Raw genomic sequence first — 163,174 nt, 5'->3', positions numbered from 1 at the left:
GAATCTAGTGAGTGCTAATGGGCGCTAATGACTCACGCGAAAATTCGTGCGGCGAGGCGTTTGAAAATTCGAATCTAGTGAGTGCTAATGGGCGCTAATGACTCACGCGAAAATTCGTGCGGCGAGGCGTTTGAAAATTCGAATCTAGTGAGTGCTAATGGGCGCTAATGACTCACGCGAAAATTCGTGCGGCAAGGCGTTTGAAAATTCGAATCTAGTGAGTGCTAATGGGCGCTAATGACTCACGCGAAAATTCGTGCGGCGAGGCGTTTGAAAATTCGAAACTAGCGAGTGCCGAGGATGCACGTGAATTTTCACATGCCACTCGTGCCATGGAGCCAAAAAATCACCTGCCGTCATTCTCGGAAAATAGCGTAATCCGAGGGAGCCTTGCGGGGTCAGCTTCTGTCCCAACAGACTTTATAGCATTGATCCATGCAGCAAACGAACGGGTAGGAAGCCTATAAAATCCCTGCCGGCTTTCATCAACAATGATAATGGCCTTTTGCTTCAGAGCAGAAAGAGCATTGTTGATAGTCGTCTCCTTAAGCCTTGACTCATGAAGAAGTTGCTTGCGTGAAACCCATTTGTCGCCGTGATTGGCCATTACGTTGAGCAATTTTCTATAGTCGTCCGAATTGATCTTACTGAAATATGCCTCGGAGAAATATTTTTTCCCAAGTTGGTCAATCGCTCCATTTTCGTCATATGCTCCAGTGCGCACATCATCGACATCGATGTTGTGATCGCTATCAGCCTCAAATGCGCAATATGAAAATTGCTGGATGAAGTGGGGATATCCCTCCGAAAGGTCGGCTAGCATTTCTAATCCGTCGTCGCTGATGGAAGTCGATCGGTCGTTTTTTTCGTTCGCAATTCGGAGTCCGATCCTGATCGCCTGCTTGCGCTCTTTACTCTCCAGTGGTTCCAGATGGAGGATTGTAAAAATGCGCGGAGAAGACTCATGGGTTGCGCGCATTTTTGCAATGGTGGTCGGGAGGCCAGCTAAGCCAAAAATCACATTCTCGCAGTCCCGTCGCGTCAGTCGCTCCGTCATAGATTTCAAAAACTCGCCTAGACCAGCCTCGATGGGCGGCGCGTCTGCTTCATCTATAAGTATTAGAACTCCATCATATCCAAGAGATTGGTTGCCTGAAATCTCCACAAGCTGATCGACGAGACTGTCCTTGGCATCGTCAGGGTCGACTGTTTCTGATGACTTATGGTAGCGAACGCCCAGAATTTCCCAATTTGCGAGGAAGTCAAAAACTTTCTTAGCATTCTCCCGAATTTCTTGAGTTCTCGACAAACAAGATTTCAACTCTCTGGCGATCGATCTGACGATATCTAGCTGTTTTGTAACACCACCCATATCGATCGAAAGCAGTAAAAAGTTGAACTTTTGTCCGCCTGGACCGGGGATTCTGTTTGTTGCAATAGTAGAAACATAGTGAAGCAAAGAGGACTTTCCGATTCCTCGTTCTCCTTCTATCAGAAAATTCTGCGAGTTTCCGGACTTCGCTTGAAAAAGATAATGTTCAATCTTCTGGATTTCATCCAATCGACCAACAAACATCGCAGAATTTACGACTTTGTTTGGCTGGAACGGGTTATAGCGCATTATTGATCTCGGCACTTCTCAGCTGCATTTCAATCTCTATCCGGATCATTTGATGGCCGAAGCATAGAGATTTGCTCCGCAATCTCAATCATGCTCCCGCCCACCCGCGCCCATATACAGCTCGCGCCCGGTTTCCTCATAAACCTCGCTCATCTGCGCCATGCCCTTCTCGGCCTCCTCCGCCGCGATAAAGCCCGCGCTGTCCTGATTTTGCAGCTTGGCAAATTCGCGGACTTCCTGGCTGATCTTCATCGAACAGAATTTCGGGCCGCACATGCTGCAGAAATGGGCGGTCTTGGCGCCTTCGGCCGGGAGCGTCTGGTCGTGGTACTGCTCCGCCGTGTCGGGGTCTAGGCTCAGGTTGAACTGGTCGCGCCAGCGGAATTCGAAGCGGGCTTTCGATAGCGCGTCGTCGCGGACCTGCGCGGCGGGGTGGCCCTTGGCGAGGTCGGCGGCGTGGGCGGCGAGCTTGTAGGTGACGACGCCGACCTTCACATCGTCGCGGTCGGGCAGGCCCAGATGCTCCTTGGGCGTGACGTAGCAAAGCATCGCGGTGCCGTACCAGCCGATCATCGCGGCGCCGATGCCGCTGGTGATATGGTCGTAACCCGGCGCGATGTCGGTGGTGAGGGGGCCAAGCGTGTAGAAGGGCGCCTCGCCGCACGCTTCCAATTGCTTGTCCATATTCTCCTTGATCTTGTGCATCGGGACGTGGCCCGGCCCCTCGATCATCACCTGCACATCCTGTTCCCACGCGCGCTTGGTGAGCTCGCCCAGCGTGTAGAGCTCGGCAAACTGCGCCTCGTCGTTCGCGTCGGCGATGCTGCCGGGGCGCAGGCCGTCGCCGAGGCTGTAGGCGATGTCATAGGCCTTCATGATCTCGGTAATCTCGTCGAAGCGTTCGTAGAGGAACGATTCCTTGTGATGCGCGAGGCACCATTTCGCCATGATGCTGCCGCCGCGGCTGACGATGCCGGTGACGCGCTTGGCGGCGAGCGGGACGTAAGGCAGGCGGACGCCCGCGTGGATGGTGAAATAGTCGACGCCCTGCTCGGCCTGTTCGATGAGCGTGTCGCGGAAGATTTCCCACGTCAGCTCCTCGGCGACGCCGCCGACCTTCTCCAGCGCCTGATAGATGGGGACGGTGCCGATCGGGACGGGGCTGTTGCGGATGATCCATTCGCGCGTGTCGTGGATGTTGCGCCCGGTCGACAGGTCCATGACGGTGTCGGCGCCCCAGCGGATCGACCAGACCATCTTGTCGACTTCGGAGGCGACGTCGGATGCGACCGCGCTGTTGCCGATATTGGCGTTGATCTTGACGAGGAAGTTGCGGCCGATCGCCATCGGCTCGCTTTCGGGGTGGTTGATGTTGCTGGGGATGATCGCGCGGCCGCGCGCGACCTCTTCGCGGACGAATTCGGGGGTGACATAGTCGGGGATGCTCGCGCCCCAGTCCTGCCCGTCGCGGACATATTCGGCGAGGCGTTCGCGGCCGAGATTCTCGCGGGTGGCGACATATTCCATCTCGGGCGTGATGATGCCGCGGCGGGCATAGTGCATCTGGCTGACGTTCGCGCCCGGCTTCGCGCGCAGCACGGTCTTGCGGACGTTGGGGAAGGCGGGGACGCCGCCCGAGCGGTCGGGGCCGAGCTGGCCGTTGTCCTCGGGGCGGACCTCGCGCTGCGCAACCTCCTCGACGTCGCCGCGCGCGCGGATCCAGGGAGCGCGCAGTTCGGGGAGGCCGGCGTGGATGTCGATGCGCGCATCGGGGTCGGTGTAGGGCCCCGACGTGTCATAGACGCGCACCGGCGGCTCGCCGCTCGACGGCTCGAGCATGATCTCGCGCATCGCGACGCGGATGCCGCTGCCGGTGGGACTGGCGACGTGGACCTTGCGGCTGCCGCGGATCGGGCCGGTGGTGATTCCGATCGGTTCGGCTTGCGTCTTGTCGAGGCGGCTGTCGATGTCGGCCATGTCTGTTCGCTCCAAAGATGTCGGAGCGAGAATGGATTTCACGCGGTGAAAGCCAACCCTCCCTCCGCCCGTATTACCGGGATCAGGTTCGACGGGTCGCGGGCTGTTCCGCTCTCAACCTGTTGCTGCACACAGGCTCCCCGGGGATGGCCGCGACCATAGGCGAGGCGCGCGCAAAGGGGAAGGGGTCATCCGACGCGGCGGGCGAGCCAGACGCCGGCGACCATAAGCGCGATGCCCGCAATGCGGCGCGCGTCGATCGGGTAGCGGAGCGATCCGAACAGGCCGAAATGGTCGATCACCGCCGCGCTTGCGAGCTGGCCGACGAGGACGAAGAAGATCGCATTGCCGACGCCGAAGCGGGGCGCGATGAAGGTGACCGCGATGACATAGAAGGCGACGAACAGCCCGCCGAAATGGAAGGCGAAGGGAATGTCGCCGCCGACGCGGATCGCGCCGAGCGAGCCGGTGAGCGCTGCGCCCGCGAGCGCGATGGCGAGCGCGAGGCCGAAGAGGATGACCGATGCTGCAAGCGGGCTCCCCAGCCGCGCGCCGAGCCCGCCGTTGAGCGCGGCGAGGATCGGGATGCCGACGCCGGTCAGGAACATGATCGCGGCAAAGGCGGGGGCAGGGTTGGTGGTCATGTCGGTCGCAGTCCTTGCTTGCGTGGGGTCCTGAGCCTAGAGCCCCAACTCCTCGAGGCCGGGATGATCGTCGGGGCGGCGGCCCGTTTCGCCACGGTCCCAATGGAACAGCCGGTCGGCTTCAGCAATGGCGCGATCGTTGATGCTCGCAATACGCCGTGCCATCAGGCCGCTTTCGACAAATTCCCAATTCTCGTTGCCGTAGGATCGCCACCATTGGCCGTCGGCGTCGCGCCATTCATAGGCGAAGCGTACCGCGATGCGATTGCCGGTGAAGGTCCACAGGCCCTTGATGAGGCGGTAGTCCTGTTCGCGGCGCCATTTGGCCGCGAGAAATTCGGTGATGGCGTCGCGGCCGGCAAGGAAGGTGTCGCGGTTCCGCCACACGCTATCCGGCGTATAGGCGAGCGCGACGCGCGCGGGATCGCGGCTGTTCCATCCATCCTCGGCAAGCCGGACCTTCTGCGCCGCGCTGGCGGCGTCAAAGGGTGGCAAGGGCGGGCGGGTGTCGAGCATTGCACAGCCTCCTTCAGTCGGCCGCAGCGGGCCAACCCGGCATTGAGGGGAAGCCCGGCAGCGCGGCGATGCGGCGCGTCCAGTCGCGGATATGCGGCCATTCTTCGAGGTCGATGCCGCCGTCGGGGGCGAGCGCGAGATAGGGACTCGCGGCGATGTCGGCGATCGTCAGACGCTCGCCGACGAGCCATTGACGCGATGCAAGATGCGCGTCGACGACGGGCAGGATGCGCGCGGCGACGGCGCGGGCGCGCTCGCGGTCGATCGACCAGTCGAACAGCTTTTCGGCGCGCAGCAGCGCGGGTCCGTTGAAAATCTCGTTCGCCGCATGCGACAACCAGACGGCGATCGCGCCACGCTCTTCGGGGGTGCGTCCGTCCCATTCGCCGGGGCGGTGGCGCGCGGCGAGATAGGCGGCGATCGCCTGGCTGTCGCGCAGCACGAAATCGCCTTCGACATATACGGGAATCTGCGCCATCGGGTTGAGTGCGCGAAAGGCCTCGTCCTGCCGCGCCGCGGCGTCGACCGTCACCTCCTCCCATGCGATCCCGAGGAAAGCGAGCGCCATGCGGACCTTGTGGACATTGCCCGACATTGGTGAACCATAGAGGCGGATCATCGTCATTCTCCCTTTTGAGCGGCGCGCAGGGCTTCGACCTCGGCGCGTAGCTGGTTGAGCTCGGCCGCCATCGGCTTGATCGCGGCGGATATTTCGCCCTCGGTAAAGCGCGGCGTGATGTGCTGCGGGCAATTCCATTCCCAGCCGATCACGTCGATCAGGAAGGCGCGTTCGGGCGCCGCGCGATATTCCTGCGGCATCAACGCCGCGACAGTGGCGGGATCGTCGGCCTGCTCGACGATCGCGGCATGGCCGAGCAGCTTGAGCCGTCGCCGGTTCGCATAATCCATCAGGAACAGCGACACGCGCGGATTTTCGGCGAGGTTCGTCGTGCTGATATATTGGCGGTTTCCAGAGAAATCGGCGAAGCCGATGCGGTTCGCCTCGAGATGGCGAAGAAAGCCGGGAGGACCGCCGCGATGCTGCATATAGGGCCAGCCGTGCGGCGTGACGCTGGCGATGTAGAAGCTGTCGCGCGCCTCGATGAAGGAAATTTCCTTGTCGGTCAGCGCGTCGGGCGTGCCGTCCGCGCCGGCCTCCATCCGCGCATAGGAGGCGCGCGAACCGTGCGCCTCCTGCCGCGCGCGGGCGGCGTCGGTGAAGATGGTGTGGAGATAGTTTCGCGCCATCGTCGGTAATCCTCGAAGGTGGAGCGAGCGGAGGTTCGGGAGTGTGGAGGGAGGCCCTCCGCTCGCAGAATCGAGATAGTGAATTGCGCTGATCGAGATAATCTGCAAAAAATTGACAAGTCTATTCCGATAAATGGAATAATATGGATCGCCTGCTCACGCTCGAAATGTTCGTCGCGGTCGCCGCCGAGGGCGGGTTCGCGGCCACGGCACGCAAGCTCGGAATTTCGCCGCCTGCGGTGACGCGCGGGATCGCCGCGCTCGAGGCGCGGCTCGGGACCGTGCTGTTCCACCGATCGACGCGCGCGGTCGCGCTCACCGATGCGGGCGAGATTTTCCTTGAGAAGGCGCAGCGCATCCTTGCTGACCTTGCCGGCGCCGAGCGCGAACTGCGCGGCGCGGAGGCCGAACCGGGCGGCCAGCTTTACCTGACCGCGCCGGTGATGTTCGGCCGCCTGCACGTGCTGCCCGTCGTCGGCGAACTGCTCGCACAGCATGCCGCGCTATCGGTGAGGATGATGCTGATCGACCGCAATGTACGCATCGTCGAGGAGGGCATCGATGTCGCGGTGCGTATCGGCGCGCTCGTCGATTCGGCGCTGAAGGCGGTCAGGATCGGCACGGTGCGTCAGATGCTGGTTGCGAGCCCCGGCTATCTCGCGCGGCATGGCGCGCCCGAGGGCGTCGCCGACCTGAACGGTCATAATCTGATCGGATCAATGGGGCCGCGCGCCAGCGGTGATTGGCATTTTGTCGCGGGACGCCTGCGTATCGATGCGCAGCGGCGGTTGACGGTCAATACGGTCGATGGCGCGCTTGCGGCGGCAGAGGCGGGAATGGGGATCGCGAACCTGCTGAGTTACCAGGTGGCCGAAGCGGTGGCGGCAGGCCGCCTGATTTCGCTGTTGCCCGACGACCAGCCGCCGCCGCTGCCGGTGAACCTGTTGTTCGAGCCATCGCGCGCGTCGCTGCCGTCGGTGCGCGCGTTTGTCACGGCGATGAAGGAGCGCGGACGGCGAAAGGGGCTGGGCTGAGGCCGGATATGCAGGCGGGCATACAGGTTCAGTTTGTGTATCGGCGAGGTTCAGTTTCTGCACTGGAGCGATTTCGATCCGATCTGCTGTGAGCGTGTCGGCGCGCACATCGCGCGCCACGACAACAGCAAGAAGGATCGACATATGTATCTGGAATCTCCCTCTGGGCTTTTGCAGCGCTCCCGCGCCGGGGACCGGCGGCACAGATCGCGGCGCATCGTGCGGTTTGTGACCGCGATCGGGGCGGTCATGGCTTTGTTCGCGGCGACGGTCCTGGTCGCGGTGCCCGCATCGGCGATGCGTCAAGTCGCGTCAGTGGCGGCGCAGCCCACCAGGTTCGTGGGTTACGACGACCTGGACCTCACCCGGCCGGCCGGCGTCGCGGCACTCGTCCAGCGGACGAAAAAGGCGGCGCGCGCGGTATGCAGGATGCAGGCCAAGGCAGCGAAACGACCCTATGCCCGCCCGTCGACATGTATTCGCAAGACATTTGCCGAAAGCGTCCGTCAGATCGACCGCGCGGTCGCGCGCGCGCAGGACAGGGCGCGCTATGCCGAGCAGTCGGGGTTCGACGTGTCGACCGACGCTCTCTGAGTGGCGGCTGCCGGTCCGCCCGTCGACGAAGCCGACGGGCCGGTCCGGCGATGGCCGGTCAGAAATTCGGGATGCTCGGCGAAATATGTGTCGATGCGCTCGAACAGGTCGCGAACGAAAGGGCGCCGCAACGATGCCCTCCGGCCGATCAGGTAGATCGGAACGTCGAATTCGGGCGGCGGCGCGAAGCAGCGCACCAGCAGGGGGTCATGGTCGCCGACGGTCAGCGGCAGCGCCGTGATCGCGCGCGCGGTTATCACGGTCGAACGCAGCGAATTATAATTGTTGCATCGCATCGTGCGGCCGCTCCGTGCCGTCGCCTCGGCGAGCCGCAAGAAGATTGGCAGTCGGGATAATATCTCGTCGGGCAGGGCAACGATGTGGCTATCGAGATCGTGCCAGCCCGCAGGCCGCCGATCGTCCGGCATGTCGGCGGGCGCATAGAGCGTCCATGCGCAGTCGGGCAGCCGCCGCGACACCAGCGCATCGTCCTCGGCATTGAGGCGACCGCGAACGGCAATATCGGCTTCGCCCCGCGCGAGGTCGTAGATACGGTCACTCGCGAACATGTCGACGCGGACGTCGGGCCAGTGATCACGATAGGCGCACAGGATAGGGACGAACAGCCGTTCGAAATGATCGAGCAAGGTCAGCCGCACCACCTGTGCCGTATCGCCGCGAAGGTCGCTGATTTCCCCGTCAAGGTCCTGCGCCGCGCGCTCCATGCGTTCAGCGACCGCGGCCAGTTGCATTGCGGCCTCGGTCGGGATGAATCCCGCGGCACTGCGGTCGAAGAGCGTCAGGCCGCTCGCCGCTTCCAGGGCGGCGATGCGGCGGACGACAGTGGGCTGGCTGCAGCCCAGACATGCTGCCGCGCGGCCCGTCGTCCTTTCGCGGAGAAGCGCCAGGAAAACGGCAACATCATCCCAACGATAGTTCACCTGTCGCCTATTCACTTTTGCATCGCCCGATGCAAGCATTTCGATTGGCCGCGCGCAGCCGTCCCGTTAGGGGCGCAATAGGTGCAAGCTTTCGCATATTGATGCGGAGGCCGGGGCAGGGTGCATCACCAGCAACAACGTCAATCCGCTATCGGCCGGGGCTCGAAGCGAATGTCTGGCGGACGTCACGGCACCGTATCGCGCATGCGGGGCCGCGACCCTGCCTTTTGGAGGGAAAATGTTCGATACGCCGCAATATCCGCGCAAGACGCGCGAGTTTCACAATCACCACATGGATTCGACAATCTGGAATCGTTTTGCGTTCCGTCCCGACGACGTCATCGTCAGCACCTATGCCAAGTCGGGGACGACCTGGACGCAGCAGATCGTCGGGCAGATTTTGTTCCAGGGCGATCCCGACGTCCGCGTCGCCGACATTTCGCCGTGGCTCGATCTGCGGCTGCCGACCGAGGAGGAAAAATTCGCGCTGCTCGATGCCCAGACGCATCGCCGCTTCATCAAGACGCACCTCCCGCTCGACGCCTTTGTCTATCGGCCCGAGATCAAGCATATCTATATCGCGCGCGACGGCCGCGACATTGCGTGGAGCATGTTCAACCATGCGAGCAACTTCGTTCCCGAATTCTATGACATATTGAACTCGGTGCCCGGGCGTGTGGGCCCGCCGCTCGAACACCCCGAGGCCGATGTCGTCGCCTTTTTCCGGCGCTGGCTCGATCAGGACGGTGCGCCCTTCTGGTCGCTGTGGGAAAATGTCCGGACCTGGTGGGAAGGCCGCCATCTGCCGAACATGCTGATGCTCCACTTCGCCGACATGAAGCGCGACCTGCCCGGCACGATCCGCAAGGTCGCGGCGTTCCTGGAGGTCGAGCTCAGCGACGAGGCCTTTGAACGGGCGGTGCTTCATTCGAGCTTCGACTGGATGAAGGCCAATGCCGAAAAGGCGGCGCCGCTTGGCGGCACCATTTTCCAGGGCGGCGCAGCGACCTTCATCAACAAGGGCAGCAACGGTCGCTGGCAGGAATTGCTCACCGACGCCGATGTGGCCGCCTATGAAGCGCGAGCGCTTGCCGAACTGGGTGCTGAATGTGCCGGATGGCTGGCCGGGGGCGGAGAGATTGCACCGCCGCAGGCGGTTGCGGCCTGATTGCCAAAAGCCACCGGGCCCGCGCAGCGTGCCCGGTGAGCCCCGTCAGGCGCCGCCGAGCCAGTCCGCGACTTCGCCCGCGATGCGGTTGGCGGCGCGCGTCAGCGCCTCGCCAGCCGGCTTGGCCTCGACTGCGCTGCCGATCGGTTCGCGCGCCTCGAAACGGCGCTGCGTTACCGTCTTGCCGCCGCTGTTTACGAGCATCGCCTGATAGACGACGACGGCCTCGTTGGTGCGCGCATCGACGCCAAATTCCATCAACTGTCCCGCAAGCTGTTCGCCGGGGGCGGTCAGATATTGCCCCTCGTCGAGCACGACGCGGTTCGTGCGCGCGGCGACCGTTTCGGACAAAAGGCGCTGGAACAGGCGCGATGGCGCCTCGACCCATTGCGCGTCCTTGACATAGGCGACGCTCGCTCCGTCCTGCTGCACCGGGATGCGCGTCGTGCGCAGCTTTTGCGGGGCGGTGGGGATCAGGATGGTCAGCGTTGCGGCGTCGGCGGCGGTGCGTGCAGTGCCCGCTGCAGGTGCCGCGTCGGGGTCGAGCGTCAGCAGGAAGGGCGGCGGTTTGGCGCCGAGGCTGAAACAGCCCGACAGCGCAAGCGCGCCGATGGCAGCCAGCGCCGACGTGCGGAGCGAACGGAAACGATGGGGCATCGAGTTTTTCCTCATGGCTTGTAATCGGGCAGTTTGCTGCCGCTGATGACTGCGCCCGCGCCTTGCTGGTCGAGCTTGTCGGTCAGGCTCGATAGCGAGGCGGAGGTGCGGCGCAGGTCGCGGATCAGCGCATTGGCTTCGGGGATCGTCGTTTCGCTGAAGGTTTGCAGGCCGGGGCGCGCATCGGCGATCGCGCTCTCCAGCGTCTTCATCGACGCGTTGGCCGATTTCAGCGTATCGCGCAGGTTCGCCATGGCGGGGTCGACGTTGCGGTCGATCGTGCCCTGCGCCGAGGCGGCCAGATTGCCGATCTGTTCGGCGGCGGTACCCGTCTGCTGGATCGCGATGCGCGTATCGGCGAGTGCGGCCTCGATCGCGGGGCCGTTGCGCGCGAGGATCGCGGTCGATTGTTCGACATTTTTGAGGATCGCGCTGAAACTAGCCTGATTTTCGTCGTCTGCGAGTTCGGCGAGGCGTTCGGTGAGCGTCGAGAGGCGTTGGAGGAGCTGCGGCGCGGTGTTCAATATCTCGCCGAGCCCGCCAATGCGGTTGGGGATGACGGGCCGGCCTGCAGGCCCCTTGTCGGTGATCGGCGGCGCGCCCTTGACCGCACCGTCGAGTGCGATCTGCGAGACGCCGGTAAAGCCGACGCCTTCGAGCGCGGCGGTTGTGCCTTGCAGGATGGGCACCGTCTCGTCGACCTCGATGCGCACGCGGACGAATTGCGGGTCGTCGCGCCACAGCTCGATCTGCCGCACCTGTCCGACCGGGACGCCCGAGAATTGCACCTGTGCGCCCTTGTTCAGACCGTCGACCGATTGTTTGAAAAAGATGTCATATTCGCGCCGGTCGCCGCCGCTGTCGTTCGCCATCCATACGACGAAAAAGGCGAGCGCGAGGGTGAAGAGGAGCACGAACGCCCCCACCAGCACATTGTTCGAACGCGTTTCCATCACCCTTTTCCTATCGTTCCGGCGCGGCGCCGTGCGCTTCGTGGCAATCCGCGGCGGAGCGGCCGCGCGGCCCGTTGAAATAATCCTGTATCCACGGATGCTCGGTGGCAAGCAGTTCGGGGATCGTCCCCACCGCGATCACCCGCTTTTCGGCAAGCACCGCGACGCGGTCGCAGGTCGCATAGAGCGTGTCGAGATCGTGCGTGATCAGGAAGACGGTCAGCCCCATCGTGTCGGCAAGCTCGCGGATCAATTCGTCGAACTTGGCCGCGCCGATCGGGTCGAGCCCCGCGGTCGGTTCGTCGAGGAACAGCAGCGCGGGATCGAGCGCGAGCGCGCGCGCAAGGCCGGCGCGCTTGACCATGCCGCCCGACAGCTCGGCGGGATATTTGGGTCCGGCATCGGGGGGGAGGCCGACCATCGCGACCTTGTACGCGGCGATTTCGTCGAGCAGCTTCTGGTCGAGGCGCGGGTAATATTCGCGAAGCGGGACCTGGATATTCTCGGCCACCGTCAGCGTCGAGAAAAGCGCGCCGCCCTGGAACATCACGCCCCAGCGGCGGCGCAGGTCGCGCGATTCCTCTTCGTCGGCGATGGTGTCGAGCGTCTTGCCATAGACCTCGACCTCGCCTGCCGTGGGCGTCTGCAGCCCGATGATCGAACGCATCAGGACCGACTTGCCGGTTCCGGAGCCGCCGACGACGCCCAATATCTCGCCCGAATGCACTTCAAGGTCGAGATTGTCGTGGACGACAGCATCGCCGAACCGGTTGACGAGCCCGTTGACGCGGATCGCGACGTCGAAATTTTCGGGCTGGATGAACTCCGCCATCAATTCCACCCGATCGACGAGAAGAAGACAGCGAAAAAGGCGTCGAGGACGATGACGAGGAAGATGGCAGCGACGACCGCGGCGGTCGTGCGCCGACCGACCTCTTCGGCATTCTGGCGAACCTGCATCCCCGAATAGCAGCCGGTGACGCCGATCAGGACGCCAAAGACCGGCGCCTTGATCAGCATCGCCCAGAAATCGGTCATCGGGATGATCTCGCGCAGCCGCTGGATATAGGTGAGCGGGGGGATTTCGAGCCCGACCCACGCAAACACACCGCCGCCGATAATCGCGCAGATGCTGGCGTAAAAGCCGAGCAGCGGCATCAGCAGCGTCGAGGCGGCGACGCGCGGCAGCACGATCGCCTCCATCGGCGACACGCCGATCGTGCGCATCGCGTCGACCTCTTCGGTCAGTTTCATCGTGCCGATCTGCGCGGCAAAAGCCGACCCCGAGCGGCCCGCGACCATGATCGCGGTCATCAGAAGTCCCAGCTCGCGGATCGAGGCGCGGCCGACGAGGTTGATCGTGAACACTTCCAGCCCGAATTGCTCGAGCTGAACCGCGCCCTGCTGCGCGATGACAATGCCGATGAGGAAACTCATCAATCCGATGATCGGCAGCGCGTCGACGCCGACGGTCTGGAACCGCGTGACGATCGCGTTCCAGCGCAGGCGGCGGCGCGCGCGAATCTGGGTGAAGACGGCGACGAGCATCGCGCCGAAAAAGCCGATGATGCCGATCAGCTCGTCCCAGATCGCGACGCTCGACGTGCCCAGCTGTTCGAGCATGCGGACCCAGACGGGGCGGCGGTCGGCGTGGACGCGATATTCGCTCTTGTCGCTCGCGAGCGCATCGAGCAGCCGCTGCGCCTCGTCGCTTGCGCCGACGATCCTGGCGCCGGGATGCTGTGCGGCGGCTCGCGTGACAATCCACGCGCCGACCGTGTCGATGCGCTGGATCTGCGACAGGTCGAGCGTCGAAATCGGCCCTACCTCTTCGATCCGCGCGGGCAGGTCGCCGAGCCGCGCGAGCGTCAGGCGGCCGGAGAAGCGCACCTCTGCTCCGTCAGCCCCATCGCTGTGTTCGAAGTCCGCCCATGCCGCCATCGCCGACGACATTGTATTATTTGCCGAATGACGGCAAGCAAATCCCTCTGTCCCGTGCGGGTCTTGGCGCGGCGGCGTGCGAGCGGTAAGTGGCCGTAATGGACCTGCCGACGACCGACCCTTCGCATCGCATCGCGATGTACGACATGGACCGCACGATCACGCGCGCGGGAACCTACAGCGGTTTCCTGATCCATGTAGCGCAGCGGCGCCAGCAGTGGAGGTTGCTGCTGCTCCCGCTCGTGGCGCTTGCGGGGCTAGCCTATCTGGTGCGGCTGATCGACCGGTCGACGCTGAAAGCGATCAACCTGCGCCTGCTCGTCGGCAAGCGCTTCAACCGCCACGAAATCGCGCCGCTCGCCGAGAGCTATGCCGACCGGGTCATTGCGCGCGGGCTGCACGCCGCCGCGCTCGAACAGATCGCCGCCGACCGCGCGGCAGGATACCGCGTGCTGCTCGCGACCGCCTCGTTCCACCTCTATGTCGATGCGATTGCCAAGCGGCTCGGCATCGAGGACGTGCTTGCGACAAGGCTCGACGAACCCGACGGCGCCGACCATATCCACGCGCGGCTGTCGGGGCCCAATTGCTATGGACTCGACAAGTTCGCGCGTATCCAGGACTGGATGGCCGACAATGCGATCACGCGCGATGCCGCGTACATCCGCGCCTATTCGGACCATGTGTCCGACCATCCGATGCTGCATTTCGCCGACGAATCCGTCGCGACGACGCCGTCGCGCGCGCTGCGGCTCCTTGCGCCCAAGATGGGGTGGCAGGTGGTCGACTGGCGGGCGCGGAAATAGGACGACGATCGCGCGCGCCATTTTTGGGTGCGACCGAATGGCGGTTTCGGAGTGGGAAGGGATACCAGCTTTTCCGTCATCCCGGCCTTCGCCGGGATGACGATGAAATAGAGATCCGCAATCGGTCATCCCCGGCCATTGCTCGCGGCCGAAGCGACTTACACTGCGGCCAGCGCCTGTTCGAAATCGGCGATCAGGTCGTTCGCATCCTCGATGCCGATCGAGATGCGCACCAGATTGTCGGTGATGCCGAGCGCTTTCTTGCGTTCGTCGGGGACCGAAAGGTGCGTCATCGCGGCGGGGTGGCTGGCGAGCGTTTCGGTGCCGCCGAGGCTGACCGCGAGCTTCGCGATCTTGAGCGCGTCGAGGAAGCGGAAGCTCTCCGCTTCGCCGCCCTTGATGAACAGCGAAAAGGTCGATCCCGCGCCGGTGCAGTGGCGGTCGAACACGTCCTTCTGCGGTCCGTCCTTGAGGAAGCCGAGGTAGCCGAGTCCCTCGACCTTCGGATGATCTTTCAGGAAGGCGCACACCTTTTCGGCATTCTCGCCCGCGCGGCTCATGCGCAGTTCGATCGTTTCGAGGCTGCGGAGCAGCATCCAGGCGGTGTTGGGGTCGCAGATGGTTCCGATGGTGTTGCGCATCATGCGGATCGGGCCGAGCCACTGCTTCGAGCCGAGCACGCCGCCCGCGACGAGGTCGCTGTGGCCGCCCGCATATTTGGTGAGGCTGTAGAGCACGATGTCGGCGCCGTGCTGGAGCGGCGCCGACCAGAGCGGGCCGAGGAAAGTGTTGTCGATCGCGATCGGCGGCCGCGCGTCCTCGCCGAACGCCGCTTCGACTGCAGCGCGCATCGCCTGCACGTCGACGAGCGCGTTGGTCGGGTTCGCGGGGCTTTCGAGATAGACCATCGCGACCTTGCCGCCCTGCTTTTCCGCCATTTCCTTTGCGCGGGCGAGGATGGCGTCCATTTCGCCCCGCGAGGCTTCGGCCGGGAAATCGACATAGGTGGCGCCGAAGCGCGAGAGGATGCGCGCGATCAGCGTCTCGGTCGCGGCATAGAGCGGGCCGGAATGGACGATGACGTCGTTCATGTTGACGTGCGCGAGGAGCAATGTCGCGATCGCCGACATACCCGACGAAAAGACGAGCGCGTCTTCGGCCTTTTCCCACACGCCGAGCCGCGCTTCGAGGATTTCCTGGTTGGGGCCGTTGAAGCGCGAATAGACTAGGCCGTCGGCGCCGCCGGGGCGCTTGCCGGTGATCCCCTCGAAGTGGCGCTTGCCCGCGGCGGCGCTTTCGAAGGCGAAGGTCGAGGTGAGGAAGACCGGCGGCTTCAGCGAGCCTTCCGACAGCATCGGGTCATAGCCATAGCCCATCATCAGCGTCGAGGGCGACAGCGCATGACCGCCAATCTCGGTCACGTCCTGCTTCGGCGCGCGGCGCTGCGAGGTCGTGCCGGTCAGGTCGTTGTTGTCGATGGGGGGCATGCGAAGGACTCCTGTGGAAAAGATAGTTTCATTCGCAACTAGCGCGAAATGCGCCGCGCGTCACCCCAGCATCGCAATCGCCCAGATGACGCCGATCAGCAGCGGCACGCCGATGATATCGAGCGCAAACCCCGCCGTCAGCATGCGCGGCAGCGCGATATGCTCGGTCGCCCAGGCGATCGCATTGGGACCGGTGCCCGAGGGCAGCATGAAGCCCCAGCTCGCGGCCATTGCGACGGGCAGCGCGAGCAGGATCGGATCGGCGCCGGTCGCGGCGATGAGCGCGGCGAGCACGGGCATGATCCCGCTTGCAGTCGCGACATTGCTTGCAAATTCGGTGACGAGGATGGTGAGCGCGACGATGATCGCCGCGAGCGCGATGGTCGGGATCGAACCCAGCGGCGCGAGCACGCTGCCGAGCCAGGCCGCGAGTCCGCTCGCGGTGATCGACGCCGCGAGCGCGAGCCCGCCGCCGAACAGCATGATGACGCCCCAGGGCGCGCGGTCGGCCTCTTTCCATATCAGGAGCGGGCGACCGGTGCCGTCGGGAAGGAGGAAAAGCAGCAGGCTGCCAGCGACCGCAATCGTGCCGTCGGTGAGCGAGCCTGCAGGAACGAAGGGCTCGAGCAGCGGCTGGAGCATCCACAGCCCGACGACGAGCGCCACGACGGGGACGACGCGGCGCTCGGCGGTCGACCAGATCGCCTGATGCCCGAGCGCGCCCGACGCGGCAGCGCCGTCGAAGGGATGGTCCTTCAGTCGCTGGACGCGCTGGAGGATGAGCATCGCGGCGGGGACAGCGAGCGCGACCACGGGAATCCCGTACATCGCCCAGGTGGCGAAGCCGATATGGAGGCCGAGCGCGCGCTCGATCAGCCCCGCGGCGATGGCGTTGGTCGGGCTGCCGACGAGCGTTCCCAGCCCGCCGATCGACGCCGAAAAGGCGATGCCCATCATTACCGCTCCGGCAAAGCCGCGCGTCTCGGCGGCTTCGATCCCGCCCGCGCGCAAGACCGCGAGCGCGATCGGCACCATGATGAGCGTCGTCGAGGTGTTCGAAATCAGCATCGACAGCATCGCGGTCGCCGCCATGAACGCGAAAAGCAGACCGGTCGAAGTCGGCGGCGCGAGCTTGAGCAGCGCGAGCGCGAGGCGGCGGTGGAGCCCGACGCGCTCGATCGCAAGCGCGAGAAAGGCGCCGCCAAGGATCAGGAAGAGGATGGGATCATAATATTCGTTGGCGATCTCGCGCGCCGACATGACGCCCGCGAAGGGAACGATAAGGAAGGGGAGGAGCGCGGTGACGGTGAGCGGCAGCGCCTGCGTCATCCACCAGACCGCCATCAGCAGGGTGAGCGCCGCAACGCGCTGCGCGGTCGGTTCCATCCCTTCGGGCGCGGGCATCAGCAGCATCGCGGCGAACAGGCCGAGGCCGCCGATCAGCCCCAAAAATTGCGTCCGCGTCATTGCCTCTCCCTTTTCTTTTCCGTCATCCCGGCGGAGGCCGGGATCTCTTCGAAGCGTTGGGCCGCAACGGCGAGATTCCGGCTTTCGCCGGAATGACGATCAATGGTCTTGGGCCGCCTGGTTTGCGATCCCGATTATCGATATCTGCCGGCCATAGCCGCCTTCGCCGCGCAGGCACGCGCGGCGATAGCTGAAATAGTCGGCCTCTTCGGCGCAAGTATCCTGCCCGCCGATGTCGATCCTGCCCACTCCCGCTGCGGCGAGGCGCGCGGCGACATAGGCGGCGATGTCGAACATCGCGTGACCGGGGCGACCGGCGGCGAAGAAATGTTCGTTGGCAGCATCATCGGCGCAGAAGCGATCGACGAAGACCATGTCGACCTCATAGGAGCCGCGGCCAATGCACGGGCCAATGGCGGCGGCGATATGGTCGCGCCGCGCGCCGAGGCTTTCCATTGTGGCGAGCGTCCTGTCGGTGACACCCGCGAGCGCGCCCTTCCACCCCGCATGCGCCGCGCCGACGACGCCCGCTTCGGCATCGGCGAACAGCACGGGCACGCAGTCGGCGGTGAGGATGGCGAGCAGGATGCCCGGTGTGCGCGTCGCGAGCGCATCGGCCTCGGGCCGTGCGGCAAGGTCGCTGGCCGCATCGACGATGACGCAGCGTGCGCCATGGACCTGATAAAGCCCGGTAAGCGCCGCGCCCGGCAGCACCGCGTCGGCGGCGCGGCGGCGGTTTTCGGCGATCAGCGCGGGATCGTCGCCCGACCCGAGCCCGCAGTTGAGCGAGGCGAGCTCGCCCGTCGACACGCCGCCCTGACGCCCGAAAAATCCGTGCGGGACTCCGGCCAGCGGAGCGGCGGTGGCGAAGGGCGGGGTCAAAGGTCGAGCCTCCAGATGCGGTCCTCGTCGACATGATTGCCGACGCGAAAGGCGTTGCGACCGACATCGACGAAACCATAGCGGCGATAAAAAGCCTGCGCGCGCGGATTTTCGGTGAAGACCGACAGATAGAGGATCGCAGCGCGTGCCCGCGCCCAGACGATGCCCCAGTCCATCAGCGCGGCGGCGATGCCGCGGCCTTTGGCTTCCTCTGCGACATAAAGCTGGTGCAGCTCGACTGCATTGTCGGCAGGCTGTCCGGCGGGGAGGTCGAAATCGACCGGGCCGAGCTTGGCGAAGCCGGCGATGGTGCCGTCCCCATTTCGCACGAGCGCGATCGTCCAGTCGGGATCGGCGATCTGCGCGCGCAGCCGTTCGGGCGGGTTCCAGCCGGAAAGGAAGGCGGCAAGGTCGGCGGGATCGTAAATATGGCCGAAAGTGGCGGCGAAAGACGCCTCGGCAAAAGCCGACAGCGCTTCGGCGTCGCGCGCGGTCGCGAGTTCGATCTGGGTCATGCCGCCATCCCGAAGCCTTCGGGGCGCGGCCAGCCGGACGCGGTCACCGCCATCGCCTTGAACAAGTCGCCCATCGCATCGGGATCGACGAGCCGGTCGCGCTGGCCGGTCAGCTCCTCTGCGCGGTCGGGCGCGGCGGCGGACAGGCCTGCGAGCCGCGCGTCGATGCCCATCGCGCGCAGCAAGGCGCCCTGCGTCACGGGGCCGTGGACGATTGCCCCCGCGCGCCGCGCGACCTCTGCCAGCGGGGCAAAATCGACGTGCGCGGTCAGGTCGACCTCGCCGGGGTCGGCGAAGGGGTCGGCATATTTGTGCGCCTTAACCGCCTGAAGCGTGTCGCCCGCTGCCGGGCCGACATGGCCATAGTCGATCGCGAGCATCGCGCCGCCCTGCCGTGCGAGGCGAAAGGCGCAGGCCTGCATGACGGCGGCGGAGGCGGGGGCGGTCTCGACGATCGCGCCCTCGTCGGCATCGCGCAGCGCGGCGGGGACGGCATCGTCGGCGGGCACATCGCCGGGAACCGCGTGCAGCCGTCCGTCGCGGCGCACGACCATGCGTTCGCGCCATCCGTCGCCGGTGCGGACATATTGGTGGACGGGCAGCGCGTCGAAAAATTCGTTCGCGACGATGACGAGCGGCGTGTCGGAGGGTAGCGCCGCGACCTCGTCATGATGCTCGGCCTGCGCGATGCGTGACAGTTGGGCCGAGCGCAGCGCCGCGCTCGTCTCGACAAGCTCGACGCCGGCGGGCGTGCAGCCGAAACGCGTCATCACCCGCAGCGCATCGGCGGCGAGCGTGCCGCGGCCGGGGCCGAGCTCGACATAGCGAAAGGCGGGGCGCCCCGCGCGCGTCCACAGGTCGGCGATCCAGATGCCGACCATTTCGCCGAACATCTGGCTGATCTCGGGCGCGGTGGTGAAATCGCCCGCGGCGCCGAGCGGGTCGCGCGTCGCATAATAGTGCGCATTGGCGGCCGCCATATAGTCGGCGACGCTCACCCCCCGCGCCGCCGCGATTTCGGTCAAAAGCTGCGCCGGTGAGGGCGGGCGGTCAGGCAATGCTGTCGGTTCCCGCGACCGGTTCGACGCGCTGGCGGCGGCCTTTGGCAGTCGCGACGAGCCATAGCCCGATCGCAATCATCGGGACCGTCAGCCACTGGCCCATCGACAGGCCCGTCGCCTCGACCACCCATAGCCGCTGGACATCGGGCTCGCGTACGAACTCGACCGCAAAGCGGCTGATGCCATAGATGATCGACGCCATGCCGACGAGAAAGCCGGGCTTGTAACGCGCGTCGGTGCGCCAGAAGAGCCAGGCGAGCACCGCCATCATCACCAGCCCCTCGAGCCCTGCTTCGTAAAGCTGGCTCGGGTGGCGCGGCAGATCGCCTGCCCCGCCCGGGAAGACGATCGCCCATGGTACCGTCGTTACGCGGCCCCACAGTTCGCCGTTGACGAAATTGGCGACGCGCCCGAGGAACAGGCCGAAGGGGACGACGCAGGCAATATAGTCGCAAAAGCGCAGGAAACTCAGCTTTTCCTTGCGCGTCACATACCAGATGGCGGCCAGCACGCCGAGGACGCCGCCGTGGAGCGACATGCCGCCGTCCCACAGCCGGAGGATCGCCACCGGGTCGGCGATATAGGCTTCGAGATTATAGAAAAGGACATAACCGAGCCGCCCGCCGAGGATGATCCCGAGCATGGCATAGAAGATCATGTCGTCGGCGTGGCGCCGCGCCATCGGGGCGCCGGGCTGTGCAATCAGCTTGAGCAGATACCAATAGCCGAGGAAGATTCCGGCAAGATATGCAAGCGCATACCAGCGGATCGGCAGGCCGAAGACGCTGAACGCAATCTCGCTGTTCGCCCCCATCATCTCTTGGAAGTTCACATATTGCGTTGCGTCCGCTAGGGTTGCAAAAAGAAACATAAATATCTCGGACCTTCCCCAGAAGAGGCTTCCCCATAAGGGGTAAGTGCGACGAGACCAAGAGGAGAGTACCCGATGCCATCCGCGCTCGATTTGCGCCTGGAAGCCGCCTATAATCTGATCACAGGCCCCGGCGGTCCGATCCAGGTCGGGACCGTCGAACGCCACGGGCGCGAGATGTCCTTCATCACCAATGCGCCGACGAATCTGGCCGATTATGTTGCGTTTTTTTGTGCGCAGCATGGCGATGCGACCTTTCTGGTCGAAGGCGAGGCGCGGCTGAGCTTCCGCGAATTTTATGGCGCGGCGCGCAGGGTCGCGGCCGCGCTCGTCGAGGCGCATGGGGTGAAGCGCGGCGACCGCGTGGGACTTGCGATGCGCAACGCCAACGCCTGGTGCGTGACCTATGTCGGCATCCTGCTCGCCGGTGGCTGCGCGACCTTGCTCAACGGTTGGTGGCAGGGCGGCGAACTCGCGGCCGGGATCGACGATGCCGAGGCCAAGCTGGTGATCGCCGACGTCCAGCGCGCGGCGCGGCTTGCCGAACCCGGCGTGTCGCACGGCGCAAAGGTCATCACGCTCGACATCGCGCAGCCCCTCGACAAGGCGCTCGCGCCGATCACCGGGGCGGGCGGCGGTGCTGAAACCGAACTGCCCAAGCTGGGAGGCGACGATCTTGCCACGATCCTTTTCACATCGGGATCGACCGGCCAGTCGAAGGGGGCCTATTCGCGGCACGAGGCGATCTGTCAGGCGGTCTTCAACTATGTCACGCAGACGGCGAGCATCGTCCATCTGCTGACCGAGGACGGGCAGATGTCGGAGCTTCAGCCCGCGACGCTGGTATGCACGCCGCTGTTCCACGTCACGGCCGAAATTCCCGTTTTCCTCCAGAGCTTTGCGCTCGGGCGCAAGCTCGTGCTGATGCCCAAATGGAATGCCGAGGAGGCGATGCGGCTGATCCAGGACGAACAGTGCAACTATTTCGTCGGGGTTCCGCTGATGAGCTATGAAATACTCGTTCACCCCAACCGCAAGAATTACGACTTGTCGACGTGCAAGAGCTATGCGGGCGGCGGCGCGCCGCGTCCGCCCGAGCATGTCAAACGGCTCGCGACCGAGATGGGCGAGGGCAAGCCTTTGCTCGGCTATGGCCTCACCGAAACCAACGCGGTCGGATGCGGCATCATCAACGAGAATTACCTCGCCAAGCCGCTGTCGACCGGGCCGGCGTCGAAGCCGCTCGTCGACCTTGCGATCCTCGACGACGATGGCGAACGCCTCCCGCAGGGCGGGGTCGGCGAAGTGTGCATCCGTTCGGTGTGCAATTTCGACGGCTATTGGAACAATGAGGCGGCGACCAAGGCGGCCTTTTTCCCCAATGGATATTTCCGCACCGGCGACCTCGGCTATCTCGACGAGGATGGCTATTTGTTCATCGTCGACCGCAAGAAGGACATCATCATCCGCGGCGGCGAGAACATCAGCTGCCAGGAGGTCGAGGCGGCGATTTACGCGCACCCCGAGGCGAACGAGTGCGCGGTGTTCGGACTGCCCGACGAACGGCTCGGCGAAGTCGTGGGCGCGGTGATCTGGATGAAGCCGGGAAGCAGCGTCGATGCCGACGCCATGTGCTCCTTCCTCGGCCAGCGGCTCGCGTCCTACAAGGTTCCGTGCAAGATCTGGATGTCGGACGACGCGCTGCCCAAGCTGGGCAGCGAAAAGATCGACAAGGTCAGTTTGCGCAACCGGTTCCGCGAGGAATATAAGGCCGAAGTCGCCGCGTAACCGGCGAAGCGGAGGGAGCGAACAGGAGACATGGCCGACGCTACGCCTCCTGCCGCTCCTGCCGCTCCCGCCGCACCGCCGCCGAAGCGCGTTTATCGTCACCGGCTTCCAGCGCGCATCTGGCACTGGACCAATGCCGTGACCCTGCTCGTCCTGCTGATGAGCGGGCTGATGATCTTCAACGCGCACCCGCGTCTCTATTGGGGGCAATATGGCGCGAACCACGATCCGGCGTGGCTGGTGATCGGCGCGACCGAGGACAGCGGTTTTCTGCGCGTCGGATCGCTGCGCGTCGAGACGACGGGCGTGCTCGGGCGCTGGACCGACAGCGCGGGCGTCGAAAAGACCTGGGCGTTTCCGGGCTGGGCGACGATCCCGACGCGCTACAGCCTTGCCGACGGGCGGCGCTGGCACCTCTTCTTCGCCTGGGTGCTCGCGATCAGCCTGACGCTTTACATGCTGTGGACGGTGTTCGGAGGTCATTTGCGCAAGGATTTGCACGTCCGCCGCGCCGAATGGTCGCCGCGCCATATCTGGCACGACATCAAGGAGCATGCGCGGCTGCGCTTCCCGACCGGCGAGGCGGCGGCGCGTTACAATATCCTCCAGAAGCTGAGCTATATCGGGGTAATTTTCGTGCTGTTGCCGCTGATGATCGCGACGGGGCTGACGATGTCGCCCGGAATGAATGCAGCGGCGCCGTGGATGCTCGACCTGTTCGGAGGGCGGCAGAGCGCGCGGTCGATCCACTTCATCGCGGCATGGGCGCTCGTTGCTTTCTTTCTCGTCCACATCGCGATGGTGCTGCTCGCCGGTCCGGTGAACGAGATCCGGTCGATGGTGACGGGCTGGTTCCGGCTGCCCGAGCCGAAGGATGTGAAGGACATGGGCGCATGAGCGGCGTCGTCATCCCGCGCCGCCGCCTGCTCACGCGCGCGGGCGGCCTTGTTGCGACCGCCGGGGCGCTACCGCTGCTCGCCGGGTGCGACGCGATCAACGATGCGCCCGCGGTCCGCAAGATATTGTCGATGGGCGAGGAGATGAACCGCGCGAGCCAGCGCGCGCTGATGGACCGCAATGCGCTGGCGCGCGAATTTTCCCGCGCCGACCTGTCGCCCGTCTTTCGCGCGAACGGAACCCGCCTGCCGCCGGGTGCAGACTATGCCGCGCACGCGGCGCGGGGCTTCGCCGACTGGCGCGTCGCGGTGACGGGACTTGTCGCGCGGCCGCTGTCGCTGTCGATGGCCGACATTCGCGCGATGCCCCAGCGCTCGCAGATCACGCGCCACGATTGCGTCGAGGGGTGGAGCGCGATCGGCGAATGGACGGGGCCGCAGCTTGCGACGATCCTGAAGGCGGCGGGGGTGCGCGATGCCGCGCGCTATATCGTCTTCCGCTGCGCCGACCGGCTCGGCGACGCGCTCTATTATGAAAGCTGCGACATGATCGACGCACGCCACCCGCAGACGATCCTTGCCTGGGCGCTCAACGGCGCGGTGCTGCCGATCGCCAATGGCGCGCCGCTGCGCCTGCGGCTCGAGCGGCAATTGGGGTACAAGCACGCCAAATATCTGACCGGCATCGAGGCGGTCGCCAGCCTCGACGGCATCGGCCGGGGCAAGGGCGGCTATTGGGAAGACCGCGTCGATTATGAATGGTATGCCGGTATCTGATTGAAGGAAAAGCGATTCGAAGTCGCAGACGAGTGACCGCCATGTCGATACTCTCCCCCTTTCTCTCGCGCGTCATCCACAAGGGGCGCCTGACCGTCACCGGTCCCGACGGGACGGTCGAAACCTATGGCACGCCGGCGCCGGGCTTTCCCGAGGTCGCGATCCGTTTCACCAGCCGCAAGGGGATGCGCCGCATCATCCTCGACCCGCGGCTCGGCGCCGCCGAAGCCTTCATGGACGGCGAGATGCTGATCGAGCAGGGCGACATCATGGAGCTGGTCGCGCTGCTGCGCATGAACACGCCGTGGGATCGCGGCGCCAAACTCAAGGACAAGGGGCCGGTCGGCGAAGCGGTCGATTGGGTCAAGACGCGCATCGATTCGATCAATCGCCGCAGCCGTTCACGGTCGAACGTCGCGCATCATTACGACATCGGCAACAATCTCTACCGCCTCTTCCTCGATGCCGACATGCAATATAGCTGCGCCTACTGGCCGCGCGAGGACATGACGCTCGACGAAGCGCAGGAAGCGAAGAAGGTGCATATCGCGGCAAAGCTTGCGCTTGCGCCGGGGCAGCGGGTGCTCGACATCGGTTGCGGCTGGGGCGGGATGGCGATCACGCTCGCGAAGCTCGCCGACGTCGAGGTGCTTGGCATCACCCTCTCGCACGAACAGCTCGCGCTTGCGCAGGAGCGCGCGGCAGCGGCGGGCGTGGCCGACCGCGTGCGGTTCGAGCTGATCGACTATCGCGACCTTGCCGCGCGCGAGGCGGGGCGCTTCGACCGCATCGTCTCGGTGGGCATGTTCGAACATGTCGGCGCGCGCAATTTCGATATTTTCTTCCGCGCCTGCGCCAACCTGATGACCGCCGACGGGGTGATGCTGCTCCACACGATCGGGCGGTTCGGAAAGCCCGGCTCGACCGACGCCTTCACGCGCAAATATATCTTCCCCGGCGGCTATATCCCCGCGCTCAGCGAGACGCTTGCGGCCAGTGAAAAGAGCCGGTTGATCGTCACCGACGTCGAAACGCTGCGGCTCCATTATGCCAAGACGCTACGCCATTGGTATGCCAACACGCTCGCGCACAGGGACGAGATCACCGGACTCAAGGACGAGCGCTTCTATCGAATGTGGACCTTTTACCTCGCGGGTGCGACCGCGGCGTTCGAAAGCGGCGGAATGGGCAATTACCAGATCCAGTTCGCGCGCAGCCGCCACGCGCTGCCGCTGACGCGCGACTATATGGCGGCGGCGGAGGCGGGCCACACGCGCGTTGCAACGTAATCGTCATCCCGGCGAAAGCCGGGATGACGAGGTCAGGCGGGATAAAGCCGGTTCATCACGTCCCAGCTCAGCGCCACCAGCCCTTCGAACGCGTCGAGGTCGACGTCGGCGAGCTTGTTGATGTAAAGACAGGATTTCCCGGTCTTGTGCTTGCCGAGCCGCGCGAACAGCGCGTCGGCCTCGGCCTGCCGGTCGCAGTAATTGCCCATCAGATAGACGGTCATCGCCGCCTTGCGCGGGCTGAATCCCGCGCGGCACATCGTTCCCGAATGGCCGCTGTCATAGACATAGTCATAGCTGCCATAGCCGATAATCGACGGCCCCCACATTTTGGGCTCGAAGCCGGTGACGCGGCGGTGGATGGCGTCGACGATGCGCGCTTCCTCGCGCCGCCTGTCGTGCGGAACCGCTGCGATAAAGTCATCGACCGCGACGTCGGTGGCCTTGGTCTTGATTTCCGCCTTGCCCATAAGGCCTCCCCGCCGCTTGCGCCGCAACCGGCAGCCTGCTAGCCGCGCCCGCGTCTTTCCAGCCAAAGGTACAGCCATGACCGATTCCATCAAGCGCGTTGTCCTTGCCTATTCGGGCGGCCTCGACACGAGCGTCATCCTGAAATGGCTTCAGGTTACCTATGGCTGCGAGGTCGTGACCTTCACCGCCGATCTGGGGCAGGGCGAAGAGCTGGAGCCCGCGCGCGCCAAGGCCGAGCTGATGGGGATCAAGCCCGAGCATATCTATATCGACGACCTGAAAGAGGAATTCGTCCGCGACTTCGTCTTCCCGATGATGCGCGCCAATGCGCGCTACGAGGGCGATTATCTGCTCGGCACCTCGATCGCGCGCCCGCTGATCTCGAAACGGCTGGTCGAGATTGCGAAGGAAACCGGCGCCGACGCGGTGGCGCACGGTGCGACGGGCAAGGGCAATGACCAGGTGCGTTTCGAACTGAGCGCCTATGCGCTCAACCCCGACATCAAGGTGATCGCGCCGTGGCGCGACTGGGACCTCACCAGTCGCACCGCATTGATCGCCTGGGCCGAAAAGCATCAGATTCCGGTTCCCAAGGACAAGCGCGGCGAAAGTCCCTTCTCGACCGACGCGAACCTCCTCCACACTTCGTCCGAAGGCAAGGTGCTCGAGGACCCGTGGGAAGAGACTCCCGACTATGTCTATTCGCGCACGGTCAATCCCGAGGACGCGCCCGACGCGCCCGAATATATCACGATCGATTTCGAGCGCGGCGATGGCGTCGCGCTCAACGGGCAGGCGATGTCGCCCGCGACGCTGCTCGCGGCATTGAACGACCTTGGCCGCAAGCATGGCATCGGCCGCCTCGACCTTGTCGAGAACCGCTTCGTCGGGATGAAGTCGCGCGGCATGTACGAAACGCCCGGCGGCGAGATTTATGCCCGCGCGCATCGCGGCATCGAAAGCATCACGCTCGACCGCGGCGCGGCGCATCTGAAAGACGAGCTGATGCCGAAATATGCCGAGCTCATCTATAACGGCTTCTGGTTCGCGCCCGAGCGCGAGATGCTGCAGGCGGCGATCGACCACAGCCAGCAGAAGGTGACCGGCACGGTGCGGCTCAAGCTCTACAAGGGCAATGCGAGCGTCGTCGGCCGCAAATCGCCGCACAGCCTGTACAGCGAGCGCCATGTGACCTTCGAGGACGATGCCGGCGCCTATGACCAGAAGGATGCGGCGGGTTTCATCAAGCTCAACGCGCTGCGTTTGAAGCTGCTCGCGCGCCAGTCGAAATGAGGGCTTAGCAGCCGCGCTGCGCTGCGCTAAGGGCGGCGGCATGACAGCCATGCGCTTCTTCTCCGACAACGCCGCGACGGTGCATCCCGCGGTGATGGAGGCCCTGGCGGCCGCCAACCCTGTCGACACCGCCTATGACGGCGACGCGCTCAGCCAGTCGCTCGACCGCGCCTTTTCGGACCTTTTCGAGACGTCGTGCGAAGTCGTCTGGGTGTCGACGGGGACCGCGGCGAACAGCATCATCCTCGCGCATTTCGTGCGGCCGTGGCAGGGCATTCTCTGTCACGAAGAAGCGCATATCGAGGTCGACGAATGCGGCGCGCCGACCTTTTACTCGGGCGGCGCCAAGCTGATGCCGCTGCCGGGGCGCGGCGCGAAGATCGACCTCGAGGCGCTCAAGACGCGGCTTGCCGGCATCCGCAAGGATGTGCACCAGGTCCAGCCCGCAGCGATCAGCATCACCAACGCGACCGAATATGGCCTGTCGTGGGAGCCGGGCGAGGTCGGGGCGATCGGCGAGGTAGCGAAGGCCGAGGGGCTGAAGCTGCACATGGACGGCGCGCGCTTTGCCAATGCCGTCGCCTATCGCGGCGGTTCGCCCGCCGATGTCACGTGGCGCGCGGGGGTCGATGCACTGTCGTTCGGCTTCACCAAAAATGGCGCGATGATGGCCGAGGCGATCGTCTTTTTCGGCGGCAGCGGCGGCGCGGGTGTGCGCGAATTGAAGAAGCGCGGCGGGCACCTGCTGAGCAAGGGCCGCTTTGTCGCGGCGCAGATTTGCGCGATGCTGAAGGACGACCTCTGGCTGGCCAATGCGCGCGCGGCCAATGCCGGCGCCGCGGCGCTTGCCGAAGCGTGCGGCGACCGGCTGATGCACCCGGTCGAGGCGAATGAGCTGTTCGTCCGGCTGACCGCTGCTGAGGCGGCGCAATTGCGCGCCGCCGGTTTCGACTTTTACGATTGGGGCGAGGGCGCAGCGCGGCTCGTTGTGAGCTGGGACCAGGATGCGGCGACCGTGGCGCCGCTCGCAGCGGCGATCGCCGCGCTATGAGCGAGGCGCAGCCGACGCTGCTGACCCCGCGCGTCCTTGTCCCTTTCCTGCTCGTCACGCTGATCTGGGGATCGACGTGGATCGTCATCAAGGGACAGCTTGGCGTCGTTCCGCCGAGCTGGTCCGTCAGCTATCGTTTTTTCGTCGCAGGCGGCGCAATGTTCGCCTTTGCGGCGCTGCGCCGCGAGCGGCTGTTCCTTGACGGTCGCGGCCTCGGGTTCGCCGCCTTGCTCGGCGCTTCGCAGTTCGTCTTCAATTTCAACTTCGTCTATCGCGCCGAGGAATATATCGCCTCGGGCCTTGTCGCGGTGCTGTTCGCGCTGCTGATCGTGCCCAACACGCTGCTTGGCCGCCTGTTCCTGCGCACCCCGCTCGAGCGGCGCTTTCTGGTCGGCGCGGGGATTGCCATCGTCGGGGTCGCGATGATGATCCTGCAGGAATATCGCGCCGCCGCGATCGGACCCGAAGCGGTCGTTATCGGCACGCTCTTCACGCTTGCCGGCGTGCTCAGCGCGTCGAGCGCCAACATCATGCAGGGCACCGGCTTTGCCCGTTCGCAATCGATGATCGTGATGCTCGCGTGGGCGATGCTGATCGGCGCGTGCGCCAACGGCCTGTTCGCCTTTGCGACGACCGGCGCGCCGCGTATCGAACAGAGCTTCGTCTATCTGGGCGGCATCGTCTATCTGGGCGTGATCGCCAGTGCGGTGACCTTTCCGCTCTATTTCAACATCATCCGCGCCGTCGGGCCGGGGCAGGCGGCCTGGTCGAGCGTGCTGATCCCGATCGTCGCGATGGGCATGTCGACACTGTTCGAGGGCTATCGCTGGGCGCCGCTGTCGATCGCGGGCGGCGCGGTCGCGCTCGTCGGGTTGGTAATCGCCGTCGCCAAGCGCCCCGAGCGTCCGACGGTCAGCGGCAACATGGTCGCGGTGCCGGTGGAAAACGACCCAAATACCTAAGGGGCCTGACCCTAGTTCCGTTTCGCTCGATGCGAACGGGAAAAGGCGGAAAAATCAGCCCGCGCTGATCCGTTCGATGTCGGCGCCGACGGCCTGGAGTTTCTCCTCGAGCCGCTCGTATCCGCGATCGAGGTGATAGACGCGGTTGACCTCGGTCTGCCCCTGCGCCGCCAGGCCCGCGATGATCAGGCTCATCGACGCGCGAAGGTCGGTCGCCATCACCGGTGCGCCGACAAGGTGATCGACGCCGCGCACCACCGCGGTGCGGCCCTTGACCTGAATGTCGCAGCCCATGCGCGCCAGTTCAGGAACGTGCATGTAGCGGTTCTCGAAGATCGTCTCGGTAAACAGTGACGCGCCGGTGCCGAGCGTGGCCATCGCCATGAACTGCGCCTGCATGTCGGTCGCGAAGCCGGGGTAGGGCGCGGTCGACAGCGTGACCGGCTGTGCGCGGCCCGACATGGCGACGCGGATGCCCGATTTCGTGCCTTCCACGGTCGCCCCTGCTTCGCGCAGCGCGGCGAGCGTCGCTTCCATCTCGCCGGCTTTCGCGCCGACGAGTTCGACATCGCCTTCGGTAATCACCGCGGCGCAGGCATAGCTGCCCGCCTCGATGCGGTCGGCCATGACGCGATAGGTCGCGCCGTGGAGCCGGTCGACGCCTTCGATCGTCAGCGTCTCGGTCCCGATCCCATCGATATGTGCGCCCATCGCGACGAGGCAGTTGCAGAGGTCGACAATTTCGGGCTCGCGCGCCGCATTTTCGAGCACGCAGGTGCCTTTGGCCAGCACCGCCGCCATGACGGCGTTTTCGGTCGCGCCGACCGACACGACGGGAAAGGTGAATTTGCCGCCTGCGAGGCGTCCGCCGGGCGCGACGGCCTTCACATAGCCCGAGGCGAGTTCGATTTCGGCGCCAAAGGCTTCCAGCGCTTTGAGGTGCAGGTCGATCGGGCGGTTGCCGATCGCGCAGCCGCCGGGCAACGACACCGTCGCCTCGCCCGCGCGCGCGAGCAGCGGCCCGAGCACGAGGATCGACGCGCGCATCTTGCGGACGATGTCATAGGGCGCGACGGTCGAGGTCAGCGTCGTGGTGCGCGCGGTCATCACGCGGCCGAAATCTTCGGGCCGCGAACCTTCGATCGTCGTCGAACATCCGAGCTGGTTGAGCAGGTGGCCGAAGCCGTCGACGTCGGCGAGCCGCGGCAGGTTGCGCAAGGTCAGCGGCTCGTCGGTGAGCAGCGCGCAGGGAAGCAGCGTGAGCGCGGCATTCTTGGCACCGGAAATGGGAATACGGCCCTTGAGTCGCTGGCCGCCGCGAATGACGATCTGATCCATCCGCCGTCCTTAGCGGATGCACGTCGGGGCGCAAGCTGCGGGCCGTCTTCGCGCGCCGGGGTCTCGTCTTCCGTCGAGCGGCGCGCGGGGCTGTCGGCGCGGATTCATCCTGTCGTCACAATATGATGGCAATCTGGCGGAAGATGTGGAAGCATGATGCGCGTTCACGGGCAGTAACAGGAAATATCGAACGACGACATCATGCATCGAGGGGAGGGGTTATGAGAAATCATATTGTATCCGCGATTGTGTCAACTTCACTGGTGATAGGTCCCGCAGGCGTTCCCGCCTTTGCACAGACGACTTTACCTGTTCCCGCCAATCCCGGTAGACCGCAGATCCAGCCGCCCCGTCCGTCGGATGGCTACAAGGGCTCGATCCGCTGCGAATCGCGCAACAACCAGATGCAGCGGTGCAATGTGCGCACCGACAATCGCGTTGCGATCAAGCGGGTGCTCGGCGGACGCTGCACGGCGAATCGGACATGGGGTTATTCGGCACGCCAGATCTGGGTGTCGGGCAATTGCCGTGCCGAATTTCATTATGGCTATGCGGGGGCGGTTCCCGTCCAGCCCGGCAATGATTTCGCCGGTACGGTTCGATGCGAGTCGCGCAGTGGACGCTATCAGCAGTGTAGCGTTACGACGCACGGTCGCGTCGAATTGGCCCGGCGCCTCGGCGGAACATGCAATGCCGGTCGCCAGTGGGGATATACTGCCAATTATATCTGGGTAAACAACGGCTGCCGTGCCGATTTCCGCTATGGCTACAATAATCTTGTGCCGCTGCCCGGACCCGAGCCCGAAAAGAAGAAAGGGCCAAGCACCGGATTGATCATCGGCGGAATTGTCGTTGCAGGCGGGCTGCTCGCGCTGCTGGCCAGTGGCAAGAAGAAAGCGGGATCGAACGAGGATGTGGCGCCCGAAGAGGTCGTGTCCCAGCCGGGCAGCGGTCCCGCGGCGCTCAGCGCCGATCTCGGCCAGTTGCCTGCCGCGGCGCGGCCATCGGTCCAGAACTGCATGAACGACGCCGCGCGCCAGATTGGCGTCACGGGCGGGACGCGCCTGTCCTACGACCGGCTGATCCACCTCGAGCAGGGCAATGGCGGCTGGCGCATTCGCGCCGCGATGACCGCAACCTATCCCGAGGGTGCGCGGACGATGGAGATCTATTGCCGGGCGACGCCGACGCAGATCGTCCAGCTCGATTTCAGCTGACGGGGTCTCGATTTCGGCGGGACGTCGGCTTTGGGTCGATCCCAGACCTTCGTCATCCCGGCGAAGGCCGGGATCTCACCCCAGCGGTTTCACGCACCGGCGAGATCCCGGCCTGCGCCGGGATGACGATATATGAACGTCGGCAATTGGCCGTAACCGGTTGCTTTCTGCACCAAAAGAGAATGCCGCCGCTCCGGCGCGGGCAGGGATTGCGCAGGCCGGGTCCTGATACCCTCCCGCGTGCACGGGTACCTGCTATTACGCCTTTTCCAGCGTGCATTGCAGCGGGTGCTGGTTCTGCCGCGCGGCGTCCATCACCTGGTTCACCTTGGTTTCGGCGACCTCGTAGCTGAACACGCCGCACACGCCGACACCCTGTTGATGGACGTGGAGCATGACCTGCGTCGCCTGTTCGATATCCATGTTGAAGAAGCGCTGAAGGACCATCACGACGAATTCCATCGGGGTATAGTCGTCGTTGAGCAGCAGCACCTTGTACATCGATGGCTTTTTGGGCTTTGCGCGCGTGCGCGTCGCAATGCCGACACCGGGCGCGCCGCCAGCGTCGTCGTCCTTGTCCGCCATCGCGCGGACCGGCAGAAATTCGGGATCGGGAAACATCATCGACGGAATATCGCACGCGCGGACGGATTCGCAAGGGGGCGGGGGCGATGTTAACCGCCTTTTGTTCTTGCACGGGACCCGATGCGCAAAAAAGAACCGCCCGCTTCACGGGGAAGCGGGCGGCCTTTCTATGGTCAGCGCAGGCGGGGGGAGGGGGAAGTGCCCGCGCCGACGCGAAGGTGAAGTCGCTTAGGCGGCCTTCATCTTCGAAGTGATGACCGACACGCGGTTCGAGATCGGCGCGAAGCTGTCGTTCGTCAGCTTGACGACGAGTTCGCTGGTCTTCGAGGTCTGCGCGACAGCGGCGTCGAACGCCTTCTTGCTGTTTTCGGCATAGAGTTTGAAGAATTCGGTCGGCGACTTGACGGCGGTGTAGCCCTTCAGCGCGGCGGTCGTGTCTTCAAAGCTCTTGCGAGCGAAGGCGACGCCTTCCTGGCCGAGCGTTTCCATGCCCTTGGCAGCGATCTTGCCCGATTCGACGAGCGCTTCGACATTGGCCTTGTTGAATTCGACGGCTTCTTCGGCGAGCTTGCTCGACTTCGACATCGCTTCCTTGGCGCGATCGTTGAAATCGGCGGTCAGGGCTTCGACGCGGGTCTTGGCTTCGTCGGCGAACTTCTTGACGGTATCGTTCATGGTCTTGAATCCTTTGCTGGTGGCAGCGACGGGCTTCGGCGCGGCCTTGGGGGCAATTTTCTTCACGGTCGCCTTCTTGGGGGCGACCTTCTTGGCTGCGGCTTTGGGGGCAGCAGCCTTTTTCGCAGTCGGCTTGGCTTTTGCCTTCACCGTCTTGGTTTTCACGGGAGCCGCAACGGGCTTTGCAGCCGCCGGGGTGGCGGCAACTGCCGGAGCGGCCACCGGCTTGGCGGCAGTTTCCAGCGTCGCGGCTTCGAAAGCCTTTTCGGCACTATCCATCTTGGTAGCCATCGGGACAACTCCTTTTTGTTGCACTGCACAATATAGGAGTGGAACGGCGATTTCAAGGATTTTTTGTGCAGCGCACAATGAATCTTCGAATGCCGGTCCGGGGCCGAGTATATTTACGCGATATTACCGCTGCTTGACATAGCGGCCGGGGGCGTCTTCGATGGCCTTTTTCTTGCCCTTTCCGGGGATGCGCGTGCCTTTGGCGGGAATTTTCCCGGCGTCCTGTTCGGCGATCCAGCCGATCCAGTGCGGCCACCAGCTGCCCTTTGTCTCGGTCGCGCTGGCTTCGAACTCGGCGAGCGTCGGGGCGCTATTGTCGCCCGTCCAATATTGATATTTTCCCGCAGCCGGCGGGTTGACGACCCCGGCGATATGCCCCGAGCCCGCGAGCAGAAATGTCTTTGGCCCCGCCAGATGATCCATCAGCCGCCAAACGCTCGCGAGCGGCGCTATATGATCTTCGCGCCCCGCCTGGATATAGGTCGGGGTCTTGATCTTGCGCAGGTCGATCGGCGTGCCGCAGACCGACAGGCTGTTCGGGATGACCAGCCGGTTGTCGCGATACAGGTCGACCAGATATTGGCGGTGCCACTTCGCCGGCAGGTTCGTCGTGTCGCCGTTCCAATAGAGCAGGTCGAACGGCGGATAGTCGTTGCCGAGCAGATAATTGCTGACAACATAATTCCAGATGAGGTCGCGTCCGCGCAGGCTGTTGAACGTCGCCGCCATATAGCGCCCGTCGAGATAGCCCGGCGCCGATAGCTGCTGGAGCAGCGCGAGATAATTGTCGTCGACGAACAGCTTGAGCTCGCCCGCGAACTCGAAATCGACCTGCGCGGTGAAAAAGGTCGCTGACTTGACCTTGTCGGCTTCGCCCTTCGCCGCGAGCATCGCCAGCGTCGCGGCGAGCGTCGTCCCCGCCACGCAATAGCCGATCGCATGGACATGCGGTACGTCGAGCAGGTCGCGGATCGTGTCGATCGCATCGACCTGCGCCGCGACATAATCGTCCCACACGACGTCCTTCATCGTTTCGTCGGCCGATTTCCACGACACCATGAACACCGAAAGGCCCTGCTCGGTCGCCCATTTGACAAAGCTTTTGGCGGGGTTGAGGTCGAGGATATAGAAACGGTTGATCCACGGCGGGAAGATGACGAGCGGGACCGTGAAGATCTCCTTCGTCGTCGGCGCATAGTGGATGAGCTGATAAAGGTCGGTTTCGTGGATAACCTTGCCCGGCGTGGTCGCGATATTGACCCCGACCTCGAACGCGTCGGGATCGACGTGGCTGAGCTGCCCGCGCGACAGGTCGGACAGCATATGCCTCAGCCCCTTGAGCAGGCTTTCGCCGCGCGTTTCCACCGCCCGTTTGATGACCTCGGGATTGGTGAGCGCAAGATTGGTGGGCGACAGCGCCTCGGCCATATTCTTTGCGGCGAATTCGAGCTTGGCGCGCGCGGCATCGTCGAGCCCGGCAACCTGCCGCGTCGTCGCCAGCAATTGCTCGGACAAGAGGCCATAGGTCTGTCGGATCAGCGCGAACACCGGGTTGGCCGTCCATTCGGGATCGCTGAAGCGCCGGTCCCTTGGCGCATCCTCGGCAGGCGACGGTGCGAAGGGGGGCTGGAGCGTGGCGAGCGACGACCAGAAGGCGACGCCTTGCTCCCACATCTTCGAGGTCTGGGCGGCCCAGACTTCGGTCGCCGGCGTGTCCAGCCATTTTGCCGGATCGAAGAGCGGCCGGGCATCGGCATCGTCCTGGGCCTGACCGAGCGCATATTCGAGCATCATCTGCTGCGCGCGCGTCATGACGCTCGTCCAATGCTGGAGATCGTCGGGGGAGGGCAGGAAGGGATTGGGTGCCGTGCCGCTATCGTCGTTGCCGGTTTCGCTCATTATGGTTCCCGCTGGTCAGCCTCTGCTGCCATGCCTATAACAAGCCGCGGCACGGCTGGCGAGGCGCCGTTCGGGCCGATGGAGAATGTCCGAAACGAAAAGGAGTTGTTCTAGTTTCCCATGTCCGACGATGAATTCTACCGCATCAAGCGCCTGCCGCCCTATGTCATCGCCGAAGTCAATGCGATGCGAGCGGCCGCGCGAGCCGCGGGGGAGGACATCATCGACCTGGGGATGGGCAACCCCGACCTGCCGCCGCCGCAGCATGTGATCGACAAGCTGTGCGAGGTAGCGCAAAAGCCCGACGCCCACGGCTATTCGCAGTCGAAAGGGATTCCGGGGCTTCGCCGCGCGCAGGCCAATTATTACGCGCGCCGCTTCAACGTGGAACTCGACCCCGAAAGCGAGATCGTCGTGACGATGGGGTCGAAGGAAGGGCTCGCAAGCCTTGCGACCGCGATCACCGGCCCCGGCGACGTCGTGCTCGCGCCGAACCCCAGCTATCCGATCCACACCTTCGGCTTCATCATTGCCGGCGCGGCGATCCGCAGCGTGCCGACGACTCCCGACGAGAATTATTGGCGCGCGCTCGACCGCGCGATGGCGTTCACCGTTCCGCGTCCGTCGATCCTCGTCGTCAACTTCCCGTCGAACCCGACGGCGGACACGGTCGACCTTGCCTTTTACGAGCGGCTCGTCGCCTGGGCGAAGGAAAACAAGGTATGGGTGCTTTCGGACCTTGCCTATTCGGAGCTGTATTACGACGGCAATCCGACGCCCTCGATCCTGCAGGTGCCGGGCGCGAAGGATGTCGCGATCGAGTTTACCTCGATGTCGAAAACCTATTCGATGGCGGGTTGGCGCATGGGCTTTGCGGTCGGCAACAAAAGGCTGATCGCGGCGATGACGCGCGTCAAATCCTATCTCGACTACGGCGCCTTCACGCCGATCCAGGCGGCCGCATGCGCGGCGCTCAACGGCCCGCAGGACATCGTCGAGAAGAATCGCGAGCTCTATCAGAAGCGCCGCGACGTGATGGTCGAAAGCTTTGCACGCGCCGGCTGGGACGTCCCGAGCCCCAAGGCGTCGATGTTCGCCTGGGCGCCGCTGCCGCCCGCGCTCAAGGAAATGGGCAGCCTCGAATTCTCGAAGCAACTGCTCACCCATGCCAAGGTCGCGGTCGCGCCGGGCGTCGGCTATGGCGAGGACGGTGAGGGCTATGTCCGCATCGCGATGGTCGAGAATGAACAGCGCATCCGGCAAGCCGCGCGCAACGTTCGAAAATTCCTTCAGATGCACGGCGTGAACACCCCGACCGTGGCGGCAGGCGGCGGGTGAGCGCGGGCAGCTCGGCGCTGGTCGCCGAGACGATCCAGCTGTCGGTGACGCCGGTATTCCTGCTCGTCGCGACGGGCGCGTTGCTCAACGTCCTTACCGGGCGGCTCGCGCGCGTCGTTGACCGCTCGCGGACCCTGATGGAGCGGTGGGCGGAGACCGAGGGGGCCGAGCATGACCGCGTCGTCGACGAACTGCGTGCCGCCGACCGGCGGATGGATATCATCAACAATTCGATCCTGGCCGCGGTTCTGTGCGGTATCGTCGTCTGCCTGCTCGTCGCGCTCTTGTTCGCGCAGGCGATTGCCGGGTTCAACCTGGGGCTCGCGGCCTCGTGGGCCTTTGCGGCCGCCATGCTGCTGCTGCTCGTCTCGCTGACCCTGTTCCTTGTCGAGGTCCGCATGGCGATCCGCACCATCCATGTACCGATGGAGTTGCTCGAACTCGAGGAAATGGGCTGGCGGCGGCGACGCGACCGGCGCTGAGCGCAGCGTCGATCAGGGCGTAATCGCCGCGCGATAGGTCGGCGCGACACGCTTGCGGCTCACCTGCTCATAGGCAAAGCCCGCCGCCAGAACCTCGGCATCTTTCCACTTGCCGCCGATGAAGGAAACGCCGACGGGAAGCCCCTCGATCGCACCCATCGGCACCGTCAGATGCGGATAGCCCGCGACGGCGGGCAACTGGCTCGCGCTCGGCCCCGTATAATGGTCGCCGTTGACGAGGTCGGTGGTCCATGCTGGACCATTGGTCACGCCGACGAGCAGGTCGACGCGGTGCGCCGCGAGCAAGCGGTCGATGCCGTCCGGCCCGGCCAGCCGCGCCGCCTTCGCCTTCGCCTCCCTATAGGCCGCGCTGTCGAGGCTGCCCTTGCTCTCGGCAAGTTCGAACAGTGACTGGTCGAACCAGCGCAATTCCTCCGGATGCGCCTTGTTGAAGGCGATCAAGTCGGCGAGCGTCTTCGGTCCCTCGGGGTTGGGGAGCGAGGCGAGATAGGCGGCCATGTCGGCCTTGAGCTCGGTCATCAATATCTCGAACTCGGCATCGCCCAGTTCCTCAAGCCCCGACTTGCTGTCGGCGATTTCAACGATCGTCGCCCCCGCCGCCTCCATGTCGCGCAGCGCTGCGTCGAACAGCGTGGCAATGTCGGCGCGGCCGCCGATCCGGTCGCGCAGCACGCCGATGCGCTTGCCCGACAGCGCGCGGTCGGCGAGCGCGGCGACATAGTCGGTCTTGCGCGCATCGCCCTCGGCGGTCGCGGGGTCGGCGGGGTCGCTGCCCGCGATGGCCGTCAAAACCGCGGCGGCGTCGCGCACCGTGAGCGCCATCGGGCCGGCAGTGTCCTGGCTGTGGCTGATCGGCACGATATGGGTGCGGCTGACGAGGCCGACCGTCGGCTTGAAGCCGACGATGCCGTTGACGCCGGCGGGGCAGGTGATCGATCCGTCGGTTTCGGTGCCGATCGCGACGGGCGCGAGGCCCGCGGCCACCGCGGCGCCGCTTCCCGAGGACGAACCGCAAGCGTTGCGGTCGAGTGCATGCGGGTTCCGCGTGAGCCCGCCGACCGCGCTCCACCCGCTCGTCGAATCGTTCGAGCGGATATTCGCCCATTCGCTGAGGTTGGTCTTGCCGAGGATGACTGCCCCCGCCTCGCGCATCCGCGCGACGAGCGGGGCGTCGCGGCCCGTGACATTGTCCTTGAGCGCGAGCGAGCCCGCGGTCGTCGGGACCGGACCCTTTGCTTCGATATTGTCCTTGAGCAGGATGGGAATGCCGTGAAGCGGGCCGCGGATCGCGCCCGCGGCGCGCTCGCGGTCGAGCCGGTGTGCCTCGACCGTCGCGTCGGGAAATGTCGCGATGACCGCGTTGAGCGTCGGACCCGCATCGTCGACCCTGCGGATACGCTCGAGATAGGCGGCGGTCGCAACGTCGCTATTGATCCGCCCCTCGCTCATCTCCGCCTGCAAGGTTGCGGCGTCCTTGCCTGCGACTTCGGGCAGCGGCGGCGGTAACGCCATCGCCGGAGCGATGAGGAAGAGCGCGGAGGCGGCGAGCAGCGAAAATTTTTGCATGGCCCACAAGCTGCCAGCCGTAGCGGCAATTGCAAGTCGCCATTTTCGGACCGTCGATGCGGCGTTGACTCGCGCCCTTGCCGTCTGCACCCATCGTCGCGGGAGAATGCGATGACCGAAAAAGCCGCCCTTGCGCCGGGCGCTGCGGCGCCGAGCGGCGATGCCGCGTCCGCCAATGTCCGCACGACGCTGTGGATCCTGCTGATCGTCTATATATTCAATTTCCTCGACCGGCAGATCGTCAACATCCTTGCCGAGCCGATAAAGGGCGAGCTCGGGCTCAGCGATACGCAACTGGGATTGCTCGCGGGCCCGGCCTTTGCAGTTTTCTATGCGCTGCTTGGCATTCCCATCGCGCGCTATGCCGACAAGGAGGGCACCAACCGCGTTCGGCTCATCGCCTTGGCCGTCGCCGTCTGGTCGGCGATGACGGCGGTGTGCGGGCTTGCGCAGAATTTCGTCCAGCTCCTGCTGGCACGCATCGGCGTGGGGGTGGGGGAAGCGGGCTGCACGCCCGCCGCCCATTCGCTGATCACCGACTGCGTACCGGCGGAGAAGCGTTCGTCGGCGATCGCCTTTTACGGGTTGGGCGTACCGGTGGGATCGCTGCTCGGGCTTATCATCGGGGGCGTCGTAAACGATCTGTATGGCTGGCGGATCGCGCTGATGCTCGTTGGCGCGCCGGGGCTGCTGCTCGCGCTCGCGGTGCTCTTTTTCATGCGCGAGCCGCGCCACCACCGCCCGCTCGATGCCGCGGAAGCGACCAAGCCCGCCCCCTTGTCGACGAAAAAGGCGCTTGCGGAAATTTTCGGCTCGCGCGCCTTCGTCTATATTCTCATCGCAGCGTCGGTCACGGCCTTTCTGGGCTATGGCAAGGCGCTGTGGACAATCAGCTTCTTTATCCGCAGCCACGGCCTGTCGACGACCGAGGCTGGGCTGTCGATGGCAGTCGTGCTGGGGCTTGCGGGCGCGGTGGGGACCTGGCTCGGCGGGAAGGCGGCCGATGTCCTCGGCAAGCGCGACAAGCGCCATATCCTGACGTTCCCCGCTTACGGGATGGCGGTGGCGGCGCCATTGCTGTTTCTGGGTTATTATATGGAGGATTGGCGGATCGCAGTGGCTTTGCTCGTCGTGCCGACAATCTTCAACGCCGCCTATTATGGTCCTGCCTATGGCTGCGTGCAGGGGTTGGTTCAGCCGCGCGCGCGCGCCGTCGCGGCGTCGATCATGCTGTTCGGCCAGAATTTGATTGGCCTCGGCCTCGGACCCTTCCTTTTCGGCGCCCTCTCCGACCTCTTCGCACCCGTCGCGGGCGAAGAGAGCGTACGCTGGGTGCTATATGGCGCAGCGTGGCTGGGGCTGATTCCCGCCTTCTTCTTCTGGCGCGCAAGCCTGCGGCTCAAGGCCGAGCTCAAATCGGGTTAAGCGTTTGTCGTCATCGCGAGCGAAGCGAAGCAATCTCCAGCCACCGGACTTGCGCAAAGCTGATAGCTGGAGATCGCCGCGTCGCCTCCGGCTCCTCGCGATGACGCAGGCTAGTAGGGCGGCGCTTGCCTGGCCCGCTGCGCCTTCGCCGCGTCGATCCACCAGTTGAGGTCGTCGGCAAAACGGGGAAAGGACTTCTGCAACCGCGCGCCGTCGTCGCCCGTTGGCTGTCCGTCGGCATCGAAGGCATGGCCGATACGCGCGACGGGGAGGATCGAGGAGATCACCGCCATCCCCATCTCGCCCAATATGTCGCGCCAGCCCATCATTGCGCGTACGCCGGCTTGCGGACCCGCCGAGTAACAGGCGATCGCCGCGGGACGCCAGAACCACTCCTCGAGGAAATGGTCGGTCAGGTTCTTGAGCCCCGGCTGCGGCCCCCAATTATATTCGCCGGTGACGAACAGGAAACCGTCGGCGGCGCGGATCTTGCCCGCCAGCTCTTCCATTGCGGCGGGCGCCTCGCCCTTCGGATATTCCTTGTACATGCGGTCGAGCATCGGAAGATCGACGGTCTTGGCATCGATCAACTCGGCGCTGTCGCCGCGCGCGGCGATGGCGTCGACGAGCCAACGGGCAAGCGCGATGCCCTGTCGGTCGCGGCGGTAGCTTCCGTAGAAGACGAGGATGTGGCGGGTCATGCCGTCTTGGTGCCACGGGGGACGCCAAAACGGAAGGGCCGCCCGCGCCCTAGTCGCTGAACGGATCGCGGATCAGGATCGTGTCGTCACGCTCGGGGCTGGTCGACACGAGCGCGATCGGCGTTTCGATCAGTTCCTGGACGCGCTGGATATATTTGATCGCCTGCGCGGGCAGATCGGCATAGCTGCGCGCGCCTGCGGTCGATTCGCTCCACCCGTCCATTTCCTCGTAAATCGGTTCGACCGCCGCCTGATCGGCGGCGTGGGCGGGGAAATAGTCGAGGATCTTGCCGCGCAGGCGATAGCCCGTGCAGATGCGGACCTTCTCGAAACCGTCGAGGACGTCGAGCTTGGTGAGCGCGATACCGGTGACGCCCGAAACGGCGCAGCTCTGGCGCACGAGAACCGCGTCGAACCAGCCACAGCGGCGCTTGCGGCCCGTGACCGTGCCGAATTCATGCCCGCGCTCGCCGAGGCGCTGGCCGGTCTCGTCCTCAAGCTCGGTGGGGAAGGGGCCGCTGCCAACGCGCGTCGTATAGGCTTTGGCGATACCCAGCACGAACCCGACGGCGCCGGGTCCAAGGCCCGAGCCCGACGCGGCGGTCCCGCTGACGGTGTTCGAGCTGGTGACGAAGGGATAGGTGCCGTGGTCGATGTCGAGAAGCACGCCCTGCGCGCCTTCGAACAGGATGCGCGCGCCCGCCTTGCGGACCTTCTTGAGCCGCTTCCACACCGGCTGCGCATATTCGAGCACGAAGTCGGCGATCTCGCGCAGCTCGGCGACGAGCGCGTCGCGGTCAATCGGCGGCTCGCCGAAACCCGCGCGCAGCGCGTCGTGATGCGCGGTCAGACGGTCGAGCTGCGGTTCGAGATGGTCGAGGTGCGCAAGGTCACAGACGCGGATCGCGCGGCGGCCGACCTTGTCCTCATAGGCGGGACCGATGCCGCGGCCCGTGGTGCCGATCTTGCCCGCGCCGGCTGCCGTCTCGCGCAGCGCGTCGAGGTCGCGGTGAAAGGGCAGGATCAGCGCGCAATTGTCGGCGATCGCGAAATTCTCGGCGTTGATCGTCACACCCTGGCCGCGCAGTTTGGCAATCTCGTCGCGCAGCGCCCACGGGTCGAGCACGACGCCGTTGCCGATGATCGACAAGGTGCCGGTGACGATACCCGAGGGGAGCAGCGACAGCTTGTAGGTCTGGTTGCCGACGACGAGCGTGTGGCCGGCGTTGTGCCCGCCCTGGAAACGGACGACCGCGTCGGCGCGGCTTGCGAGCCAGTCGACGATCTTTCCCTTGCCCTCGTCGCCCCATTGCGACCCGATGACGGTGACATTTGCCATGTTGCTGTCCTGCTGTGTGCGGCCCGCAAGAGCCCGCGCGGCCTTAGCGGATTTGGCCGCAGAGGCAAGCGCGGCTGGCATGAAAATGCGACATTTGCCGCGCAGATATTCTCTTCGGGAGGATTGTTTTTCTCGCGTCCCCGTCGGGGCGACGCTTTCGTCCTGGAAAGGAATGCCCATGCGCTGCCCGCGCCCGTTCGTCGGATTTGTCGCCGTCACGGCCTTTGCCGTGGCGAGCATCGCCGTGCCGGCTCCCTTTGCCGACGGCCGCGAGCGGCTGCGCGACCGGATCATGGAGCGGATGGGGGCCGACAACGCGCCCAAGGTTCCGGGAAGCGAGACGATATCCTATGGCGCCGACCCGCTGCAGGCGCTCGATATCTGGCGCGCCAAGGGCGCAAAGGGACCGGCGCCGCTGATCGTCTTTGTTCACGGCGGCGGCTGGAAGCGCGGCGACAAGGACAATGCGACGGGCCGGTTCAAGGCGGTGCATTATCCCGGGCAGGGCTATGCCTTTGCGTCGATCAACTATCGCCTCGTCCCTGCGGCGAAAGTCGAGCAGCAGGCCGCCGACGTCGCGGGCGCGGTGCGCGCGCTCGTCGACCGGGCGGCGGCGCTCGGCATCGACCGGCGGCGCATCGTGCTGATGGGGCACAGCGCGGGCGCGCATCTCGTCGCGCTGGTCGGCACCGACGAACGCTATCTGAAAGGCGCGGGACTGTCCTTCGCCGACATCGCGGGGGTGATCCCGATCGACGGCGCCGCCTATGACGTGCCCGCGCAGATGAGCGATGGGCCGCCGATCATGCAGAAGACATATGCGCAGGCGTTCGGGACCGATCCGGTGCGGCAAAAGGCGCTGTCGCCGACCACGCAGGCAGTCGCGCCAAATGCGCCCGCGTTCCTGCTCCTGTATGTCCAGCGGCCCGACGGCGTGCGGCAGGCGAAGGCATTGGGGGCTGCGCTCGAAAAGGGCGGTTCGCGCGTCGAGCATGGCAGCTTCCCCGGCGAGGGGTTGAAAGGCCATGCCGAGATCAACCGCAGCCTCGGCGACCCCGGCTATGCGCCGACGGGAGCCGTCGATGCTTGGCTGAAAAGGCTGTTCGCGCGTTAGATCCTGCGCGAAGAAGTGCGTCAGAGCAGCCCTTCGATCGCCTCCGCCAGCCGGGCGTCGCGTTCGGACAGGCCGTTCGCGTCGTGCGTCGTCAGAAGGACGTCGACGCGGTTATAGACGTTTGACCATTCGGGATGATGGTCCATCTTTTCGGCAATGATCGCGACGCTCGCCATGAAGCCGAACGCTTGCGCGAAATCGGCGAACTGGAAGCGGCGCACGATCGCGTCGCGCTCCGGCTCGTGCGTCCAGTCGGGAAAGCGATTGAGCAGCGCGGCGCGCGCCGCATCGTCGAGTTTCTGGACCATCTTCGTTTCTCCCGCTGGTCAAGCCGTTACGCCCGCCATAAGGAAGGGCGCGATGAGCGACAAGTCTGCCCTTCCTGCCGGCTGGACCGGCGCAGCGCCCGACGCCGACGCGCTGTTCGCGATGGCCGAGGCGGCGCTCGCGACGCTCCCCGACGTCTTTGCGCCGCACATTCGCGGGCTCGTGATTTCGGTCGAGGAATTCGCCGACGACGAGATACTTGCCTCGCTTGGGATCGAACATCCCTATGACCTCACCGGTCTTTATGAAGGTCGCCCGCTCACCGAACGCAGCATCGACGCGAGCGGCGGCATGCCCGACCGCGTGACGCTCTATCGCATCCCGATACTCGTCGAATGGATCGAGGGCGGAGAGCGGCTCGACTGGCTGGTGCGCCACGTACTGATCCACGAGATCGGCCACCATTTCGGCTTTTCCGACGACGATATGCACGCGCTAGAGGATATGGCGTGAGCGAAGCCGACCTGTTGCTGCGGCTCGATTGTGTGGCGTGCGTGCGCGGCGACCGGCTGGTGTTCGAGGGGGTCTCGCTCGCGCTGGCGCGCGGCGGCGCGCTGTGGCTGCGCGGCCCCAATGGCGCGGGCAAGTCGAGCCTGATCCGGCTCGCGGCGGGATTGCTGCGCGCGGCGGCAGGGACGGTCGAACGCCGCGAGCGCATCGCCTTGATCGACGAGGGCGCGGCGCTCGACCCCGAACTGCCGCTGCGCCGTGCGCTCGATTTCTGGGCGCGCATCGACACGATCGATGGCCCCCGCGTCACAGAAGCGATGGGCGCGATGGGACTGGCACCGCTCGCCGAGGTTCCGGTGGCGATGCTCTCGACGGGCCAGCGAAAGCGCGCCGCGATGGCGCGCGTCATCGCGAGCGGCGCGCCGATCTGGCTGCTCGACGAGCCTGCAAATGGTATGGACGAAGCGGCGAAGGCGCGGCTGGTCGCGGCGATTGCCAAGCATCGCGGCAACGGCGGTGCGGTGCTGCTGGCCTCCCATTTTGCGCTGGACATAGCGGAATTGGCCGAGCTCGATATCGGGGCGTTGGCGTGACGGCGCTTATCGCGCTTTTCTGGCGCGACCTGCGCCGCGCGTGGGGCAGCGGGGCGCTATGGCTGCCCATTGTCTTCTTCCTGCTCGTCGCCACCGCCTTTCCCTTTGCGGTCGGCCCCGACGCGCCGCTGCTGTCGCGGACGGGCGGCGGGATGGTCTGGGTCGCGGCGCTGCTTGCGGCGCTGCTGCCGATCGACCGGCTGGTGCGACCCGACAAGGAAACGGGCGTGCTCGACCAGCTTGCCGTGCGCGGCTTTGCCGACGAGGTGGTCGCGGCGGTCAAGATCGCCGCACACGCGTTCGGGTTTGGCTTGCCGCTGCTCGTCGCGCTGCTTCCGGCGGCGGCATTGCTCGCGCAAGACGCCGCGCGTGTCGAAATGCTGGCGACCGGTCTTGCAATCGCCATCCCCGCGCTCGCATCGCTTGCCGTTTTGAGCGCGGCGCTCACGGCAAACCTCAAGGGCGGGAGCGCGATCGGCGGATTGCTCGTGTTGCCGCTCGCGGTGCCGCTGCTGATCTTTGGTGCAGGAATGCTCGACCCGTCGGGGCGCGGCGCGGTGAAGCTGCTCGGCGCGGCGAGTCTGCTGTTGACGGTTATCGGCCCCTTTGCGGCGGGCGCGGCGCTGCGGGGGCTGCGCGAATGACGCGTCGGTCGCTTGCGCATGTCGCGCTCGTCGTGCGCGATTATGACGAGGCCATCGCCTTCTGCGTTGGAAAGCTCGGCTTCACGCTTGCCACCGACGACAAGTGGGATTTGATCGCACCCCGTCGGTGCTAAACCCGCCCCGGCGCCTTTGCCCGCACGAAATTGCCGAGCGCGACGAACAGCATTTCGCGCGCATCGCATCCCAGCATTTCGTTTGTCAGCCAGTCGAAATGCGCGCGATCCTGGTGCGCCGCCGCGACCGTTACCGAAGCGAGCAGCGCTTCGTCGAAGCTCAGGTGCGGACAGCAGGGCGGCGCGACGGCAAAGGGGTCCGGCCAGACATGGCCGATCGCCTCGACGACGAGGCGGAAGCGCCGCGCGGCGAGGATTTTGCCCCAGCGGCGCTCAAGCTCGGGCATCGGATCTCGCCCACCGCGACGACAGAGGATGCAATAGCGCAGCGCAAGCACCACCTGCGCGGCATCGACGGGAAGCGCGCGTAGCAGCGGCTGTTCGGTCAGGCGGCGCAAGGTATCGCGGATTGGCATGCGGCTGGTGTCTCCCGTCGCAGCCCGTCACTCGGCTTCCAGGCCGAGAAAGATGCCGGCCGCATGGGTGCAGCTGAAAGTTGCAGCGGCCGGCAGGAGGGGACTGCTCGATTGTGCTAATGAGAATTAATCGCAAATACAAGGGAAAAGAATGGCGCCCGAAGGCGCCCTGGGAAAGCCTGGGTTTTGCACGCTTTCGTCGCCCCGCGAAAGTGGGGGCCGCTCTCGGTTTGCGTCACGATGCAGGGTAGCGATCCCGGAAAAGGCTGATGACGGCCCCCGCTTTCGCGGGGGCGACGTTCTAATTCTCAGTCGTCGCTCACCGGTTTCGACTGGAGCTGGATATAATTTTCGATGCCCATGCGTTCGATAAGGTCGAACTGCTTTTCGAGCTCGTCGACATGATGCTCCTCGCTCTCGAGGATGTCCGTGAACAGGTCGCGGCTCACATAGTCGCGCACCCCCTCGCAATGCGCGATCGCATCCTTGAGCAGCGGGATGGCCTCTTCCTCGAGCGCGAGGTCGGCCTTCAGAATCTCCTCAACCGTCTCTCCGACGCGCAGCCGCCCGAGCAACTGGAAATTGGGGAGGCCGCCGAGGAAGAGGATGCGATCCGCCAGCTTGTCGGCATGCTTCATCTCGTCGATCGATTCCTCGCGCTCGAAATGCGCGAGCCGCGCGATGCCCCAATTGTCGAGCATGCGGTAATGCAGCCAATATTGGTTGATCGCGGTCAATTCGTTCTTGAGCGCCTCGTTGAGGAAATCGATGACCTTTTCGTCGCCCTTCATTGTCTTGTCCTGTTCTGTGTCCGGGGATGGGATAATAGGCGCATTATACGCCTCCCGGACCCGTCAGGCCAAGGGTGAAAGTGACGGTTTTCCTAGAAAAATCAGGCGGTCGCGGCGACGTCGCTGATGATATTGCGAGCGAAATTCAGGCACTGTCCGCATTTGGGTTTGCGACCCATTTGCGCGTAGGCCGCCTTCGCGCAGCGCAACTGGCCGCTCCGCGCGACATCGCGCAGCTGGCTTTCCTTTATTGCGTTGCAGACACAGACGACCATGTGCGAATCCTTCTCAGCAACTCCTCTTTACGGCTAGTGCGACCGATTCGCAACAAGAAAGTTGCGACTGGTTCGCAATCCGAAGAGGCGCTTTTTACCCTCGCACGCCCCTTGCCGTTCGGGTGATTCGCGGGCATAGGCGCGGCCAGATTCCCGCCCGCTCGAACAAAGGTCTGCCCCGATGAAAGTGAATGTCTATGTGACGCTCAAGACCGGGGTCCTCGACCCGCAGGGCAAGGCGATCCATCATGCGCTCGAAGGACTGGGATTTGCCGGCGTCAGCGATGTGCGCGCGGGGCGCTTCATCGAACTGGAGGTTGCCGACGACGTAACCGACGCCGATCTCGACGCGATGTGCGCGAAGCTGCTCGCGAACACAGTGATCGAAAACTACCGCATCGAACGTCCCTGACCGGTACGAAGGAACCCGCGCCATGAAGACCGCCGTCATCGTCTTTCCCGGCTCCAATTGCGACCGCGACATGGCGGTCGCGCTCGAAACCGTCACCGGCCGCGCGCCCGCGATGGTGTGGCACCGCGAGACGGCGCTTCCCGATGGCACCGACTTCATCGCGTTGCCCGGCGGCTTCTCCTATGGCGATTATCTCCGCTCGGGCGCGATGGCGGCGCGTTCGCCGATCCTGCGCGCGGTTGCTGACGCGGCGGCGCGCGGCGTGCCCGTCCTCGGCGTGTGCAACGGTTTTCAGGTTCTGACCGAGGCGGGGCTGCTTCCCGGCGCGCTGATGCGCAACGCGGGGCTGAACTTCGTATGCCGCACCGTGTCGCTGAAGGTCGAGAACAGCCAGTCGCTGTTCACCGCCGCCTATCAGGCGGGCGAGACGATCGACATTCCGGTTGCGCATCATGACGGCAATTATTTCGCCGATGCGGCGACGCTCGACCGGATCGAGGGCGAGGGGCGCGTGGCGTTCCGTTATCTCGACGGGGTCAACGGATCGGCGCGCGACATCGCGGGCGTTCTGGGCGACGCGGGCAACGTGCTCGGCATGATGCCGCACCCCGAGCGCGCGATCGACCGCGCGCACGGCGGCACCGACGGGCTACGCCTGTTTGAGGCGGCGCTCGGCGTCCTCGCCTGACGGCGTCGCAGTCGCGCGGGACAGCTGCGGTTGCAGCCATCGGCCGACGAGCATAAGCACCGTCGGCCAGAACATCGTATTCCAGATGTCGTGCAAGTGTGCCGTGTCGGGCTGTAGCGTCGATCGCGTGATTTCCGCGACGATGTCGAGCCATTCGCCGGCGCAGGCCATCGCAAAGGTCGCGATCCATGCTGCAATCCAGCCACCGCGCCAGCGCCACAGCAGGCGGACCGCCAGAAACAGACCCAGCCCGAAATAGATGTGGAGCGCATCCTTGCTGAGGTCGCTCGCGGATACGATCCACAGCTTCTGCTCCTGAAACAGGGCGGCCAGTTGCACCAGCGTCATCGTGTCAAACCTTGGCTCCAAAAGGCGTGAAATCGGTGCCCTCGTCAAAGACGTCGACACCCTCGCGCCGCTTCAACGCACCGACCGCCCAATAGGTTACCGGCGTCAGCGCGGCTTCCCACGCTGTCTTGATCAGCCATTGCGACAGCACGACCTGATAAAGCTGCTCGACCGGCCATCCGGCAAGCCCGTAAAAGGCGAGCGGGTAGAATATCAGGCTGTCGAGACCCTGGCCGACGACAGTCGAGCCGATCGTTCGCGCCCAGAGGAAGCGTCCGCCGGTCCATATCTTCATGCGCGCGAGAACATAGGAGTTGGCGAATTCGCCGACCCAAAAGGCGGCCATCGACGCGAGCACGATGCGCCAGCTGTTGCCGAACACGAACTCATAGGCGTCCTGCCCCGGCCAGCCGTCGGCGGGCGGCAACGCGACGACGACCCACGCCATCAGCGCCATGAAGGCAAGTGCGGCGAAACCCGTCCAGATCACCCGCCGCGCGCGCGCATAGCCGTAGACCTCGGTCAATATGTCGCCGATGATGTAGCTGATCGGGAAGAAGAGCACCCCGGCGCCGAATGCCCATTGGCTGCCGTCGGGCAGTGCGACGAAGCTCGGCTTCGACGCGCCGATGATGTTCGAGAGCAGCAGGATCGCGACGAACGCCGCCATCACCAGGTCGTAATAGCGGAAATGCCGCACGCTCGCGGCGGCGACGCGCGCGGGCGCAGCTTCGGCCGCAGGGGAGGGGGGCGTTTCCATGCCGCGCTGCTTAACGCGCTTTGCGCCGGACGCAAACCACGCTATTCGCCACCCCGGGGCGCCCGTAGCTCAGCTGGATAGAGCACCCGCCTTCTAAGCGGGTGGTCGCAGGTTCGAATCCTGCCGGGCGCACCATGCACATGCAAACAATTCAGATATTTCAGTAAACTATCGCCGGATAGCGCATTGTGGCGTAGTTCCGCGGGTCCCCTGCAAGCGGATCTGGCGCTCTTGCCGGCGCAGTTGAGCACGCGTCATCATGCGCGTCTCGTCGGTTGGTATACGAAGCGAAGATTACGCCCATTCGTTACGCCGAACGAAGGCATCGCGCATCTGCAAGGCGACCGGGAATTTGCGTGCCGCGCCGATTCTGATTGGTCACACCAAGATTGAAAATGCTGTGCGGCACTTTGGCGTCGATGTTGAAGATGCGTTGATCCTAAAGGCGGATAGTCCCCATCAGCCAAATTGCGTTGCACCTGGGCTATGATGTTCCCCTCAAGCTGGCTCTGATCGCTATCAAGGCATCCGGATTTTCGATCGTGGGCGGCGCGTCCACATCCTCGCCGTTGACCAGACGGCGTATCACCGCACGCAAGATCTTGCCCGATCGGGTTTTCGGAAGCACGTCGACGATGCACACGCGCTTCAACGCCGCAACGGGCCCGAGTTTGCCGCGGACGCGCGCAATAATCTCGCTCGCGAGTTCATCGTTTCGGGGAGCGCCCGACTTTACCACGGCAAATGCGCAAGGCACCATGCCCTTGATTCTGTCGTCGGCGCCGACGACGGCGCATTCGGCGATGGCGGGATGGCCGGCGATGATCTCCTCGATCTGTCCTGTGGACAGCCGGTGCCCCGCGACGTTGATGATGTCGTCGGTGCGCCCCATGATGTGCAGGAAGCCGTCGCCGTCGATATGGCCCGCATCACCCGTTTCATAAAAGCCAGGGAAGCTTTCAAAGGATCGCGCGTATCCGGCTTCGTTGTTCCACAGGGTTGAAAAGCATCCCGGAGGTAGCGGCGCCTTGATGGCGAGACGCCCGTCGCTGGCGCTGCCTGCGCCGCATCCCGCTTCGTCGAACAGAGCAAAGCGAAAGCCGGGTACGGGAAAGCCCGCACTTCCGGCGCGGCGGCGCGTGTCGCCAAGTCCGAAACAGGTGGCAATCGCGGGCCATCCGAGTTCGGTTTGCCACCAATGGTCGATCACCGGCAGTTTCAAATGCCGTTCCGCCCATTCGATCGTGCTCGGGTCGGCGCGCTCGCCCGCAAGGAACATCGCCTTAAGACGTCCGGTTCCGGTCGCATCGATGAAGCCGCCGTCGGGGTCTTCCTTGCGGATCGCGCGGATCGCGGTGGGGGCGGTGAAAAACACGTCGACGTCATGGTCGACAATGGTGCGCCAGAAGGTTCCGGCGTCGGGCGTCCCGACCGGCTTTCCCTCGAAAAGCAGCGTCGTGCACCCGGCGAGCAGCGGACCATAGACGATATAGCTGTGGCCGACGACCCAGCCGACATCCGACGCCGCCCAGAAGGTGTCGCCGGGGTGCACGCCATAAATATTGGCCATGCTCCACGCGAGTGCGACGGCATGGCCGCCATTCTGGCGGACCACGCCCTTGGGCGTCCCCGTGGTGCCCGAGGTGTAGAGGATGTAGAGCGGATCGGTCGCCGCAACCGGCACGCACGGCGCGGGCGCGGCGCCCGCAAAGGCTTCGGCCCAATCGAGGTCGCGTGCTGCGGTCATCGACGCCTCGCAGGCGTCGCGCTGGAGCAGGACGACATGGTCGATCGGGTGCCGCGCGAGTTCGAGCGCTTCGTCGACGAGCGGTTTGTAGGGGACAATGCGGCTGCCTTCGATCCCGCACGACGCCGTGAGGAGGATTTTCGGCGTCGCATCGTCGACGCGCTTGGCAAGTTCGGGCGGCGCGAAGCCACCGAACACCACCGAATGAACCGCCCCGAGCCGCGCGCACGCGAGCATGGCGAACAGTGTTTCGGGGATCATCGGCATATAGATGACGACGCGGTCGCCCTTGGTGACGCCGAGCGCGGCCAGCATTCCTGCCGTGCGCGCGACCTCATCGCGCAGTTCGGAAAAGCTGATCAGGCGGCGCGTCCCGGTTACGGGGCTTTCGTAAATGACGGCGGTGTCGCCGCCGCGCCCCGCCTCGACATGGCGATCGACGGCGTTGCGGCATGTGTTGAGCCGCGCACCGGCGAACCATCCTTCGCCTTCGACCCATCCCCTATCGGGCGGGGTGTCCCAGTCGATCGCCGCCGCCGCGCCCAGCCAGAAGGCGTCGGGGTCGGCAAGGCTGGCGGCACGGACTTCGTCATAGCTTGCACTCATCGGATCACGCCGCCGCCATCAGCTCCTCGAGCAATTTATGGTCCAGGATCGATGAAATCTCGCCCTTTTCGTCGAGAAAGGCAACCGGTCCGTAATTGGTGAAAAGCAATTCCGTATATTCGGGAAAGGCCGTGTGCTCGTGGATGACGTCGAGCGGTTCATAACCATAGGCCCCCGCCGGCGCCTCGCCCATGCGATAGGTCATCCGCCCCTTCAGCACATAATATTCGCCCGCGCCGAGGTGGAGATGCGGGCCGAAGAAGCTGCCCGGCTGCGCACGGAACAACACGGTCCAGCGGCCGGTCTCGGCGCTCGAATAGAGCAGGGTGAATTCGATCCCCTCGGCAAGCGGCGCCCATTTCATCATTTCGGCGGTCGTCAGGCGTTCATCCAGCATCGTTCGTGCGTCCTTGGTCAGAAACGGAAGGAAAGTTCGGCGCCATAGGTCGCGCGTTCGCCATAATAGCGGGGCACGAACCCGAAGCCGCTCGTGTCGGTGGCGTCGACGATATAGGCCTTGCCGGTGACATTCTTTGCCCAGGCGGCAAGTTCCCACCCCTGGTCGGGGTTGGCGAAGGCAAAGCGCAGGTTGAGCAGCCCATAGCCTTCGCCCGAGCTGATCAGCTCGTCCTCGGCGTTGTTGTAATATTTCTTGCCCGTATAGTTATATTCGACGCGCCAGCGCGTTTCGAAATCGCCGACGGGGATCGTCACCTGTGCAAAGGTCGAGGCGGTGAATTTCGGCGCGCCCGGCATGCGGTTGCCCGAAAAGTCGCGCGGATCGCCGGTCACCGGGTCGATCGCGCCCGAGAGGTAGTTTTTATATGTGGCGTCGAGGATGCCCATATTGAGCCCGAGGTCGAGCCAGTCGGTCGGCACCGCGGTCGCTTCGACCTCGATCCCCTTGATCGTCGCGTCGGCCGCATTGTCGAGCCCGAGCGTCGGCACCGCGCTTCCCGCCTGGCGGTTGACCGACAGCACCTGCAGATCGGTATAGTCATAATAGAAGGCCGACAGGTTCAGCCGCAGGCGGCGGTCGAAGAGGGTGGTCTTCAGCCCAATCTCATAGGAAGTCAGATATTCGGGATCGACCTGCGTGCGTTCGGCGACGCTGGTGATGATCCCGATGTTGAACCCGCCCGCCTTGAAGCCGCGGTCGATGCTCGCATAGGCGAGGATATCGTCGGTGACGTCGAGATCGGCCGACACGCGCCACGAGAAGGATTTGAACGTGTCCTTCAGCGATGCGAACGGGACGAGCGGCACCGGCGTGCCGTTGGGGATGTCGGCGTCGAAATAGCCTTCGATCAGGTCGGCGCGGTGCGTCGCGCGTACCTTGTCGATCGTGTAGCGTCCGCCGAGCGTCAGCCGCAGCGTGGGGATGACCGCATAGCTTGCCTGGCCATAGATGGCATAGGCCTTGTTCTTGCGCGTCGCGCGCGTGATCAGCGGCAGCGCGCCCTGGGCGAAGGTGAGCTCGCCGAGCAGGTCGGCGTCGCTGTCGGCGTCGAGATCCTCCTGAAAATAATAGAGGCCGACGATCGCATTGAGCGGGCCGCGGTCATAGGAGAGCTGGAACTCCTGCGTGACCTGTTCGGCGTCGGTCAGGAACACGATCTCGTCGATGCGGAACGGTCCGCCGTCGACGTCGACGCGGTTGTCGACCTCGCTCTTGTCGTACCCGGTCAGCGACCGGAAGGAAAAGTCGCCGAAATCCTGCGCGACGCTGAGATTGACGAAGACATTGTCGCTGTAGTTGCGCGACGGCCCGTTGAAGTTGAGCAGGTTCGCCTTGTCGGGGAAGGGATCGGTATAGCCGAACAGGTCGGCGCCGTTGATCGTCCCGACGGGCTTGTTTTCCAGATAGTCGCTGCGGTCGCGTCCGCCGCCGACCGACAAGCGAATGTCGGTGTCGCTCGACGGCTGCCAGCGAATGATGGCCCGCGCCGCGGCCTCATCGACGTTGATGACGTCTTCTCCGTTAAAAAGATTGGTCTTTTCGCCGTCGCGCCGACGGACGATCCCGGCGACGCGCATCGACAGGCCCTCGGCGAGCGGCAGGCTGGCCGCCGCCTCGGCCTCGAACAGGTCGAACCGGCCATAGCCGACGCGGGCGTTGCCCTCGAAGATATCGTCGGGGAGCTTGGAGAAGAACTGGATCGCGCCGCCGGTGGTGTTCTTGCCGAACAAGGTGCCTTGCGGACCGCGCACGACCTCAATCCGCTCGAGGTCGAACAGCGAGAAGATCTGGCTGCCGGTCGATGCGACGACCACATCGTCGCGATAGATGCTGATCGGGCCGATCGACGAGGCGTTGAAGTCGTTGTTGCCGACGCCGCGGATGAAGATGTTGGGGACGCCGCCGAACGTCTTGATCTCCAGATTGGGGACCTGATCGCCGATCGACAGGCTGTTGGTGAAGCCCGCTTCCTTGATCGCCGTGTCGTCGAAGGCTGTGACCGAAATCGGCACGTCCTGCAGATTCTGGGCGCGTTTCTGTGCCGTCACGACGATATCGCCTACGCCGCCCTGCTCGGGCGCGGTTGTCTCTTGGGCAAAGGCGGGCGCGCTGACGGCAAGGGCCGTGGTAGCCGCCGCCATATACAGCCCGATCCGGAACTGGTTCGACATATATTCCCCTCCATGGTCTCGGCCCACCTGCGTTGGATCGGCCTCTTCTCCCTCCTTCTAGGCGCGGCGGCGGCAACTGCATGTGTCGGAGCGGCGCAAAATTTGACTGAGGGCGAACCGGGCGTCGGGCGCCTTGTCACGCCAAACCGACTGGTTTTCCGGCGAAAATTGTATGGGGGCGCACAGGTTTTTGTATGGGCGCGAACCCTTGCGGCGCGCCGATTGCATCGGCGGCCCGAACGCCCTAGCCTGCGGAGTCGGAGAGAGGGGCAGTGCCATGCTGCTAAGCGAAGAGCGCTGGACGTCCGCTTCCCTGCCGCCGCCGCGCCAATTGCCGGGGTTTCAGGAAGTGTTCGACCGGACCCATTTTCACTGGGGCCTGAGCCGCGCCGGCTCGGACGCCTATCATGCCGAGCTGCGCCGCCGCGCGATCGACGATTTCGTCTTTACCGACATCGTCTGCGATCCGGTGACGGGATACCGCACCCACGACGATGTCCGGCGCGGCGCCGACGATTATTTCTGCCTGCTCTATTTCGACGAGGGCAATTGCCTGCTCCGTCAGGGACGCAATGAATCGGTCGTCCGCCGCGATACGATAGCCGTGTGGGACAGCACGCGTCCGGCGATGTTCCAGAACAGCGACCAGTTGCACCAACTGTCGATCATGATCCCGCACCGCATGGCCAAAACCATCGTTCCGGGCATCGAGGACATGTGCGGCCTGACCGTCGATGGCAGCGCGGGCCTCGGCGCGATCCTCCTGTCGCACCTGCGCCAGATCCACCGGACGGTCGACACGGTCGCGCCGCAGGACCGCGCGGCGGTGCTGCGCGCGACGGTCGAACTGGTCGCGGCCGCTTTTCGGCCCGCGCCCGAACGGCTTGCCGGAACCAGCTTTCGCCGCGCGCTGCTTAACCGGGTGCAGGATCATATCGTTGCGCATCTGGGCGATCCGTCGCTTTCGGCCGCGACCATCGCGCAGGCCTTTCGCTTCAGTCCGCGTTATCTCCATCGACTGTTCGAGGAGTTCGGGGTGACCGTGGGCACCTGGATCCGCGAGCGCCGTCTGCAATCGGCGCGCGCCGACCTTGCCGATCATGCGTCGGCGCATTTGAACATCACCGAAATCGCGATGCGGCATGGCTTTGCCGATGCTTCACATTTCAGCCACGCCTTTCGCGGCGCGTTCGGCATGTCGCCGCGCGCCTGGCGCACCGAGGCGGCGCGTTCGGCGGCGAGTTCCCTCCAACCCAAATAAGCCGCCATTCTGACGCAAGTCACCGCGGCTCCGCTCCCCTAGGTCCGATCGAAAGACCGTGGGAGATGGACGATGGCCGACAGGCTGAAAGGCAAGATTGCGCTGGTGACCGGCGCGGCGCAGGGAATTGGGGCAGGCATTGCCCGCGCCATGGCGGCCGAGGGCGCAACGATATTCGCCGCCGATATCAACGTCGCCGGCGTCGAAGCGCTGGCCGCCGAAATCGGCGCCGAGCCGCTTGCGCTCGACGTGACGCGCGAAGAAGCCTGGAAAGCTGCCGCCGACCGCATCGGGTCTGCGCTGTCGATCCTCGTCAACAATGCCGGCGTCGAGCTCGTCAAGCCGATGACCGACCACAGCCTGTCCGACTGGCGGTCGGTGATGGCGGTCAATGTCGACGGCCTGTTTCTCGGTTGCCGCACGCTGCAACCCTTGCTGGCGAGCGGCGGCACGGCGGGGGCGCCGGCAAGCGTCGTCAACATCTCGTCGATCGCGGGGCTCGTCGGATATCCCGACCAGCTTGCATACAACACGTCGAAAGGCGCGGTCCGGCACATGACCAAGAGCCTTGCGATTGAATGGGCGGCGCACGCGCTGCCGATCCGGTGCAACTCGATCCATCCCGGCTGCATCCGCACCCCGATGCTCGAACTCGCCGTCGAAGGCTGGGTGCGCGAAGGCTCGATCCCCGAGGATGATCCCTGGGGCGCGGTCGCAGCGCTCTGTCCGCTCAATGCGGTCGGTGCGCCGGAGGATATCGCCATGGGGGCGGTCTATCTGGCCAGCGACGAGGCGCGGTTCGTTACCGGAATCGAGCTGGTGATCGACGGCGGGTGGGTCGCTCGATGAGCGGTACACCGAGCAATCGCAGCGACCGGCTGTGGATGTACGCCACGATGGTCAAGAGCCGGCATTTCGAGGCGCTGATCAAGCCCGCCTATTTCGAAGGGAAAACGCCGGTGTTCAACATGGCGAAGGGGCCGCTGCCGGGCGAGATGCACCTGTCTGACGGGCAGGAGCCCTGCGCGGTCGGCGTGTGCGCGCATTTGCGTCCCGGCGACACGGTCACCGCGACGCACCGCCCGCACCATGTCGCAATCGCCAAGGGTGTCGACCTCGACGCCATGGCGGCAGAGATATTCGGCAAGGCCTCGGGCCTGTCGGGCGGGCGCGGCGGACATATGCACCTGTTCGACGCGCGGGTGAATTTCGCCTGTTCGGGCATTATCGCGCAAGGCCTTGGCCCCGCCGTCGGCGCGGCATTGGCGAGCAAGCTGCGCGGCGAGGACCATGTCGCCGTCGCCTTTCTGGGCGAGGGCGCCGCCAATCAGGGGGCGTTCCACGAGGCGCTCAACCTTGCATCGGTGTGGAAAGTCCCGGCGATCTTCGTCATCGAGGACAATAGCTATGGCATTTCGGTCGCGAAGCGCGATTGCACCGCGGTCGAACGCAATTCGGACCGCGCCGCCGCCTATGCGATGCCCGGCCATTTCGTGCCGGGCAATGATGCCGATGCGGTGCACCGCGTGGCGGGCGAAGCCATCGCGCGCGCGCGGCGCGGCGAGGGGCCGTCGCTGATCGAGATCGAAACCTGCCGACTCGAAGGGCATTTCATGGGTGATGCCGAGGGCTATCGCCCCGAAGGCGAGGTCGATCGGTTGAAGGCGGAAGACCCGATCCCCGCCTATCGCGCCCGCCTCTTGTCCGAGGGCTTCGAGGGCGCCGAGCTCGACAAGGCCGAATGCGAAGCGCGCGCCGCGGTCGACGCGGCATTCGCCGCCGCGCGCGCCGCCGCCTATCCGCAGCCCGAGGAGGCTTTTGCCCATGTCTTCGCCTGACGCCCCGACCACCACCGCTCCCGCGCGCCGCTTGACCATCGCGCGTGCGATTTCCGAAGCGATCGGCCAGGAGATGGAGCGCGATGCAAATGTCCTCGTGATGGGCGAAGACATTGCCAAGCTGGGCGGCGTGTTCGGCACGACCACCGGGTTGCTCGACAAGTTCGGACCCGAGCGCGTGCGCGACACGCCGATTTCGGAGACCGCCTTCATCGGTGCCGCGACCGGGCTTGCCGCGGCCGGGATGCGCCCGATCGTCGAGCTGATGTTCGTCGACTTCTTCGGCGTCTGCATGGACGCCATCTACAATCTCGCGGCGAAGCAATGCTATTTCTCGGGCGGGCAGGTGACCTGCCCAATGGTGCTGATGACGAGCGTCGGCGGCGGATATGGCGATGCCGGGCAGCACAGCCAGACGCTCTATGCGACCTTCGGCCACCTGCCGGGGCTCAGGGTCGTCATCCCGTCGAACGCGCATGATGCCAAGGGCCTGATGCTCGCGGCGATCCGCGACCCCAATCCGGTCGTTTTCATGTATCACAAGGCGCTGCAGGGGATGGGCTGGCTCGGCACGGTGCAGCGGTCGATCACCGAAGTGCCCGGCACCGACTATGTCGTCCCGCTCGACAAGGCAAAGATCGTGCGCGAAGGGAGCGACCTCACCTTGGTCGGGCTGGGCCTGTCGGTCCACCAGGCGCTCGATGCCGCGGAAAAGCTCGCCGGCGACGATGTCTCCGCCGAAGTCATCGATCTCGTCAGCATCGCGCCGCTCGACCGCGAAACGGTGCGCGCGTCGGTGTGCAAGACCGGGCGCCTGCTCGCCGTCGACGACGATTATCTGAGCTATGGCGTCGGCGCCGAAATCATCGCGAGCGTCTGCGAGGCTGGCATCACGCTGCGCTCGGCGCCGCAGCGGATCGCCTTTCCCGACATCCCCGTGCCCTTCACCCCCGTGATGGAGCATTTCGTGCTGCCCAACGCCGACAAGATCGTCGCGGCCGCACAGCATATGATGGAGCCTTCCGCCAATGACTGACGTGACCATTCCGACCGGCCTCTGGAACGATGGCGACGAAGCCGCAATCTCGGCCTGGCTCTATTCGGACGGCGATATCGTTGCCCAGGGCGCCATTGTTGCCGAGATCATGGTGGAAAAATCGAGCTTTGAGCTTGTCGCTCCGGCTGCAGGTAGCTTGACGATTTTGGTTCCGGCCGAAGAAGCGGTGCGCCCTGGGCAAGTGGCCGCACGCATCGGCTGACGCGTGCGCCCGATACCTACCGTCGAAACGCTTGCTGCAGGTTTTTCGTCCGGAGCGGCAATCGAAGCCGGGCGGGGCCGCGAAGCCATAGATGCGGATGCCGAGCGGTTGGCGGCTTTGCTGAATGGCGATGCGGCCGCACGCGGGCTGCGGCTGTGGACCAACACCAAATGCCTCGTCACAACCCGTCGCTTTGCGGCGTTACCCACCTTTGCGCGCGCCGCCGCGGAGAGCGCGGCGCGCGGCTGGCCGGTCCATGTGCGAACGAGCGGCGGAACGACGGTCGTCCATCGCCCGGGCATGCTCAACGTCAGCGCGTTCGACGCGTGGATCGACGACAGCCGCGATGTGACCACGGCGTTCGAGCGATTTTGCGGTCGGCTTGTCGCTGTGCTGCGATCGGCGGGTGTCGATGCGGACGTGGGATGGGTGCCCTTCAGCCATTGCGACGGGCGCTTCAACCTGACTGTCGCCGGTCGCAAGATCGGCGGAACTGCGTCGCTCGTCCGTCGCCGCCGATCCATGGTCGCAATGCTTGCGCATGCATCGATCTGGATCGAAGGCGATGTGACGGTCGATTTGGAGGCAGTCGAGAGGTTCGAACGAGATATCGGGTGTGGTGTGGCATACAATCGATCCGCACACGCAAGCATCTGCGATGCGATGGCAGAGGCCCGGTCGGTCGGGCACGCAAATGGTCAAGATGCGCGGCGGTCCGGTGATTGGGCGCGTGTTAGCGCGGCAGACCAGGCAGTGCGCGGCGCCGGCGCTTGTCATATCGCTGTCAACATCGACGGGCACTGCCCGGACTAGCCGCTTGCCCTGACGATCGGCCTGGGGCGAACGTCGCCTTCGAGCGGGCATGGGCCAGCCATTTGTGCCGCGCCGCATTCGTCGGCCGTAACTCCGATTTCGCCGCTTTAAAGCAAAGATCGGACAGTTGGCGACTTCTCTGTCTTCGATCGACCCGATTTTCCCCAGAAGGCCGTCGGCAAACCGCGTCTGAAGGCCGACCGCGATGCTGCGCGGGCCGTGCGGGCCTTTGCTGCGGGAGAGTCGTGCCCGTGACGGCGCGTTGCCAACCAGAAATATGAAAAAAGGGATAGTCAATGACGAATAGAACGAAGCTTTTTGCCAAGCTTTTGTGCGGATCGGCTGCGCTCGGTCTGATGGCGCAAATGCCGGCCAGCGCCCAGAATGCGCCGACCGCCTCGGCCGATGACGACGCCGCAACTACGGAAGGCGTTCAGGCAGAGATCGTCGTGACTGGCTCGCTTTTCCGGCGCACCAATGTGGAAACGCCTTCGCCAGTCACCGTTCTGTCGGCGGCCACCCTCGAAGAGCGCGGCCTTAATACTGCGGCCGAAGCGCTGCAGCGCGTCTCCGCCGGCAATGCCGGAACCATTTCGCAGGGTTGGAACGCAGGCCACAATTTTGCGTCCGGAGCGAACGCCGTGTCGTTGCGCGGTTTGACGGTGCAGTCGACGCTGAGCATTTTTGACGGCCTGCGCATGGCGCCCTATCCGCTCGCGGACGACGGCCAGCGCAATTTCGTCGATCTCAACACGATCCCCAGCGCAATCATCGAACGCATCGAAATTCTTCGCGATGGCGCCTCGTCGACCTATGGGGCCGACGCCGTCGCCGGCGTGATCAACGTCATCACGAAGAAGCAGGTCGAAGGTCTGTTTGCCAACGCTTCGGTCGGCATTTCACAGCGTGGCGACACCGGTGAACGCCGGGCCGATCTGACCTACGGGTATGGCGACCTCGCCGATCAGGGCTTCAACTTCTATGTGAGCGGCGAATATCAGAAGCAGGACGCCCTATGGGCACGCGATCGCGGCTATCCGTTCAACACGGCGGACTGGAGCCGTATTTGCAATGCCGCCAACTCCTGCATGCACAATCTCAACCCCAATGGCGTGAGCCCCGACGGGTATTTTAACGGGTTCGCGCCCGTTCCCGGTGTTACGATGGTTCGCCCCGTGACCGATGCCGGCGGTGCAATTGGCAGCGGTCGCTATGCTTTCCTGAACCCGGCCTTAGGGTGCGGACGCTGGGACACCATACAGCTCACCGCCGCGCAAATCGATCCCGCGCAAGGCGGATCGGCCACGGCGCCTGCCGACGGCCGCGTCTGTACCTATAATGCGGTCGGCGAATATTCGATGCTGCAGCCCGAGATCGAACGATTTGGCGTCTCGGCGCGGTTCACAGCCAATCTTGGCGACAATCACCAACTCTATGCGCAGGGCAACTTCTACAAGACCCAGACATTCTCCTCGTCTGCACCTCGTCGCTGGCACGACCGTCCGACCGCACCGCGCAGCGGTGCCGTGGTCTACAATGTGATCGCGCCGGTTTACGTATGTGCTGCCGGCAAAGGAACGCTCAACGGCGTCGGTACCGGTTGCGACGCCACGAATGGCGTCCTCAACCCGTACAATCCCTACGCGAGTTCGGATCAGACGGCTCAGCTATTCTTCATGCCCGACCGTCCGACCACCGATGAAACCTCATCGCGGTCGCTTCGCGGCGCAATCGGCCTGACGGGTTCCTTCGGCGACAGCTGGCGTTATTCGGCGGATTTCACGGCGTCGAATGTGCAGCTCACCAGGGTGCAGCGCGGCTATGCCATCCCGCAGCGTATCATGGACGTGGTCGCTCGCGGCACGTTCAACTTTGCCAACCCCGATGCGACGCCCCAGTCGGTCTGGGACTATGTCATGCCGACCAATGTCACGCGGTCGAACTCCAACCTGTGGCAGGCAACCGCAAACGTCACCCGTTCGCTGGCCGAACTTCCCGGCGGAACGCTGGAAGCGGCCCTCGGCGTGGCCTACCGCCAGGAATCGATCGACGCGCCGAGCGCCAACCCGCAGAATGATGCCCATCCCTATGATCGCTATTATGTGATCAACGCGGTCGGCACCTCGGGCAGCCGCAACGTCTTCTCGTCGTTCGGAGAACTGAGCGCGCCCATTTTGGACGAGCTCGAAGTCAACCTGTCCGGCCGGTACGACAGCTATTCCACCGGGCAAAAGAACTTCTCGCCAAAGGTCGGCGTGAAAGTGACGCCGGTGCGGCAACTCGCGCTTCGCGGCACATGGTCGAAGGGCTTCCGCATTCCGAGCTTCAACGAAGCATTCGGATTGCCCACGACCGGGTTCGTGACGCAGGGCGGCGGAACCTTTTGCACCACCTATGCAGCCTTCTGCGCCGCGCATGGCAACAACGCGTATGCATCCAGCCCCTTCTCGGTCGGGCTGACCAACGTCGGCAACCCCGAACTCTCGCCGGAGCGGTCCCAGAATTATACGCTGGGGGCGATTTTCGAACCGATTCCGAACGTCAGCTTCACGATCGACCTGTGGCGGATCAAAATTCGCGACCAGATTGTCGGCGTCAGCAATATCGGTCCCGTGCTCGCGGCTTATTACAAGAACAACGGGGTCGTGAACATTCCCGGCTTCGTCGTGACGCCCGGTATCCCCGATCAGGCCAATCCCAATGCCCTGCCACATATCGGATCGATCCAGGCTTCCTTTGCCAACGCCAACAGGCAGCTTGTCCAGGGCGTCGATTTTGGCGTCAATGGCCGGTTCGACGTCAGCGACGATGTCCGGTTCACGACGTCGTTCGAAGCATCGTATCTCGACAAGAACCATCTGACACTTGTCGACCCGGTCACCGGCGAAGCTCAGCCGCCCGAGCGCTATGAGGGAACGCTGAGCCCGTGCAACACCACATCCTGTTCGGGTTCGCCCAAGTGGCGCGCAAGCTGGCAGAACACGATCGCCTTTGGTGACACCACGATTTCGGCGACGACCTATTTCACCAGCGGCTACCATGTCGCGCAGGTGGACTTCGGAGCCACGCCGGGTGATTGCGAAAGCGCGGTTGCAGCCGGTGCCGCGACCTATCCGGACGGTACGCCGGTGATGTGCCGGTCGAAGGCGATCTGGAACGTCGATCTGACGGCGTCGCAGAAGGTGTCGAAGAACTTCACCCTGTATGCCAATGTCCTGAACCTGTTCGATACCAAGGCACCGTTCGATCCGAACGCGGCTTACGGCATCTATGGCTACAACCCGGCGTGGGCAGGTCCGAATATCGTCGGCCGATACTTCCGGTTGGGTGCGAAAGTGAACTTCTGATCGCCTGAATCCGAAGGGAAGGGGGGTAGCGTTCGCGCTGCTCCCCTTTTGCTTTTTTACGCCCTCAGATAATTTCGAACCGCCTTTTCATATCGTGCACCGACAGCGACCCATTGGCCGCAGCTCGAACGGACGGCAGCGATACGATTTCCGTCGCGCTTGACTTCCTTCACGCTGTCGAGCCGCACAAAGGCGGACCTGTGAACCCGTATCAGCTGACGCGATTGCAATAGTTCTTCCAGATCGTTCATTCTTAATCGCGCCAAATGCGCCCGGCCGTCCGCATGAAGCCGGACATATTCTCCATGCGCTTCGACCCAGCTTATCGAGCTGATCGGGACAAAAAAGGTGCGCCCTAGATATTTGACCCAGAATCCTTCGCCGTGCATCGTCGACGGGATAGCGGGATGCCTCCGCGCGGCTTCCAGGGCTCGCTTGGCCAGCATTCGTTCGCGCGCGCGCAGGATGACGGGGAGCAGCGATTCCGACCGTACCGGTTTCACAAGATAGTCGACCGCATTGAATTTGAATGCGTCAGCCGCAAATTCGCCTGACGATGCCAGGAATACGACTTCGGCGGTTCCCGCGGCTGCCGCAACATCAAAGCCGCTGTCGTCACCCAGCTCCACATTGACGATGATCAGATCGGGGTTTGCGAGCGCGATCGCGGCGCGGGCATCGGCTTTCGACGATGCCGCTGCCACGATTTGCGCGTAGGGGAGGGGCGACGCGATCGCGCAAAGTTGGTCGAGGCCGGCGGGGTCGTCGACCAAAAGGACTTTTAGTTGTTGTTCGGCCGTTCCTACGGTGCTGTCGCTCGCCGTTGAGCGAAATGCGGTCGTTGTCATAGATTGCGTACTGCGCTCCGCGCGCCTGTATCAGTCCCGATAATCGACGAAGACGAGATCCGATGCGACCAACTGGATCGGCGCTCCGCGCGATTTCTGTTACTTGCAGATCATGAATATCCCGGCGCAACCATTGTTCTATAACAGTTTTTCGCAGCACGGCGTTCAGCCGGCGATGCGGGTCATGCTTGTCGATGACGAACCGCTCGCACTCGCGCGACTGGAGGCTGCACTCGCCGAAACACCGGACATCGAACTTGTGGGTAGTGCTGTCGAAGGGCTTGAGGCCGCCAGATTGATTGCCTCCCTCCGCCCGGATGTCGTCGTCCTCGACATCCAGATGCCGGGCCTGTCAGGAATAGAGCTTGCCGAGTCACTCGGTGCGAACGATTGGCGGCCCGAAATCATTTTTGTGACTGCGTTCAACCGTTTCGCAATCGAGGCCTTTCACGTCGAAGCGATAGATTACCTGCTCAAACCCGTCAGTTTCGATCGATTTCGAGTTGCCATCGAACGAGCGCGGCGACGCATCGCGTTGCTCCGGGCGGAAAGCCATGCGGTCGAACTGTCGACCGTGATCGCGGCCTTGCGCGAGGACGCCGTCAAATCGGAGCCGCCACCTGACAATGCCTATGATAGCGGCGTTTGGGTTCCTTATCGGCAGGGCGCCATTCGGATCGATGTCGACACCATCGACTGGATCGAAGCCGCCCGCGACTATGTGCTTCTGAACACGTCAACGAAGACCCACATCTATCGGGCGAAGATCAGCGATCTCGAACGCAGAATCGACCCGCGTGTGATCATGCGGGTACATCGATCGCATATGGTGCGCCTCAAATCGGTCGTCGCGGTCGAAAAGCCAGGTAAGGGCGCGCTTCGACTCTTGCTGTCGGACGGTGCCAAGGTTCCCGTCGGTCCCGCATTCCACGATCAGGTCCTCGCCGCGCTCCGACTTTAGACGGGGTTTTGGACGTACAGCGCCGCTTTGACGGCACGTTCCGCGTTCAAGGCACATCTCGGCCAGCAGTTCGAACTCGGCGACCGCTTTTCGTCACGCCAGAATCGCCTTTGGTCGATGTCGTCCTGCGGCGGCCATCTTTATCGCATTTGCGCTGCAAGCGCGCTCCGGATGGGCGAAACCCTGTCTCAAGAAGGACAGAGCGGTCGCGTTGGATCATCTGATCAGCCGACGGTTTCGGGTGCTTCCGGCAAGCATCGCGAACAAGATCCAAAGCTCGATCGTCCCTGATCCAGCTTGGACGGGCGGCCCACCACGGTGGGTCGCCCGACTTTCCGGATACAATCAACGCTGCGCGCTCTGGGGTCCCACGGCGCGATTTAGCGACCGAGATGCATATGGGAAGTGGCGCTTCGCACATGAGAGCGGGCGGCTTCCCGCGATGGAACGGAAGCAGCTACGTTTGCTGAGGCGACGAGTTACGACAGGCCGAGCCGATCCATAACCTGTTTGACATAGCTCGGACCGACCTGGATCACCGCGCCGTCGCGAAGCAAGAGGCTCAGACTCCCGCGCCCCGGTCGCTCGACTCCATCCACGAGCGAAAGCCGTACGAAGCTCGATCGGTGCACGCGCATCAGTTCGGACGGATCGAGTTGCAATTCCAATGCACTCATCTGCGCCCGATGAAGATAACTTCGGGTGCCGGTGTGGAGCATGACATAATCTTTTGCCGCCTCGATCCAATCGATTTCACTGACGCTCAGGCGTATCTGTCCGCCGCGCACGGCCACCCAAATTGCATCGGCATATTGGGGCTGGCCGTCCTCAGGAGGCCGCGAGAGTGCGATCCGCCGTTTGGCGCGCGCTATTGACGATCGCAAACGATCGAAGCGTACCGGCTTCAAGAGATAGTCCGTCGCATCGACTTCGAAGGCGTCTGGCGCAAAATGTTCGAAGGCGGTCACAAAGATAATTTCCGGACGCCGATCGCGCGGCAAATCTGCAGCGAGCGCCATCCCGTTGCCGCCGGGCATCTGAATGTCGAGAAAGACAAGGTCCGGTGCCAATTCTGCAATTCGCTCATGTGCGTCCGCCGCAGACGAGGCACTCCCCACTACCGAGACATCTTCAAGGTTGCGTAGCAAGTCATTGAGCCTGTCAATGGCCAGCTGTTCGTCGTCAACGAGCAGGACGCGAATTGTCATTACGAGACCATATGGTGTTTGTAGGGGAGTCGTACGATCGACAGAAAGCCGGCATCGCGCCGGACGGCCTCAAGCTGGCCGCGTTCGCCATAGAGCGCGTTGAGCCGTTCGCGAACGTTGCGCAGGCCGATTCCGGTCCCGCCGCGTGAGACCGCGCCAGGACTGCCGTCGTCTTCGATTACAATGACAATATCCTCGCCATTGCGGGCAGCTTCGATCCGGATCGTCACCACCCGACTCTGATCGGCTACTCCATGTTTGATCGCATTTTCAACAAGCGGCTGCAGGATGAAATTCGGCATCTCGCAATCGCGCAGGTCGGGCGGGCATGTGATGTCGATCGCCAACCTGTCTCCGATGCGGGTTTGCTCGATCGCCAGATAGGCGGCGACTGTCTCAAGTTCATGTTCCAGCGTCTGGCCGCAGGATTCCGATTCCAGCGTCACCCGCAAGAAATCGGCGAGACGGGATAGCATTTCTTCTGCCTGATCGTTCCGCCCCGTGATGACCAGCGACGAAATCGAATTGAGCGTATTGAAGAGAAAGTGGGGATTGAGCTGATAGCGCAGTGCGGCAAGGCGCGCGACGGTGGCCGCGTGATTGGCCTCGGTCGCCGCGATTTTGGCTCGCTGCAGTTCAAGGTCCCGTGCGCGATGCATCTCCGCTCGCTCAAGCGTCCAGAACGTCACGGCAAGCAGGGAAAATTGAAACGCGAATGCCGCAAAATTGTCGGCCCAGCGCGAAGCATAGGGAAATGACGTCCATATCGTCAGATTGCCCAAGGCACTCACGAAATCGAATATGGCAATGTCGAGAAAGCTTTGAATCACGCCGAGGGTCAAGGTTCCGGCGGAAACGATCAGAATTGCATGCCGGCCCTGCGTGGCCAATGTCCGGATGACGCCGCCAAGAATCAGGAGCGAAAGAATGAATCCGCTGATCCCGGAGAGAACAAAGCCGAGCAGTCCATAAAGGGAGATGCGGGATACAATCAGTACATAAGGGGCGGCGTACAGGCAAATCCAGCAGAGCCAAATCGCACCGGTGAGTATGAGAAACTTGCGCCTTTCGCCGAAAAGCGATTGGACGAACGGCCTTCCTTCGGCAGTTGCCCTATGCTCCCCGTCACTCGCTGCAAACGCCCTGGTCATCTGTTTCACTGATCAGCCTAACCATCAAAAAGGGCAAGAGACAACCGATCGGCGCGGTTGACTGCATCAACCTGCTGGCGAACCGCCTTGGGGAAGGCCCGGCATTGTATTTGGAAAGCGGCCTGACTCATTTGACGGCCGTGATGCGACGACGGATTGCCGCCCAGCGGGCGATGCACATCGTCGCTACACGGCGGGTCATTGGGCGCCTGGGCCCACGCTGGGCATGGAGACTGTACCTGCTCTCGTGCGGCCGTGTGCTGGCGTGGCGGGGGGCATCTGCGGCGCGTCCAGTAAGCTCGCCGATGAAAACGCCAATCTCAACCAAGCGAAAAAAGGCGTACTTCAACGTCTGGCCCTTCCAAATCAGGCATGTTGTGCATCCGTCCTGCCGCATCACCCCGGCTTCGGGATTTCCGGATCGGTCGGAAGGGCGTTGGGATGTTATTGTGCAGCATCCGTGCAGGCGACATTGCGCTGCGCTTAAAACCGCAAAAAAATCGCCCAATGCGGTTCGACGGCGATGAGCGTCGCCTATGAAGCGACGGAAATGCCGCTCGAGGTCGCCCCTGACTGCACGGGCTTGCGAGGGATGGGGCGCATCAGGCAGGCGAGCAATCAGCGTCTCGTCTCTGCCGCAAACCATCTGCCGCAGCGTCGGCCGGCAACTTGGTCGCTTTCATATCCAACTTCGTCGCCGCGCCCTGTCCTGATCATTCCGGGGTCGGCAAACCAGGCCTTCGATGCATCGAGACGATACCGGTCAGGACATCTCGACATCTAGTTCGCGCTGGTTTTCGCGAAACGAAGCCGGTCCCGGTCGATCAGATAGCGCCGCGCCGTCTGCGGCCAAGGTTCGCCGAACGGCGCGCATCAAGGAACAGGAGTAATCAATGACAATCGTACGCGCCCTGCCCGCTGTGGGGATCGGAATGCTATTGTCCGGTGCTGCCTTTCCGGTCGCGGCTGCGGCCGCCCAATGCACGCGCGCCTGGACCGGTTCGGTACAATATTCACGCTCGCACGCGAACAGCAGTTCCAAGACGGAAGACCGCATTTCCGGAAAGGGTACCGAAACGACCAATTGGTCGACGACCTTCAAATATACGGCGCAAGTCTCGGTTCGCGAGGGGCCGGATCGAATGAGCAGTATTGCGAAGGCCAACATTGGGGTCAGCTCGGTCTCGACCGAAACCAAAACCGCCAACGATCGCCATATTTGCCCGCACGAGCGCACTCCGCGCGCCATGTCGGGAAGTTTCGCGTCGCGCAGCCAGAGCAAGGGGGGCGGCAGCGGATTGGATGCGGACGTCACCGTGTCAATGGATTCGGATGGCGCTTATCGCGTGGGAGTGCGGTTGCCCGACGTTGCGGGAACGGCTTCGGGGTCGACATCGTCGAGCTTTAGCGGACAATGCACGCCCCGAAAGGGTGTGAACCACAGTCTGGCCGAGATGCCCACGCGGTTCGACGGCGTCAAATTTTCGACCGGCGGCGCGGATCGCGTTTCGCCGGACAAGCCCGATCAACTGTCGGGCAGCTACTCCGAAAGCTATGGTGGTGTGACCGAAACGCTGAGCTGGAGCCTGCGACGCTGCGGCGGCGCGCTGCGGCTGGTCAAGTTCAAGCTTGAGGACATGCGCTTTCCGAACTGGGAAGACTGGCAGGAAATCAAGGAACAGACCGGCACGACCGATGGGAACATCGTGCGGTTCACCGCGGTCGTCGCCAATGACAGCGGCGAGGAGAAGCCCGCGACAGTCAAGTTCAAGGATCTGGATGCCGATCAAAAGGCGGGAGGCACCTCGGAAGCCGTGCTCGACGAGATCACCGTCGATGTCCCGCCGGGCGAAGAGCGCGAGGTGACGTTCAAATGGGATAGTTCGGGCTATGCCTGGTACGACGATGGCCGTCCCCGGATCACCCAGCGCATCCGCGCCGAACTTACCGACGGTGGAAAGAAGGCCGGCGAGGAGACCCGCAACCTCAAGGTCGCGCCCAAGCCGCTCGTGCTCGTGCACGGCCTCTGGTCGAACTGGAAGGCCTGGGAAAGCTGGCAGGGAATTCTCTCGGGCGCGCATTCGAGCAACTGGAAGGCGTTTCCCGTAGGCCAGCATGCGCAATTCGGACGTATGAGGACCGGCGACGAAGTAGGAAATCTGGGGCCGACCAATACGATCGCCCAAAATGCCGGGGAGCTCGAACGCTATATCAAATATGCGCAGCGCGAACGCAACGCCTGGCATATCGACCTTGTCGCCCATTCGATGGGCGGCCTGATCAGCCGCCGCTACATCCATGCGGCGATGCCGACCTATCCCGACGGCAAGCCGCAGGTGCAGCATCTGGTCATGCTCGGCACCCCCAATATGGGCAGCCGCTGCGCCGACCTCATCAGCTTGCCGCTGGAAGCGGCGGGCCGCTCGATGGAGGCGCTGCGCGAACTGCGCCCAAGCGTGGTCGCGCAATTCAACGCGGCTCATACGAACCGCAAGGGCGTCGAGTTCTCGATCCTTGCGGGCAATCCGCTGCCGGCAATCTGCTATATGTACAGCCCCAATGACGGCGTGGTCACTGTTCCCTCTGCTTTCTGGGCGATCGCGGACCGCGCGCAACAATCGCTCCTCCACACGGACATGGCGAATGAGGCGGGGTTCAAGTCCTTTGTGAAGTCGCGCGTCGCGCTCGGCCCGGGAAAGCAGTCGCCCGAGGGGCAACTCGCCGCACTGGAGGCATTGGCGAGCAAAGGGGGATCGCCCTCCACCCGGACGCCTGCCAAGGATTCGACGTCGTCAGAGCCGCCGAAGCTCGATTTCACGAAGATCGTAAAGCTGTCACCGGGTCAGACCATCGAGATTCCGTTCGATGTTCCCGACGCGGACAATTTCGGTCTGACCTATGTTGCGCCACCCAAAGTCGGAGCGACCGTGGTGGACGAGGGAGGGGCTGTCCAGGGGACCAACCCGCCCGGCACCCCCAGCGCACAACAGATCTTCCGCTCGATCTTCGTCGGCAACCCGATCAGCAAGGCCAAGTGGACGCTCATGCTCGAAAATGAGGATGAAGAAGAGCGCGAAGTGGTCGTATCCGGGTGGTCGAACGCCAAATAGATTGGCGTTCGCTGGCTGCTGCGCGAACGCCGGCTTCGGTCCGCATAAATATGGCCCAAACGCAAACAGCCTCCCCTAGGAGTAGGGGAGGCTGCGGTGCTCGAATTTTGATTCCTGAGGGGTAGCGAAGTTCAATAGACTTCGACCCAGCTGTCGCTTGCGGAGAAGCTACTTGCTTTGCCCCAACAGATAAGGCCTTCGCGGCGGGCGCTCGCTTTGCCCTTTTCCAGCAGCCAATCGTAGATTTTGCAGTCGAACCCGCCGACCTTCGCTTGCTCGCGCATGGTGATCGTGCCGTAGTTTTCTGTCCCTTGCCAGTTCAACTTCTCGCCCGGCTCCATCTTCGCGAGCTTGGCCGTCCACGCCTTCGCATCGCCGAGCAGCTCGGAATAAAAATAGCGACTGGCCCACGCCTCATAATCATGGCCGCCTTCGCAATCGGAGCAGCGAACCTTGCTGAATTCGACGAACGCCGATTTCTGCGCCTTGATCTCTGCCGAAATCGGCATCTCGCTGGGGCGGCTATAGCTTGCTGCCGATGCGCTCTTGCGCGCGCGCGCATTGTTTTGGGCCGGTGTCGACGCGTCACTATCGACAGGGGGCGGGGTTTCATCGTCCCGGCAACCGCTTGCGGCTGCCGCCGCGACCGCATTTTCGCGCGCGCTGTCGGCCGTATCGCGCGCTGCCGCGTCGGCCGCGGCCCTGGCGGCGGCTTTGCGCCCCGTGATGGCCGCCACGCCGGCCGCTCCCATGAGCTTTCCGAAGCGCTTTCCGAACACCTTCCCGTTAGGCGCGGAAGCCCCCGGGCAATTTTCTTGCGCGTTGGCGGCAGCAGGGATGGAACCGACGGCCGCGATAAATGTGCTCACACACAAAAGCGTGAACCGACTCTGTCGACTTGGCGCGCGCAGGTTGATCATGCGAATTCTCCGTCGTTATGGCTGAATATCGACGGGCCTTGTGTCGCGGACCGGCTGTGAGTTCACCTCCTGCTCTGCCAACCGGGTCGATGAGCCGCTCAATTGGCGCCGCAGCGACGAAGAGGGCCAAACGCGCGACGAAAACGGCATTCGCCCGGCGCTCTCGCTGCAAGCGTTCGAGAATCGACGCTTCGGGTCGCACCGATATGCAGAGCGAACGGCAATTTTTTGCGTTCCGCTTTCTTCAGAACCGTCAGTCCGCAATCGGCCAGAGTTGCTTGAAACAGGAAGCGGGCAACCCATGTATTTGATCCGGCCCAACGAGGATCGTGAAAGCAATGATCAGGCCGTGGATCGTCTGCTCACCGTGAAGTGATGCGGCCGAACCCAATCGCAATGCGTATAAGGACGGTCGTGCCGGGCGACATACATGCTTGCGCAGTTTCTCTATTTACAAAGCTGTAGGTTTCTTGATAATATCGTTTTGCAAGCGACATTAAAGATATTCTTTAATTTCAAAAAGAATCTCTTTTCTTAAGAGATATTGCTCCAGATACATTTCAGATTAGTGACACGCGGCAAGAGATTGGCGCCGCGCGCGATCCTGTGTGGGCGCGCCAAATTTGGAACGAAAGCTTGGAAACACCGTTTCAAAAGGCGTGCGGAGCGTGAGATTCCGCGCCTGGGATAGGAGCAGGGAATGGCAGATGATCGACATGATCTCGCCCGCTCGAACCGTTTCGCGGGCGCCGAGGATCGACGCGACACCAACCGATATCCTGCCGCCTACCGCATCGCGCGCTTGAAACGCGGAAGCGACGTCGGGCTGGCGCATGTCCGCAATGTCTCCGACGGCGGCATGATGGTGCATACCGACATGGCGCTGGCACCGGATGAAAAAGTCGAAATCATGCTGTCGGCCAACATGCTGATGGCAGGGAGAATCGTCTGGTCCGAGCGCGGGCGTTACGGCGTCGCATTCCTTGAGACCCAGGATGCCGAGGAAATTGTTGCGGCCCTGATGCACGAGCAAAAGGCGGAGAGCTATCGCGCGCAGCGCCTGCCGGTCGATGCCGAGGCGATCCTTGCTACTTCAAGCCAGGCCTATCCGATCGATCTCGTCGACATCTCGGCGAACGGAGCAGGCTTTCGGACAACCCATAGTCTCGAAGCCGGGCAAATTGTCGAACTCTTGCTTCCCGGTGACGATGTGAGGCGAACGGCCGTCATCCGATGGTCGAAGGGCGATCGCGGAGGCCTGTGGTTTTCGATCCCGCTCGACCGCAATGCTTTGGCGTTGGTGCGCGGCAAAGGGCGTACGCATTAGAGCCAATATCATCCGATAGCCGATGCCCCATTCCTTGTTCGCGCGCTCGATTAAGGGGGCGGCAGGTACAATTCCCGCGCGATATGTCCCCCAACTGCGAGCGCACCGGCTGCCGCTGCAAGCCAAGGAGGAGTTTCATGTTAGCGCAATTAAGATAAAACTTGCGCACCCCAATTTTGATGTTAATTGGCATCACATGAATAGCGATTCTCCCACGCGTCCCTACCGCCAATCGGCGCGCGCAGAGGCTGCGCAGGCGCGCGGTGAACGCATCCTCGATGCCTTTGCCACGCGCATCCGCGACAGCTGGTTCGACGAGATTCGCCTTGAAGATGTGGCGCAGGATTCCGGGGTCACGGTCCAGACGGTGATCCGCCGCTTTGGCGGCAAGGAGGGATTGATCGCCGCGATGCAGGAACGGCTCGCGATAGAGGTTACACTTCGCCGCGAAGTGCGGCCGGGCGATGTGACGCGTGCGGTCAATTCGATCGTCGAGGATTATGAAGAGGTCGGCGACCTGATCCTCCGCTTGCTCGCACAGGAGGACCGCTATCCGGCGGTGCGCGCGATGACCGATCGCGGCCGCGCCCAGCATCGCGCCTGGATCACGCAGGCGTTCGTTCCATGGCTCGACGGCCTCGATGCCGAGGCGCGGCAGCGCCGGATCGACGCGCTCGTCGTCGCCGGCGACCTCTATGTCTGGAAGCTCGTCCGCCGCGACATGCAGCGCAGCGTCGCCGACTATCGGCAGCTGATGATGCGGATGTTCGCCGATGCGATCGGGGCCGATCCCGCAGAAATTTTCAACCACGAACCAATCGGAGTAAACCGGTGACCCAAGTCTCTTCCCCCTTGAATTTTCTTTTCGCTACCTGGGAGGGTGGCGGATCGGTGATGCCGATCATCACCGTGGCGCGAAAGCTTGCCGAGCGCGGGCACCGCGTGCGTGTGATGAGCGATGCCTGCAACCGCAGCGAGGCCGAGGCGGTCGGCGCCCGCTTCATTCCATGGACGCGCGCACCGAGCCGCACCGACCGTACCCGCGACAGCGACATTTTTCGCGATTGGGAAGTCGACACGCCCGAGGAACAGATCGGTCGCGTCCTCGACCGCATCATGGTCGGCCCCGCGCACGCCTATGCCGAGGACCTGATCGAACAATTGAAGGCCGAGCCTGCCGACCTCGTCGTTTCGAACGAAATGCTGCTCGGCGTCGCGATGGGGTGCGAGGCGATCGGCCAGCGTTTCGTCCTGCTCACCTGCAACGTCAGCCTCTTTCCGATGGAGGGCGTACCGCCGCTCGGCCCGGGTTTGCTGCCCGCGACGAACGATGCCGAGCGCGCACTGCATGCGGAGATTATGCAGGCGAACGGCCAGATGTTCGACAGCCGGCTCCCCGCGCTCAATACGGCGCGTGCAAGCTATGGGCTTCCCCCGCTCGCTGCGCTCGCCGACCAGCATGACGCCGCGCATGCGGTTCTGCTCGGCACCAGCCGCGCGTTCGATTTCGCCCCCGAACAGCTTCCAGACCGGATTCGCTATGTCGGACCCCAGCTCGACGATCCCTCATGGGCAAAGCCCTGGACGTCGCCGTGGGCCGCCAACGATGCGCGCCCGCTCGTGCTCGTCGGGTTCAGCACGACATTCCAGGGGCATATCGGTGTGCTTCAGGACATCATCGACGGTGCGGCCTCGCTTGATGTCCGGCTGCTTGTCACGCTCGGCAGCACGATCGCGCCCGAAGAACTGACGCCGGCGGCCAATTGCCAGCTCGTGCGCAGCGCACCGCACAACAGCGTCATGAAGCAGGCGGCGCTGGTCGTCACCCACGGCGGGCACGGCACCGTGGCGCGTGCGCTGTCGCACCTGCGTCCAATGGTCGTCGTTCCGCACGGCCGCGACCAGAACGACAATGCGGTGCGCGTCACCGCGCGCGGCGCGGGCATCCAGCTCGCTGCCGACGCAGGGCCCGATGCCTTCCGCGCCGCGATCGAATCGATCCTGTCGGAACCCGCATATACGGCCGCGGCAGCGCGGCTTGGCCGGGTGATGGCCGACGATGCGCGCAACTCGCCGGTCGTCGCCGAACTCGAAACAATTGCGGCGGAAATGCCCGGAAACGGCCTCCGCGCCGCCTGAACGCAGGTCGCGGCGACATTCGCTCCCGGGGCGGGGGCAGCTTCGGCTGCTCCCGCCTTCGGCGTTTTTGCGGCTGGCGGATATTGCGCCCCGGTTCGGCGCGCCTTTCACAATTTTCATAATCGCCGGTCAGCAGATTCATCTTTTTCAGCGCGGTCCCGTGTCACTCCCATCCAATCGCGCCGTGATGGCGTGCAGGGCAGGGAGGGGCCCGCAATATCGGTACGGACGGCGCCTATGGCGCGTCTTGTTCTATTGTCGATGGTGTGCGCCGCGCCCGCTGCGTCCGCGGCAGTGGCGGCGCCCGGGCGACGAGCGCGGGACTCCCGGACCCGGCAGCCGTGCAGAGCGCCGACGCCACCCCTGCTCGCGCTCGCCGATCGCTCGGCGACCTGTTCCGGCGCAGCGTTTGCGCCTATGCTCCGATCGAGAAGCAGCGTTTCGTTGAGAGGATGGCGCGATGGCCGACGGCAGGCCCCGGTACAAACCCTATGCCCGTCCGGCCGGGGGCTGGGGTTCGGCCGCCGCCACCGCAAAGGTGCTGCTCGAACAGAGCGTTGTGAGCAAGGGGTCGCGCGCGCTGCTCACGATGAACCAGCCGGGCGGCTTCAAATGTCCGAGCTGCGCCTTTCCAGACGCCACCTGCACCAGGAAACTCGAATTCTGCGAAAATGGTGCAAAGGCGCTCGCGCACGAAGCGACGAAATTCCGCGCGACGCGCGAATTTTTCGCACAGCACAGCGTGACTGCGCTGCGCGAGCAGTCGGACTATTGGCTCGAGATGCAGGGACGGTTGACCGAGCCGATGCGCTACGATCCGGCGAGCGACCACTATGTTCCTGTCGCATGGGACGACGCGTTCGCGCTCATCGGCCGCCATCTGCGCGCGCTCGCCGATCCGAACGAGGCCGACTTTTATACCTCGGGGCGGACGCCGAACGAGGCGGCTTTTCTCTATTCGGTCTTCGTCCGCGAATATGGCACCAACAATTTCCCCGATTGTTCGAACATGTGCCACGAACCGACGAGCCGCGGCCTGCCGCCCGCGATCGGCGTCGGCAAGGGCACGGTGGTGCTCGACGATTTCGAACATGCCGACGCGATCTTCGTCATCGGGCAAAACCCCGGCACCAATGCGCCGCGGATGATGACGCAGCTGGTCGATGCGCGCAAACGCGGCGTGCCGATTGTCGCGGTCAATCCGATGCCCGAACGCGCGCTGATCCGCTTCACCGAACCGCAGGACCCGGTGCAGATGGCGACCTTCGGCTCGACGCCGATCGCCAGCGAGTTCGTCCACATCCGTATCGGCGGCGACCTTGCGCTGCTCAAGGGGATGATGCGCGCGATGTTCGAGCGCGAGGCGGCGGGCGAGATCGTGTTCGACCATCAGTTCATCGCCGAACATACCGAGGGTTTCGCGGCGCTGCGCGACGACATCCTTGCGCAGGACTGGCGCGATATCGTCGCCAAATCGGGGGTGGACGAGGCGCAGATCCGTCGCTGCGCCGACATCTATATGGCGTCCGATGCGACGATCATCTGTTACGGCATGGGAATCACCCAGCACGAGCGCGGGTCGGAACTGGTCCAGCAGATCGCCAACCTTCTGTTGCTCAAGGGCAATTTCGGACGGCCCGGCGCCGGCATTTCGCCGATCCGCGGCCATTCGAACGTCCAGGGCGACCGCACCGTCGGCATCGACGAGCGGCCGACCGCCGCCTATCTCGACCGGCTGTCAGCGGTGTTCGGCTTCGACCCGCCGCGCGCGCACGGCCACCATACGGTCGAAGCGGTCGAGGCGATGCTGGCGGGTACCGCCAAGGTCTTCATCGGCCTTGGCGGCAATTTCGTTCGCGCGGTCCCCGATACCGACCGCGCCTATGCCGCGATGCGCGGGCTCGACCTGACGGTCGGGATCGCGACAAAGCTCAACCGTGGTCATTTGATCCACGGCCGCGAGGCGCTGATCCTTCCGGTGATCGCGCGGTCCGAGCGCATCGAAACCGCGCGCGGCGAGCAATTTGTGACCATCGAGGATTCGATGTCGAACGTCACCGCATCGCGCGGCGTGCTCGAACCCGCAAGCCCGTACCTCCTTACCGAGGTCGAGATCGTGTGCCGCATGGCGATGGCGACCCTCCCCGAAAGCCGCGTCGACTGGGCATCCTACATCGACGATTATGACCGCATCCGCGACGCCATCGCGGCGGTCTATCCCGCGCTCTATTCCGAATTCTCGGCGCGTATTCAGGACCCCGCGGGTTTCCACCTCGACGTCGCGCCGCGCCGCCGCGTGTGGTTGACGCCGAACGGCAAGGCGAATTTCCTGCTGCTTCCGGGGCTCGATGTCGATCCGCAGATCGACGACCCAGCGATGCTGCGGCTCGCGACGGTGCGCTCGCACGACCAGTTCAACACGACAATCTACAGCTATAACGACCGCTACCGCGGCGTTCGCGGCGACCGCATGGTGCTGTTCATCAACGCCGCCGACCGCGAGGCGCGCGGGCTGGCGGCCGAAACACGCGTGACGCTGGAGACGATCAGCGACGACGGCATCGCGCGGCGCGTCGGGCCGTTGACGCTGGTGGACTATCCGATGTCGCCGGGGTCGGTCGCAGGCTATTATCCCGAGCTCAACCCCTTGCTTCCGCTCGGCAATTACGACCGGGCGAGCGGGTGTCCCGCTGCCAAGGCGATTCCCGTCCGCATCGTCACGCCTTCAGCGTCATGACGCCGGGAGATTGCCGTCCGCGAGCCGCGCAAGATCGGCGGCGCTGTTGATGTTCGGCGGGGCAAAGCCCGTCTCGACCGCGCGCGCACCGACACGGTCGCCGAACGCACGCACCGCCAGCTTCGTACCCTCGGCCAGCAGGGCGTCGAGCGCTTCGAGCGCCTCCACTGGCCAAAGCCCGATCACCGGCTGCGCCGCCAGATAGGCTGGCGCGGGTTCCAGCACGGCGCGCAAATCGGGCGGCAACCGCACGCAATCGACCGGCGCGGTCAGCGATTGGCCGAAGCCGCCCTCTGCCGCGGCCGCCAGCGCGCCCGCGATCCCGCCGAGCGGACCCATCCCGCCGCGCGGGCGGTCGGCGACGCTGCCGAAGTCCGGATGCGCGCGGCCGATGACGATGATCGCGTCGCAGTGCGGTGCGAGCGCCGCAATCGACAGGTCGATCAGCCGCCGCCCGTCCAGCAGCGCCTCGGCCTTGTCCGATCCGAAGCGCGTCGAACTGCCCCCCGCGAGGATTGCGCCCAATGTTCTCATGCAATTATCCCTTGCGGATCGCACACGACAAGCGCCGAATCGCGCCGCGCCAGCGAAACGAGCGTCAGCCCCGCCGCCGCGGCGCGGTCGGCGGCAAGGCTTGTCGGTGCCGAGATGGTGACGAGCATCGGGCACCCCGCGCGCACCGTCTTGTCGACCAGCTCGTAACTGCAACGCGCCGACAGCAGGATGAAGCCTTGCCCCGCGTCGACGCCCGCGCGCATCATTGCCCCGACCAGCTTGTCGAGTGCGTTGTGACGCCCGACATCCTCGCGCGCGAGGCAGATGGCGCCGTCGGGCGTGCAAAATGCCGCGGCGTGCGCGGCGCCCGTCGCGCGACCGAGCGGCTGATGGCTGTCGAGCGCCGCCAGCGCGACAGCAATCGCGGCGCGATCGGTCGTTATGCACGCGGTGACGCTTGGCAGCGGTCGCAGAACCTCCTCGATATTCTCGATCCCGCACAGTCCGCAGCTGCTTTCGTTCACCCGCCTGCGCGCCCGGTCGAGTGCGCGCTGCGACCGTCCGGCGCCAAGCCATAGCCGCAGCGCGACGCCGCCCTCGATGGCATGGACGGCAATTCGCGTCACATCGGCGGGCTGGTTGATGAGCCCCTCGCTCGCGGCAAAGCCGATCGCATAATCCTCAAGGTCTGCCGGCGTCGCCATCATCACCGCATAGCCGAGCCCGTCGACCTCGATCGAAACCGGCGTTTCGACGGCAAGCTCGCGCGCGAGCAGCGCATCGCCGGGCTCGGCGAGGCCGATGCGCCGTAGATGGCGGGCATCTGCGCTGGCGTGCGTGTCGGCGCTGCAAAATTCGCGAGTTTCCATATGCCCTTGTCCTGCTTTCGACCCGGCGAAGCAAGCCGCCGCGATTGTCGGCGCCCTTGATTGAGTTTTTCGATTAGTCGCGCAGGATTTTTCAATTGTCGCGGCGCAACATTGCTGGCTAGGGGAGCGTTTCCGGACCCAACTCAACGATAAAGGAGACTCTCCCATGTCCGTTCTCAACACGACCATCCAGCCGTTCAAGGCGACCGCTTACAAGCAGGGCAAATTCGTCGACATCACCGAAGAGGATGTGAAGGGCAAGTGGGCGGTGTTCTTCTTCTACCCCGCCGATTTCACCTTCGTCTGCCCGACCGAGCTTGAGGATCTGGCCGACATCTATCCGACGCTCCAGAAGATGGACGTCGAGGTGTTCGCCGTGTCGACCGACACGCATTTCTGCCACAAGGCGTGGCACGACACCTCGCCGGCGATCGGCAAGATCGACTATTTCATGGTCGGCGACCAGAACCACACGCTCTCGAACAATTTCGAAGTGCTCCGTCAGGGCGTCGGCCTTGCCGACCGCGGCACGTTCGTCCTCGATCCGCAGGGCGAAATCCAGCTCCTGGAAATCACCCCCGAGGGTGTGGGCCGCAACGCTGCCGAACTGCTCCGCAAGATCAAGGCGCTGCAATACTGGGTCAGCCATCCGGGTGAAGTCTGCCCCGCGAAGTGGGAAGAGGGCGCCGAAACGCTTGCTCCCTCGCTCGACCTCGTCGGCAAGATTTAAGACATCGGAAAATGCCAGCGTGCTCCCGCGAAGGCGGGAGCCCAGAGCGCCCAAGCGCAACAATGCGCAATCCAGCTCCGGGTCCCCGCCTTCGCGGGGACACGCGGCTCTTTTCTCCTCCCTCTCGCAGGAGCTCTCCCCATGCTCGACGCCAATCTGAAGCAGCAGCTTTCATCCTATCTCGCGAACATCCGCCAGCCGATCGAACTGCTCTCGTCGCTCGACGACGGGCCGAAGTCGGCCGAGCTCGCGACCCTGCTCGACGAAATCGCCGCGCTGTCGGACAAGGTCAGCGTGGCGCGCACCGACGACGACGTGCGCCGCCCCAGCTTCCTGATCCGCCGCGCGAGCGACCATGATGTCGCGGTCCGCTTTGCCGGCATCCCGCTCGGCCATGAATTCACCTCGCTCGTCCTCGCGCTGCTGCAGGCTGGCGGCCACCCGCCGAAGGTCGCGCCCGAGGTGCTGGAGCAGGTCGCGGCGCTCGATGGCGATTATCATTTTGAGACCTATTTCTCGCTCTCGTGCCAGAATTGCCCCGACATCGTTCAGGCGCTCAACCTGATGAGCGTCGTCAATCCGCGCATCACCCACACCGCGATCGATGGCGGGCTGTTCCAGGCCGAGGTCGAGCAGCGCAAGGTGATGGCGGTGCCGACGATCTTTTTGAACGGCGAGAATTTCGGCCAGGGCCGGATGGAACTCGAACAGATACTCGCGAAGCTCGACAGCGGTGCCGAAGCGAAGGCGGCCGAGAAGATCGCCGCGAAGGACGGGTTCGACGTGCTCGTTGTCGGCGGCGGCCCGGCGGGCGCCGCCGCGGCCATCTATGCCGCGCGCAAGGGCATCCGCACGGGCATTGCGGCCGAACGCTTCGGCGGGCAGGTGCTCGACACGATGGCAATCGAAAACTTTATCTCCGTCCAGCACACCGAAGGCCCGAAACTCGTCGCCCAGCTCGAGAGCCATGTGAACGATTATGACGTCGACGTCATGAACCTCCAGCGCGCCGAAAAGCTGGTCCCCGCCAAGGATGAGGGCGGCCTGCACGAGGTGCAGCTCGCCAATGGCGCGTCGCTGAAGGCGCGCACCGTCATCCTGTCGACCGGCGCGCGCTGGCGCCAGATGGGCGTTCCCGGCGAAGAGGAATATCGCAACAAGGGCGTGGCTTACTGCCCGCACTGCGACGGCCCGCTCTACAAGGGCAAGCGCGTCGCGGTGATCGGCGGCGGCAACAGCGGCGTCGAGGCGGCGATCGACCTTGCGGGCCTCGTCGCGCATGTCACCTTGATCGAATATGACAGCCAGCTTCGCGCCGACGCGGTGCTCCAGCGCAAGCTTGCCAGCCTGCCCAACGTCAAGGTCATCACCTCGGCGCTGACCACCGAAGTGCTCGGCGACGGTGAAAAGGTTACAGGGCTCAGCTACAAGGACCGGGGCAAGGACGTCGATCACCAGATCGAACTCGAAGGCATTTTTGTCCAGATCGGCCTCGTCCCGAACACCGAATGGCTCGCGGGCACGGTCGCGCTGTCTCAACGCGGCGAGATCGAGGTCGATCATCGCGGCGAAACGAGCCAGCCGGGCATATTCGCCGCGGGCGACTGCACCACCGTGCCCTACAAGCAGATCGTCATCGCGATGGGCGAGGGGTCAAAGGCGGCGCTGTCGGCGTTCGACTATATGATCCGCCTGCCCGCGGAGGTCGCCGAGGCGGCGTAACCGCTAATCCTCCCTGCGCACAGGGCGGATTACGCGGGCAGCGGCGGTTTCGCCGGGATCGTTTCGAGAAAAGCCTCGAGCCGCGCTACATCGTCAGCGGTGAAATGAAGCCCCAGCTTCGTCCGCCGCCACAATATATCGTCCGCGGTGCGCGCCCATTCCTGCGCGACGAGCCAGCGCACCTCGGCGGCGCTCAGCCCGTGCGCGATCTCGCCGCCCAGATCGTCCCAGCAATCGGCCTTGCCCAGCCAGCTTCGTGCATCGGTGCCATAGGCCTTGACGATCCGGTCGACCGTCGCGGCGGGCAGGAAGGGGTGGGCGAGGCGGATGGCGGCCTTCAGCGTCGCGGCGCCGTCCGTCCGGAAATCGCCGCCCGGAAGCGGCGCTTTGCCCGTCCAATGCTTGCCCGTCAGCGCGGGCACCACCTCTGCGAGCATGTCGACCGCATGTTCGGCGACATGGCGATAGCTGGTGATCTTGCCGCCATAGACGGTCATCAGCGGCGCGCCCTCGTCGCTGTCGAGGTCGAGCCGATAGCCGCGCGTCGCCGCCTCGGGCTTGCCCGACCCGTCGTCGATCAGCGGGCGCACCCCCGAATAGGTCCACAGCACGTCGCCGGGGTGAATGGCGGCTTGGAAATATTGGTTCGCCCCCTCGCACAGATAGGCGATTTCCTCCTCGCTCGCGCGCACATCGCCAAGCGGGCCGTCATGATCCTGGTCGGTCGTTCCGATCAGCGTGAAGTCGCGCTCATAGGGAATGGCAAAAAAGATCCGCCCGTCGGGGAGCTGGAAGAAATAGGCGTAATCATGGTCGAACAGCTTGCGCACGACGATATGCGACCCGCGCACCAGCCGCATCGCATAATCGGGCGGCGCCGATGCGCGCCCCAGCACGTCGAGCACCGCAGGGCCGGCCGCGTTGACGAGGCTGCGCCCAAAGAAACGGTAATTATGCCCGCGATCGTCGGTCGCCTCGACGATCCACAGGCCTTTTTCGACGCGCATCAGCTCGGCGCGCATGTGCGTTCGGATGCGCGCGCCGCGTTCGGCAGCGTCGCGCGCGTTGAGGATGACGAGCCGCGCATCATCGACCCAGCCGTCCGAATATTCGAAGCCGTGAACATAGTCCGGTTGCAGCGGCGCACCTGCGGGGTGGCGCGCGAGCCTGACCGAACGCGTCGCGGGCAATTTCTTGCGTCCGCCGATATGGTCATAAAGGAAGAGCCCGAGCCGCAGCAGCCAGCGCGGACGCAGCCCGTCGCGATAGGGCAGGACGAAGCGCAGCGGCCAGATGATGTGCGGCGCGATTCCCCACAACGTCTCGCGCTCTTTCAATGCCTCGCGCACGAGGGCGAATTCATAATGCTCCAGATAGCGCAGCCCGCCGTGAATCAGCTTGGTCGACGCCGACGACGTGCCCTGTGCAAGATCGCCTTGTTCGAGCAGCAGCACGCGCGCCTCGCGCCCCGCAGCATCGCGTGCGATCCCGGCGCCATTGATGCCGCCGCCGATCACGATGACATCATAAGGAGGAGGCGTATCGGCCATCGCGCGCTAGTAGAATGAATGCGATAAAAGGAAAACACCCTCCGCTTCATTGGGGCACGGGTTCGGTTTACGTATGCGCGTTGCATTCAGGGGGCGCATCCTCCACTTCGGGCATTGCTATCCAAGGGGATAATTGTGAGCGTGAAAGTCGAAACATTGGTGCTGTTCGGTGCGACGGGCGACCTCGCGCAACGCATGCTCTTTCCCTCGCTCTATAACCTCCACGTCGACGGCCTGCTCGAAGAGTCGCTGGCGATCATCGGGTCGGGCCGCACCGCGATGGACCGGGTTGAATTCCACGACCAGGTGCGCGCAGCGCTTGCTGAACATTTGCCCGGTGACCGGCTCGAAACGGGCGCGGTCGACGCATTCCTCGCACGGCTCGATTATTGCGCGATCGATGCAAAGGCGGGGACCGGCTATGACGCACTCGCCGCGCTGCTCGGGGAGCGCATGGAGCGTCCGATCGGCGTCTATCTGTCAACGCCACCGTCGATGTTCGGACCGATCGCCCAGGGCCTCGCGTCCGAAGGCATAGCCTGCGCCGAATGCCGCATCGCGATGGAAAAGCCGATCGGCCACGACCTCGCCTCCTCGCGCGAGGTCAATGAACAGGTCGGCAGTGCCTTTGCCGAAGACCATATTTTCCGCATCGACCATTATCTCGGCAAGGAAACGGTGCAGAATCTGCTCGCGCTGCGCTTTGCCAATATGTTGTTCGAGCCGCTGTGGAACGCGCAGGCGATCGACCACGTCCAGATCACCGTTGCGGAAACTGTCGGCCTCGAAGGCCGCGTGTCCTATTATGACGGGGTCGGCGCGCTCAAGGACATGGTGCAGAACCATATGCTCCAACTGCTCGCGATCATCGCGATGGAGCCGCCGTCGAGCGTATCGGCAACTGCGGTCCGCGACGAAAAGGTCAAGCTGCTCCGCTCGCTACGCCGCATGACAGCCGAGGATGTCAAGGCGCACAGCGTCAAGGGCCAGTATAGCAGCGGCGCGGTCAACGGCGCGGCGGTCGCGGGCTATGCCGACGAGCTTGGCGATCCGTCGAACACCGAAACCTTCGTCGCGCTGAAAGCGTTTATCGACAATTGGCGGTGGAAGGGCGTGCCCTTTTACCTGCGCACCGGAAAGCGGATGCCGCAGCGCAAGTCCGAAGTGCTGATCCAGTTCAAGCCGGTGCCGCACAACATCTTCGCCCGCGTTGGCGCGGGTAAGCTCGATGCGAACATGATGATCATCAACCTGCAGCCCGAGGAAAATATCCGCGTCAAGGTGATGGCAAAGCAGCCGGGCCTCGACCGCGACGGCGTGAAACTGAAAGAAGTGACGATGGACGTCTCGCTCTCGCACAGCTTCGCCGGCGAGCGGCGACGCATCGCCTATGAACGGCTGCTGCTCGATTTCATCGAGGGCGACCAGACGCTCTTCGTCCGCCGCGACGAGGTCGAGGCGCAGTGGCAGTGGATCGATTCGATCCGCGACGCGTGGGCGGCGGTCGACATGCCGCCGCAGACCTACACCGCAGGCAGCTGGGGCCCGTCGAGCGCGATCGCACTGATCGAACGCGACGGGGCAAGCTGGCATGATTGAATTCTCCCGAAACCTTCTCCCCTTGTGGGAGAAGGATATGCAGCCTTGGCGCGGAGCGCCTAGGCGCAGTTGGATGAGGGGTATGCGAGCCTCCGGCTCGCGCGGTCGGATTGCGACCGCAACCCCTCACCCAGCTTCGACTAGGCAGCAAGCTGCCAAGTCTGTGCATCCCTCTCCCACAAGGGGAGAGGGGGATTGGATTATCTGATGACCACACTCCACCCCACCATCGCCGCGGTGACCGACCGCATTATCGCGCGCAGCGTCAAGCGTCGCGCCGCCTACCTCGACCTGATGGAGCGCCAGCGCGACGCGGGAACCAACCGCGGCAACCTGTCGTGCGGCAACCTCGCGCACGGCTTTGCCGCAGCAGGCGACGACAAGCCCGTCATTCGCACCGGCGCCACGATGAACATCGGCATCGTCACCGCCTACAACGACATGCTCTCGGCGCATCAGCCCTATGGCCGCTATCCCGAACAGATAAAGCTGTTCGCGCGCGAAGTCGGCGTCACCGCACAGGTCGCGGGCGGCGTACCCGCGATGTGCGACGGGGTGACGCAGGGGCAGGCGGGGATGGATCTGTCGCTGTTCAGCCGCGACAATATCGCGCAGGGCACCGCCATCGCCTTGAGCCACGCGATGTTCGAGGGCGCGCTGCTTCTCGGCATCTGCGACAAGATTGTCCCGGGCCTGCTCATCGGCGCGCTGCGCTTTGGCCATCTGCCGCAGATTCTTGTCCCCGCAGGGCCGATGCCCTCGGGGCTCGCGAACAAGGAAAAGCAGCGCGTCCGCCAACTTTATGCCGAGGGCAAGGCGACGCGTGACGAGCTCCTTGAGGCCGAGGCGGCAAGCTATCACGGCGCGGGTACCTGCACCTTCTACGGCACCGCGAACAGTAACCAGATGATGATGGAGCTGATGGGGCTGCACATCCCCGGCGCCGCCTTCACCAACCCCGGCACCAAGCTGCGGCAGGAACTGACGCGCGCCGCGACGCACCGGATTGCTGCGATCGGCTGGGACGGCGACGATTATCGGCCGCTCGCCCGCTGCATCGACGAAAAGGCGATCGTCAACGCGGCGATCGGCTTGCTCGCGACCGGCGGCTCGACCAACCATGCCATCCACCTGCCCGCGATCGCGCGCGCGGCGGGAATCGTCATCGACTGGCAGGATTTCGACGAGCTGAGCCGCGCGGTGCCGCTGCTCGCGCGCGTCTATCCCAACGGCGCAGGCGACGTGAACCATTTCCATGCCGCAGGCGGGATCGGCTTTGTCGTCCGCGAATTGCTGGGTGCGGGGTTGCTCCATGGCGACGTGCTGACGGTTGGCGGGACGATGGCCGATTATTCGGGCGAACCCGTGCTCGTCGACGAGGAACTCCACTGGGAGGCAGCGCCCGCCGAAACGCGCGACGACACGATGCTGCGCCCCGTCGCCGCGCCCTTTTCGCCCGACGGCGGGATGCGCCTGCTCGCGGGCAACCTCGGCCGCGCGATCATCAAGACCAGCGCGGTCGACGAGGATCGCTGGACGATCGAGGCGCCATGCCGGATTTTCGACGACCAGAACCAGGTGCTCGCCGCGTTCAAGGCGGGCGAACTCGAATGCGACGTCGTTGTCGTCGTCCGTTTCCAGGGGCCGCGCGCCAACGGGATGCCCGAACTGCACAAGCTGACGCCTGCCTTGGGTGTGCTGCAGGACAAGGGTTTTCGCGTCGCGCTGCTCACCGACGGGCGCATGTCGGGCGCGAGCGGCAAGGTGCCGGCGGTGATCCACCTCTCGCCCGAGGCGCTCCCCGGCCCCGATGGCACCAGCGGTCCGCTCGCCTGTCTTCAGGACGGCGACCTCGTGCGCGTCTGCGCGCGCAAGGGCGAAGTCGTAGCGCTCGTCGACGAGGCCGAATGGGTCGCGCGCACCCCCGCCACTGCCCCGCCGCCCGCGCTTGGGGTCGGTCGCGAACTCTTCGCGCTCTTTCGCCATCACGCCGACGAGGCCGAAAAGGGCGGGTCGGCGATTTTGGCGGCAATGGAGACGGTGGTCTGATTTCCGTCATCCCGGCGAAGGCCGGGGTCTCGACGGTGCGCAATGACGACAGGGTGATATCCCGGCCTTCGCCGGGATGACGAGAAAGAGAAGTTATTGATGACCGACAAAAGTATCGACCAGATCATGCGCCTCGCGCCCGTTATCCCGGTGATTGTCATCGACCGGGTCGAGGACGCGGTGCCGATGGCCGAGGCGCTCGTCGCGGGCGGCCTGCCCGTGCTCGAAGTCACGCTGCGCACCCCGGCGGCGCTCGACGCGCTGACCGCGATGAAGGCAGTGAAGGGCGCGGTCGTCGGCGCGGGCACCGTGCTCGATCCTGCGATGCTCGCCGCCGCGATCCATGCAGGGGCCGAGTTCATCGTCTCGCCCGGCCTCACCGACAATCTCGGCAAGGCGGCAGTGGCAAGCGGCATTCCCTTCCTTCCCGGCATCGCCAATGCAGGCGACATCATGCGCGGGATGGACCTCGGGCTCGACCGCTTCAAATTCTTCCCCGCAGCGACCAGCGGCGGCATTCCGGCGCTGAAGGCGCTTGCGGGCCCATTCGGCCAGGCGCGCTTCTGCCCCACCGGCGGCATTACCCCCGCGACAGCTCCCGAATGGCTCGCGCTGGGCGCCGTACTCTGCGTCGGCGGCAGCTGGGTCGTCCCGTCGGGGCCGCTCGACCCGGCAAAGATCGAGGCGCTGGCACGCGAAGCGGCGGGCCTCGCATCCTGACCCTCGCCCCGCATAGGCGGGGGCCGGTGTCGGCCTTCTCCTCCGTCGCCCAGTAAACCGGCAGCGGCCTCCGCCTGCGCGGGGGGCGGCGAATCGGGCGCCATTGATTAACCCCATCTTACCTGCCATCGTGCAGGGATAAGCGGCATTTGAAGCCGCTGGTGGGGAGGGTGCGTGCCAAGACCGCAGCCGCATTTGAAGGAAGTGCTCGCGTCGGAACCCGGCGCGCATATCGCCGCGCTGTTCGATTTCGACGGGACGATCATCGCCGGCTATTCGGCAACCGCGATGCTGCGCGAGAAGTTCGAGCGGCGCGAGATGTCGGTCGAGGAAATCGCCGAAACCGCGCAGGTGATCGCGCAGCATAGCCTGGGAGCGATCGGCTTTTCGGGGCTGATGACCGCCGCCGCCAAATTCATGAAGGGTGTCGACGAACAGAGCTTCATCGATTTCGGCGAGGAGCTCTACAAAAAGCACATCGCCCGCAAGATCTATCCCGAAACGCGCGCGATTATCGAGGCGCACCGGGCGAAGGGTCACCGCGTTGCGATCATTTCGTCGGCGACGATTTACCAGATCGAACCGACGGCGCGCGACCTTGGCATCACCGACATCAAATGCTCATCCTATGAAATCGAGGATGGCGTGTTCACCGGCGAAATCATCCGCCCCTTGTGCTTCGGTGAGGGCAAGGTGCTCGCGGCCGAGGAGCTTGCCGACGAATATGGGCTCGATCTCGACCAGAGCTATTTCTATTCGGACAGTGACGACGACATCGAACTGCTCGAACGCGTCGGCAAGCCGCGGCCGCTCAACCCCAATCTGAAACTGAAGGCCATTGCCGACGAACGCGGCTGGCCGGTGCAGCGTTTCGCGAGCCGCGGCACGCCAAGCTGGGTCGACTATACGCGCACTATCTATGCGACCGGATCGCTCGTGGGCGCCTTTGCGGCGGGCCTGCCAATTTGGGCGCTCACGCGTTCGCAGCGCGAAGCAGTCAACTTCTCGATGGGATTGTTCGGCGATTTCGCGACCGCGATCACCGGCGTCGAGCTGGAGGTCGAGGACGAGCGCCACCTCTGGTCGTCGCGTCCGTGCGTCTTCATCTTCAACCACCAGAGCAAGGCGGACGTGATGATCCTCGCCAAGCTCATCCGCCGCGACATGGGCGGGGTGGGGAAGAAGGAGATCAAGAATATCCCCATCCTCGGCAAGCTGATGGAATGGGGAGGCACCGTCTTCGTCGATCGCGCCGACGGCAAGAGCGCGATCAAGGCGATGGAGCCGCTCGTCGATGCGATTCGGCAGGAAGGCAAGTCGATCTGCATCGCCCCCGAAGGGACGCGCAGCCTGACGCCGAAGCTCGAACCCTTCAAAAAAGGCGCCTTTCACCTCGCGATGCAGGCGGGCGTCCCCATCGTCCCGATCGTCATTCACAATGCGACCGACGTCGCGCCGAAGAACGAGTTCGTGATGCGCCCCGCGACGGTGCGCGTCACCGTGCTGCCGCCGGTCGACACGTCGGGGTGGAGCGCAAGGACGATCAACGCGCATGTCCGCGACGTGCGGAACATGTTCCTCCGTACCTTGGGCCAGCCCGAAGAGCGCGCGGTGGAATCGGTAGCGAAGGAACCAGCGGCCAAGGCCGCGGCTCCCAAGGAAAGGACAGAAAGGCCGAATACCCAGAAGGCGGCGACCAAAAGCCGCGCCAAGAAAAAGGCGCCCGCTAAAAAGACCTCCCCGCGAAAGGGAAGGGCGGCTTAAAGCATGACCTACCTCGTCATTGCGAGCGAAGCGAAGCAATCTCCAGCTAGCAATCTTGCGAGTTCGATGGCTGGAGATCGCCGCGTCGCTACGCTCCTCGCGATGACGGAAAAGGTGTAAGCCGTGGCCGAAGGCGCGCCTCGCACCCCCGTCACGGCGGAGCAGGCGGCCGACCGGCTCTATATCATCGACGCGCGCAACGGCGTCGAACGGCGCATCCTGCTCGACTGGATCCACGCCACTTGCGACGATGGCAAGCCCGCATGGACCAGCCTCGACATCGAGGATGGCGACCATGCGCTGCCGGTCGAAATGCTCCAGGCGCGGCTCGACGGCGCGCCATCGCGCGAGGTCGTGCCGCTGCGCGTCGCGTGGCGCATCCCCGGCTTTGACCGCGACCGCGCGCTCAAATTCCGCCACCTGATCTTCGGTGATCCGCGCCATCCGGGCGCGTTGCGCGCGCGCCTCATCCTGCTGCGCGACCGGCGCCGCGCGCAGATATTGGTGGGCAAGGGGGCGACGCTCGCAGCGCTGCGCGAACGCTATTGTCGACAGACCGGCGGCGGTGCGGGTGCGGGCGCCGACAGCCCCGAATTCGCGGGCTTCGTTGCGCGGCAGGCGGGGCTCGCGCTCGACGCCGCCGAACGCGGGGTGCGCGGCAGCCGTTACAAGGTGCCGCGCTTCGTCGCCGATGGCCTGCGCACCAGCCCGGCCTTTCGCGCCGCGCTCGCCGATCTGTCGGCAGAGATCGGGCGGTCGGCGAACGACCTCTACCGCGAGGCGCGGCCGCTGATGAAGGAGGTGATCGCGCGGCCGTCGGCGCTGTTCCTCGATCTGCGCGCCCGGCTCGATCGCATGATGTTCGGCGGCTATGCGCCCGCGATGGAGATCGACGCCGTCGAACTTGCGCGGTTGCGCGCCGTTTTGCGCGAGCATCCGACGGCGATCCTCTTCACGCACAAAACCTATATCGACGGCGCGACGCCGAGTCGCCTTGCCTATGAAAACGACCTGCCGATGCTCCACAGCTTTGGCGGTGCCAATCTCGATTTCGCGATCATGGGCGGCTTTTTCCGGCGATCGGGGATGATCTTCATCCGTCGCAGCTTTCAGGACCAGCCGGTCTACAAGCTGGTGCTGCGCCACTATATCGCGTGGCTCCTTGCCAAGCGCTTCCCGCTCTCCTGGGCGTTCGAGGGCACCCGCTCGCGGCTCGGCAAGCTGATGCCGCCCAAATATGGCCTGATGAAATATGTGCTCGACGCCGCGCATGCGACGGGGACGCGCGGCGTGCATTTCGTGCCCTTTGTCACCAGCTTCGACCTCATTCGCGACGTCGAGGAATATGCCGCCGAACAGACAGGCCGCAACAAGAAGCCCGAAAGCCTCAGCTGGTTCCTGGGCTATATGAAAAGCCTGAAGGAGCCGTCGGGGCGCATCCGTCTCGACATCGGCGAACCCATTGTGATCGACGAGGCGCCCGGGCCCGACGACCGGCGCGCGCTCGAAAAGATCGCCTTTGCGGTCGCGGTCGAGGCGAACCGCGTCACCCCGCTCACCGTGACCTCGGTCATGTGCCTGATCCTGCTCGGCCTCGCGCCGCGCGGGGCGACCTCGGCCGAGCTGCTCGCCGCCATCGCGACGCTCACCGACTGGGCGCGGGCGCGCGGTATCCGCCTCAGCCGCGAGCTCGAGACGGGCGATCAGGCCGCGCTCTCGGCCACCGTCGACACGCTCGTCGCCAGCGGACTGCTCACGCGTTACGAAGCGGGCAGCGCGAATATCTATTCGATCGACCCCGACAAGCACCCGATGGCGAGTTATTACCGCAACATCATCGCGCATCATTTCCTCGACCGCGCGATGATCGAGCTTGCCTTGTTCGAACTGCGCGATGCCGAGGGTGGCGATTTCAACGCCGCCTTCTGGGCCCGCATCGACCGGCTGCGCGATCTGTTCAAATTCGAATTCTTCTATCCCCCGCGCGATGAGCATCGCGTCGCACTCGAGGCCGAGCTTGAACGGATCGATCCCGTCTGGGACCGCCGTCTCGCGAGCGGCGCGAGCGGTGCCGCGGCGCTCATTCGCCGCTGTCAGCCCGTAGTCGGCCACGCGGTGCTGCTTCCCTTTGCCGAGGCCTATTCGGTCGTCGCCGAGCTGCTCGCCCGCGCCCAGCCGGGGGAGGATGTCGATGCGAAGGCGTTGCTCGACGCGGCGCTCGTCGAGGGAAGACAGGCCTATCTGCTCCGCCGGATCAGCAGCGAGGCGGCGATCGGCAAGCTGCTCTTTGAAAACGGCCTGTCGCTGATGCGCCACATGGGCCTCGCCGACACCGCCACTCCCGAAGGGCTGGTGGCGCGCCGCGCGCTGCTCGCCGAACTGCGCGGGCTTGCAAATATGATGGAACGGATGCGCCTGACGACGGCGGCGCTCGCGGACAAGGTGGCGGGGGTCGACCAATGAGCGCGCCCCGCCCTACATGGTCATCCCGGCGAAGGCCGGATTCTCGACCTCGATATATAACGCACCGGCGAGATCCCGGCCTTCGCCGGGATGACGGCAGATTTGATTTCAGAGGAACCTGACATGCTCAAACAGCTCAGCGCCCAGGACGCCCAGTTCCTCTATACGCAGACGGCGAACAATCTGACGCACATCATGGGCGTCTATATCTATGACCCGTCGACGGCGCCGGGCGGCTTCGTGCGGTTCAAGGACATCATCGCGCACGTCGAAAGCCGCGTCGATACCTCGCCATTGTTCAAACGGCGGCTTCACCGGCTGCCCTTCGACCTCGACCATCCCTATTGGGTCGAGGACGAGCATTTCGACATCGAGGCGCATATGAGTCACGCGCGCCTGCCCGAGCCCGGCGACTGGCGCCAATTCTGCATCGCGGTCGCGCGCCATTTTTCGAAACCGATGGATATGAACCGGCCGCTTTGGGACATCTACGTCATCGAAGGGCTCGACCGCATTCCGGGCATCCCCAAGGGCAGCTTCGCGATGCTCCACCGTGTCCACCACGCCGCGGTCGATGGCGCATCGGGTGCGCATGCTTTCATCGCGATGAGCGACATCGATCCCAGGGGGACGCCGGTGATCGCCGATCCGCCGCCGCCCGAAGACCTCGGACGTGCACCGTCGAGCGCCGAGACTGTGACGCGCGCATGGGGCGCCTCGCTGCAATCGCCGGTCAAGTTCATGAACGCGCTAATGAAGATTTCGCCTGCAATCGTCTCGGCGGCGCGCAAGTCGATGGCCGATGGCGGCATGACCGCGGGCGTCCCCGAAACACGCTTCAACGTCGCGGTCGGCCCGCACAAGATGTTCGACGGCACCTCGGTGGCGCTCGCCGATGTAGCCGAAGTGCGCAAGAAGGTGCCCGGCGCAACGGTAAACGATGTGGTCCTGACCACGGTCGGCGGCGCGCTGCGCAAATATCTCGCGAAGCACAAGGAATTGCCGAAAGAAAGCCTCGTCGCGGTCGCGCCGATCAACCTGCGCGGAAAGGGCGGCAAGGCGTCGACCCCCGGCAATCAGGTATCGGCGATGAGCGTTCCCGTGCGCACCGACATTGCCGATCCGCTCGAACGGCTCGCCGCGATCCGCGACTATACGGTAGAGGCCAAGGAAGCGAAGGCCGGCGTCAGCGCGCGGATCATGACCGACCTGTCGCAGCATATTCCCGGCGCGACGATGGCCGCGGTCGCGCGGCTGCTCACCAGCGAGCGGTTCGCGGTGCGCGGCACCAATCTCTTCATCTCCAACGTCCCCGGCGCGCAGGTTCCGCTCTATCTCGCGGGCGCGAAGCTTGTGATGCAGCACGGCATGGCGCCGCTCGCAAACAATATGGGCCTGTTCGTCGCGACCCCCAGCTATAACGGTCGCATCGCCTTTTCGATCATCTGCGAACGGCAGATCATGCCCGACATCGCCTTTTTCCGCGAATGTATCGACGACAGCTTCGCCGAACTGATGAAAGCGACGCCGAAACCCGAAAAGGCAAAAGCCGCTGCGGCAAAACCGAAAGGAGCGCCCAAAGCGGCGCGGGAATCCAAGACTGTTTCCAAACCGGGCGCCAAGCCAAAGGCAAAGCCGAAACCGGCGGCGAAGGGAGGCAAGAACCCCGCCTCTTCGTCATCCCGGACTTGATCCGGCATCCATGACGCAGGCGCTGTTATGGGTCCTGGATCAAGCCTGTCCTGAGCCTGTCGAAGGGTCCGGGAAGACGGCAGTGGGGAAGGTCGATGTCAAAATAGTTGCCAAAGGCAACGCAACCCGCAAGACTCGGAAAAACAGACCATGCTCTCGCAGGATTACCGAATGATATTTGCCCCGACGCTCAGCGCCGACGCCGAGCTTGCCAAGGCGACCGACTATGCGGCGTGGGCGAAAGCCGCGCGCGAGCACGACCGGAAATCGGGAATGCAGGCGTGGCGCGATGCCGACGAAAGCAAGCATTTCGACTTTCGCGCGATCCGCGCCCGCCTCCAGAAATTGCGCAAACTATCGGCTGCGAACGATGTGAAGGGCCTGCTCTTTGTCCTCAACGAAGGCATCCACGGCAATGTCGACGGCATGGGGCACGAACGCCTTTATCAAAAGGCGCGCTTCGGCACGAAAAAGCTCATCGAGGCCTATGTCGCCGAAGTCGTGTCGGCGCTCGACGCCATCGCTGCCTCGCGCGCCATCCCGCGCGCCGAGAAGCGCGACTTCTTCCGCCGCGCCCAGCATTGCTACGGCCGTTCGGCGCTGCTGCTGTCGGGGTCGGGCAGCTACCTCTTCTTCCACGTCGGCGTCGTCCATGCGCTCTGGTCCGAAGGCGTGCTGCCGAACATCCTCGCCGGATCGAGTGGCGGGTCGATCGTCGCGGCGATGGTCTGCACGCGCAAGGATGCCGACGTCGGCGCTTTCCTCGCCAGCGACCGCCTCGCCAATCCCGACCGCGATCCCGAACAGCGGCGCCTCGCGTCCGAAGAGGTGCGCGCACGCCTCGCCGCGCTGATCCCCGACCTGACCTTTCAGGAGGCCTACGAGCTGAGCGGACGGCACCTCAACGTCTCGGTCGCGCCCGCGCAAAAGCATCAGAACGGCCGCCTGTTGAACGCGATCACCGCGCCCAATGTGCTGATCCGCGAGGCGGTGCTCGCATCCTGCGCGGTTCCCGGCGTCTTTCCGCCGGTCATGCTGATGGCGCGCGACGATAGCGGCGCGCGCATTCCCTACCAGCCCGACCGGCGCTGGGTCGACGGGTCGGTGACGCACGACATTCCGACCAAGCGGCTCGAACGTCTGTACGGCGTCAACCACCATATCGTCAGCCAGGCGAACCCGCTCGCGCTGCCCTTCGCGACCGACACGCGCAAGCAGATGGCGCCGATCGAGGCGATCCAGCACGCGTCGATGGCGACCTTCAAGGCATGGCTCAACGCCAATATGGTGATTTTCCAGAAGCCGCTCGAAATGGTGCCGCCGCTCAACAGCCTCGCCAATCTCGCGCGCTCGGTGATCAACCAGGAATATACCGGCGATATCAACATCATCCGGCCCGCCAAATATTGGTCGCCGACCAAGATCTTGTCGGACCTTGCACAGGACGACATCGACGAGCTGATCGACACCGGCAAGCGCACCGCCTGGCCCAAGATCGAGATGGTGCGTACGCAGACCGCGATCAGCCGCGCGCTCGACGCAATCCTGGCAAAGATTGACAAGGGCGGCGACGACGGCCCCGGCCATCGCAGCGCGGCGCTCAAAAAGGCGGTGCGTTGACCGCCGCATCGGTCATCCTGCCCGCGGATTCGGCCGCGGCGGGCGCGAGACTGCACGTCACCCGCTGGCTACCCGCGGCGCCGCCCAAGGCCATCGTCCTCCTCGCGCACGGCTATGCCGAACATGCCGGGCGCTACGGCCATGTCGCCGCGCGGCTCAACGAAGCGGGCTATGCCGTCTATGCCGTCGATCATTGGGGGCACGGCCGATCCGACGGAACGCCCGGTTTCGTCCCGCGCTTCTCGGCCTATCTCGACGGGATGCGCGAGCTTCTGACGCTCGTCGAGGTCAATCATCCGGGCACCCCGCGCCTGCTTCTCGGTCACAGCATGGGCGGATTGATCGCGACCTTGTTGCTGATCGAGCGGCAGGACGCCTTCGCCGCCGCCGCGCTCTCCGGCCCCGCCATCCTTCCCGCCGAGCCGCCGTCGCGCTTCACCGTCTGGATCAGCCGCTTCCTGTCGCGCGTCTTTCCGCGCCTCGGCGTGCTGGCGCTCGACGCGAACGGCGTCAGCCGCGACCCCGCCGTCGTCGCCGCCTACCGCGCCGACCCGCTCGTTTATACGGGCAAGATCGGCGCGCGCTTGGGTCAGGAGTTCATGGATGCGATGGCTGCGGCCCGGGCGGGCGCGCCGCGGATCGCGCTGCCGATCCTGCTCCAGCACGGCGCCGACGACCGGCTTACCGCGCCCGAAGGCTCGCGCTTCCTGTTCGACCATGTCGCGTCGGCGGACAAGAGGCTCAAACTCTACCCCGACCTTTATCACGAGATTTTCAACGAGCCCGAACAGGCCGCGGTGCTCGGCGAACTGGTCGCATGGTTCGACGCGCATGTGCAATAGGCCCCTCACCTTCAGGAGAGGGGTTTGGGGTGGGGTCGTGCGGGGTAGCGCAAGGCCGATTGGCCCACCCCGCTGCGACTGGCGGGCGACAGCCCGCAAGTCTCGCAACCCCTCCCCTGAAGGGGAGGGGATGAAAGGATCGCTATGAAACTCCTCCTCATCCTCATCGCCGCGCCGCTGATCGCGCTCGCCATCCTCTATTTCGCCTTCCCCGAACGGCTCGTTGCGCTGATGCGGTCGCTGGTGCGCCGCCGCGGGCGGCTCGTGCAAAAAAGCGTCACCGTCGACGGTCGCAACTGGCCCTATCTGGAGGGCGGCGACCCGTCAAAGCCCGCGCTGGTGATGGTTCACGGCTTTGGCGGCGACAAGGACAATTGGACCTTCTACGCTGCGGGGCTGACGCGCGACTATCGGCTGATCGCGCCCGACCTTCCCGGCTTTGGCGAAAATGACCGCGACCCGGCGCTGCCCTATGACATCGAAAGCCAGTCGGCGCGGCTCAAGGGCTTTCTCGATGCACTCGGGCTCGACCGCCCGCACCTTGGCGGCAACAGCATGGGCGGCTGGATCGCGCTGCGTTTTGCGCTCGACTATCCCGGCCGTCTGCGCACCTTGACGCTGCTCAACAATGCCGGCGTGACGGGCGCGAACGAAAGCGAGTTGCAGAAGCTTTCTGCCGACCGGGACTTTAACCCGCTGGTCATCGCGAATCTGGAAGATGCCGACCGGCTTGTCGCCTTTGTCGTGCACAAGCCCGTCTATGTCCCGTCGCGCCTCAAGCCCGTCGTCTATGGCGACGCGCTCAAATATCGCGATCTGCTCGACCGGATATTCTGGGTGATCGCCGACGAGATGGAGGCAAAGCCGCTCGACGACCGGCTCGGCGAGGTGAAGGTGCCGACGCTGATCATCTGGGGCCGCCACGACAAGCTCATCGACGTCAGCTGCGTCGCGACGCTCGAAAACGGCATCGCGAACAGCCGCAGCCATGTCTTCGACCATGTCGCGCACGTCCCGATGATCGAGGCCCCGAAAGCGACCGCCGAGGTCCAGCGCGCGTTCCTGGCGGAGCATCCTTAGCGGGACGCCGTTCATCGTTAAATCGTCATCCCGGCGAAGGCCGGGATCTCGCCCTTGCGTAGAGCTGCACCGGCGAGATCCCGGTCTTCGCCGGGATGACGAGTGAGTGGCGCTTGCCAACCCCCCAATCCCGCGCCACTCTCCCCTCAAAACAGGGAGAGGGACATGCGCCTCAACGTGGGCCTGCTCGGCGGGGGAAGCTGGGGAACGACCGTCGCGGCGCTGGTGTCGCGCAACGCGCCGATCACGCTGTGGGCGCGCGACGCCGAAACGGTCGATGCGATCAACCGCGACCATGAGAACCGCAAATATCTCTCGGGCATCAAATTGCCCCCTGCGCTCCGTGCCACCGGCGACATTGGTCAGGCGGTGGCGGGGGCCGACGTGCTCGTCATGGGCGTGCCCTCGCACAGCTTTCGCGGCGTTCTGGAGGAAGCGCGCGCGCATCTGCGCCCGTGGGTCCCGGTGATCAGCCTGACCAAGGGGCTCGAACTCGCGTCGGGCAAACGCATGACCGAACTGATCGAAGAGGTGCTGCCCGGCCACCCCGTCGGCGTTCTCACCGGACCCAATCTGGCGCGCGAGATCATGAGCGGGCAGGCGGCGGCGAGCGTGCTGTCGATGGAGGACGAAATCGTCGTCCGCGCGCTCCAGCCCTTGTTCCACTCGGGGCTGTTCCGCGTTTACACCAACACCGACCTTCTGGGCTGTGAACTCGGCGGCGTGCTCAAGAATATCGTCGCGATCGCGGTGGGCATGGGCGACGGGCTGGGGGCAGGGGACAATACACGCGCCGCGCTCATCACGCGCGGCCTGTCCGAAATCACGCGGCTCGGCGTGGCGATGGGCGGGCGGCCGGAAACTTTTGCCGGGCTCACCGGCATGGGCGATCTGATCGCGACCTGCACCAGCCCCTTGTCGCGCAACCGCCATGTCGGTGTCGAACTCGGCAAGGGACGGCACATCGACGCGATCATCGCCGACATGCACATGGTGGCAGAGGGCGTCAAAAGCGCCCCGACGGTGATGGCGCTCGCCGACCGTTACGGCCTCGACATGCCGATCGCGCGCGACGTGTTCGACGTGACGCAGGGAAAACGCAGCGCGCTCGACGTGTTTCGCGGCCTCCTGCGCTCGTCGGTCGGCGACGAAGCGCACCCCGGATAGGCGCGTCGGCACGCGATTCCACCGCGAGCCGTGAAAAATCGGCGGTGGGACGGGAATAAATCGGCCGCCTCCTTCGTTGCTCTCCTGACCACAGGGTCCACAAGGAGAATGACGATGAAAACATGGACGACTTTGGCCGCAATCCTGGCTGTTCCCGCGGGTGTTGCCGCCGCGGCGGTCCCCTATCATGCGATGCCGGCTGGCTTCGAGCGCCCCGAAATCCGCTCGGTCCCCATCGCCGGGATCAAGAACCAATATTGGTTCAACTATCAGGCCGACATCCTCGAAGCCGAAAAGGAACTGGTGAGCGACCTGCGCCGCGCGACCGACCGCGAGGACCGCTGGGACGCGTGGGACGAATGGGCGAACGAGATCGTCGATGCCGACAAGGACTATGTGAAGGAAATGCGCAAGAAAGGCTATCGCGCCGGCCGCGTCACGGTCGGCTGATCGCCGCACCCATCCCCCCGCCTCGCCGGGGTCACGGGAGGGCGGGCGCAGCGATGCGCCCGCCCTTTTTCGTGGGTGTTCGCGCCGCCGCGAAGGCAGACGGAGCGCGTTCAACCGATGGCCGCGGGGGTTGTAACTTGCTTCTGCCGTGGCCATCTACGGTCCAGCTACCAGTCGCAATCGACGGTCCCGAGGGCCATTTTCATCCCTCCCTTCTTTCTTTTTCGTCTCTTAGCCCGCGATAAGCGGTCGATGATGATTGCTCGCGCCCGAAAGAAGGAACATTCTCATGACATATTATGGCAAGATTCAGAGCTACGACACCGGCAAGGGTGCGGGAACCATCACCCCCGACAAGGGCGGCGACAACCTCGCGTTCGTCAAGGCCGATCTGCAGCAGGAAGCCGCCGAACCCAAGGTCGGCCAGCACTTTGGATATGAGACCCGCCAGGTCAGCGGTGGCAAGGCGCAGGCGGTAAAGCTCCAACAGTCACAGGGCCAGCCGACTGAAAAGCAGCAGGGCTGATCGAATATCGGCCGGGAGTCCGTCGACCCAGACGCTCCCGGCCGATCGTCCCGTCTCGCCATATTGCCAAGGAAAGAGTCGATGGATCTCAACGAACTACTAGGCGCCCATCAACTCGAATTGATGAAAGCGAGCGCATCCTGCGACGCCTCGACCCGCGAGGGTCATTTCACTCGGGTCGCATTTTATGCCAACCGTATCCAGAAATTGAGAGATTCCTACCATATGCGCAGCCCGATCATGCGGCCCGTATTGCAGGAAACCCTGATCTGCGAACTATATGCTGGAGATTCCGCGTCAGATCGCCAGACCGACACATTGGAATGCTGGAAAAGCGAAGGCGTAGCCCTCTATTCTCCCCGCCCGCGCTTCCACCCTGCATCACGCGCCGCCCGTTCGCCTTCGGCGTCCAGCGGTTCCCCCGCCATCATCGCGGCGGCTGCGGCAGCGAGCGACGCCGACGACGCCTGGCGATAGTCGGTCGCCTGCGATCCGCGCAGCGTCTGTTCGAGTGTCCAGCCTTCGCCCTCGCGGCACGCGATGCCGTCGACCGCCGCGCTTTCGAAGCTGCGGCAATAGCGCCCGTCCTGCGCGCGGAAGCTGAGGCCGATCCGTGTTGCCGCGTCTGCCGGCTGGTTCGACGCGAGCTGCGTGTCGAGCGCGTTGGCAAGCGGCCCCGATGCGACGAGCGCGCCGCTTTCGACCGCGACCGGGCTTGCCGGTCCCCACGGCTGCATGCCGACGGTCAGCCCAAGCACCAGCGCGGCGGCCATCGCGCCCCACTGCATCGCGCCCCATTGCCCGCCAAAGCGCGCTTGCCGCGCCGCGCGGCGCTCGGCGAGGCTCGTGTCGACCGCCGCTTCGGCCCGAAGCAGCTGCGTCAACCGGTCGGGCAGCGGCTCGTCGAGCACCGGCGCGAAATGCGACCGCAGCCGGTCCTTCAATTCCCGCTGGCGCCTTATCTCCGCCGCGAGCGCCGCGTCGTTCGCTGCCTCGCGTTCGATGCGGCGCGCGGTCAGATCGTCGAGTTCGCCATCGACAAAGGCGGCGATGGTCGCAGGATCGTGGGTCATGCCGCTTCTCCCAGTATATGCATCAATGTCTCGCGCCCGCGCGCGAGACGCGAGGTGACGGTACCGATCGGCACGTCGAGGATTTCGGCGGCTTCGCGATACGCATAGCCTTCGACGAGGACGAGCATCACCACCTCGCGCTGCTCGTCGGGCAGGCGCGCCATCGCGCTGTCGACGTCACCCGCGAGCGCACCCGCCTCGACCTCGGCGGCGCCGTCGCCCGCGACCTGCGTCACGGCATCGTCGATCGGGTCGTGCTGCCCGCGGCGTCCTGCCGCGCGGCGGTCGTCGATCCAGAGGTTTCGGGTGATGCGGTACATCCAGCTATCCAGTCTCGTTCCTTGTTGCCACTGTTCGCGCGATTTCAGCGCGCGTTCGATCGCCGCTTGGCAGAGGTCGTCGGCATCGCTGGCATCGCGCGTCAGCCCGCGCGCAAAGCGGCGGAGGCGCGGCAGCAATTCGACCAGTTCCTCTTCAAAGCGCATGATCGCCTTTTCGATTGTTTGTGGATGAAACGACGCCCTTCTATCGTTTCTTCCGCATCATGCTAAATTTTTTGCGCGCGCGCCGTTCAGCGCGGTGCAACGGACGGACGGTTAAGGACGGTCGATGGCCAGTTGGAAAAGCCTTGTCGCACTCGCTGCGCTCGCCATCACGGCGGCGGGCTTCGGCGCGTCGGCGCAGATCGGCCTGCCAAGCGTCCAGATCCCCGACGCCGCGCGCAACCTGCCGCCGCTGCCCGATGTGGTGGGCGAGCCGCTAATCGCGGTGGGCGAGCGGCTCGACCGGCTGCGGCTCGACCGGATCACGACGCTGCTGCGTGCCCACCCCGACCGGGTCGAGCTCGACCGCAACGACCAGCCGGCGGTACGCGGCGTCCTTGTCGCGACCGGGGTCGACGCCGCAATGGCGGCGCGCGTGGCGGCCGAAGGCTTTGCCATGATCGACCGCGAGCGCGTCGACGGTCTCGACATGGAAATCCTCCGCTTTCGCGTCCCCGATGGCCAAAGCCTCGCGCGCGCGCAGAAACGGCTGCAAAAGCTGCTTCCGGGCGCCGCGGTCGACGCCGACCATCTCTATTTCACCAGCGGCCCCGGCGGCGCGCTCCCCGCAACGGCGCTTGCCAGCGGAACGGCGGGCTCCGGCGCGCTCGGGCTGATCGACGGCGGCGTTGCCGCGCATCCCTCGGTTGCGGGGCGTGTCGAGCAGCGCGGCTTCGCAAATGGCGCGCCGAGCGCCAGCCGCCACGGCACTGCCGTCGCCTCGCTCCTCGTCGGCAGCGGCAGCGTGCGCGGCGCGGCTTCGGGCGGGCGGTTGCTTGCCGCCGACGTCTATGGCCGCGACCCCGCGGGCGGCAACGCCACCGCCATCGCGCGCGCGCTCGGCTGGCTCGCCGAAAACAAGGTCCCGGTGACGACGATCAGCCTTGTCGGCCCCGACAACCGGCTGCTCGGCGTCGCGGTATCGCGCGCGCAGGGGCGCGGGATGCTGATCGTCGCGGCGGTTGGCAACGATGGCCCCGCCGCGCCGCCCGCCTATCCCGCCGCCTACAAGGGTGTGCTCGCGGTGACCGGTGTCGATGCCAAGGGCAGGGTGCTGCCCGAGGCGGGGCGCGGCGCGCATGTCGCGTTCGCCGCGCCCGGCGACGGCGTGCTTGCGGCGACCGCTGCCGACGCGACCGACCGCCTGCGCGGAACGTCGTTCGCCGCGCCGCTCGTCGCGGGGCGTCTCGCACGCCATTATCGCAGCCCCTCGATCCCCGCGATCGAGCCCGCGGTGCGCGCCCTGATGGCCGAGGCGCGCGATCTCGGCAAAAAGGGACGCGACAAAATCTACGGCCACGGCCTGATTTGCGCCGATTGCGCCGGGCGCTGACAACCCGCCCGTCTTTTTCGCCGTCATTGCGAGGAGCGTAGCGACGACGCAATCTCCAGCGATCGTTGGTGCACCCGCGAGAGCCGGAGATTGCTTCCCCCGGCTGCCGCCGGGCTCGCAATGACGCCTTACCAATTCGACCGGAAAAAATTTTCATCGTCCGGGGAAGAAAGCCCGGAGCGCCATCGTTCTCCTCCCAAGCCCACCCCTCCGGGCTGAAAATCGAAGGAGAAGACTGATGGCTAACCGTAATCTCATTCCCGCCGCCGCGCTGATGGCGTCGGCGCTCGCATTCGCAATGCCCGCTTCGGCGCAGTTGCTTGGTGGCAGCGGCGGCCTCGGCGGCAATCTCGGCAGCACCATCGGCGGCACGCTCGGCAATCCGACCGGGCCGATCGGCGGCACCATCGGGACCGCGGGTGACGTCACCGGCTCGGGTCGCGGCGATGCCAAGGTCGACCGCCGCTCGGGCCGTGTCCAAGGCAGCGGCGGCGCCGATGCGCGCGGCAGCGGTTCGACCGATGCGTCGGGCGACCTGCTCGGCAGCACGCTCGGCGGCAGCGCTTCGGGCTCGGGCAATGCCTCGGGTCAGGGCAGCCTCGACGCCCAGCTCATCGGCACCGATCAGGTCGGGCAGACGGCGCGCGGCGCGGTCGGCACCGCCAAAGGCGCGGCAGCCACGGCGACCGGAACGGCGCGCGGCGCCGCGGGTCAGGCCGTCGGAACCGCCAGCGGCGCGGCCTCGAACGTGTCGGGCAGCGCGAACGGCGCGGCCTCGGGCGCGGGGGCCTTTCAGGGCAGCCTCGGCCAGCTCGCCGCCCAGGGTAGCGGCGCGGCCAGCGGCGAAGGCATGTTCGCCATTGCCCCCGGAATGCCCGTCACCGATCCGCGCGGCAAGGTCATCGGCCATGTCCAGTCGCTCCGCCAGACCGGCCGCGGTGTCGTCGAGGCGGTGACCGTCGAGGTCGGCGACCGCGTCGCGACGCTTCCTGCGGCAAGTTTCGCGGGATCGGGCGACGTCCTCGTCAGCGGCATGACCAAGGGTCAGCTGAAGGACGCCGCCAAGGAACAGGAAAATGCCGACTAACCCGAAGAAAGGGGCACCGGCGCCCGCGACCCTTCGATAGCGCCGGTTGATACTGGGCGGGCCCGCTGCGGCCCGCCCATTTTTTCTGGACGAGAGCCCGATCGACGCGCGAAAACCATCCGAAACGCGCCGCCACACCGATGGAAATGCAAAAAATAATGCTTGTGGGTCACGGCTTTACCGGCGCATCCCATGCCGACCGGTCTTCCCCGCGCAACTATCGCCTGTCCCGCGAGTATTCATGTGCCAGATGGGGACACGCGGCCGCGTGGGCCTGTCTGCGCAGTTTGAAGGAGTAGGCTATGGGTGCCGTTTCGAATAATCAAAGACTGACACTGCTGCTCGCGATGCTCGCGGTGCCGCTGACGGGCAGCATTGCCGCGCGGGCGCAGGATGCGTCCGAGGATGACGTGATGGCCACGGTCTATGCCGCGCGCGTCCCGGCGCTTGCCGGCCTCGCCGAAGGACCGAAGATCGACGGCATCATTTCGGCGCGTCAGGGCAACCGGATGCAGGTCACGACGACCGACGGCACCAGCACGACGATTGCGATCAGCGAAGAAACCAAGATCAAGGCAAAGGGCGGCTTCCTGGGCCTGAACAGCAGCAAGGTGGCGGCCAATTCGCTGCTCAACGGCCTGCCGGTTGCCGTCGAAACACGCCAGTGGGAAGGCGGCCTCGTCGCGAGCGAAGTCGATCTGAAGAGCAAGGATCTTCGCACCGCGTCGATGATCCATGTCGGCACCGACCAGCGCTTTGCCGAACAGACCGCGGCAACCGACGCGCTGCGCGCCCGCGTCGGCGACATCGACCAGTATAATGTCAAGAGCACCACCGACGTCCATTTCGACGTCGGCAAGGCCGTGCTGTCGGAACAGGCAAAGGCCGATCTGTGCGCAACCGCCTCTGCCGCCGCCGCGACGGATAACGCGCTGCTGCTCGTCGTCGGCTACACCGATTCGACGGGCAGCCAGGAATTCAACCAGGTGCTCAGCGAAAAGCGCGCCGGCCGCGTGGTCAACCATCTGCAGCAGGCCTGCGGCTGGAAACCCTATCGCATGCTGACGCCGACCGGCATGGCCGAAGCCGATCCGGCGGCGAGCAACGACACGCCCGAAGGCAAGGCGCAGAACCGCCGCGTTGCGGTCAACGTCCTCGTCAGCAAGAGCGTCGACGGCCTCTAACTGCGGAAGGGCGCTGCCCGACCGAAACCGACATGGCGGGAAGCGCAAATCCGGGCGCTTCCCGCCATTGTCATTTCTGCGCTGGCTGGGTCTCAGCCAGCAGCGCCGTCGCCTCGTCGCCCTGCCAGTCGAGTGCGCCGACGACGCGCCACACTTCCTTGCCCGCCGCGTCATAAAGCACTGTCGTCGGCAGCGCGGCGTTATAGGCGTCGAGCAGACCATTCTCGGGATCGAGATAGGGTTGCAGCGTCTTGAGCCCCGCCTTCTGGAACCAGGGATCGACCACCTTGGCGCCTTGCAGATCCTGCGCGACCGCGATTACGGCCAAATCCTTGCGCGCGGCGGCCAGCGCGTCGAGCGTAGGCATTTCGGCGACGCACGGCGCACACCATGTCGCCCAAAGATTGACGAGCAGCGGGCGTCCGCGAAACTGCGCCAGCGTCACCGGCGCATCGTCGGGGCCGCGAAACGAGGCCGCTGGGGCGGGCTCGCCGCGATGCGTGCGGTCGACCTGATGCTCAAAGGAGCCGATCGCTTTATCGTGCGACAGATTTGCTTGCGCGCCAGCCGCTTGCCCGTCGGCCTGCTTTTCCCTATCGCAGCCCGCGATCGATCCGGCCATCAGCAGGGCCAGGACGACAAGACAAGGGCGCGGGACGCGGTGGATGACCAATTCTCCGGACAGTAACAGCATGTGGGGCGGCCGCTTCGGTGGCGGACCCGCTGCAATCATGCAAGAGATTAACGCCTCGATTCCCGTCGACAAGCGGTTGTGGGAAGAGGATATCGCCGCCAGCCGCGCCCACGCTGCGATGCTCGGCGCCTGCGGGATCATCGGTGCCGAGGATGCCGTCCAGATCGACCGCGGCCTCGCGCAGATTGCCGACGAATTTGCGAAGGACGGCGTTCCCGTCGATCTCGCGCTCGAAGACATCCACATGACCGTCGAATCGCGGCTCAAGGAACTGGTCGGCGAACCGGCCGGTCGGCTCCACACAGCGCGCTCGCGCAACGATCAGGTCGCGACCGATTTCCGTTTGTGGACGCGCACCGCGTGCGACCGCATCGATGCGGGGCTCAAGGCGCTTCAGGCGGCGCTGCTCGCGCGCGCCGAAGAGCATGCGGACAGCATCATGCCCGGCTTCACGCACCTTCAGGTCGCGCAGCCCGTGACGCTCGGCCATCACCTGCTCGCCTATGTCGAAATGGCGCGCCGCGACCGCGGCCGTTTTGCCGATGCGCGCCGCCGTCTCAACGAATCGCCGCTCGGCGCCGCCGCGCTCGCGGGGACCGGCTTTGCGATCGACCGCAACGCGACCGCCGCCGCGCTCGGCTTCGACCGCCCGATGGCGAACAGCATCGACGCCGTGTCCGACCGCGACTTCGCGCTCGAATTTTGCGCCGCCGCGTCGATCGCCGCGATCCACCTGTCGCGCCTTGCCGAGGAAATCGTCATCTGGGCAAGCCAGCCCTTCGGTTTCGTCAGCCTGCCCGACGCCTGGTCGACCGGCAGCTCGATCATGCCGCAAAAGCGCAATCCCGATGCCGCCGAACTGGTGCGCGGGCGTGCGGGACTGCTCCTCGGCGCATTCCAGCGGTTGGCGGTGATCGTGAAGGGGCTGCCGCTCACCTATTCGAAGGATTTGCAGGACGACAAGGAGACGCTGTTCGGCGCCTTCGATGCGCTCGCGCTGTCGCTCGCTGCGATGACGGGCATGGTCGAAACCCTGGCTTTCCGTACCGACCGGATGCGCGCGCTCGCCGCGTCGGGTTATTCGACCGCAACCGATCTTGCCGACTGGCTGGTGCGTGAAGCCGGCGTGCCGTTCCGCGAGGCGCATCATGTCGTCGGCGCCTGCGTCAAGCGCGCCGAAGAGCTGGGCGTCGAGCTGTCGGCGCTGCCCGCATCCGACGCCGCGGCAATCCATGCGGCGGTGAGCCCCGAAGCGCTCGCCGCGCTGACGGTCGAGGCGTCGGTCGCGAGCCGCACAAGCTATGGCGGCACCGCGCCCGAGCGGGTAAGGGAAGCGATCGCCGCGGCGCGCGCCGCGCTGGAAGGACAGGATTGATGGCGAACCACCGCTCCATCATCACGATATTTGCCGCCGCCGCATTGCTCGGCGCATGCGGCGCAAAGGAAGATCTGAAACCGCCGGCAGGTGAACCCGGCCCGGCAGTCCCCCTGGGCGCGACCCGCGCCCCGACGACGGAGGAGCTCACGACGCCTGACGCGCAGGCCCGGCCCGCGCGCAGCGACGAACTTCTCAAACGCTCCGAACGCCGCGAACCCGACGAATTTGATCTGCCCCCTCCGGGCTGATCGCACCCAGCTTCAATCAGTCCGTTCGTGTCGAGCGTAGTCGAAACACCCATTGAAATCATGTGCCCGAAGGGCATCTCGACTTCGCTCCGTGCGAACGGTTCAGAATAACAGGATCTGACTGTGGACCATTTCCAATATCGTGACGGCATCCTTCACGTCGAAGACATCCCGTTGCCGCGCATTGCCGAAGAAGTCGGCACTCCCGTTTATGTCTATTCGCGCGCGACGCTCGAACGCCATGCCCAGACATTCCGGGACGGGCTCAAGGACGTTCCGAAGAAGCATCTTGCCTTCGCGATCAAGTGCAACCCCAACCTCGGCGTGCTACGCGTGCTGGCGCGGCAGGGCTATGGCGCCGACGTCGTGTCGGGGGGCGAGCTCGAACGCGCGCTCGCCGCGGGCATGGCGGCCGAGGACATCGTCTTTTCGGGCGTCGGCAAGACGCGCGCCGAACTCGCGCTCGGCCTCGATCGCGGCATCGGCCAGTTCAATATCGAGCATGAACCCGAAGGCATCGCGCTTGCGGAAATCGCCGTCCAGAAAGAGATGACCGCGCGCGCCGTGCTTCGCGTCAACCCCGACGTCGATGCGGGCACCCACGCCAAGATTTCGACGGGCAAGGCCGACAACAAGTTCGGCGTCGGGATCGACGTCGCGCCAGAAATCTTCGGTCGCCTCGCGGGGCTTCCGGGGTTGCAGCTTCGCGGCGTGGCGCTCCATATCGGCAGCCAGCTCACCAGCCTCGCCCCGCTCGAGGCGGCGTTCGAGCGCGTCGGGCGCCTCGTCGCCGACCTGCGCGCCGCCGGACACAGCATCACCCATGTCGATCTCGGCGGCGGCCTCGGCGTTCGGTACCGCGAAGGGGACAATCCCCCGACCCCCGCCGAATATGGCGCGATGGTCGCGCGCGTGACAAAGGATTGGGATGTCACGCTGATGTTCGAACCCGGCCGCGTCATCGCGGGCAATACCGGCGTTCTTTTGACCGAGGTGCTGTGGGTCAAGCCCGGTGCGACCAACCCCTTCGTCGTCGTCGACGCCGCAATGAACGATCTCACCCGTCCCGCGCTTTATGACGCGCACCATGATTTCGACGCCGTCAAGCGCAGCGGCGACACGATGACCGCGTCGATCGTCGGCCCGGTGTGCGAAACGGGCGACACCTTTGCCCGGGACCGCGAGATCGACACGGTCGCCCCCGGCGACCTTGCGGTGTTTCGGACCGCCGGCGCCTATGGCGCAACGATGGCGTCGACCTACAACAGCCGCAGCCTCGTCCCCGAAGTACTCGTCGATGGCGACCGCTACGCCATCGTTGCCGACCGCATCGCGGCGAAAACCATCATGGCGGCCGAGCGCGTGCCCGACTGGCTCGATTGATACAGCGCGGTTGCGTGAATAGGCGGCGACGCTATCTTTTCTTCGTCATGCCGGATTAAGTCCGGCATGACGATAAAAAGGGCAAATTCATGCACCAACTCCCCATCTTCCTGAACCTGACCGGCCGCAGCGTCGTGCTGGTCGGGGAGGGGGAGGCGGCGGACGCCAAGGCGCGGCTGATCGAGCGGGCAGGCGGGCGCGTCGTGTCCGCGTGGGAACAAGGCGCAACCATCGCCTTTGTCGCGCTCGACGACGAAACCGAAGCGCGCGCCGCCGCCGAGCGGCTGCGCGCCCACGGCCTGCTCGTCAATGTCGTCGACCGGCCCGCGCTGTGCGATTTCACTACGCCCGCGATCGTCGACCGTGCTCCCGTGACCATCGCGGTCGGTACTGGCGGCGCATCGGCGGGGCTTGCGAAGGCGGTGCGCCAGCGGATCGAGGCGCTGCTCCCTTCGCGGCTCGGCGCGCTGGCACAGGCGCTCCACGCCGCGCGCGCCGCGATGAAGGCGCGCTGGCCCGACGCCGCGAGCCGCCGCCGCGCGATCGACGCCGCGCTCGCCCCCGGCGGCGCGCTCGACCCGCTGGACGATAGGGCAGCGGAGCGCATCGACGACTGGCTCGCCGCCCCCGCCGAAGTTGGCGCATCCTCGCGCCTCGAAACCGTCCGCCTCGCCGGCCCCGACCCAGACGAGCTCACCCTGCGCGCCGCACGCCTGTTGGGGGAGGCCGACCATATCTTCCACACCCCCGCCGTCCCCGCCGCGATCCTCGACCGCGCGCGCGCCGACGCGGTGCGGCAGGTGACCGATGCGCGCCCCGAAGCGCCTCCGCCGGGGCTGGTGCTGTGGGTCACCCTCGGCGGGGAAGGCTCATAATTCCAGCAATCGTCATCCCGGACTTGATCCGGGATCCAGGCGACGCCGCGTGACAGATCCCGGATCAAGTCCGGGATGACGACCGTTCAAACGCACCGCCCCCAATCTCCCGCTTGCCAACCCCGCCCCACGGCGCAAAGGTTGCGCAACAGCATCTCAAGGGGAACCCCATGCGCCGTCGCACGCTTCTCGCCGCCGTTCCTGCCGCGCTCCTGCCCGCCGCCGCGTCGGCGCAGGCGCCCGCCGCCAAGCCCGCGCCCAAATCGCCGCCGAAGCTGCCGCCCCGCTGGGAGGCGGGCGCCGACCGCTTTGTCCGCCCCGACGTCCACAGCGGCGACCGGCCCGTCGGCGCCAGCTTTGCGTCGCGCACCGCGGTCTATGGCCTCAGCGGCGCGGTCGGCACCGCGCACCCGCTCGCGACGCAGGCGGGGATCGACATGTTGCGCCGTGGCGGCTCGGCGGTCGATGCCGCGATTGCGACCAACGCCTGCCTCGGCTTGCTCGAGCCCACCGCGAACGGGATCGGCGGCGACGCCTATGCAATGATCTGGGACCCCAAGGTCAAGAAGCTCGTCGGCCTCGCCGGGTCGGGCAAAAGCCCGCGCGCGCTCGACCTCGCGACGGTGCGTTCGCGTGCCAGGAACGGCGTGCTGCCGCCCTATGGCGCGGTGACCGTGTCGGTCCCCGGCACGGTCGATGCGTGGTGGGCGATGCACCAGCGCTATGGCAAGCTGCCGTGGAAGGAACTGTTCGATCCCGTCATCGAACATGCAGAGGCGGGCGCGCCCGTCCCCGACCTGATCGCTTATTATATGCGCCGCAGCCTCGCCAATTTCCGCGCCCCCGGCCGCGGGATCGAAGAGGTCGACAATGCGCTCCGCACCTATGGCATGGCCGATGGTCAGGGGCCGCGGGCGGGGCAGGTGTTCCGCAACCCCGACCTCGCGCGTACCTTTCGCCTGATCGCGGAGGGCGGGCGCGACGTCTTTTACGACGGAGAGATTGCGGCGACGATCGACGCCTATTTCCGCCGCATCGGCGGCTGGCTGCGGCGTGAGGACCTCGCCGCGCACCGCGCCGAGTGGATCGAGCCGCACCGTATCAGCTATCGCGGCACCGACGTCTATGCCCTCGGCGCGAACACGCAGGGGATTGCGACGCTGCAGATGCTGGGCATCCTCGAACAGTTCGACTTGCAGGGCGCGGGGTTCCAGTCGGCGCTGTCGATCCACCTGCAGGCAGAGGCAAAGCGCCTCGCGTACGAGGATCGCTCGCGTTACTACGCCGACCCGCATTTCGCCGACGTGCCCGTCGAATGGCTGATTTCCAAGGATTATGCGGCCCAGCGCGCCAAGCTGATCCGCCCCGACCGCCTGCTCACCCCCGTCTATCCGGGGCAGGCGCCGAGCCGTGGCGACACCACCTATTTCAGCTGCGCCGACAAGGACGGGATGATGGTGTCGATGATCCAGTCGAACTTCCGCGGCATGGGGTCGGGGCTCGTCGCCGATGGGCTGGGCTTCATGTTCCAGGATCGCGGGCAGTTGTTCAGCCTGGCTGACGGCCACCCCAACATCTACGCCCCCGGCAAGCGCCCGTTCCAGACGATCATCCCCGGCTTTGCGGCGCGGGGCGACACGCCGTGGCTCAGCTTTGGCGTGATGGGCGGCGACATGCAGCCGCAGGGGCAGGCGCAGATCGTCGTGGGCAGCCTCGACTACGGCCTCGACATTCAGGCGGCGGGCGATTCGCCGCGCTGGCATCACGAAGGATCGTCGCAATCGATGGGGGAGGATGCGCCGGGGCTCGGCCCGACGGGGCTGCTCCGCCTCGAAAGCGGCGTCCCCGCCGCAACGCGCGCCGCGCTCGCCGAAATGGGCTGGACGATCGGCGATCCCGACGGCGGCTTCGGCCGCTATCAATGCGTCGAACAGCGGATGGACGGCGACACCCGCGTCTACGCCGCCGCCAGCGAAATGCGCGCCGACGGCTGCGCGCTGGCGTATTGAGGGGGCCTAACTCTTCGTCACCCCGGACTTGATCCGGGGTCCATTGATTTAGCGCCGCGCAAGAGGATGTTGGATCGGCGCTGCGCTCGTGTCGAGTTCGGCCCGATACTCGTTAATCAGCCGCTGGCTCAAGAAAATCTCCCCGCCACCTAATGCTGCCGCACATCATTATGCGCCACCTCTTCGCGTCGTTGGCTTGGGGCGAGGTCTGATGCTCCGCGCGCTTCGCACTTCCTCCCGAAAAACCGCTTTCCTACATTATCCCGCCATGCCACCCTCGGTCCATGGCTCCCCATCCGCTCTCCCGTCTGCGGCGGCTGCAATCGCGGCTGCGGCGTGCTCCGCTCGCACGATCGACACCGACGGTCCGCGAACCGCAGAATAATGCAATCGCGAGTGAAGTTGCGCAGTTTTCCGCCATTTCGCGCCTTGCACCTTCCGGCGCGCGATGACGGGTCGTGGCTCCGCCCCTGGCAACCGCAAAAACGCGATTGCGAGTAAAGTTACGCAGTTTTCCGCGCCTTTTCGCATCTTGTCAGCGGGCGGCTGCGCGCTGCTGCTGACAGCGCCGCAAACCCCTGCTAACGGCGCCCGATGACGACTCCCCTTTCGCACATCCGCAATTTTTCGATCATCGCGCATATCGACCATGGCAAGTCGACGCTCGCCGACCGGCTGATCCAGTTCACCGGCGGGCTGACCGAGCGCGAAATGTCGGCGCAGGTGCTCGACAATATGGATATCGAGAAGGAGCGCGGCATCACCATCAAGGCGCAGACGGTGCGCCTCTCCTACACCGCGAAGAACGGCGAAACCTATCAGCTCAACCTGATGGACACGCCGGGGCACGTCGACTTCGCCTATGAAGTGTCGCGGTCGCTGGCGGCGTGCGAGGGCGCGCTGCTCGTCGTCGACGCGGCGCAGGGGGTCGAGGCGCAGACGCTCGCCAACGTCTATCAGTCGATCGAGCACGACCATGAAATCGTGCCGGTGATCAACAAGATCGACCTGCCCGCCGCCGACGTCGACAAGGTGAAGGCAGAGATAGAGGATATCATCGGTCTTCCCGCCGACGACGCGGTGCTCGCGAGCGCCAAGTCGGGAATCGGGATCGAGGAGGCCTTGGAAGCCATCGTCGCGCGCATCCCGCCGCCCAAGGGCGACGCCGCCGCGCCGCTCGTCGCGATGCTCGTCGACAGCTGGTACGACCCTTATCTGGGCGTCGTCATCCTGATCCGCGTGATCGACGGCACCTTGAAAAAGGGCCAGCAGATCAAGTTCATGCAGGCGGGCACCACCCACCTCATCGACCGCGTCGGCTGTTTCACCCCCAAGCGCACCGACCTCGTCGAAATCGGACCGGGCGAGATCGGCTTCATCACCGCGCAGATCAAGGACGTCGCGCAGGCGCGCGTCGGTGACACCGTCACCGACGCCAAAAAGCCTGCCGCGGCGCCGCTCGCGGGGTTCAAGGAAGTCCAGCCGGTCGTCTTCTGCGGCCTGTTTCCGACCGACGCGAACGACTTCGAGAAACTGCGCGAGAGCATCCAGAAGCTGCGGCTCAATGACGCGTCGTTCAGTTTCGAGATGGAGAGCTCGGCGGCGCTCGGTTTCGGCTTCCGCTGCGGCTTTTTGGGGCTGCTCCACCTCGAGATCATCCAGGAGCGGTTGACCCGCGAATATGACCTCGACCTGATCACCACCGCGCCGTCGGTGGTCTATAAGCTGAAGCTCGGCCATACCAAGAATGAGGCGGCGAAGGAGATCGAGCTCCACAACCCCGCCGACATGCCCGACCCCAACCGCATCGACGAGATCGAGGAGCCGTGGATCGAGGCGGTGATCTATGTCCCCGACGATTATCTCGGCCCGATTCTGAAGCTCTGCCAGGACCGGCGCGGGGTGCAAAAGAACCTCACTTACGTGGGCGGCCGCGCGCAGATCACCTACGAACTGCCGCTCAACGAAGTGGTGTTCGACTTCTACGACCGGCTCAAGAGCATTTCGCGTGGCTATGCGTCGTTCGACTATCACCAGATCGGCCACCGCCCCGGCGACCTTGTGAAGATGAGCATCCTCGTCAACAACGAGCCGGTCGATGCGCTGTCGATGATCGTCCACCGCGGCTCGGCCGAATCGCGCGGGCGCGGCATGTGCGAGCGGCTGAAGGACCTGATCCCGCGCCACATGTTCAAGATCCCGATCCAGGCGGCGATCGGCGGCAAGGTCATCGCGCGCGAAACCATCGCCGCGCTGCGCAAGGACGTCACCGCCAAATGCTACGGCGGCGACGCGACGCGCAAGAAAAAGCTTCTGGAAAAGCAGAAGGAAGGCAAGAAACGAATGCGCGAATACGGCAACGTCAACATCCCGCAAGAGGCCTTTATTGCCGCGCTGCGGATGGGCGACGACGCCTGATTGCCGGATTAACAATCACCGCAATTGTCGTTCAGCTTCGGTTCGGAAGAGAAAGCAGAAGAGCGCGTCGTCACCAATAAACATACCAGGGACGACCAATGATAAGAAAAGCTCTCCTCCTTTCATCCTTCGCGCTGCTCGCAGGCTGCGCGTCCATCAAACCCGCCGAGATGCGCTTGCCCGCGGGGCTTGCGGCCGACGCGGCGTCGATGACGATCAACGGCATCGGCGGCGGCCGCCACGGGCGCTTCACCGTCGGCGACTATCGCGGCGGCTTCGAACGCTCCGAGGAACGCCTCGCGATCTTCGACGCCTTTGTGAAGAATTACGGCCATGTCGCCTACACGATCGAAGGGCCCGAGATCAGCGACTATATCGACGCGCGCTGCCGGATGCGCGAGCGCGAGATCGACCTAGGGATCATCGAGTTCAAGCCGAAGAAAATGGCCTTCCGCTGCGAATTCCTTTCCGCCGGCCATCCCTTCCCGGCGCGCTTCGAACTGCAGGAGGTCAATCGCGGCCTCGGCGGGGCGCTGAGCCGCGAAGAGCGGCGCGGCGAGATCGCGCTCGGCGGCGAGATCGTTCAGATGCGCTCGGTCCACAAGATCGAAGGGTCGGGCCTCGCGGTCGCGAGCCCCATCGGTTATGTCTTCGAGCAGGACGGCCGCGCGGTCGGAGCGGTCGAACTCAACGGCAAGGCGCGCCTCTTCATCCCGCAAGGCACCGATCCGGGCCTTGCCCGCACGCTGACGATCGCCGGCGTTACGCTCGCGGTCTTCTGGGACCCCGCGAACAGCGCGCTCGACGACTGATCCGGCGCTCCGGATTGTCATTGGGCGGGCGGCGCGATAGCGTTGCGTCGGCCGCCCATCGACCGACGGGGATGACATGACCGGCACCACGGCAACGCGGATGTGCGATATCAGGATCGACAGCGCGCTCAACGACGGCACGCGCGTCCAGCTGCGCTGCATCACGCCCGCCGACGAACCGCGCATCCGCGCCGCGATCGCCGAACTTTCGGCGCAGTCGCGCTACCTTCGTTTCTTCACCCCGACCCCCGAACTGCCGAGTGCCGTCACCCGGCGTCTCGCGGCGGTCGACGGGCACGATCATATCGGCTGGGGCGCAATCTGCGTCGATTGTGACGATTGGCCGGCGATCGGCGCAGTCCACGCGGTGCGCCACGCCGATGGTGCGTGCGACGGCGAATTTTCGGTTGCGGTCGTCGATGCGTTTCACGGCAAGGGCGTCGCCCGGATGCTGACGGCTGCGCTATTGATCCAATGTCTTGCCGAGGACCTTGTTTCGCTCGACGTCCATATGCTTTCGGAAAATGATGCGGCGCGGCGCCTCGTCAAATCGCTCGGCGCGACATGGAAAAGCGAATCGGCAGGCGTCGCCGAATATCGGCTCGATGTCGCGAGCGGGCTGGCGTCGCTTCGCAGCGACCCTGGCGCGGGCGGGGTAGAGGACGTCTTTGCGGCACTCGCGGCCTTGTGACGATCGATAGCGATCGGTCCCTCCCGCCGCCGTGGGTCGCTGACGGCGGCGGGAAGGTGAGTCCAAAGGTTCGTTTCCGAATGCTCCCTGTCCTCGCCATCCTGAATAACGGTGACGTCATGACCGCACTGTGATCGCTGTCACAGATGGGCATTTCGCTCATTGCGCCCACGACAAAGGGCGCCGCGACAATGTCCCGGCGCCCTTCACCCTGCCCTTTAGGGAAGGCAGCCCTATTGTGTGTCGCCAACGCCGCTTTCGGACGGGGCGATTTCGCCATTGTCGTCCATGGCATTGGCCTTTTCTTCGCCCATTTCCTCGACGCGATCGGCTTTCTCTTCCATCGCTTCCTTGGCCGGGCCTTCGGGCATTGCATCGGCCTGATCGTCGATGGCTTCGGCCTGGGCCTCCGCCTGATCTTCAACACGGTCGGCTTCGGGGCTTTGGCACGCACCGAGCGCGAACGCCGATGCGGCCGTGAGAGTGATAGCAAACTTGCGCATTATGAGTGTCTCCCTTGCTTACTCCGGACCTAAACGCCGGGGGAGGCGGCTGGTTGCAAGAAAAGTGGTATGTCGCTTGGAACGCGCGTGTTTTTAATTGTGCATGTCCAAGATTCAAAAAAGAGGGCGCCGAAGCGCCCTCTCTCGAACCCATTGTTCGCGAACTCAGTCAGAAGCGCTGCTGGCGCTCGTAAAGGTCGCGATAATGTTGAATTCGCGTCACGCGCAGGCCGGGCATGCCGCTGCGATCGATCGACCTCTGCCAACCTGCGAACTCCTCGAGGGTGAGGCCATAGCGTTCGCACGCCTCGTCGACCGTCAACAGCCCGCCATTCACGGCAGCGACGACTTCGGCCTTGCGGCGCACAACCCATCGCGTCGTGTTCGGCGGCGGCAGCGAATCCAGCGTGAGCGGTTCGCCGAGCGGACCAATGACCTGGGCGGGCCGGATCTTTTGATTCTCAATCATGTTCATTCCATCGTTTCGACGTCGGGGGGGATCGGTGTGACCGACGTCGTTGTCGGTAATCCAAAGGGGCTCAACATCGCCTGAAACCCTCTGGTAAACAGGCCGTTCATAGTTTCGGGAATGCGCTTTTCTTCGTCTGGCAGTTCGAGAAAGCGGACGAGCCGAGCAAGGTCCTTCGCGCCGCGTCCGGTAGCTGCGCGATCGGTGCGCCGACAGAGTATGTGGGTTAGTGCGCGGGTTCGTTCTCGACGTGCCGTATGCATCGCCTGCACTTTCAGCAATTGCACCGTCGGCAAAGACGCCTGCCGCGCGTTCGACACCGCGAGCAGAATGTCGAAGCCCGGCTCCGGCACGCTGATGCCATCTTCGAGGCGGGGAAATTTCGAGGGACTCGCGTTCATTCCGTCGGTCTAGGGCAAAGCGCCTAAGGTCCCGTAAATGCCCGTTTCATGCGTTGTTAGCGTTGCTTAACCGCCGTCAACATTTTGACACCAGTCGCGGAAAAGCTGGCATTTCGATGCGCCAATCCCTAGATGCCGCGGGCCATGGCGACATTGCTTTCCCCTGCCGGCCTTGCCGGCGCCGACTTTCAACTGGCTGAACCCTTGAAGGATCGGCGAGTCGTCGTTGCAATGTCGGGCGGCGTCGATTCGAGCGTCGTGGCGGCGCTCGCCGCGCGATCGGGCGCGGAAGTGATCGGCGTGACGCTGCAGTTATACGACCACGGCGCCAAAGCGAAGCGCGTCGGGGCCTGCTGCGCCGGGCAGGATATCCGCGATGCGCGTGCGGTCGCCGACCGATTGGGCTTCGTCCATCATGTATACGATCACGAAAGCCGGTTTCGCGACACGGTGATCGACCAGTTCGCCGACGAATATCTCGCCGGACGCACGCCGATCCCTTGCGTGCGTTGCAACATGGGCGTGAAATTCACCGATCTGTTCCAGCTGGCCCGCGAGCTTGGCGCCGATTGCCTCGCGACCGGTCATTATGTCCGGCGCGTGATGGGGCCAGAGGGTGCCGAACTCCACCGTGCCATCGATCCGGCGCGCGACCAGAGCTATTTCCTGTTCGCGACCACGCAGGAACAACTCGATTTCCTGCGCTTTCCCCTGGGCGGCCTCGAAAAATCGGTGGTTCGCGAAATTGCCCGCGACCTGGGTTTAGGCGTCGCGGCCAAGCCCGACAGTCAGGACATCTGCTTCGTTCCAGATGGCGACTATGCTTCGCTCGTCCGCAAGCTCCGCCCCGATGCCGACGATCAGGGCGAAATCGTCCACGTCGACGGAACGCCGCTGGGCACGCACAAGGGGCTGATCCACTATACGGTTGGCCAGCGCCGCGGCATCGAGGTCGGCGGGCAGGCCGAGCCGCTCTACGTGGTACGGCTCGACGCCGCGACCAAGCAGGTCGTCGTCGGCCCGCGGCGCGCGCTTGCGGTTTCGGGCGCGCGAATCGTCGAGGCCAACTGGCTTGCGCGTGTCGAGGGGCGGCCGCTGCTTGCCAAGGTACGGAGCATGGCCAAGCCCGTTCCCGCACGCGTCGAAGGCGACCGGCTGCTCTTTGCGGCGCCCGAATATGGCGTGGCTCCGGGACAGGCGGCCGTATTCTATTCCGCCGACAACGAAACGCGTGTGCTCGGCGGCGGTTGGATCGACGCGACCTTCTCTGCAGAATAGATTGTATTTTTCCCGGCGTTGGCCCAGCCTTTCCGCCGAGGGAGAAATGCCATGGTTCATTGGGTTTTGCGCGGCGCCGTTCTGCTATGGGCGCTGTTCTTTGCCATTGTCGGCGTGCAGGGGGTCCTAAGCCCGGCGTCCTACACCGATACCTTTTCGATCATTGTCGACGGGTTTGCAGCGAATACGATCCGTGCCGACCTGTCGGCCTTTTTTCTGGTTTCGGCGGGGAGTGCAGCGATCGGCGCATTGATTCCGGGATGGACGCGGGCGCTGCTCGTCCCCGCAGCGCTTTACGGAACGGCGTTGATCGGGCGCTTGCTGGGGGCAGGGATGGGGGACGCGATCAACAGCGGCATCGTGCAGGCGATGATTGTCGAGGCGCTGTCGGTGGCCTTGATGACCGCAAGTTGGTGGCTGCTCTCACGGCCGGACGCGCCCGACGCGGTCGGAACCGAAGGCACCGGGGCAGCGTGACAAGCCTTGTTATCCGTGAAGTAAGCAGGCTTGTTTTATTCCGGATTATATGAGTTAATACAAAAAAGAGGTCGCTTCGTTTCCTGTATTCATGGAGGAAGCTTATGGCAGCCGACGACAAGCGGAACAATAAGGACCGCCGCACCGAGGAAAGGCGTGTAACCGACGATCCCGACCAAAGCGACGCTGAACGTCGTAAGGCCGATCGGCGGTCGGGGAAGGATCGACGCTCGCCCTGATGCGCACGGCGTCGCGGCGGCCTTCAGAAGAGAGGATGAAGCGTGGCCGACGCACGCAATCCGCGCCTTTCGATCGATATCGTCTCCGATGTCATGTGCCCTTGGTGCATCATCGGCTGGCTGAAATTCGAACAGGTGATGGCGCATTTTTCGGGCCGGATCGATTTCCGGGTCCAGTGGCATCCGTTCGAACTCAATCCCGATATGCCGCCCGAAGGCGAGGATGCCGGGGAGCATGTGGTTCGGAAATATGGGATTAGTGCGGAACAAAGCCGGGCAAACAGCGCCCGTTTGGCTGCGATTGCCGCCGAACTGGGTTTCGTCTTTAACCGCGGTCCGGGCTTTCGCATGCGCAACAGCTTTGACGCCCACCGCCTACTGACCTGGGCGGGCGCGCTCGAGGAGGCGGAGCAGGTGGAGGCGACGGGCGTCCAGACCGCGCTGAAACTGGCGCTGTTCCGCGCGCATTTCACCGACAATCGCGATGTCAGCGACCATGCGGTGCTCGCCGATGTCGCGGCGTCGGTCGGACTCGACCGTGTACGCGCCGCGGCGATCCTGACCAGCGACGATTATGCCGAGATGGTCCGCGTCGAGGAAGCTTATTGGGCCGACCGGAATGTCACCGGCGTCCCGGCCTTTATCCTGGACGGGCGGATGATGGTCCCGGGCGCGCAGGACCCCGAGGTCTTTATCCGCGTTATCGAGAATAGGGTGCTCGCGGCCGCCCGCTGAGGAACTGCCGCCAATCGCCATGCGTTCCATCGCCATTGTCCCGCTCGCAAACGGCGAGCCGCATGACGACGGAGCGATGGATGAGCAAGCAACCCGAAAATCAAAGGCCTTTGGCCCCCGAGGCCGTCAACCGCGAGCAGCAGGACGCCGACAGCCAGGCGCAAACGGTCGCCGATGAGGCACGCCGCGCGCGCCCGCTCGGCGACAGCGACAAGACGCCGGTTGAGAAGCCCACCGACGATGCACAGGATCTGGTCGATCATATGCGGCAAATGACGCATTCGGGCCGCATCGACACCGATGCCTATCGCGGCGAGCGGAGCGACGACGACGAGGAGGGCGAATTGGGGCCCGGCGGCGTTGACTGATGCCGTTGCGCGCCGCGACGCTCCCTGACGCGCTGCGGTTCCCGGCGCGCATGTGCCACATTTCGTCGGCTTCCATGGACCCCAGAGCGACCTTCGCGCGTAGTCCCGGTGCGTCCCCGACCGCCGGGACGAATAGGAGGCACAAGATGACCGAGCACGACCATAGCGCGATCAAGGAACATATGACCGTCATCGGCGCCGACGGCGTCCATGTCGGCACCGTCGATCACCTCGACGGCGAACGCATCAAGCTGACCAAGGCCGACAGCGGCGACGGCAAGCATCATTATCTGCCCGCCGGTCTCGTCGCGGCGGTCGAAGGCGACACGGTGCGGCTGTCGGCGAATGCGGCGAACGCCGTCGACCTGTTCGAAGAGGCCGAATAACCGGCCCCTGACCCCCGGATAAACAGAGGGCCGCGCGGCGCAATCCGGCGCCCCGGCACTGAAACTGGCCCGTCCCCGACGCTCCCGGACGGGCCATTTTCTTTTGCGGTGCCCCCGGCGATGCAGTCGAGACGTTCGGCTTTTTTCAACGCGATGCCGTTAAGCAGGCGCGATGACCAGGGCGACGAACAGAAAAAGCGCGATGCTGGCGCGCACAATGGTGGCGCTGCTGCTGTTCGCGGCCGGATATGGAATCGCAAACCGCCATCAGCTGACGCACGACGTTGCCTATCGGCTCGCGGTCGGTGATTGGCGGAGCGCCGCGACTGCCTTTTCCTTTCAGGCAGGGCAGGCGGCCGCGCTGTTCGCCGCGCTGTGGCTGATGCCGCGGCGATGGGCGGCGGCGGTACTGACGCTGGCGGGCGCGTCCATCCTGGTCAACATCGGTTATAGCGACCTGGTGCCCGAGCCCGTCGACGGAGCTATCCTGGCGTGGATGTTCGCCGAGGCGCGGCAGGCAGGCGCCGCGCTCGGCGCCTTTGGCGCACAGATCGCGGGGTCGGCGATGCAGGCGGCACTCGCCGTGGCGCTGTTCGCGGGAGCGAGGATCGCGATGCGGCGGACGAGCGCGCCGCGCTGGACGAGGCGGAACGCCCTTGCCGCCGCCGCGCTGCTCGTGGCGCCCAGCCTGATTTACCGCACGGCGCCGCTGTGGCCCGAGGGGGCCGAGCGGAACATCTATGGCCTGGCATGGGATCTTGCGACCGCGCCGCCGCCGCCCGCGCGCGCCGCGCCCGATATTGCGCTCGATGCGGCACAGCCGCGGCCCGACCATATTATCTGGCTGGTCGACGAAAGCGTCGCGGCCGAACCATTCGCACGCCTGATTTCGCCGCAGCTGAAGGACGTTCGCCACGTCGATTTCGGTGTCGCTGCAGCGGTGGGGCATTGCAGCGCACCCGCGCAGGTCGCGCTGCGGTCGGGCGTCGATGTTCGCCGCGTCGATGCCGACACCGACCTGCGGCGCACGCCGTCGATCTGGGGCTATGCGCGCGGTGCGGGCTATCGCACCGCGTTGATCGACGGGCAGACGAGCGGCGCGCCGCAGAATCTGCTGCTCGCGCCCGAGCTGGCGCTGATCGAAGATAATCGCGCGATGGCGGCGGGGATCGACACCGATCGCGCGATTGCCGACGCGTTGAACCATCGGATGCGCGGGGAAGGGCGGAGCTTTACGCTCGCAGTGCTGCGCGGCGTACATTTCCAGTATCGCGATCATTATCCGGCGGGTGCGCTGCCCGCCGATGCGCCGCTGACCGAACAATATGCGACGGCGCTGCGCTGGTCGAAACGCGACTTCTTCGCGCGGCTGCTGGATGGCGTCGACCGGGAACGCGTGGCGATTGTCTATACGTCCGATCACGGGCAGAATCTGCGCGAGGGCGCGTTGCCGCATTGCAGCCGCGCGCCGGTTGCCGACGAGTTTCGCGTGCCGCTGATCGCCTTTTTGCCCGACGCGCTTGCCGCGCGCTACGCGGTCGCAGACCCGCGCGGCGGGCGGTCGGCGAGCCAGATCTTTCCCGCGACGCTCGGCTGGATGGGATATGACGCGAATGCAGCGGCGGCGCGCTATGACAATGACCTGACCATGCCGACGGCGCGCTATGTCCGGTTCGGCCGTTCGGTGATCCCCCAGGGCGACAGCGCAACGATCCGCGTCATCGCGAGCGATGCCTTTCCCGGAAGCGATACCGCCGCGCCATAGAAACGGAGCCGGGGATCGCTCCCCGGCTCCGTCCTTTGACCGTCATTTGCGACCCACAAATGAACGGCGTCGCATTGGCCGGGTCAACGGGGCTCGACCTCGGCGTCGGCCTCGGCGCTGGCGCTCGCGCCCACCGCTACGGGCGGAACCTTCGATACCAGCGCGCCGGCGCGGTCCGAGGCATTGCGATAGAGTTCCGACAGCGGAACATTATAGAGCTTGCCGCCATCGACGATCACCGCAGTGTCGCCCTGCACGCTCTGCAACGTGCCGATGCTGTTGCCGTTCATGTCGGTGATGGTCGCGCCGGCGCGCACATCTTCGCGCGCGGCAACGGTCAGCTTCGTCGCATCGATCGTGCCGTTCAGCGTCGTGTCGGCGCGGTCGACGACGTCGCCGACGGGCTTCGTCACCTCGCCCACTGTGTTGCCGATGTTGCCGGTGGTTGCGCCCACGGTCGCGTCGGCGGCGCCGCCGACGTTGAGCTGGGCCAAGGCGGGGAGCTGGGCCAAGGCGGGGGCAGCGAACAGCGCCGCGCCCGCGGCGAGCATGGTCATGCTGGGTTTCATAATTATCTCCTGTCGGTTGGCCCGCCAGGGGCCTTGCCGGTCGGAAACCGACAGGAGGCGCTGTTGTTGCACTGCACGCGGCGAAATGTCGCTGCGTTGCGACGGGGCGTGCCCGCCGCGCCGGTCAGTGCGGTTTTGGCTTGGCAATCAAGCGGTTGAGCGTCGCAATACGGCGGCGCGCCGCGGTCCAGTCGCGCTCGGGATGCGCCTGAATCCGGTCGAGGAGGACGCGAACCTCCTTGCGGCGGTCGCCTTCGGTAACGGCCTGCATGGTCTGTCTCCTTTCGCGGTCACCATAGCATGAGAGCCCGCGCGGGCCAAAATGACGCCGCGACGAACCGCGCGGAAGCGGCGCCGATCCGCCGCGCGTCATCCCTGCGCGGTCAGCCCTTGCGTTCCTCCGCCGCGCGATGCTCCTGCTCGCGCCGGATGCGCGTCGCCTCTTCGGTCAGTTCCTTTTCGGCGCGCGAGCGGCGGTTGTGCAGCATCGCCCAGGCGATCGCCGCGGCGAGCAAGATCGGCCCGACGATAGTGAGAATGCCCCATTCCATGATCTGTCCTTTCATTGCTTGTCACCCGATCAACGGGCGGCGCGGCGAAAAGCTGCACGGGTGGCGCCGCGCGCCGCGGCTGCTAAAGGGGGGCGATGAAGCATCGGGACCGTCCCATCATGGTGATCGCGCGGCTGAAGGCGAAGCCGCTGATCGTCTGGCAACTCGCGTGCGCGGGCGCGCTCGCGGCGCTGATCGCGCGGCAGGCGGAGGGGTATAGCGCGCTGTCGATCGTCGGGAACATATTGTTCGGAAACCTGGTCGTCACCGCCGCCATCGTCGCGGCGGCGTGGGGCCTCAACCATTTCCACCGCATGTGGCGCCAGCGCGGCAGCTATGTCTTTCACGACGGCGCGCGGCTCTATCGCGGCAGCGACGCGTCGTGGCCGCTCGCGTCGATCCGCGACGCGGTGGTCGAGCGGAGCGACATCGGCATCGCCTCGCTGCGCCTCGTCATCGACGACGACAGCGAGGTGACGCGCGCGCTGGTCCCGCTCTACCTGCTCGACGACGCGCCCGAGGCGGTGCGCGGCGCGGTGCTGTTCGCGGCGTCGGGGGTGCGGGGATTCCCGACGGGATCGGTGATGAACTGACGCGTCGGGCAACCGCGGGCTCCGGCACCGGGTGATAGGCGGCGGGATCATGCCCGTGCGCGTCGCGCGCGTTGGCGGTTTCGGAGGCGGGCGAAGGGGCCGCGTTTCCCGTGAGGACGATGATAAATTCCGGGCTGGTGCAACGGTGTCTCACACAAAGACACAAAGAGGGCGGCGCTCTCCTCCTTCGTCATGCCGGACTTGATCCGGCATCCATGGTGGCGTCGTCGAGGCAGGATCGGGGGTCAAGTAAACTGTCACCGTGATCCCAAGGACACGAAGGCACGAAGGGCGGAAGACTCCCCCTCGTTCGTCACCCCGGACCCTTCGGCAGGCTCAGGACAGGCTTGATCCGGGGTCCATGCGGCGCCGGTGGAATGGATGCCGGATCAAGTCCGGCATGACGAATTGGGGGAAGCGGCGGGATGACGAAGATGGGGAAGGGCGTCGCCCATCCAGCGGCGGCAACCCCGGTTCCTCGGCCAGGTCGCGCCAGTCGGGGTTTGACGCCGCGATCAGCTCGGCCTTCCACTTGCGCTGCCAGTTCTTGAGCTGCTTTTCGCGCGCGATGGCGTGCTCCATCGTCCCGGCGAGTTCGAACCACACGAGCATCCTGACGCCATAGCGTTTGGTGAAGCCGTCGAAGCTGCCGTCGCGATGCTGGACGATCCGCTGGATCAGGTGCGAGGTGACGCCGGTGTAAAGCGTCCCGTTCCGCGCGCTCGCCATGACATAGGTGCATGGCTGAAAGTCGCGGTGCATGGGGTGGAGGCTAGGGCGGCGATGGACCCCGGATCAAGTCCGGGGTGACGAAGTTTAGGCCGAACCGGATGCTTCCCTCCCGCTCGTCATGCCGGGCTTGATCCGGTACCTAGGACGACGTCAGCAAGCTAGCATCCACACGCGGATGCGAGACGATGCCATGGGATATGCGCGGCTAAGTGAATAATATATACCCCGACGAAAACAAACGGAACTAAGCCCTCAACCTTATGAAACGGATTGTGGCGTTTTCCATCGCCGTCGGGATCAAGAAACTCCCATTCTTTCGTATATGCATCATACTCTAATTGCTTTTCTAGATCCGTAATAACTCTAAATTTTGCAGAATTTAGCGTTTTATAGCTTTTAATATTTCTGGCCCATAGCAGTGATATTGATAGACCAGCAATAGATAGAGTTATGCTTGATAAAACGGGAAGGCCACTTTCGTAAAGAAAAGATGTTCCGCCAATTAAAATTGTATTCATAGTAAGGTAAAAGTTATTAGCCGATTGTCTCCGTTGGCTTACTCTGTCAGCCATTTCGACGATCATCTTATATATCTCAAGCTTATCTGGTTTTGATGGGGTTAGCTTTTCGTTCATGAGCGGCTGCGCCATACGGCGTTTATAACGCTGTTCTTGTTCCAGCCCACAGTCTCATGAGCTACGGATTGAACTACCGACGATTTTCGCTCTTGACCCCAAGGATTAACCGCCACGATTTTCTTACCATGAAGGCGCGCGCCTTTAAGCTCTTTCCCAATCCATTTGCTATGGGTGGAATACATGCCCGTGGGTACAACAATGACGTTAGATACCTTCAATCTTTCGAAGATTGCGGTTTGGAGTGCGGTATCATTTGGCGCGTAGTGGATTGGATCCTCTCGAGGCACGGAGGTGTTGAAAAAATTGATTGGAGTCCCGTCTGCATACCAAGGCTCGTTAAATATCCAGCCCGATAGTCGTTCATAGTGCTCTGAATACGACCACGAGTGGCTTACAAAGACGCTCACATTATAAGCCATTTCAACGCCTCGGACCGCTAGGCGGCGGGGGCGGTGGGGTTGGAGGAATCGATCTGCCCGGCACCGATTTTCCGGGGCTATCGTGGTGCGGCCTAGGTGGAGGGGGAGTAGGCGTTGGATTGTTCGTCATGCATTTATCTCCAAGGACCAATCATGAGCGATAGTGCGAGAAGAAAAATTCCAAATAGAAAGCAGATAAAGCATAACAAAAGGCAGGCGGAAAGGATTTTTGAGAAAGACGGTGGTGACACATCAGACGTCTTTTTTTGATAGTATGCGTCAGTTTTCGCTATCTGTCGACTATATGCAAAGGAGCTAACGTACTGTTCAATAAGGCCAAAGGTAAGCGCCAAGAACGTAAAAATTAGCCCAGCGACCAGTGTGCATGAGGGGGGCTTGATATTTCCTGCGCCCGCAGTCAGAAAGCCCGGCACGAGCAATGCTATCCCAGACGATAGCTGGATCACCGTTTTGACGAACTGCTCTTCAGCGGATCGCTTGCCTTCAATTAGGCGATTGCGCTCAGATATATGCTGATCATAACACTCCCACTCTTCTTTTCCGTCAAGCGGGTGGGGAGAGGGAGGGAGGTTCAACTTGCGTCACCTCAAACCGAAAACCCGCCCGCATTGCGCCGGTTCGAGTTCGCCGCCAGCACCTTCTTGCCCTGCGGGGTCAGCGCCCATTTGGCGCCCTGCTGCGCCACCAGTCCCAGCGTGACGAGTTCGTCGCGGATCGGGTCGGTGGGGAGTTGGGGGCGGCGGTTGGCGAGGCCCTCCAGCGTCGCGCGTTGCGGCTGGCTGAGGTGGAGGAGCTTCAGTTTTTTCTTTTCGGTCATCTTTGTGGCCTTTGGGTTTCTTTTTGGTCGTCGCTGTGGGGCGTGAGCCCCCACCCCGCTTCGCTAAGCCAGCAAGCTGGCAAGCTTCGCTGCCCCTCCCCTGAAGGGGAGGGGTTTTGAGGTGTTTTACTCCGCGGCGATGCCCGCCTGTTTGAACATGTCGTCGCCGTCGTCGCCTTCGGGGGCGGCTTCGTCGTTGGCTTTCGCTTTCTTGCGGCTGTCGAAGCTGGTCCACACGGTGTTCCAGTCGCCGCGCGTCGCGGCCTTGCTGTACTCGGTCGCGCGGGTTTCGAAGAAGTTGGCGTGCTCGACGCCGTTGAGCAGCGGGGCGAGCCACGGCAGCGGGTGTTCGTCGATCATGTAGATCGGCTGGAAGCCGAGCTGCCCGAGGCGCCAGTCGGCGATGTAGCGGATGTAGCGCTTGATCTCCTTGGGCGTCATGCCGGGAACGGGGCCCTGTTCGAACGCGAGGTCGATGAACGCATCCTCGAGCCGCACCGTTTTCTGGCAGCAGTCGATGATGTCTTCCTTCACCGCCTTGGTCAGGCAGTCGCGTTCCTTGACGAAAGCGTGGAACAGGCGCGTGATGCCCTCGCAGTGCAGGCTTTCGTCGCGCACCGACCAGCTGACGATCTGGCCCATGCCCTTCATCTTGTTGAAGCGCGGGAAGTTCATCAGCATCGCGAAGCTCGCGAAAAGCTGGAGGCCCTCGGTAAAGCCGCCGAACATCGCGAGCGTGCGCGCGATATCCTCGTCGCTGTCGACGCCGAAGGTGCCGAGATAGTCGTGCTTCGCGCGCATCTCGTCATATTCGAGGAACATGCCATACTCGCTTTCGGGCATGCCGATGGTGTCGAGCAAATGGCTGTAGGCGGCGATGTGGACCGTTTCCATGTTGCTGAACGCGGTCAGCATCATCTTGATCTCGGTCGGCTTGAACACGCGGCCATATTTGTCGTGATAGCAATCCTGCACCTCGACATCGGCCTGGGTGAAGAAGCGGAAGATCTGCGTGAGCAGATTGCGTTCATGGTCGCTGATCTTCTGCGCCCAGTCGCGGCAATCCTCGCCCAGCGGCACTTCCTCGGGCATCCAGTGGATCTGCTGCTGGCGCTTCCAGAAATCATAGGCCCAGGGATATTCGAAGGGCTTGTAGGTTTTGCGGGCTTCTAGAAGGGGCATCTCATCGGTCTCCGGACTGGCGTATCTTTACTCCTCTCCCACCGGGAGAGGAAGGGGCCCAAGGCGTTAGCCTTGGGAAGGTGAGGGTGTTCGTCGGTTGGCTGCGGACGGCGATGGGTCGCCGTCACCCTTCCGCGACTGCGTCGCTCCTTCCCTCTCCCGGAGGGAAAGGGAGATTTGTTCCATGACGCCCCGTGTGTTCTTTAGGACGTCGTCGTTCCAGAAGCGGAGGACGGTGAGGCCTTGCTGCCGGAGAAATATGGTGCGGCGGGCGTCGTAGGATGCCGCCTCCGCATGCTGGCCGCCATCGATCTCGATCACCAGCTTGGCGGCGAAGCTGAAAAAGTCGGTGAAATAGGGGCCGATCGGAACCTGCCGCCGCCATTTAAGAGCAGGGAAGGTTTCGCGCAGCGCGCGCCACATCCGCTTTTCGGCGTCGGTGGCGTCTTTGCGCAGGGTGCGGGCGCGCGCGACAGTGCCGGAGGGTTGATTGCGATAGGTTCGCATGGGGGTCGTCACCCTCACCCTTCCGGCGCTGCGCGCCTCCCTCCCTCTCCCGGTGGGAGAGGGATTCATCACTGGCAGGCCAGGCATTCGTCGTAATCGGTCGTCTGCAACTCGTATTTCGGGGCTTCCGACGTGTTGTCGGCCTCGACCCCGCCCGCGAAGCCGGCGCGCTGCACCGATTTCGAGCGGAGGTAATAGAGCGATTTGATGCCGAGTTCCCACGCGCGATAGTGGAGCATGAGCAGGTCCCATTTCTCGACGTCCGCGGGGATGAAGAGGTTCAGCGATGCGGCCTGGTCGATGTACGGCGTGCGGTCGGCGGCGAGTTCGAGCAGCCAGCGCTGGTCGATCTCGAAGCTCGTCTTGAAGCAATCCTTCTCGTCCTGCGTCAGGAAGTCGAGGTGCTGGACGCTGCCGCCGCGTTCGAGGATCGAGTTCCAGATCGCGTCGCTGTTCTTCGCCTTGTCGACGAGCAGGGCTTCCAAGTGCGGGTTGCGGATCGAGAAGCTGCCCGAGAGCGTCTTGTGCGTATAGATATTCGCCGGGATCGGCTCGATGCACGCGCTGGTGCCGCCGCAGATGATCGAAATCGACGCGGTCGGCGCGATCGCCATCTTGCAGCTGAAACGTTCCATCACCCCCTGATCGGCGGCGTCGGGGCAGGGGCCGCGCTCCTTGGCGAGCAGCATCGACGCCTGATCGACCTGCGCGCGGATATGCTTGAAGACGCGCAGGTTCGACGATTTCGCCATCGCGCCCTCGAACGGCAGGCCGCGCGCCTGCAGGAAGCTGTGGAAGCCCATGACGCCAAGGCCGACGCTGCGCTCGCGGCTCGCGCTGTACTTGGCGCGCGCCATTTCGGGCGGGGCGCGGTCGATATAATCCTGCAGGACATTGTCGAGCATGCGCATGACGTCTTCGATGAAGCGCTTGTCGCCGTTCCACTCGTCCCAGGTTTCGAGATTGAGGCTCGAGAGGCAGCAGACTGCGGTGCGGTCATTGCCCAGATGGTCGCGGCCGGTGGGCAGCGTGATCTCGCTGCACAGGTTCGAGGTCGTGACCTTGAGCCCGAGATCGCGATGATGCTTGGGCATCATGCGGTTCACCTGGTCGATGAAGATGATGTAGGGCTCGCCGGTCGCGAGGCGCGTTTCGACGAGCTTCTGGAACAGGCTGCGCGCGTCGACCGTGCTGCGGACGCTGCCGTCCTTTGGCGATTTGAGGTTGAATTCGGTGCCGTCGCGCACCGCTTCCATGAACTCGTCGGTGATGAGCACGCCGTGGTGGAGGTTGAGCGCCTTGCGGTTGAAATCGCCCGACGGCTTGCGCACCTCGAGGAACTCCTCGATCTCCGGGTGCGAGATGTCGAGGTAGCAGGCGGCCGAACCGCGGCGCAGGCTGCCCTGGCTGATCGCGAGGGTCAGGCTGTCCATCACGCGGACGAAGGGGATGATCCCGCTCGTCTTGCCGTTGAGGCCGACGGGCTCGCCGATCCCGCGCACCGCGCCCCAATAGGTGCCGATGCCGCCGCCGCGGCTGGCGAGCCAGACATTCTCGTTCCACGTGCCGACGATGCCCTCGAGGCTGTCGTCGACCGAGTTCAGATAGCAGCTGATCGGCAGGCCGCGGCCGGTGCCGCCGTTCGACAGCACGGGTGTCGCGGGCATGAACCACAGCTTCGAGATATAATCATAGAGGCGCTGTGCGTGATCCTGGTCGTCGGCATAGGCCGCGGCGACGCGCGCGAAGAGATCCTGGTACGATTCGCCGGGCAGGAGGTAGCGGTCCTGCAGCGTTTCCTTGCCGAATTCGGTGAGCAGCGCGTCGCGGCTCGCGTCGGTCACGACGTCGAATCGGCGCGCGTGAACCTTGGCCTCGCCGCTGTCGTTGAGCTTCGCTGGCGCAGGCGAATCGCTTCGGGCCGCATCCGCCGATTCGGTTGCCGCCGGAGCGTCATTCTTCGTCAATTCCACCGTCGCCACGTCGTTTGTCTCCACCCGGTCCGTCTCGCGAAAATCCATCTAACTCGCCCCCGTTTTCACACGCGCCGTACGGCGCTTTGTTCCCGTCCTGTTCGACTCGGGGCGAAGCCCCAGTCTTAGCATCATCAGCCGCTCGGCGGGGATATTATTTTGGACGCAAAGGGGTTTTTCCCGTGCCCATATGCGATGGGCGACGGAAATCCGCCACTTGCAGCCAAATACTAATTATTGGGGTCCCCCGTCGGTCCGCCCACCATCTATAGTGCCACGTCGGCGCAGCGATGCAAGAGCGTAAATGACAAAATAGCGACTCGACTCGTCGCCATTTTGATTCGACTCGTCGCGCAGCGCGAGGGGGGCGGCAGCTCAGGCCGCGCCTTTCTGCGGGATTGGGGACGATCTGTGCCAGCGGCGCGCGGGATCAAAAAAAACTTGGGTCGCCCGGATAGGCGCTCACAGACCAGAGGGTTGCAATCGAGGCGCCCGGCAAAGCCATCGAACCACGCCTGGCGCGTCACAGCGGTTCCGGCTCGGCCCAAAAAGAAAGGGCCCCGGCAATGCCGAGGCCCGATCTAAAACTCGAGTTCAGGTTAGGCCGAACCGCCACCGTTGCCGGTGCCGCCGCCACCAAGGAATTTCCAGAACCAACCCATATCAAATCTCCTGTTGGCACTGCTCACGCGGAACAGTTAACAGGCTGTATACCTTAATTAGTAAGGTAAATCGAGTCTTAACTATAAGCATTGAAACCAGAATGGAAGTTATGCCGAGCGGGTATGAGAGGCGTCGGAAAGCGTGTCGATCAACTCGGAAAATAGCTGTGGCTTTCCAAGGTGATAGCCTTGTCCCACATCGCACCCCAAATCCTCGAGAAGGGTTAAAGTTGCAGCATCTTCAATGCCTTCTGCGACGGCCACAGCGCCAAGACGGTGCGCGAGGTCGATGGTCGATTTGACCACTTCGAAGTTTCGTTGCGAATCGCGCATCGTCATCACGAATCGTTTGTCGATCTTGATCTCGTCGGCTTCGATCTCGGTCAGATATTCGAGGTTGGACTGGCCAGTGCCATAATCGTCGATCGACAGACGGATGCCCGCACGACGGATTTGCGCGAGCGTCTGGCGCGCCTGCCGGCTATTTTCGATCTGCGCGGTTTCGGTGATTTCGATCGTCAGATATTCGGCTGGCAGGTGATGCGCGGTCAACATGACGCGGATCGTTCCGACGAGATCATTGTGATCGAGTAGGGTGGCGGACAGGTTGACCGACATGTTGGTGCGGATGCCGCGGCTGTAGAGCTGCGCTGCCGAGCGGATCGCATGATCCATCACGAACAGCGTGAGGCGATATATGTCCTGGCTTTTTTCGGCTTGAACGATGAACTCGTCGGGGGGGATCGGGCCGCGCGTCGGATGGGTCCAGCGCACCAGCGCCTCGACGCCGACGAGCTCGCCCGACGATATTTCGAACTGAGGCTGGAACGCGACCCAGATATCGCCGCCGGCGAGGGCATCCTCCAGTTGCGAGTGAAAGCTGAGTTGCCAGCCTGCGTCTTCTTTTTGGCGCGAGGTATATTTGGTCCAGAGCGACCGCGTCCGGATCGCGCGTTCGGCCGCGACAAGTGCAGCAGCCAGGCGCTGCGCGTTCGATCCCTCGAACTCATCATTCACGCCGAAGGCGATTGCGACGTCCACGCGCAGATCACCTATTGTCAGCGGCGCATTGAACAATGCCGCGAGACCGGCAAGCTGTCCCTCGATCTGGCTGTGCTGATAATAGGGAACGAGCCATGCGAACGTGCCATCGAGATCGTGGTGCAGCGATGTGCCCTGCGACGCGAGTTGGAGGCGGCGCGTGACCTGTTCGACGAGCTTGCCAATCCCGTCCCCCGGAATGAAGGCAGCCAGATCTTCGAAATTGACGACCTTTGCGGCGACCACCGTCGCGCTGCCAAACGGAGCTTGCGACCGCAGGGCTTCGAAGTTCGGCAGACCCGAGATCGGATTTTCGCGCTGTGCCGATTGTCGGCGGCTTTTGCGCGACACATTGGCGGCAATCGCCGCGATCAGAAATATCGCAGCGCCAACGGTGCTGCTGACCAACATCGTCATCAATATAAGCTTGGCGATGATCAACACGCCGATCGTGGTCAAGGCGACCGCTGCAAAGCGTCGCCCGCGTCGAAAATAGGCGCCTGCCAGCAATGCGAGGGCGGCGAACGTCACGCCCGGTAACCAACCGATATCGACGGGTATGCCGCGCTTGAGCGTTTCGGCGCCGATAAGGTGAATGAAGGCACCCGGAACGCGATTGTTGCCGGGCAGATAATGGGTATCCTGAAACGTCACCGACGTCGGCGCAAAAATGACGTCTTTTCCCTTCAGTTCCCGGGCGCCGACTTCGCCGGACAGGACGTCGGACACGCTATATGTTTGGATCGAGTCAATGTCGTATGAGTAATCGAGCGCATAGACGCCCGGCTTGTCGCCAAAGCGGTTAGCGAGGAGCGACGAAAAGCTGGGTATCAGCCTACCGCCCACGTCGAGGGTGATCGGGACACGCCAGACCTGCCACAGCTCATATTCCCATCCGATGCATGCGAGCAATGCATCGGTTCCGAATGCCGGCCCCGGCAGGCGCGTGAGTTCGGCCTTGCCGCCCTGTGTCTCCTTGGCCGCGGCGGCAAGGACGACGCGATCCTTCATGCGCTTTACCGCGCTGGTCAACCTGGGCAACTGACTGTCATTCTGTCGCCGTTCATAGGTGAAGTCGATAAAAAGGCGCTTGGCCCCAGCTTCGTTGATCGCGTCGACGACGCGGCCGTGCTGCGTCATCGAAAAGTCGCCGCGCGCTGTTTCCTCAATCGTCCGGTCATCGAGGGCGACCACCACGATGTCGCCGGAAACGGGTCGCCACGCCAGACGGCCCACCGCCGCTTCGATGATGCGGTCAATCGGTTCTGCGACGGAAGCCAGCCCGACAATCGCGCTGAGGAGCAGCGAGAGGCCGATGGTCCGCCAACCAATAATCAGGCTCTTGACCTTTTGGGGCACGCACGTCTCCGGAAGATTGCCGGATGTGCCTAGCCTCTGTTGGTTAGCATCGCGTTAATCATGATCCCAATCCCGCCGCCGAACCTGCGGATTTCCGGGGCACTCAGCTGGTCGAAGCTATGGGCGGCAGAACTGCATCGCCTGCGAGGATCGATGCCGCCAGTCCGCGCGCCGCGGGGACGATCTGTTGCAGGTAAAAGCGCGTCGAGACGATCTTCGCCTCGAGGAAGGCGTCGTGGCCGTCCCCCGCATCGAGCGCCGCGCGTGCGCCCTGATGCTGCAGGGCCATCAGCCAGCCGCACGTCGCGGTCGCGAGCATCGTCAGATAGGGATAGCTGCCCGCCAGCCGGTCGGGCATGTCGGCCTGTTCGAGCCAGTCGGTGACGGCGGCGCACGCCTCGGCCAGATCGGCGAGTTCGGGGAAGTCGCCCGCGCCGTGTGCGATGTCCGCGATCAGGCTGCGCACGCCTTCGCCGCCCGCCATGCCGAGCTTGCGGCCGACGAGATCGGCGGCCTGGATGCCGTTGGTGCCTTCGTAAATCGGCGCGATGCGCGCGTCGCGATAATGCTGTGCGGCGCCCGTTTCCTCGATAAAGCCCATGCCGCCGTGTACCTGGATGCCGAGGCTCGCGACCTCGCAGCCAATGTCGGTCGCATGCGCCTTGGCGAGCGGAATGAGGATTTCCGCACGCAGCGCCGCGGCTTCATCGCCGAGTTTGCCGAAATCGGTCTGCGCCGCGGCGTAGTAGATCAGCGCACGCGCCGCTTCGGTCTGCGCGCGCATCCGCCACAGCATGCGCTTGACGTCGGGGTGGCGGTCGATGGTGACGGGGGTGCGGTCGGCGCTGCCCGCGAGCGCCGACTGGACGCGCTCGGCGGCGAAGGTCTGCGCCTGTTGCGTCGCGCGTTCGGCGATCTGGACGCCCTGGCAACCGACCATCAGCCGCGCATTGTTCATCATCACGAACATCGCACGCATCCCGCCCATTTCCTCGCCGACAATCTCGCCGAGGCAGTCTTCGTCCTCGCCATAGATCATGACCGCGGTCGGCGATCCGTGTATGCCGAGCTTGTGCTCGATCGAGGCGCAGCGCACGCCGTTCGAAATCGTCGGATTCCCGTTGGCGTCGAGGCGATATTTGGGGACAAGGAAGAGCGAGATGCCGCGCGTTCCCTCGGGCGCGCCGGGGGTGCGTGCGAGGACGAGATGGACGATATTGTCGGTGAGGTCGTGCTCGCCGAAGGTGATGAAAATCTTTTGCCCTTTAATGCGATAGAGGCCGGCATTGGGACCGTCCGTAACCTTCTCGGCGGTCGAACGGAGCGCGCCGACGTCGCTGCCCGCCGCGGGCTCGGTCAGGTTCATCGTGCCGTTCCATTCGCCGGTGACGAGTTTGGGCAGCCAGCGCTGCCGCTGCTCCTCGGTGCCATAGGCCATCAGCGCGTGGATCGCGCCGGGGGTGAGGATGTTGCAGAGGGTGAAGCCCATGTCGGCGCTGCCGAGCGCCTCGATCACCACCGTCGCGAGCGTGAAGGGCAGGCCCTGGCCGCCATATTCGGCCGGGCCGTCGATGGTTCCCCAGCCGGCGTCGACGAACTGCTTATACGCTTCCCTGAAGCCCGGCGGCATGGTGACGCGGCCGTCCTCCCATTTCGGATTGTCGGTATCGCCGATGCGGTTGAGCGGCGCATACACCTCCGACGCAAAATCGCCGATGCCGGTGACAATCGCCTCGACCATGTCGGGGGTTGCGGCGGCAAAGCGCTCATGCTGTGCCATCGCGTCGATGCGCGCGATATGGTTGAGTACGAAAAGCTGTTCGGTGGTCGGCGCGATATAGGTCATGGGGCATCCCGACTTTACTGGTGATTCCTTGGGCAGCGGCGCTATAGCGCGGCATGGCCGAGGGTCCAAATGAGCGCATGACCACCGAAATCTGCCCCTACGGCGAGCGGGCGATCGCGCGTGCCGCGTCGCTGGTCGCGGCCGGACAGCCCGTCGCGGTGCCGACCGAGACGGTGTACGGGCTTGCCGCCGACGCGCGCGATTCGCAGGCGGTGGCGCGCATCTATGCTGCGAAGGGGCGCCCCGATTTCAACCCGCTGATCGTCCATGCGCCGGACCTGCGCGCCGCCGAGGCGCTCGGCCTGTTCGGTGCGGCGGAACGCGCGCTGGCGGAGCGTTTCTGGCCGGGGCCGCTGACGCTTGTCGTGCCGCGGCGCGAGGACTGCGCCATCGCGAGCATCGCGACTGCGGGGCTGAGCACGATCGCGCTCCGCGTTCCGGGGCATCGCGCGATGCAGGCACTTCTCGCCGCGACCGGCGCGCCGCTCGCGGCGCCTAGCGCCAATGCCAGCGGGCGGGTGAGCCCGACGCGGGCCGAGCATGTGCGCGCGAGCCTCGACGGGCGGGTCGCGCTCGTGATCGACGATGGGGCGACGAGCGCGGGGGTGGAATCGACGATTGCGCGCGTGGCGGACGACGGGATCGAGATATTGCGGCCGGGACCTGTGACAGCCGAAATGCTGTCAGAATCGATTGGTTTGCGGGTTACTTCTCATGTGAGTTCAGAGGTCGTGGCGCCGGGAATGCTCGCGAGCCATTATGCGCCGGGCAAGCCTGTGCGCCTCGGCGCGACGGGTTTTGCGGTGAGCGAATTCGGCATCGGCTTCGGCGATCTGGCGGGCGACTATAACCTGAGCGCGGGCGGCGACCTTGTCGAAGCGGCGGCCAATTTGTTCGACGCGCTGCACGCTGCGGCGGCGAGCGTGAAGGCCGAAATTGCGGTCGCGGCGATCCCGGACGAGGGACTGGGCGCGGCGATCAACGACCGGCTTGCTCGGGCGGCGGTATAAGCGCCTGTTGACTTTCCTTCGTGTCGAGCGAAGTCGAGCCACTCGTGGCAGCCGCTCCTGCTCCTGGCATCTCGACTTCGATCGATGCGAACGGAATTCAGGAACTTAGGCCGCCGCCGGCTCGATCGGGTCGAGTTGCGGCGTCTTGCGCGCGACGATCAGGCAGGCGGCGACGATCAGCAGTGCGCCGGCGATGGTCGGCAAGGTCACCGGCTCGGCGTAGAAGACCCAGCCGAACAGCATCGCCCACAGGAAGCCGGTATATTCGGTCGTCGCGAGGATCTGCGCCTCGGCGCGGGCATAGGCCCAGCTCAGCAACAGCAGCGACAGTGTCGCGAGCAGCGCGGCGCCGACGATGGGCGGCCCGCTCGCGGTGTCGGGCAGGTGGAGGAACCACGGTGCGCCGAGTGCGAGGATCAGCGTCACGAACAGATTCTGGTAGAAGGCGATCTCCATCGGCTCGGCCATCTTCGCCTGCCGCCGTGCGAGGATGAGATTATAGGCATAGAGCAAGGCCGAGACGAAGACCGCGCCGACCGCCCACAGCGCCTCCGCCGAATAATCGCCGCGCCCGATCTTGCCCGCGACGATCACGAGTACACCGACGAGCCCGAGCATCGACGCGGCGATCGAGCGCGGCCCGATTTTCTCGCCGAGGAACACCGCCGCCAGATAGAGCGTCATCAGCGGCGCGACAAAGGCGATGGCGATCGCTTCCGCCATCGGCAGCCGCGCGAGGGCCCAGAAGAAGCTGAGCGCCATCCCCGCGACGAACAGCGACCGCCACGCATGGATCCGCAGCGTAGCGTGCGCCGGCCGCACGGGGCGGCTGGCGAAATAGGCGAGCCCCATGAGCAGCGTTCCCGCGCCGGTGCGCCAGAGCACGGCATTATAAGCGCCAAGCTCGATCGACAGCCCCTTCATCAGCACGTCCATCGCCGAAAAGGTCGCGATCCCCGCGCAGGCGATCAGGAAGGGGACGACTGGTGAGGGCGAATCGGGACGCATCGGCTGGCTCTAGCCGAGGGTTCCGGATTTGCACACCGATGCAATCGCGTGCAGAATGGCAGGGGGTTTCCGGAGGGAGTGGGGCCATGACGAAACCGAGCAAATTCGCGCATGTCGTCTATATGACGCGGCGCTATGACGAGATGATCGCCTGGTACAAAAAAGTCTTTCAGGCCGATGTCGTGCATCAGGACCCGGCGCTCGCCTTTCTGACCTATGACGACGAGCATCATCGCTTTGCCTTCGCCAATCTCGACCTGTTGAAACCCGGCGGCGACGGCGGGCGCGGCGATATCGGGGTCAATCATGTCGCCTATACCTTCGCGAGCGCCGCCGATTTGCTCGCGACCTACAAGCGGCTGAAGGCGGAAGGAATCACGCCCTATTGGCCGATCCATCACGGCATCGCACTGTCGATGTATTACCGGGACCCCGACGGCAACCGGATGGAGTTTCAGGTCGACCATGGCAGTGCGGAGGATGCCATTGCCTATATGAAGAGCGACAAGTTCGGCCGGAATGCAGTCGGCGTCGATTATGATCCCGACGAATTGCTCGCCCGCTATGAAGCCGGGGCCAGCGAGGCCGAACTGATGGCCATGCCCGAAGGGCCGCCCGCGGATATCCCGGCCGAGCACGGGATAAGCTGAGCCTAGCGGAAGCTGGCCAATCCAGCGCCGTCGATATTGAGCTTCTGTCCCGAGCAATATGGGTTCGCGTCCGAGACGAACCAGAGCACCGCCGCGGCGACATCGCCGGGGGTGGGCACGCGGCCGAAGGGGAATTTGGCGTCGAGGTGGTGGATGTCCTCCTCGCCCGTCACTGCGCGCGCAAGGCGCTCGCCCATATCGCTGACGGTGAGCGACGGGGCGACGATGTTGACGCGGACGCCGTTCTTCATCTCTTCCTTCGCCAAGGTAAGTGCGAGTGCCTCTCCGGCAGCTTTTGCCATATTATAGGGGGCGCCGTTCGACGCATTGTGGAGCGTCGCGATGCTCGAAATGACGACAATGTCGCTCCGCGCGTGGCGGCGCAACTGGGGGAGAGCGAGGCGCGACAGCCGATGGGCGCCGACGGCATGGACGGCGAGCAGCTTTTCGACCTCGGCCGCTTCGGTATCGGCGACAGCTTTTCCGCGGCTGGCGATGCCCGCGTTGTTGATCAGGATCGATATCGGCCCGAAATCGCGCTCGATCGCGGCCATCATCGCCGCCGATGCCTCCTCGTCGGCGACCGAAGCCTGATAGGCCTGTGCCTTGCGGCCTTTTGCAGCGATGGCCGCGACGGTTTCGACGGCGGCGTCCGTGTCGCGCGTGTAATTGACCGCGATATCCGCCCCCGCGTCGGCAAGCGCCAGCGCGATGCCGCGCCCGATGCCGCGCGAGGCGCCGGTGACGAGCGCCGTCCGCCCTTCCAATTTCCGGTCAGTCATTGGCCGTTCCCCATTTCTCGAAATAGTCGAAGATGTCGTCCTCGCTGCGGCTGGCGGCGTTTCGCCAGCCGGGCGCGTCGGTCAGGTTAAGCGGCGTTCCCTTTGCGTCGGTGATGACGACGGTGGGTGTGCCGGCGATCGGAGCGACGCCGAAACGTGCCGCCAAGTCGGCGTTCAATGTGCGGTCGGCGCCGACATCGATCCAGACGATTTCATAGCGCGGTTCGAGCATCGCGGCGAAGCGCGGCGTTTCGAACCAGCCCGCGAGCCCGCGGCTGTCGTGGCAGGCGTCGAGCCCGAACATGAGGATGACGCGCTTGTTTGCCGCCGCCGCGCGCGTGAGCGCCGCGTCGACCGATGCCGCAGCGGACGGAGCTGCCGCAAAGGGGCGGGCTTCGGGACGCGGCGGTGTCGTCGCCGAAGTGCAGGCGGACAAGGATAAGAGCAGCACGGCTGGGACAAGGTGACGGATCATCGCACCACGATAGGTTTTGCATGACGTTTCCGTCAACGTCAGTTAGCCTCGCCGCCATGAGCTGGAAAAAGGAAGTCGACGAACTCGCCGCGCGGCGGGCGATGGCCGAGAAGATGGGCGGCGCAGAAAAGGTCGCGCGTCAGCATGGGCGCGGCAAGATGGACGCGCGCGCGCGGCTGGCGGCGCTGGTCGATCCGGGCAGCTTTCGCGAGATCGGCAAGATTGCGGGGCGTGGCAGCTATGGACCCGACGGCGAACTGGAAGATCTGGCGGCGTCGAACTTCATCTTCGGCCGCGCCAATATCGACGGGCGCCCGGTCGTCGCGAGCGCCGACGATTTCACCGTGCGCGGCGGCGCGGCCGATGCGGCGCTGCACCGCAAGTTCGTCCAGTGCGAGGCGATGGCGCATGAATATCGGCTGCCGCTGATCCGGATGATCGACGGCACCGGCGGCGGCGGGTCGGTCAAGACGCTCGAGGATATGGGCTATACCTATATCCCCCATGTTCCGGGCTGGGACCAGATCATTGCGAACCTCGACACGGTGCCGGTGGTCGCGCTTGCGCTCGGGCCGACTGCCGGGCTTGGCGCGGCGCGCGTCGTGGCGAGCCACTACAGCATCATGGTGCGCGGGCTGTCGCAGCTTTTTGCGGCGGGGCCGGCAGTCGCGGCGGCGATCGGCGACACGCTCGACCGCGAGGAGCTGGGCGGCAGCGATGTCCATACGCGCAACGGGGTGGTCGATGACGAGGTCGCGAGCGAGGCCGAAGCCTTTGCGGCGGCGCGGCGCTTCCTCTCTTACCTGCCGTCCTCGATCCACGAACGCGCTGCGCGCACGCCGTGCAGCGATCCGGCGGATCGCCGCGACGAGGCGCTGCTTTCCACCGTCCCGCGCGAGGCGAAGCAAGTCTATTCGATGCGGCGCATCGCCGACGCGGTGTTCGATGCAGGGAGTTTATTCGAGATGGGCGCACGCTGGGGGCGGGCGGTCATTACCGCCTTTGCGCGACTTGACGGCTGGCCGGTCGCGGTGCTCGCGAGCGATCCATCCTACCTCGGCGGATCGTGGGACGCGAAGACGAGCGAAAAGGCCGAGCGCTTCGTGAAGCTCGCCGACCAGTTCCGCTTGCCGATCGTCCACCTCGTCGACAATCCTGGCTTCATGATCGGCGGCGAGGCCGAGCGGACGGGAACCATCCGATATGGCGTGCAGGCGATGAACGCCATTTATCGCGCGAGCGTGCCGCTCGCGTCGGTCGTCGTGCGGCGCGCCTATGGCATCGCCGGCAGCGCGATGTCGAACGCCGAGCGCTTTCAATATCGCTTTGCCTGGCCGTCGGGGGACTGGGGCAGCCTGCCGATCGAGGGCGGTATCGAGGTCGCCTATAAGAGCGAGTTGGAGGCGGCGGAGGACCCGGCGGCGCATCTGGAAGCGATCCGCGAGCGGCTCAACCGCGTGCGCTCGCCCTTCCGCACCGCCGAGAAATTCGGGGTCGAGGACATCATCGACCCGCGCGATACGCGGCCGCTGCTGTGCGAATTCGCCGAGCTGGCCTGGCGGGTGGTGACGTAACGCATCTTTTCGTTATTCCGGACTTGATCGGGGATCCATTCGCGCGATGGTGCCTGGATCCCGGATCAAGTCCGGGATGACAAGGGAGGGGACGAGTTTGCGCATAACCGCCACGCGCCACCTTGGCATGGATTGGCTGCGGATCGGGGCGTTCGGGCTGCTGATCCTCTATCATATCGGGATGTATTTCGTGCCCTGGGGCTGGCATGTGAAAATTGCCGAGCCGATGGATTGGGTCGCGATCCCGATGCGGGCGACGAACAGTTGGCGGCTGCCGCTGCTGTTCCTCGTGTCGGGCTATGCAAGCGCGGCGCTGTTCGCGAAGCTTGGAGGCGGCGGCGCGTTCGTGCGGTCGCGTAGCGCGCGATTGCTGATCCCGCTCGCCTTCGGCATCATCGTCGTCATCCCTCCGCAGCCGTGGATCGAATTGATGGTTCAGCACGGCTATCGCGGCGGTTTCGTGCATTTCTGGACGCAAGATTATTTCCGCTTCGGCGCGCTCGACGGTATTATACTGCCGACGTGGCAGCATCTGTGGTTCGTCGTCTATCTCTGGGTCTATACGCTGCTCGCGGCGGGGGTGATGGCATGGTTCCCCGAAACGCTGCGCGCGCGGCTTGCCGACGGCGCGGCGCGTCTGCTCAAGGGATGGCGCATGTTGATGGTGCCGCTTGCGGGGTGGCTGCTGATCTATGCGCTCTTCCCCGAACATGACGAAACGCACGCGCTGGTCGACGACGGGCCGTCGCATCTTCATTATCTGATACCGTTCGCCATCGGTTGGCTGCTCCGCGTCCGGCCGGAGCAGTTTGCCGCGGTCGCGCGCTGCTGGCGGGCGGGGCTGGCAATCGCGATCGCGGCCTTTGCCTTTGTGAGCTGGGTCGAATGGAACTGGCCCGGCAATATTCCCGCACCCGATTGGGTCGGCATCCCCTTCGATGTCGCGCGGCTGGTGCAGGGCTGGGCAATGATCGTCGCGCTCGTCGGCATCGCCGACCGCTTCTGGAACCGCGAGCATCGCTGGCGCACCACGCTGGCCGAGGCGGTGTTTCCCTTTTACATCGTCCACCAGACGATCATCGTCGTGGCAGGCTGGCTATTGCTGCGGGCGGAGGTGGCGGCGCTGCCCTCCTTCCTGACCCTCGTTACGGTCACCGTTGCGGGATGCTGGCTTTTTTACGCGATCGGGCGCAGCATCGGATGGCTGCGCCCGCTGATCGGGCTGCAACGCAAATAGGGGGAGGGAGATGATGGGCGTGGTCAAAGGGTTGATGGCGGTCGTCGGGATTGCCGCGATCATGATGGGAGCGCTGTGGATATTGCAGGGGCTCGATATCGTGCGCTGGCCGTCGAGCAGCTTCATGCTGGGCGATCTGACATGGACGCGCAACGGAACGGTGCTGGCCCTGATCGGCGTTGCGCTCGTCTGGTTCGCGCGCAAGCGGTGAGCAGTATCGACTACAATCGTAGTTGACGTGTATTGGTGAAATGATACACCTCCTGGCGAACCGGGGTTTGTTTGGAGGATTTCATGATTCGTACCGCGCTTCTCGCGTCCGGCCTTTTCGTCGGTGCCGGACTTGCCACGCTTCCCCTAGTCGCGCCGCCTGCGGCGTTGGCGGCCGAAACCGTTTCCCCGGATCAGATCGCCGAAAATTACGCGAAGCTGCTCGAGGACGATTATGTCTATGCCGATATCGGCAAACGCTATGCCGACGCGTTGCGCGCAGGGATTGCGTCAGGACGTTTTGCGAAGCTGACCGGCGAAGAGCTTGCCCGGGCGCTTGAGACGACGGTGCAGTCGGTTTCGCCCGACGGGCATATCCGCGTGCGCGCGGGGGTCACCGCGCCGCCGCCGGGCGCGGGCAGCGCGCCGCCGATGCCTGCACCGATCGAGCAGGCTGGCTGGATCGCGCCGGGCATCGCCTATATCCGCTTCAATGGCTTCCCTCACGACGACGCGACGACCGCGGCTGCGGCAAAGTTCATGGCCGACCATGCCGATGCGAAGGCGATCATTTACGACATCCGAACCCACAATGGCGGCGGCATGGCGCAGATGGACGCGATGTTTCCGTGGCTGTTCGACAAGCCGACGCGGCTCGTCACGATGGCGGTGCGCGCCTCGGTCGATGCCAAGGGCTTCATGCTCGGCGACGGCCCGACGTTGCGCCGCGTCAAGGGCGATCCGGCGATGGTGACGCGCGAACATTGGGTGATGCCGAATGAAGACAAAAGGCTGCGCGATGCCAAGGTCTATCTGCTCACCTCGGGCGCATCGCGGTCGGCGGCGGAGCATTTCGCCCTGTCGATGAAACATACGGGACGTGCCAAACTGATCGGCGCTGCGACGGGCGGCGCAAACCATTTCGGCGGCGGGCAGGAACTCGGCGGAGATTTCGGCGCCTTCATCCCGGTCGGGCGCACCTATGATCCGGTGACGGGCAAGGATTGGGAAGGCGACGGCGTCCAGCCCGACGTCGACGTCGCGCCCGAACGCGCGCTCGAAGTCGCGCTCACCGACCTCGGCATCGCGGCGGATGAAGCAAAACGCCTGTCCGACACCCATATGCCGACGCGGTCGATGGAGCGACGCAAGCCGAAGGTCGCGACCACAGCCAAATGAAATGACCTCCCCCGGTCCGCGATTGCGGGCCGGGGGTCGCCGTCTCATTTATCCAGAGAGAAGCTCGTCGAGGACAGGAATTTCCAGTTGCTGCCGCTGCGCACCAGCGTTTCGACGATTGCTTCCTTGGACCAGTCGGGCTTTTCGGTGCCGCGCTGCGTCACGATCGTCAGCGCATAGGTGACGACCGCTGTGTTGCCGCTGAGCGAAATCGACTGCGGGCTCAGCTCATATTGCAGCGTCTTGCCCTGGCCGTTCTGGAACTTGGTCCAGCGGATCGCCGAATCCTTGCCGCGCGGCCCGGCATATTCGGACGACCAGACGACCATTTGCGGGTCGGCGTAGTCGGCGGGCCATTTGCCATTCTGTGCGACATCGTCGACCCAGCTTTGTTCGATGACTTTCCATGCTGCGGCCTGTTCGGCCGACCATGTCGGCATCTGGGCGTGTGCGACCTGCGCCGCGCCCATAAGGAAAAGCGCCGCCGAAGCGGTCAAAAACTTGGTCTGCATTATGTGTCCCCGTCAATGCCGGTCCCCGTGTCGGGTGACCGGACCGCTCGCGTTGGGCGAGCATCCATGCGGCCCCGGGCGCATCAGACCATGTTTTCGACGTGGCGGCAAATATCGCGTCTTGGCGATTGGAATGCCGCTATTTTTCCGACAGGTCACCCAGCCGGGACGGCGAACCGCGCCAGCGCGTCGCCATCGACTCGCATTACCGTCCATTCGTCCATCATCCGCGCGCCGAGGCTTTTGTAGAAACCGATCGCCGGTTCGTTCCAGTCGAGCACCGACCATTCGAGCCGCGCGCAGTCGCGTTCGATGCACAATCTTGCCAGATGGGCGAGGAGTGCCTTGCCAAGCCCCGACCCGCGCGCTTCGGGACGGACGAACAGGTCTTCGAGGTAGATGCCGGGACGCCCCTCGAAGGTCGAGAAATTGTGGAAGAAGAGCGCGAAGCCCTGCGGCGACCCGTCGATCTCTCCGATGATCACTTCGGCATAGGGGCGTGGGCCGAAGAGGTTTTCGCCGAGCTTTGCCTCGTCGAAACGGACTTCGTGCGACAGCTTTTCATAATCGGCGAGGTCGCGGATGAACCCAGCGATCAGCGGCAGGTCGGCGGCGGTGGCGAGGCGGATGGTCAGGGTCATCAGTTCGGATCTTGGCGTTCGTGAATTCGAGTAGCGTCAATCATTCGTTCAAGCAGGCCTATCATCACTTCCATAAGCTCATCTTCCGCCTTGAAAGCCTTTTCCTGATGTTCTTGAGCCTTCTTTTCGTTACCTCTCCTGTACAGGTCTTGTGATCGATTCAGATGTACGCGTTGCCGAAACGAGCTTTCCAAGGCAACACCGATCGAATCCGATATTGATTTTGGAAAAATGAGCTGTGCTTGCTGGAAAGTGAGAATAAGTTCCTGCCATTCCTCGTCTTCGATGCGTGCGTCGCGTGACCAAGCGGATGAAACTCTTCTTATTATTGCTATGCATTCAAGGCGACGATCAAGAAGTTCATTTCTGAACGCCTGTTCCCTTAGTCCAAAATCTCGAGATGTTTGGGCCTCGTGGAATCGCTGATTTTGTTCCTGAATCTTTAGCTGTCGATGACCTATGCTCCAAGCAGCGATAACGGCAGCCAAACCAGTCAGGAGGGTGGCAAAAGCCTCCCATGAAAATGCTGACCAGTATATTGTCACGCCGCCTTGCCGTGCGCGACGTCCATGCTCACCGAATGGCCCGCGTCGATCTCGGCCGCCTTGGCCTCGACCAGCTTGACGATATGGCCGATCATGTCGGCGTCGGCGACATGGTGGTCGGTGACGCCCGAGAGATAGACCATATGCTTGCCGTTGCCGCCGCCGGTGATGCCGATGTCGGTTTCGCGCGCTTCGCCGGGGCCGTTGACGACGCAGCCCAATACCGAGAGGCTCATCGGGGTCTTGATGTGACTGAGCGCGTCTTCGAGCGCTTGCACGGTGCGGATGACGTCGAAGCCCTGGCGCGCGCAGCTGGGGCAGGAGACGACGCGGACGCCGCGGGTGCGCAGGCCGAGGCTTTTGAGGATTTCATAGCCGACGCGCACTTCCTCTTCGGGCTCGGCCGACAGGCTGACGCGGATCGTGTCGCCGATGCCGGCCCAGAGGAGGTTGCCGATGCCGAGTGCGCTTTTGACGGTGCCGCCGATCAGGCCGCCCGCTTCGGTAATGCCAAGGTGGAGCGGGCAATCGACCGCGTCGGCGAGCTGCATATAGGCGGCGACCGCGAGGAAGACGTCACTTGCCTTCACCGCGACCTTATAGTCGTGGAAGTCGTGATCCTGGAGCAGCTTGATATGGTCGAGCGCGCTTTCGACGAGCGCCTCGGGGCACGGCTCGCCATATTTTTCGAGCAGATCCTTTTCGAGGCTGCCCGCATTGACGCCGATGCGGATTGCGCAGCCGTTCGCCTTGGCAGCGCGGACGACTTCGCCGACGCGCTCGCTGCTGCCGATATTGCCGGGATTGATGCGCAGGCAGGCGGCGCCGGCATCGGCGGCTTCGAGCGCGCGCTTATAATGGAAATGGATGTCGGCGATGATCGGAATGCGCGCCGCACGCACGATCTGGCCGAGCGCCGCCGTGCTGTCGGTGTCGGGGCAGGAGACGCGGATCAGGTCGGCGCCAGCCTCCTCGCAGCGGCGGATCTGGTCGATCGTCGCCACCGCATCGCTCGTCAGCGTGTTGGTCATCGTCTGCACCGTGATCGGCGCTCCGCCGCCGACAGGGACGTTGCCGACCATGATCTGGCGGCAGTCGCGCCGCGCAATGTCGCGCCAGGGGCGCAGGCCGGGATTGTGATCGCTCATCTGTCTGCTCGCATGGGGGAGGGCGCCCACCCTTTAGCGCTGCGCGCGCGGATTGGCAAAGCATCGCGGCGCTCGCCCTTGTGGCGCGAAAGCCACATCAGCCGCCGTATAACGCCGGCCCGCGCAATTTCCATTTGTGCAGCGCATGATTTTAAGCAATTTTCTGTGCGCCCGGGCCGACACACCCGCTGAAAGAGGTGCAGGCACGGGCCGCAGGGGTTGGACACTGGTTCCACTATCGGGGGGTACACCCAATGAAATTCGTCACCACAGCCTGCTTTGGCACGCTTCTCGCCGCGTCGGCGCTTTCGACTCCGGCCTATGCCCAGGATGAACCGTCGTCGCCATTGACGCTGTCGGGCGGCATCGACCTTGTTTCGGATTATCGCTTCCGCGGCATTTCGCTTTCGAACGAGAAGGTGGCGGTGCAACCGAGCCTCACGCTCGAGCATGAAAGCGGCATCTATGTCGGCGCGTGGGGCTCCACGCTCCCCGACAGCCCGCTGTACGGCAAGTTCGAGCTCGACTTGATCGCAGGCTATTCGACCGAGATAGCGCCCGGCACCTCGTTCGACATCAATGCGACCTATTATGTCTATCCCGACGGCGAGAGTTCGGCCGGTCCCAGCGATTACATCGAGTTCATCGGCACACTGTCGCATGATATCGGACCGGTGTCGGCGTCGGGGACCGTCGCCTATGCGCCCGACCAGTCGTCGCTCGGCGACGATAATATCTACCTGAACCTTGGCCTGTCGACGGGGATTCCCAATACGCCCGTCTCGCTGTCGGCGAACCTCGGCTATACCGACGGCTCGCTGGGTGGCGTGTCGGCCGACGGCAATTATCTCGATTGGTCGCTGGGAGCTTCCTACTCCTACGAGATTTTCACCTTCTCGGTCCAATATGTCGATACCGACGTGAAAAAGACGGGAGTGAAGGCGGTTGACACGCTTTACGACCCCACCGTCGTCTTTACGCTGGGCGTCGCCTTCTGAGGCCGGCATAGCGCGGCGCGGGCCGGCATTCGATCGATGATCGAGCGCCGGTCCGGAGCTCAGCGCACGTAATTTTGTTTCGATTGAAACGAGTTTTGCGCAATCCATTGTTGCGAAAATGTCACAATGCGAACTTTTACCTGCTTGCAGGGCGGTTTTGGGTTGTGCGCTGCAGCATAATTCCCGACACAGGGGGCACGCGAGGTTGACCGGCCCGATAGAGGCTGACTGCTCGCAGCAGGTAGGGACGATCCTTTCGACCTTTTAAGGGGATCAACCCATGAAGACTCTCTCCCGCGCATGCCTCGGCATGCTTCTCGCCGCTTCGGCGCTTCCCGCAACGGCTTATGCCCAAGAGGAACCGAGCGACGGCATTTCCGTTTCGGGCAATGCGACCGTCGTCAGCGATTACCGCTTCCGCGGCTTCAGCCAATCGAACGAAGAGGCTGCCATTCAGGGCGGCTTCGACATCGCGCACGACAGCGGCCTCTATGTCGGTACCTGGGGGTCGAGCATCGGCTTTGCCAACGGCACCGAAATCGACGTCTATGGCGGTTTCGCCACCGAGGTGACACCGGGGCTGACCGCCGATATCGGTGCGACGCTCTATCTCTATCCCGGCGGCGGCGGCGATACGTCGATCATCGAACCTTATTTCTCGCTGTCGGGCGACGTCGGCCCGGCATCGCTCAAGACGGGTATCGCCTGGGCGCCGGGCGGGCAAGATTCGCTCGGCGATTCCAGCGCCGTCTATGTCTATGGCGACGTCGGCGTCGGGATTCCCGACACCCCGTTCACGCTGACGGGCCACCTCGGCTATGCCAAGAGCGACAGCTTCCTCGGCGGCCTCGACGGCGAAGTCGTCGATTATTCGATCGGCATCGAGGCGAGCTGGAAAATCCTGACGCTGGGTGTTGCCTATGTGAACACCGACGAAACCAAGGCCGGTGGCTGGAAGGAAGGCATCGGCGCCGACGGAGCCGTAGTCTTTTCGCTCGGCGCGTCTTTCTGACGCCCGGCGATGGGGCGGCCTCTGGGGGGAGGCCGCCCCTTTCCCTATCGCCAGCGAAGATTGTGGGGGCCGAGATCCGCGAGGGTCTTGGCCCCCATCAATTTCATGCCCCTTTCGATCTCGGCGCGCAGCATCGCCAGCGCCCGCGCGACACCGGCCTCGCCCGCCGCGGCGAGCGCATAGAGGTAGAGGCGCCCGCCCGAACAGGCTTTGGCGCCCACGGACAGCGCTTTCAGCACATGCGTGCCGCGCGTGATGCCGCCGTCGCAGATCACCTCGACCCTGTCGCCGACCGCATCGACGATTTCGGCGAGCGCGTCGAAGGGCGCGATGCTGCCGTCGAGCTGGCGTCCGCCATGGTTCGACACCATGATCGCCGTCGCGCCGATGGCGGCCGCGCGGCGCGCATCTTCGACCGCGACGATGCCCTTCAGGCAAAAGGGGCCGTCCCACGCCTTGCGGATCGCCTCGGCGCGCTTCCAGTCGAGGCTCTGGTCGAGCATCGAGGTGAAATAATCGGCGACCGATTTTGGGACGCTCGATCCTTCGGACACATGGGTGGCGAGGTTCGGTAGGCTGAATTTTTCGCGGAGCAGATAGTTGAGCCCCCATCCGGGCTTGGCGGCATAGCTCAGCATGTTGCGCGGCGTGAAGCGCGGCGGCGAGGTGAAGCCCGAGCGCAGGCAGCGCTCGCGATTGCCGCCGACGATCGTATCGACGGTGAGCGCGACGGCGTCGAACTTCGCGTCGCGTGCTGCCTCCAGCATCGCATGGTTCAGCCCCTCGTCCTTGTGGACATAGAGCTGGAACATCTTCGGCCCGGCGGTGAGCGCACCCGCTTCGGCAAGGCCGACGGTCGCAAGGCTCGATATGCCCGCCACCGTCCCCGCATCGGCAGCGGCGCGCAGCACCGCGCGCTCGCCCTGCCAGTGAAAAAGGCGCTGGAGCGCGGTGGGGGACAGGAACAGCGGCATCGCCATCTCGCGCCCGAACAAGGTCGTGCGCATGTCGACGCTCGCGACCCCCGCGAGCACGCGCGGGACGAGGTCGCAACTGTCAAACGCGTCGCGATTGCGCCGCCGCGTCACCTCGTCGTCGGCGGCGCCGTCGATATAGTCGAACACCGGCCACGGCAGACGCCGCTTCGCGAGCGTGCGGAAATCGTCGATATTGTGGCAGTCTGTGAGTTTCATTCTGGCCCCGCTTTTACTCGTCATTGCGAGCGTAGCGAAGCAATCTCCAGCCCTCAATGTTGAGCGGGGCCGATGGCTGGAGATTGCTTCGTCGCTTCGCTCCTCGCAATGACGCGAGACTCAGAAAACCGTCCGCCCAGCCACCGTGCCCTTGCTCGCAAAGCTGAAGCGCGGCTCGATCGCGAGGTCCTTGTCCAATATATGCGCTGCGACGCGCTTGCCGACCGCGGGGCCGTTCTTGAAGCCGTGCCCCGATCCGCCGCCGACGAGCCACACGCGTTCCTGCCCCGGAAAACGGTCGATCAGATAGTCGCCGTTCGAGCTATTTTCATATTGACAGACGCGCCCGCCGATCAGCGGTGCGTCGGCGAGGCCGGGGAAGCGGCGCGCGACATAGGCGCGCGCTGCCGCGATGCCCGCCGGTGTCAGGCTGCGGTCCATCGTGTCGGGGTCGACGACGGGGCCATGCGTATCGAACGCGATCTTGAAGCCGGCGCCTTCGATATCGGGGATGCCGTACACGATGCGGCCGTTGTTGAAATCGGCCCAGACGGGGAGCTCGGGCGGCGCGAAGCGCGTGTCGCCCTGCGGCGCGCCGAAATGGTAGATCTCCTGCCGCGTCGCAACGATCCGTCCCATCAATTGCTGCGGGAAAAGTTCGGCGATCCAGGGGCCGCAGGCATAGACGAGATGGTCGGCGGTGCCGCCGTCGGGAAGCGTGTGGCGCTTGATGCGTTTCGAAAAGAGCGGAGCGGGCATCACCACACGCTCGACCTCGATCCGCGCATCGGCGATCACCTCCTGCACGCCGCGCCCGGCGATCAGCGCGCCGCTCTCGGTTTCGAGCAGCCCGGTTTCGCCCTGATAAAATTGGATCTGGCGGTATTTTTCCTGGAGCCAGCGAACGTCGCCGACCTGATGCGGAACATCGTTCGCGTGAAGCCATGCGCGCGATTGCGCGGTATAGCGGTCGCCTTCGGGCGCGAACCACAGCACGCCGGTCTTGTGAAAGATCGGGGCGCTCGCGCTGTCGGAGAGGTCTTTCCAATATTCGAGCGAGTCGCGCGCCATCTGTGAATAGATGGCGTCGGCGCCATAGCCCATGCGGATGACGCGGCTCTCGCCCCCCGACGAGGCGCGCCAGTGGCCTGCGCCATAGGCGTCGAACAGCCGCACCGACTTGCCCGCGCGGACAAGGTGCCATGCCGTCCAAGCGCCGAACACTCCCGCGCCGATGACCGCAACATCGACATGCTGCACCTTCGGCCGCGCGGGCTTGCGCCTCTTTGAGCGGCGCTCGCTGCGCTCGGCCGCCGCAGCACTCGCCGCCACCGGCAGCGCGGCGAGGCCGGTCAAAAGCGCGCGGCGCGTAGGGACGTTATCGGCCACCAGTCCCCGCTTCGTTCTTCTTGTAATAGCGATAACCCCCGATCCAGGTTTCGAGTGGCGCCATGCGACGGATTTCGTCGGGACTCGCGAGCATCGGGTCGCTGTCGAGGATCAGGAAATCGGCGCGCATCCCCGGCATCAACGTGCCGATGCGATCCTCCGCATAGGCGGCGAAGGCAGCGGTGCGCGTGAAGCCGTCGAGCGCGGTCTCGCGGCCCACTGCCTCTTCGGGGCGCCAGCCGCCGAAGGGCTGGCCTGCCGCGTCGGTGCGCGAAATGGCGACGGCAAGCCCCGCAAAGGGGTTGGCGCTTTCGACCGGCACGTCGGACCCGAAGGCGAGCCGTGCGCCCGCTTTCTCGAGGCTGCGCCACGCGTAGGCGCCGGTCAGGCGACCGGGGCCGAGCCGCGCTTCGGCCATCGTCCGGTCGCTCGTCTGGTGGACCGGCTGCATCGAGGCGACGACCTTGAGGCTTGCGAAGCGCGCGATGTCGGCGGGGTCGATCACCTGCGCATGTTCGATCCGCCAGCGGCGCTCGCCGGGGAGGTCGGTCGTGAGATCGGCGATCGCGTCGAGCGCCTCGGCATTGGCGGCGTCGCCGATGGCATGGATCGCGACCTGGAACTTGTCCATCGACGCGCGCACCATCTTGTTGCGCAGCTGCGCGGGGGTGAGGAGCGGCAGGCCTTTCTGCCCCGGCGCATCGGCATAGGGCGCCTTCAACCACGCGCCGCGCGAACCGAGCGCACCGTCGAGATAGAGCTTCACCCCGACCATGCGGAGCCGGTCGTCATAGAGCCACGGCGTCGGTTCGGGACCGGCGATCATCGCCATGTTGTCGATGTCGCCGCCATAGGAGAGGATGCGAACCGCAAGCTGCTTCTTGTCGCCCGCACGGCGATAGGCCTGCCAATCCTCGATCGTCGTCCCCATGTCGGCAATCGCGGTGACGCCCTGTTCGATGAGCTTCGCCTGCGCGAGGAGCAGCGCGCGGTCGAGATCGCGCGCGAGCGGTTTGGGCTTGGCACCGTCGATCAGGCTCATCGCCGCGTCGACGAAGACGCCGCTCGGCTTGCCGCCCTCCATCTCGATGCGCCCGCCCTCGGGCGACTTGCTTGCGGTGCTGATCTTTGCTGCCGCCATCGCGGCGCTGTTCGCCCAGCCGGCGTGGCCGTCGATCCGTTCGAGCCAGACGGGGCGGTTCGGCACTGCGGCGTCGAGGTCGGCGGCGGTCGGGAAGCGGCCGAGCCCCCATTTCTCCTGGTTCCAGCCCCGCCCGATGATCCACGGCATTTCAGGATTTTCGGCGGCATATTGGCGGATCGCCGCCTGCGCCTCGGCAAGGCTGCGCGTCTCCGAAAGGTCGAGCAGCATGAGCTGGAACCCCAGCCCCATGACATGACCGTGCGCATCGATCAGTCCGGGGATGAGCGTGCGGCCCTTGCCATCCTCCTTGAAGTCGGGGCGTTCGGGGCGCTTGTCCTTGCGGTCGAGCAGTTCCTTGACCTTGCCGTCCTTGTCGATGACGAGGCCGGTGAAACGCACGAGCTCGCCATTCTGGTCGAGCGTGATGCCGTTGACATTGTCGACGAGCGTGTCGGCCTGCGCGGGGGCGGTGAGGGCGAAGGCGAGCGCGGCGATAGCCATGACCCCCGCCTTCCCCTTCAGGGGAGGGCAGCGAGACTTGCGAACTTGTTCGCTAGTCGCAGCGGGTGGGGGGCATCGATCTTGCGCAAGGCCGATGGACCCCACCCCAACCCCTCCCCTGAAGGGGAGGGGCTTTAGGTTCTTCAACCCCCTCACTTCGGCAACCGCGTCACGAGCGAGCTCGTGTCCTTGCGGCCGCCGCCCGCCTTTTGCACATCGGCGTAGAATTGATCGACGAGCGCCGCGACGGGGATCGTCGCGCCGTTCGAGCGTGCCTCTTCGAGCGCGAGACCCAGATCCTTGCGCATCCAGTCGACCGCAAAGCCGAAGTCGAACTCGTCCTTCGCCATCGTCCCCCAGCGGTTGAGCATCTGCCAGCTCGCCGCGGCGCCGCCGGAGACGGCCTCGAACACCTTGTCGGTATCGAGCTTTGACGCCTGCGCGAAACGCAGTGCTTCGGACAGGCCCTGGATGACGCCGGCAATCGCGATCTGGTTGACCATCTTTGTCGTCTGCCCTGCGCCGGGGCCGCCGATATGGACGATGCGCCCCGCATAGGCGCGCATCACCGGCTCGGCCGCCGCGAAAGCGGCTTCGGTGCCGCCGCACATGATCGACAGCGTGCCCGCCTGCGCGCCCGATTCGCCGCCCGAGACGGGGGCGTCGACGCAGAGAATGCCGTGGCTCTGCCCTTCGACCGACAGCTGGCGCGCGAGACGCGCCGATACCGTCGTATGGTCGACGAACAGCGCGCCCTTGGCCATCGCGGCAAAGGCGCCGTCGCGGCCGAGCGTCACCTGCGCGAGATCGTCGTCGTTGCCGACGCAGCTTAGCACCACATCGGCGCCCTGCGCGGCCTCGGCGGGTGTGGCAACCGCGGTTCCGCCGTGGCGTTCGGCCCAGGCGTCGGCCTTGGCGCGGGTGCGATTGTAGACGGTGACGGTATGGCCCGCCTTGACGAGATGGCCCGCCATCGGTCCGCCCATGACGCCGGTGCCGATGAAGCCTATGCGCAATTTTCGTTCGCTCATGGGGTGGTCCATAGCATTGTTTGCTTCGTGCGCCAGATGGGCTAGGGCCAGCCGCGCTATGACCGATCAGCTCGCCCCGACCGCCGCCGCCGATTTTCCGGCGATCGCCCTCGACGATGTGCGCGCGGCGGCGGCGCGAATTAATGGCGCGGTCGTGCGCACCCCGACGCTGAAGTCGCAGACGCTGTCCGAACTTGTCGGTGCCGAAGTCTGGCTGAAGTTCGAGAATCTGCAGTTCACGGCGGCGTATAAGGAGCGCGGTGCGCTGAACGCGCTGCTGCTGCTCGACGACGAAGCAAGGGCGCGCGGCGCAATCGCGGCATCGGCGGGCAATCATGCGCAGGGCCTTGCCTATCACGGTAAAAGGCTCGGCGTCCCGGTGACGATCGTGATGCCAAAGACGACGCCGCAGGTGAAGGTGTCGCAGACCGCGAGCCATGGCGCGACGATCGTGCTTCACGGCGAGACTTTCGACGATGCCTATGCCCATGCGCGCCAGCTTGAGGTCGAGCGCGGGCTGACCTTCGTTCACCCCTTTGACCATCCGCACGTCGCGGCGGGGCAGGGGACGGTCGCGCTCGAAATGCTCGAGGATGTGCCCGAACTCGATACGCTGATCGTGCCGATCGGCGGCGGCGGGCTGCTCGCGGGCATGGGCACCGCGGCGCGCGGGATCAAGAACGACATGCGGCTGGTGGGCGTGCAGGCCGAGCTGTATCCGTCGATGTATGCCGAATTGAACGGCGTCGACATGGCGTGCGAGGGCGATACGCTGGCCGAAGGTATCGCGGTGAAGGAGCCGGGGGGCTATACGCGCAAGCTGGTTGCCGAACTTAACGACGACATCGTGCTCGTCGCCGAACGCCATCTGGAACGCGCGGTCAGCCTGCTGCTCCAGATCGAAAAGACGGTGGTCGAGGGCGCAGGCGCAGCGGGCCTCGCCGCGATGCTGGCGCACCCGGAAGAATTTGCGGGGCGCAAGGTCGGGCTTGTGCTGACCGGCGGCAATATCGACACGCGATTGCTGGCGAACGTGCTGCTGCGCGACCTTGCGCGCTCGGGCCGCATCGCGCGGCTGCGCATCCGGTTGCAGGATCGGCCCGGCGCGCTGTTCAAGGTGATGAAGCTGTTCGACGAAAAGCAGGTCAATATCATCGAAATCTATCACCAGCGCATCTTCACGACGCTCCCCGCCAAGGGGCTGATCACCGACATCGAATGCGAAGCGCGCGACCGCGAGCATCTCGACAGCCTGGTCGAGGCGCTGCGCGCTGCGGGCTATATGGTAACGACGGTCGAGTTGGCTTAGCCCGCTATCGTCATTGCGAGGAGCGAAGCGACGCGGCAATCTACAGCTATCGGGGTAGCGTGATCGCGATGGCTGGAGATTGCTTCGCTCCGCTCGCAAGGACGTCTTTTCTGGTCATCCGGTTTGTGCGCTAGGAACGACGCATGAAAGATTTCACCCTCCCCCTCACCGCCACCCCCGACGCCATCGACGAGCTGGGGCATGTCAACAATGCCGTCTGGGTCCAGTGGATCCAGCAGGTCGCGACCGGCCATTGGGCGGCTGCGGCACCGCAGGCGCACAAGGACGCCTATATCTGGGTGATCGTGCGGCACGAGATCGATTACCTCCGCCCGCTCGGCCCCGGCGAGACGGTGACGGGCCGGACGTGGGTCGCCGACAAGCCGCACGGGGCGAAATTCGATCGCTTCGTCGAGTTTACCGGCGAGGACGGCAAGGTGCATGTCCGCGCGCGCACGGTATGGGCGATGCTCGACAAGGCGAGCGGACGGCCCGTGCGGATCACCGACGAAATTGCCGCGCCTTTTCTGGGTTAGGTCGGTTCCCAACGCGTCGCGCGGCGGAAACATCGACGTCGGTCGTCAGGCATATGCGACCCAGCCTCGCCAGGTAAAAGCCGCATAAAATTGTTCGATACCCGTGAAGCCTGCCGCGCGCAGCACCGCTTCATCTTCTTCGGGGCTCAGCATTGCGACATGCGTGGCGACCGCCTGCCGTCCCTTGGCCACCTGTTCCGGGTCGCCGCCCGAGGCGATGGCGTAGGATGCGTAACGGTCGAGCCAGCGGTCGCGTTCGCCGATGCCTTGCGGAAAGCTGCCATGCGCTGCAACAAAAGGCGCTCCGGGTTTGAGGCGGCGGCGGATTTCGGCGCCGGTGCGGATGCGCTCCGATCGATCGAGGAAGTGCAGAGTGAGCAGGCACACGGCTCCATCGAACGGCCCGGCGGGTGCATCGTTGATGATGCCTTCGATCAGCTCGGCGCGCGGCGCATCCGCGCCCATGACCCGCGCCGCAAGGTCGAGCATCGGCCCTGCGGGATCGACGCCGACAAACCGCCAGCCGGGATAGGCTTCGGCCATCGCCTTCATTTCGCTGCCGCCGCCTGCACCAAGCACAAGGATGTGCGCGTCTTTGGGTACGCGCTCGGCGAGCAGGAGTCCGGTCATGCGGTGGAGCCCGTCGAGGCCGGGGACGAAGCGCCGGGGCCCCTCGGTATAGCGCGCGACCGCGGCAGGGTCTTTGAAGCTGTCGAGGAAATGCTGGGCGCCTTCAGCCATGATGTTGCTCCGGTGCTTTGGGGGATCGCGCGGCCATGCGTTCATGAAAATCAGCAGCGAGCTGCGCGAGGGTAACCTCGGTGAAACGGGCAAGCAGCAGCGCTTCGGCATCGTGAAAGCTCGCGTCGAGCGCCGCGTTGACCGCCTGTTCGACCATACAGCCGGGCGCTTCGGTGCGGTTGCTCATCGCCATCAGGGTGGGCTGCCCGATCGCGTCATAGACGTCGCGCATCGTGATGTCGGCGAGATCACCCGCGATCGTCCAGCCGCCGCCATGGCCCTTTTCGCTATGCACGAATCCCGCGTCGCGCAGTCCGCCAAGGATACGGCGGATCACGACTGGGTGCGTCTGCATCGCCTTCGCCAGCTGCTCCGACGTCATCGGCGCGCCTTGCTCGGCCATATGGAGGAGGACGTGGAGCACGCCTGAGAGTCGACTGTCGCGTTTCATGTAACGTTAAATAGTGCGTGAAATCATTCCGTCAATCCATAGATGGCGGGATATGCAGATTCGTTCCGCCACGCCCGCCGATGCCGCCGCGATCTGGGCGATCATCGGCCCGACGATCCGCGCGGGCGAAACCTATACGCTCGACCGCGACATGAGCGAGGCGGAGGCGCTCGCTTATTGGTTCGGGCCCGACAAGGCGGTGTTTGTCGCCGAAGCCGATGGCGCGATCCTGGGCACTTATTATCTGCGCGCCAATCAGGCGGGCGGCGGCGCGCATGTCGCGAACGCCGGCTATGTCACCGGCGCGCAGGCAAGTGGGCGCGGGGTGGCGCGCGCGATGTGTCTGCATTCGCTGGAACAGGCGAAGATGCGCGGATTTCAGGCCATGCAGTTCAACTTCGTCGTGAGCAGCAATGTCCGCGCCGTGGGCCTGTGGGAGTCGATGGGCTTTGAAATCGTCGGCCGGCTTCCCGCGGCTTTCGAACACCCGGTCGAGGGCCGGGTCGATGCGCTCGTGATGTACCGGACGCTCTAGCCGACTAGCGTGCGACCACTGCGATGCGGTGGCGGTGGACCCATCCCGATGCGCAGGTCGATGCGAGGCGTCGGTCGAGGCCGCCCGTCGTGCCGCGGCACGAATGGCGCCCGTCGGCATAATGGACCTGGAACCATTCGGCATTGCCGGCACAGACGAACACCGGCGATCCTGCCTTGATCTTTGCCGTCTTGCGCGCGCCCATCGACGGCGAGCGATAGACCCAGACGCTGGGGTCGCGGCGCGATCCGGCGACGACCGCATAGTTGCACAGCGCGGGCGCGCTCGCAGCTTGCAGCGTCATCGCCAGCGCGGTCATCGTCGTCAGCATCGGCCCTTGTCCTTCGCCATCAGGGTGAACGCGCCGTTTAACAGCCTATTCTATGTCTTCGGTTAACGCCTTGACGATCGCGGCGACCGAGGTGGGGGCATAGGCGAAGCCCATATGGCCGCAGTCAACCTCGACCTGCCGGTCGCTTTCGTGCGGCGTGCCGCGCGCGCTGTTCACTGCGACCACGCCGTCATATTTGGACCAGAGCGCAAAGGTCGGCATTTCGGGGCGCGGTGCGGGGTGAAAGTCGATCGGCGGATTGTCGACCGGATGCCGCGCAATCAAGTGATAAAGCCGCCACGCCCGGTTGGCGCGGCGGCTGCCCGAAAAGGGCGAGCCAAGCGTGACGACGCGCGCGACCTTGCCCGGATGGTGCTTCGCATATTCGCGTGCATAAATGCCGCCGAGGCTCCACCCGACGAGTGCCGGGACGTGACCGGTGCGGTCGATGATCCATTGCACGCGGGTATCGATACGCTCGATGATGTCGGGGGTCGCGCCGCGGTTAAAGCCTAGCCCCCAGGCATAGCAGCGAAAGCCCGCGCGGCGCAGGTCGGCGCGCAGCGCCTTGGTCGCCCAGTCTCCCGACAGAAAGCCGGGGAGTACCATCACCGGCGGATGCTCGCTGTCGGGGTTCGGCTCCGCCGGCATAGGGCGCACACGTCCACCGATGGCGCGCATCAGCGATCCGATCTCGCGCCACAGCAGCTTGAGCGGCGGCGGTGCGTCGGGATCGGGGATGCGCGCGGGCCATTCGGCGCGGCGGGAGAGAAACGAACGGATCATTGCCTCGGCGCTATTCAACCTTTGGGCACGAGTTGCACCAGCTTGCCCTCGTCGCCGTCGGTAAGCAGCCAGATCGTGCCGTCCTCGCGCACTTCGACCTCGCGCACGCGCGTCCCCAAATCCCAACGGTCGCTCTTGTGAAGCGTATCACCGTCGATTGTGAGGCGGATCAGCCCCTGACCCGACAGCGCGCCCATCAGCAGGCTGTTCTTCCAGCCCGGATAGCGATCGCCGCCGTACCAGACGAGTCCCGCGGGCGAGATCGACGGGTTCCACCAGAGCTTGGGGGCAGCAAATTCGGGGCGGGTCGGATGGTCGGGAATGTCGCCGCCATTATAATGATCGCCGTTCGAAACGACCGGATAACCGTAATTGGCGCCGCGTTCGACAAGGTTGACCTCGTCGCCGCCGCGCGGGCCCATCTCATGATTCCACAGCCGTCCTTCGCCGTCGAACACGATGCCAAGGACATTGCGGTGGCCGAGCGACCAGATTTGCGCCGCCACACCGCCTTGCGAAGCAAAGGGGTTGTCGGCGGGCACGCTGCCGTCGGGGTTCAGGCGGACGATCTTGCCGAGGTTGGCGTTCATATCCTGCGCCGGATCGAACTTTTGCCGCTCGCCCGACCCGATGAAGAGATATTGGCCATCGGGGGAGAAGGCGAGGCGGTGCGAATAATGGCCGCGCCCCGTGACCTTCGGGCTCTGCTTCCAGATAATCTCCAGCCCCTCGAGCCGGGGCGCCTCGCCCTGCACCAGCTTGGCGCGTCCGACGACCGCGCCATAAGTGCCGCCGTCGCCCGCCTCCGCCCAGCTGAGGTAAACCATGCCGCTGGACGCGAAATCGGGGGCCAGCACGACGTCGCCGAAGCCCCCTTGTCCGCCATAGGCGACGGTGGGAACACCCGCGACGTCGAGCGTTGCGCCGCCCTCTTGCCAGAGTTTCAGTTTCCCGGCTTTTTCGGTGACCAGCGCGAGGCGCGTTCCGGGCAGGAAGGTCATCGCCCAGGGTTCGTCGAAGCTCGCGACCTCACGCAGCGTGAACGGGGCTTCGGCGACCGGTGCTGCGGGGTGCGCGCCGGACGCGTCGCGCGCGCTCGAATCGCCGGAAGCGGCGCTTGTCGCGGGGCCTGCCGAGCACGCGGCCACGATCAATGCGGTGGAAAGAGCAAGGGTGGGTCGTCGGGTCATTCTCGATCTCGCTTACGCTTTGCTGGGGATGCTCCAGACTGCCGTGTCGGAGCCGCAAAGTCGAGTGGATCTCAGCGGTTTCCGGAGCCGCGGCGCGTGGCGATTTCGTCGACGCTGTCCATGATCGCGTCGATCGCTTCGCTCGCTGGGGGGGCTTCGGCGCGTTTCTGGGAAAATTGCCCGCGCCGCATAATTTCCTCGAGCGCGGTTCGCGCCCGCGACACGCGGCTCTTCATCGTGCCGAGCGCGCAGTCGCAGATGTTGGCCGCTTCCTCATAGGACATGCCACCCGCACCGACGAGGATCAGCGCCTCGCGCTGATCCTGCGGCAATTCCATCAACGCGCGCTGCAGGTCGGCCATCTCGCCCGAATCTTCCTGCGCAGCAGGAGTGGCCAGCGTGCGCTCGACAGCATTTTCGTCATAATCGCCGCGAAACTTGTTGCGCCGCATCTGCGACAGGAAAGTGTTGCGCAGGATCACGAACGTCCATGCCTTGATCGAGGTTCCGCGCTCGAAACGGTCGCGCGACGCCCACGCCTTGACCATCGTGTCCTGGGTCAGATCGTCGGCGAGGTCGGGATTGCCCGACAGGCTGCGGCCATAGGCGCGCAAGTGCGGGATGACCCCGGCGAGCAACGCCTTGAACTCTCTGTCCGAAAGGCCCTTGTCATCCTGCGATCGTGAATGGTGCCGAAACCGGGCGGCGCGGGACGGGAGCATTATCGCTTCGAACTCTTCAGGTCGATCTGCGACAACAGGTCGAGCATGGAATCGGGCAGTTTTTCCGCGACAATATTTCCATAGATCATGCGCAGCTTGGCGCTGACCGGTTCGGGCGATTGCCGGCCCGTCAGCGCGCGATGCCACTGATCGCTCCCGGTACCGGGGAAGCTGCCGGCGGACTGACGCGGCTCTTCGTCGCGCATCGGTTTGCGCGGTCGATCGCCATTCATCCGGTTGTTGCCGTGGGTTGCCATGTCGATTGAACGAGAGAAGTGCGCTGGGGTTCCTCGCAGGTTGTTTTTTGCGACGAATGCGTTGCCAGGGTGCAACACTGTGCCTAGGTTCCGGGTCAGTTGAGGGGGCGGGGCGCTTGATTTCGGTTATATATGTGAGCGTCGCCGATCCGATGATCGGCGAAGGCGAGATCGCCGATATCGTGAAAACGGCCCAGCGAAACAACGCCCGCGACGATATAACGGGCGCGCTCATCTACAATGGCCAGAACTTCATGCAGCTGCTCGAAGGGCCCGCCTCGAAAGTCGACGCATGTCTTGCCGCGATCCGCGACGACCGGCGGCATAGCGGGATGGTCGAGATACGGCGGCGCGCCATCGATTGCCGTGATTTTGCGCAATGGTCGATGCTGTACGAGCCGCGATTCGATGGCGATCCCGACCGTATTTCCGGGCTGGGCATGAAGGGCCGGATCGACACCGGCGACGAGCGCATCCTCTCCAACTTTCTTGCGCTCGGAAGGCGCCGGTGACGTAGCGGTGTCCTGCCGGCTTTTGCGCATGATTGTCGGTTCCGGTTTGCATCGCCGCCGCGAGGCGCTAAGCCTGTTGCGGGGTTCCACCGGGGGCGCCCCCGAACAAAGGTCATATTATCAGCGAGATAGTTCCTCAACCGCTCGATGACGCCAGTTTCAAGAACGAGCTGGCGGCGATGCTTCCGCATTTGCGCGCCTTTGGACGCAGTCTGTGCGGTAATCCCGACATGGCCGACGATCTGGTGCAGGAAACCATGATGAAGGCGTGGAAGGCGCGCGCAAGCTATATCCCGGGGCCTTCGACGATGAAGAGCTGGGCCTTTGTTATCCTGCGCAATTGCTTTCTGTCGCAGATGCGGCGCAAGAAATTCACCGCCGAGTATGACGAACTTGCCGCCGAGCGATTGCTGGTCGCACCGGACGATCAGAACGACAGCCTGCATCTTGCCGATGTCCAGCGCGCGCTGTTGATGTTGCCGGTCGATCAGCGCGAGGCGCTGGTACTGATCGGCGCCGGCCAACTATCCTATGAAGAGGGCGCGGCGATTTGCGGCTGCGCGGTCGGTACGATGAAGAGCCGCGTGTCGCGCGCGCGCACGGCGCTGCAGGCGATCCTCGACGGCAACGATCTGGCGCCGCGTAGCGAGGGGGACACGGTGCCGAGCGAAGCGTTCGCGACGATCATGGCGACCGTCGACGAACTGTCCGCAGGCGGCGGCGCAACGGACTAGGGGCTCGACCCTATGCCGCGAGTTGCGGCGTGAAAAGCAGGCTCTGGCTGATCGCCGCGCGCACCGTATTGTCGCGAAACGGCTTGGAAATCAGGAAGGTCGGTTCGACGCAGTGCCCGGTGAGCAGCCGTTCCGGAAAGGCTGTGACAAAGATTGTCGGCACCGGAGCAATTGCCAATATGTCTTGGACCGCATCGATTCCCGACGAACCGTCGGCGAGTTGGATGTCGGCAAGGACAAGCCCCGCTTCGCTGTTTTCGAACGCGGCGACCGCATCGCTGTGCGTCGTGGCGATGCCCGCGACCTCGTGGCCGAGTTCGCGAACGATCTGCTCAAGTTCCATTGCGATGAGCGGCTCGTCCTCGATGATGAGGACCGATGTGCGCGCTTCGCGGTCGATGTCGGCAATGGCTTCGGTCAAGAGGCTTTCGACGGTGGCATCGTCGGTGCCGGTAATCGTCGCGGTTTCCTCGACCGAAAAGCCTTCGAGCGCGGTCAGCAGCAGCATTTGCCGACCGAGCGGCGTGATGCGCGCAAGGCGCTGGCCGGCCGCGCGAATGACGGGATCTTGCTCATCGTCGCCCTCGCCATCCTCGATGAAGGCGCTTTCCCAGATACGGTGGAAATTGCGGTACAGGTCGACGCGCGTATCGTTGCCGGCGTGAAATTCGTCGGGCGCTGCGACGATCACCTCGAGCGTCGTGTGAACGAAATTGTCGCCATGCTGCTGACTTCCCGTCAGCGCGCGCGCGTAGCGGCGCAGGAACGGAAGATGTCCGCGAATTTCATCGCCAAGACTCATGATGTGACCTCCCACTTGAACGGCTCATACGCACCCCGCGCAATCCGGTTCCAATGCGGGCAACGCGGTCCGTTGATATTTCCTGCAACTTGTATGAAGGCCACGCGTAGAGTCTGCCGGGGCGCGCTGAAAGCCGAGTGCAACCGGATGGAAACGCGCCGCTTTTCGCGGGGGCGCGGAGCACGCTTTTTCGGGACGGAGAATCATGGCAGAGCGGCCCGGGGCCAAATCGACGGCAGGCCCATTTTGGAGCAGGGGGCGGAACTTGGCAGATAGCGAGGGGGGCGACGAGCGGCTGAGCGAGGAACGACGGCTCGACACCCTGCGCGAATATCGATTGCTCGATACCGATCCCGAAGTTGCATTCGACCGTTTGACCAAGCTCGTCGCCGATCTCTTCGACGTCCCGATCGCACTGATCTCGTTGGTCGACGAATGCCGCCAGTGGTTCAAGTCGGCGCACGGTCTCGACATCGACCAGACCCCGCGCGACATCAGCTTTTGCCGCCATGTCGTTGCCGACGATTCGCCTCTGGTTGTGACCGATACGTGGACGGATGCGCGGTTTGCGGACAATCCGCTTGTCGTCGGCGAGCCTTTCATCCGATTTTATGCGGGCGTTCCTCTGCGTGCCTATAATGGCGCGGTTCTTGGAACATTGTGCATCATCGACAGCGAAGTGCGCGCAGCGCCGTCGCCGCGCGAAATGGAGCGGCTCGAAGATTTCGCCGCGATCATTATGGCCGAAGCCGAATTGCGACGCACTGCGGCCGAGCGCGACGAGGTGCGCCGCATGCTCGAGCGTGCGCTCGATTTTTCGACAACGGCGATCTGGCAACTCGACGCGCGCACCGACGCGCTGCGCTGGCAGGGTGCGACGGCCGAGCTGTGGGGCGCCGATTTCGAAACCGCGCTCAATACCGGCGAGGGTTTTTTCAATCGCGTTCATCCCGACGACCGTGACGGCGTGCGTGCGGTGCTCGACGATGCGATTGCGGGTGGCACGCCCTATGCCAAGGAATATCGCATCGTTCATCCCGAACGCGGCGTGCGCTGGATTTCGGCGCGCGGCGACTGGGACGTCGAGGTCGACGATGTGAAGCTGACCGGGATCAGCATCGATATTACCGAGCAGAAGAGCCGGCAGGAGAATACAAACCTGCTGATGCGCGAGCTGCATCACCGGATGCGCAACCTGTTCGCCACCGTCAGCGCGATCATTTCGCTCACCCGCCACGCCGCGACCGGCGTCGATGATTATGTCGAGCGGATCACGAGCAGGCTCGACGCGCTCAACCGCGCGCAGAACGTCCTGCTCGGTGCCAATTTCATGACGGGGTCGATGCACGCGCTGATGCGCGAAGTGCAGGCCGCCTTTCCCCGCATCCGCTGGTCGGGACCCGACCTGCTCCTCCCCGAGAACGCGCTGGTCGCCATGGCGCTCGTCTTCAACGAACTCGCGACCAACGCCGTCAAGCATGGCGCGCTCTCGGTTGCCGACGGCCGCGTCGACGTCAACTGGAGCCAGGACCCGGACGACGATGCCGACCGTCGTTTCCATCTCACCTGGTCCGAAAGTGGTGGAACGGGCGAAGTCGTCGCCCCCGATCGCACGAGTTTCGGAACGTTGTTGATGGAACGCAGCGTGCGCAACAATCTGGGTGGCACGATTGATCGGCGATGGGAGGCTGCGGGACTGGTCGTTAAAATCGCGCTGCCTGCGCGGTGGCACGAGGTGTGATGATCGAAAGGGCTTTGTTCTTTTTTCGTTCTTCATGCTAATGTCGGCGCATGACCGGATCGGCCGCCTCAGCAGTTGAGGGATGAGGGTGTTGCCAAAACCTTGGCTCGAACCGTATCCACACGGGCTTTATGTGAAGCCGGCCGACCTGTGGATCGACCCGTCGCGCCCGGTCGAACGCGCTGCGGTGACGCACGGCCACGCCGATCATGCGCGCAGCGGGCACACATCGGTGTTCGCGACCCCCGAAACGCTTGCCATCATGGCGCTGCGCTATGGCGTCGATGTCGCGGCGCGCGAGAACCGCGCCTTTGCCTACGGCGACGGCTTCGAGCGGGGCGGGGTGCGCTTCAGCTTTCATCCGGCGGGACATGTGCTCGGCAGCGCGCAGATTTTGATGGAATATGCGGGCGAGCGGATCGTCGTCACCGGCGACTACAAGCGCCGCGCCGATCCGACCTGCGCGCGGTTCGAGGTCGTCCCGTGCGACATCTTCATCACCGAGGCGACCTTTGGCCTGCCGGTCTTCCGCCACCCGCCGACGCACGACGAAATCGCCAAGCTGATCGCCGCGGTGCGCGCCGAGCCCGACCGGTCGGTGCTCGTCGGCGCCTATGCGCTCGGCAAGGCGCAGCGTGTCATCGCCGAATTGCGCGGCGCTGGGTGGAACGCGCCGGTCTTCATCCACGGTGCGCTCGAACGCATGTGCGCGCTCTATGCCGAGCATGGCGTCGACCTGGGGCCGCTGCGCCTCGTGAGCGAGGCCGAAAAGAACGAAATGGCGGGGCAGATCGTGCTAGCGCCGCCTTCGGCCCTCAACGACCGCTGGTCGCGGCGGCTGCCCAACCCCGTCACCGCGATGGCGTCGGGCTGGATGCGCGTCCGCCAGCGCGCGCGTCAGCGTATGGTCGAACTGCCGCTCGTCATTTCTGACCATGCCGACTGGGACGAACTCACCACGACGATTGAAGAGGTGAACCCGAAGGAAAGCTGGATCACCCATGGCAGCGAAGATGGCCTTTTGCGCTGGTGCGAACTCCACCAGCGCAA

General features: G+C 64.6%; 163 protein-coding genes, 1 tRNA gene and 1 riboswitch (1 of these 165 only partly in view). Of the genes, 85 read left to right on the top strand and 79 right to left on the bottom strand.

Annotation, left to right across the window (positions count from 1 at the left end; all coding sequences use genetic code 11):
- Positions 1 to 346: 346 nt before the first annotated feature.
- The 6 genes from JI743_RS08600 to JI743_RS08575 form a co-directional block, all read right to left on the bottom strand.
- Positions 347 to 1,621 (bottom strand): ATP-binding protein, encoded by a 1,275-nt coding sequence (locus JI743_RS08600; protein WP_201927887.1) that lies wholly within the window; start codon positions 1,619 to 1,621, stop codon positions 347 to 349.
- An 84-nt stretch (positions 1,622 to 1,705) separates the two neighbouring features.
- Complete coding sequence (thiC, locus tag JI743_RS08595) at positions 1,706 to 3,598, bottom strand: phosphomethylpyrimidine synthase ThiC (protein ID WP_201927885.1); 1,893 nt, start codon at positions 3,596 to 3,598, stop codon at positions 1,706 to 1,708.
- 42 nt (positions 3,599 to 3,640) lie between these two features.
- Positions 3,641 to 3,751, bottom strand: a riboswitch (TPP riboswitch).
- Positions 3,752 to 3,786: 35 nt separating this feature from the next.
- Positions 3,787 to 4,242: a DMT family transporter gene (locus tag JI743_RS08590; RefSeq protein ID WP_201927884.1), complete on the bottom strand. Its 456-nt coding sequence runs from the start codon at positions 4,240 to 4,242 to the stop codon at positions 3,787 to 3,789.
- Positions 4,243 to 4,278: 36 nt separating this feature from the next.
- Entirely contained in the window at positions 4,279 to 4,758 is a 480-nt protein-coding gene (locus JI743_RS08585; protein ID WP_201927882.1) for a nuclear transport factor 2 family protein, read from the bottom strand.
- A 13-nt stretch (positions 4,759 to 4,771) separates the two neighbouring features.
- Positions 4,772 to 5,377: a glutathione S-transferase family protein gene (locus JI743_RS08580; protein WP_201927881.1), complete on the bottom strand. Its 606-nt coding sequence runs from the start codon at positions 5,375 to 5,377 to the stop codon at positions 4,772 to 4,774.
- A 2-nt stretch (positions 5,378 to 5,379) separates the two neighbouring features.
- Complete coding sequence (locus JI743_RS08575) at positions 5,380 to 6,006, bottom strand: pyridoxamine 5'-phosphate oxidase family protein (protein ID WP_201927880.1); 627 nt, start codon at positions 6,004 to 6,006, stop codon at positions 5,380 to 5,382.
- 143 nt (positions 6,007 to 6,149) lie between these two features.
- Here JI743_RS08575 and JI743_RS08570 point away from each other — a divergent pair, with 143 nt between their 5' ends.
- On the top strand, positions 6,150 to 7,040 hold the full coding sequence (locus JI743_RS08570; RefSeq protein ID WP_201927879.1) for a LysR family transcriptional regulator: 891 nt from the start codon (positions 6,150 to 6,152) through the stop codon (positions 7,038 to 7,040).
- A gap of 33 nt (positions 7,041 to 7,073) precedes the next feature.
- Complete coding sequence (locus JI743_RS08565; RefSeq protein ID WP_201927878.1) at positions 7,074 to 7,634, top strand: UrcA family protein; 561 nt, start codon at positions 7,074 to 7,076, stop codon at positions 7,632 to 7,634.
- On the opposite strand, the gene JI743_RS08560 is transcribed toward JI743_RS08565, so the two are convergent.
- Positions 7,589 to 8,575 (bottom strand): LysR family transcriptional regulator, encoded by a 987-nt coding sequence (locus JI743_RS08560; protein WP_201927877.1) that lies wholly within the window; start codon positions 8,573 to 8,575, stop codon positions 7,589 to 7,591. The genes JI743_RS08565 and JI743_RS08560 overlap by 46 nt on opposite strands.
- 238 nt (positions 8,576 to 8,813) lie before the next feature.
- On the opposite strand from JI743_RS08560, the gene JI743_RS08555 reads away from it, so the two are divergent.
- Positions 8,814 to 9,743 (top strand): sulfotransferase domain-containing protein, encoded by a 930-nt coding sequence (locus JI743_RS08555; RefSeq protein WP_201927876.1) that lies wholly within the window; start codon positions 8,814 to 8,816, stop codon positions 9,741 to 9,743.
- A gap of 45 nt (positions 9,744 to 9,788) precedes the next feature.
- Here the strand turns inward: JI743_RS08555 and JI743_RS08550 are convergent, their stop codons facing one another.
- From JI743_RS08550 to JI743_RS08535, 4 genes are read right to left on the bottom strand one after another with little or no spacing between them, the layout of a single operon-like run.
- A complete protein-coding gene (locus JI743_RS08550) occupies positions 9,789 to 10,400 on the bottom strand; it encodes an ABC-type transport auxiliary lipoprotein family protein (RefSeq protein ID WP_201927874.1) in 612 nt (203 codons plus the stop codon).
- Between the two features lie 11 nt (positions 10,401 to 10,411).
- Positions 10,412 to 11,353: an MlaD family protein gene (locus JI743_RS08545; RefSeq protein ID WP_201927872.1), complete on the bottom strand. Its 942-nt coding sequence runs from the start codon at positions 11,351 to 11,353 to the stop codon at positions 10,412 to 10,414.
- Positions 11,354 to 11,363: 10 nt separating this feature from the next.
- Positions 11,364 to 12,185 carry an ABC transporter ATP-binding protein gene (locus JI743_RS08540; RefSeq protein WP_201927870.1) on the bottom strand — a complete coding sequence of 274 codons (822 nt, stop codon included), beginning with the start codon at positions 12,183 to 12,185 and terminating at the stop codon, positions 11,364 to 11,366.
- Positions 12,185 to 13,294: an ABC transporter permease gene (locus JI743_RS08535; RefSeq protein WP_201927868.1), complete on the bottom strand. Its 1,110-nt coding sequence runs from the start codon at positions 13,292 to 13,294 to the stop codon at positions 12,185 to 12,187. The genes JI743_RS08540 and JI743_RS08535 overlap by 1 nt, the downstream gene beginning before the upstream one ends.
- Positions 13,295 to 13,392: 98 nt before the next feature.
- On the opposite strand from JI743_RS08535, the gene JI743_RS08530 reads away from it, so the two are divergent.
- Positions 13,393 to 14,100 carry an HAD family hydrolase gene (locus JI743_RS08530; RefSeq protein WP_201927867.1) on the top strand — a complete coding sequence of 236 codons (708 nt, stop codon included), beginning with the start codon at positions 13,393 to 13,395 and terminating at the stop codon, positions 14,098 to 14,100.
- A 158-nt stretch (positions 14,101 to 14,258) separates the two neighbouring features.
- Here JI743_RS08530 and JI743_RS08525 read toward each other — a convergent pair whose 3' ends face one another.
- From JI743_RS08525 to lgt, 6 genes are all read right to left on the bottom strand, one after another.
- Positions 14,259 to 15,587: a cystathionine gamma-synthase family protein gene (locus JI743_RS08525; RefSeq protein WP_201927866.1), complete on the bottom strand. Its 1,329-nt coding sequence runs from the start codon at positions 15,585 to 15,587 to the stop codon at positions 14,259 to 14,261.
- A gap of 60 nt (positions 15,588 to 15,647) precedes the next feature.
- Positions 15,648 to 17,054 (bottom strand): SLC13 family permease, encoded by a 1,407-nt coding sequence (locus JI743_RS08520; protein ID WP_201927865.1) that lies wholly within the window; start codon positions 17,052 to 17,054, stop codon positions 15,648 to 15,650.
- A gap of 99 nt (positions 17,055 to 17,153) precedes the next feature.
- Positions 17,154 to 17,936 (bottom strand): peptidoglycan editing factor PgeF, encoded by a 783-nt coding sequence (gene pgeF / locus JI743_RS08515; protein ID WP_201927864.1) that lies wholly within the window; start codon positions 17,934 to 17,936, stop codon positions 17,154 to 17,156.
- On the bottom strand, positions 17,933 to 18,451 hold the full coding sequence (locus JI743_RS08510) for a GNAT family N-acetyltransferase (RefSeq protein WP_201927863.1): 519 nt from the start codon (positions 18,449 to 18,451) through the stop codon (positions 17,933 to 17,935). The genes pgeF and JI743_RS08510 overlap by 4 nt, the downstream gene beginning before the upstream one ends.
- Positions 18,448 to 19,476: a class I SAM-dependent methyltransferase gene (locus tag JI743_RS08505; RefSeq protein ID WP_236659833.1), complete on the bottom strand. Its 1,029-nt coding sequence runs from the start codon at positions 19,474 to 19,476 to the stop codon at positions 18,448 to 18,450. Before JI743_RS08505 ends, JI743_RS08510 begins: the two co-directional genes overlap by 4 nt.
- Positions 19,477 to 19,501: 25 nt before the next feature.
- Positions 19,502 to 20,383, bottom strand: coding sequence for a prolipoprotein diacylglyceryl transferase (gene lgt, locus JI743_RS08500; protein ID WP_201927861.1), 882 nt, complete (start codon positions 20,381 to 20,383; stop codon positions 19,502 to 19,504).
- 75 nt (positions 20,384 to 20,458) lie between these two features.
- Between lgt and JI743_RS08495 the strand changes: the two genes are divergently transcribed.
- Genes JI743_RS08495 through JI743_RS08480 form a run of 4 tightly spaced genes read left to right on the top strand, consistent with a single transcriptional unit; the run spans position 20,459 to position 25,133 of the window.
- Entirely contained in the window at positions 20,459 to 22,171 is a 1,713-nt protein-coding gene (locus JI743_RS08495) for a class I adenylate-forming enzyme family protein (protein ID WP_201927859.1), read from the top strand.
- 30 nt (positions 22,172 to 22,201) lie between these two features.
- Positions 22,202 to 23,068 carry a cytochrome b/b6 domain-containing protein gene (locus JI743_RS08490; protein WP_201927858.1) on the top strand — a complete coding sequence of 289 codons (867 nt, stop codon included), beginning with the start codon at positions 22,202 to 22,204 and terminating at the stop codon, positions 23,066 to 23,068.
- A complete protein-coding gene (locus JI743_RS08485) occupies positions 23,065 to 23,844 on the top strand; it encodes a molybdopterin-dependent oxidoreductase (protein WP_201927857.1) in 780 nt (259 codons plus the stop codon). Before JI743_RS08490 ends, JI743_RS08485 begins: the two co-directional genes overlap by 4 nt.
- A 41-nt stretch (positions 23,845 to 23,885) precedes the next feature.
- Positions 23,886 to 25,133 carry an SAM-dependent methyltransferase gene (locus JI743_RS08480; RefSeq protein ID WP_201928717.1) on the top strand — a complete coding sequence of 416 codons (1,248 nt, stop codon included), beginning with the start codon at positions 23,886 to 23,888 and terminating at the stop codon, positions 25,131 to 25,133.
- Between the two features lie 32 nt (positions 25,134 to 25,165).
- Here the strand turns inward: JI743_RS08480 and JI743_RS08475 are convergent, their stop codons facing one another.
- Positions 25,166 to 25,603: a DUF1801 domain-containing protein gene (locus JI743_RS08475; RefSeq protein ID WP_201927856.1), complete on the bottom strand. Its 438-nt coding sequence runs from the start codon at positions 25,601 to 25,603 to the stop codon at positions 25,166 to 25,168.
- Positions 25,604 to 25,679: 76 nt separating this feature from the next.
- Here JI743_RS08475 and JI743_RS08470 point away from each other — a divergent pair, with 76 nt between their 5' ends.
- The 3 genes from JI743_RS08470 to JI743_RS08460 are packed head-to-tail and all read left to right on the top strand — an operon-like array spanning position 25,680 to position 28,910.
- Positions 25,680 to 26,897, top strand: coding sequence for an argininosuccinate synthase (locus JI743_RS08470; protein ID WP_201927855.1), 1,218 nt, complete (start codon positions 25,680 to 25,682; stop codon positions 26,895 to 26,897).
- 49 nt (positions 26,898 to 26,946) lie between these two features.
- Entirely contained in the window at positions 26,947 to 27,948 is a 1,002-nt protein-coding gene (locus JI743_RS08465; RefSeq protein ID WP_201928716.1) for a threonine aldolase family protein, read from the top strand.
- Positions 27,945 to 28,910, top strand: a complete 966-nt coding sequence (locus JI743_RS08460; protein WP_201927854.1) for a DMT family transporter — start codon at positions 27,945 to 27,947, stop codon at positions 28,908 to 28,910. Before JI743_RS08465 ends, JI743_RS08460 begins: the two co-directional genes overlap by 4 nt.
- Positions 28,911 to 28,964: 54 nt before the next feature.
- Here JI743_RS08460 and murA read toward each other — a convergent pair whose 3' ends face one another.
- Positions 28,965 to 30,248: a UDP-N-acetylglucosamine 1-carboxyvinyltransferase gene (murA, locus tag JI743_RS08455; protein WP_201927853.1), complete on the bottom strand. Its 1,284-nt coding sequence runs from the start codon at positions 30,246 to 30,248 to the stop codon at positions 28,965 to 28,967.
- A 263-nt stretch (positions 30,249 to 30,511) separates the two neighbouring features.
- Between murA and JI743_RS08450 the strand changes: the two genes are divergently transcribed.
- Positions 30,512 to 31,465 carry a DUF3011 domain-containing protein gene (locus JI743_RS08450; RefSeq protein WP_201927852.1) on the top strand — a complete coding sequence of 318 codons (954 nt, stop codon included), beginning with the start codon at positions 30,512 to 30,514 and terminating at the stop codon, positions 31,463 to 31,465.
- A gap of 258 nt (positions 31,466 to 31,723) precedes the next feature.
- Here JI743_RS08450 and clpS read toward each other — a convergent pair whose 3' ends face one another.
- The 3 genes from clpS to JI743_RS08435 form a co-directional block, all read right to left on the bottom strand.
- The gene (gene clpS, locus JI743_RS08445; RefSeq protein ID WP_390881119.1) at positions 31,724 to 32,089 is read right to left on the bottom strand and encodes an ATP-dependent Clp protease adapter ClpS; all 366 of its coding nucleotides are present in this window, start codon (positions 32,087 to 32,089) and stop codon (positions 31,724 to 31,726) included.
- A gap of 189 nt (positions 32,090 to 32,278) precedes the next feature.
- Positions 32,279 to 33,016, bottom strand: a complete 738-nt coding sequence (locus JI743_RS08440) for a phasin family protein (protein ID WP_201927851.1) — start codon at positions 33,014 to 33,016, stop codon at positions 32,279 to 32,281.
- A gap of 123 nt (positions 33,017 to 33,139) precedes the next feature.
- Positions 33,140 to 34,915 carry a PHA/PHB synthase family protein gene (locus JI743_RS08435; RefSeq protein ID WP_201927850.1) on the bottom strand — a complete coding sequence of 592 codons (1,776 nt, stop codon included), beginning with the start codon at positions 34,913 to 34,915 and terminating at the stop codon, positions 33,140 to 33,142.
- A 120-nt stretch (positions 34,916 to 35,035) separates the two neighbouring features.
- Between JI743_RS08435 and JI743_RS08430 the strand changes: the two genes are divergently transcribed.
- Together JI743_RS08430 and JI743_RS08425 are read left to right on the top strand one after the other, a co-directional pair.
- On the top strand, positions 35,036 to 36,253 hold the full coding sequence (locus tag JI743_RS08430; protein ID WP_201927849.1) for an LL-diaminopimelate aminotransferase: 1,218 nt from the start codon (positions 35,036 to 35,038) through the stop codon (positions 36,251 to 36,253).
- Positions 36,250 to 36,735, top strand: coding sequence for a DUF2721 domain-containing protein (locus tag JI743_RS08425; RefSeq protein ID WP_201927848.1), 486 nt, complete (start codon positions 36,250 to 36,252; stop codon positions 36,733 to 36,735). Before JI743_RS08430 ends, JI743_RS08425 begins: the two co-directional genes overlap by 4 nt.
- Positions 36,736 to 36,747: 12 nt before the next feature.
- On the opposite strand, the gene JI743_RS08420 is transcribed toward JI743_RS08425, so the two are convergent.
- Positions 36,748 to 38,322, bottom strand: coding sequence for an amidase (locus JI743_RS08420; protein WP_201927846.1), 1,575 nt, complete (start codon positions 38,320 to 38,322; stop codon positions 36,748 to 36,750).
- 111 nt (positions 38,323 to 38,433) lie between these two features.
- Here JI743_RS08420 and JI743_RS08415 point away from each other — a divergent pair, with 111 nt between their 5' ends.
- On the top strand, positions 38,434 to 39,747 hold the full coding sequence (locus tag JI743_RS08415) for a spinster family MFS transporter (RefSeq protein ID WP_201927845.1): 1,314 nt from the start codon (positions 38,434 to 38,436) through the stop codon (positions 39,745 to 39,747).
- Positions 39,748 to 39,857: 110 nt separating this feature from the next.
- Here the strand turns inward: JI743_RS08415 and JI743_RS08410 are convergent, their stop codons facing one another.
- Both JI743_RS08410 and JI743_RS08405 read right to left on the bottom strand, forming a co-directional pair.
- Entirely contained in the window at positions 39,858 to 40,448 is a 591-nt protein-coding gene (locus tag JI743_RS08410) for an NADPH-dependent FMN reductase (protein WP_201927844.1), read from the bottom strand.
- 49 nt (positions 40,449 to 40,497) lie between these two features.
- Positions 40,498 to 41,787 carry an adenylosuccinate synthase gene (locus tag JI743_RS08405; protein ID WP_201927843.1) on the bottom strand — a complete coding sequence of 430 codons (1,290 nt, stop codon included), beginning with the start codon at positions 41,785 to 41,787 and terminating at the stop codon, positions 40,498 to 40,500.
- Positions 41,788 to 42,079: 292 nt separating this feature from the next.
- On the opposite strand from JI743_RS08405, the gene JI743_RS08400 reads away from it, so the two are divergent.
- Positions 42,080 to 42,901: an alpha/beta hydrolase gene (locus JI743_RS08400; RefSeq protein WP_438870689.1), complete on the top strand. Its 822-nt coding sequence runs from the start codon at positions 42,080 to 42,082 to the stop codon at positions 42,899 to 42,901.
- A gap of 20 nt (positions 42,902 to 42,921) precedes the next feature.
- Here JI743_RS08400 and JI743_RS08395 read toward each other — a convergent pair whose 3' ends face one another.
- Entirely contained in the window at positions 42,922 to 43,209 is a 288-nt protein-coding gene (locus tag JI743_RS08395; RefSeq protein WP_201927841.1) for a 4a-hydroxytetrahydrobiopterin dehydratase, read from the bottom strand.
- A gap of 52 nt (positions 43,210 to 43,261) precedes the next feature.
- On the opposite strand from JI743_RS08395, the gene JI743_RS08390 reads away from it, so the two are divergent.
- The 4 genes from JI743_RS08390 to JI743_RS08375 are packed head-to-tail and all read left to right on the top strand — an operon-like array spanning position 43,262 to position 45,049.
- Positions 43,262 to 43,681, top strand: coding sequence for a metallopeptidase family protein (locus JI743_RS08390; RefSeq protein ID WP_201927839.1), 420 nt, complete (start codon positions 43,262 to 43,264; stop codon positions 43,679 to 43,681).
- Positions 43,678 to 44,271: a heme ABC exporter ATP-binding protein CcmA gene (gene ccmA, locus JI743_RS08385; protein ID WP_330902320.1), complete on the top strand. Its 594-nt coding sequence runs from the start codon at positions 43,678 to 43,680 to the stop codon at positions 44,269 to 44,271. The genes JI743_RS08390 and ccmA overlap by 4 nt, the downstream gene beginning before the upstream one ends.
- Entirely contained in the window at positions 44,268 to 44,915 is a 648-nt protein-coding gene (locus tag JI743_RS08380; RefSeq protein WP_201927837.1) for a heme exporter protein CcmB, read from the top strand. Before ccmA ends, JI743_RS08380 begins: the two co-directional genes overlap by 4 nt.
- The gene (locus tag JI743_RS08375; protein ID WP_201927836.1) at positions 44,912 to 45,049 is read left to right on the top strand and encodes a VOC family protein; all 138 of its coding nucleotides are present in this window, start codon (positions 44,912 to 44,914) and stop codon (positions 45,047 to 45,049) included. The genes JI743_RS08380 and JI743_RS08375 overlap by 4 nt, the downstream gene beginning before the upstream one ends.
- Here JI743_RS08375 and JI743_RS08370 read toward each other — a convergent pair.
- The 3 genes from JI743_RS08370 to JI743_RS08360 form a co-directional block, all read right to left on the bottom strand.
- Positions 45,046 to 45,465 (bottom strand): addiction module antidote protein, encoded by a 420-nt coding sequence (locus tag JI743_RS08370; RefSeq protein ID WP_201927835.1) that lies wholly within the window; start codon positions 45,463 to 45,465, stop codon positions 45,046 to 45,048. The two genes, JI743_RS08375 and JI743_RS08370, sit on opposite strands and share 4 nt — an antisense overlap.
- Before the next feature lie 308 nt (positions 45,466 to 45,773).
- Positions 45,774 to 46,256: a bacterioferritin gene (bfr, locus tag JI743_RS08365; RefSeq protein WP_201927834.1), complete on the bottom strand. Its 483-nt coding sequence runs from the start codon at positions 46,254 to 46,256 to the stop codon at positions 45,774 to 45,776.
- A 101-nt stretch (positions 46,257 to 46,357) separates the two neighbouring features.
- A complete protein-coding gene (locus tag JI743_RS08360; RefSeq protein WP_201927833.1) occupies positions 46,358 to 46,531 on the bottom strand; it encodes a (2Fe-2S)-binding protein in 174 nt (57 codons plus the stop codon).
- Positions 46,532 to 46,712: 181 nt separating this feature from the next.
- Here JI743_RS08360 and purS point away from each other — a divergent pair, with 181 nt between their 5' ends.
- Positions 46,713 to 46,943, top strand: coding sequence for a phosphoribosylformylglycinamidine synthase subunit PurS (gene purS / locus JI743_RS08355; RefSeq protein ID WP_201927831.1), 231 nt, complete (start codon positions 46,713 to 46,715; stop codon positions 46,941 to 46,943).
- Between the two features lie 22 nt (positions 46,944 to 46,965).
- Positions 46,966 to 47,631, top strand: coding sequence for a phosphoribosylformylglycinamidine synthase subunit PurQ (gene purQ, locus JI743_RS08350; protein WP_201927829.1), 666 nt, complete (start codon positions 46,966 to 46,968; stop codon positions 47,629 to 47,631).
- Here purQ and JI743_RS08345 read toward each other — a convergent pair.
- Both JI743_RS08345 and JI743_RS08340 read right to left on the bottom strand, forming a co-directional pair.
- Positions 47,593 to 47,979 carry a hypothetical protein gene (locus tag JI743_RS08345; RefSeq protein ID WP_201927827.1) on the bottom strand — a complete coding sequence of 129 codons (387 nt, stop codon included), beginning with the start codon at positions 47,977 to 47,979 and terminating at the stop codon, positions 47,593 to 47,595. The genes purQ and JI743_RS08345 overlap by 39 nt on opposite strands.
- A 4-nt stretch (positions 47,980 to 47,983) precedes the next feature.
- A complete protein-coding gene (locus tag JI743_RS08340; RefSeq protein ID WP_201927826.1) occupies positions 47,984 to 48,739 on the bottom strand; it encodes a queuosine precursor transporter in 756 nt (251 codons plus the stop codon).
- A 58-nt stretch (positions 48,740 to 48,797) separates the two neighbouring features.
- Between JI743_RS08340 and JI743_RS08335 the strand changes: the two genes are divergently transcribed.
- Positions 48,798 to 48,874: transfer RNA gene (locus JI743_RS08335), tRNA-Arg, on the top strand.
- A gap of 349 nt (positions 48,875 to 49,223) precedes the next feature.
- On the opposite strand, the gene JI743_RS08330 is transcribed toward JI743_RS08335, so the two are convergent.
- The 3 genes from JI743_RS08330 to JI743_RS08320 are packed head-to-tail and all read right to left on the bottom strand — an operon-like array spanning position 49,224 to position 53,723.
- Positions 49,224 to 51,092 carry an AMP-binding protein gene (locus JI743_RS08330; RefSeq protein ID WP_201927824.1) on the bottom strand — a complete coding sequence of 623 codons (1,869 nt, stop codon included), beginning with the start codon at positions 51,090 to 51,092 and terminating at the stop codon, positions 49,224 to 49,226.
- A 4-nt stretch (positions 51,093 to 51,096) separates the two neighbouring features.
- Positions 51,097 to 51,489 carry a 2,4'-dihydroxyacetophenone dioxygenase family protein gene (locus JI743_RS08325; protein ID WP_201927823.1) on the bottom strand — a complete coding sequence of 131 codons (393 nt, stop codon included), beginning with the start codon at positions 51,487 to 51,489 and terminating at the stop codon, positions 51,097 to 51,099.
- A gap of 17 nt (positions 51,490 to 51,506) precedes the next feature.
- Complete coding sequence (locus tag JI743_RS08320) at positions 51,507 to 53,723, bottom strand: TonB-dependent receptor (protein WP_201927822.1); 2,217 nt, start codon at positions 53,721 to 53,723, stop codon at positions 51,507 to 51,509.
- Positions 53,724 to 54,000: 277 nt separating this feature from the next.
- On the opposite strand from JI743_RS08320, the gene JI743_RS08315 reads away from it, so the two are divergent.
- The 7 genes from JI743_RS08315 (at position 54,001) to JI743_RS08285 (ending at position 62,241) form a co-directional block, all read left to right on the top strand.
- Positions 54,001 to 54,984 (top strand): helix-turn-helix domain-containing protein, encoded by a 984-nt coding sequence (locus tag JI743_RS08315; protein ID WP_201927821.1) that lies wholly within the window; start codon positions 54,001 to 54,003, stop codon positions 54,982 to 54,984.
- Positions 54,985 to 55,056: 72 nt separating this feature from the next.
- Positions 55,057 to 55,833, top strand: a complete 777-nt coding sequence (locus JI743_RS08310) for an SDR family oxidoreductase (protein WP_201927820.1) — start codon at positions 55,057 to 55,059, stop codon at positions 55,831 to 55,833.
- Complete coding sequence (locus JI743_RS08305; RefSeq protein WP_201927819.1) at positions 55,830 to 56,822, top strand: thiamine pyrophosphate-dependent dehydrogenase E1 component subunit alpha; 993 nt, start codon at positions 55,830 to 55,832, stop codon at positions 56,820 to 56,822. Before JI743_RS08310 ends, JI743_RS08305 begins: the two co-directional genes overlap by 4 nt.
- A complete protein-coding gene (locus tag JI743_RS08300; protein WP_201927818.1) occupies positions 56,809 to 57,858 on the top strand; it encodes an alpha-ketoacid dehydrogenase subunit beta in 1,050 nt (349 codons plus the stop codon). Before JI743_RS08305 ends, JI743_RS08300 begins: the two co-directional genes overlap by 14 nt.
- Positions 57,851 to 58,081: a biotin/lipoyl-containing protein gene (locus tag JI743_RS08295; RefSeq protein WP_201927816.1), complete on the top strand. Its 231-nt coding sequence runs from the start codon at positions 57,851 to 57,853 to the stop codon at positions 58,079 to 58,081. Before JI743_RS08300 ends, JI743_RS08295 begins: the two co-directional genes overlap by 8 nt.
- A gap of 3 nt (positions 58,082 to 58,084) precedes the next feature.
- On the top strand, positions 58,085 to 58,894 hold the full coding sequence (locus JI743_RS08290; RefSeq protein ID WP_201927814.1) for a lipoate--protein ligase family protein: 810 nt from the start codon (positions 58,085 to 58,087) through the stop codon (positions 58,892 to 58,894).
- Between the two features lie 296 nt (positions 58,895 to 59,190).
- The gene (locus JI743_RS08285) at positions 59,191 to 62,241 is read left to right on the top strand and encodes a TonB-dependent receptor plug domain-containing protein (RefSeq protein WP_201927811.1); all 3,051 of its coding nucleotides are present in this window, start codon (positions 59,191 to 59,193) and stop codon (positions 62,239 to 62,241) included.
- 56 nt (positions 62,242 to 62,297) lie between these two features.
- Here the strand turns inward: JI743_RS08285 and JI743_RS08280 are convergent, their stop codons facing one another.
- Positions 62,298 to 63,089: a LytR/AlgR family response regulator transcription factor gene (locus JI743_RS08280; RefSeq protein WP_201927809.1), complete on the bottom strand. Its 792-nt coding sequence runs from the start codon at positions 63,087 to 63,089 to the stop codon at positions 62,298 to 62,300.
- A 133-nt stretch (positions 63,090 to 63,222) separates the two neighbouring features.
- Between JI743_RS08280 and JI743_RS08275 the strand changes: the two genes are divergently transcribed.
- Together JI743_RS08275 and JI743_RS08270 are read left to right on the top strand one after the other, a co-directional pair.
- Positions 63,223 to 64,050 (top strand): LytR/AlgR family response regulator transcription factor, encoded by an 828-nt coding sequence (locus tag JI743_RS08275; RefSeq protein ID WP_201927807.1) that lies wholly within the window; start codon positions 63,223 to 63,225, stop codon positions 64,048 to 64,050.
- A 27-nt stretch (positions 64,051 to 64,077) separates the two neighbouring features.
- Complete coding sequence (locus JI743_RS08270; RefSeq protein WP_201927805.1) at positions 64,078 to 64,341, top strand: hypothetical protein; 264 nt, start codon at positions 64,078 to 64,080, stop codon at positions 64,339 to 64,341.
- Positions 64,342 to 64,529: 188 nt separating this feature from the next.
- On the opposite strand, the gene JI743_RS08265 is transcribed toward JI743_RS08270, so the two are convergent.
- The 3 genes from JI743_RS08265 to JI743_RS08255 all read right to left on the bottom strand — a co-directional run bounded on the left by JI743_RS08265 (position 64,530) and on the right by JI743_RS08255 (position 67,451).
- Entirely contained in the window at positions 64,530 to 65,258 is a 729-nt protein-coding gene (locus tag JI743_RS08265) for a LytR/AlgR family response regulator transcription factor (protein WP_227340336.1), read from the bottom strand.
- The gene (locus tag JI743_RS08260) at positions 65,258 to 66,409 is read right to left on the bottom strand and encodes a sensor histidine kinase (protein WP_236659918.1); all 1,152 of its coding nucleotides are present in this window, start codon (positions 66,407 to 66,409) and stop codon (positions 65,258 to 65,260) included. The genes JI743_RS08265 and JI743_RS08260 overlap by 1 nt, the downstream gene beginning before the upstream one ends.
- 763 nt (positions 66,410 to 67,172) lie before the next feature.
- Positions 67,173 to 67,451, bottom strand: a complete 279-nt coding sequence (locus tag JI743_RS08255) for a hypothetical protein (protein ID WP_201927801.1) — start codon at positions 67,449 to 67,451, stop codon at positions 67,173 to 67,175.
- A 100-nt stretch (positions 67,452 to 67,551) separates the two neighbouring features.
- Here JI743_RS08255 and JI743_RS08250 point away from each other — a divergent pair, with 100 nt between their 5' ends.
- Positions 67,552 to 69,519: an esterase/lipase family protein gene (locus JI743_RS08250; protein ID WP_201927799.1), complete on the top strand. Its 1,968-nt coding sequence runs from the start codon at positions 67,552 to 67,554 to the stop codon at positions 69,517 to 69,519.
- Between the two features lie 131 nt (positions 69,520 to 69,650).
- On the opposite strand, the gene JI743_RS08245 is transcribed toward JI743_RS08250, so the two are convergent.
- Positions 69,651 to 70,439 (bottom strand): hypothetical protein, encoded by a 789-nt coding sequence (locus tag JI743_RS08245; RefSeq protein ID WP_201927797.1) that lies wholly within the window; start codon positions 70,437 to 70,439, stop codon positions 69,651 to 69,653.
- A gap of 40 nt (positions 70,440 to 70,479) precedes the next feature.
- Here JI743_RS08245 and JI743_RS08240 point away from each other — a divergent pair, with 40 nt between their 5' ends.
- From JI743_RS08240 to JI743_RS08220, 5 genes are all read left to right on the top strand, one after another.
- Complete coding sequence (locus tag JI743_RS08240; RefSeq protein WP_201927795.1) at positions 70,480 to 70,815, top strand: hypothetical protein; 336 nt, start codon at positions 70,480 to 70,482, stop codon at positions 70,813 to 70,815.
- 324 nt (positions 70,816 to 71,139) lie between these two features.
- Positions 71,140 to 71,766 carry a PilZ domain-containing protein gene (locus tag JI743_RS08235; protein ID WP_201927793.1) on the top strand — a complete coding sequence of 209 codons (627 nt, stop codon included), beginning with the start codon at positions 71,140 to 71,142 and terminating at the stop codon, positions 71,764 to 71,766.
- Between the two features lie 196 nt (positions 71,767 to 71,962).
- Positions 71,963 to 72,601: a TetR/AcrR family transcriptional regulator gene (locus JI743_RS08230; RefSeq protein ID WP_201927791.1), complete on the top strand. Its 639-nt coding sequence runs from the start codon at positions 71,963 to 71,965 to the stop codon at positions 72,599 to 72,601.
- A 59-nt stretch (positions 72,602 to 72,660) separates the two neighbouring features.
- Entirely contained in the window at positions 72,661 to 73,905 is a 1,245-nt protein-coding gene (locus tag JI743_RS08225; protein WP_201927789.1) for a glycosyltransferase, read from the top strand.
- Between the two features lie 460 nt (positions 73,906 to 74,365).
- Positions 74,366 to 76,642, top strand: coding sequence for an FdhF/YdeP family oxidoreductase (locus JI743_RS08220; protein ID WP_201927787.1), 2,277 nt, complete (start codon positions 74,366 to 74,368; stop codon positions 76,640 to 76,642).
- Here the strand turns inward: JI743_RS08220 and mobA are convergent.
- Positions 76,637 to 77,176: a molybdenum cofactor guanylyltransferase gene (gene mobA, locus JI743_RS08215; RefSeq protein WP_201927786.1), complete on the bottom strand. Its 540-nt coding sequence runs from the start codon at positions 77,174 to 77,176 to the stop codon at positions 76,637 to 76,639. The genes JI743_RS08220 and mobA overlap by 6 nt on opposite strands.
- Entirely contained in the window at positions 77,173 to 78,006 is an 834-nt protein-coding gene (gene fdhD / locus JI743_RS08210; protein ID WP_201927785.1) for a formate dehydrogenase accessory sulfurtransferase FdhD, read from the bottom strand. The genes mobA and fdhD overlap by 4 nt, the downstream gene beginning before the upstream one ends.
- Positions 78,007 to 78,172: 166 nt before the next feature.
- On the opposite strand from fdhD, the gene ahpC reads away from it, so the two are divergent.
- Entirely contained in the window at positions 78,173 to 78,736 is a 564-nt protein-coding gene (gene ahpC / locus JI743_RS08205; protein ID WP_201927784.1) for an alkyl hydroperoxide reductase subunit C, read from the top strand.
- A 141-nt stretch (positions 78,737 to 78,877) separates the two neighbouring features.
- On the top strand, positions 78,878 to 80,458 hold the full coding sequence (ahpF, locus tag JI743_RS08200; RefSeq protein ID WP_201927783.1) for an alkyl hydroperoxide reductase subunit F: 1,581 nt from the start codon (positions 78,878 to 78,880) through the stop codon (positions 80,456 to 80,458).
- Between the two features lie 29 nt (positions 80,459 to 80,487).
- On the opposite strand, the gene JI743_RS08195 is transcribed toward ahpF, so the two are convergent.
- Entirely contained in the window at positions 80,488 to 82,008 is a 1,521-nt protein-coding gene (locus tag JI743_RS08195) for a glycerol-3-phosphate dehydrogenase (protein WP_201927782.1), read from the bottom strand.
- Between the two features lie 195 nt (positions 82,009 to 82,203).
- Here JI743_RS08195 and zwf point away from each other — a divergent pair, with 195 nt between their 5' ends.
- The 12 genes from zwf to JI743_RS08135 all read left to right on the top strand — a co-directional run bounded on the left by zwf (position 82,204) and on the right by JI743_RS08135 (position 97,980).
- Positions 82,204 to 83,607, top strand: coding sequence for a glucose-6-phosphate dehydrogenase (zwf, locus tag JI743_RS08190; RefSeq protein ID WP_236659916.1), 1,404 nt, complete (start codon positions 82,204 to 82,206; stop codon positions 83,605 to 83,607).
- A 207-nt stretch (positions 83,608 to 83,814) separates the two neighbouring features.
- On the top strand, positions 83,815 to 85,656 hold the full coding sequence (gene edd, locus JI743_RS08185) for a phosphogluconate dehydratase (protein WP_201927779.1): 1,842 nt from the start codon (positions 83,815 to 83,817) through the stop codon (positions 85,654 to 85,656).
- 99 nt (positions 85,657 to 85,755) lie between these two features.
- Positions 85,756 to 86,376 carry a bifunctional 4-hydroxy-2-oxoglutarate aldolase/2-dehydro-3-deoxy-phosphogluconate aldolase gene (gene eda / locus JI743_RS08180; RefSeq protein WP_201927777.1) on the top strand — a complete coding sequence of 207 codons (621 nt, stop codon included), beginning with the start codon at positions 85,756 to 85,758 and terminating at the stop codon, positions 86,374 to 86,376.
- 174 nt (positions 86,377 to 86,550) lie between these two features.
- On the top strand, positions 86,551 to 88,140 hold the full coding sequence (locus JI743_RS08175) for an HAD-IB family hydrolase (RefSeq protein WP_201927775.1): 1,590 nt from the start codon (positions 86,551 to 86,553) through the stop codon (positions 88,138 to 88,140).
- A 123-nt stretch (positions 88,141 to 88,263) separates the two neighbouring features.
- A complete protein-coding gene (locus JI743_RS08170; protein WP_201927773.1) occupies positions 88,264 to 90,603 on the top strand; it encodes a glycerol-3-phosphate 1-O-acyltransferase in 2,340 nt (779 codons plus the stop codon).
- Between the two features lie 123 nt (positions 90,604 to 90,726).
- Positions 90,727 to 92,295, top strand: coding sequence for a WS/DGAT/MGAT family O-acyltransferase (locus JI743_RS08165; protein ID WP_201927771.1), 1,569 nt, complete (start codon positions 90,727 to 90,729; stop codon positions 92,293 to 92,295).
- A gap of 171 nt (positions 92,296 to 92,466) precedes the next feature.
- Positions 92,467 to 93,915 carry a DUF3336 domain-containing protein gene (locus tag JI743_RS08160; RefSeq protein ID WP_201927769.1) on the top strand — a complete coding sequence of 483 codons (1,449 nt, stop codon included), beginning with the start codon at positions 92,467 to 92,469 and terminating at the stop codon, positions 93,913 to 93,915.
- On the top strand, positions 93,912 to 94,757 hold the full coding sequence (locus JI743_RS08155; protein WP_201927767.1) for an alpha/beta hydrolase: 846 nt from the start codon (positions 93,912 to 93,914) through the stop codon (positions 94,755 to 94,757). The genes JI743_RS08160 and JI743_RS08155 overlap by 4 nt, the downstream gene beginning before the upstream one ends.
- Before the next feature lie 144 nt (positions 94,758 to 94,901).
- The gene (locus JI743_RS08150; RefSeq protein WP_201927766.1) at positions 94,902 to 95,837 is read left to right on the top strand and encodes an alpha/beta fold hydrolase; all 936 of its coding nucleotides are present in this window, start codon (positions 94,902 to 94,904) and stop codon (positions 95,835 to 95,837) included.
- 165 nt (positions 95,838 to 96,002) lie between these two features.
- On the top strand, positions 96,003 to 97,004 hold the full coding sequence (locus JI743_RS08145; RefSeq protein WP_201927764.1) for an NAD(P)H-dependent glycerol-3-phosphate dehydrogenase: 1,002 nt from the start codon (positions 96,003 to 96,005) through the stop codon (positions 97,002 to 97,004).
- A gap of 114 nt (positions 97,005 to 97,118) precedes the next feature.
- Complete coding sequence (locus JI743_RS08140; protein WP_201927762.1) at positions 97,119 to 97,454, top strand: hypothetical protein; 336 nt, start codon at positions 97,119 to 97,121, stop codon at positions 97,452 to 97,454.
- A 289-nt stretch (positions 97,455 to 97,743) separates the two neighbouring features.
- Positions 97,744 to 97,980 carry a cold-shock protein gene (locus JI743_RS08135; protein WP_201927760.1) on the top strand — a complete coding sequence of 79 codons (237 nt, stop codon included), beginning with the start codon at positions 97,744 to 97,746 and terminating at the stop codon, positions 97,978 to 97,980.
- A 350-nt stretch (positions 97,981 to 98,330) separates the two neighbouring features.
- Here JI743_RS08135 and JI743_RS08130 read toward each other — a convergent pair whose 3' ends face one another.
- Positions 98,331 to 99,053 carry a NepR family anti-sigma factor gene (locus JI743_RS08130; protein ID WP_201927758.1) on the bottom strand — a complete coding sequence of 241 codons (723 nt, stop codon included), beginning with the start codon at positions 99,051 to 99,053 and terminating at the stop codon, positions 98,331 to 98,333.
- A complete protein-coding gene (locus JI743_RS08125) occupies positions 99,050 to 99,538 on the bottom strand; it encodes an RNA polymerase sigma factor (protein WP_201927756.1) in 489 nt (162 codons plus the stop codon). The genes JI743_RS08130 and JI743_RS08125 overlap by 4 nt, the downstream gene beginning before the upstream one ends.
- Before the next feature lie 124 nt (positions 99,539 to 99,662).
- Between JI743_RS08125 and JI743_RS08120 the strand changes: the two genes are divergently transcribed.
- From JI743_RS08120 to JI743_RS08110, 3 genes are all read left to right on the top strand, one after another.
- Positions 99,663 to 100,928 carry a S8 family serine peptidase gene (locus JI743_RS08120; protein ID WP_201927754.1) on the top strand — a complete coding sequence of 422 codons (1,266 nt, stop codon included), beginning with the start codon at positions 99,663 to 99,665 and terminating at the stop codon, positions 100,926 to 100,928.
- Positions 100,929 to 101,166: 238 nt separating this feature from the next.
- A complete protein-coding gene (locus JI743_RS08115) occupies positions 101,167 to 102,015 on the top strand; it encodes a hypothetical protein (protein WP_201927752.1) in 849 nt (282 codons plus the stop codon).
- 302 nt (positions 102,016 to 102,317) lie between these two features.
- Entirely contained in the window at positions 102,318 to 103,199 is an 882-nt protein-coding gene (locus JI743_RS08110; protein WP_201927750.1) for an OmpA family protein, read from the top strand.
- Positions 103,200 to 103,269: 70 nt separating this feature from the next.
- On the opposite strand, the gene JI743_RS08105 is transcribed toward JI743_RS08110, so the two are convergent.
- Positions 103,270 to 103,821 (bottom strand): TlpA family protein disulfide reductase, encoded by a 552-nt coding sequence (locus JI743_RS08105; RefSeq protein ID WP_236659831.1) that lies wholly within the window; start codon positions 103,819 to 103,821, stop codon positions 103,270 to 103,272.
- A gap of 70 nt (positions 103,822 to 103,891) precedes the next feature.
- Between JI743_RS08105 and argH the strand changes: the two genes are divergently transcribed.
- The 8 genes from argH to JI743_RS08065 all read left to right on the top strand — a co-directional run bounded on the left by argH (position 103,892) and on the right by JI743_RS08065 (position 113,707).
- The gene (gene argH / locus JI743_RS08100; protein WP_201928713.1) at positions 103,892 to 105,268 is read left to right on the top strand and encodes an argininosuccinate lyase; all 1,377 of its coding nucleotides are present in this window, start codon (positions 103,892 to 103,894) and stop codon (positions 105,266 to 105,268) included.
- Positions 105,268 to 105,519, top strand: a complete 252-nt coding sequence (locus JI743_RS08095; protein ID WP_201927748.1) for a hypothetical protein — start codon at positions 105,268 to 105,270, stop codon at positions 105,517 to 105,519. The genes argH and JI743_RS08095 overlap by 1 nt, the downstream gene beginning before the upstream one ends.
- A gap of 123 nt (positions 105,520 to 105,642) precedes the next feature.
- On the top strand, positions 105,643 to 106,902 hold the full coding sequence (lysA, locus tag JI743_RS08090) for a diaminopimelate decarboxylase (protein WP_201927747.1): 1,260 nt from the start codon (positions 105,643 to 105,645) through the stop codon (positions 106,900 to 106,902).
- Between the two features lie 89 nt (positions 106,903 to 106,991).
- Positions 106,992 to 107,777 carry a precorrin-2 dehydrogenase/sirohydrochlorin ferrochelatase family protein gene (locus JI743_RS08085; RefSeq protein WP_201927746.1) on the top strand — a complete coding sequence of 262 codons (786 nt, stop codon included), beginning with the start codon at positions 106,992 to 106,994 and terminating at the stop codon, positions 107,775 to 107,777.
- Between the two features lie 170 nt (positions 107,778 to 107,947).
- Complete coding sequence (locus tag JI743_RS08080) at positions 107,948 to 109,786, top strand: gamma-glutamyltransferase family protein (RefSeq protein ID WP_201927745.1); 1,839 nt, start codon at positions 107,948 to 107,950, stop codon at positions 109,784 to 109,786.
- A 594-nt stretch (positions 109,787 to 110,380) separates the two neighbouring features.
- Positions 110,381 to 112,204 (top strand): translation elongation factor 4, encoded by a 1,824-nt coding sequence (lepA, locus tag JI743_RS08075; RefSeq protein ID WP_201927743.1) that lies wholly within the window; start codon positions 110,381 to 110,383, stop codon positions 112,202 to 112,204.
- Between the two features lie 98 nt (positions 112,205 to 112,302).
- The gene (locus JI743_RS08070) at positions 112,303 to 113,016 is read left to right on the top strand and encodes a VV20781 family protein (RefSeq protein ID WP_201927742.1); all 714 of its coding nucleotides are present in this window, start codon (positions 112,303 to 112,305) and stop codon (positions 113,014 to 113,016) included.
- Positions 113,017 to 113,092: 76 nt separating this feature from the next.
- Positions 113,093 to 113,707: a GNAT family N-acetyltransferase gene (locus tag JI743_RS08065; RefSeq protein WP_201927740.1), complete on the top strand. Its 615-nt coding sequence runs from the start codon at positions 113,093 to 113,095 to the stop codon at positions 113,705 to 113,707.
- Positions 113,708 to 113,940: 233 nt separating this feature from the next.
- Here JI743_RS08065 and JI743_RS08060 read toward each other — a convergent pair whose 3' ends face one another.
- The 3 genes from JI743_RS08060 to JI743_RS08050 all read right to left on the bottom strand — a co-directional run bounded on the left by JI743_RS08060 (position 113,941) and on the right by JI743_RS08050 (position 115,080).
- The gene (locus JI743_RS08060; RefSeq protein WP_201927739.1) at positions 113,941 to 114,210 is read right to left on the bottom strand and encodes a hypothetical protein; all 270 of its coding nucleotides are present in this window, start codon (positions 114,208 to 114,210) and stop codon (positions 113,941 to 113,943) included.
- A gap of 169 nt (positions 114,211 to 114,379) precedes the next feature.
- A complete protein-coding gene (sciP, locus tag JI743_RS08055) occupies positions 114,380 to 114,679 on the bottom strand; it encodes a CtrA inhibitor SciP (protein WP_095387481.1) in 300 nt (99 codons plus the stop codon).
- Positions 114,680 to 114,681: 2 nt separating this feature from the next.
- The gene (locus JI743_RS08050) at positions 114,682 to 115,080 is read right to left on the bottom strand and encodes a hypothetical protein (protein WP_201927738.1); all 399 of its coding nucleotides are present in this window, start codon (positions 115,078 to 115,080) and stop codon (positions 114,682 to 114,684) included.
- Between the two features lie 144 nt (positions 115,081 to 115,224).
- Here JI743_RS08050 and mnmA point away from each other — a divergent pair, with 144 nt between their 5' ends.
- From mnmA to JI743_RS08020, 6 genes are all read left to right on the top strand, one after another.
- On the top strand, positions 115,225 to 116,358 hold the full coding sequence (mnmA, locus tag JI743_RS08045) for a tRNA 2-thiouridine(34) synthase MnmA (RefSeq protein ID WP_201927737.1): 1,134 nt from the start codon (positions 115,225 to 115,227) through the stop codon (positions 116,356 to 116,358).
- Positions 116,359 to 116,409: 51 nt separating this feature from the next.
- A complete protein-coding gene (locus tag JI743_RS08040; protein WP_201927736.1) occupies positions 116,410 to 116,835 on the top strand; it encodes a hypothetical protein in 426 nt (141 codons plus the stop codon).
- A 281-nt stretch (positions 116,836 to 117,116) separates the two neighbouring features.
- Complete coding sequence (locus JI743_RS08035; protein WP_201927734.1) at positions 117,117 to 117,809, top strand: DsbA family oxidoreductase; 693 nt, start codon at positions 117,117 to 117,119, stop codon at positions 117,807 to 117,809.
- Positions 117,810 to 117,889: 80 nt separating this feature from the next.
- On the top strand, positions 117,890 to 118,177 hold the full coding sequence (locus JI743_RS08030; RefSeq protein ID WP_201927733.1) for a hypothetical protein: 288 nt from the start codon (positions 117,890 to 117,892) through the stop codon (positions 118,175 to 118,177).
- Positions 118,178 to 118,323: 146 nt separating this feature from the next.
- Positions 118,324 to 118,563 (top strand): DUF2171 domain-containing protein, encoded by a 240-nt coding sequence (locus tag JI743_RS08025; RefSeq protein ID WP_201927731.1) that lies wholly within the window; start codon positions 118,324 to 118,326, stop codon positions 118,561 to 118,563.
- Positions 118,564 to 118,735: 172 nt separating this feature from the next.
- A complete protein-coding gene (locus JI743_RS08020; RefSeq protein ID WP_201927728.1) occupies positions 118,736 to 120,328 on the top strand; it encodes a sulfatase-like hydrolase/transferase in 1,593 nt (530 codons plus the stop codon).
- 83 nt (positions 120,329 to 120,411) lie between these two features.
- On the opposite strand, the gene JI743_RS08015 is transcribed toward JI743_RS08020, so the two are convergent.
- The 3 genes from JI743_RS08015 to JI743_RS08005 all read right to left on the bottom strand — a co-directional run bounded on the left by JI743_RS08015 (position 120,412) and on the right by JI743_RS08005 (position 121,463).
- Positions 120,412 to 120,897 (bottom strand): hypothetical protein, encoded by a 486-nt coding sequence (locus tag JI743_RS08015; RefSeq protein ID WP_201927727.1) that lies wholly within the window; start codon positions 120,895 to 120,897, stop codon positions 120,412 to 120,414.
- A 124-nt stretch (positions 120,898 to 121,021) separates the two neighbouring features.
- Entirely contained in the window at positions 121,022 to 121,168 is a 147-nt protein-coding gene (locus JI743_RS08010; protein ID WP_201927724.1) for a hypothetical protein, read from the bottom strand.
- Between the two features lie 112 nt (positions 121,169 to 121,280).
- A complete protein-coding gene (locus tag JI743_RS08005; RefSeq protein WP_201927722.1) occupies positions 121,281 to 121,463 on the bottom strand; it encodes a hypothetical protein in 183 nt (60 codons plus the stop codon).
- Between the two features lie 80 nt (positions 121,464 to 121,543).
- Between JI743_RS08005 and JI743_RS08000 the strand changes: the two genes are divergently transcribed.
- Positions 121,544 to 122,041, top strand: coding sequence for a hypothetical protein (locus JI743_RS08000; RefSeq protein WP_227340347.1), 498 nt, complete (start codon positions 121,544 to 121,546; stop codon positions 122,039 to 122,041).
- A gap of 336 nt (positions 122,042 to 122,377) precedes the next feature.
- Here the strand turns inward: JI743_RS08000 and JI743_RS07995 are convergent, their stop codons facing one another.
- The 9 genes from JI743_RS07995 to JI743_RS07955 all read right to left on the bottom strand — a co-directional run bounded on the left by JI743_RS07995 (position 122,378) and on the right by JI743_RS07955 (position 133,238).
- Positions 122,378 to 122,803, bottom strand: a complete 426-nt coding sequence (locus tag JI743_RS07995; RefSeq protein WP_201927721.1) for a GIY-YIG nuclease family protein — start codon at positions 122,801 to 122,803, stop codon at positions 122,378 to 122,380.
- Between the two features lie 128 nt (positions 122,804 to 122,931).
- Positions 122,932 to 123,408, bottom strand: coding sequence for a RipA family octameric membrane protein (locus tag JI743_RS07990; RefSeq protein WP_201927719.1), 477 nt, complete (start codon positions 123,406 to 123,408; stop codon positions 122,932 to 122,934).
- Complete coding sequence (locus JI743_RS07985) at positions 123,405 to 123,830, bottom strand: TIR domain-containing protein (RefSeq protein WP_201927718.1); 426 nt, start codon at positions 123,828 to 123,830, stop codon at positions 123,405 to 123,407. Before JI743_RS07985 ends, JI743_RS07990 begins: the two co-directional genes overlap by 4 nt.
- A gap of 607 nt (positions 123,831 to 124,437) precedes the next feature.
- Positions 124,438 to 124,668, bottom strand: a complete 231-nt coding sequence (locus JI743_RS07980; RefSeq protein ID WP_201927717.1) for a hypothetical protein — start codon at positions 124,666 to 124,668, stop codon at positions 124,438 to 124,440.
- 126 nt (positions 124,669 to 124,794) lie between these two features.
- A complete protein-coding gene (locus tag JI743_RS07975) occupies positions 124,795 to 125,850 on the bottom strand; it encodes a ribonucleotide-diphosphate reductase subunit beta (RefSeq protein WP_201927716.1) in 1,056 nt (351 codons plus the stop codon).
- A gap of 66 nt (positions 125,851 to 125,916) precedes the next feature.
- Positions 125,917 to 126,357 carry an endonuclease domain-containing protein gene (locus JI743_RS07970; RefSeq protein ID WP_201927715.1) on the bottom strand — a complete coding sequence of 147 codons (441 nt, stop codon included), beginning with the start codon at positions 126,355 to 126,357 and terminating at the stop codon, positions 125,917 to 125,919.
- Positions 126,358 to 126,425: 68 nt separating this feature from the next.
- Positions 126,426 to 128,378 carry a ribonucleoside-diphosphate reductase subunit alpha gene (locus JI743_RS07965; RefSeq protein ID WP_201927714.1) on the bottom strand — a complete coding sequence of 651 codons (1,953 nt, stop codon included), beginning with the start codon at positions 128,376 to 128,378 and terminating at the stop codon, positions 126,426 to 126,428.
- Positions 128,379 to 129,100: 722 nt separating this feature from the next.
- The gene (locus JI743_RS07960) at positions 129,101 to 131,392 is read right to left on the bottom strand and encodes an EAL domain-containing protein (RefSeq protein WP_201927712.1); all 2,292 of its coding nucleotides are present in this window, start codon (positions 131,390 to 131,392) and stop codon (positions 129,101 to 129,103) included.
- A gap of 103 nt (positions 131,393 to 131,495) precedes the next feature.
- The gene (locus JI743_RS07955; RefSeq protein WP_201927710.1) at positions 131,496 to 133,238 is read right to left on the bottom strand and encodes an acyl-CoA dehydrogenase; all 1,743 of its coding nucleotides are present in this window, start codon (positions 133,236 to 133,238) and stop codon (positions 131,496 to 131,498) included.
- Between the two features lie 53 nt (positions 133,239 to 133,291).
- Between JI743_RS07955 and JI743_RS07950 the strand changes: the two genes are divergently transcribed.
- The gene (locus tag JI743_RS07950) at positions 133,292 to 134,248 is read left to right on the top strand and encodes an L-threonylcarbamoyladenylate synthase (RefSeq protein WP_438870682.1); all 957 of its coding nucleotides are present in this window, start codon (positions 133,292 to 133,294) and stop codon (positions 134,246 to 134,248) included.
- Positions 134,249 to 134,353: 105 nt separating this feature from the next.
- On the opposite strand, the gene JI743_RS07945 is transcribed toward JI743_RS07950, so the two are convergent.
- The gene (locus JI743_RS07945; protein ID WP_201927708.1) at positions 134,354 to 135,256 is read right to left on the bottom strand and encodes a DMT family transporter; all 903 of its coding nucleotides are present in this window, start codon (positions 135,254 to 135,256) and stop codon (positions 134,354 to 134,356) included.
- 86 nt (positions 135,257 to 135,342) lie between these two features.
- Here JI743_RS07945 and JI743_RS07940 point away from each other — a divergent pair, with 86 nt between their 5' ends.
- Complete coding sequence (locus JI743_RS07940; protein WP_201927707.1) at positions 135,343 to 135,906, top strand: VOC family protein; 564 nt, start codon at positions 135,343 to 135,345, stop codon at positions 135,904 to 135,906.
- A gap of 2 nt (positions 135,907 to 135,908) precedes the next feature.
- Here the strand turns inward: JI743_RS07940 and JI743_RS07935 are convergent, their stop codons facing one another.
- Both JI743_RS07935 and JI743_RS07930 read right to left on the bottom strand, forming a co-directional pair.
- Entirely contained in the window at positions 135,909 to 136,688 is a 780-nt protein-coding gene (locus JI743_RS07935) for an SDR family NAD(P)-dependent oxidoreductase (protein ID WP_201927706.1), read from the bottom strand.
- Complete coding sequence (locus JI743_RS07930) at positions 136,681 to 137,163, bottom strand: thioredoxin family protein (protein ID WP_201927704.1); 483 nt, start codon at positions 137,161 to 137,163, stop codon at positions 136,681 to 136,683. Before JI743_RS07930 ends, JI743_RS07935 begins: the two co-directional genes overlap by 8 nt.
- A gap of 56 nt (positions 137,164 to 137,219) precedes the next feature.
- Between JI743_RS07930 and JI743_RS07925 the strand changes: the two genes are divergently transcribed.
- From JI743_RS07925 to JI743_RS07910, 4 genes are all read left to right on the top strand, one after another.
- The gene (locus JI743_RS07925) at positions 137,220 to 138,737 is read left to right on the top strand and encodes an acyl-CoA carboxylase subunit beta (protein ID WP_201927702.1); all 1,518 of its coding nucleotides are present in this window, start codon (positions 137,220 to 137,222) and stop codon (positions 138,735 to 138,737) included.
- 127 nt (positions 138,738 to 138,864) lie between these two features.
- Positions 138,865 to 139,974, top strand: coding sequence for an acyltransferase family protein (locus tag JI743_RS07920; protein ID WP_236659829.1), 1,110 nt, complete (start codon positions 138,865 to 138,867; stop codon positions 139,972 to 139,974).
- 10 nt (positions 139,975 to 139,984) lie between these two features.
- The gene (locus JI743_RS07915; protein ID WP_227340384.1) at positions 139,985 to 140,185 is read left to right on the top strand and encodes a hypothetical protein; all 201 of its coding nucleotides are present in this window, start codon (positions 139,985 to 139,987) and stop codon (positions 140,183 to 140,185) included.
- Between the two features lie 83 nt (positions 140,186 to 140,268).
- Positions 140,269 to 141,363: a S41 family peptidase gene (locus tag JI743_RS07910; protein WP_201927700.1), complete on the top strand. Its 1,095-nt coding sequence runs from the start codon at positions 140,269 to 140,271 to the stop codon at positions 141,361 to 141,363.
- Between the two features lie 44 nt (positions 141,364 to 141,407).
- Here JI743_RS07910 and JI743_RS07905 read toward each other — a convergent pair whose 3' ends face one another.
- From JI743_RS07905 to ispG, 4 genes are all read right to left on the bottom strand, one after another.
- Complete coding sequence (locus JI743_RS07905) at positions 141,408 to 141,875, bottom strand: hypothetical protein (RefSeq protein ID WP_201927699.1); 468 nt, start codon at positions 141,873 to 141,875, stop codon at positions 141,408 to 141,410.
- A gap of 155 nt (positions 141,876 to 142,030) precedes the next feature.
- Entirely contained in the window at positions 142,031 to 142,516 is a 486-nt protein-coding gene (locus JI743_RS07900) for a GNAT family N-acetyltransferase (protein WP_201927698.1), read from the bottom strand.
- A complete protein-coding gene (locus JI743_RS07895; protein ID WP_201927697.1) occupies positions 142,516 to 143,004 on the bottom strand; it encodes a hypothetical protein in 489 nt (162 codons plus the stop codon). The genes JI743_RS07900 and JI743_RS07895 overlap by 1 nt, the downstream gene beginning before the upstream one ends.
- A gap of 53 nt (positions 143,005 to 143,057) precedes the next feature.
- Entirely contained in the window at positions 143,058 to 144,209 is a 1,152-nt protein-coding gene (ispG, locus tag JI743_RS07890) for a flavodoxin-dependent (E)-4-hydroxy-3-methylbut-2-enyl-diphosphate synthase (protein ID WP_201927696.1), read from the bottom strand.
- 254 nt (positions 144,210 to 144,463) lie between these two features.
- Here ispG and JI743_RS07885 point away from each other — a divergent pair, with 254 nt between their 5' ends.
- Together JI743_RS07885 and JI743_RS07880 are read left to right on the top strand one after the other, a co-directional pair.
- A complete protein-coding gene (locus JI743_RS07885; protein ID WP_201927694.1) occupies positions 144,464 to 145,207 on the top strand; it encodes a TorF family putative porin in 744 nt (247 codons plus the stop codon).
- Positions 145,208 to 145,487: 280 nt separating this feature from the next.
- Positions 145,488 to 146,219 (top strand): TorF family putative porin, encoded by a 732-nt coding sequence (locus tag JI743_RS07880; protein ID WP_201927692.1) that lies wholly within the window; start codon positions 145,488 to 145,490, stop codon positions 146,217 to 146,219.
- Between the two features lie 44 nt (positions 146,220 to 146,263).
- Here JI743_RS07880 and JI743_RS07875 read toward each other — a convergent pair whose 3' ends face one another.
- The 4 genes from JI743_RS07875 to JI743_RS07860 form a co-directional block, all read right to left on the bottom strand.
- Positions 146,264 to 147,412: an alpha-hydroxy acid oxidase gene (locus tag JI743_RS07875; protein ID WP_201927690.1), complete on the bottom strand. Its 1,149-nt coding sequence runs from the start codon at positions 147,410 to 147,412 to the stop codon at positions 146,264 to 146,266.
- Positions 147,413 to 147,532: 120 nt separating this feature from the next.
- The gene (locus tag JI743_RS07870; RefSeq protein ID WP_201927688.1) at positions 147,533 to 148,801 is read right to left on the bottom strand and encodes an FAD-dependent oxidoreductase; all 1,269 of its coding nucleotides are present in this window, start codon (positions 148,799 to 148,801) and stop codon (positions 147,533 to 147,535) included.
- Positions 148,791 to 150,446, bottom strand: a complete 1,656-nt coding sequence (locus JI743_RS07865) for an amidohydrolase (RefSeq protein ID WP_201927686.1) — start codon at positions 150,444 to 150,446, stop codon at positions 148,791 to 148,793. Before JI743_RS07865 ends, JI743_RS07870 begins: the two co-directional genes overlap by 11 nt.
- 152 nt (positions 150,447 to 150,598) lie before the next feature.
- Entirely contained in the window at positions 150,599 to 151,477 is an 879-nt protein-coding gene (locus JI743_RS07860; RefSeq protein ID WP_201927684.1) for an NAD(P)-dependent oxidoreductase, read from the bottom strand.
- A gap of 58 nt (positions 151,478 to 151,535) precedes the next feature.
- Between JI743_RS07860 and JI743_RS07855 the strand changes: the two genes are divergently transcribed.
- Positions 151,536 to 152,786, top strand: a complete 1,251-nt coding sequence (locus JI743_RS07855; protein ID WP_201927682.1) for a threonine ammonia-lyase — start codon at positions 151,536 to 151,538, stop codon at positions 152,784 to 152,786.
- A gap of 143 nt (positions 152,787 to 152,929) precedes the next feature.
- Positions 152,930 to 153,322, top strand: a complete 393-nt coding sequence (locus JI743_RS07850) for an acyl-CoA thioesterase (RefSeq protein WP_201927680.1) — start codon at positions 152,930 to 152,932, stop codon at positions 153,320 to 153,322.
- A gap of 45 nt (positions 153,323 to 153,367) precedes the next feature.
- On the opposite strand, the gene JI743_RS07845 is transcribed toward JI743_RS07850, so the two are convergent.
- The gene (locus tag JI743_RS07845) at positions 153,368 to 154,063 is read right to left on the bottom strand and encodes a class I SAM-dependent methyltransferase (RefSeq protein WP_201927678.1); all 696 of its coding nucleotides are present in this window, start codon (positions 154,061 to 154,063) and stop codon (positions 153,368 to 153,370) included.
- The gene (locus JI743_RS07840; RefSeq protein WP_201927676.1) at positions 154,056 to 154,514 is read right to left on the bottom strand and encodes an RrF2 family transcriptional regulator; all 459 of its coding nucleotides are present in this window, start codon (positions 154,512 to 154,514) and stop codon (positions 154,056 to 154,058) included. The genes JI743_RS07845 and JI743_RS07840 overlap by 8 nt, the downstream gene beginning before the upstream one ends.
- A 52-nt stretch (positions 154,515 to 154,566) precedes the next feature.
- Here JI743_RS07840 and JI743_RS07835 point away from each other — a divergent pair, with 52 nt between their 5' ends.
- Positions 154,567 to 155,049 carry a GNAT family N-acetyltransferase gene (locus tag JI743_RS07835; RefSeq protein ID WP_201927674.1) on the top strand — a complete coding sequence of 161 codons (483 nt, stop codon included), beginning with the start codon at positions 154,567 to 154,569 and terminating at the stop codon, positions 155,047 to 155,049.
- Between the two features lie 4 nt (positions 155,050 to 155,053).
- Here the strand turns inward: JI743_RS07835 and JI743_RS07830 are convergent, their stop codons facing one another.
- The 5 genes from JI743_RS07830 to JI743_RS07810 form a co-directional block, all read right to left on the bottom strand.
- On the bottom strand, positions 155,054 to 155,380 hold the full coding sequence (locus tag JI743_RS07830) for an SH3 domain-containing protein (protein WP_201927672.1): 327 nt from the start codon (positions 155,378 to 155,380) through the stop codon (positions 155,054 to 155,056).
- A gap of 45 nt (positions 155,381 to 155,425) precedes the next feature.
- Positions 155,426 to 156,166, bottom strand: a complete 741-nt coding sequence (locus tag JI743_RS07825; protein WP_201927671.1) for an esterase/lipase family protein — start codon at positions 156,164 to 156,166, stop codon at positions 155,426 to 155,428.
- Between the two features lie 14 nt (positions 156,167 to 156,180).
- The gene (locus JI743_RS07820) at positions 156,181 to 157,356 is read right to left on the bottom strand and encodes a PQQ-dependent sugar dehydrogenase (protein ID WP_201927670.1); all 1,176 of its coding nucleotides are present in this window, start codon (positions 157,354 to 157,356) and stop codon (positions 156,181 to 156,183) included.
- Positions 157,357 to 157,427: 71 nt separating this feature from the next.
- Positions 157,428 to 158,078, bottom strand: a complete 651-nt coding sequence (locus JI743_RS07815) for a sigma-70 family RNA polymerase sigma factor (protein WP_201927669.1) — start codon at positions 158,076 to 158,078, stop codon at positions 157,428 to 157,430.
- Positions 158,078 to 158,410 carry a hypothetical protein gene (locus JI743_RS07810; protein WP_201927668.1) on the bottom strand — a complete coding sequence of 111 codons (333 nt, stop codon included), beginning with the start codon at positions 158,408 to 158,410 and terminating at the stop codon, positions 158,078 to 158,080. Before JI743_RS07810 ends, JI743_RS07815 begins: the two co-directional genes overlap by 1 nt.
- A 41-nt stretch (positions 158,411 to 158,451) precedes the next feature.
- On the opposite strand from JI743_RS07810, the gene JI743_RS07805 reads away from it, so the two are divergent.
- Positions 158,452 to 158,847, top strand: coding sequence for a BLUF domain-containing protein (locus JI743_RS07805; protein WP_201927667.1), 396 nt, complete (start codon positions 158,452 to 158,454; stop codon positions 158,845 to 158,847).
- 179 nt (positions 158,848 to 159,026) lie between these two features.
- Positions 159,027 to 159,581 (top strand): sigma-70 family RNA polymerase sigma factor, encoded by a 555-nt coding sequence (locus JI743_RS07800; protein ID WP_201927666.1) that lies wholly within the window; start codon positions 159,027 to 159,029, stop codon positions 159,579 to 159,581.
- A 10-nt stretch (positions 159,582 to 159,591) separates the two neighbouring features.
- Here the strand turns inward: JI743_RS07800 and JI743_RS07795 are convergent, their stop codons facing one another.
- Positions 159,592 to 160,383 (bottom strand): response regulator, encoded by a 792-nt coding sequence (locus tag JI743_RS07795; RefSeq protein WP_201927664.1) that lies wholly within the window; start codon positions 160,381 to 160,383, stop codon positions 159,592 to 159,594.
- A 265-nt stretch (positions 160,384 to 160,648) separates the two neighbouring features.
- Here JI743_RS07795 and JI743_RS15330 point away from each other — a divergent pair, with 265 nt between their 5' ends.
- Both JI743_RS15330 and JI743_RS07785 read left to right on the top strand, forming a co-directional pair.
- Positions 160,649 to 162,124 carry a GAF domain-containing protein gene (locus JI743_RS15330; protein ID WP_330902260.1) on the top strand — a complete coding sequence of 492 codons (1,476 nt, stop codon included), beginning with the start codon at positions 160,649 to 160,651 and terminating at the stop codon, positions 162,122 to 162,124.
- An 82-nt stretch (positions 162,125 to 162,206) separates the two neighbouring features.
- Positions 162,207 to 163,174 carry the 5' portion of a ligase-associated DNA damage response exonuclease gene (locus tag JI743_RS07785; protein WP_201927662.1) on the top strand. The gene runs 49 nt beyond the window's last position, so only the first 968 of its 1,017 coding nucleotides appear in the window; the start codon lies at positions 162,207 to 162,209; its stop codon lies off the right edge, out of view.

The sequence above is a fragment of the Sphingopyxis jiangsuensis genome, assembly GCF_016734905.1.
Taxonomy (GTDB): domain Bacteria; phylum Pseudomonadota; class Alphaproteobacteria; order Sphingomonadales; family Sphingomonadaceae; genus Sphingopyxis; species Sphingopyxis jiangsuensis.
The sequence above is the reverse complement of the archived record's forward strand: the minus strand, read 5'-3'. Positions and strand labels throughout refer to the sequence as shown.

Bases quoted from the DNA above. Each gene is read 5' to 3' on its own strand.
- JI743_RS08010 (WP_201927724.1), bottom strand. From the start codon at position 121,168: ATGCAGGCCGTTACCGAAGGCGACCGCCGCAAGGAGGTTCGCGTCCTC.
- JI743_RS08545 (WP_201927872.1), bottom strand. From the start codon at position 11,353: ATGGAAACGCGTTCGAACAATGTGCTGGTGGGGGCGTTCGTGCTCCTC.
- JI743_RS08395 (WP_201927841.1), bottom strand. From the start codon at position 43,209: ATGGTCCAGAAACTCGACGATGCGGCGCGCGCCGCGCTGCTCAATCGC.
- JI743_RS08135 (WP_201927760.1), top strand. From the start codon at position 97,744: ATGACATATTATGGCAAGATTCAGAGCTACGACACCGGCAAGGGTGCG.
- purS (WP_201927831.1), top strand. From the start codon at position 46,713: ATGAAAGTGAATGTCTATGTGACGCTCAAGACCGGGGTCCTCGACCCG.
- JI743_RS08260 (WP_236659918.1), bottom strand. From the start codon at position 66,409: ATGACCAGGGCGTTTGCAGCGAGTGACGGGGAGCATAGGGCAACTGCC.
- JI743_RS08080 (WP_201927745.1), top strand. From the start codon at position 107,948: ATGCGCCGTCGCACGCTTCTCGCCGCCGTTCCTGCCGCGCTCCTGCCC.
- thiC (WP_201927885.1), bottom strand. From the start codon at position 3,598: ATGGCCGACATCGACAGCCGCCTCGACAAGACGCAAGCCGAACCGATC.
- JI743_RS07955 (WP_201927710.1), bottom strand. From the start codon at position 133,238: ATGACCTATATCGCGCCGACCACCGAACAGCTTTTCGTACTCAACCAT.
- fdhD (WP_201927785.1), bottom strand. From the start codon at position 78,006: ATGGAAACTCGCGAATTTTGCAGCGCCGACACGCACGCCAGCGCAGAT.
- JI743_RS07930 (WP_201927704.1), bottom strand. From the start codon at position 137,163: ATGATCCGTCACCTTGTCCCAGCCGTGCTGCTCTTATCCTTGTCCGCC.
- JI743_RS08580 (WP_201927881.1), bottom strand. From the start codon at position 5,377: ATGATCCGCCTCTATGGTTCACCAATGTCGGGCAATGTCCACAAGGTC.
- JI743_RS08150 (WP_201927766.1), top strand. From the start codon at position 94,902: ATGAAACTCCTCCTCATCCTCATCGCCGCGCCGCTGATCGCGCTCGCC.
- edd (WP_201927779.1), top strand. From the start codon at position 83,815: ATGACCACACTCCACCCCACCATCGCCGCGGTGACCGACCGCATTATC.
- JI743_RS07835 (WP_201927674.1), top strand. From the start codon at position 154,567: ATGCAGATTCGTTCCGCCACGCCCGCCGATGCCGCCGCGATCTGGGCG.
- JI743_RS08535 (WP_201927868.1), bottom strand. From the start codon at position 13,294: ATGGCGGCATGGGCGGACTTCGAACACAGCGATGGGGCTGACGGAGCA.
- JI743_RS07910 (WP_201927700.1), top strand. From the start codon at position 140,269: ATGATTCGTACCGCGCTTCTCGCGTCCGGCCTTTTCGTCGGTGCCGGA.
- JI743_RS07990 (WP_201927719.1), bottom strand. From the start codon at position 123,408: ATGAACGAAAAGCTAACCCCATCAAAACCAGATAAGCTTGAGATATAT.
- bfr (WP_201927834.1), bottom strand. From the start codon at position 46,256: ATGAAGGGCGACGAAAAGGTCATCGATTTCCTCAACGAGGCGCTCAAG.
- JI743_RS08285 (WP_201927811.1), top strand. From the start codon at position 59,191: ATGACGAATAGAACGAAGCTTTTTGCCAAGCTTTTGTGCGGATCGGCT.
- JI743_RS08420 (WP_201927846.1), bottom strand. From the start codon at position 38,322: ATGCAAAAATTTTCGCTGCTCGCCGCCTCCGCGCTCTTCCTCATCGCT.
- JI743_RS08345 (WP_201927827.1), bottom strand. From the start codon at position 47,979: ATGACGCTGGTGCAACTGGCCGCCCTGTTTCAGGAGCAGAAGCTGTGG.
- JI743_RS08305 (WP_201927819.1), top strand. From the start codon at position 55,830: ATGAGCGGTACACCGAGCAATCGCAGCGACCGGCTGTGGATGTACGCC.
- eda (WP_201927777.1), top strand. From the start codon at position 85,756: ATGACCGACAAAAGTATCGACCAGATCATGCGCCTCGCGCCCGTTATC.
- JI743_RS08325 (WP_201927823.1), bottom strand. From the start codon at position 51,489: ATGCTGGATGAACGCCTGACGACCGCCGAAATGATGAAATGGGCGCCG.
- JI743_RS08015 (WP_201927727.1), bottom strand. From the start codon at position 120,897: ATGAAACCCAGCATGACCATGCTCGCCGCGGGCGCGGCGCTGTTCGCT.
- JI743_RS08225 (WP_201927789.1), top strand. From the start codon at position 72,661: ATGCCGATCATCACCGTGGCGCGAAAGCTTGCCGAGCGCGGGCACCGC.
- JI743_RS08020 (WP_201927728.1), top strand. From the start codon at position 118,736: ATGACCAGGGCGACGAACAGAAAAAGCGCGATGCTGGCGCGCACAATG.
- JI743_RS08475 (WP_201927856.1), bottom strand. From the start codon at position 25,603: ATGGGCAAGGCGGAAATCAAGACCAAGGCCACCGACGTCGCGGTCGAT.
- JI743_RS08140 (WP_201927762.1), top strand. From the start codon at position 97,119: ATGAAAACATGGACGACTTTGGCCGCAATCCTGGCTGTTCCCGCGGGT.
- JI743_RS08085 (WP_201927746.1), top strand. From the start codon at position 106,992: ATGCACCAACTCCCCATCTTCCTGAACCTGACCGGCCGCAGCGTCGTG.
- JI743_RS08250 (WP_201927799.1), top strand. From the start codon at position 67,552: ATGAGCAGTATTGCGAAGGCCAACATTGGGGTCAGCTCGGTCTCGACC.
- JI743_RS07840 (WP_201927676.1), bottom strand. From the start codon at position 154,514: ATGAAACGCGACAGTCGACTCTCAGGCGTGCTCCACGTCCTCCTCCAT.
- JI743_RS08245 (WP_201927797.1), bottom strand. From the start codon at position 70,439: ATGATCAACCTGCGCGCGCCAAGTCGACAGAGTCGGTTCACGCTTTTG.
- JI743_RS08520 (WP_201927865.1), bottom strand. From the start codon at position 17,054: ATGACGCGGACGCAATTTTTGGGGCTGATCGGCGGCCTCGGCCTGTTC.
- JI743_RS07875 (WP_201927690.1), bottom strand. From the start codon at position 147,412: ATGAAACTCACAGACTGCCACAATATCGACGATTTCCGCACGCTCGCG.
- JI743_RS08265 (WP_227340336.1), bottom strand. From the start codon at position 65,258: ATGACAATTCGCGTCCTGCTCGTTGACGACGAACAGCTGGCCATTGAC.
- JI743_RS07950 (WP_438870682.1), top strand. From the start codon at position 133,292: ATGGCCGAGGGTCCAAATGAGCGCATGACCACCGAAATCTGCCCCTAC.
- JI743_RS08235 (WP_201927793.1), top strand. From the start codon at position 71,140: ATGGCAGATGATCGACATGATCTCGCCCGCTCGAACCGTTTCGCGGGC.
- JI743_RS08000 (WP_227340347.1), top strand. From the start codon at position 121,544: ATGAAGCATCGGGACCGTCCCATCATGGTGATCGCGCGGCTGAAGGCG.
- JI743_RS08460 (WP_201927854.1), top strand. From the start codon at position 27,945: ATGAGCGAGGCGCAGCCGACGCTGCTGACCCCGCGCGTCCTTGTCCCT.
- JI743_RS07855 (WP_201927682.1), top strand. From the start codon at position 151,536: ATGACCGATCAGCTCGCCCCGACCGCCGCCGCCGATTTTCCGGCGATC.
- JI743_RS08495 (WP_201927859.1), top strand. From the start codon at position 20,459: ATGCCATCCGCGCTCGATTTGCGCCTGGAAGCCGCCTATAATCTGATC.
- JI743_RS08025 (WP_201927731.1), top strand. From the start codon at position 118,324: ATGACCGAGCACGACCATAGCGCGATCAAGGAACATATGACCGTCATC.
- JI743_RS07860 (WP_201927684.1), bottom strand. From the start codon at position 151,477: ATGAGCGAACGAAAATTGCGCATAGGCTTCATCGGCACCGGCGTCATG.
- JI743_RS08070 (WP_201927742.1), top strand. From the start codon at position 112,303: ATGATAAGAAAAGCTCTCCTCCTTTCATCCTTCGCGCTGCTCGCAGGC.
- ahpC (WP_201927784.1), top strand. From the start codon at position 78,173: ATGTCCGTTCTCAACACGACCATCCAGCCGTTCAAGGCGACCGCTTAC.
- JI743_RS08430 (WP_201927849.1), top strand. From the start codon at position 35,036: ATGTCCGACGATGAATTCTACCGCATCAAGCGCCTGCCGCCCTATGTC.
- ahpF (WP_201927783.1), top strand. From the start codon at position 78,878: ATGCTCGACGCCAATCTGAAGCAGCAGCTTTCATCCTATCTCGCGAAC.
- JI743_RS08405 (WP_201927843.1), bottom strand. From the start codon at position 41,787: ATGGCAAATGTCACCGTCATCGGGTCGCAATGGGGCGACGAGGGCAAG.
- JI743_RS07880 (WP_201927692.1), top strand. From the start codon at position 145,488: ATGAAGACTCTCTCCCGCGCATGCCTCGGCATGCTTCTCGCCGCTTCG.
- JI743_RS07795 (WP_201927664.1), bottom strand. From the start codon at position 160,383: ATGAGTCTTGGCGATGAAATTCGCGGACATCTTCCGTTCCTGCGCCGC.
- JI743_RS08415 (WP_201927845.1), top strand. From the start codon at position 38,434: ATGACCGAAAAAGCCGCCCTTGCGCCGGGCGCTGCGGCGCCGAGCGGC.
- JI743_RS08465 (WP_201928716.1), top strand. From the start codon at position 26,947: ATGCGCTTCTTCTCCGACAACGCCGCGACGGTGCATCCCGCGGTGATG.
- JI743_RS07830 (WP_201927672.1), bottom strand. From the start codon at position 155,380: ATGCTGACGACGATGACCGCGCTGGCGATGACGCTGCAAGCTGCGAGC.
- JI743_RS08590 (WP_201927884.1), bottom strand. From the start codon at position 4,242: ATGACCACCAACCCTGCCCCCGCCTTTGCCGCGATCATGTTCCTGACC.
- JI743_RS08005 (WP_201927722.1), bottom strand. From the start codon at position 121,463: ATGAAAGGACAGATCATGGAATGGGGCATTCTCACTATCGTCGGGCCG.
- JI743_RS07920 (WP_236659829.1), top strand. From the start codon at position 138,865: ATGGATTGGCTGCGGATCGGGGCGTTCGGGCTGCTGATCCTCTATCAT.
- JI743_RS08410 (WP_201927844.1), bottom strand. From the start codon at position 40,448: ATGACCCGCCACATCCTCGTCTTCTACGGAAGCTACCGCCGCGACCGA.
- JI743_RS08390 (WP_201927839.1), top strand. From the start codon at position 43,262: ATGAGCGACAAGTCTGCCCTTCCTGCCGGCTGGACCGGCGCAGCGCCC.
- JI743_RS08435 (WP_201927850.1), bottom strand. From the start codon at position 34,915: ATGAGCGAAACCGGCAACGACGATAGCGGCACGGCACCCAATCCCTTC.
- JI743_RS08510 (WP_201927863.1), bottom strand. From the start codon at position 18,451: ATGACCCAGATCGAACTCGCGACCGCGCGCGACGCCGAAGCGCTGTCG.
- JI743_RS07940 (WP_201927707.1), top strand. From the start codon at position 135,343: ATGACGAAACCGAGCAAATTCGCGCATGTCGTCTATATGACGCGGCGC.
- JI743_RS08470 (WP_201927855.1), top strand. From the start codon at position 25,680: ATGACCGATTCCATCAAGCGCGTTGTCCTTGCCTATTCGGGCGGCCTC.
- JI743_RS08160 (WP_201927769.1), top strand. From the start codon at position 92,467: ATGATATTTGCCCCGACGCTCAGCGCCGACGCCGAGCTTGCCAAGGCG.
- JI743_RS08030 (WP_201927733.1), top strand. From the start codon at position 117,890: ATGAGCAAGCAACCCGAAAATCAAAGGCCTTTGGCCCCCGAGGCCGTC.
- JI743_RS08295 (WP_201927816.1), top strand. From the start codon at position 57,851: ATGACTGACGTGACCATTCCGACCGGCCTCTGGAACGATGGCGACGAA.
- JI743_RS07815 (WP_201927669.1), bottom strand. From the start codon at position 158,078: ATGCTCCCGTCCCGCGCCGCCCGGTTTCGGCACCATTCACGATCGCAG.
- JI743_RS07985 (WP_201927718.1), bottom strand. From the start codon at position 123,830: ATGGCTTATAATGTGAGCGTCTTTGTAAGCCACTCGTGGTCGTATTCA.
- JI743_RS07995 (WP_201927721.1), bottom strand. From the start codon at position 122,803: ATGCACCGCGACTTTCAGCCATGCACCTATGTCATGGCGAGCGCGCGG.
- JI743_RS08115 (WP_201927752.1), top strand. From the start codon at position 101,167: ATGGCTAACCGTAATCTCATTCCCGCCGCCGCGCTGATGGCGTCGGCG.
- JI743_RS07825 (WP_201927671.1), bottom strand. From the start codon at position 156,166: ATGATCCGTTCGTTTCTCTCCCGCCGCGCCGAATGGCCCGCGCGCATC.
- mobA (WP_201927786.1), bottom strand. From the start codon at position 77,176: ATGAGAACATTGGGCGCAATCCTCGCGGGGGGCAGTTCGACGCGCTTC.
- JI743_RS08095 (WP_201927748.1), top strand. From the start codon at position 105,268: ATGGCGAACCACCGCTCCATCATCACGATATTTGCCGCCGCCGCATTG.
- JI743_RS07845 (WP_201927678.1), bottom strand. From the start codon at position 154,063: ATGGCTGAAGGCGCCCAGCATTTCCTCGACAGCTTCAAAGACCCTGCC.
- JI743_RS07965 (WP_201927714.1), bottom strand. From the start codon at position 128,378: ATGGATTTTCGCGAGACGGACCGGGTGGAGACAAACGACGTGGCGACG.
- JI743_RS08440 (WP_201927851.1), bottom strand. From the start codon at position 33,016: ATGGCTACCAAGATGGATAGTGCCGAAAAGGCTTTCGAAGCCGCGACG.
- JI743_RS08220 (WP_201927787.1), top strand. From the start codon at position 74,366: ATGGCCGACGGCAGGCCCCGGTACAAACCCTATGCCCGTCCGGCCGGG.
- JI743_RS08600 (WP_201927887.1), bottom strand. From the start codon at position 1,621: ATGCGCTATAACCCGTTCCAGCCAAACAAAGTCGTAAATTCTGCGATG.
- JI743_RS08315 (WP_201927821.1), top strand. From the start codon at position 54,001: ATGCTGCTAAGCGAAGAGCGCTGGACGTCCGCTTCCCTGCCGCCGCCG.
- JI743_RS08525 (WP_201927866.1), bottom strand. From the start codon at position 15,587: ATGCCCCCCATCGACAACAACGACCTGACCGGCACGACCTCGCAGCGC.
- JI743_RS08555 (WP_201927876.1), top strand. From the start codon at position 8,814: ATGTTCGATACGCCGCAATATCCGCGCAAGACGCGCGAGTTTCACAAT.
- JI743_RS07820 (WP_201927670.1), bottom strand. From the start codon at position 157,356: ATGACCCGACGACCCACCCTTGCTCTTTCCACCGCATTGATCGTGGCC.
- JI743_RS08320 (WP_201927822.1), bottom strand. From the start codon at position 53,723: ATGTCGAACCAGTTCCGGATCGGGCTGTATATGGCGGCGGCTACCACG.
- JI743_RS08125 (WP_201927756.1), bottom strand. From the start codon at position 99,538: ATGCGCTTTGAAGAGGAACTGGTCGAATTGCTGCCGCGCCTCCGCCGC.
- JI743_RS08060 (WP_201927739.1), bottom strand. From the start codon at position 114,210: ATGCGCAAGTTTGCTATCACTCTCACGGCCGCATCGGCGTTCGCGCTC.
- JI743_RS08065 (WP_201927740.1), top strand. From the start codon at position 113,093: ATGACCGGCACCACGGCAACGCGGATGTGCGATATCAGGATCGACAGC.
- JI743_RS08585 (WP_201927882.1), bottom strand. From the start codon at position 4,758: ATGCTCGACACCCGCCCGCCCTTGCCACCCTTTGACGCCGCCAGCGCG.
- JI743_RS07975 (WP_201927716.1), bottom strand. From the start codon at position 125,850: ATGCCCCTTCTAGAAGCCCGCAAAACCTACAAGCCCTTCGAATATCCC.
- JI743_RS07970 (WP_201927715.1), bottom strand. From the start codon at position 126,357: ATGCGAACCTATCGCAATCAACCCTCCGGCACTGTCGCGCGCGCCCGC.
- JI743_RS07915 (WP_227340384.1), top strand. From the start codon at position 139,985: ATGATGGGCGTGGTCAAAGGGTTGATGGCGGTCGTCGGGATTGCCGCG.
- JI743_RS08165 (WP_201927771.1), top strand. From the start codon at position 90,727: ATGCTCAAACAGCTCAGCGCCCAGGACGCCCAGTTCCTCTATACGCAG.
- JI743_RS08575 (WP_201927880.1), bottom strand. From the start codon at position 6,006: ATGGCGCGAAACTATCTCCACACCATCTTCACCGACGCCGCCCGCGCG.
- JI743_RS08280 (WP_201927809.1), bottom strand. From the start codon at position 63,089: ATGACAACGACCGCATTTCGCTCAACGGCGAGCGACAGCACCGTAGGA.
- JI743_RS08375 (WP_201927836.1), top strand. From the start codon at position 44,912: ATGACGCGTCGGTCGCTTGCGCATGTCGCGCTCGTCGTGCGCGATTAT.
- JI743_RS08050 (WP_201927738.1), bottom strand. From the start codon at position 115,080: ATGAACGCGAGTCCCTCGAAATTTCCCCGCCTCGAAGATGGCATCAGC.
- JI743_RS08145 (WP_201927764.1), top strand. From the start codon at position 96,003: ATGCGCCTCAACGTGGGCCTGCTCGGCGGGGGAAGCTGGGGAACGACC.
- lepA (WP_201927743.1), top strand. From the start codon at position 110,381: ATGACGACTCCCCTTTCGCACATCCGCAATTTTTCGATCATCGCGCAT.
- JI743_RS08330 (WP_201927824.1), bottom strand. From the start codon at position 51,092: ATGAGTGCAAGCTATGACGAAGTCCGTGCCGCCAGCCTTGCCGACCCC.
- JI743_RS07905 (WP_201927699.1), bottom strand. From the start codon at position 141,875: ATGCAGACCAAGTTTTTGACCGCTTCGGCGGCGCTTTTCCTTATGGGC.
- JI743_RS07865 (WP_201927686.1), bottom strand. From the start codon at position 150,446: ATGGCTATCGCCGCGCTCGCCTTCGCCCTCACCGCCCCCGCGCAGGCC.
- JI743_RS08130 (WP_201927758.1), bottom strand. From the start codon at position 99,053: ATGACCCACGATCCTGCGACCATCGCCGCCTTTGTCGATGGCGAACTC.
- JI743_RS07925 (WP_201927702.1), top strand. From the start codon at position 137,220: ATGAGCTGGAAAAAGGAAGTCGACGAACTCGCCGCGCGGCGGGCGATG.
- JI743_RS07885 (WP_201927694.1), top strand. From the start codon at position 144,464: ATGAAATTCGTCACCACAGCCTGCTTTGGCACGCTTCTCGCCGCGTCG.
- JI743_RS08120 (WP_201927754.1), top strand. From the start codon at position 99,663: ATGGCCAGTTGGAAAAGCCTTGTCGCACTCGCTGCGCTCGCCATCACG.
- argH (WP_201928713.1), top strand. From the start codon at position 103,892: ATGTGGGGCGGCCGCTTCGGTGGCGGACCCGCTGCAATCATGCAAGAG.
- JI743_RS08540 (WP_201927870.1), bottom strand. From the start codon at position 12,185: ATGGCGGAGTTCATCCAGCCCGAAAATTTCGACGTCGCGATCCGCGTC.
- JI743_RS07935 (WP_201927706.1), bottom strand. From the start codon at position 136,688: ATGACTGACCGGAAATTGGAAGGGCGGACGGCGCTCGTCACCGGCGCC.
- ispG (WP_201927696.1), bottom strand. From the start codon at position 144,209: ATGAGCGATCACAATCCCGGCCTGCGCCCCTGGCGCGACATTGCGCGG.
- JI743_RS08370 (WP_201927835.1), bottom strand. From the start codon at position 45,465: ATGCCAATCCGCGATACCTTGCGCCGCCTGACCGAACAGCCGCTGCTA.
- JI743_RS08105 (WP_236659831.1), bottom strand. From the start codon at position 103,821: ATGGCCGGATCGATCGCGGGCTGCGATAGGGAAAAGCAGGCCGACGGG.
- JI743_RS08480 (WP_201928717.1), top strand. From the start codon at position 23,886: ATGTCGATACTCTCCCCCTTTCTCTCGCGCGTCATCCACAAGGGGCGC.
- clpS (WP_390881119.1), bottom strand. From the start codon at position 32,089: ATGATGTTTCCCGATCCCGAATTTCTGCCGGTCCGCGCGATGGCGGAC.
- sciP (WP_095387481.1), bottom strand. From the start codon at position 114,679: ATGATTGAGAATCAAAAGATCCGGCCCGCCCAGGTCATTGGTCCGCTC.
- JI743_RS08360 (WP_201927833.1), bottom strand. From the start codon at position 46,531: ATGGTCGTCTGTGTCTGCAACGCAATAAAGGAAAGCCAGCTGCGCGAT.
- JI743_RS07980 (WP_201927717.1), bottom strand. From the start codon at position 124,668: ATGACCGAAAAGAAAAAACTGAAGCTCCTCCACCTCAGCCAGCCGCAA.
- JI743_RS08300 (WP_201927818.1), top strand. From the start codon at position 56,809: ATGTCTTCGCCTGACGCCCCGACCACCACCGCTCCCGCGCGCCGCTTG.
- JI743_RS08340 (WP_201927826.1), bottom strand. From the start codon at position 48,739: ATGGAAACGCCCCCCTCCCCTGCGGCCGAAGCTGCGCCCGCGCGCGTC.
- zwf (WP_236659916.1), top strand. From the start codon at position 82,204: ATGCTCTTTCCCTCGCTCTATAACCTCCACGTCGACGGCCTGCTCGAA.
- JI743_RS08310 (WP_201927820.1), top strand. From the start codon at position 55,057: ATGGCCGACAGGCTGAAAGGCAAGATTGCGCTGGTGACCGGCGCGGCG.
- JI743_RS07800 (WP_201927666.1), top strand. From the start codon at position 159,027: ATGCTTCCGCATTTGCGCGCCTTTGGACGCAGTCTGTGCGGTAATCCC.
- JI743_RS07850 (WP_201927680.1), top strand. From the start codon at position 152,930: ATGAAAGATTTCACCCTCCCCCTCACCGCCACCCCCGACGCCATCGAC.
- JI743_RS07945 (WP_201927708.1), bottom strand. From the start codon at position 135,256: ATGCGTCCCGATTCGCCCTCACCAGTCGTCCCCTTCCTGATCGCCTGC.
- JI743_RS08110 (WP_201927750.1), top strand. From the start codon at position 102,318: ATGGGTGCCGTTTCGAATAATCAAAGACTGACACTGCTGCTCGCGATG.
- JI743_RS08400 (WP_438870689.1), top strand. From the start codon at position 42,080: ATGGAGCGGATGGGGGCCGACAACGCGCCCAAGGTTCCGGGAAGCGAG.
- JI743_RS07900 (WP_201927698.1), bottom strand. From the start codon at position 142,516: ATGACCCTGACCATCCGCCTCGCCACCGCCGCCGACCTGCCGCTGATC.
- JI743_RS08570 (WP_201927879.1), top strand. From the start codon at position 6,150: ATGGATCGCCTGCTCACGCTCGAAATGTTCGTCGCGGTCGCCGCCGAG.
- JI743_RS08550 (WP_201927874.1), bottom strand. From the start codon at position 10,400: ATGCCCCATCGTTTCCGTTCGCTCCGCACGTCGGCGCTGGCTGCCATC.
- purQ (WP_201927829.1), top strand. From the start codon at position 46,966: ATGAAGACCGCCGTCATCGTCTTTCCCGGCTCCAATTGCGACCGCGAC.
- JI743_RS08040 (WP_201927736.1), top strand. From the start codon at position 116,410: ATGGTTCATTGGGTTTTGCGCGGCGCCGTTCTGCTATGGGCGCTGTTC.
- JI743_RS08530 (WP_201927867.1), top strand. From the start codon at position 13,393: ATGGACCTGCCGACGACCGACCCTTCGCATCGCATCGCGATGTACGAC.
- lgt (WP_201927861.1), bottom strand. From the start codon at position 20,383: ATGTTTCTTTTTGCAACCCTAGCGGACGCAACGCAATATGTGAACTTC.
- JI743_RS08485 (WP_201927857.1), top strand. From the start codon at position 23,065: ATGAGCGGCGTCGTCATCCCGCGCCGCCGCCTGCTCACGCGCGCGGGC.
- JI743_RS08490 (WP_201927858.1), top strand. From the start codon at position 22,202: ATGGCCGACGCTACGCCTCCTGCCGCTCCTGCCGCTCCCGCCGCACCG.
- murA (WP_201927853.1), bottom strand. From the start codon at position 30,248: ATGGATCAGATCGTCATTCGCGGCGGCCAGCGACTCAAGGGCCGTATT.
- mnmA (WP_201927737.1), top strand. From the start codon at position 115,225: ATGGCGACATTGCTTTCCCCTGCCGGCCTTGCCGGCGCCGACTTTCAA.
- JI743_RS08230 (WP_201927791.1), top strand. From the start codon at position 71,963: ATGAATAGCGATTCTCCCACGCGTCCCTACCGCCAATCGGCGCGCGCA.
- JI743_RS08195 (WP_201927782.1), bottom strand. From the start codon at position 82,008: ATGGCCGATACGCCTCCTCCTTATGATGTCATCGTGATCGGCGGCGGC.